The sequence below is a fragment of the Pseudolabrys sp. FHR47 genome (assembly GCF_005153485.1).
In the GTDB taxonomy this organism is placed as follows: Bacteria; Pseudomonadota; Alphaproteobacteria; order Rhizobiales; family Xanthobacteraceae; genus Pseudolabrys.
In genome coordinates this window covers 54,498-278,331 of sequence record NZ_CP039740.1, presented here as the reverse complement: position 1 = coordinate 278,331, position 223,834 = coordinate 54,498, and the positions used below count along the sequence as shown (strand labels likewise).

General features: G+C 63.8%; 212 protein-coding genes and 3 tRNA genes (2 of these 215 only partly in view). 86 read left to right on the top strand and 129 right to left on the bottom strand.

The features are described from left to right. On the bottom strand, positions 1–336 hold the start of the coding sequence (nth, locus tag E8Q40_RS01345) for an endonuclease III (protein WP_246662975.1). Its footprint begins 462 nt before the window's first position; 336 of the gene's 798 nt are visible here — the first part of the coding sequence; the start codon lies at positions 334–336; its stop codon lies off the left edge, out of view. A 22-nt stretch (positions 337–358) separates the two neighbouring features. On the opposite strand from nth, the gene E8Q40_RS01340 reads away from it, so the two are divergent. Beyond that, complete coding sequence (locus E8Q40_RS01340; RefSeq protein WP_137042698.1) at positions 359–886, top strand: DUF2244 domain-containing protein; 528 nt, start codon at positions 359–361, stop codon at positions 884–886. A gap of 49 nt (positions 887–935) precedes the next feature. After that, positions 936–1,853 carry a bifunctional helix-turn-helix domain-containing protein/methylated-DNA--[protein]-cysteine S-methyltransferase gene (locus E8Q40_RS01335; protein WP_137042697.1) on the top strand — a complete coding sequence of 306 codons (918 nt, stop codon included), beginning with the start codon at positions 936–938 and terminating at the stop codon, positions 1,851–1,853. A 1-nt stretch (position 1,854) separates the two neighbouring features. Here the strand turns inward: E8Q40_RS01335 and E8Q40_RS01330 are convergent, their stop codons facing one another. Beyond that, positions 1,855–3,273, bottom strand: a complete 1,419-nt coding sequence (locus E8Q40_RS01330; protein WP_205995765.1) for a CoA transferase — start codon at positions 3,271–3,273, stop codon at positions 1,855–1,857. A 114-nt stretch (positions 3,274–3,387) separates the two neighbouring features. On the opposite strand from E8Q40_RS01330, the gene gpmI reads away from it, so the two are divergent. Next, positions 3,388–4,911: a 2,3-bisphosphoglycerate-independent phosphoglycerate mutase gene (gene gpmI / locus E8Q40_RS01325; RefSeq protein WP_137042695.1), complete on the top strand. Its 1,524-nt coding sequence runs from the start codon at positions 3,388–3,390 to the stop codon at positions 4,909–4,911. Between the two features lie 156 nt (positions 4,912–5,067). Here the strand turns inward: gpmI and dapB are convergent, their stop codons facing one another. The 7 genes from dapB to dnaK form a co-directional block, all read right to left on the bottom strand. Continuing rightward, complete coding sequence (gene dapB / locus E8Q40_RS01320; protein WP_137042694.1) at positions 5,068–5,883, bottom strand: 4-hydroxy-tetrahydrodipicolinate reductase; 816 nt, start codon at positions 5,881–5,883, stop codon at positions 5,068–5,070. Positions 5,884–6,063: 180 nt separating this feature from the next. Then, positions 6,064–6,366, bottom strand: a complete 303-nt coding sequence (locus tag E8Q40_RS01315) for a DUF1330 domain-containing protein (RefSeq protein ID WP_137042693.1) — start codon at positions 6,364–6,366, stop codon at positions 6,064–6,066. A gap of 16 nt (positions 6,367–6,382) precedes the next feature. Continuing rightward, positions 6,383–7,036, bottom strand: a complete 654-nt coding sequence (gene pyrF / locus E8Q40_RS01310) for an orotidine-5'-phosphate decarboxylase (protein ID WP_246663135.1) — start codon at positions 7,034–7,036, stop codon at positions 6,383–6,385. Positions 7,037–7,125: 89 nt separating this feature from the next. Then, the gene (locus E8Q40_RS01305; protein WP_137042691.1) at positions 7,126–7,707 is read right to left on the bottom strand and encodes an NADPH-dependent FMN reductase; all 582 of its coding nucleotides are present in this window, start codon (positions 7,705–7,707) and stop codon (positions 7,126–7,128) included. Positions 7,708–7,743: 36 nt separating this feature from the next. Beyond that, on the bottom strand, positions 7,744–8,346 hold the full coding sequence (locus E8Q40_RS01300) for a class I SAM-dependent methyltransferase (protein WP_137042690.1): 603 nt from the start codon (positions 8,344–8,346) through the stop codon (positions 7,744–7,746). Between the two features lie 96 nt (positions 8,347–8,442). Continuing rightward, positions 8,443–9,588, bottom strand: a complete 1,146-nt coding sequence (gene dnaJ, locus E8Q40_RS01295) for a molecular chaperone DnaJ (protein WP_137042689.1) — start codon at positions 9,586–9,588, stop codon at positions 8,443–8,445. A 171-nt stretch (positions 9,589–9,759) separates the two neighbouring features. Continuing rightward, positions 9,760–11,670: a molecular chaperone DnaK gene (dnaK, locus tag E8Q40_RS01290; RefSeq protein ID WP_137042688.1), complete on the bottom strand. Its 1,911-nt coding sequence runs from the start codon at positions 11,668–11,670 to the stop codon at positions 9,760–9,762. 343 nt (positions 11,671–12,013) lie between these two features. Here dnaK and E8Q40_RS01285 point away from each other — a divergent pair, with 343 nt between their 5' ends. After that, a complete protein-coding gene (locus E8Q40_RS01285; RefSeq protein ID WP_137042687.1) occupies positions 12,014–12,967 on the top strand; it encodes a hypothetical protein in 954 nt (317 codons plus the stop codon). Positions 12,968–12,972: 5 nt separating this feature from the next. Here the strand turns inward: E8Q40_RS01285 and E8Q40_RS01280 are convergent, their stop codons facing one another. The 5 genes from E8Q40_RS01280 to hrcA form a co-directional block, all read right to left on the bottom strand. Beyond that, positions 12,973–14,364 carry a carbohydrate porin gene (locus E8Q40_RS01280; protein ID WP_246662974.1) on the bottom strand — a complete coding sequence of 464 codons (1,392 nt, stop codon included), beginning with the start codon at positions 14,362–14,364 and terminating at the stop codon, positions 12,973–12,975. A 42-nt stretch (positions 14,365–14,406) separates the two neighbouring features. Beyond that, positions 14,407–15,768 carry a cytochrome c peroxidase gene (locus E8Q40_RS01275; RefSeq protein WP_137042685.1) on the bottom strand — a complete coding sequence of 454 codons (1,362 nt, stop codon included), beginning with the start codon at positions 15,766–15,768 and terminating at the stop codon, positions 14,407–14,409. A gap of 29 nt (positions 15,769–15,797) precedes the next feature. After that, the gene (locus tag E8Q40_RS01270; RefSeq protein WP_137042684.1) at positions 15,798–16,619 is read right to left on the bottom strand and encodes an EfeM/EfeO family lipoprotein; all 822 of its coding nucleotides are present in this window, start codon (positions 16,617–16,619) and stop codon (positions 15,798–15,800) included. 217 nt (positions 16,620–16,836) lie between these two features. After that, positions 16,837–17,481 carry a nucleotide exchange factor GrpE gene (gene grpE, locus E8Q40_RS01265; protein WP_137042683.1) on the bottom strand — a complete coding sequence of 215 codons (645 nt, stop codon included), beginning with the start codon at positions 17,479–17,481 and terminating at the stop codon, positions 16,837–16,839. Between the two features lie 115 nt (positions 17,482–17,596). Then, positions 17,597–18,691: a heat-inducible transcriptional repressor HrcA gene (hrcA, locus tag E8Q40_RS01260; RefSeq protein WP_137042682.1), complete on the bottom strand. Its 1,095-nt coding sequence runs from the start codon at positions 18,689–18,691 to the stop codon at positions 17,597–17,599. Positions 18,692–18,827: 136 nt separating this feature from the next. Between hrcA and E8Q40_RS01255 the strand changes: the two genes are divergently transcribed. The 8 genes from E8Q40_RS01255 to hemW all read left to right on the top strand — a co-directional run bounded on the left by E8Q40_RS01255 (position 18,828) and on the right by hemW (position 25,824). Beyond that, a complete protein-coding gene (locus E8Q40_RS01255) occupies positions 18,828–19,268 on the top strand; it encodes a hypothetical protein (protein WP_137042681.1) in 441 nt (146 codons plus the stop codon). 65 nt (positions 19,269–19,333) lie between these two features. Continuing rightward, positions 19,334–20,812 (top strand): TolC family protein, encoded by a 1,479-nt coding sequence (locus tag E8Q40_RS01250; protein ID WP_137042680.1) that lies wholly within the window; start codon positions 19,334–19,336, stop codon positions 20,810–20,812. Positions 20,813–20,825: 13 nt separating this feature from the next. Further along, positions 20,826–22,211 carry a multicopper oxidase family protein gene (locus tag E8Q40_RS01245; protein ID WP_137042679.1) on the top strand — a complete coding sequence of 462 codons (1,386 nt, stop codon included), beginning with the start codon at positions 20,826–20,828 and terminating at the stop codon, positions 22,209–22,211. Positions 22,212–22,339: 128 nt separating this feature from the next. Continuing rightward, positions 22,340–22,810, top strand: coding sequence for a plastocyanin/azurin family copper-binding protein (locus E8Q40_RS01240; protein ID WP_137042678.1), 471 nt, complete (start codon positions 22,340–22,342; stop codon positions 22,808–22,810). A gap of 26 nt (positions 22,811–22,836) precedes the next feature. Then, entirely contained in the window at positions 22,837–23,136 is a 300-nt protein-coding gene (locus tag E8Q40_RS01235; protein WP_137042677.1) for a copper-binding protein, read from the top strand. A gap of 76 nt (positions 23,137–23,212) precedes the next feature. After that, positions 23,213–23,932, top strand: a complete 720-nt coding sequence (rph, locus tag E8Q40_RS01230; RefSeq protein WP_137042676.1) for a ribonuclease PH — start codon at positions 23,213–23,215, stop codon at positions 23,930–23,932. A gap of 3 nt (positions 23,933–23,935) precedes the next feature. Then, the gene (gene rdgB, locus E8Q40_RS01225; protein ID WP_246662973.1) at positions 23,936–24,571 is read left to right on the top strand and encodes an RdgB/HAM1 family non-canonical purine NTP pyrophosphatase; all 636 of its coding nucleotides are present in this window, start codon (positions 23,936–23,938) and stop codon (positions 24,569–24,571) included. Between the two features lie 83 nt (positions 24,572–24,654). Beyond that, positions 24,655–25,824: a radical SAM family heme chaperone HemW gene (gene hemW / locus E8Q40_RS01220; protein ID WP_137042675.1), complete on the top strand. Its 1,170-nt coding sequence runs from the start codon at positions 24,655–24,657 to the stop codon at positions 25,822–25,824. Here the strand turns inward: hemW and E8Q40_RS01215 are convergent. Continuing rightward, complete coding sequence (locus tag E8Q40_RS01215) at positions 25,821–26,960, bottom strand: penicillin-binding protein activator (protein ID WP_370455221.1); 1,140 nt, start codon at positions 26,958–26,960, stop codon at positions 25,821–25,823. The two genes, hemW and E8Q40_RS01215, sit on opposite strands and share 4 nt — an antisense overlap. 263 nt (positions 26,961–27,223) lie before the next feature. On the opposite strand from E8Q40_RS01215, the gene rsmI reads away from it, so the two are divergent. Together rsmI and E8Q40_RS01205 are read left to right on the top strand one after the other, a co-directional pair. Continuing rightward, positions 27,224–28,123: a 16S rRNA (cytidine(1402)-2'-O)-methyltransferase gene (rsmI, locus tag E8Q40_RS01210; RefSeq protein WP_137042673.1), complete on the top strand. Its 900-nt coding sequence runs from the start codon at positions 27,224–27,226 to the stop codon at positions 28,121–28,123. A 2-nt stretch (positions 28,124–28,125) separates the two neighbouring features. Further along, a complete protein-coding gene (locus E8Q40_RS01205; protein ID WP_137042672.1) occupies positions 28,126–28,584 on the top strand; it encodes a YraN family protein in 459 nt (152 codons plus the stop codon). 163 nt (positions 28,585–28,747) lie between these two features. On the opposite strand, the gene E8Q40_RS01200 is transcribed toward E8Q40_RS01205, so the two are convergent. Beyond that, on the bottom strand, positions 28,748–30,418 hold the full coding sequence (locus E8Q40_RS01200) for a methyl-accepting chemotaxis protein (protein WP_137042671.1): 1,671 nt from the start codon (positions 30,416–30,418) through the stop codon (positions 28,748–28,750). Between the two features lie 135 nt (positions 30,419–30,553). Between E8Q40_RS01200 and gshB the strand changes: the two genes are divergently transcribed. Next, positions 30,554–31,504 (top strand): glutathione synthase, encoded by a 951-nt coding sequence (gene gshB, locus E8Q40_RS01195; RefSeq protein WP_137042670.1) that lies wholly within the window; start codon positions 30,554–30,556, stop codon positions 31,502–31,504. A gap of 3 nt (positions 31,505–31,507) precedes the next feature. On the opposite strand, the gene E8Q40_RS01190 is transcribed toward gshB, so the two are convergent. Both E8Q40_RS01190 and E8Q40_RS21865 read right to left on the bottom strand, forming a co-directional pair. Then, a complete protein-coding gene (locus tag E8Q40_RS01190; RefSeq protein ID WP_137042669.1) occupies positions 31,508–33,361 on the bottom strand; it encodes a bifunctional diguanylate cyclase/phosphodiesterase in 1,854 nt (617 codons plus the stop codon). A 204-nt stretch (positions 33,362–33,565) separates the two neighbouring features. Beyond that, positions 33,566–33,739, bottom strand: a complete 174-nt coding sequence (locus E8Q40_RS21865; protein ID WP_168197712.1) for a hypothetical protein — start codon at positions 33,737–33,739, stop codon at positions 33,566–33,568. A 119-nt stretch (positions 33,740–33,858) separates the two neighbouring features. Here E8Q40_RS21865 and E8Q40_RS01185 point away from each other — a divergent pair, with 119 nt between their 5' ends. Next, positions 33,859–35,397, top strand: a complete 1,539-nt coding sequence (locus E8Q40_RS01185; RefSeq protein ID WP_137042668.1) for a YifB family Mg chelatase-like AAA ATPase — start codon at positions 33,859–33,861, stop codon at positions 35,395–35,397. 16 nt (positions 35,398–35,413) lie between these two features. Here the strand turns inward: E8Q40_RS01185 and E8Q40_RS01180 are convergent, their stop codons facing one another. Next, on the bottom strand, positions 35,414–37,048 hold the full coding sequence (locus E8Q40_RS01180; RefSeq protein ID WP_205995641.1) for a methyl-accepting chemotaxis protein: 1,635 nt from the start codon (positions 37,046–37,048) through the stop codon (positions 35,414–35,416). Positions 37,049–37,341: 293 nt separating this feature from the next. On the opposite strand from E8Q40_RS01180, the gene E8Q40_RS01175 reads away from it, so the two are divergent. After that, positions 37,342–39,561, top strand: a complete 2,220-nt coding sequence (locus E8Q40_RS01175) for a PAS domain-containing hybrid sensor histidine kinase/response regulator (protein WP_137042667.1) — start codon at positions 37,342–37,344, stop codon at positions 39,559–39,561. 160 nt (positions 39,562–39,721) lie between these two features. Then, positions 39,722–40,660 (top strand): GNAT family N-acetyltransferase, encoded by a 939-nt coding sequence (locus E8Q40_RS01170; protein ID WP_137042666.1) that lies wholly within the window; start codon positions 39,722–39,724, stop codon positions 40,658–40,660. Positions 40,661–40,780: 120 nt separating this feature from the next. Here the strand turns inward: E8Q40_RS01170 and coaA are convergent, their stop codons facing one another. From coaA to hisB, 7 genes are all read right to left on the bottom strand, one after another. Next, positions 40,781–41,734, bottom strand: a complete 954-nt coding sequence (coaA, locus tag E8Q40_RS01165) for a type I pantothenate kinase (protein ID WP_137042665.1) — start codon at positions 41,732–41,734, stop codon at positions 40,781–40,783. Positions 41,735–41,766: 32 nt separating this feature from the next. After that, positions 41,767–42,090, bottom strand: coding sequence for a phosphoribosyl-ATP diphosphatase (locus E8Q40_RS01160; protein ID WP_137042664.1), 324 nt, complete (start codon positions 42,088–42,090; stop codon positions 41,767–41,769). Between the two features lie 150 nt (positions 42,091–42,240). After that, positions 42,241–43,017, bottom strand: a complete 777-nt coding sequence (gene hisF, locus E8Q40_RS01155) for an imidazole glycerol phosphate synthase subunit HisF (RefSeq protein WP_137042663.1) — start codon at positions 43,015–43,017, stop codon at positions 42,241–42,243. Next, entirely contained in the window at positions 43,017–43,766 is a 750-nt protein-coding gene (hisA, locus tag E8Q40_RS01150; RefSeq protein WP_205995639.1) for a 1-(5-phosphoribosyl)-5-[(5-phosphoribosylamino)methylideneamino]imidazole-4-carboxamide isomerase, read from the bottom strand. The genes hisF and hisA overlap by 1 nt, the downstream gene beginning before the upstream one ends. Continuing rightward, a complete protein-coding gene (hisH, locus tag E8Q40_RS01145) occupies positions 43,754–44,404 on the bottom strand; it encodes an imidazole glycerol phosphate synthase subunit HisH (protein ID WP_137042661.1) in 651 nt (216 codons plus the stop codon). The genes hisA and hisH overlap by 13 nt, the downstream gene beginning before the upstream one ends. After that, positions 44,401–44,919, bottom strand: a complete 519-nt coding sequence (locus E8Q40_RS01140) for a DUF2628 domain-containing protein (protein ID WP_168197710.1) — start codon at positions 44,917–44,919, stop codon at positions 44,401–44,403. Before E8Q40_RS01140 ends, hisH begins: the two co-directional genes overlap by 4 nt. 100 nt (positions 44,920–45,019) lie before the next feature. Continuing rightward, the gene (gene hisB, locus E8Q40_RS01135) at positions 45,020–45,613 is read right to left on the bottom strand and encodes an imidazoleglycerol-phosphate dehydratase HisB (protein ID WP_137042659.1); all 594 of its coding nucleotides are present in this window, start codon (positions 45,611–45,613) and stop codon (positions 45,020–45,022) included. Between the two features lie 148 nt (positions 45,614–45,761). Between hisB and hslV the strand changes: the two genes are divergently transcribed. The 3 genes from hslV (at position 45,762) to E8Q40_RS01120 (ending at position 48,603) form a co-directional block, all read left to right on the top strand. Beyond that, positions 45,762–46,313: an ATP-dependent protease subunit HslV gene (hslV, locus tag E8Q40_RS01130; RefSeq protein WP_137042658.1), complete on the top strand. Its 552-nt coding sequence runs from the start codon at positions 45,762–45,764 to the stop codon at positions 46,311–46,313. A 93-nt stretch (positions 46,314–46,406) separates the two neighbouring features. Next, complete coding sequence (gene hslU / locus E8Q40_RS01125; RefSeq protein ID WP_137042657.1) at positions 46,407–47,714, top strand: ATP-dependent protease ATPase subunit HslU; 1,308 nt, start codon at positions 46,407–46,409, stop codon at positions 47,712–47,714. Positions 47,715–47,865: 151 nt separating this feature from the next. Beyond that, positions 47,866–48,603, top strand: a complete 738-nt coding sequence (locus tag E8Q40_RS01120; protein ID WP_137042656.1) for a helix-turn-helix domain-containing protein — start codon at positions 47,866–47,868, stop codon at positions 48,601–48,603. A gap of 293 nt (positions 48,604–48,896) precedes the next feature. Here the strand turns inward: E8Q40_RS01120 and E8Q40_RS01115 are convergent, their stop codons facing one another. From E8Q40_RS01115 to E8Q40_RS01100, 4 genes are all read right to left on the bottom strand, one after another. Beyond that, positions 48,897–49,187 carry a hypothetical protein gene (locus tag E8Q40_RS01115; RefSeq protein WP_137042655.1) on the bottom strand — a complete coding sequence of 97 codons (291 nt, stop codon included), beginning with the start codon at positions 49,185–49,187 and terminating at the stop codon, positions 48,897–48,899. A 26-nt stretch (positions 49,188–49,213) separates the two neighbouring features. Then, complete coding sequence (locus tag E8Q40_RS01110) at positions 49,214–49,783, bottom strand: Smr/MutS family protein (protein WP_137042654.1); 570 nt, start codon at positions 49,781–49,783, stop codon at positions 49,214–49,216. Positions 49,784–49,795: 12 nt separating this feature from the next. Then, positions 49,796–50,974 carry a murein transglycosylase A gene (locus E8Q40_RS01105; protein WP_137042653.1) on the bottom strand — a complete coding sequence of 393 codons (1,179 nt, stop codon included), beginning with the start codon at positions 50,972–50,974 and terminating at the stop codon, positions 49,796–49,798. An 85-nt stretch (positions 50,975–51,059) separates the two neighbouring features. Then, the gene (locus tag E8Q40_RS01100; protein WP_137042652.1) at positions 51,060–51,779 is read right to left on the bottom strand and encodes a Tim44/TimA family putative adaptor protein; all 720 of its coding nucleotides are present in this window, start codon (positions 51,777–51,779) and stop codon (positions 51,060–51,062) included. Positions 51,780–52,002: 223 nt separating this feature from the next. On the opposite strand from E8Q40_RS01100, the gene E8Q40_RS01095 reads away from it, so the two are divergent. Both E8Q40_RS01095 and secB read left to right on the top strand, forming a co-directional pair. Further along, positions 52,003–52,473, top strand: a complete 471-nt coding sequence (locus tag E8Q40_RS01095; RefSeq protein ID WP_137042651.1) for an FxsA family protein — start codon at positions 52,003–52,005, stop codon at positions 52,471–52,473. 119 nt (positions 52,474–52,592) lie between these two features. Further along, positions 52,593–53,081 carry a protein-export chaperone SecB gene (gene secB / locus E8Q40_RS01090; protein ID WP_137042650.1) on the top strand — a complete coding sequence of 163 codons (489 nt, stop codon included), beginning with the start codon at positions 52,593–52,595 and terminating at the stop codon, positions 53,079–53,081. A gap of 4 nt (positions 53,082–53,085) precedes the next feature. On the opposite strand, the gene dnaQ is transcribed toward secB, so the two are convergent. From dnaQ to E8Q40_RS01070, 4 genes are read right to left on the bottom strand one after another with little or no spacing between them, the layout of a single operon-like run. Beyond that, entirely contained in the window at positions 53,086–53,778 is a 693-nt protein-coding gene (dnaQ, locus tag E8Q40_RS01085) for a DNA polymerase III subunit epsilon (RefSeq protein WP_137042649.1), read from the bottom strand. A gap of 11 nt (positions 53,779–53,789) precedes the next feature. Then, on the bottom strand, positions 53,790–54,386 hold the full coding sequence (gene coaE, locus E8Q40_RS01080; protein WP_137046526.1) for a dephospho-CoA kinase: 597 nt from the start codon (positions 54,384–54,386) through the stop codon (positions 53,790–53,792). 12 nt (positions 54,387–54,398) lie between these two features. Next, entirely contained in the window at positions 54,399–55,007 is a 609-nt protein-coding gene (locus E8Q40_RS01075; protein ID WP_137042648.1) for a Maf family protein, read from the bottom strand. Between the two features lie 22 nt (positions 55,008–55,029). After that, entirely contained in the window at positions 55,030–55,866 is an 837-nt protein-coding gene (locus tag E8Q40_RS01070) for a pyruvate, water dikinase regulatory protein (RefSeq protein WP_137042647.1), read from the bottom strand. A gap of 362 nt (positions 55,867–56,228) precedes the next feature. Here E8Q40_RS01070 and hemE point away from each other — a divergent pair, with 362 nt between their 5' ends. The 4 genes from hemE (at position 56,229) to E8Q40_RS01050 (ending at position 60,808) form a co-directional block, all read left to right on the top strand. Beyond that, a complete protein-coding gene (gene hemE / locus E8Q40_RS01065; protein WP_137042646.1) occupies positions 56,229–57,272 on the top strand; it encodes a uroporphyrinogen decarboxylase in 1,044 nt (347 codons plus the stop codon). A gap of 130 nt (positions 57,273–57,402) precedes the next feature. Further along, positions 57,403–57,825 (top strand): protoporphyrinogen oxidase HemJ, encoded by a 423-nt coding sequence (hemJ, locus tag E8Q40_RS01060; protein ID WP_137042645.1) that lies wholly within the window; start codon positions 57,403–57,405, stop codon positions 57,823–57,825. 290 nt (positions 57,826–58,115) lie between these two features. Next, complete coding sequence (gene rho / locus E8Q40_RS01055; protein ID WP_137042644.1) at positions 58,116–59,381, top strand: transcription termination factor Rho; 1,266 nt, start codon at positions 58,116–58,118, stop codon at positions 59,379–59,381. Positions 59,382–59,593: 212 nt separating this feature from the next. Continuing rightward, a complete protein-coding gene (locus E8Q40_RS01050) occupies positions 59,594–60,808 on the top strand; it encodes a glycosyltransferase family 87 protein (RefSeq protein ID WP_137042643.1) in 1,215 nt (404 codons plus the stop codon). Here the strand turns inward: E8Q40_RS01050 and pcaG are convergent. Then, on the bottom strand, positions 60,772–61,392 hold the full coding sequence (pcaG, locus tag E8Q40_RS01045) for a protocatechuate 3,4-dioxygenase subunit alpha (protein ID WP_137042642.1): 621 nt from the start codon (positions 61,390–61,392) through the stop codon (positions 60,772–60,774). The two genes, E8Q40_RS01050 and pcaG, sit on opposite strands and share 37 nt — an antisense overlap. A gap of 2 nt (positions 61,393–61,394) precedes the next feature. Next, a complete protein-coding gene (gene pcaH, locus E8Q40_RS01040) occupies positions 61,395–62,081 on the bottom strand; it encodes a protocatechuate 3,4-dioxygenase subunit beta (RefSeq protein WP_137042641.1) in 687 nt (228 codons plus the stop codon). 238 nt (positions 62,082–62,319) lie between these two features. Here pcaH and E8Q40_RS22155 point away from each other — a divergent pair, with 238 nt between their 5' ends. Together E8Q40_RS22155 and E8Q40_RS22150 are read left to right on the top strand one after the other, a co-directional pair. Next, positions 62,320–62,526: a LysR family transcriptional regulator gene (locus tag E8Q40_RS22155; RefSeq protein ID WP_246662972.1), complete on the top strand. Its 207-nt coding sequence runs from the start codon at positions 62,320–62,322 to the stop codon at positions 62,524–62,526. Positions 62,527–62,718: 192 nt separating this feature from the next. Continuing rightward, a complete protein-coding gene (locus E8Q40_RS22150; protein WP_246662971.1) occupies positions 62,719–63,246 on the top strand; it encodes a LysR substrate-binding domain-containing protein in 528 nt (175 codons plus the stop codon). Here the strand turns inward: E8Q40_RS22150 and E8Q40_RS01030 are convergent. Continuing rightward, positions 63,243–64,256 carry a phosphatase PAP2 family protein gene (locus E8Q40_RS01030; RefSeq protein ID WP_137042640.1) on the bottom strand — a complete coding sequence of 338 codons (1,014 nt, stop codon included), beginning with the start codon at positions 64,254–64,256 and terminating at the stop codon, positions 63,243–63,245. The genes E8Q40_RS22150 and E8Q40_RS01030 overlap by 4 nt on opposite strands. 329 nt (positions 64,257–64,585) lie before the next feature. Next, a complete protein-coding gene (locus tag E8Q40_RS01025; RefSeq protein WP_137042639.1) occupies positions 64,586–64,822 on the bottom strand; it encodes a hypothetical protein in 237 nt (78 codons plus the stop codon). Between the two features lie 134 nt (positions 64,823–64,956). Here E8Q40_RS01025 and gcvA point away from each other — a divergent pair, with 134 nt between their 5' ends. Both gcvA and E8Q40_RS01015 read left to right on the top strand, forming a co-directional pair. Continuing rightward, positions 64,957–65,916: a transcriptional regulator GcvA gene (gene gcvA / locus E8Q40_RS01020; protein WP_137042638.1), complete on the top strand. Its 960-nt coding sequence runs from the start codon at positions 64,957–64,959 to the stop codon at positions 65,914–65,916. A gap of 129 nt (positions 65,917–66,045) precedes the next feature. After that, positions 66,046–68,376: a transporter substrate-binding protein gene (locus E8Q40_RS01015; RefSeq protein ID WP_168197709.1), complete on the top strand. Its 2,331-nt coding sequence runs from the start codon at positions 66,046–66,048 to the stop codon at positions 68,374–68,376. A gap of 112 nt (positions 68,377–68,488) precedes the next feature. Here E8Q40_RS01015 and E8Q40_RS01010 read toward each other — a convergent pair whose 3' ends face one another. The 4 genes from E8Q40_RS01010 to E8Q40_RS00995 all read right to left on the bottom strand — a co-directional run bounded on the left by E8Q40_RS01010 (position 68,489) and on the right by E8Q40_RS00995 (position 73,319). Next, complete coding sequence (locus E8Q40_RS01010; RefSeq protein ID WP_137042636.1) at positions 68,489–70,537, bottom strand: thioredoxin domain-containing protein; 2,049 nt, start codon at positions 70,535–70,537, stop codon at positions 68,489–68,491. Positions 70,538–70,763: 226 nt separating this feature from the next. Further along, the gene (locus E8Q40_RS01005; protein WP_137042635.1) at positions 70,764–71,153 is read right to left on the bottom strand and encodes a DUF2147 domain-containing protein; all 390 of its coding nucleotides are present in this window, start codon (positions 71,151–71,153) and stop codon (positions 70,764–70,766) included. 128 nt (positions 71,154–71,281) lie between these two features. Beyond that, positions 71,282–71,659, bottom strand: coding sequence for a DUF2147 domain-containing protein (locus tag E8Q40_RS01000; RefSeq protein WP_137042634.1), 378 nt, complete (start codon positions 71,657–71,659; stop codon positions 71,282–71,284). A gap of 58 nt (positions 71,660–71,717) precedes the next feature. Beyond that, positions 71,718–73,319 (bottom strand): carboxylesterase/lipase family protein, encoded by a 1,602-nt coding sequence (locus E8Q40_RS00995; RefSeq protein WP_137042633.1) that lies wholly within the window; start codon positions 73,317–73,319, stop codon positions 71,718–71,720. Between the two features lie 143 nt (positions 73,320–73,462). Here E8Q40_RS00995 and E8Q40_RS00990 point away from each other — a divergent pair, with 143 nt between their 5' ends. Beyond that, on the top strand, positions 73,463–73,852 hold the full coding sequence (locus E8Q40_RS00990) for a RidA family protein (protein ID WP_137042632.1): 390 nt from the start codon (positions 73,463–73,465) through the stop codon (positions 73,850–73,852). Between the two features lie 17 nt (positions 73,853–73,869). On the opposite strand, the gene rssA is transcribed toward E8Q40_RS00990, so the two are convergent. Both rssA and E8Q40_RS00980 read right to left on the bottom strand, forming a co-directional pair. Continuing rightward, positions 73,870–74,793, bottom strand: coding sequence for a patatin-like phospholipase RssA (gene rssA / locus E8Q40_RS00985; protein ID WP_137042631.1), 924 nt, complete (start codon positions 74,791–74,793; stop codon positions 73,870–73,872). Positions 74,794–74,884: 91 nt separating this feature from the next. Beyond that, positions 74,885–75,679: a class I SAM-dependent methyltransferase gene (locus tag E8Q40_RS00980; protein ID WP_137042630.1), complete on the bottom strand. Its 795-nt coding sequence runs from the start codon at positions 75,677–75,679 to the stop codon at positions 74,885–74,887. 76 nt (positions 75,680–75,755) lie between these two features. Here E8Q40_RS00980 and mnmE point away from each other — a divergent pair, with 76 nt between their 5' ends. From mnmE to E8Q40_RS00955, 5 genes are all read left to right on the top strand, one after another. Next, positions 75,756–77,324 (top strand): tRNA uridine-5-carboxymethylaminomethyl(34) synthesis GTPase MnmE, encoded by a 1,569-nt coding sequence (mnmE, locus tag E8Q40_RS00975; RefSeq protein WP_137042629.1) that lies wholly within the window; start codon positions 75,756–75,758, stop codon positions 77,322–77,324. Between the two features lie 95 nt (positions 77,325–77,419). Then, a complete protein-coding gene (gene mnmG, locus E8Q40_RS00970) occupies positions 77,420–79,306 on the top strand; it encodes a tRNA uridine-5-carboxymethylaminomethyl(34) synthesis enzyme MnmG (protein ID WP_137042628.1) in 1,887 nt (628 codons plus the stop codon). After that, entirely contained in the window at positions 79,303–79,968 is a 666-nt protein-coding gene (gene rsmG, locus E8Q40_RS00965; RefSeq protein WP_137042627.1) for a 16S rRNA (guanine(527)-N(7))-methyltransferase RsmG, read from the top strand. The genes mnmG and rsmG overlap by 4 nt, the downstream gene beginning before the upstream one ends. Before the next feature lie 19 nt (positions 79,969–79,987). Then, a complete protein-coding gene (locus E8Q40_RS00960; RefSeq protein ID WP_137042626.1) occupies positions 79,988–80,872 on the top strand; it encodes a ParA family protein in 885 nt (294 codons plus the stop codon). Positions 80,873–80,899: 27 nt separating this feature from the next. Beyond that, positions 80,900–81,940 (top strand): ParB/RepB/Spo0J family partition protein, encoded by a 1,041-nt coding sequence (locus E8Q40_RS00955; protein WP_370455220.1) that lies wholly within the window; start codon positions 80,900–80,902, stop codon positions 81,938–81,940. Positions 81,941–82,238: 298 nt separating this feature from the next. Here E8Q40_RS00955 and E8Q40_RS00950 read toward each other — a convergent pair whose 3' ends face one another. The 6 genes from E8Q40_RS00950 to leuS form a co-directional block, all read right to left on the bottom strand. After that, positions 82,239–83,576 carry a TadE/TadG family type IV pilus assembly protein gene (locus E8Q40_RS00950; protein WP_168197708.1) on the bottom strand — a complete coding sequence of 446 codons (1,338 nt, stop codon included), beginning with the start codon at positions 83,574–83,576 and terminating at the stop codon, positions 82,239–82,241. A gap of 313 nt (positions 83,577–83,889) precedes the next feature. Next, positions 83,890–84,351 (bottom strand): SET domain-containing protein, encoded by a 462-nt coding sequence (locus tag E8Q40_RS00945; protein WP_205995637.1) that lies wholly within the window; start codon positions 84,349–84,351, stop codon positions 83,890–83,892. A gap of 118 nt (positions 84,352–84,469) precedes the next feature. Further along, positions 84,470–85,462 carry a sensor histidine kinase gene (locus tag E8Q40_RS00940; RefSeq protein WP_137042624.1) on the bottom strand — a complete coding sequence of 331 codons (993 nt, stop codon included), beginning with the start codon at positions 85,460–85,462 and terminating at the stop codon, positions 84,470–84,472. A gap of 144 nt (positions 85,463–85,606) precedes the next feature. Continuing rightward, positions 85,607–86,638, bottom strand: a complete 1,032-nt coding sequence (holA, locus tag E8Q40_RS00935; RefSeq protein ID WP_137042623.1) for a DNA polymerase III subunit delta — start codon at positions 86,636–86,638, stop codon at positions 85,607–85,609. A 168-nt stretch (positions 86,639–86,806) separates the two neighbouring features. After that, positions 86,807–87,382 (bottom strand): LPS assembly lipoprotein LptE, encoded by a 576-nt coding sequence (lptE, locus tag E8Q40_RS00930; protein WP_137042622.1) that lies wholly within the window; start codon positions 87,380–87,382, stop codon positions 86,807–86,809. Further along, complete coding sequence (gene leuS / locus E8Q40_RS00925; protein WP_137042621.1) at positions 87,369–90,017, bottom strand: leucine--tRNA ligase; 2,649 nt, start codon at positions 90,015–90,017, stop codon at positions 87,369–87,371. The genes lptE and leuS overlap by 14 nt, the downstream gene beginning before the upstream one ends. 150 nt (positions 90,018–90,167) lie before the next feature. Between leuS and E8Q40_RS00920 the strand changes: the two genes are divergently transcribed. Genes E8Q40_RS00920 through E8Q40_RS00910 form a run of 3 tightly spaced genes read left to right on the top strand, consistent with a single transcriptional unit; the run spans position 90,168 to position 94,450 of the window. Further along, positions 90,168–90,875 carry an ABC transporter ATP-binding protein gene (locus E8Q40_RS00920; protein WP_137042620.1) on the top strand — a complete coding sequence of 236 codons (708 nt, stop codon included), beginning with the start codon at positions 90,168–90,170 and terminating at the stop codon, positions 90,873–90,875. 5 nt (positions 90,876–90,880) lie between these two features. After that, a complete protein-coding gene (locus tag E8Q40_RS00915) occupies positions 90,881–93,244 on the top strand; it encodes an ABC transporter permease (protein WP_137042619.1) in 2,364 nt (787 codons plus the stop codon). A gap of 3 nt (positions 93,245–93,247) precedes the next feature. After that, the gene (locus E8Q40_RS00910; protein WP_246662970.1) at positions 93,248–94,450 is read left to right on the top strand and encodes an efflux RND transporter periplasmic adaptor subunit; all 1,203 of its coding nucleotides are present in this window, start codon (positions 93,248–93,250) and stop codon (positions 94,448–94,450) included. Positions 94,451–94,459: 9 nt separating this feature from the next. Here the strand turns inward: E8Q40_RS00910 and E8Q40_RS00905 are convergent, their stop codons facing one another. Next, positions 94,460–94,840, bottom strand: a complete 381-nt coding sequence (locus E8Q40_RS00905) for a response regulator (protein WP_168197707.1) — start codon at positions 94,838–94,840, stop codon at positions 94,460–94,462. A gap of 158 nt (positions 94,841–94,998) precedes the next feature. Between E8Q40_RS00905 and E8Q40_RS00900 the strand changes: the two genes are divergently transcribed. The 3 genes from E8Q40_RS00900 to E8Q40_RS00890 all read left to right on the top strand — a co-directional run bounded on the left by E8Q40_RS00900 (position 94,999) and on the right by E8Q40_RS00890 (position 97,156). Continuing rightward, positions 94,999–95,757, top strand: a complete 759-nt coding sequence (locus E8Q40_RS00900; RefSeq protein ID WP_137042617.1) for a Crp/Fnr family transcriptional regulator — start codon at positions 94,999–95,001, stop codon at positions 95,755–95,757. Positions 95,758–95,864: 107 nt separating this feature from the next. Next, entirely contained in the window at positions 95,865–96,545 is a 681-nt protein-coding gene (locus E8Q40_RS00895; protein ID WP_137042616.1) for a YggS family pyridoxal phosphate-dependent enzyme, read from the top strand. Next, entirely contained in the window at positions 96,542–97,156 is a 615-nt protein-coding gene (locus tag E8Q40_RS00890; protein WP_137042615.1) for a bifunctional 2-polyprenyl-6-hydroxyphenol methylase/3-demethylubiquinol 3-O-methyltransferase UbiG, read from the top strand. Before E8Q40_RS00895 ends, E8Q40_RS00890 begins: the two co-directional genes overlap by 4 nt. 225 nt (positions 97,157–97,381) lie before the next feature. On the opposite strand, the gene E8Q40_RS00885 is transcribed toward E8Q40_RS00890, so the two are convergent. Both E8Q40_RS00885 and E8Q40_RS00880 read right to left on the bottom strand, forming a co-directional pair. After that, positions 97,382–99,358 (bottom strand): ATP-binding protein, encoded by a 1,977-nt coding sequence (locus E8Q40_RS00885; RefSeq protein WP_137042614.1) that lies wholly within the window; start codon positions 99,356–99,358, stop codon positions 97,382–97,384. A gap of 162 nt (positions 99,359–99,520) precedes the next feature. Then, entirely contained in the window at positions 99,521–100,051 is a 531-nt protein-coding gene (locus E8Q40_RS00880; protein WP_137042613.1) for a L,D-transpeptidase, read from the bottom strand. Positions 100,052–100,199: 148 nt separating this feature from the next. On the opposite strand from E8Q40_RS00880, the gene E8Q40_RS00875 reads away from it, so the two are divergent. Beyond that, on the top strand, positions 100,200–100,886 hold the full coding sequence (locus E8Q40_RS00875; protein ID WP_137042612.1) for a response regulator transcription factor: 687 nt from the start codon (positions 100,200–100,202) through the stop codon (positions 100,884–100,886). 103 nt (positions 100,887–100,989) lie between these two features. After that, complete coding sequence (locus E8Q40_RS00870) at positions 100,990–101,451, top strand: cyclic nucleotide-binding domain-containing protein (RefSeq protein ID WP_137042611.1); 462 nt, start codon at positions 100,990–100,992, stop codon at positions 101,449–101,451. Positions 101,452–101,502: 51 nt separating this feature from the next. On the opposite strand, the gene xth is transcribed toward E8Q40_RS00870, so the two are convergent. From xth to tesB, 11 genes are all read right to left on the bottom strand, one after another. Beyond that, positions 101,503–102,321, bottom strand: a complete 819-nt coding sequence (gene xth, locus E8Q40_RS00865; protein WP_137042610.1) for an exodeoxyribonuclease III — start codon at positions 102,319–102,321, stop codon at positions 101,503–101,505. A 109-nt stretch (positions 102,322–102,430) separates the two neighbouring features. Continuing rightward, positions 102,431–103,270 (bottom strand): outer membrane lipoprotein carrier protein LolA, encoded by an 840-nt coding sequence (locus E8Q40_RS00860; RefSeq protein WP_168197706.1) that lies wholly within the window; start codon positions 103,268–103,270, stop codon positions 102,431–102,433. A gap of 153 nt (positions 103,271–103,423) precedes the next feature. After that, complete coding sequence (locus E8Q40_RS00855) at positions 103,424–105,877, bottom strand: DNA translocase FtsK (RefSeq protein ID WP_137042609.1); 2,454 nt, start codon at positions 105,875–105,877, stop codon at positions 103,424–103,426. A gap of 61 nt (positions 105,878–105,938) precedes the next feature. Next, a complete protein-coding gene (locus E8Q40_RS00850; RefSeq protein ID WP_137042608.1) occupies positions 105,939–107,159 on the bottom strand; it encodes an aminotransferase class I/II-fold pyridoxal phosphate-dependent enzyme in 1,221 nt (406 codons plus the stop codon). Between the two features lie 301 nt (positions 107,160–107,460). Beyond that, complete coding sequence (locus tag E8Q40_RS00845; protein ID WP_137042607.1) at positions 107,461–109,326, bottom strand: ABC transporter ATP-binding protein/permease; 1,866 nt, start codon at positions 109,324–109,326, stop codon at positions 107,461–107,463. Between the two features lie 6 nt (positions 109,327–109,332). Further along, the gene (locus E8Q40_RS00840; protein ID WP_137042606.1) at positions 109,333–110,688 is read right to left on the bottom strand and encodes a GH1 family beta-glucosidase; all 1,356 of its coding nucleotides are present in this window, start codon (positions 110,686–110,688) and stop codon (positions 109,333–109,335) included. A gap of 12 nt (positions 110,689–110,700) precedes the next feature. Next, complete coding sequence (locus tag E8Q40_RS00835; protein ID WP_137042605.1) at positions 110,701–111,981, bottom strand: alpha-glucosidase/alpha-galactosidase; 1,281 nt, start codon at positions 111,979–111,981, stop codon at positions 110,701–110,703. A 413-nt stretch (positions 111,982–112,394) separates the two neighbouring features. Next, a complete protein-coding gene (locus E8Q40_RS00830; RefSeq protein WP_137042604.1) occupies positions 112,395–113,738 on the bottom strand; it encodes an ammonium transporter in 1,344 nt (447 codons plus the stop codon). Between the two features lie 36 nt (positions 113,739–113,774). Beyond that, a complete protein-coding gene (locus tag E8Q40_RS00825) occupies positions 113,775–114,113 on the bottom strand; it encodes a P-II family nitrogen regulator (RefSeq protein WP_137042603.1) in 339 nt (112 codons plus the stop codon). 321 nt (positions 114,114–114,434) lie between these two features. Further along, a complete protein-coding gene (locus E8Q40_RS00820; RefSeq protein WP_137042602.1) occupies positions 114,435–114,773 on the bottom strand; it encodes a P-II family nitrogen regulator in 339 nt (112 codons plus the stop codon). A 78-nt stretch (positions 114,774–114,851) separates the two neighbouring features. Beyond that, a complete protein-coding gene (tesB, locus tag E8Q40_RS00815; RefSeq protein ID WP_137046522.1) occupies positions 114,852–115,721 on the bottom strand; it encodes an acyl-CoA thioesterase II in 870 nt (289 codons plus the stop codon). Between the two features lie 446 nt (positions 115,722–116,167). On the opposite strand from tesB, the gene E8Q40_RS00810 reads away from it, so the two are divergent. After that, entirely contained in the window at positions 116,168–117,388 is a 1,221-nt protein-coding gene (locus E8Q40_RS00810; protein WP_137042601.1) for a ubiquinone biosynthesis hydroxylase, read from the top strand. A gap of 96 nt (positions 117,389–117,484) precedes the next feature. Here the strand turns inward: E8Q40_RS00810 and E8Q40_RS00805 are convergent, their stop codons facing one another. The 5 genes from E8Q40_RS00805 to E8Q40_RS00785 all read right to left on the bottom strand — a co-directional run bounded on the left by E8Q40_RS00805 (position 117,485) and on the right by E8Q40_RS00785 (position 120,636). Next, a complete protein-coding gene (locus E8Q40_RS00805) occupies positions 117,485–118,114 on the bottom strand; it encodes a glutathione S-transferase family protein (RefSeq protein WP_137042600.1) in 630 nt (209 codons plus the stop codon). A gap of 42 nt (positions 118,115–118,156) precedes the next feature. Further along, positions 118,157–118,360 (bottom strand): Trm112 family protein, encoded by a 204-nt coding sequence (locus E8Q40_RS00800; RefSeq protein ID WP_137042599.1) that lies wholly within the window; start codon positions 118,358–118,360, stop codon positions 118,157–118,159. 18 nt (positions 118,361–118,378) lie between these two features. Further along, positions 118,379–119,053: an LON peptidase substrate-binding domain-containing protein gene (locus E8Q40_RS00795; RefSeq protein ID WP_137042598.1), complete on the bottom strand. Its 675-nt coding sequence runs from the start codon at positions 119,051–119,053 to the stop codon at positions 118,379–118,381. A 57-nt stretch (positions 119,054–119,110) separates the two neighbouring features. Next, a complete protein-coding gene (gene trxA / locus E8Q40_RS00790; RefSeq protein ID WP_137042597.1) occupies positions 119,111–120,019 on the bottom strand; it encodes a thioredoxin in 909 nt (302 codons plus the stop codon). Between the two features lie 101 nt (positions 120,020–120,120). Next, positions 120,121–120,636 (bottom strand): prolyl-tRNA synthetase associated domain-containing protein, encoded by a 516-nt coding sequence (locus E8Q40_RS00785; RefSeq protein WP_137042596.1) that lies wholly within the window; start codon positions 120,634–120,636, stop codon positions 120,121–120,123. A gap of 182 nt (positions 120,637–120,818) precedes the next feature. On the opposite strand from E8Q40_RS00785, the gene E8Q40_RS00780 reads away from it, so the two are divergent. From E8Q40_RS00780 to E8Q40_RS00765, 4 genes are all read left to right on the top strand, one after another. Continuing rightward, positions 120,819–120,893: transfer RNA gene (locus E8Q40_RS00780), tRNA-Gly, on the top strand. A 193-nt stretch (positions 120,894–121,086) separates the two neighbouring features. Further along, positions 121,087–122,286 carry a cytochrome b/b6 domain-containing protein gene (locus E8Q40_RS00775; RefSeq protein ID WP_205995635.1) on the top strand — a complete coding sequence of 400 codons (1,200 nt, stop codon included), beginning with the start codon at positions 121,087–121,089 and terminating at the stop codon, positions 122,284–122,286. Between the two features lie 8 nt (positions 122,287–122,294). Then, positions 122,295–122,699: a DUF1924 domain-containing protein gene (locus E8Q40_RS00770; RefSeq protein ID WP_137042595.1), complete on the top strand. Its 405-nt coding sequence runs from the start codon at positions 122,295–122,297 to the stop codon at positions 122,697–122,699. A 63-nt stretch (positions 122,700–122,762) separates the two neighbouring features. Then, complete coding sequence (locus tag E8Q40_RS00765; RefSeq protein WP_205995633.1) at positions 122,763–123,281, top strand: diheme cytochrome c; 519 nt, start codon at positions 122,763–122,765, stop codon at positions 123,279–123,281. A gap of 63 nt (positions 123,282–123,344) precedes the next feature. Here E8Q40_RS00765 and E8Q40_RS00760 read toward each other — a convergent pair whose 3' ends face one another. The 4 genes from E8Q40_RS00760 to E8Q40_RS00745 form a co-directional block, all read right to left on the bottom strand. Further along, complete coding sequence (locus E8Q40_RS00760; protein ID WP_137042594.1) at positions 123,345–123,944, bottom strand: biotin transporter BioY; 600 nt, start codon at positions 123,942–123,944, stop codon at positions 123,345–123,347. 75 nt (positions 123,945–124,019) lie between these two features. Beyond that, on the bottom strand, positions 124,020–124,496 hold the full coding sequence (locus tag E8Q40_RS00755; protein WP_137042593.1) for a YbaK/EbsC family protein: 477 nt from the start codon (positions 124,494–124,496) through the stop codon (positions 124,020–124,022). A 22-nt stretch (positions 124,497–124,518) separates the two neighbouring features. Further along, on the bottom strand, positions 124,519–126,267 hold the full coding sequence (gene ggt, locus E8Q40_RS00750) for a gamma-glutamyltransferase (RefSeq protein WP_137042592.1): 1,749 nt from the start codon (positions 126,265–126,267) through the stop codon (positions 124,519–124,521). A gap of 108 nt (positions 126,268–126,375) precedes the next feature. Then, positions 126,376–126,885: a peroxidase-related enzyme gene (locus tag E8Q40_RS00745; protein WP_246663132.1), complete on the bottom strand. Its 510-nt coding sequence runs from the start codon at positions 126,883–126,885 to the stop codon at positions 126,376–126,378. Positions 126,886–127,313: 428 nt separating this feature from the next. Between E8Q40_RS00745 and E8Q40_RS00740 the strand changes: the two genes are divergently transcribed. After that, positions 127,314–132,149 carry an NAD-glutamate dehydrogenase gene (locus E8Q40_RS00740; RefSeq protein WP_137042590.1) on the top strand — a complete coding sequence of 1,612 codons (4,836 nt, stop codon included), beginning with the start codon at positions 127,314–127,316 and terminating at the stop codon, positions 132,147–132,149. Positions 132,150–132,206: 57 nt separating this feature from the next. Here the strand turns inward: E8Q40_RS00740 and purH are convergent, their stop codons facing one another. The 10 genes from purH to tsaD form a co-directional block, all read right to left on the bottom strand. After that, positions 132,207–133,799 carry a bifunctional phosphoribosylaminoimidazolecarboxamide formyltransferase/IMP cyclohydrolase gene (gene purH, locus E8Q40_RS00735; RefSeq protein ID WP_137042589.1) on the bottom strand — a complete coding sequence of 531 codons (1,593 nt, stop codon included), beginning with the start codon at positions 133,797–133,799 and terminating at the stop codon, positions 132,207–132,209. Between the two features lie 57 nt (positions 133,800–133,856). After that, positions 133,857–135,611, bottom strand: a complete 1,755-nt coding sequence (locus E8Q40_RS00730; RefSeq protein ID WP_137042588.1) for a heparinase II/III family protein — start codon at positions 135,609–135,611, stop codon at positions 133,857–133,859. A 119-nt stretch (positions 135,612–135,730) separates the two neighbouring features. Then, positions 135,731–137,074 (bottom strand): RsmB/NOP family class I SAM-dependent RNA methyltransferase, encoded by a 1,344-nt coding sequence (locus E8Q40_RS00725; RefSeq protein ID WP_137042587.1) that lies wholly within the window; start codon positions 137,072–137,074, stop codon positions 135,731–135,733. A gap of 77 nt (positions 137,075–137,151) precedes the next feature. Continuing rightward, a complete protein-coding gene (locus E8Q40_RS00720; protein ID WP_137042586.1) occupies positions 137,152–137,643 on the bottom strand; it encodes a L,D-transpeptidase in 492 nt (163 codons plus the stop codon). 22 nt (positions 137,644–137,665) lie between these two features. Beyond that, on the bottom strand, positions 137,666–138,217 hold the full coding sequence (locus E8Q40_RS00715; RefSeq protein WP_137042585.1) for a L,D-transpeptidase: 552 nt from the start codon (positions 138,215–138,217) through the stop codon (positions 137,666–137,668). A gap of 111 nt (positions 138,218–138,328) precedes the next feature. Continuing rightward, complete coding sequence (locus E8Q40_RS00710; RefSeq protein ID WP_137042584.1) at positions 138,329–139,141, bottom strand: hypothetical protein; 813 nt, start codon at positions 139,139–139,141, stop codon at positions 138,329–138,331. Positions 139,142–139,261: 120 nt separating this feature from the next. Then, positions 139,262–141,220 carry an acetate--CoA ligase gene (gene acs / locus E8Q40_RS00705; RefSeq protein ID WP_137042583.1) on the bottom strand — a complete coding sequence of 653 codons (1,959 nt, stop codon included), beginning with the start codon at positions 141,218–141,220 and terminating at the stop codon, positions 139,262–139,264. 196 nt (positions 141,221–141,416) lie between these two features. Continuing rightward, positions 141,417–141,833, bottom strand: a complete 417-nt coding sequence (locus E8Q40_RS00700; RefSeq protein WP_137042582.1) for an EVE domain-containing protein — start codon at positions 141,831–141,833, stop codon at positions 141,417–141,419. Between the two features lie 135 nt (positions 141,834–141,968). Further along, complete coding sequence (locus E8Q40_RS00695) at positions 141,969–142,943, bottom strand: NAD(P)H-dependent glycerol-3-phosphate dehydrogenase (RefSeq protein WP_137042581.1); 975 nt, start codon at positions 142,941–142,943, stop codon at positions 141,969–141,971. Positions 142,944–142,971: 28 nt separating this feature from the next. Continuing rightward, positions 142,972–144,045: a tRNA (adenosine(37)-N6)-threonylcarbamoyltransferase complex transferase subunit TsaD gene (gene tsaD, locus E8Q40_RS00690; RefSeq protein ID WP_137042580.1), complete on the bottom strand. Its 1,074-nt coding sequence runs from the start codon at positions 144,043–144,045 to the stop codon at positions 142,972–142,974. A gap of 68 nt (positions 144,046–144,113) precedes the next feature. On the opposite strand from tsaD, the gene hemC reads away from it, so the two are divergent. From hemC to E8Q40_RS00650, 9 genes are all read left to right on the top strand, one after another. Continuing rightward, positions 144,114–145,040 carry a hydroxymethylbilane synthase gene (hemC, locus tag E8Q40_RS00685; RefSeq protein WP_137042579.1) on the top strand — a complete coding sequence of 309 codons (927 nt, stop codon included), beginning with the start codon at positions 144,114–144,116 and terminating at the stop codon, positions 145,038–145,040. A 34-nt stretch (positions 145,041–145,074) separates the two neighbouring features. After that, the gene (locus E8Q40_RS00680; protein ID WP_137042578.1) at positions 145,075–145,779 is read left to right on the top strand and encodes a uroporphyrinogen-III synthase; all 705 of its coding nucleotides are present in this window, start codon (positions 145,075–145,077) and stop codon (positions 145,777–145,779) included. A 74-nt stretch (positions 145,780–145,853) separates the two neighbouring features. Further along, positions 145,854–147,146, top strand: coding sequence for a COG4223 family protein (locus E8Q40_RS00675; RefSeq protein ID WP_137042577.1), 1,293 nt, complete (start codon positions 145,854–145,856; stop codon positions 147,144–147,146). Between the two features lie 7 nt (positions 147,147–147,153). After that, on the top strand, positions 147,154–148,770 hold the full coding sequence (locus E8Q40_RS00670; RefSeq protein WP_137042576.1) for a heme biosynthesis protein HemY: 1,617 nt from the start codon (positions 147,154–147,156) through the stop codon (positions 148,768–148,770). 85 nt (positions 148,771–148,855) lie between these two features. Beyond that, positions 148,856–148,930, top strand: a tRNA-Thr gene (locus E8Q40_RS00665). 264 nt (positions 148,931–149,194) lie between these two features. Further along, positions 149,195–149,953, top strand: coding sequence for a hypothetical protein (locus E8Q40_RS00660; protein ID WP_137042575.1), 759 nt, complete (start codon positions 149,195–149,197; stop codon positions 149,951–149,953). A gap of 113 nt (positions 149,954–150,066) precedes the next feature. Then, positions 150,067–150,795, top strand: a complete 729-nt coding sequence (locus E8Q40_RS00655; RefSeq protein WP_137042574.1) for a hypothetical protein — start codon at positions 150,067–150,069, stop codon at positions 150,793–150,795. A gap of 156 nt (positions 150,796–150,951) precedes the next feature. Then, positions 150,952–151,083 (top strand): hypothetical protein, encoded by a 132-nt coding sequence (locus E8Q40_RS22340; protein WP_255473862.1) that lies wholly within the window; start codon positions 150,952–150,954, stop codon positions 151,081–151,083. Between the two features lie 95 nt (positions 151,084–151,178). After that, complete coding sequence (locus tag E8Q40_RS00650; protein ID WP_246662967.1) at positions 151,179–152,501, top strand: MFS transporter; 1,323 nt, start codon at positions 151,179–151,181, stop codon at positions 152,499–152,501. A 68-nt stretch (positions 152,502–152,569) separates the two neighbouring features. Here E8Q40_RS00650 and pcaB read toward each other — a convergent pair whose 3' ends face one another. After that, positions 152,570–153,919 (bottom strand): 3-carboxy-cis,cis-muconate cycloisomerase, encoded by a 1,350-nt coding sequence (pcaB, locus tag E8Q40_RS00645; RefSeq protein ID WP_137042573.1) that lies wholly within the window; start codon positions 153,917–153,919, stop codon positions 152,570–152,572. Positions 153,920–154,118: 199 nt separating this feature from the next. Between pcaB and E8Q40_RS00640 the strand changes: the two genes are divergently transcribed. From E8Q40_RS00640 to E8Q40_RS00630, 3 genes are all read left to right on the top strand, one after another. Further along, positions 154,119–154,760, top strand: coding sequence for a tetratricopeptide repeat protein (locus E8Q40_RS00640; protein ID WP_137042572.1), 642 nt, complete (start codon positions 154,119–154,121; stop codon positions 154,758–154,760). A 144-nt stretch (positions 154,761–154,904) separates the two neighbouring features. Beyond that, complete coding sequence (locus E8Q40_RS00635) at positions 154,905–155,372, top strand: TerB family tellurite resistance protein (RefSeq protein ID WP_137042571.1); 468 nt, start codon at positions 154,905–154,907, stop codon at positions 155,370–155,372. Positions 155,373–155,506: 134 nt separating this feature from the next. After that, the gene (locus E8Q40_RS00630; RefSeq protein ID WP_137042570.1) at positions 155,507–156,304 is read left to right on the top strand and encodes an SDR family oxidoreductase; all 798 of its coding nucleotides are present in this window, start codon (positions 155,507–155,509) and stop codon (positions 156,302–156,304) included. Between the two features lie 30 nt (positions 156,305–156,334). Here the strand turns inward: E8Q40_RS00630 and E8Q40_RS00625 are convergent. Next, positions 156,335–156,410, bottom strand: a tRNA-Ala gene (locus E8Q40_RS00625). A 190-nt stretch (positions 156,411–156,600) separates the two neighbouring features. Here E8Q40_RS00625 and E8Q40_RS00620 point away from each other — a divergent pair. Genes E8Q40_RS00620 through folD form a run of 3 tightly spaced genes read left to right on the top strand, consistent with a single transcriptional unit; the run spans position 156,601 to position 158,140 of the window. Beyond that, the gene (locus E8Q40_RS00620) at positions 156,601–156,891 is read left to right on the top strand and encodes a YggT family protein (RefSeq protein ID WP_137042569.1); all 291 of its coding nucleotides are present in this window, start codon (positions 156,601–156,603) and stop codon (positions 156,889–156,891) included. 6 nt (positions 156,892–156,897) lie between these two features. Beyond that, positions 156,898–157,218 carry a DUF167 family protein gene (locus tag E8Q40_RS00615; protein WP_137042568.1) on the top strand — a complete coding sequence of 107 codons (321 nt, stop codon included), beginning with the start codon at positions 156,898–156,900 and terminating at the stop codon, positions 157,216–157,218. Positions 157,219–157,246: 28 nt separating this feature from the next. After that, on the top strand, positions 157,247–158,140 hold the full coding sequence (gene folD / locus E8Q40_RS00610) for a bifunctional methylenetetrahydrofolate dehydrogenase/methenyltetrahydrofolate cyclohydrolase FolD (protein ID WP_137042567.1): 894 nt from the start codon (positions 157,247–157,249) through the stop codon (positions 158,138–158,140). A gap of 128 nt (positions 158,141–158,268) precedes the next feature. Here folD and E8Q40_RS00605 read toward each other — a convergent pair whose 3' ends face one another. From E8Q40_RS00605 to E8Q40_RS00595, 3 genes are all read right to left on the bottom strand, one after another. Next, the gene (locus E8Q40_RS00605) at positions 158,269–158,781 is read right to left on the bottom strand and encodes a GNAT family N-acetyltransferase (protein WP_137042566.1); all 513 of its coding nucleotides are present in this window, start codon (positions 158,779–158,781) and stop codon (positions 158,269–158,271) included. 178 nt (positions 158,782–158,959) lie between these two features. After that, positions 158,960–160,786, bottom strand: a complete 1,827-nt coding sequence (gene typA, locus E8Q40_RS00600; protein ID WP_137042565.1) for a translational GTPase TypA — start codon at positions 160,784–160,786, stop codon at positions 158,960–158,962. 243 nt (positions 160,787–161,029) lie between these two features. Further along, entirely contained in the window at positions 161,030–162,145 is a 1,116-nt protein-coding gene (locus tag E8Q40_RS00595; protein WP_137042564.1) for a site-2 protease family protein, read from the bottom strand. A 111-nt stretch (positions 162,146–162,256) separates the two neighbouring features. Here E8Q40_RS00595 and E8Q40_RS00590 point away from each other — a divergent pair, with 111 nt between their 5' ends. Next, on the top strand, positions 162,257–162,550 hold the full coding sequence (locus tag E8Q40_RS00590) for a 4a-hydroxytetrahydrobiopterin dehydratase (protein WP_137042563.1): 294 nt from the start codon (positions 162,257–162,259) through the stop codon (positions 162,548–162,550). Positions 162,551–162,599: 49 nt separating this feature from the next. Then, positions 162,600–162,965, top strand: coding sequence for a YkvA family protein (locus E8Q40_RS00585; protein ID WP_137042562.1), 366 nt, complete (start codon positions 162,600–162,602; stop codon positions 162,963–162,965). 164 nt (positions 162,966–163,129) lie between these two features. On the opposite strand, the gene katG is transcribed toward E8Q40_RS00585, so the two are convergent. After that, positions 163,130–165,307, bottom strand: coding sequence for a catalase/peroxidase HPI (gene katG, locus E8Q40_RS00580; protein WP_137042561.1), 2,178 nt, complete (start codon positions 165,305–165,307; stop codon positions 163,130–163,132). 175 nt (positions 165,308–165,482) lie between these two features. Between katG and E8Q40_RS00575 the strand changes: the two genes are divergently transcribed. Continuing rightward, the gene (locus tag E8Q40_RS00575; protein WP_137042560.1) at positions 165,483–166,424 is read left to right on the top strand and encodes a hydrogen peroxide-inducible genes activator; all 942 of its coding nucleotides are present in this window, start codon (positions 165,483–165,485) and stop codon (positions 166,422–166,424) included. Here the strand turns inward: E8Q40_RS00575 and E8Q40_RS00570 are convergent. The 11 genes from E8Q40_RS00570 to rimP form a co-directional block, all read right to left on the bottom strand. Then, positions 166,402–167,085: a Crp/Fnr family transcriptional regulator gene (locus E8Q40_RS00570; protein ID WP_137042559.1), complete on the bottom strand. Its 684-nt coding sequence runs from the start codon at positions 167,083–167,085 to the stop codon at positions 166,402–166,404. The genes E8Q40_RS00575 and E8Q40_RS00570 overlap by 23 nt on opposite strands. A 128-nt stretch (positions 167,086–167,213) precedes the next feature. Then, positions 167,214–167,354, bottom strand: a complete 141-nt coding sequence (locus tag E8Q40_RS21860; protein WP_168197705.1) for a hypothetical protein — start codon at positions 167,352–167,354, stop codon at positions 167,214–167,216. Between the two features lie 201 nt (positions 167,355–167,555). Then, positions 167,556–167,771 (bottom strand): hypothetical protein, encoded by a 216-nt coding sequence (locus E8Q40_RS00565; RefSeq protein ID WP_137042558.1) that lies wholly within the window; start codon positions 167,769–167,771, stop codon positions 167,556–167,558. Positions 167,772–168,006: 235 nt separating this feature from the next. Continuing rightward, positions 168,007–170,157 (bottom strand): polyribonucleotide nucleotidyltransferase, encoded by a 2,151-nt coding sequence (pnp, locus tag E8Q40_RS00560; protein WP_137042557.1) that lies wholly within the window; start codon positions 170,155–170,157, stop codon positions 168,007–168,009. A gap of 333 nt (positions 170,158–170,490) precedes the next feature. After that, positions 170,491–170,760 (bottom strand): 30S ribosomal protein S15, encoded by a 270-nt coding sequence (rpsO, locus tag E8Q40_RS00555; RefSeq protein ID WP_137042556.1) that lies wholly within the window; start codon positions 170,758–170,760, stop codon positions 170,491–170,493. A 3-nt stretch (positions 170,761–170,763) separates the two neighbouring features. Next, positions 170,764–171,774 carry a tRNA pseudouridine(55) synthase TruB gene (truB, locus tag E8Q40_RS00550; RefSeq protein ID WP_246663131.1) on the bottom strand — a complete coding sequence of 337 codons (1,011 nt, stop codon included), beginning with the start codon at positions 171,772–171,774 and terminating at the stop codon, positions 170,764–170,766. Between the two features lie 20 nt (positions 171,775–171,794). Further along, entirely contained in the window at positions 171,795–172,214 is a 420-nt protein-coding gene (gene rbfA, locus E8Q40_RS00545; protein WP_137042554.1) for a 30S ribosome-binding factor RbfA, read from the bottom strand. Positions 172,215–172,366: 152 nt separating this feature from the next. Then, the gene (gene infB / locus E8Q40_RS00540; RefSeq protein WP_137042553.1) at positions 172,367–174,901 is read right to left on the bottom strand and encodes a translation initiation factor IF-2; all 2,535 of its coding nucleotides are present in this window, start codon (positions 174,899–174,901) and stop codon (positions 172,367–172,369) included. A gap of 69 nt (positions 174,902–174,970) precedes the next feature. Then, positions 174,971–175,651, bottom strand: a complete 681-nt coding sequence (locus E8Q40_RS00535; protein WP_137042552.1) for an RNA-binding protein — start codon at positions 175,649–175,651, stop codon at positions 174,971–174,973. A gap of 17 nt (positions 175,652–175,668) precedes the next feature. Beyond that, positions 175,669–177,276: a transcription termination factor NusA gene (gene nusA, locus E8Q40_RS00530; RefSeq protein WP_137042551.1), complete on the bottom strand. Its 1,608-nt coding sequence runs from the start codon at positions 177,274–177,276 to the stop codon at positions 175,669–175,671. Positions 177,277–177,301: 25 nt separating this feature from the next. Then, complete coding sequence (rimP, locus tag E8Q40_RS00525) at positions 177,302–177,922, bottom strand: ribosome maturation factor RimP (protein ID WP_137046518.1); 621 nt, start codon at positions 177,920–177,922, stop codon at positions 177,302–177,304. A gap of 298 nt (positions 177,923–178,220) precedes the next feature. On the opposite strand from rimP, the gene E8Q40_RS00520 reads away from it, so the two are divergent. Both E8Q40_RS00520 and E8Q40_RS00515 read left to right on the top strand, forming a co-directional pair. Further along, positions 178,221–179,300, top strand: a complete 1,080-nt coding sequence (locus E8Q40_RS00520; RefSeq protein WP_137042550.1) for a DUF2336 domain-containing protein — start codon at positions 178,221–178,223, stop codon at positions 179,298–179,300. Positions 179,301–179,340: 40 nt separating this feature from the next. Further along, entirely contained in the window at positions 179,341–180,027 is a 687-nt protein-coding gene (locus tag E8Q40_RS00515) for a hypothetical protein (protein WP_137042549.1), read from the top strand. 25 nt (positions 180,028–180,052) lie between these two features. On the opposite strand, the gene E8Q40_RS00510 is transcribed toward E8Q40_RS00515, so the two are convergent. From E8Q40_RS00510 to miaB, 8 genes are all read right to left on the bottom strand, one after another. Then, positions 180,053–180,754, bottom strand: a complete 702-nt coding sequence (locus E8Q40_RS00510) for a tRNA (guanosine(46)-N(7))-methyltransferase TrmB (protein WP_137042548.1) — start codon at positions 180,752–180,754, stop codon at positions 180,053–180,055. Positions 180,755–180,938: 184 nt separating this feature from the next. Further along, on the bottom strand, positions 180,939–182,213 hold the full coding sequence (gene metK / locus E8Q40_RS00505; protein ID WP_137042547.1) for a methionine adenosyltransferase: 1,275 nt from the start codon (positions 182,211–182,213) through the stop codon (positions 180,939–180,941). A gap of 255 nt (positions 182,214–182,468) precedes the next feature. Next, positions 182,469–182,876 (bottom strand): helix-turn-helix domain-containing protein, encoded by a 408-nt coding sequence (locus E8Q40_RS00500; RefSeq protein ID WP_137042546.1) that lies wholly within the window; start codon positions 182,874–182,876, stop codon positions 182,469–182,471. A gap of 225 nt (positions 182,877–183,101) precedes the next feature. Beyond that, positions 183,102–184,703 (bottom strand): apolipoprotein N-acyltransferase, encoded by a 1,602-nt coding sequence (gene lnt / locus E8Q40_RS00495; RefSeq protein ID WP_168197933.1) that lies wholly within the window; start codon positions 184,701–184,703, stop codon positions 183,102–183,104. Further along, the gene (locus E8Q40_RS00490) at positions 184,700–185,827 is read right to left on the bottom strand and encodes a hemolysin family protein (RefSeq protein ID WP_137042545.1); all 1,128 of its coding nucleotides are present in this window, start codon (positions 185,825–185,827) and stop codon (positions 184,700–184,702) included. The genes lnt and E8Q40_RS00490 overlap by 4 nt, the downstream gene beginning before the upstream one ends. Continuing rightward, entirely contained in the window at positions 185,827–186,336 is a 510-nt protein-coding gene (gene ybeY / locus E8Q40_RS00485; RefSeq protein WP_137042544.1) for an rRNA maturation RNase YbeY, read from the bottom strand. The genes E8Q40_RS00490 and ybeY overlap by 1 nt, the downstream gene beginning before the upstream one ends. After that, positions 186,333–187,364 carry a PhoH family protein gene (locus tag E8Q40_RS00480; RefSeq protein ID WP_246662966.1) on the bottom strand — a complete coding sequence of 344 codons (1,032 nt, stop codon included), beginning with the start codon at positions 187,362–187,364 and terminating at the stop codon, positions 186,333–186,335. The genes ybeY and E8Q40_RS00480 overlap by 4 nt, the downstream gene beginning before the upstream one ends. 8 nt (positions 187,365–187,372) lie before the next feature. Continuing rightward, complete coding sequence (miaB, locus tag E8Q40_RS00475; protein ID WP_137042542.1) at positions 187,373–188,770, bottom strand: tRNA (N6-isopentenyl adenosine(37)-C2)-methylthiotransferase MiaB; 1,398 nt, start codon at positions 188,768–188,770, stop codon at positions 187,373–187,375. A gap of 192 nt (positions 188,771–188,962) precedes the next feature. Here miaB and E8Q40_RS00470 point away from each other — a divergent pair, with 192 nt between their 5' ends. After that, on the top strand, positions 188,963–189,358 hold the full coding sequence (locus tag E8Q40_RS00470; protein ID WP_137042541.1) for an MbcA/ParS/Xre antitoxin family protein: 396 nt from the start codon (positions 188,963–188,965) through the stop codon (positions 189,356–189,358). A gap of 10 nt (positions 189,359–189,368) precedes the next feature. Then, positions 189,369–190,064: an RES family NAD+ phosphorylase gene (locus E8Q40_RS00465; protein ID WP_137042540.1), complete on the top strand. Its 696-nt coding sequence runs from the start codon at positions 189,369–189,371 to the stop codon at positions 190,062–190,064. A 5-nt stretch (positions 190,065–190,069) separates the two neighbouring features. On the opposite strand, the gene E8Q40_RS00460 is transcribed toward E8Q40_RS00465, so the two are convergent. From E8Q40_RS00460 to trpS, 9 genes are all read right to left on the bottom strand, one after another. Then, positions 190,070–190,870: a lysophospholipid acyltransferase family protein gene (locus tag E8Q40_RS00460; RefSeq protein WP_137042539.1), complete on the bottom strand. Its 801-nt coding sequence runs from the start codon at positions 190,868–190,870 to the stop codon at positions 190,070–190,072. A 126-nt stretch (positions 190,871–190,996) separates the two neighbouring features. After that, the gene (locus tag E8Q40_RS00455) at positions 190,997–191,380 is read right to left on the bottom strand and encodes a Fur family transcriptional regulator (protein ID WP_246663130.1); all 384 of its coding nucleotides are present in this window, start codon (positions 191,378–191,380) and stop codon (positions 190,997–190,999) included. Positions 191,381–191,491: 111 nt separating this feature from the next. After that, complete coding sequence (locus E8Q40_RS00450; RefSeq protein WP_137042537.1) at positions 191,492–191,977, bottom strand: GNAT family N-acetyltransferase; 486 nt, start codon at positions 191,975–191,977, stop codon at positions 191,492–191,494. Next, a complete protein-coding gene (gene tsaB / locus E8Q40_RS00445) occupies positions 191,974–192,660 on the bottom strand; it encodes a tRNA (adenosine(37)-N6)-threonylcarbamoyltransferase complex dimerization subunit type 1 TsaB (RefSeq protein ID WP_137042536.1) in 687 nt (228 codons plus the stop codon). Before tsaB ends, E8Q40_RS00450 begins: the two co-directional genes overlap by 4 nt. A 123-nt stretch (positions 192,661–192,783) precedes the next feature. Then, entirely contained in the window at positions 192,784–193,338 is a 555-nt protein-coding gene (locus E8Q40_RS00440) for a NifU family protein (protein WP_137042535.1), read from the bottom strand. Between the two features lie 92 nt (positions 193,339–193,430). Next, positions 193,431–193,799, bottom strand: a complete 369-nt coding sequence (locus E8Q40_RS00435; RefSeq protein WP_137042534.1) for a VOC family protein — start codon at positions 193,797–193,799, stop codon at positions 193,431–193,433. Between the two features lie 65 nt (positions 193,800–193,864). Continuing rightward, on the bottom strand, positions 193,865–194,548 hold the full coding sequence (locus E8Q40_RS00430) for a YafY family protein (protein ID WP_137042533.1): 684 nt from the start codon (positions 194,546–194,548) through the stop codon (positions 193,865–193,867). 166 nt (positions 194,549–194,714) lie between these two features. Beyond that, positions 194,715–195,209, bottom strand: coding sequence for a universal stress protein (locus E8Q40_RS00425; RefSeq protein ID WP_137042532.1), 495 nt, complete (start codon positions 195,207–195,209; stop codon positions 194,715–194,717). Positions 195,210–195,343: 134 nt separating this feature from the next. Next, positions 195,344–196,390 carry a tryptophan--tRNA ligase gene (gene trpS, locus E8Q40_RS00420; RefSeq protein WP_137042531.1) on the bottom strand — a complete coding sequence of 349 codons (1,047 nt, stop codon included), beginning with the start codon at positions 196,388–196,390 and terminating at the stop codon, positions 195,344–195,346. A gap of 478 nt (positions 196,391–196,868) precedes the next feature. Here trpS and E8Q40_RS00415 point away from each other — a divergent pair, with 478 nt between their 5' ends. The 8 genes from E8Q40_RS00415 (at position 196,869) to E8Q40_RS00380 (ending at position 204,552) form a co-directional block, all read left to right on the top strand. Continuing rightward, the gene (locus tag E8Q40_RS00415) at positions 196,869–197,870 is read left to right on the top strand and encodes an adenosine kinase (RefSeq protein ID WP_137042530.1); all 1,002 of its coding nucleotides are present in this window, start codon (positions 196,869–196,871) and stop codon (positions 197,868–197,870) included. 100 nt (positions 197,871–197,970) lie between these two features. Further along, on the top strand, positions 197,971–198,936 hold the full coding sequence (locus E8Q40_RS00410; RefSeq protein ID WP_137042529.1) for a hypothetical protein: 966 nt from the start codon (positions 197,971–197,973) through the stop codon (positions 198,934–198,936). 124 nt (positions 198,937–199,060) lie between these two features. Further along, complete coding sequence (locus E8Q40_RS00405) at positions 199,061–199,924, top strand: MBL fold metallo-hydrolase (RefSeq protein ID WP_205995629.1); 864 nt, start codon at positions 199,061–199,063, stop codon at positions 199,922–199,924. 225 nt (positions 199,925–200,149) lie between these two features. Then, positions 200,150–200,518 (top strand): hypothetical protein, encoded by a 369-nt coding sequence (locus tag E8Q40_RS00400; protein WP_246662965.1) that lies wholly within the window; start codon positions 200,150–200,152, stop codon positions 200,516–200,518. A gap of 177 nt (positions 200,519–200,695) precedes the next feature. Beyond that, the gene (locus E8Q40_RS00395; protein ID WP_137042527.1) at positions 200,696–202,009 is read left to right on the top strand and encodes an aromatic ring-hydroxylating dioxygenase subunit alpha; all 1,314 of its coding nucleotides are present in this window, start codon (positions 200,696–200,698) and stop codon (positions 202,007–202,009) included. A gap of 147 nt (positions 202,010–202,156) precedes the next feature. Then, on the top strand, positions 202,157–203,644 hold the full coding sequence (locus tag E8Q40_RS00390) for a glutamine synthetase family protein (protein ID WP_137042526.1): 1,488 nt from the start codon (positions 202,157–202,159) through the stop codon (positions 203,642–203,644). Between the two features lie 94 nt (positions 203,645–203,738). Continuing rightward, positions 203,739–203,915: a DUF1328 domain-containing protein gene (locus E8Q40_RS00385; RefSeq protein WP_137042525.1), complete on the top strand. Its 177-nt coding sequence runs from the start codon at positions 203,739–203,741 to the stop codon at positions 203,913–203,915. Positions 203,916–204,063: 148 nt separating this feature from the next. Continuing rightward, positions 204,064–204,552: a hypothetical protein gene (locus tag E8Q40_RS00380; protein WP_137042524.1), complete on the top strand. Its 489-nt coding sequence runs from the start codon at positions 204,064–204,066 to the stop codon at positions 204,550–204,552. Positions 204,553–204,627: 75 nt separating this feature from the next. Here the strand turns inward: E8Q40_RS00380 and gyrB are convergent, their stop codons facing one another. Further along, a complete protein-coding gene (gene gyrB, locus E8Q40_RS00375) occupies positions 204,628–207,057 on the bottom strand; it encodes a DNA topoisomerase (ATP-hydrolyzing) subunit B (protein ID WP_137042523.1) in 2,430 nt (809 codons plus the stop codon). A 380-nt stretch (positions 207,058–207,437) separates the two neighbouring features. Between gyrB and E8Q40_RS00370 the strand changes: the two genes are divergently transcribed. After that, the gene (locus tag E8Q40_RS00370; protein WP_137042522.1) at positions 207,438–209,192 is read left to right on the top strand and encodes a chloride channel protein; all 1,755 of its coding nucleotides are present in this window, start codon (positions 207,438–207,440) and stop codon (positions 209,190–209,192) included. Positions 209,193–209,197: 5 nt separating this feature from the next. Here the strand turns inward: E8Q40_RS00370 and E8Q40_RS00365 are convergent, their stop codons facing one another. From E8Q40_RS00365 to E8Q40_RS00330, 9 genes are all read right to left on the bottom strand, one after another. Beyond that, positions 209,198–209,401, bottom strand: a complete 204-nt coding sequence (locus E8Q40_RS00365; RefSeq protein ID WP_137042521.1) for a hypothetical protein — start codon at positions 209,399–209,401, stop codon at positions 209,198–209,200. Between the two features lie 139 nt (positions 209,402–209,540). Next, a complete protein-coding gene (recF, locus tag E8Q40_RS00360; RefSeq protein ID WP_137042520.1) occupies positions 209,541–210,686 on the bottom strand; it encodes a DNA replication/repair protein RecF in 1,146 nt (381 codons plus the stop codon). An 81-nt stretch (positions 210,687–210,767) separates the two neighbouring features. After that, positions 210,768–211,046, bottom strand: a complete 279-nt coding sequence (locus tag E8Q40_RS00355; protein WP_370455219.1) for an endonuclease domain-containing protein — start codon at positions 211,044–211,046, stop codon at positions 210,768–210,770. Between the two features lie 176 nt (positions 211,047–211,222). Further along, a complete protein-coding gene (dnaN, locus tag E8Q40_RS00350; RefSeq protein WP_137042518.1) occupies positions 211,223–212,341 on the bottom strand; it encodes a DNA polymerase III subunit beta in 1,119 nt (372 codons plus the stop codon). 311 nt (positions 212,342–212,652) lie between these two features. Next, positions 212,653–214,086: a chromosomal replication initiator protein DnaA gene (gene dnaA / locus E8Q40_RS00345; protein ID WP_137042517.1), complete on the bottom strand. Its 1,434-nt coding sequence runs from the start codon at positions 214,084–214,086 to the stop codon at positions 212,653–212,655. Between the two features lie 869 nt (positions 214,087–214,955). After that, positions 214,956–215,264 (bottom strand): hypothetical protein, encoded by a 309-nt coding sequence (locus E8Q40_RS22090; protein ID WP_205995627.1) that lies wholly within the window; start codon positions 215,262–215,264, stop codon positions 214,956–214,958. A gap of 44 nt (positions 215,265–215,308) precedes the next feature. Then, positions 215,309–215,575 (bottom strand): 30S ribosomal protein S20, encoded by a 267-nt coding sequence (rpsT, locus tag E8Q40_RS00340; RefSeq protein WP_137042516.1) that lies wholly within the window; start codon positions 215,573–215,575, stop codon positions 215,309–215,311. A gap of 177 nt (positions 215,576–215,752) precedes the next feature. Beyond that, positions 215,753–216,646: a dihydrodipicolinate synthase family protein gene (locus E8Q40_RS00335; protein WP_137042515.1), complete on the bottom strand. Its 894-nt coding sequence runs from the start codon at positions 216,644–216,646 to the stop codon at positions 215,753–215,755. A gap of 24 nt (positions 216,647–216,670) precedes the next feature. Beyond that, positions 216,671–218,935 carry an NADP-dependent malic enzyme gene (locus E8Q40_RS00330; RefSeq protein ID WP_137042514.1) on the bottom strand — a complete coding sequence of 755 codons (2,265 nt, stop codon included), beginning with the start codon at positions 218,933–218,935 and terminating at the stop codon, positions 216,671–216,673. A 221-nt stretch (positions 218,936–219,156) separates the two neighbouring features. On the opposite strand from E8Q40_RS00330, the gene E8Q40_RS00325 reads away from it, so the two are divergent. The 3 genes from E8Q40_RS00325 to E8Q40_RS22395 all read left to right on the top strand — a co-directional run bounded on the left by E8Q40_RS00325 (position 219,157) and on the right by E8Q40_RS22395 (position 221,557). After that, positions 219,157–219,474 (top strand): hypothetical protein, encoded by a 318-nt coding sequence (locus E8Q40_RS00325; protein WP_137042513.1) that lies wholly within the window; start codon positions 219,157–219,159, stop codon positions 219,472–219,474. A gap of 214 nt (positions 219,475–219,688) precedes the next feature. Beyond that, complete coding sequence (gene msrA / locus E8Q40_RS00320; protein ID WP_137042512.1) at positions 219,689–220,354, top strand: peptide-methionine (S)-S-oxide reductase MsrA; 666 nt, start codon at positions 219,689–219,691, stop codon at positions 220,352–220,354. 207 nt (positions 220,355–220,561) lie between these two features. Then, positions 220,562–221,557 carry a polysaccharide biosynthesis/export family protein gene (locus E8Q40_RS22395; RefSeq protein ID WP_370455218.1) on the top strand — a complete coding sequence of 332 codons (996 nt, stop codon included), beginning with the start codon at positions 220,562–220,564 and terminating at the stop codon, positions 221,555–221,557. Between the two features lie 101 nt (positions 221,558–221,658). Here E8Q40_RS22395 and E8Q40_RS00310 read toward each other — a convergent pair whose 3' ends face one another. Beyond that, the gene (locus E8Q40_RS00310) at positions 221,659–222,330 is read right to left on the bottom strand and encodes a dienelactone hydrolase family protein (RefSeq protein WP_137042511.1); all 672 of its coding nucleotides are present in this window, start codon (positions 222,328–222,330) and stop codon (positions 221,659–221,661) included. Between the two features lie 67 nt (positions 222,331–222,397). Next, entirely contained in the window at positions 222,398–223,396 is a 999-nt protein-coding gene (locus E8Q40_RS00305; protein ID WP_137042510.1) for an LLM class flavin-dependent oxidoreductase, read from the bottom strand. A 178-nt stretch (positions 223,397–223,574) separates the two neighbouring features. Between E8Q40_RS00305 and E8Q40_RS00300 the strand changes: the two genes are divergently transcribed. Beyond that, positions 223,575–223,834, top strand: the 5' end (the start) of a protein-coding gene (locus E8Q40_RS00300; RefSeq protein ID WP_137042509.1) for a S1C family serine protease. The gene runs 724 nt beyond the window's last position; only the first 260 of its 984 coding nucleotides appear in the window; it begins with the start codon at positions 223,575–223,577; its stop codon lies off the right edge, out of view.

The following is a 223,834-nucleotide window of genomic DNA, read 5'->3' as shown; positions in this document are numbered from 1 at the left end:
ATCGGCGAGCGCGAATAAAGCCGGTGTCGCCTTGTTGACCCCGGCGTCGGTCGCCTGCGCCGACAGCACCACGGCAACCAGCAGCGTGAACGGATTGCTGTAGGCCAGTTCCGTGGTTGGCTCGGAATTAGCGGCCTCCCAGCGCCGGAAGGCTTCCCTGATCTGCGCCGCCGTCATCGGCTTCGAGACGCCGTGCGCCGCCTTGAGATCGGCCTGCTGACGTTTTGGCGCCGGCTTCACCTTGGCCGCGCGGCCCTTTTTCGCCTTCGTCAGCGCCTTGCGGACGGATGGCTTCGCGGAGCCTGAAACCTTCTTGCGGGCCGATTTTTTCGCCATGATTTTCCGTATAGTCGGCCCCATGACCGCGGACAATATCAGCAACGACTTGCGCGACACGCTCGAGCCGACCCTGTTTTACGCGGTGATCACACCGCACCGGTCGCTGGGCAATATTGGCTTCCTGGTGCTGATGGTCATTTTCGGCATGGTGAGCTTTTTTGCCGGCGTCGCCTTCCTGGCGATGGGCGCCTGGCCGGTGTTCGGCTTCTTTGGCCTCGACGTGCTGCTGTTGTTCATCGCCTTCCGCATCAACTATCGCCGCGCCGCCGCTTTCGAGGAAGTCACGGTGACGCCGTCGGTGCTGACGGTGCGGAAAGTGAGCCACAACGGCCGCGCCCGCGAATGGTCGCTCAATCCGCTTTGGGCGCGGCTGGAAAAGGACGAGTACGAGGAATACGGCATCGGCCGGCTTTTCCTCGTCAGCCATGGCAAGGAACTCACCATCGCCAGTTTCCTGGGGCCCGACGAAAAAGCGGGCTTCGCCGAGGCGCTGACCCGTGCCCTGGGCGACGCCAAACGAGGGCCGGTACGGAGCGCCGTTTCCTGACATCAGAAACCGGGTGGCCCACCCGCGGCCACCGTTTTAAATAACCGGCATGAACACAGTCACTGCCATAGCCCCTGCGAAACCGGCCATCCGCAGCCGCTTCGGCGACTTTGCCGAACTGTCGACCGCCGCAGCGGACTACGACATCGTGCGCCGCGCCATCGCCCATATCCGCGGCAACTGGCGCGCCCAGCCCGAGGTCGAGGCCATTGCCGATGCCGCCGGTGTCACGCCGACGGAACTCCATCACTTATTCCGCCGCTGGTGCGGCCTGCCGCCCAAGGCCTTCCTGCAGGCGCTCACCCTCGACAGCGCGCGCGAATTGCTGCGCGCCTCGGTGAGCGTGCTCGACACCGCCTATGAAGTCGGCCTGTCTGGGCCGGGCCGTCTGCATGACCTGTTCGTCACGCACGAGTCGATGTCGCCCGGCGAATGGAAAGCCTGCGGCGAAGGCCTGACCATGACCTATGGTTATCATCCCTCGCCCTTCGGCATGGCGCTGGTGATGATGGCGCCGCGCGGCCTTGCCGGGCTGGCGTTTGCCGATCCTGGCGAGGAGCGCGCCGCGCTCGACGACATGAAGCGGCGCTGGCCGCGCGCGACCTACATCGAGGATTATGCCGCCACTGCGCCGACCGCGCGCCGCATCTTCGATTCAGCATTATGGAAGGAAGACCAACCGCTACGCGTCGTGCTAATCGGCACCGACTTCGAAGTTCGCGTGTGGGAGAAATTGCTTACTATCCCGCTCGGCAAACTCACCACCTATTCCGATCTCGCGGCGCGTGCCGGCGTACCGAAAGCGCCGCGCGCGGTCGGCGCCGCCGTGGGCAAGAATCCGATCAGCTTCGTGGTGCCGTGCCATCGCGTCATCGGCAAGAGCGGCGATCTCACCGGCTATCACTGGGGCATCACGCGCAAGCGCGCGATGCTCGGCTGGGAAGCCGGCATGGTCGACAGCAACTAATTCAGAGCCAACGCGGCTCGTGTGTGCCGAGCGGCACCGAGGGCCGCGACCAATGTGGCGGCGTCTCGCTCATCGTTGCCGGATGTCGTACCGCCGACAGCCGGCCGAAGCCGGATTGGCTTTCTTCCAGGCAATCGAGCACATCGTTGCGCGCCGGATCGGCTGCGCTCATTCCGTCAATGCGGCCGAGCGAGCGCAACCAGCGCCCGGTCTGCGCCAGCGATAGCCGGACATGCCATGATCCGCCTTCGCGGCGCTGGCGAAGCAGCGCGGTCATGGCGCCATAGGCGAGCAGATAGCCGGAGGCATGATCGAGGATTTGCGCCGGCAACGGCCTTGGCCCATCGCTCCCTGCCGCTTTCGCTTCGGCATCGTTGAAGCCGCTCGCCGTCTGCACCAGCGAATCGAAACCGCGCCGCCCGGCCCACGGGCCGTCATGCGAATAGGCGCACAGCGACACATAGACGATGCCGGGCCGAATGCGCGCAGCCTCCTCCGGTCCGAAGCCGAGCGTGGCGAGGCCGCCGGGCCGATAGCCCTGCACGACGATATCGGCCTCGCGCAGCAAAGCGGCAAAAGTATCGCGGCCTTTCGCGTCGTGCAGATCGATGTGCGTCGAGAGCTTGCCGCGGCCGGTGTCGATCACCAGCGGCGCCACCGACGGCAGCTTGGGCGACGTCACCAGCATGACATCGGCGCCATGCGCAGCGAGTGTCAGCGTGCCGACCGGACCGGCGATGATACGCGTGAGATCGAGCACCTTTATGCCGGCCACCGGACGCGTACCTTGCGGCCAAGTCCCTTGCGGCCATGCGCGCGGCGCGGCATCGCCGACGCGCTCGACCGACATCAGTGGCAGCCGCGCGATCGCCTGGCCTTGCGGATGCGCGTCCCATTCGTCAAAGCTGCGCATCGCCGCGACGACCAGATTGGCTTTCGCCGCCGCGTCCTCGAAATCGAACGCCTTCCAGCCCTTCAGTGCCTCGGCGACGGCGGCCTTGTCATAGGCGCAGCCAAGCAGTTTGAGCACGCCGTCGCGATGATGCGGAAAATTCGTGTGCAGCCGCACGTAGCGGCCGTCGCCGCATTGATAGGCCCCGGCGATCTTGTCCCAAAGCTCGGGCGCCGGCTTGCCGTCGATTTCGAGATAGCGCTCGCTGCGCGCCGCGATGGCCGCCGCGCGCATGTCGACACCGATGCGCTGCGCCTTGCCGATGCGCTGCGCCTTGCCGGTGCGCGCGCGCCAGATTTCGGCGGCGGCCAGCGCCGAAGCGGCGACGGTTCCCTGCATCGCCGTGCCGACCGCGAAGGATGACGGCAATACCGGCTCGGCGCCGGTAAGATCGACACGACCGAGCGCCGCCGGGTCGTGACCGAACCCGGTCCAGATGGTGCTGAGCACAGCGCGCGGATCGATCATGGCAGCGGCCTTTACGTTGGACGGCATTCTTGCGCCAGCCTATTCCGGGTTTAGTTGACGATAGAACCGCGATCCTTCAAAACCCCCGAAATTGACTGAGACCGGGATTTTCCAATGCAAAAACGCCGTCCTGTCATGCTGGTTGTGCTCGACGGCTGGGGCTGGCGCGAGGACGCCACCGCCAACGCCGTGCACGAGGCGAAGACGCCGACCTTTGACCGGCTCTGGGCGACCTGCCCGCACGGCTTCCTGCGCACCTCCGGCAACGATGTCGGTCTGCCGACGGGGCAAATGGGCAATTCCGAAGTCGGCCACCTCAATATCGGCGCGGGTCGCGTGGTGATGCAGGACCTGCCGCGCATCGACGACGCCATCGCTTCGGGCGAGATCGCCAAGGCGCCGGCGGTGACCGATCTCATCGCCAAGCTGAAAGCCAGTGGCGGCACCTGCCACCTCATCGGTCTTGTCTCGACCGGCGGCGTGCATTCGCACCAGAACCATGCCGTGGCACTCGCAAGGATTCTCACCGACGCCAAGGTACCCGTGGCGGTGCATGCCCTCACTGACGGACGCGATACGGCGCCGCAATCGGCGGCCGATTTTCTCAAATCCTTCACCGCCGCGCTGCCGGCATCGGCGAAAGTGGCGACGGTGATCGGTCGCTATTACGCTATGGACCGCGATAAGCGATGGGACCGCGTGTCGAAAGCGTATGACGCCATCGTTGCCGGCGAAGGCGCGCGCTTTGCCGATGCGCAGGCCGCCATCGCCGATGCCTACGCCAACAAGGTCACCGACGAGTTCATCGTGCCGGCCGCCATCGGCGACTACAGCGGCATGAAGGACGGCGACGGCGTATTGTGTTTCAACTTCCGCGCCGATCGCGTGCGCGAGATCCTCGACGCCATGCTCGATCCCACCTTCGACGGCTTCGCGCGCAAGCGCACGGTGAAGGTCGCCGCCGCCGTCGGGATGGCGCAGTACAGCGAAGGCCTCGACAAACTGATGGCGACGATCTTCCCGCCGCAGAGCTTTCCCAACATTCTCGGCGAGGTCGTCGCCGACGCGCAGCGCACACAATTGCGCATGGCGGAAACCGAGAAGTATCCGCACGTCACCTACTTTCTCAACGGCGGACGCGAAGAGCCGTTCACGGGCGAAGATCGCATCATGGTGCCCTCGCCCAAGGTCGCGACTTACGATTTGCAGCCGGAGATGTCGGCACCGGAATTGACGGAAAAAGCGGTGGAAGCGATCAAGTCCGGCAAATACGATCTGATCGTACTGAACTTCGCCAATGCCGACATGGTCGGTCACACCGGCAGCATTCCGGCGGCGGTCAAGGCGGTGGAAACGGTCGATACCGGATTAGGCAGGATCGCCAAGGCCATCGAACAGATGGGCGGCGCGCTGCTCGTCACCGCCGATCACGGCAACGCCGAAATGATGGTCGATCCGGAAACCGGCGGCCCGCATACGGCGCACACGCTTAATCCGGTGCCGCTGATCCTGATGGGCGCCGGCAACCGCATCGTCGTCAGGGAAGGTCGCCTCGCCGACATCGCGCCGACTTTGCTCGAATTGATGGGCCTGTCCAAGCCGGCGGAGATGACCGGCACGTCGTTGCTGCAGGGGTAAGAGCTTCCGCACGCGCGGCAGGACTCCCTCTCCCCGTCGGGGAGAGGGTTGGGGTGAGGGGGCTCCTGACTGTCGACTTTGTAACCCCTCACCCGACGCTAACGCGCGTCGACCTCTCCCTATGGGAGAGGTGAAGAGAGCAAGTGGGAGCCGCTTCTAAAAATCCTTCAGACCGAGCACGTCCATCATCGAATAGAGGCCGGGCTTCTGGTGACGCGCCCATAATGCCGCGTGCAGCGCGCCGCGCGCGAAGATCATGCGGTCCTCGGCCTTGTGGGTGAGCTCGATGCGCTCGGCGGGCCCCGCGAACATCACGGTGTGTTCGCCGACCACGGTGCCGCCGCGCAAGGTGGCAAAGCCGATATCGCCTGGCTCGCGCGCGCCAGTGTGGCCGTCGCGCGAACGCACCGAACGCTGGCTGAGATCGATCCCACGGCCTTCCGCCGCGGCGCGGCCGAGCAGAAGCGCGGTACCCGACGGCGCATCGACTTTCTGGTTGTGATGCATCTCCAGGATTTCGATGTCGTAAATTTGGTCCAGCGTCTTGGCCACGCGCTTGGTCAGCGCCGCCAGCAGATTAACGCCGAGGCTCATATTGCCCGACTTGACAATGACCGCCTTCTGCGCGGCCTGCGCGATTTTGCGATCGTCGTCGGCGCTGGTGCCGGTCGTGCCGATAACGTGGACCTTGCCGGCGGCGGCGGCACGCGCCGCGTATTCGAGTGACGCGGCCGGGGCGGTGAAATCGACAATGCCGTCGGCGTTGGCCAATAGCGCCGCGATATCGCCCGTCAGCTTGACGCCGTTGTCGCCGATGCCGGCGAGATGGCCGGCGTCCCAGCCGAGCAGCGGCGAGCGCGCGTCTTCCAGCGCGCCGGCGAGCGTGAAGTCCTTGCTGTCGGCAATGGCCTTGACCAAAGTGCGGCCCATGCGGCCGCCGGCCCCCGTGACGATCAAACGCATTTCAGCCATCGCTCAAGGCTCCCGGAGTTGAGGCAACGGGTATAGCGGGCGAGTGCCGCGGCTGTCACCTCTGCCCCCTTGTAGCCCGGGTGAAACCCGGGACAATCCTATCCCGGAGTTCGCGGAGCCTGTCATCGGGCGGCGCTTCGCGCCGACCCGTTGGCTCCATCCGGGCTACACGGCCCCGCCCTACGGCTGCGGGCCGTCATAGCCCTCGACGATAACGATTTCGCCGGTCGAATGCGCCAGCCGGATTTTCATGTTCGCCTGGTATTCGGGCGAATCGTAACAGGCCTTGGCGGTGGCGAAGTCCGGAAACTCGATCACCACGTTGCGGCTGCGGGCCACGCCCTCGCGCGCCTCGAACGGGCCGCCGCGCACGATGAAGCGTCCGCCGTACTTCTTGAAGATCGCTGCGTTCGCCGCCGAATAGGGCTTGTAGCCTTCCTCGTTATGAATATCGACGCGCCCGATCCAGTAGCCCTTGGCCATGTGGTTTCCTCTTCTTTTATTGTTGCTGCTGTTGCTGTTGCGCCTTGGCCTGAGCAATTTCATCGACGATCGCCTGAGCGGCCGCCTTCGGATCGGCGGCTTCGACGATCGGACGGCCGACCACGAGATAGTCGGCGCCAGCGGCAATGGCGCGCGCCGGAGTCATGATGCGCTTCTGATCGCCGGCGGCGCTGCCGGCGGGGCGAATGCCCGGCGTCACCAGCGACATGCCGTCACCAACAATGCCGCGCAGGTTGGCGGCTTCTTCCGGCGAACAAACAAGCCCGTCGATGCCAATGCTGCGCGCCTGCGCCGCGCGCTTGGCCACCAGCGGACCGACGCTGAGCGCATAACCAGCCTCGGCGAGATCATTGTCGTCATAGGACGTCAGTACGGTCACCGCGAGGATCTTCAGCTTCGAGCCGCGCGCGCCTTGGGCCGCCGCTTTCATCGTCTGCGGGTAGGCGTGCACAGTGAGAAAGGTCGCGCCCATATTGGCGACGCTGGCGACGCCGTGGGTGATGGTGTTGCCGATGTCGTGCAGCTTGAAATCGAGAAACACCTGCTTGCCCGCCGCGATCAGCCCGGCCGCGAAAGGCAGGCCGCCGGCGAGGCCGAGCTGGTAGCCGATCTTGTAGAACGTCGCCGCCGAACCGATGCGCGACACCATGGCTTCGGCGTCACCGACCGACGGCACGTCGAGCGCGACGATGAGGCGGTCTCTCGGGTCGATCGGCAACGGATGCTCCTTGTCGCGCGCTAGCCCATTATCCGCGCCAGCTCGACGAGGCGCGACAACTGGGCGTGAAACTTGTTGACGAGATGGGTATCGGCGATGTTGCCCATTTCGTCAAAGGCCTCCTCGTCGCCGGCAATGGCAAGCTGCTCGGGGATCACCAGCGCGCCGCAGCCGATTTCGAGGATCTGCCGCAGCGCCTGCAGCGAATGCAGTCCCCCGGACGGCTCCGGCGACACCGAGGCGATGGCAAAGACGCGGTTCCGGAACGCGGCATAGAGCGGATCACCCTTCTCGCGCACGCGCGACACCCAGTCGATCGCGTTCTTGAGCATCGGCGTGACGGAGGCCGAATAATCCGGGCTGGCGATGAACACGCCCTGATGGGCCATGATCATGTGCTTGAGCTTGTAGGCGGCGTCCGGCGGGCCGCTGCGCGCCTCGAGATCCGGATCGTAAAGTGGCAGCGCATAATCCTGCAGCGATATGCGCGTCACCTCGATATCGAGCAGGGTCAGCTCCTTCGCCGCCAAAGCCGCGAGTTTGGCGTTGGACGAGCCGATACGGGTCGATCCCGCGAAGGTGAGGATTTTCGGCGTGGGCATGATGCGTGTTTAGCACACGCAGGCGCAGCCCCGGAATCAAACGCCGCGGTAGGTCCAGACCCGCGCCGGCGGCACGTTGAGCCAGATCAGTTCCGACGGCTTGCCGGTGAGGCCGTGCAGGTCCTTCGGGATCGGCGAGCCGACGGCATAGGTAAACTGGACGAAGGGCGCGCCGGGCTTCAGGAGCGCCATGGCGTCGGAGATCAGCCGCAGGCGCGTGCGCAGCGGCTTGGTCATCAGCGGCAGACCCGACACGACCGCGGCGGCCGGCTCGCGCACAATGCCTTCGAGCAGACGGCGCAGGCGATAGGCATCGCCCTGCACCACGGTGGCCTCAGGATAGCGCGTGCGCAGCAGGCGACAGAAATCCGGATCGAACTCGACCAGGATCAGACGCTTGGGATCAATGCCGCGCTGGACCAGCGCCTCGGTCACCGGGCCGGTGCCGGGCCCAAGCTCAATCACCGGGCCGCTCGATTCAGGATCGACGCACTTGGCCATGCGGCGCGCCAGCGGCTTGCCGGACGGCATCACCGCGCCGGTACGCAGAGGCTTTTCGAACCACGTGCGGAGAAACTGTACTTCGTCATCGAGACGAAGCGGCTTCTTGATGACGCGGGCGACTGGATGGGGTTGCATTGCGAATGGGCACCCGGGCCGGGCGAAGGAACCTGCCCGATATTGTCATGTAACAGTCACGGGGTATAGGGCACCCGTGGATGGGTCTCAAGCCGGTCAGGCCGAATAGCTGCCCCCGTTCCCGAGCCCGTCCAGGAACGTCCGGACCCGGCTGAGGAAGCCCGACGATTCAGGCTGAGTATGGTCGGACGAGAGCTTTTCGAACTCGGCCAGCAGTTCCTTTTGCCGTTTGGTCAGCTTCTGCGGCGTTTCCACCGCAACTTGAACGTAAAGGTCGCCGGTCTGTTTCGACCTCAGTACCGGCATACCCTTGCCGGTGACGCGGAAGCGCGACCCGGACTGCGTCCCGGCCGGGATTTTGACCTTAGCTTCGCTACCGTCGATAGCAGGCACCTCGATCTCGCTACCCAACGCGGCCGTCACCATCGAGATCGGCACCCGGCAGTGCAGATCGGCGCCGTCGCGCTGATAGAGTTCGTGAGGCTCGAGCGAGAGGAAGATGTAGAGGTCGCCCGGCGGACCGCCGCGAACGCCGGCCTCGCCCTCGCCGGACAGGCGAATGCGGGTGCCGTCCTCGACGCCGGCCGGGATGTTGACCTGCAGTGTCCGCTCGCGTGTTACGCGGCCGGCACCCGAACAGGCCGAGCACGGATCGTCGATCACCTGCCCCCGGCCGTGACAGGTCGGACAGGTGCGCTCCAGCGTGAAGAAGCCTTGCGCATGGCGCACCTTGCCGGCGCCGCCGCAGGTGTAACAGGTCTTCGGCTTGGTGCCGGCCTTGGCGCCGGTGCCGGAGCAAACCTCGCAGGTCACCGAGGTCGGAATCCTGACCTGCGCGTTCTTGCCAGCAAAGGCCTCCTCGAGCGTGATCTCCATGTTGTAGCGAAGATCGGAGCCGCGCTCGCGGCCCGAACCGCCGCCGCGCCGGCCGCTCATGCCGAACAGGTCTTCGAAGATGTCGGAGAAGGTCGAGGCGAAATCGGCACCGAAGCCGTGCCCGCCGCCGGCACCGCCCTGCTCAAAGGCGGCATGGCCGAAGCGATCATAGGCGGCGCGCTTGTCGCCGTCCTTGAGGACGTCGTAGGCCTCGTTGAGTTCCTTGAACTTGTGCTCGCAGTCCTTATCGCCCGGATTGCGATCCGGGTGATGCTGCATGGCGAGCTTGCGGAACGCAGCCTTCAGCTCGACTTCCGTGCAGGTGCGCGCAACGCCAAGCACCTCGTAATAGTCGCGCTTAGACATGGTGCAGCCGCTGCGTCGCTGATTGATGCAGGAAAGTTGCCGCGTTTCGCAGCAGGTCCCCTCTCCCGCCGCGCCGGCGTCCTGCGGACCCCGGCGCGTCGACCTCTCCCCCAAGGGGAGAGGTGAAGAGAGAATGACTCGCGCTCGACATCTTGATCGAGCCCATCATCATCAGGCCGACTTCTTGCCGCCCTTGTCGTCGTCGACTTCGGTGAACTCCGCGTCGACCACGTCGTCGTCCTTCTTGGCGGCATCGCCTTCGGCACCACCACCAGCCTGAGCCTGCTGGTAGATGGCTTCGCCGAGCTTCATCGAGGCCTGCGCCAGCGCATTGGTCTTCTGCTGGATCGCCTCGGAGTCGTCGCCCTTCAAGGCTTCCTTGAGGTCGGCGATTGCGTTCTCGATGGCGCCGCGGTCGGCATCGGCGAGCTTGGCGCCGTGTTCGGTGAGCGCCTTCTCGGTCGAGTGGACCAGCGCCTCGCCGTGGTTCTTGGCTTCCACCGCGGCCTTGCGCTTCTTGTCTTCCTCGGCGTGAGACTCCGCGTCCTTGACCATCTTCTCGATGTCGGCTTCGGACAGACCGCCAGAAGCCTGGATGCGGATCTGCTGCTCCTTGTTCGTCGCCTTGTCCTTGGCGGACACGTTGACGATGCCGTTGGCGTCGATATCGAAGGTCACTTCAATCTGTGGCATGCCGCGCGGCGACGGCGGAATGCCGACGAGATCGAACTGGCCGAGCATCTTGTTGTCGGCCGCCATTTCGCGCTCGCCCTGGAAGACGCGGATGGTCACCGCGTTCTGATTGTCCTCGGCGGTCGAGAAGGTCTGCGACTTCTTGGTCGGGATCGTGGTGTTGCGGTCGATGATGCGGGTGAACACACCACCCAGCGTTTCGATGCCGAGCGAGAGCGGGGTCACGTCGAGCAGCAGCACGTCCTTGACGTCGCCCTGCAGCACGCCGGCCTGGACGGCGGCGCCGATGGCGACGACTTCATCCGGGTTGACGCCCTTGTGCGGCTCCTTGCCGAAGAACTGCTTCACAACTTCCTGCACCTTCGGCATGCGCGTCATGCCGCCGACCAGGACCACTTCGTTGATCTCGCCCGCGGTGACGCCGGCATCCTTGAGCGCCTTGCGGCAGGGCTCGATCGTCTTCTGGATGAGGTCGTCGACCAGCGCCTCGAGCTTGGCGCGCGTCAGCTTGATCGTCAGATGCTTCGGGCCGGAAGCGTCCGCCGTGATGAACGGCAGGTTGACTTCGGTCTGCGTCGTCGACGACAGCTCGATCTTGGCCTTTTCGGCGGCTTCCTTGAGCCGCTGCAGCGCGAGCTTGTCCTTGCGCAGGTCGATGCCCTGCTCCTTCTGGAACTCGGCCGCGAGATAATTGACGAGGACCATGTCGAAGTCTTCGCCGCCCAGGAACGTGTCGCCGTTCGTGGACTTCACTTCGAACACGCCGTCGCCGATCTCGAGCACCGAGATATCGAAGGTGCCGCCGCCGAGGTCATAGACGGCGATGATGCCCTGCTTCGCCTTGTCGAGACCGTAGGCGAGCGCGGCCGCGGTCGGCTCGTTGATGATGCGGAGGACTTCAAGACCCGCGATCTTGCCGGCATCCTTGGTCGCCTGGCGCTGCGCGTCGTTGAAATAGGCGGGAACGGTGATGACGGCCTGATCGACCTTCTGACCGAGATGGGCTTCGGCCGTTTCCTTCATTTTCTGCAGGATGAAGGCCGAGATCTGCGAAGGCGAATACTGCTTGCCTTCCTCTTCGACCCAGGCGTCGCCGTTCGAGGCCTTGGAAATCTTGTAGGGGACGAGCTTCTTGTCCTTCTCGACCATCGGGTCGTCGAAGCGGCGGCCGATGAGGCGCTTGACCGCGAAGATCGTCTTTTCAGGATTGGTGACCGCCTGGCGCTTGGCCGGCTGGCCGACAAGTCGCTCACCGTCGTCCGTGAATGCGACGATCGATGGCGTGGTACGCATACCCTCGGCGTTCTCGATGACCTTGGGCGTTTTGCCCTCCATCACGGCGACGCACGAGTTGGTGGTGCCGAGGTCGATTCCGATGACCTTGCCCATGTTAAACACCTCTCAATTGCGGCAGACCGGACGGGCCTCTGAAACCCTTGGATTTGCCCTTGGGTTATTTGGCGCCCGAAGGTGTGTCCGCGGCTCGTCCGCGAACCCCTGATCCAGCCCCCTGGATAAGCGATAACCGCCGTTTAAAGCGGCTCGAAGCTCATATAGGAGGGGCTATAGGGGCCGCAAGCGGGCCGTTCACGAAAATGCGAGCGGGCGGCCCGGGTTAACGCCCTCGGCCGACCGCGAAAATGCCTTGCCCGGGGGCTATCCGTTGCCGTTCCGGCCGGACGCGGTTAGGCAAACGGCCGGACGGTCATTCGGCAGAGGACTTCGGCAACCCATGGCAGCGCAATCGGCACGTCGATCCCTCACCGTCATCGTGGTCTGCGCCTGTCTTGCGGCCTTCGCCGTGCCCGCCGCCGCCCAGACCCGCTATCCGCCCGGCCTGCGGGTCGGCCTTACCGCGCCAGCCGGCATGACGCCGTCGGCCCGTTTCCCCGGCTTCGAAGACGCCGACCGCAAGGCCGCAATCACCATCCTCGACCTGCCGCTGGCGGCCATGGAAGGCCTGGAGCGGTCGGCCCATGCCGAGACGCAGTCGGAGGTCGAGAACGTCAAGCGCGAGGCCTTTCCGTTCGAAAATGGCATCGGCGTTCTGGTGAGCGGCACCAAGACCGAAAACGGCGAGAAGGTTCACAAATGGTTTCTGATCGCCTCGTCGGCGACTGGGCCGGTGCGCGATCTCGCCACTCTGGTCAGCGTGCAGGTGCCGGACAAGGCGCGGGACGTCTACAACGACAAGGTTGTTCGCGACGCCTTGCGTAGCGTCACCTTCCGTCCGGCTCCGGTCCAGGAGCAACTGGCCATGCTGCCGTTCAAGCTCGACGACCTGGCCGGTTTCCGCGTCATGTCGGTTCTGCCGGGCGGCGGCGTGATCCTGATCGACAGCGTCGACGACGATCTGACCAGCTACCCCTATGTGATCGTCGCCGTCGGCCGTGGCGCGCCGGACGCGGCCAATCGCAGCCAGTTCGCCGCCGATCTTCTATCGCAGGCACCGCTGCGGAACATGCGCATGCAGAGTTCGGAGCCGCAGCGCATCTCGAATGGCGCCGGCCATGAGATCCGCGCTCAGGCCGAAAGCGTCAACGGCAAGCCGGTGAGACTGGTGCAGTGGGTCCGCTTCGGCGGCTCGGGTTTCCTGCGCATCGTCGGCGTCGCCTCGGAGGCGCAGTGGGACGGCGTGTTCAACCGCTTCCGCGCAATTCGCGACAGCGTCGAGCCGAGGGGCTGACCCCGTCAAAACTTGATCGTTGAGCGCAATCCGGCAACGAACGCGTTCTTAATCGCGGCACCGGAGGGATCGTTTGAATTTGCGACATTGCCGCCGGGATGCACGATGTATTGCAGGTCCGGCTGCAGCGTCCACCACGGCGCCAGCTGCGCCGCGTAACTCACCTCGAACACCACTTCCTCGCTGCGCACCACCGCATTGCCGGCATCGATATCGGCAGCAACTGCGTCCTTGCTCACCTTGGCGTAGGCAACGCCGAAGGTCAGCGTATCGTCGGGGCGGCCGCGGAACGGCCCTTTCAGGCCGACACCGCCATCGACGTAATAGGAAATCAGGTTGCGATCCGACGGCGAGAAGCCGCCGCGCACGAACAGGCTCAGCGCGCGTTCGCTGGTCTGCAGCACCGTCTGGTCGATGACGCCGTAAACGCCCCAGTTGCCCTTGTGGTTGAGCGCGCCGGTGGAGGCCGGATCGCTCAACAATACGCGCGAGCCGGTGGCATCGACGCCGAAGCGCTGATCGGCAAACCTGTTATTGCTCGAGTACCATCCGCCGATTTTATAAACAGCCGGCAGACCGGTCGCGGCTTTGCCCTGGTTCACCGCATATTGCAGTTCGCCCATCCACAGCACGCCGCCGACGAGACCGAAATTCAAACCGTGCTCATTGCACTCCTGCGCGCTGACCGTGCAGTTGTTCTTGCCGGCCGGATCGCCGGCGAACACGGCGGTGAGCAGCGTGAGATTATCGGTCAATGTCGTCGCCAGCCGCACGCCCGGCGCGGCGAGCGGATAGGCCGGACCGCCATTGGTGATATCGGAAGCCAGAAGTCCGGCCCAGCCGAAAGTGCCGTTGATCAGGCCGCCCGCGGTCGGGCTGGTGATGAATTCGTCATCGGCGGCGAGCTGGCCGATGCGCAGCGAGAAGCGCTCGGCAAAGCTCTGCTCGTACCAGGCCGTGAACAGACGGGTCGTTGGCAAAGCGTCGATGTTGCTTGGGTCGGCGATCGAACCGACATTGGCGACCGCGTTCCGGCCGCCGTCATGGATCTGGTAAAGCTTGAAATGGGTCTTGGCGCCGGCGAGACCAATCAGCTTCTGTAGATCGGTGTCGACCGAAAATTCGAGGCGGCCTTCATAGCTTGTGGTGCGATTGATGCCGCCCGACATGACGCCGAGCACTTCGCCGATATAGATCAGCGTAATTTCAATGCCGTAGTTTTCCTTGAGGGCCGCGCGGGTGCCGCCCCAGTCGCCGGTCAGCGTCTCACGCTCCCAGATCGACGGCACGGATTTCGTCTTGTCGACAGCGAAGGCGCCGCCGGAGATCGTCAGGGTCAGCGCGGTGGCAACGGCAATCGCCGCAAGAAAGCGGCGCGATTTCGTATTGACCGACACAGAACCCCCAAGCCTCGGCGGCATGAAGGTACTTGAATCGTTCTATTTCGCCAATTCGGCAAGCCGGCGCAGTGCTGAGAAATGGCGATCATGCACCGCGGGGTTGTACAGCGACCAGGGTTCGGCGGCCGTGAGGTACGGCGTCACTGCGGCGACCGTCTGTTTGTACTCGGCGTAAATGCGCAATGCTTCCGGGAAATCGTCCGCCTGCGCCGCCATGGCGATGCGCCGCAAGGTCAGGACCATATCGCGGACCGCGGCACGCGCCTTCAGGCGCTCGGGCAGACCGCCCTCGACGCTGGTGTCCTTCTGGTCGGTGAATTTCTCGGCGACTTCACGCCATTCGGCCCCGACCGAGTCCACGGTCAGGGCGACGATTTCGATGTCGCGCGCCGAAATGGCGACATTGAGCACGCTGGCAAATTCGGTGAGTTCGTCGATCTCGGCTTGTACCGTGTTCGGTGTGAACGGCCGATCGGCATCGCCGACGGTGTCGAGATAGGCGACGAGATCCTCGCGCTCGGTCGGGCTCAAGCCGAGATCGAAGTGCTGGTCGAAATGCGCCACCACCTCGCTCAGCGAATCGTAGCGGCCGTCATGGAAGTACGGCGCATTGAATTTGGCGTTGAGCAGAGTCTTGGTCTTGAAGAAGCCGCCTGACCCGACATCGTGAACTTTGCGATCGACGAAGGCGGCATTGGCGATGTGACAGGTGGCGCAGCTCATGGTCACGTCGTGACGGAACGGCTTGTTGAATACCGTCTCGCCGCGCCGCGCGGCATCAGGCGCCTTCGCGGTCAGCTTGCCGTCGGACGTGATCTTGCCGTTCGGCAGGAAACTGATCTCGTTGACGTAAGTCACCAGCGCATCGAGCACCTGGCCCGAGGGCTCTGCGCCGGCGAATTCATTGACGATGACATTGCGGATGAATTCGCGCAGCGAAGCGATACGGCCATCATGACCGTAGGGGGCGAGATATTTGTCGCCGCGCAGGCTCGGCACCGTCACCGGGTCGAAGATGCCGTTGTCGGCCTTGGGATTGAAGAAGGGCCCCGACGTGTCGAACGTGCCCGGCTTGGTCGAATGACCGGGCACGAACAGTTTCGCATTGCTGGCGCCCTGCTGATGGCAGGAATTGCAGCTCATGCCGGCGTCGCGCGCCTTGCCGCCGAAAATGGCGGAGGACGAGAACAGCATGTCGCCGAGATTGAACAGATAAGAGCGCTTGCCGCCGGCAGCTTCCATCGAGAACAGTTCGGTCGGCTGGTCGAGCAATTCCGCGTTCAATTCGCTGCCGACCGGCAAGGTGGCGTCCTTGCTGATCACGGGCGTCGCGCCGGCCGGTACCGCCGCAACCAACGTTGCGACGATGGCTATCGACAGGATCGCTTGTTGCGCCTTCATTGCACCGCTCCGACTTCCGATGGGGTCGCTTAGTCTTTCTTCACGTCGTCCTCGTCGCCGACCTTGAACGGCTTGAGGCCGAGCTTGGGCGCCGCGGTGAGCATCAACGCAGCCAGTTCTTCACCGGCGATGTGGACCTTCTTGGCCTCCATGCTCTTGATGTCGGCGACACCGACCAGCTTTTTCAGGTTTTGCGTGCGCTCATCGATGATGCCGGCGAGCTTGGCATCCTTTTTCTTCAGCGTGTCGGCAAACACGGTGTTCCAGGCAAACTCGATGCCGGCGACGTTCTCCTGCATGTCGATGATCGAGGTCGCGGCATAAGGCGATTCGCCGCCGCCCGACTTCTCCTCGCCAACCTCATAGGCAAGGTTCGCCGTGCCCTCGAGCAACTTCTGCGGCGCGAAGGCGAAGGCCGGCGCCTTCACCCGCTTCTCGAACTTGTCCATGTTGGCGATGAGATCGGCGATCGGCTTGTCGAGACCGTCGGTCTTGCCCGCCGAGAACAGCACGACTTCGATGGCGTGATAGCCGGTCTTGCCGTCCGGCCAGGCGTCGACGAGCTTGTCGAGATCGCCGAAGTAAATCGACGTCACCGGCTCCATCGCCTCCCAGCCCTTGCGAGACTTGATCCAGGCCGCCTGCGCCGCCTTGAGGTCGCCGGCCTTCGCCGCAGTCTGCATTTCCCTGGCGCCGGCAATGGCCGCGTCGATGTGCGCGACGATGTAAGGCTTATAGGCCTTGATGCCGTCCGGCATCGTTGCGGCATGGGCCGGTGCAAAGATCGCGGTGGCGACCAGGATGGCGTAGCCGAGCTTCGCAAGACGGGCGGTGACGCCGGTGATGGGCATAGGAGCAGCTCCTGTCGCGATGAATGCCGCGCGGACTGTGATCCCCTCGCCGGAGCCGGGTCAACAAGAAAAACATTACAAATCAGATACTTAGAACGAATCTAAACTAGCGACAATATGTCGCAGATCGGACTTTTGTAAAAACAACGGCTTAGCGCGTGCCGGTTATGCGCGGCGCGCGGTCATGGCGGTCATCCTCTGACGGAAGAAGCCGACCTTACTTGCCGGCGCCGCTCGGCTGCGAAGTGTCGCTTGCCGGCGCCGGCTTCGGCGCAGCCTTGGACACGCCGACCAGTGCCGGGCGCAGCACGCGCTCACCGATTGTGTAGCCGGACTGGATCACCTGCGCGACATGACCGGGGGGCACGTCTGCGGTCGGCACTTCGAACATCGCCTGATGTTTATTCGGATCGAACTTCTCGCCCTGCGGCGTGAACTGCTTGACGTTGTACTTCTCCAGCGACTTGAGCAGCTCACGCTCGGTGAGCTCGACGCCTTCGAGAACGCTCTTCACCGCCGCATCAGCAGCGTCGCGGGCTTCCTGGGTCAGCGTCGACAGCGCACGATTGATGTTGTCGGCGACGTTGAGAACGTCGCGGGCGAAACCGGTAATGCCATAGGTACGCGCGTCGGCGACTTCGCGCTCGGTGCGGCGGCGCAGGTTCTCCATCTCCGCCAGCGTGCGCAGCAGCTTGTCCTTGTACTCGGCGGCTTCGCGCTGCGCGGCCACGAGCGGATCGGTCTGTCCGTCGTCCGGGTCGTCCGGCATCACATAGGGCTTCGGATTGGCAGCGTTCGGCGTTTGCTGCGCCGTGGCGTCCGACTTGTCGTTCTCGGCCTTACGCGCGGTCGGGTCCGTCATCGTTATCGATCCAATTCATACTGATGGGGAGATTTGCCCCGGATATCAGGCGTGCAGCCTCAAAAATCAAGCTTTTCGGCCCCGAACCGGGGAAAAATCCTTAAAGTCCGCGTATTTAGTGACCGGCGCCGGACAAGAGCCGGCTCACCACCCGGGCCGTGTAATCGACCATCGGGATGATGCGGGCGTAGTTGAGCCGCGTCGGTCCGATGACACCGATAACGCCCACAATACGCCCTGCACTATCGCGGTAGGGCGCGACGATGGTCGAGGAACCGGACAGCGAAAACAGCTTGTTTTCCGAACCTATGAAAATGCGCACGCCGTCGCCGCCCTCGGCGCGGCCGAGCAGATCGATGACGCCGCGCTGTGTCTCCAGCGCATCGAACAGCGAGCGCACGCGTTCGAGGTCTTCCAGCGCATGCAGGTCCTCGAGCAGATTGGCATGCCCACGCACGATGAGCTGGCGCGCGTCGGTCTCGCCGCCCGACCAGCTGGCGAGGCCCGCCGCGATGATCTTCTGCGTCAATTGATCGAGCTCGGCCTGACCTTGCGCCAGGGTCGCCTCGATCTCGGCGCGCAGGTCCGACAAGGTCTTGCCGCGGATATGCGCGTTGAGGAAATTCGCCGCTTCGATCAGCGCCGATGTCGGCAGGCCGGCGGGCACGTTGAGCACGCGGTTTTCCACCTGCCCGTCCTCGCCGACCAGCACGGCGAGCGCACGCTCCGGCTCAAGCCGCACGAACTCGATATGCTTGAGCCGTGCATTCGCCTTGGCGGTCAGCACGACGCCGGCCGAGCGCGTCAGGCCCGACAGCATTTGCGAGGCTTCGGTCAGCACCGCCTCGACCGATTTGCCGCTGCCGGCACCGACGACCTGCGCTTCAATGTTGCGGCGGTTCTCTTCGGTGAGGTCGCCGACCTGCATCAGTGCATCGACGAAGAAGCGCAGACCGAGTTCGGTCGGCAGCCGGCCGGCCGAGGTATGCGGGGCGAAGACGAGACCGAGGTGTTCCAGGTCCGACATCACATTGCGCACCGAGGCGGGCGACAAGGTGATCGGTAGGATGCGCGACAGGTTCCGCGAGCCCACCGGCTCGCCGGTGGTCAGGTAGCTCTCGACGATCGAGCGGAAAATCTCGCGCGAGCGCTCGTTCAGCGCGGCGAGGCTGACCTGCGAAGAGCCGATCGGGACGTCGTGGGAAGCCACTGGTCTAACTCCTTGCCCCAGAATTGACCATTAACATGCTTCTATTCAAGCTGGGCTTGCAGGATCGGGCACAACAATGCCATTTTCCCCCGGTAGTGAGCCACCGGTTCGGCTTCCACAGGACGGCATTCGACCCTTGTTCGCGCGGTTAACCAATCAGTGGCGGAAGCGGGCCGCGACCCTGGCGGTCGCGCTCTATGCCCTCACTTTGGTGGGGCCAACCGCCGCATTTGCCTTCAGCAGCAGCGCCGCGGCCGCCCATTGCTTGACTGTGATTGCCGATCACCATCGTTCTGTGACGCCCCAGAGCCATGACAAACATGACGGCCACGATCATGCGACAGCGGCGCATGAGGACGCGAATCAGGCCGCGTCGGCTTCTGGCAGCAACGATCAGACTGCACCCGCCGACTGCTGCGGCCTCTTCTGCGTATCAGCCGCCACCCCGACGGTTTTCGACGTTCTCGACGCACATTTATTTGCCCTGTCGCAAGTAGCGATGCCCACGGCCACGAGCTTGTTGGGCCACGATTCCGGCGGCATCGACCGGCCTCCACGGAACCTTTCCGCGATTTGACCTAGCCGTCGCGTGGCGTGACCCGCCACGCGCATGCTTCATCAATCGACGGATAAGGAATTCGAATGTCCGCCCCTACGTGTGTGCGGGCCACTGTCTTTAGACGGTGGTCGACGCTGTGGCGTCATAAGACGCAATTGCTCTCTTTTTCTGCCCTGCTGCTCTTGCCGGCCTGCGCGAGTTTCTCGCCCGACGGCGGCATGAGCGTAACGACTGACATCGCCGCGCGGCATTTGCGCAAGGATGTCGTCGCGATCCGCAACGACGAAGATGCCGACGCCGCGCGAGTCAAGGTCGACGACCTGCTCAAGCGAACCTTGAACGCGGATACGGCCGTGCAGATCGCCTTGTTCAACAATCGCGGCCTGCAGGCAGCCTATAATGAGCTCGGCATCGCCGAAGCCCAACGCGTCCAACAATCGCTGCCGCCCAACCCGTCCATCTCCATCTCGCGGCTCAGCGGCGCGGCGGAAATCGAGATCGAGCGCAAGATCGCCGCCAATATTCTCGCGCTTTTGACACTGCCGGCACGGGCGGAAATCGCCACCGAACGTTTCCATCGCGCGCAACTTGCCGCCGCGCTCGAAACGCTACGCGTCGCATCGGATGCACGAAAAGCGTTCTACCGTGCCGTGGCCGCGCGGCAGGCTGTCGGCTTGCTCGAGCAGTCAAGCGAAGCTTCTTCCACGACCGCCGAGCTTGCCAAGCGCATGACTGCGAGCGGCGCGATGAACAAGCTCGACCAATCGCGGCAGCAATTGCTGCACACGGAACTGACGACCGAGCTTGCGCGGGCGCGGCAGCGCGCCACTTCCGAACGCGAACGGCTGGTGCGCGCACTCGGCCTCTCCGGCAAGGATCTCGCTTTCAAGTTGCCGTCGCGGCTGCCATCGCTGCCGAACCGGCCGCCGGCGATGAAGACGGTCGAAGAAGAAGCGCTCAACAGCCGCGTCGATCTCAAGATCGCCCGAAGCGAACTCGACTCGCTTGCGAAGTCCTACGGGCTCACCAAGACCACGCGCTTCGTCAACGTGCTCGAAAGCGGCTACCTCGACAAAAGGGTCGAAGAACGGGCGACGGGCGAGCACAAGCATCAGAGTGGCTTCGAGTTGACCTTGCAGGTGCCGCTCTTCGATTTCGGAGAAGCGCGCGCACGGGAAGCCGAGCAGACCTACATGCAAGCCGTCAACCGGCTGGCGCAGAAGGCCGTCAACGCCCGTTCAGAGGCGCGCGAGGCCTATCGCAACTATCGCACCAGCTATGACGTAGCAGCGCGTTATCAGCGTGACGTTCTGCCGCTGCGCAACATGATCTCCGAGGAACTGATGCTTCGCTACGGCGCGATGCAAATCGACGTTTTCGCCTTGCTCACGGAGGCGCGGCAGAGGATCGCCGCTAACGCCAATGCTGTCGACGCGCTGCGCGACTTCTGGCTCGCCAGCGCCGATCTGCAAGCGGCCGTGATCGGCGGCGCCGGCGCGCCGAGCGACTCGCCATCCAGCACAACCGCCATGGCCGGCGACGGCGAGCCGGCCGGCCATTGAACGGAGCGACACCATGATCACAAGACGCAATCTCATCGGCACATCGGCTGTTCTTGCTGGCGCCGCCGCCATCAGCGGCCGCGTGCAGGCCGCCTCGATCCCCGAGGCAGTTACAACGGCGTCACCGGCCATGCAGCCGCCGCTCACACCGGCCAGCGGCCCAGCCTATCAGCCGGTCGTCACGCTTAACGGCTGGTCCCTACCCTGGCGCATGAACGGCGAGTGGAAGGAGTTTCACCTCGTCGCCGAGCCGGTCGAACGCGAGCTGTCGCCCGGCATGACCGCGAAGCTGTGGGGCTATAACGGCCAATCGCCGGGCCCGACGCTCGAATTCGTCGAAGGCGACAAGGTGCGTATCTTCGTCACCAACAAGTTGCCCGAGCACACGACGGTGCACTGGCATGGCTTTGTCTTGCCGAACGGCATGGACGGCGTTGGCGGACTGACGCAGCCGCACATCAAGCCGGGCAAGACCTTTGTCTACGAGTTCGTCGCCAAACGCAGTGGCACGTTCATGTATCATCCGCACGCCGACGAGATGGTGCAGATGGCGATGGGCATGATGGGCTTCATCGTCGTGCATCCGCGCGACCCGCAAGAGCGGCGCGTCGACCGCGACTTCGTCTTTCTCATGTCGAGCTACGACATCGACCCCGGCACATCATTGCCGAAGGTCATGACCATGACCGACTTCAATCTGTGGACCTGGAACTCACGTGTATTTCCGGGCATCGATCCTCTGGTGGTACGGAAAGGCGATCGCGTGCGTATCCGCATCGGCAACCTGACGATGACCAATCACCCGATCCACCTGCACGGACCGCATTTCGAGGTGACAGGCACGGACGGCGGTTGGGTACGCGAGAGCGCGCGTTGGCCGGAAGTGACGACGGATGTTCCGGTCGGCGGCATGCGCGCGATCGAGTTCACCGCCGAGGAACCCGGCGACTGGGCCATTCATTGCCACAAGTCGCATCACACCATGAACGCCATGGGCCACGAGGTGAAGACCTTCATCGGTACGCCGCAGAAAGATCTCACCAAGGCTGTTCGGAAGCTGTTACCGGACTATATGCCGATGGGAACGGAAGGCATGGCGGAAATGGGCACGATGGAAATGCCGATGCCCGACAACACGCTGCCGATGATGACCGGCTTCGGCCAGTTCGGGCCGCTCGAAATGGGCGGCATGTTCTCGGTGGTGAAGGTGCGCGAAGGCCTCGCGCGCGACGACTACAAGGACCCCGGCCCCTACAAGCATCCGCCGGGAACTGTGGCCTATGAGGTCAAGGGCGACATACCCGACGCCATGCGTCGTAGCGACAATTCCACCAAGCCAGGCAATGTCGAACTCTCGGTCGTGAAACCGCGAACCAACCGTCAAGGGGGGCAACACTAACGAAGAGGATGGCGATGTCCTCACATCAACCCTCAGTCAGTCGCACTGAACGCGTAACGAATGCGTCCGCGTGAAACCACAGCAACCAACCTCAATCAAACTGGAGCGAAATTGCAATGATACGGCCAATGATCCTTCCGACACTCGTTCTTTCTCTCGCCATCCTGACGGGGCCAGTGTCCGCCGAACCGGGTGCGCCCGGCCATAGCCACGCCGCCTTTTCGGCCGGTAAGCCCGGCAATCCCAAGAAGCCGGCGCGCACCGTCGTCATCACGATGAAGGAAGGGGACGGAAAGATGATCTTCAACCACAACCATGTCGAGGTGAAACGTGGCGAGCAGATCAAGTTCGTCCTGGAAAACCATGGAGAGCTCGAACATGAGTTCGTTCTCGCGACGCCAAAAGAGAACGACAAGCACGCCCTATTGATGCAGAAATTTCCGGATATGGAACACGACGATCCGAATGCCAAGCGCGTGGCGACAAAGAAGTCCGGCGAGTTGCTGTGGCAGTTCACCAAAGCGGGAACGTTTGAATTTGCCTGCCTGATTCCAGGACATCGCGAAGCCGGCATGCACGGCAAAGTCGTTGTTAAGTAAACGGCACAAAATAAAGGAGAACGACAATGAAAAGTATCGTTACGCTTTTGGCGCTTGTGCTCGCGTTGGCGCTCTCGCCGACGGTCGCGTCCGCGCAGGCCGCACTGATCGACGGCACCGTGACCAAGGTCGATGCCTCGGCCAGCAAGATCACGATCCGTCACGGGCCGATCAAGAAATTCGACATGGACGACGGCATGACCATGGTCTTCGCCGTGAAGGACAAGAGCCTGCTCGACAAGGCCAAGAGCGGCGACAAGATCAAGTTCGATGCCGACAACGTCAACGGCCAGTTCATCGTAACCCGGATCGAGAAGGCCAAATAAGACCGCTTGCCGCCACCGCCGGGCCCACTTACAAGGCCCGGCGGTGGATATTTGATCGTTCATGAGGAGCAAGCCGATGCGTCCGAGCCAGCGCCAACCCGACGAAATGCGCGCCGTGTCGCTGGAACGGGGCGTCGTCAAATACGCCGAGGGCTCCTGCTTCGTGAAATTCGGCGAAACCCATGTGCTCGTCACCGCCAGCCTCGAGGAGCGCCTGCCGCCGTGGCTCAAGGGCCAGGGCAAGGGCTGGGTCACCGCCGAATACGGCATGCTGCCCCGCGCTACCCACAGCCGCACGCGCCGTGAGGCCGCCTCCGGCAAGCAGGGCGGCCGTACCGTCGAAATCCAGCGCCTGATCGGACGCTCGGTGCGCACCATCGTCGACCTTCAGGCGCTCGGCGAACGCCAGATCACCATCGACTGCGACGTCATCCAAGCCGATGGCGGCACCCGCACCGCCTCGATCACCGGCGCTTGGGTCGCGCTCGCCGACTGCCTTGCCTGGATGAAGGCGCGCGACATGTTCAAGACCGATGCGAAGGTGCTGCGCGATCATGTCGCCGCGGTATCCTGCGGCGTGTTCCGTGGCACCGCCGTGCTCGATCTCGATTACGCCGAGGATTCCGAAGCCGACACCGACGCCAATTTCGTCATGACCGGATCAGGCAACATCATCGAGGTGCAGGGCACCGCCGAGAAGGAGCCGTTCAGCGAAGAGCAATTACTCGCTTTGCTCGCTCTGGCGCGCAAGGGCACCGGCAAGCTGATCGAATTGCAGAAGATGGCGGTGGGTTGACGCGTGGCTCACCGCCAGCTCACCAACTCTGTCGTCATCGCCACGCACAATCCCGGCAAGCTTGCCGAGATGCGCGAATTGCTGGCGCCGTACAGCATCGCGGCGACGTCGGCGGCCGAGCTCAATCTGGCCGAGCCAGACGAGACCGGAACGACCTTCGCGGTGAATGCGCGCATCAAGGCGATGAGCGCGGCCAAGGCGACCGGACAGGCGGCGTTCGCCGATGACTCCGGGCTGTGCGTCGAGGCGCTCGGCGGCGAGCCCGGCATCTATTCGGCGCGCTGGGCCGGACCCGACAAGGATTTCCGCGGCGCCATGAATCAGGTCCAGACCTTGCTGGTCGAGAAAGGCGCGACGTCGCCGGAACAGCGCCGCGCGCATTTCATCGCCGCGTTGTGCATCGCCTGGCCGGATGGCCATGTCGAGGAAGTCGAAGGCCGCGTTGATGGTGTCATCGTCTGGCCGCCACGGGGAACCGCGGGCTTCGGCTACGATCCCCTATTCCTGCCCGACGGTCATGAACGTACCTTCGGCGAGATGACCGCCGACGAAAAGCACGGATTGCCGCCGAAAGGCATGGGCCTGTCGCACCGCGCCCGCGCCTTCGTGATGCTGGCGAACAAGTGTTTGCGCGCGTGAATTCGCTAAAATTTTAAATACTTGTCCGCAGCCAAATCGCGGTTTTGCTGGCCCGGGCGTATGGCGTAGCCTATATTGTTTACATGCCGTTAACCAATACAGTCGCGCCCGATCAGGACTTCGCCGTTTACGTCCACTGGCCGTTCTGCCTGTCGAAGTGCCCGTACTGCGACTTCAACAGCCATGTCCGCCATGGCGGTTACGATGAGGCGCGCTATCTCGCCGCCATTCAAACCGAACTCGCCAGCACCGCCGCGCGCATCGGGCCGCGCACGGTGTCGTCGGTGTTCTTCGGCGGCGGCACGCCGTCGCTGATGCAGCCTTCGACCGTCGAAGGCATCATCAACACCATCGGCAAGCACTGGACGCTCAAGAACGACGCCGAGATTTCGCTCGAAGCCAACCCGACCAGCGTCGAGGCAACGCGCTTTCGCGGCTATCGCGCCGCCGGTGTCAATCGCGTGTCGCTCGGTGTGCAGGCGCTCGACGATCAGTCGCTGAAAGAACTCGGCCGCCTGCACAGCGCCGATGAAGCGCTCGCCGCCATCGCGGTGGCGCGCTCGATCTTCGATCGCTACTCATTCGATCTCATCTACACGCGGCCGCGGCAGACGCTCGAAGGCTGGGCGCTCGAACTCAACCGCGCCATCGCGGAAGCCGCCGAGCATCTCTCGCTCTATCAGCTCACCATCGAGCCCGGCACGCCGTTCCACGGCCTGCACAAAGCCGGCAAGCTCATCATGCCAGAGGAAGGTCTCGCGCGCGATCTGTTCGATCTGACGCAACAGGTGTGCGCCGATGCCGGCCTGCCGGCCTATGAAGTGTCCAATCACGCGCGGCCGGGCGCCGAATGCCGGCACAATCTCGTTTACTGGCGCGGCCATGAATATGCCGGCGTCGGCCCCGGCGCGCATGGCCGCCTCAATATCGATGGCCGCCGCTATGCCACCGAGACGGAGCGCAAGCCGGAAGCCTGGCTCGATCTCATCGACGAGAGCGGCATCGGCCTCACCGTCGATGAAGCCTTGCAGCCCGGCGAAGTCGCCGACGAGTTCCTGCTGATGGGGCTGCGTCTGGTCGAAGGCATCGATCCCAAGCGCTTCGCGGCGTTGTCAGGCCGCACGCTCGATCCGCGTCGTCTTGCGTTCCTGATGGATGGCGGCGCTGTCGAGACCATGGCCAATGGCCGCCTGCGCGTGACGCCGTCGGGCTTCCCGCTGCTCGATGCAGTCGTGGCCGATCTCGCGGCTTAAAACGCCTTCGGCGCCGGACTCACGGGCTGGCCGCCGCCGGGTGCGACGCGCAGCACGGCAAGGCCGCGCTCGTTGGTGCCATCGCTCTTGAAGCGGAACACGCCGTCGATGCCGGCAAAGCCCGATGCGTTGGTGAGGATCTGCTCGCTGAAGCGCTGCGCGCCTTGCGTCTTCACCAGCGCCGCGACCAGCGCCACCGCGTCGTAAGCGAGCGTCGCCGTGCGCACCGGCTCCTGGCCGTAACGCGAGCGATAGCGCTGCGCGAAACTGCGGAAACCGGCATTGTCCGGCGCCGCATACCAGCCGCCGGCCAAATCCTGCGTTTCGAAAATGCGCTGCTCGTCCCACAGGCCGGTGCCGAGCAACTGCACGCGCTTGAGGTTGACGTTATTGGCAGCAAGCTGTTGCACGACCTGCGGCACGGCGTCGGCGCCATCGGGAATGAAAATCGCGTCGGCGCGATTTGAGGCCTGCGCGATGCGGCGCACGGCATCGCCCATGCGCGCCGGATCGAGCGGATATTTCTCCAGCGCGATGACGCGGCCGCCGCGGCGCGCCACTTCCTGCTGGAACGCGGCTTCGATCACCGCGCCATAGGCGTTGTCCGGCAGCAGCGCCGCGAAGGAACGCTTGCCGCGCGAGATCGAGAAATCGACGATGCGCTTGACGTCCGACTCCGGCAGGAAGCTCAGGAGATAGACGCCGCGCGCTGCGACGCTGGCATCGGTCGAGAAGGCGATGACCGGAATGTTGCGCTGGCGCGCGACGCCGCCCACCGCGCTGACCGATTGCGCGAACAACGGCCCGATGATGATCTCGGCGCCTTCGGCCAGAGCCTGCTGAGCCGCGGCCTGCGCGCCCTGGGGCGTACCGCCGTCATCCTTCACCAGGAGCTGGATATTGGGCTCCTTGAATTCGGCAAGCGCCATTTCGGCGGCGTTCTTCATCGAGGTGGCGGCGACGCCGGCATTGCCCTGCGCCGACAGCGGCAGAATCAGGCCGACGCGAACCTGCCCGGCGCCGATCTGCGCCGGCTGTACCGGTTCACCGGCGGGCGGTGGTTCGCCGCCGAGACGATCGAGCGCTCCGCCCGTACAGGCGGCGAGAAAAAGTGTGAGCGTGGCGGCAATCGCCACCCCGCCAAAACGACGCCGTGTTGCCCCCGCTCTGTCAGCCTGCCGTGCCAATAACCCCGTTCCTCATCCCGCGGCGAATTTCCGCCAAGTCGTAACCCCTGACGCCCATTTTGTCCCGCAAAAGTTAAGATGATGAAAAGCCGAGGGAATTTGGCAAATCGCCGCGCCTGCCCGCCGGACGGCCGACACAGGATGAGAAATGCTGCGCAAAATCGCTGCACAACGGGCCCGCTTCATCGACGCGGCGGGCTAGAGTGACATTCATGACGGAACGGACAATATCGCGACGCTATGCGCCTTTCGGCGCCGATATCGAGGCGCCAGCGCTCGAGCCGGGCCTCTATCTGGTGGCGACGCCCATCGGCAATCTCGGCGACATTAGCCTGCGCGCGCTGGCCACGCTTGCTGCCGCCGACCTGATCGCCTGCGAGGACACCCGCGTCACCCGCAAGCTCACGGAGCGCTACGGCATCGCGACGCCGCTGACGGCCTATCACGAGCACAATTCGGACGAGGCGTTGCCGAAGATCATCGTTCGGCTCGACAACGGCCAGACGGTCGCGCTGGTGTCGGACGCCGGCACGCCGCTGGTGTCCGATCCCGGCTATCGTCTGGTGCGCGCAGCGGTCGAGGCGGGCCATAATGTCACAACGGTGCCCGGAGCCTCGTCGGCGCTGGCCGCGCTTTCGCTGTCCGGCCTGCCGAATGACCGCTTCTTCTTCGAAGGCTTCCTGCCGCCGAAGCAGGCGGCGCGGCAGAAGCGCATCGCCGAGCTCGCCTCGATCCCGGCAACGCTGATCGTGTTCGAAACCGGACCGCGCCTTGCCGCCTCGCTAGCCGACCTGGCCGAAGGGCTCGGACCACGCGAGGCCGCGGTGTGCCGCGAACTCACCAAGCTTCACGAGGAAATCCGGCGCGCGCCGCTCGATACACTCGCAAGCCACTATGCCGGCGACGCCGAGACGCGCGGCGAAATCGTCATCGTCATCGCGCCGCCGCCGGAGCAGCAGACCGACGACAGTGACATCGACGCCATGCTGCGCGAGGCGCTGGCGCGAGCGTCGGTGAAGGACGCCGTCGGCGAAGTCGCATCGGCCACCGGCCGCGCGCGGCGCGATGTCTACCAGCGCGCACTCGAGCTGAACAAAGATCGGGGCGATTGATCATGGCGAAGGACGAGGATCCATCACCGCCCCAAAATCTTCCCAAGCTGCCGCGCAATCCGCGCGTGCCCGGCCTGCGGGCCAAAGCTGAGAAGACAGAAGCCAGTCCCGAACGCCAGGCCGCCTTCAACCGTGGCATTTCGGCGGAGAGCCTCGCCGCGGCATGGCTGATCGGCAAGGGCTATCGCATCCTGTCGCGCCGCTTCCGCTCGGGCGCCGGCGAGATCGATATCGTCGCCGGGCGGCGGCACACGATTGTCTTCGTCGAGGTCAAGGCACGCGACTCGCTCGATGATGCCGCCTGGTCCGTGACGCCGCGCCAGCGCGCGCGCATCGCCGCGGCCGCCGAGATCTGGCTGGCACAGAATCCCAAGGTGATCTTCAAGGATTTGCGCTTCGACGCCATCCTGATCGCGCCCGGCAAGCTGCCGCGGCATATTCAGGGTGCGTTTGAGACCTGAGACAGGAAAGTCGGCAAAGGTGTCGTCGCGATCTCAGCCTGCTCCCTCTCCCCTTGGGGGAGAGGGTTGGGGTGAGGGGGTAAGTGAAGCCGTTAGTTTGTAACCCCTCACCCGGATCGCTTCGCGATCCGACCTCTCCCCTTGGGAGAGGTGAAGGCAACAACTAGGCGCTCAGCCGCTCGAAAAACTGATCGACCTGCGAGCGGATGCGGTGCGCGACCTGGCCGAGATCGTCGGCGACGGCTTTGACCGTGCCGGCGCTGGCGCGGGTGTCGGCGGTCGCGGTACCGACCAGATTGACTTCCTTGGCGGTCTCGATGGTGCGCTGCGCCGCGGTTTCGACGCTGCGCGCAATCTCGCTGGTCGCGGCGCCCTGCTCGGTCACCGCCGCGGCGATTGCGCTCGAGATGTTTCCGATCTCGCGGATGGTTTGTTCGATCGTGCTGATCGCTGTGATTGACGTTGACGTCGCGCGCTGCATGCCGGCGATCTGTGCGCTGATCTCTTCGGTGGCGCGGCTGGTCTGGCCCGCCAGCGCCTTCACCTCGCCGGCAACGACGGCAAAGCCGCGACCCGCTTCGCCGGCGCGCGCTGCTTCGATCGTGGCATTGAGTGCCAGAAGGTTGGTCTGTTCCGCAATATCGGTGATGAGCTTCACCACATCGCCGATGCGGGCGGCGGCTTCGCCAAGCTCTTTCACTGCGATGTTCGTCTGTCCCGCTTCGCTGACCGCCTTGGAAGCGATCGCATTCGACTGCGCAACCTGACGATCGATTTCATTAACCGAGGCGGAGAGCTGGTCGGCCGCGGACGCGATATCGCGGACATTGGCGGAGGCGTCCGACGACGCGTGCTCGGCGCGCGCGGTCTTGGCCGTCGCATCGTCGGCCGCTCTGGCGAGTTGGGTCGACGCCGCCAGCATCTGATCGGAAATCTGGCCCAGCTCCGAGAGGGTCATTTCGACGTCGCTCGAGAAGCGGGTGATCTCCTGGTTGATCTCGCGCTGGCGCGCGGCACGGGACTCGGCGTCCTGCAGGACGGTCTGGTTCAGCTCGCGGTTATGAAGCATTGCGCGATGGAATATCTCGATCGAGCGCGCCATGGCGCCGATCTCATCCTGGCGGTCGCTGAACGGGATGGATGTGATCTGCGCGCCGCCAGCGACCGATTCGGTCACGCGCGTGATGGCCGTGAGCGGCTTGACGATGCCGCGCGCGATGAACAGCAGCGCGATGGTGGCGAAGGCGGCCAGAGCAGCGAACAGCGCCAACCACCAGATGCCCTGATCGATATCGCCGTCGATGAGGTTGTAGGCCTCGTTGGCCCGCGCGGCGTAGTGCTCGGACAATGCGTTCAAATCGGCGTTGAGCGCCTTGCGGGCGTCGCGGCTCGCCTCGCCCCATTCGCGTGCGGCCTGCGAACCAACCTCAGCGCTCAGACGCACGAGCTCGCGCCGGTAGGCGACGAACTCCGCTACGCGTTTGGCAAAGCGATCGAACAGAGCGGCATCGTCCGGACCGACAGTCTTCTGCCACTCGACCATCAGGGCTTCGATCCGGGTCAGGAAATCGGAGAGGCCGTCCTCGAACTGTTTTCTGCCCGACGGTTCGTTCGGCATATAGATGCCGCGGGACTCGGCAACCACGGCATAGATCAGGCCGTTGATGCGCTCGATGTTCTGGGTGCCGGAAATGGCCGATTCGTAGGTGTCGGACAGGGCGGCATAGTGCCGGGCGTTGACGATGGCGGACCCCGACAGCGCCAGCGCGGTGATGGCCATCAATGCGAAGATCGCATAGAGCTTGGTGGCGATCGAAAGCTTCGGCAAAGTCACTTGCGGCCCCGTTCAGCGCGGCATAGATCGTGAGTTCCCGCATACTCGCCGCAATATGTTAACTTTCTGTTTTCCTTAACCTTTGGTTGGTGTGGCCAAGGGTTGCCGGGAAGTCCCCCAGGACACTTGAACCCCATGACGCTCAAAGTTGCCGTCCAGATGGATCCGATCGAGCGGATCAACATCAAAGGCGATTCGACCTTCGCCCTGCTGCTCGAGGCGCAGGCCCGTGGTCATTCGCTCAGCTATTACACCCCCGACCGGATGGCGCAGGTCGGCGACCGGCTGTTCGCTCGGGTCGAGCCGCTGTCGGTCCGTGACAAGGCCGGCGACTACTTCACGCTCGGCGAGCCCGAGCGGACGCCGCTGGACAGCTTCGACGTCATCCTGCTGCGCCAGGACCCGCCCTTCGACCTGTCCTACATCACCACCACGCATATGCTGGAGCGCATCCACCCCAGGACATTGGTGGTGAACGACCCGGCCGAAGTACGCAACGCGCCGGAGAAGGTGCTCGTCACCAGCTTCCCGCAGTTGATGCCGCCGACCTTGATCACCCGCGACAAGGAAGAGATCAAAGCCTTCCGTGCCGAGCATCAGGATATCGTCATGAAGCCGCTCTACGGCCATGGCGGCGGCGGCGTGTTCCGCATCACCCGCGATGACCTCAATTTCGGTTCGCTCTACGACATGTTCGCGGCCACGTTTCGCGAACCCTGGGTGATCCAGAAATTCCTGCCCGCCGTGAAACAGGGCGACAAGCGCATCCTTCTGGTCGATGGCGAATTCGCCGGCGCCGTCAACCGCGTGCCGGCCGAGGACGATCTGCGCTCCAACATGGTGCGCGGCGGCTCGCCCAAAGCGACCGACCTGACGCCGCGCGAGCGCGAGATCATCGAGACGCTCAAGCCGACGCTCAAATCGCGCGGATTGATCTTTGTCGGCATCGACGTCATCGGCGACTGGCTGACGGAGATCAACGTCACCTCGCCGACCGGTATCCGCGCCGTGAAGAATCTCGGTGGACCGGACGCCGCGGCATTGACCTGGGACGTCATCGAGAGAAAGCGAAAAGCGGGCGCCTGAGCGTCAGGCCCGCTTTTTCTTGGCCGCGAGGCTAGCCGCCTGCGGAAAGCCCGGCTGCCATTCCCGCATCAGTTTCGTTGCCGCCTCTACATTCACCGGCCGGCCGAAATAATAGCCCTGCCCCGTGTCGCAGCCGAGCGCCTTGAGCCAGCCGGCCTGCGCCTGCGTCTCGATGCCTTCCGCGACCGTATGCATGTGCAGCTTGCGCGACAGGTCGACGAGCAGTTCGACGACGAGCTGGCTCGGATGATCGGTGAGCATGCGATCGACGAAAGACTTGTCGATCTTGATCGTGTCCACCGGAAAGCGGATCAAGTGCGTCAGCGACGCAAAGCCGGTGCCGAAATCGTCGAGGGCGACGGTGATACCCTTGCGACGCAGGCTTTCGATGACATGAACGACCTTGTCATCGGTGCCGTCCATGAAGACGCCTTCCGTCACCTCGACCACGATGCGATCGAGCGGCACGCCGGTGGGCTCGAATGCCGCCATCAGGCGCTGCTCGATATCGCCGCGATGGAAATCCGCCGTCGAGAGATTGATGCCGACATGCTGGACATCGAAGCCCGCGCTCAGCCAGCCACGCATGTCGCGCGCGATGTGGCCGAGCATCTGATCGGTCAGGCGAAAGGCGATACTCGGATCCGACAGCGCCGCCTGGAACTGTCCGGCGGAAACAATGGCGCCATTGTCCATTCGAATGCGGGCCAAAGCCTCGAAGCCAAGGATGGTGCCGTCGCTCAACGTGACCAGCGGCTGATAGAACGGCAGAACGCGGGATTCGTTGAGCGCATCGCCAACGGCGCGGATCGTCGACATGCGCGTCGCGATCGACGTTCGCATCTCTCTTTTGAACAGCGCGTAACCGCCGCGGTTGACGGACTTGGCGTGGTAGATCGCGAAGTCGGCATTCTGCCGCAGCAGATCGGGATCGACACCGTCGAGTTCGTAGACGACGCCGCCCATGGTGATCTGCGGCGTGATCGTATAGCCGGCGCAATCGAACGGCGTCTTCATCGCTTCGACGATCCGGTCCGCCGCGGCTGCCAGTTCGGCATGACTGCGGCAACCGTCGATCAGAACGGCAAACTCATCACCGCCAATACGGCTCGCGCCGTTCGGGGCGGCTTCCGACAGCCTTGCGGCGACCTCCTGAATGAGACTGTCGCCGACGACATGGCCCATGGTGTCGTTCGCGATCTTCAGATTGTCGATATCGACGACCAGAAGACCGAACGCCGGGTCCATCGACACGATACGGTCGAACATCATGTCGTCGAAGCTGCGCCGGTTCGGCAGTCCGGTGAGCTGGTCGTAATAGGCGAGAGCGTGATTGCGCTTCTGCGTCAGCGCATGCTCGATGGCGATAGAACACAGGTGAACGCAGGTACTGACGATCGAACGTTCGAACACCGTCGGGCCGCGCTTTTCGCGAAAGTAGAACCCAAAGGCCGCGGCAACACGACCGTCGCGAGTCTTGATCGGGTACGACCAGCAAGCCTGCAATCCGAGCGGCAGGACGAGGTCTCTGTAAGATTCCCACAGCGGGCTGGTGGCGATATCGTCGACTTCGACCGGCTCGCCGCGATAGGCCACCGTGCCGCAGGAGCCGACTTCGGGACCGATTTCAATTCCGGTAATCGATTCGCCGTAACTGGCCGGCAGGCTCGGCGACGCCAGGGCCTTGATCCGGCCTTCGTTCGTGAAACCGACAATGGTGCAGATGGCGCCAGGCGCGAGCGCCTCGGCGCGCAGACACAGACGTTCGGCGATGACTTCGAAGCGCTCGCCCGTCACCATGGCTTCCAGAATTTCGGTCTGGAGCGCGTGAAGCGAAACGTTGTCGGAATTGGTCACGGGCCTACTCGCTTACATAGTACTGCGAGCAAATAACCACGACCGGTATTAATGCTACGAAAACACGGATGCTTGCCTAAGTTAAGATAACGAGCATCTGTTTTATTTTAATGTTGCATTCACCTCGATGCATTTGCGCCGATCCATGGCGCTCAAGGCAAAGCACGACGTCGCTCACCCCACGGAATTACCGCAGAGCGTGCGTTAAGCCGCCTCCTGCTCAAAACCCGCGATCGAAAAGACGACTCGCTGGCGACCGAGCTGAACGTGCTGAAGCTCCCAGATCAATTCCTCGACGTCCTGATTGGCGGCCTCGGCCTCGAGGCGCGCGCGCCGGGCTTCGAGAAGGTCGTTTTGCATTCTGGTGCGATCGATCATGACACTCACTCCGGGTTGAGCCGCGAATGGAGGTATCTTAATCGAGTCGTTTTGTTCTGCAAATGTTCTTGTCGCTCTCCACAACTTCGGCTACACTTAAAAGTAGTGGCGAGGGCAACATGGTCCAACGGGTCGCAACCGTAGCATTCGAGGGCATCGAAGCCCGCGCCGTGGACGTCCAGGTGCAGGTCGCGCCGGGGCTGCCGGCCTTCAATATCGTCGGCCTGCCCGACAAGGCCGTGTCCGAGGCCAAGGAACGGGTTCGCGCTGCCCTGATTGCTTCGGGGCTCGCATTGCCGGCGCGACGCATCACCGTGAACCTGGCGCCCGCGGACATGCCCAAGGAGGGCAGCCATTTCGACCTGCCGATCGCACTTGGTCTGATGGCGGCGATCGGCGCCATCCCGCCGGACGCGCTGGCCGGGTTCACCGTGCTCGGCGAACTCGGTCTCGACGGCTCCATTGCCGCGGTGGCCGGCGTGCTGCCGGCGGCCATCGGCGCCAATGCGCGCGGCTACGGCCTGATCTGCCCGCAGGCCTGCGGCGCCGAGGCTGCGTGGGCCAGCCCCGAAATCGAGATCATCGCCGCGCAATCGCTGATCCAGCTCGCCAATCACTTCCGCGGCACGCAGGTGCTGACGCGGCCAACCCCGAAGATCCGCGAAGTCGAGGGCTTGCCGCCCGATCTTGCCGACATCAAGGGCCAGGAAAGCGCCAAGCGCGCGCTCGAAGTAGCCGCCGCCGGCGGCCATAACCTGTTGATGGTCGGCCCGCCGGGCGCCGGCAAGTCGATGCTGGCGGCGCGATTGCCGTCGATCCTCCCGCCTTTGTCGCCGACCGAGTTGCTGGAAGTCTCGATGATCGCCTCGGTGGCGGGCGAGATCGAGGGGGGCGCGCTCACCAACCGCCGGCCATTCCGCGCGCCGCATCATTCGGCCTCGATGCCGGCGCTGGTCGGCGGCGGCCTGCGGGCGCGACCCGGCGAAGTGTCGCTGGCGCATAACGGCGTGCTGTTTCTCGACGAGATGCCGGAGTTTTCCGGCCAGGTGCTCGACTCGCTGCGTCAGCCGCTCGAGACCGGCGAAGTCGCCATCGCCCGCGCCAATCACCGTGTCACTTATCCGGCGCGCTTCATGCTCGTCGGCGCCATGAATCCGTGCCGCTGCGGCCGCGCCAACGATCCGGGTTTTGCCTGCAACCGCGCGCCCAATGTGCGCTGTGCCGCCGATTACCAGGGCCGCTTGTCCGGCCCGCTGATCGACCGTATCGACCTGCACATCGAAGTGCCGGCGGTCACCGCCGCCGATCTCATTCTGCCGCCGCCGTCCGAAGGCAGCCGCGAGGTCGCCGCGCGGGTCGCCCGCGCCCGCGACATCCAGGCGGAACGTTACGCGGCGCATGGGGCACCGCATGTCCGCTGCAATGCACAGGCGAACGGTCCGCTGCTCGAAGAAGTCACCCGCACCGATGCCGGCGGCACCAAGCTACTGCGCGATGCCGCCGATCGCATGCAGTTATCGGCGCGCGGCTATCATCGCGTTCTGCGCGTGGCGCGCACGCTCGCCGACCTCGACGGCGCGACGAGCGTCGGCCGGGTGCATCTGGCCGAGGCGCTGTCGTATCGCGCCCTGGCCGACGATCTGCGGCGCGCGGCCTAGCTCACGGCCAGGCGCCTCAGGCCGCTCGCGCCAGTGCCGTCGGTGTGCCGGCTGCCGGGCGTTGATCTAAGGCATCCGGCAAGCCGGCTTGGTTGATGCTGAAGAACTCGATCTGCTCGTCCATGGCGCGGGCCTGATCCTCGAGCGACCGTGCGGTCGATGCGTTCTCTTCCACCAGCGCCGAGTTCTGCTGCGTGACCGTGTCCATTTGCGTCAGCGCCTTGTTGATCTGCTCGATGCCTGAGGCCTGTTCGGCACTCGCGGTAGCAATATCGTCGATGATGGACGCCACTTCCCGGATCGAGGTTACGATCTCGCCGAGCGAAGCGCCGGCGCGGTTGACCAGATCGACGCCGTCCTTGACCTCGGCGCCTGACCTGGTGATGAGATCCTTGATGTCCTTGGCTGCCTGAGACGACCGCTGCGCCAGACTGCGCACCTCGGACGCAACGACGGCAAAACCACGGCCGGCTTCCCCAGCGCGAGCCGCTTCGACCGCGGCATTGAGTGCGAGCAGGTTGGTCTGCCGCGCGATTTCATCGATCACGCTAATGATATCGGAAATTTTGCGCGAGGATTCCTCGATCTGCGCCATGGCACTCACGGCATTGGCGACAACCTCGCCGCCCCGATTGGCCACGCTCTGGGTGGCCTTGGCCTGCGTGGCGGCTCGCAGGGCGTTGTCGGCATTCGATTTCACGATTGACGAGATCTGTTCCATCGACGCGGCGGTTTCCTCGATCGTCGCCGCCTGTTCTTCTGTACGCTGCGACAGATCCGTCGTGCTGGCAGAGATTTCGACCGACGCGCTGGTCACGTCACGCGCCGATTTTTTTACAGCGCCGATCACCTGATTGAGTCGATCGTTGGCAGTGTTGAGATAGTCCCGCAGATGCCGGTATTCGGGCGGCATCTGCTGCGTGATACGCGAGGTCAGATTGCCGCTCGCCAGGCTTTCGAGGCCTTGTCCAAGAATCTGAAGCGGGTTGATGAGGCGGCGAACGATCGCGACGATGCCGACGATCAAGAGCAGAAACAACGCGGCATCGACGGCGGCGACGGACCAGATGGCAATCTGGCCCTGATCGGATGCCTCGGCTTCCACATTCACGGCAAGCGCATTGGCTGCGTTGACGATCTCGTCGATTACTTCGCGATGCGCCCGGTAAATCTCCGTGAGTTCGCCATAAGCCGCCATGGCCGCCGCGCGGTCTTGACGTTCCAAGCTCGGCACGAGCTTGCCGTCGAATACCGTCCAGAACTTGCCGGCATGCGCGTGCGATGCCTCGGTCAGCTTGTCGCGGATGGTGCCGTCGAGATTCGATGCCTGCCAGAACGTGCGGCGCGTATCGTAATCCTTGCGCAGCTCGGCCATCCGTTTCTTGACGTCGGCAACCGGCGCATCAAGGTGAGCGGCCCTGGTTGCTTCAAGATACGGCTCGATGATGTAGAGGGGCGGCGGCAGAATGTCCGCCACCAGATCCTTCGCCTGAATGATTTTGTCATAGGTTGCGCTGCCAATGCGCACCTTCGTCATGGAGTAGGCACTGATTGCGACGGCAATACCGATGCCAAGGGCCATGGCAAGGCCGAATGCGAACAAAGTGCCCACCGATTTCGTGCGGCGCGTGTAGACTTGCGAAAGTGACATGCGTGCAACCTTTCCACGAGGCACTTGCCACGCGTCGAGGACGCTGGCGTTTAAAATCGGTTAGCCAATATGAAGGCTATTTATTAAATAACTTGACGATGAAAGACGGCCTCTCCTGCGCGGTATTGTACAGTAATTTTGTGTATATTTGGCGCCCGGCCCTTCCACCTGGTTCGGCAACGTGACGAGCTTTCATTCATTGTTCAGGCGCTTAACCGCGCTTTCACTACGACGCGATGTCGTTCCGAAAGAAACCATCGAATAGCAAGGATTGCTGGGCGAAATAGCCCCGCATGGCTCAAGTCAAAACCCGCAAGCCCGCACCGACCCATTCGCGCAACACCGCGGCGCTCATCCTGTTCGGCCGCTCGGCCGTCATCACTCTGTCGGTCATTTCCGGCGCGCTCGGTTTTCTGGCCGGCATCCGCCTGTCGAGCCCCGATTACGACCCACACAGCTATGCCATCGGCACTGGCGCGCTGTTTGCCGCCGCCTGCGCCGTCATCGCGTTCCTGCTCTATCGCCGCCGTATCGCCAAGAACCGCCGGCGCGATCTCGAACTTCGTATCGATGAATTATCCGACCAGCTTTGGGAAGCACGCGAAGCGGAAGTGCGCGCCCGCGGAATGCTCGAAGCGCAAGGCGACCTCATCCTGCGCCGTGACGCCCAGGGCCTTGTAACTTACGCTAACGAAGCCTGGTGCCGCTTCGCCGGCCAGGATCATTCAGACGTGATCGGCAGGGCACCGGCACTCACCATTATCGAGCAAACCGAGATCGCCATTCTGGACGACGGCACCCGCGCCCAGGACCAGAAGATCGACACGCCGCTCGGTCCACGCTGGGTCGCCTGGCGCGACGTCACCGTGCGAACCGAAAATGGCACCGAAACGCAAAGCGTCGGGCGCGACGTCACCGATCGCGCCGAAGCCCGCGCGCTTGCCGAAGCAGCGAGCCGCGCCAAATCGCGATTTCTCGCCACCGTCAGTCACGAGATTCGCACGCCGCTCAATGGCGTCATCGGCATGACCGATCTGTTGCTCGACACGCCACTGACGCCCGAGCAACTCAACTACGCCAAGGCCGCCAAGGCATCCGGCGAAACGTTGTTGGCGCTGATCGAAGAAGTGCTCGATTTTTCGAAAATCGAAGCGGGCAAGCTCGAACTGTCATCCGCACCTTTCGCGCTGTTGCCGCTCGTGGAGGAAACCATCGAATTGCTGGCGCCCCGCGCGCACAGCAAGAGCATCGCCATCAGCTCGTTCGTCGATGAGCGTCTGCCGGCAACGGTCACAGGCGACGCTACGCGCCTGCGCCAGGTGTTGCTGAACCTCGCCGGCAATGCCGTGAAGTTCACCGAGAGCGGGGGTGTCACCGTCATCGTCGAACCCGGCACTGGCGGTCATGAAGTGCGCTTCTCGGTGCGCGACACCGGCATCGGGCTGGCGCCCGAGGATCAGGCGCGCATCTTCCGCGATTTCGAACAGGCCGACACGTCGTCGACGCGCAAATACGGCGGTACCGGACTGGGCCTCGCCATCTCGAAACGCATCGTCGAAGCAATGCACGGCACACTCCAGGTCGACAGCGCCCCGGACCAGGGCTCAACCTTTTCTTTCTCGGTCGAATTGCCGCCGGCGGAAATTAAAGCCGGCGCGCCGTTCAAGGCGCCCGATCTTAAAGGCCAAAGCGCGCTGATCGTCGCTTCGACCTATATCGAAGGCGAAGTGCTGGCGCGCCGGCTCGATGCCTGGGGCATGGCGACGCAAATCGAGGTCGGCAATGCCGCCGACGCCGCGCGCCATCTTGCCGAAGAACATTTCGACACGCTGATCGTCGATGGTTCGCTCGCCCAAGCGATGATTACCAATGGCGATATCGCAGCGGACGCGACGCGGTGCATTGTGCTGATCAATCCGGGCGAGCGCGCCGAATTGCCGGCGCTGAAGGCCGCGGGCTTCACCGGCTATCTGGTGAAGCCGGTGCGCGCCGCCTCGCTCGCCGCCCGCTTTGCCGGGCAGGACACATTCGATGTCGCCAAAGCAGCCGAGCCGGCGCCGCAGGACGAGCCGGCCGCCCCGCCCGGCGGCGGGCTCAACGTGCTTCTGGCCGAAGACAATCCCATCAATGTCATGCTGACCCGCGCGCTTCTGACGCGGCTCGGCCACCGCGTCACCACGGTCGGCGACGGCGCCAGCGCTGTGCTGGCGTGGAGCGCAGGTTTAGAGAGCGGGAATCGGTTCGATCTCATCCTCATGGACGTGCAAATGCCGGGCATGGATGGGCTCGAGGCCATGCGCCGCATTCGCGTCAGCGAGGCCGAAATCAAGGCCGTCGCACAGGAGGCATTTCGCCCGGTGCCTGTGATCGCGCTAACCGCGAACGCGTCCGACGACGACCGGGCGGCCTGCATCGCCGCCGGCATGGACGCCGTTCTCACCAAACCGCTCGACCGCCAGCGCCTCATCGACGAACTCGGCCGGCTTGCCGGGCGAGCCTCGATGGCGGCCTGACCTGCGTCAACCGGGCTTCCCCAAATCGTCATAATTCCGTATTCGAGGCATGGTGTATCACTGCACCGGGATGCTGGGCCGCGATTCGCCGGTCTTAAATCGGGACGAATTGCTCCCTATTTCCACGCCTATGACGACGAGCTCCCAAAGGGACCCATCCATGATGCGCGACAGCGCCAACCCGACGCGTAACCCCTTCAGCCGCCGCCGCGCGGCTCCCGCGGCGCCTGGCCTGATCTCGTCGCTGCAGGCCTATGGCGGCCTGCAGGCCTGGGCGGCACGAGCGCATCGCCCGCTGCAATCGCTCGGCCGGATAGGCTCGCTGGAAGTCCGCCTCGCCCAGACCGCCGCCGAAGTGCGGCAGGCGCAAAAGCTGCGTTATCGGGTGTTCTACCAGGAAGGCGCCGCCATCCCTAACCCGGGCCGGCTGTTCGCGCGCCGCGACGTCGACGGCTACGACGCCATCTGCGACCACCTCTTGGTGCTCGATCATGCCGCGCGCGAGGGCGGTCCCGGCAACCGGCCAGCCGTCGTCGGCACCTATCGCCTGCTCCGCCAATCGCTCGCCGAGGATCACGGCGGCTTCTACACCGCCGGCGAGTTTGACATCAGCGGCCTGATCGCGCGCCACCGCAATTTGCAATTCCTCGAGCTCGGCCGCTCCTGCGTGCTGGCGCCGTATCGCAACAAGCGCACGGTCGAGCTGCTGTGGCACGGCATCCACGCCTACGTCACGCAGAACCGCTGCGACGTCATGATCGGCTGCGCCAGCCTCGACGGCACCGAGCCCAAGCGCCTGGCGCTGCCGCTGTCGTTCCTGCATCACTATGCCCGCGCGCCGGAGGAATGGCGCGCGCAGGCGTTGCCCGAGCGCTATGTCGAGATGAACCGCATCTCGAAGGAATCGATCGATCCGAAGGAGGCGCTGCGCCAGTTGCCGCCGCTGGTGAAGGGCTATCTGCGTCTTGGCGCCTATATCGGCGACGGCGCCGTGGTCGACCACGAGTTTGGCACCACCGACGTGCTGATCGTGCTGCCGGTGTCAGCGATCAAGCAGCGCTATATCGAACACTTCGACCCGGGCCGCAGGGCGGCCTAATTAGCCGGAATCTGTCATCTCCCGCGAAAGCGGGCGATCCAGTACTCGCAATCGCCACGACTCAATCTTTGCGGCCGGTGGCTACTGGGTTCCCGCCTTCGCGGGGACGACGGCGCAGGGCTACAGCCTCCGCAACGACACCTGATCGATCTGGTGCGAGCCGGCCTTCTTGAGAATGAGATCGGCGCGCTGTCGCGTCGGCAGGATGTTCTCGTGCAGGTTCACGAGATTGATGCGCTCCCAGATCGACACCGCGGTCTTCACCGCTTCATCGTCTGACAAGTTCGAATAGCGATGGAAGTATGACTTCGGATCGCGGAAGGCTGTGCCGCGCAAGGTGAGAAAGCGGTCGACGTACCAGCCCTTGAGCACGTCCTCATCAGCATCGATGTAGACCGAGAAATCGAAGAAATCGGAGACGAAGGGAATGGCCTTGCCATCCTTCGGCAGACGTCCGGTCTGCAATACGTTGAGACCTTCGACGATGAGAATGTCCGGCCGGTTCACTTCGATCCACTGGTTCGGCACCACGTCGTAGATCAGATGCGAATAGATCGGCGCGCGCGCAGGACGCTTGCCTGCCTTCACGTCGGAGAGAAAACGCAGCAGAGTCGCCAGATCGTAGCTTTCCGGAAAGCCCTTCTTCTCCATCAGGCCTTCGCGATCGAGCACCGCGTTCGGAAACAGAAAGCCGTCGGTGGTGATGAGATCGACCTGCGGCGAGCCGGGCCAGCGCGCGAGCAGTGCCTGCAGGACGCGCGCCGTGGTCGATTTACCGACCGCGACCGAGCCGGCGACGCCGATGATGAACGGCATCTTCTCGTCCTCGACGCCGAGGAACCGCTCCTGCGCGCGGAACAGCCGCTGCGTCGCCGTGACGTAGAGCGACAAAAGTCGCGACAGCGGCAGATAGATGTCCTCGACTTCTTTGATGTCGAGTCGGTCATGCAGCGAGCGCAGCCGCGTCACCTCGTCGGAGGTCAGCGTCATCGGCGCGTCTTCGCGCAGCGCCGCCCATTCAGCCCGCGAGAAGCTGCGGTAGGGCGAGAGATTGTCGTCGATCCGCTGTTCCATTACTGCATTCGTCGTTGTGGCGCTCGCTGCGCCTAGCCCTTCGGCCTGGACGCTTTCTCGGCATGGCCCGATTGCGCGGTGCGCCGGTCGAGCTCGGCCTCGACATCGGCAAGCGATACACCGCGCACCTTCATCAGCACCATGAGATGATAGATGAGATCGGCGGCTTCCGACACGAGCCGGCTCTTGTCTTCCTGCACAGCCGCTATGGCCGTTTCGAAGGCCTCTTCGCCCATCTTCTTGGCGCAATGCGCCGCGCCCTTGTCGATCAGCGCGCGCGTATAGGACTGCTCGGCGCTGGCGCGCGCGCGTTCCTCAATGCGTTTTTCCAGGTCGGCGAGGGTGAACTGGGTCATGGGGGCCAATTAGCAGGTTCTTGAATTGCCGTCATTCCGAACCTTTCCCGGCCTCATGGTGAGGAGCCTCGCGCAGCGAGGCGTCTCGAACCATGCGGCCGCCCTATCCTTCGAGGCGCGGGCTACGCCCGCTCCTCAGGATGAGGCGGATTACGGGTCCAGCCGCATCGGCAGGCCGGCCTTGGCCATGTAATCCTTGGCTTGGCGCACCGAATACTCGCCGAAATGGAAGATCGAGGCCGCCAGTACCGCAGTGGCATGGCCGTCGCGGATGCCGGCCACCATGTGATCGAGATTGCCGACACCGCCCGAGGCGATCACCGGCACCGGCACTGCATCCGCCACCGCGCGCGTCAGCGCGATATCGAAGCCGGACTTGGTGCCGTCCCGGTCCATCGAGGTCAGCAGAATTTCACCGGCGCCCAGCGACACCACCTCGCGCGCATAGGCCACCGCATCAAGCCCGGTCGGATTGCGGCCGCCATGGGTGAAGATTTCCCAGCGAGCGGGTTCGCCGTCGTTCGACACTTTCTTGGCGTCGATGGCGACGACGATGCACTGGTCGCCGAACTTCTCCGCCGCTTCCTTCACAAAAGCGCGCCGGTTCACGGCGGCTGTATTGATCGACACCTTGTCGGCGCCGCAAGTGAGCAGCTTGCGGATATCCTCGACAGTACGAACGCCACCGCCGACGGTGAGCGGCATGAAGCAGGCTTCCGCAGTGCGCGTCACTACATCGAAGATGGTGTCGCGGTTCTCGTGGCTGGCGGTGATGTCGAGGAAACAGAGCTCGTCAGCGCCGGCGGCATCGTAAGCCACCGCCGCCTCGACCGGATCGCCGGCATCGCGCAGATCGACGAAGTTGACGCCCTTGACGACTCGGCCGTCTTTCACGTCGAGACAGGGAATGACGCGGACTTTGAACATCAGCGGTTTGCCTCGGCATCGCGGATCATGCGAAGCGCTTCCGGCACGTCGAGCCGGCCGTCATAGATGGCGCGGCCGGCAATGGCACCTTCCAGCTTGCGCGCACGCGGCTCCAGCAGGGTGCGGATATCGTCCATCGAGGCGAGACCGCCCGAGGCAATCACCGGAATGGAAATCGCTTCGGCGAGCGCGATGGTCGCATCCCAGTTGATACCCTTGAGCATGCCGTCACGCGCGATGTCGGTGTAAATGATTGCCGCCACGCCGGCGTCTTCGAAACGCCGCGCGATGTCGAGCACGGTCAGCTCGGACGCTTCGGCCCAGCCCTCGACGGCAACCTTGCCGTCGCGCGCATCGAGGCCGACGGCAACGCGGCCGGGATACTTCCTGGCGGCTTCCTTGACGAAGGCGGGATCGCGCACCGCCGCGGTGCCGATGATGACGCGATCGACGCCCTTGCCGAGCCAGCCCTCAACGGTCGCCATGTCGCGCACGCCTCCGCCGAGCTGCACCGGAATGCCGATGGTCTCAAGAATGCGGTCGACGGCGTCGGCATTCACCGGCTTGCCGGCAAAGGCGCCGTCGAGATCGACGATGTGCAGATAGCGGAAGCCCTGCATCTCGAAGGCGCGCGCCTGCGCCGCCGGATCGCGATGAAACACGGTGGCGCGCGCCATGTCGCCTTGTTCCAGGCGCACGGCGAGGCCCTCTTTCAGGTCGATGGCGGGAAAGAGAATCATGGCATCCACTTCAAAAAGTTCGCGATCAGCCGCAGGCCGAGCTTTTGGCTCTTCTCGGGATGAAATTGCGTGCCGACCATGTTGTCGCGCCCGATGATGGCCGTGACCGGTCCGCCGTAATCGGCCTGCGCAACCAAATCGTCCTTTCGCGCCGTCCTGAACGCATAGGAGTGGACGAAATAGGCGTGCAGGCCGTCCGGCCCGAGCGGAATTTCGTCGAGCAGCGGATGCATCGTCTTGAGATCGAGGGTGTTCCAGCCCATGTGCGGGATCTTGAGTGAGGCATCGGACGGCGCGATCTTGTCGACCTCGCCCGCAATCCAGCCGAGCCCTGGCGTCACCTGATATTCAAGACCGCGCTCGGCCATCAACTGCATGCCGACGCAAATGCCGAGGAACGGCTTGCCACGCTGCAACACCGCCTCGTTCAAGGCTTCGACCATGCCGGGAATTTCAGTGAGCCCGCGCCGGCAATCGGCATAGGCACCGACGCCGGGCAGCACAATACGCGTCGCGTCTTTCACATCGTCAGGCTTAGACGTCACGAGTATTTTCTGATTGTGCCCGCTCTCACGCGCGGCGCGTTCGAACGCCTTGGCCGCCGAGTGCAGATTGCCCGAGCCGTAATCGACAATGGCAACGCTCATCGCGACGTCCCCAGGGAAGAATTGCCCGGCTCGGGGAACAGGCCAATGACGTCGGACGACGACGGCGAACCGCGCAGCACCGGCGCCGCATAGACGGTGGTCGACTCAAAGGACTTGTTGTTCACCGCCGCGCCTTGCTGCCACGCCGCGAAGAAGCGGCGCTCCGCCAGTTCCTCGTCCTCGGCGACGACAAAACCAAGCGTCTTCCATTTGCGCCGCTGCAAGGTCCAGCGCTGGATGGTCGCCGCCTCGAAACCGATGACGATGGCGAGCATGACCTCCACGATGACGCGTCCCGTTGACGGCACCTTCGCCCAGGCCATACCGAATTCGAGCGCAACAGTCGCGATGACGTAAAGGATCAACGCCACCCACAGCCGCTTGGCGATGAACCACAGCGGCGGCAGCAGGAACGCCCAGAAATGGAATCCGTCGCGCACAAAGACAAAGCGTTCCGGTTGGGTAACGCTCTCATTTTTCCGCCGCGGCGGTTCGTGCACGGTGTAGGTGGGCATTGGTTTACTCGTTACACTTTCTGTCATGCTCCGCGAAGGCGGAGCATCCAGCTCTGAAGGGGAAGCGCTGGATCGTCCGCTTTCGCGGACGATGACGCTCTCAATTCCCCAGCGTTCCCTTCGTGGACGGCACTTCGTCCTTGGTGCGCTCGTCGATCGCGACGGCGTTGCGCAGGCAGCGCGCCAGACCCTTGAAGCACGACTCGGCGATATGGTGATCGTTCGTGCCGTACAGGCATTCGACATGGAGCGTCACGCCCGCATTCATGGCGAATGCCTGGAACCATTCCTGCACCAGCTCGGTGTCGAATTGGCCGACCTTGTCGCGGCCGAACTCGGCCTTGAACACCAGGAACGGGCGGCCGGAAATATCGAGCGCGACGCGAGTCAGCGTCTCATCCATCGGCATGTGGACGTCGGCGTAACGGCCGATGCCCTTCATGTCGCCTAGCGCCTGCTTCACCGCCTGGCCGAGCGCGATGCCGGTGTCCTCCGCGGTGTGGTGGAAATCGATGTGCAGATCGCCGATTGCCTTGACCGTCATGTCGATGCGCGAATGGCGCGCCAGGAGGTCGAGCATATGGTCGAGGAAACCGATACCGGTCGCAATCTGAGAACGGCCCTTGCCGTCGAGATCGACTGTGACCTCGATGTCGGTTTCCTTGGTCTTGCGCTTGATGGTGGCGATGCGCATTGCGGCTAAATCCTCGTTTCGGCGGCCTTTTATCAGGGGTTGCGGGGTTATGCCACAGGTGGCCTTTCGCGTTCCTTTCGCGCCTTTGGCCGGTTTGCAAACGCCGTCCGGCGTGCCTAGATGACGGAAATTGCAGGGGTAAAGCCTCATGTCCTCCCAAGAATTGCCGTCCTGGCACGGCACGACCATCCTGACCGTCCGCAAAGGCGGCACGGTGGTGATCGGCGGCGACGGCCAGGTCTCGATCGGCCAGACCATCGTCAAGGCCAACGCGAAGAAAGTGCGCAAGCTCGGAAAAGGCGATGTGATCGGCGGCTTCGCCGGCGCGACGGCGGACGCGTTCACCTTGTTCGAGCGGCTCGAATCCAAGCTCGAGCAGTATCCGGGGCAGTTGCTGCGCGCCGCGGTGGAGCTCGCCAAGGACTGGCGCACCGACCGCTACCTGCGCCGGTTAGAGGCCATGATGATCGTCGCCGACGCCCAGGCGTCACTGGTGCTCACCGGCAATGGCGACGTTCTGGAGCCGGAAATGGGCGTCGCCGGAATCGGTTCGGGCGGCAATTATGCGCTCGCTTCCGCCCGCGCCTTGCTCGACACCGATGCCACTGCCGAGACCATCGTGCGCAAGTCGCTCGATATCGCCGCCGACATCTGCGTCTACACCAACCGCAATGTGACGATTGAGAGTCTGAAGGGCTGACCGTCATGCCCCGCGCAGGCGGGGCATCCAGCACTTAGTCGAGGGCTGGATCGTCCGCCTTCGCGGACGATGACAAAGTGAGTGAATGGCACCATGACCGACTTCTCTCCCCGCGAAATCGTTTCCGAACTAGACCGCTTCATCGTCGGCCAGCACGACGCCAAACGCGCCGTGGCCATCGCGCTGCGCAACCGCTGGCGCCGCCAGCAGCTCGACGAGAAATTGCGCGAGGAAGTGCTGCCGAAGAACATCCTGATGATCGGACCGACCGGCGTCGGCAAGACCGAGATTTCGCGGCGCCTCGCCAAGCTCGCCGGCGCGCCATTCCTCAAAGTGGAAGCCACCAAGTTCACCGAAGTCGGCTATGTCGGCCGCGACGTCGAGCAGATCATCCGTGACCTCGTCGAGATTGCGATCACGCTAACGCGCGACAAAAAACGCAAGGACGTCCAGGTCCGCGCCGAACAGGCCGCGGAAGAGCGCGTGCTCGATGCGCTGGTCGGCCCCGGTTCGGGGCCATCCACACGCGAGAGCTTCCGCCGCAAGCTGCGCGCCGGCGAATTGAACGACAAGGAAATAGAGATCGAGCTGCAGGCCGGCGCCCAGGGCATGCCGATGTTCGAAATTCCGGGCATGCCGGGCGCGCAGATGGGTGCCATCAATATCGGCGATATTTTCGGCAAACTCGGCGGCGGCCGCACCAAGACGCGGCGCGTCACCGTGGAAGAGTCGCATCCGATCCTGCTCAACGAGGAAAGCGACAAGCTGCTGGACAACGATCAGCTCGTGCAGGAAGCGGTCCGCGCCGTCGAGCAGAACGGTATCGTGTTCCTCGACGAGATCGACAAGATCGCCGGCAGCGAACGCCGCGGCGGCGCCGACGTGTCACGCGAGGGCGTGCAGCGCGACCTGCTGCCGCTGATCGAAGGCACCACGGTCAACACCAAGCACGGCCCGGTGAAGACCGACCACATCCTGTTCATCGCCTCGGGCGCCTTCCATATTTCCAAGCCGTCGGACCTGCTGCCCGAGCTGCAGGGCCGGCTGCCAATCCGCGTCGAATTGAAGGCGCTGACGCGCGACGACTTCCGCCGCATCCTCACCGAGCCGGAGGCATCGCTGATCAAGCAGTATGTCGCGCTGCTCGGCACCGAAGGCGTGACGCTCGATTTCTCCGAAGACGCCATCGACGCGATCGCCGATGTCGCGGTTTCGGTGAATGCCTCGATCGAGAACATCGGCGCGCGGCGCTTGCAGACCGTGATGGAACGCATTCTCGACGACATTTCCTTTGCCGCCACCGACCGCGCCGGCGAAACCGTCCGCATCGATGCCGCCTATGTCGACAAGCACATCGGCGACCTGGCCAAGAACGCCGACCTGTCCCGTTTCATCCTGTAGCTCGCGCGCAGCCGTTTAACCTGCCCGCGATCCCATGGGTCGGCGGGTGGCTGTGCCATGTCTTTAATTTATCGCTACAATTAACGGTTGCGGTACCACCGGACTTTTACGGGTACCGGTTAGGAATAAATATTCAAGCGGAGCTTAAGCCATGGCCGCGGGCAGCCGGGGCAAGAGAGACACCCATTCGACGACAGAGCGCGCCTCGCCGGGCGCGCATCTCAGGGCCGTGCTTAAACGCCTCGGCCTCGATCAGGTGGCAGTCAGCAAGGCGACCGGCGTGTCACGGCAGTCGGTCAACAACATCGTCAACGGCCGCCAGCCAATCTCGCGGGCCATGGCCGGCAAGCTCGGCCGCCTGACCGGGCACAGCTCGGACTACTGGCTCGGCGAATGGTTCGGCGAAAGCCGCCCGCCCCGGCGAGGAGGCGCCGCCGCCCCCCTGGTCAATCACGAGATTGCCCGCGCGGTGCGGAAAGGCGTCATTGCCATTGAGCCTTTTGCGGTCGGCCATTTGCGCACAGCGTCGATCGACCTCACGCTCGGCGATGACATCGTCGTGGGGGGAGACAAGGTCGATCTTGCGCACAAAAAGCATATCAGTCTCAAGCCGGGTTGCGCCCTGCGGGCGACCACCGCGGAGATCGTCGAGTTGCCCTACGACTATCTCGGCCGCTTCGGCGCCGTCCCCAGGCTGACCGACGGCTGTGTCATCCTGTCGGGCGCCCTGCACATCGAACCCGGCTTCAAGGGGCCGGTGCGCTTCGTTCTGTTCAACGCCGGTCCCACTCCCTTTCCGCTGCGCCTGGGTGAAACGATCGGCACACTGGAAGTGATCTCGCTCTCGGCAGAACCCGACCGCCCTGAGGTTGTGTCAAAGAAACTATAAAATTTTCTTGACACATGTAATGTGTCGCCTCCTATACTCATGGTTGTAGATTGATGAGTGCAGCCAATTACAAGGGGGATTTGGCGAGATGCGGAAACGCGGGAAAGGTGAAGCGTTCGGGGGTGCCATCCTCCAGCGTCAGGAGGTCGAGGCCGACGTCCTCGAGATTTGGATCGTGGCGTCGCGGCTGCTCGGACGGCTCACCGAAACGACCCTGCCGCGCACTCGCCGCAAAGCGAGGCCGCGCGGCCGGACCGTTCGCGCCAGAAAGGCAACGACATCGCGCTCCGTGCTTATTCCTTGATGGTTGTCGTCGGATCCGTCAGCGCCACCGGATCGGATGCCGGGAAGGTTTCGATCAATCCTTCTTCCAGCTCGCGCTCGATCATCGCCTTCTTTGCCGTCCTTCGTGGCGACGGCGCTTTGGCGACAGGCTTCTTCTTCGTTTTCCTGACCGCCTTCTTGACGACTTTCTTCGCAGTTCTCTTGGTCTTCTTTGGCGACGACCGCTTCGCGGTCTTTGCCACTTTGGCGACTTTCTTCTTGCTCGTCCTGGTCTTCAGCTTCTTCTTGCGCTTGGCCATGTTCGGTCTCCTTGACCTGGTTTCGGTCAATCCCGGGCGCGCCGCACCCGGACATAAAGCGCGCCTTCGCCGCCATGCGCGATATGCGCATCCTCGAAGCCGACAACATAATCCCGAAACTCGGGCAACGACAGCCATTGCGGCACCTGCCGCCGCAACACGCCACGCTCCCTGCCCTCCTCATGGCTCCCGGCTTTGCCTTTGCCGGTGATCACCAGCACCAGACGCGCATCACGCGCACTCGCCGTGCGCAGGAACCGCAACAGCGCGTGATGCGCCTCGCTTTGCGTCAATCCGTGCAGATCGAGCCGCGCATCGATCTCGTGCCTGCCGCGCGCCACGTTACGCCTGGCGCGGCGTGACAAAGGCGGCGCGATCGGCGCGGGTTTTGGCGGCGCCGGCGCGATCAGCGTTTCCGGATGCTGGGGTATAGGCTTTGATTTGGATTTGGACGCAGCCGGCGGCACTACCAGCGCGGCCGGCTCAGGTTCGCTTTGCGCTTCTTCAGGCCGCAGCGGCTTCATACTCTGCGTCACGGCCGACCACAGCACCCGCTCTTCGTAAGTCAAAATGCGGCGCCTGCCATCGCGGCTCATGATGCAGGCCTGTCACGGCCGCGAAGCGACGTCGGCAACAACCGCGCTCCGTCGCGGCTTGGGCAGCGGCACTTCCCTGGCGAGCGCGCCGGAGCCGACCAGCGTTACCTCGAGCGGGACCAGCATCACGAAGCGGCCGAACTGCTTCACGCGGCCGGCGATGCTGCCGACGTCGTTGCCGAAACCGAAATAAATATCCGCGCGCGCGGGACCAAGAATGGCCGAGCCGGTATCCTGCGCAATCATCAGCTGACGCAGCGGCGTCTCGGGCTTCTCATTCGCGATCGGCAGTTCGGCGTCGATCCAGACCGGCGTGCCGTAGACATGCAGCGACTTGTCGACCGCAACCGAGCGCATCGGTGTCAGCGGGACGCCTTGCGCGCCGATACATTCCTCGTGTTCGGCAAGCGGCTGCTCCTGGAAGAACACGAAAGAGCGGTTCTTGCGCCGCAGCTCCCGGCCCTCTTCCGGATTGGCTTCCATCCAGTCACGGATGCGATCCATCGACATGTCTTCCTTGGCGATGATGCCGCGATCGATCAGGTCACGCCCGACCGGCGTATACGGATGGCCGTTGCTGGCGATGTAGTTGAGCCGCATGGTCTTGCCGTCGTCGAGGCGCACCCGCGTCGAGCCCTGGATCTGCGCGAAGAAAAGATCGATCGGATTTTTCACCCAGCAGATTTCGAGACCCTTGCCGGCGAGCGCACCTTCTTCGATCTTTGTGCGATCGAGATGCGCAAACACCTTGCTCAGCTTCGCTTTGATGGCCTGGAGCGGCGCCGTGTAGATCGGCACCTTGTATTCGTCGGTGCGTGTGCGCGAGCCGAGGACTTCGGATTCATAATAGCCGGTAAAGAAACCTTCGCCCTGGCCGGTGGCGGCGACGCGATAGGCTTTGAATTCTTCTTCGAAAAAGGCACGGGCCTTGTCGCGATCGAGCCGGCCGAGCGTGAGCGCCTTCGTGCAGGCCGTGTAGAGACCACCATAAATCGGCTTGGCCTTGCGCATCTTCGGCGTGCCGTGACGGATGGCGCCGCAGCTCTTCAGAAAGGACGCAAAAGCTGCGGCATGATCGTCGTCTTCCCAGCCGGCGAGTGCGGCAAATTCAACCGGCTCAACCGCGGCCTTGGGCAAGGTCACGGTCTGCTGTTTGGAATTGGCGTTAGCGGCGGCGACGCTGGTCGCCATCAGCAGACAGGCAATGATGCTCGTCAGTCCGTGGCGGACCGAAAACCTTCTTACGTGAAATGCGAGCGTGCCCCCCGGCATGCCGTTATTGCCCGGCTTCGGTCGCGACCAGTTTCCAGTTCGGGTCGCGCGAAGAAGCATCGCGCGCGAAGGTCCAGACATCGGTGACGTCGGTGACCGTTTCGGCGTTGCCATCAATGACCTCACCGGCCTTGTTGCGCGTCGCTGTCACCAGCTTGGACTGGAAGCGCACGGTGAGCTGAACGCTGCGACCGCGCACCTCGGCATTGGTGATGGTCGCCTTGTCGATCGACACGAATCGGCTTTCGACGACGTCGCCGCGCTTCTCGCGATCGGTGATGGCGGCCTCGAAGCCATCATAGACCTCGCGCGACAACAGGTTACGCAAGCTGCGGCGGTCGCCTTCGGCATAGGCGGTGACAATCATCTCGTAAGCGGCGCGAGCGCCGGTCAGGAAGTGATTGGCGTCGAAGCTGCGATCGGCCACGGCCACCGCGTCGAGCCCGTTGGCGACGGGCGAGCCTGGCTCGGCAATGCCCTTCCAACGCTCCGCCGGCGCGGCTTGTTCGGTCGCCTCATCGGGCTTGCGGGCAGTTTCCGCCGCCCGGTTGGGGATCTGGACCACGTTGTCAGTCGCGGGACGGACCGGCTCGCGGGCGGCATAGGGATCGTAGGGCGGCCGTTCGCGGCCGGTGCGCTGACCGAGCACGCTGCGCAGCCGCAGGAAAATGAACACCGCGAGCGCCAGAAAGATGATGGTGTAGATATCGAACACGTCTTGCATTCTTTCGGCTACCGTCCCGGAAGGCGTTTCACGTCCGGCCTTCCGGCTTCTTGAAAAGGGGCCGCGTGGCGAAATAGCGGTTATCGCGTATCCGCCTTATCTAAGGCTGCGGACGCGCCGATCCAGAGCTTTGGCGCCGATTTCGCGGCGCATTTTGGACCTGTCGGACCATAAACGATAGGGGCGAGAACGCCAATATCGTCGGCCGATCAGAGGAATACAGATGAATGTGGCAAAATGGCTGGTGCTTGGCCTTCTGGCATTGCCGCTGGCCGAACTGGCGGTGTTTATCGCCGTCGCCGCGGCCTGGGGCTTCGTGACGGCGCTGGCCCTGCTGATCGGACTGTCGCTCGCCGGCGGTGTGATATTGCGCCGCGCCGGCGGCAACCATGTGCAGCGGGTCCGCGTGGCCATGCGCGACGGCTTTGGTCGACAGGAATTCTCAGCCCTGAGTGCCGACGGCACGGGCGGGCTGACCCTGCTTGGCGGGCTTCTGCTAGCGGTTCCCGGACTGATCACGGGCGTCATCGGGCTGCTGGTCTTGCTGGTACCACTGTGGCGCAGTTTGAGTGGGGCGGCGGTTGGCCGCAGCCCAACGGCACCCCATGGCGTGGTCGATCTCGAACCCGAGCAGTGGCGCCGGGTCGACGACCCCCGGCTGCCCGACCGGGAGCGCGATGGCGCCGAGCGCTGACGGGCGTATTTACGATGCTCGGAGGCGGGCCTTGTTGCCGCGCGCCAATCAGGGCCGGCATCCTTGTTCGCCCGCGGGGAGCGTGTTAGCCAACCGCCGCGAAAACAGAGGGAACTTCGATGACGACGACGAATGGCGGCCAGGCCGAAGAATTCACCGCCGATCAAGTGCCGCAGCTCAATGTGGTGGCGCAGTACATCAAGGATTTTTCGTTCGAGAATCCGAACGCGCCGAAGTCGCTCGTCACCGGTCAGCAGCCGCAGATCGGCATCCAGATCAACGTCAACGCCGCGCCGGTCTCCGACACGGACATAGAGGTCGTGCTGCATCTCTCGGGCAAGGCCGAGAACGCCGGCAGCCTTCTGTTCAGCTTCGATCTCGCCTTCGGCGGCGTGTTCCGCATCCGCAACGTGCCGCAGGAAAGCCTGAACGCCGTTGTGCTGATCGAGTGCCCGCGGCTTCTGTTCCCGTTCGCGCGCGAGATCATCGCGACCACCGTTCGCAATGGTGGCTTCCCGCCGCTCCTGCTCGACCCGGTCGACTTCGTCGCGCTCTATCGTCAGAAGATGGAGCAGCTCGCCGGACAGCAGGCGCCGGCCGGCAACTGACCGCTCAGAGATATTTTCGCCAGACGGCTTCTTCGCCGAGCGTGCCGACGAATTCGCGGTGCGCCGCGAGTTCGGCTTCGGTCAGGCGCGGCGTCAGCGGTGCCGGCCGCGTGCGCGCCGACGCCGCGCCGCCAACCGCAAACACACTTGGCGAGACGCTTTCCGCAAGGCCGAGCGAGGCCTGACGGCCGCCGAGCAATTCCAGATAGACCTCGGCCAGAATCTCGGCATCGAGCAGGGCGCCGTGCTTGGTGCGGCGCGAATTGTCGATGCCGTAGCGTCCACACAGCGCATCGAGATTGTACGGCCCGGCGGAGTGCTTGCGCCGCGCCAGCGCCAACGTATCGACCAGCCGCTCGCGCGCGATCAGCGTGCGCTTAACCAGCTTGAGTTCGGCGCAGAGGAATTTGTGATCGAACTCGGCGTTATGGATCACCAGTGGCGTGTCGTCGCCGATGAAGGCGAGGAAGTCGTCGACGATCTCTGCGAACTTGCGATGCCCGCTCAGGAACTCCGCCGACAGGCCATGGACGTTGAAGGCCTCCATCGGCATGTCGCGCTCGGGATTGACGTAGACGTGGAACGTCTGCCCGGTTGGAATGCGGTTGAGCAACTCGACGCAGCCGAGCTCGACCAGGCGATGGCCCTGGTTCGGATCGAGGCCGGTGGTTTCGGTATCGAGAACGATTTCGCGCATGGACAGCCGTTTTATTCTTGATTCGCCATCTTACGCACTTCGGCCAGAATTTCACGCACCTGCCGCCTTGCTGCGTCGAAGCCCTGCGACGTATCCACGATGAAATCGGCCCGCGCCCGCTTGTCCGCGTCGGGCATCTGCTTGGCCAGAATCGCGGCAAAGCGCTCCTCGGTCATGCCGGGCCGGGCCAGAACGCGCTCGCGCTGTATTTCGGCCGGCGCCGATACCACCACCACCGCGTCGCAATTGATGTCGCTGCCGGTCTCGTAAAGCAGCGGAATATCGAGCACCACGAGATCCGCCCCAGCCTTTTCGGCACCGGCAAGAAAGTCGTCGCGTTCCTGCGCCACCAGCGGATGCACGATTTTTTCCAACTTTGCCATCGCCTCGGGCTTGCCGATCACCATCGTGCCCAGCTTGACGCGATCGACCTTGCCGTCCGCCGTCGTACCGGGAAAAGCTGCCTCGATCAGCGGCACCGCCTTGCCTTCATAGAGCGTGTGCACCGCGGCATCGGCGTCCTGCACCGGTACGCCTTCCTCGGCGAACATCTTCGCGGTCGCCGTCTTGCCCATGCCGATCGAGCCGGTGAGGCCGAGGATAAACATGTCGCTCATGCCTCAACCATCGACATAACCGCCCTCGCGCAGGAACTTCAGCAGCGGCAGAAGCGGCAGGCCGAGAATGGTGAAGTAGTCGCCTTCGACACGTTCGAAAAGATGAATGCCGATGCCTTCGAGCTGATAGCCGCCGACGCTGGTCATCGCGACATCTCCGGTCATGTCGAGATAGTCTTCAAGAAAGCGATCGGAGAAATCGCGCATCGTCAGCCGCGCCGTATCGACAAGGTCGAACAGCACCTCGCCGTCGCGCACCACCGCGACACCCGAATGCAATTCATGGGTCTGGCCGCGCAGCGCACGCAACTGCGAGGCCGCGTCTTCGCGATTGACCGGCTTGGTCAGACGTACGGACCCATGAGCCAGGGTCTGATCGGCACCGAGCACGATATGGCCCGGCATTTGCGCCGCTACCGCCATGGCTTTGGCTCGCGCCAGAAGCCGCGCCGCGGCAATGGCATCGCTGACTTTCGCCTCGGCTTCGACCGCGCGTTCGTCGATCTGTGCCGCGCGGATACCGAAGCGCAGGCCAGCCGCGGCAAGAAGCTTGCCGCGGATATCGCTCTTCGACGCGAGGACCAAAGGCTGCTGGCCTAACCAGAGAGGCATGATTTTACTTTCGTCGGACGAATTACATCGAAACCGGCTGCCGCCGCCGCTCGGTGAGCAGCTTGACGACAGCGGCCGCGGTTTCCTCGATCGAGCGCCGGGTGACGTCGATCAGCGGCCAGCCATGCTTGGTGCAAAGCCGTCGTGAATACGCGACCTCCTCGGCGACCGCGGCCTTGTCGATGTAGCGATCGTCGTCGCGGTGCGCCTTGAGGCCGAGCAGGCGGTTTTCGCGGATCTGCACGATACGCTCCGGACTGGCATAAAGTCCGACCACCAGAGGCCGCGTCAGTTTCTCGACTTCCGGCGCCACCGGCACGCCTGGCACCAGTGGCACGTTGCCGGTCTTGATGCCGCGGTTGGCGAGATAGATCGAAGTCGGTGTCTTAGACGTGCGCGACACGCCGATTAGCACCACATCGGCGTCTTCGAGGCCGGCGACGTGCTGACCGTCGTCATGCATCATCGTGTAGTTGAGCGCGTCGATGCGATTGAAGTACTCGGCGTTGAGCACGTGCTGCGCGCCGGCGCGGTGGATCGTTTCGGCACCGAGATAGGACTGGAACAGCCGCAGGATCGGGCCCAGCACCGACATGCAGGGCAGGCCGAGGTCGCGGCACTTGGTCTCGAGGAGCTGGATCAGGTCCTCCTCGAGCAGGGTGTAGAGGACAAGGCCCGGCGATTCGGTAATCTCCGCCAAGCAATGGTCGAGCTGCTTTTTCGACCGCACCATCGGATAGAGGTGCTCGACCGGCGACACATTGGCATATTGGGCCGCCGCGGCGCGCGCGACCGTGATCAGCGTTTCGCCGGTCGCGTCGGACACCAGATGCAAATGAAAATAGCCTGTATCGGACATCTGTATGGTGGCCGGGCAGAATGTGGATTACCGGGGACGAATTGGCCCCTTCGGCGGGCATGTAAGCGGGCACGGCGGGACAGGTCAATTTTTGTCCACACCGCCGTGTCCGGGGACGAACGAAAGCAGACCGGGCACAAGCACACGACCGGATGTGGACAGCGGTCTGGGGACAGAATTGGATAAGTCGCCAAATTGGCGGTACGAGGCGCTTTTGGCGGGGGATGCTGCTGCGACGAACAGCAAGGGAATCTGAATCACGACCGGCGTGGCAGTGGACAGCGTGTTGACTGCGAGTCATGAGTCAAACTGACAGACCAACTACTACTACAAATAGATCTTAAGGATTCTTTAGGAAGAGCATGGTGAGCGCGAACCCCGTGGGGACAAAACCCCTGCTGCAGGTCCTGGAAGGGCATGCGCAGGACATTCCGCCGGTCTGGATGATGCGTCAGGCAGGCCGCTATCTCCCGGAATACCGCGAGGTGCGTGCGAAGGCAGGCGTCTTCCTCGATCTCTGCTTCAATCCGGAACTGGCGGCTGAAGTCACCTTGCAGCCGATCCGTCGTTTCAACTTCGACGCTGCGATTTTGTTCTCCGATATTCTCGTCATGCCGTTGGCTTTGGGCCGCAAGGTTGAATTTCTTGCCGGCGAAGGGCCGAAGCTCGAGCCGATGAAGGATGCGGCATCGCTGTCCGGTTTGCGCGAGCGTGTCGATCACGACGTGCTGGCGCCGGTCTATGAGACGGTTCGCCGGGTCAAGGCAGGTCTACCTGACAATACGACGTTGATCGGCTTCTGCGGCGCGCCCTGGACCGTGGCGACCTATATGGTCGCTGGTGAAGGAACGTCCGATCAGGGACCTGCCCGGTTATTTGCCTATCGCGACCCGGAGAATTTCAAGCGCATCATCGATCGGCTCGTGCAGGGCTCCATCGAGTATCTGGTGGCACAGCTCAAGGCTGGCGCCGACTGTGTGCAGATCTTCGATACCTGGGCCGGTATTCTGCCGCCAGAACAGTTCGATCGCTGGTGTATGGAGCCGACGGAACGCATCGTGACTGGTGTGCGCGCGCAGGTGCCGGGCGCCAAGATTATTGGTTTCCCGCGCGGTGCGGGTGCGATGGCGCTGCCTTACGTCGAAATCACCGGCGTTGATGCCATTGGTCTCGACTGGATGTTCCCGCGCAGTCTGGCGCACGACATCCTGCAGCCGCGGGTGCCGATCCAGGGCAATGTCGATCCGTTGGCGCTGCTCGCCGGTGGCGCGGCGCTCGACCGCGAGGTCGAGGATGTGCTGACGATGGCCGACCGGCCGCTGATCTTCAATCTCGGCCACGGCATTCTGCCGGAAACGCCGATCGCGCATGTCGAGCAGATGCTGAAACGGGTGCGGGGGGCCTGATCGCGGCCGGGCTTGACCTTGACCCTCATGGTGAGGAGCATCGCGCAGCGATGCGTCTCGAACCATGAGGCCTCATCCTTCGTGACGCGCTTCTGCGAAGCGCTCCTCAGGATGAGGGTCTAGTGCACCCATGTATCTCTGGATCAAAGCCCTGCACATTATCGCCGTCATCTCGTGGATGGCGGGAATGCTCTATCTGCCGCGGCTGTTCGTCTATCACGTCGGCGCCGAGCCGGGCTCGCAGCAGGCCAGGACTTTCGAGGTCATGGAGTATCGGCTGCTGCATTTCATCATGACGCCAGCCATGGCGGTGACCTGGATCGCCGGCGTCGCGCTGATGCTGGAGGGCGGCTGGCTTGCCGCCGGCTGGCTGCACGCCAAGCTGACGGCGGTCGTCATCATGAGCGCCGTCCACGGCCTGCTCGGGCGCTGGGCGCGGGATTTCGCCGCCGGCCGCAATACCAAAAATGCCAAATTCTTTCGTATTATCAATGAAGTACCAACTATCCTCATGATCTTTATCGTGATCATGGTGGTGGTGAAGCCGTTCTAGGTTGCTTAACCGAGTGAGAGGCGTGGAGCCGTGGTTGCAGCTCGCCTCTTGCGCCAAAACCGCGCGTCACCTATCTTCGCGCCATCCCACCGAACGCAGGCGGATGAAGTCGCGTACCGGAACCGAGCCGTTCGGAACCGCCGCAGGCTCCAGGACCTTCTCCTGAAAAGCCCCGCGTCTTCCCAGACCTGCGAACTCAATCCCACTGTCTAGCCGGCGCTGGCCCCGATTTTCAAAGGCCAAGGTTTAAAGACCAAGCCCGGTTTTCCCCTTCAAGGAAACTACCCCCCATGCGGGAAATGAAGCTCCAGGACCTCAAGTCCAAAACCCCCGCCGAACTTCTGGCCTTCGCCGAAGAGCACCAGGTCGAGAACGCCTCCACCCTGCGCAAGCAGGAGCTGATGTTCGCGATCCTGAAGCAGCTCGCGACGCAGGAAATCGAGATCATCGGCGAAGGTGTGGTCGAGGTTCTCTCAGACGGTTTCGGCTTTTTGCGATCGCCGGAATCGAACTACCTGTCGGGCCCCGACGATATCTACGTCTCGCCGTCCCAGATCCGCCGTTTCGGCCTGCGCACCGGTGATACCGTCGAAGGCCAGATTCGCTCGCCCAAGGAAGGCGAACGCTACTTCGCGCTGCTCAAGGTCAACACGATCAATTTCGAAGACCCGGAGAAGGCGCGCCACAAGATCAATTTCGACAACCTGACGCCGCTCTATCCCGACGAGCGGCTGAAGATGGAACACGACGATCCGACCAAGAAGGATCTGTCGGCCCGCGTCATCGACATCGTTGCGCCGATCGGCAAGGGCCAGCGTGCCCTGGTCGTGGCGCCGCCGCGCACCGGTAAGACGGTGCTGCTGCAGAACATCGCCCACGCCATCACGGCGAACCACCCGGAATGCTATCTGATCGTTCTGCTGATCGACGAGCGTCCGGAAGAAGTCACCGACATGCAGCGTTCGGTGAAGGGCGAGGTGGTGTCCTCGACCTTCGACGAACCGGCGACGCGCCACGTCGCTGTGGCGGAAATGGTCATCGAAAAGGCCAAGCGCCTGGTCGAACATGGCCGCGACGTCGTCATCCTGCTCGACTCGATCACCCGCCTCGGCCGCGCCTACAACACCGTGGTGCCGTCATCCGGCAAGGTGCTGACCGGCGGTGTCGACGCCAACGCGTTGCAGCGGCCGAAGCGCTTCTTTGGTGCCGCGCGTAACATCGAGGAAGGCGGCTCGCTGACCATCATCGCAACGGCGCTGATCGATACCGGCAGCCGCATGGATGAAGTCATCTTCGAAGAGTTCAAGGGCACCGGTAACTCCGAACTCATCCTCGACCGCAAGGTCGCGGACAAGCGCACCTTCCCTGCCATCGACATCACGCGCTCGGGCACCCGCAAGGAAGAGCTGCTGGTCGAACCGGCCGTGCTCAAGAAGATGTATGTGCTCCGCCGTATCCTCAATCCGATGGGCACGATGGATGCGATCGACTTCCTGCTCGACAAGCTGCGCAATACGAAGAGCAACGGCGAGTTCTTCGAGAGCATGAATACATAAGCCGACAAGATCGGCGGCAAGCATCACCGATCGTTATCGAGAATTACGAAGGCCGGGTCTAAAACCCGGCCTTTTCTCGTTGAATGGAACAATCGTTTAAATGCAACCTGAGAGTGTTACAATATCGTAGGTAGTATGTGTCAGAAATACACCCGACCGGGTCGAAGGCCTCTCGCGAATGAGAAGCCAATGTCCCGGCCGGGGAATTTGCCGTGCAAGCTCGTTTGCGTGCGATTGCGATTTCATGGTGTGCGATTGCATCGATTGTCTATCTCTTCGATCTCATGGCACCGCGCTTGTTCGATGCGACGCGAGCCGGTCGTCCGTTCGGCGACGATTTCATCAATTACTGGTCGGCCGCATGGCTCGCCTTTCACGGGCGGGCGGCCGAGATTTATGACTGGAATGCCTTTCATGTTTTCGAGACCGGCGTCGCGGGCACGCCGATCGATTTCTATCACTACAGCTATCCTCCGATTTTGCTCGTTCTCACAGCGCCGCTTGCCGCCCTCCCTTATGTGCCGGGCCTCTTCGCCTGGCTCGTGTCGGGATGGTGCGCTTTCTACGCGGCGCTGCGCGTGGCGTCGCCGACACAAGGGCTGTGGCTGGCCCTGGCGACGCCCGCAATTTTCCTCAATGCCGTCGGCGGTCAGAACGGGACCTGGACCGCGGCATTGCTGGGTGGCGGACTGACGCACCTGGAGCGGCGACCGCTGCTGTCGGGCGTGCTGTTCGGGTGCCTCGCCTACAAGCCGCAGATGGGGCTGCTGTTGCCCATCGCACTGGCTGCCGGCGGTTACTGGCGCACGATTGCGGCCGCCGCAGCGACAGTTGCAGCGTTGTTCGCCGCAAGCGTGATGCTGTTCGGCATTGAGTTGTGGGCCGATTATCTGGCGAATATCGGCGTGCTGCGCGCGTTGATCCTCGAGGATGGCACCGGCGTTTGGCACCGCATGATGTCGGTCTTCGTCGCGGTCCGGCGACTCGGCGCCGATGTCACGACGGCCTATGCCATTCAGGCAGGGGTGGCTCTCTTGGCGGCGATTGGCGTCGCCCTGCTGTGGCGGCGGCGCGATTGTCTTAGCCCGCTCAAATACGCTGCGCTGGTGCTCGGTACCTTTTTGGCCACGCCCTATTTGCAGGACTACGACCTGGTGGTTGGCGCCTTCGTCGCGGTGTGGGTGCATGAGGAAATGGCCGACCGGCCGCGCATCGCCCTGACGACGGCGGGTGGCGTATTGCTGCTGCCGCTGTTCGGAGCGAGTCTGGCTAGCGGTACCGGCCTCGCCATCGGGCCGTTCGTGCTGATGCCGGCTTTTGCCGCGGTGGCCTGGCAGGCGGTGCGGGTGCTCACGCCGCCTGCCGCGACCTTGTCGCCGCGCAAGGATCTTCAGATATCGAAGAACACCGTCTCGTTATCGCCCTGAAGGACGATATCGAAGGTGTAGGTCGCCTTGCCGGGCTTGTCCTGCTTTGTAGCGATCAAGGTCGGCACCCGGCTCTTGTGCTCGATGGCCTTGAGAACCGGATCGTCGGCATTGGCGGCTTCTTCGTCGGAGAAGTATATCCGCGTCTGCAAGCCGATATTGATGCCGCGGGCGACGACCCAGACATTGATGTGCGGCGCCGAGATCTTGCCGTTCCGCCACGGCGTACGGCCGGGTTTGACGGTGTCGAAGCGATAGACGCCGCTGTCGAAATCGGTGCCGGTGCGGCCCCAGCCGCGGAAGCCCGCCGCGGCGTCCCGCTTGTCGGCGGGATGGGCATAGTGGCCGTTGGCGTCGGCCTGCCAGATTTCCAGCAATGCGTCGCGCACCAGCGAGCCGGTGCCGTCGATGACACGGCCTTCGATGGCGATCGGTTCGCCCGGCGTATCGGCGCCGGCGAGCACGCCGCCGAAGTTGTTCTGGAAAATGTCGAAGCCGGCCATATGCGGAATGAGGCCGATATGGACGTAGGGCCCCGCCGTCTGCGACGCAGTTTCTTTGAGGTAAGCGATCTGTTGCGGCATGTTCAGTTTCCCTCCAGCCGGTTCTCGAACAAGGTGGAGCGGCGGCCGCGCAGCACGATGTCGAAGCGATAGGTGAGACAATCGTCGGGCACCGCGGCGTTGATATCGAGCGGTGCGATCAGCCGGTCGATGGCCTCCTTGTCGGGCACGACATTGACGATCGGGCAGGTCTTGATGAGCGGATCGCCCTCGAAATACATCTGCGTGATCAAACGCTGGATGAATCCGGTGCCAAAGATCGAGAAGTGGATGTGCGCCGGCCGCCATGAATTGACATAGTTGCGCCACGGATACGGGCCCGGCTTCACCGTGCGGAAGTAATAGTAGCCGTTCTCGTCGGTGAGGGTGCGGCCGCAGCCGCCGAAGTTCGGATCGATCGGCGCGAGATACGTGTCCTTCTTGTGCCGGTAGCGGCCTGAGGCATTGGCCTGCCAGAACTCGACCAGAGTGCGCGGCACCGGGCGGCCGCATTCGTCAAGCACGCGGCCGTGCACGATGATGCGCTCGCCGATCGGATCGCCCGACTTGGCGTAGTTGCGGATCAGGTCGTTATCCAGCATGCCGATGTCGTTGTGGCCGAACACCGGGCCGGTGATCTCGCCGAGCGACTGGTCGAGCGACAAGAGCGCGCGGCGCGGCGATCGCGCTACCGAGGTCTTGTAGATCGGCTGATAGGCCGGCGGCTGCATCGCGCGATCGCGCGAGAAGAATTCGAGCGGCTGGTGCTGCGGGATGCACCGATACCGCTCGTCGGCTGTGAAATGTCCTGTCCTGTATGTTCATCGGGTTTTCCCTGAGCTGCTCGCCATAAAAAACGGCGGCTGGTTGAAGCCGCCGACTTCGGAGCAGAATGAGCGATTTTCGATAGCGCATAAATAGAACGATTATCATGAAGTACATGAGCAAAATCGACATTATCTCGCCTGGATGGCCATAAGCCTGCGACTGGTTCCTGGCCGTGCTGGAGAGGGTTCAGTCCCGCGGGCGGCGGCCCGGCTCGGGGTGACGCAATCGGCGGTCAGCCACGGCCTGAACAAGCCTGCGGGCCATCGTCGCCGATCCGCTTTCGTCAAATCCGGCCGCGGCATTGTCGCTACCGCGGCAACGCCATTCGCTGGCGGCCGCGCACCATGACCTGCTCGACGCATGAAGGTCTTCGCCCAGGCGCGGCCTTTAACCCGAAAACGGCACGGTTGTCGCTGACGGTCGCGGCCAACGGACTTTCAGCCGGCGATCTACTGCTGCCGCCCTTGCTGGGCGCGGTGTCGGCACAGACCGCGCATATCGGATCTGCGCGTCATCCCGTCGGGCCTGCCGAGCGGCGAGATGCTGCGCGAGGGTCGCTGCGATCTCCTGATCACGCCGCGGCCGCCTGTCGCGACCGACGTGTTTCAGCGTCTGTTGTTTCGCGACCGCTATGTCTGCTTCTACGATGCCGCAAAACGCGCCGCGCCCCGAAATGCCGCGGCTTATTTCAAGGCGCGGCATGTCACCGTGGTCTATCCCGACAACGAACGGCTGGAGTTCGACCGGCGGCTGGCGGCGAAGAAGATCGCGCGCGACATCGCGATCCAGGTGCCGAGTTTCTATGGTGTGCCTGCATTTCTGCACGGCACGGAGCTGCTGGCCTCGGTGCCGAGCCTCCTGCGCGCCGGCATGATGAAGCCGTTCGCACATGTTGCCATCCCGCTCAGAGACGGCATCACCGACCTGCCAATGTACATGGTTTGGCATCAGCGCTTCCAGAGCGATCCGGCGCATATGTTTCTGCGCGACGAGCTGCAACGGACAACCGGCGAGGTCATCCGTGGCAGCCACGGCCGGAAAGTCGAGGGCACACACGCAACCAGCTAGTGCGCCGATGGTGACATCGCTTCATCGGATGCGCCCGGTGATGGCGCGGCGGTCCTTGCACGAGGGTAGAATTTGGTCGCGGCGAGAATAGCAACAGCGGCCACAGCCGCACCGCCCATCAGGTCGACGAAGTAATGCGCCCCGACGACCGGCGTCGCGGCAATGAGGGCGGCATTGAGTCCGAGTCCGACCCAACGGACGTAAGGAACGGCGAAAGCCGCCCACGCCAGAAGAAGGCCCCCGGCGGTGTGAAAGCTCGGGAACGTGATCAAGCCCTGGAGGTCGTCAAGCCTGATGGCCTGCAAGGCCCCGGAGCGCAGGGCCTCGATGGTGCGCAACAAGGCCTGGAAGTCAAGCGACAGCGCTGCGAGCCCGGAAGGCGCCACGTCGAGATAATAGAAGGCACTGACCGCCGGAACGAATGTCGCGACCATGCTTGTGAGCAGAAGCGCGATACCGATGGCGAAGAGCAGACTGTGGGCCCGCGTCGTCTTTCCGGCAGCGAGCAGCATGACCGGCACGATGGCGAATTGCGGGAGCAGCGTGAGATAGGCGACGGCCACGATGTCATTCAGCCACGGATGAGCGCGGAAGAGATCGAGATAGACCGTTCGGTCCAGCCCCATGATCTGGTCGAGTCGGTGCAGGTCGGCGTCGCGATAGGGAAAGTTGGCGGCGGTCGCGGCATAGGTCAGCAGGGCGCCGAGCAGCAGGACGAGCACGATCTGCAGGGCGATGTCGCATATCGCGTGCAGGTCCGGTCTTTGCCGGCCGTATCTGAAGTATTGGCCAAGGCCAAACAGCACGCACAACAAGGCCGGCAAGGTGAGGTTGCTTGTCCACGCCACCGTCAGGCGGGCCGCGCTCAGAGCGAAGGCCGTCGCCACGGCCATGAGGGCAATCAGCAGCCAAACCGGTTTCGCGCCATACATGGAATACAGCCTTCCGTTGTAACGACCACAGCGCGTGCTGAGGCAGACATACGCGGGAGGGTTGGATTCGGCGCCCAAAAATACCGTTAAGATTTACATGCGCAGGTTGTAGAAGTAAGGTACAACAAATTTTATAATATGCCGTCGTAGCGGCCTAAAAATCTTATTATAACAAATAGATAGGACTAATACGAGAAGTTTCACTGGACGCTCGCCCGCCCAGCCGGTCATAGACTATTAACTCGTTCGGCAAGCTTGCCGGTCCGTGGGTGGCCGGCGGGCCCCTGCTTGAAAAGACAAGAGACCGCTCGCGTTATGCGAGCGATCTCTGGGCCACCCGGAGGGGAACTACGGGTGGCCTCACGCGCGTGCGGTTGAGAGGGGTCCGCACAGGCGATGGCATTTTCCTACGAACGAAACTTCACGCCGCCATCGAAGAGGCGTTCGCCGATTTCACGCTCCATGCTGTCGGTCAGGCGGCCGCCCTGGCGCGCGACGTACTCATCCACGGTGCGCTGGGCGCGGTGTTCGCGCGTTTCGATCAGGCGGTCGTACAGGCGGCGCAACAGGTTGTGCTTCGGCGCCGGGCTGGTGGCGGCCGGAACTGCGATGATTTGAAAGCCGAGCGGTCGGGCGATGGTCATGGTGGACCTCCATGGTTCGATTTGTTGAGGAAAGCTCAACTGTCGAAAGCCACATTCGCGCTGTTAGATCAGTCTGACAAAGGATAAGGTCTCAGGCGATAGTTGAGGTAATCTCAAGTATAGGTGCCTGTCCCATGGCCATGCCCCCGCTTTCCGCGCTGCGTGCCTTCGAGGCGGCGGCGCGTCACCTGAGCCTGACCCAGGCCGCCGGTGAGCTGAACGTCACACCCGGCGCTCTCAGCCACCAGATCCGCGCACTGGAGGAGATGCTGGGCGTGAAGCTGTTCGAACGCCGCGTGCGTTCGGTCGCGCTCACGGCGGCCGGCAAGCAGCTCTATCCGGGACTGCAAACCGGCTTTGCCCATATCCGCGACGCCGTGGCATCGTTCGACACGACGCAGAACGAGCGCGTTCTTGTTCTCAGTACGTCGCCGGGCCTGACCGCGAAATGGCTGGTGCCGCGGCTTTATCGTTTCGCCGCCGCCTATCCCGACTTCGACATCCGGATTTCAGCGACCGCCAGCAACGCCAATTTCGTCAATGACGGCATCGACATGGCGGTGCGCAACATGGCGGTGCCTCCGAAGCTGGATTCGGCGCTCGAAGGCGACAGCCTGGGCGAACTTTTCTTCGTGCCGGTCTGCAGCCCGCGTCTGCTGGAAAAGCACGGGCCGATCCGCGGACCCGACGATCTGGCTGGGGTTCGGCTTATTCACGACGAGTCGCTGCCGGCTCTTGTTGCGCGGCCGGACTGGAACATCTGGTTCAGGACAGCCGGAGTCGGCGAGGTCGATGTGCGGCGTGGCCTGCGTTTCAACAGCGCCGATCATGCGCTCGACGCGGCATGCGAGGGCGCCGGTGTGCTGCTGGCTTATGACATGCTGGCGTACGACGATTTGCGCAGCGGCCACCTTGTCATGCCGTTTCCGCTCGCACTGGAATCCAGCCGCGCGTTTTACCTGGTCCGCCCGAAAAATCGGAAGCGGTCGGCGGCCGCGGAGGCGTTCCGGCAATGGATCAAGGACGAGATTGCCGCGCTCGACTGGAGCGGAATCAGAGGGCCGGCGGCGAAAGATGGAAGAAAGACTCGCTGAATTCCGTCGCGCCTAAAACTTGAGCGCGTTTGCTGACAATTGATGCGGTGTTTCCGCACCTGCGAAAGAATTTGGAAACCATATTCGAGCGAGTTTCATCGGCGAAATTCTCTCATCGTTGAGCTTGGAATGTCCGCCCGTTTTCGAATTCCGCGGCCTGCCCTGTGGATCGCGGTGCCGGTGTTTATTGTCTGCACCGCAGTGGTCGGGGCGTTCTATCTGTCGGGTTCTATCTGGATTGCGCTGGCCGCCGCACTTGCCAGCGCACTGGCCGTCGGGTCTTTTGCCGAAAGCCGTCTCGCCGCGATCACGACCTCGATCGGTGCCATTGCCGGCGGTGACCGCTACACCAGCCTGCCGGAGCGCATCGGCGACGGGGCCATCCGGAATTTCGGCGACACGGCGAGCCGGATTCGCGCCGCCTTGATCGAGGCTGACACATTGTCGGTCGATCAGAGCCGCCGCGAAACCGAAGCGCGCCTGCACCATGCTGGCCGTCATTTCTTCACCGGGAATTTTCGCCGCGCCATCGACGATGTCGTCAATGCCTTCACCATGGCCGGCGAACGCATTCGCGACACCGCCGACGAACTGGCGCAGACCAATCGGCTGATGGCGCAGCAGGTGATGTATTCGTCCGACGCCGCGGCGACTGCCGCGGAGGAAGTCGCCGGCGTTGCGGCCGCGGCGCGTGACGTGCAAGCACTGGCCGTGACGTCGTCTCGCCAGGTCGATGAAGCTCGCGCCGCGACGACGCGGACCGTCACAGAGCTTTCGCGCGCCGACGAGACCATGCGCAATCTCGGCCTCGCGGCTTCCCGCATCGAGCAGGTGATCAAGCTCATCCAGGCGATCGCGCAGCAGACGTCCCTGCTGGCGCTCAACGCCACCATCGAGGCCGCTCGCGCCGGCGAATACGGCCGCGGTTTCGCGGTGGTCGCCGCCGAAGTCAAGGAACTGTCGCGCCGAACCGAAATGGCGACCAAGGAAGTCGCGACGCAGGTGCATGACATCCAGGCCGCAGTGACCGAAGCCGCTGAAGCCATTGTGGCGGTCGATCAGAGCGTCGCGGCCATGAGCAAGGTCAACGAGAACGTGACGCGATTGATGGAAGAGCAGATCGCCAAGCTCGATCACATCGGCACCGACGCCCGCAAGGTCGCCGTCACCGTGAACGAGGCGCTGCCCAGCATCCGCGCCGTCGTTACGGATGTTGCCGACGCCGGCGATGCCGTTCTTTCGACCGCCGCCGACCTCATCACCCGCGCTCAATCCCTGACGGCGTCGGTCACCCGCTATTTCTCCGATCTCGACCACGGCTCGATCAAGGTCGGCATCCTGCATTCGCTATCCGGCACGCTGACCGCCAGCGAACGTCCGCTGCAGCAGATGCTGGTGATGCTGATCGAGAAACTCAACGAGGCCGGCGGCCTGCTCGGCCGACCGGTCGAGGCCGCGATCATGGATCCGCGCTCGGACGTGAAAGCCTATGCCGACCAGGCGACAAGCCTGCTGCGCGATCACAAGGCTGCGGCAATCTTCGGCTGTTGGACCTCGGCCTCGCGTCAGCAGGTGCTTCCGGTGCTGGCGCAATATGACGGCCTTCTATTCTATCCCAGTCAGTACGAGGGGCAGGAGCAGTCGGCTCATGTCGTCTATACGGGCGCCACGCCGCAGCAGCAGGCGTTGCCCGCGGTTGATCATCTCATCGGGCTCGGCCGTCGCCGTTTCTTCCTGGTGGGAACCGATTACGTCTATCCCCGCACCACCAACGCCATCATTCGCAATTATCTCAAGGGCGCGCACAATATCGGCGATGATGCGGTCGATGAGATGTATACGCCGTTCAACGAGACCAAATGGCGCGACGCCGTTTATCGCATCCGCAAGTTCTGCGGCAAGGATGGCGCCATCATCGCGACTTTGTCGGGCGACTCCAACGTTCACTTTTTCCGCGAACGTGCGCGGCAAGGTCTCGATGCCGATATTCTGCCGGTGATGAGCCTGTCACTAGGTGAAGCCGAGATGCCGGCGCTGCACGAGCGCAACCTGATCGGTCACATGGTGGCGTGGAATTATCTGCAGACACTGGACACGCCGGAGAACCGCGATTTCATCGCCGAGTGGCGCCGCTTCACCGGCGACGACAAGGCGCTGACCAACGATCCGATGGAAGCGACCTGGATCGGCTTCAATCTCTGGGTTCAGGCGGTGATGGCCGCCGGCACCACCGAGACGCAGGCCGTGCGCCGCGCACTGGCCGGCCGCACCATTCGCGCGCCGTCGGGCTTCGACGTCCGGCTCGATCCGGACAATCAGCATCTGCACAAACCGTCGGTCATCGGCCGCATGGATGCCAACAATGTCATCTGGCCGGTGCGCATCAGCGAGGGTTTGATTGCGCCGGAGCCGTGGAGCGGGTGGCTTGGCGAGCGCAAGGCGATGAAGAAGGCCGGCTGATTTCGCGTCGTCCCCGCGAAGGCGGGGACCCATACGCCGTATGCTCTCGATAGTGCGCGGCTTATGGGTCCCGGGGTCTCCTTCGCTGCGCTCAGCCGCCCGGGACGACGGCTCAGCTCATCCCCCTTACCGCCTCGGCGATCTTCCCCGGCTCCGTCACCGGCAGTGAACACCGCTCGCCGACGCAGACAAACGCAGCGCTGCCGTTCACCGCCCCCACCTTGTCCCGTGCCGGATGCGACGGCGGTAACGCGTCGGCCGATGGCGCGCGCAGCACGATGCGTGAGAGATGCGGCAGCTTGAGCGCCTCGCGCGCAAAGCTTTCGGCGTCTGGCCCGGTGCAGACGATCTCAGCCGCGCACAGGCGGAAATCGAGTGCGTTGAGCGTGGCGACATGGCCGAACAGGTTCTGCGTCGCGCCGGCGAGAATGCCCTCAAGCAGCGCATCGGCGCGAGTGCGCCATTGATCGTCGCCGGTGAGGACCGCAAGCCGCACCAGATTTTCCGCCGTCACGGCATTGGGGTTCGGTGTGGCGTCGTCGCTGGTCGCGGACGGCCGCACGATCAGACCCTCGGCGTCGTCGGCGGTGAGGAAATAGCCGCCATTGGCCGGATTGGCGTAGTGCCGATTGAGCGCCTGCTGCCAGGCGACGGCGCGGTCGAGATAGGCGCGCTCGCCAGTCGCTTCGTTGAGCGCCAGCGCCGCCTTGACCATGCATGCGTAATCGGAGGCCAGCCCCGGCAGCAGAAGCTGCCCGGCACGCCAGGAATGGCCAAGCCGTCCGTTGCGGGTCATGTGAGTTGCAACGAAATCAAAGGCGTGCCGCGCCATCACGAGCCAACCCGGCTCATCGAAAGCGGTGGCACTCTGCGCCAGCGCCGCGATCATCAGGCCGTTCCAGTCCGCCAGGATTTTGTCGTCGAGGCCGGGCCTGATCCGTTTCTCACGCTCGTTCAATAACTTACCGCGCAACATGGCCAGACGGGCTTCGTCCGGGTCCCCCGCAGCATCGTCCTCCGTTGTGCGCGGTAAGTGCTTGAGCCGGTTGAGAATATTGTGGCCTTCGAAGTTGCCCTCGGCGGTCACGTCATATTGCGCTGCAAAATAATCGGCATCCGGGCCCAGGATGTCCCGGATTTCGGCTAGCGACCAGACATAGAACTTGCCCTCCTCACCCTCGGAATCGGCGTCCAAGGATGAGCAGAAGGCTTTGTATTCATTGGTCATTTCTCGCTGAAGCCAGCCCACTGTCTCGCTCGCGCGGGCGCGGTAGAGCAGGTTTTTGCTGCGGGTCCATGCTGCAGCATAAAGCGCAAGAAGCTGGGCGTTGTCGTAGAGCATCTTCTCGAAATGCGGCACCAGCCAGCGCTCGTCGACCGAGTAGCGGGCAAAGCCGCCGCCGAGGTGGTCGTAGATGCCGCCCTCGGCGATGCGGGTCAGAGTCAGGTCGAACAGCTCGAAAAAGCGCTCGTCGCCGCTGCGCTCCCCTGCCCGCCACAGCATCTCGAACAAGGACGCCTGCGGGAATTTCGGCGCGCCGCGCAGGCCGCCATGGACGCTGTCGAAGGCATTGCCGAGCTGCCGCGCCGCGCCGTCGAGCTCCTTGAGCCCGATCGTGACCTTGCCCGCCGGCCGCGCCGTGTCGGCCAGCCGCGCCAAGAGCGCCGCGCGGTTCTGTTCGATCTTGGCCGGCTCCTCGCGGAACAGCCGCGACACTTCGCGCAGAATGTCGGTGAAGGCCGGCCGGCCGAATTTGGCTTCCTTCGGAAAATAAGTGCCGCCCCACACCGGCTCGCCGGCGGGCGTGAGAAACATGGTCAGCGGCCAGCCGCCCTGCTCGCCAAGCAGATGCAGCGCATTCATGTAGATCTGGTCGATGTCCGGCCGCTCTTCGCGGTCGACTTTGATGTTGACGAACAGCTCGTTCATCACGCGCGCCGTGGCTTCGTCCTCGAAGCTCTCATGCGCCATCACATGGCACCAGTGACAGGCGGCGTAGCCAACCGACAGCAGGACCGGCCGGTTCGAACGCTTTGCCTCGGCGAGCGCGTCAGGACCCCACTGCCACCAGTCGACTGGATTGTGCCGGTGCTGCAGCAGATAAGGCGACGTAGCCGCGGCGAGGCGGTTGCTGTGGGTGGCGTTGGAAGCAGATGCCATAGATGTAAAGTAACAACGTCAGTGCGATGAACAAGCGTTGCGGCGTTCACGTTTCCCCTCTCCCCTTGAGGGAGAGGGTGCCCGAGTGGAGGCGAAGCCGAACGAGGGCGGGAGAGGGGTCAGTGCTAGCGCTTTGCGCCGACCCCTCTCCCGGCTCGCCTTCGCTGCGCTCGGCGATCCACCCTCTCCCTCAAGGGGAGAGGGAAGGAAGAAAGTGAAGCGCGCTCTACCTCACCCTTTGCCAGGTCTCGCCGCTGCACATCACCATGGCGACGCAGCCTTTCAGGTTCAGCGCATTGGCGCTTTCGAGCGTGACGACGCCGGAATAGGTCTTGCCGTTTTCGGTGTTGAGCAGGTCGCCCTTCCAGGTGTTGTCGCCTGACTTTGCCGCGCCTTTCATGATCACCGTGCCGATCGTGTTCTTGCGCGTCTGATCCTTGACAGCGGTGATACGGGCGCAAAGTTTGCTGCCGCAATTGTAGAAGTTCACCTGCGTGCCGGTCGAAGGCCGCACCCACGTTCCGGTAGGGTCATTGGCGAAAGCGGACGTGGAGAAGCTGACAAGTATTGACGCGGCGGCAATGCGCGACGCGACGCGTGAGATGGTCCCGGCCATCGTTTCCTCCTGTTGTCGTTATGGTCAGTCTAGCAGGAGAAACGGTCCGTGCCGGGTGTGTGCCGCGCACAATCGTTTGCGCAGTGCGGCACAAGGTTATGTCGCGATACGCCGGAACCGGGAGGCGTTTACTTGACGCGGTTCCAGGTCTCGACGCGGCAAAGCACCAGAGCGGTGCAGCTTTTCACGTTGAGGATGTCGCGGCCGTTCATGGTGATGACGCCGGCGATCATGCTGCCGCTTTCGATCTCCAGGACAGGGCCTTCCCACATGTTGTGAGAAGTCAGCGCGGCGCTCTGAACCAGCATCGTGCCGTTCCGGACCTGCCGGCTTTTCGATTTGGTCTCCGTGATGCGGGCGCAGAGCTTGTCGTTGCACGCATAGAATCGCGCCTCGATGGACATGTCGGCGCGCTGCCAGAGCCCGATGGGCGTCGCGGCCGGCGTGGGTACGCTGAGGAGTCCGGTGAAAACCGCGATGATGCTGGAAGCGAGAAGGTCGAGCATGGATGCCGATCGATAACGGGAAACGGCACGGGCCGCTTCGCCGGTGAAGCCAACGATCCTATTGCGTCAGATAAGTCGGATACAGCTTCTTCCAGAATGCGCAGTTATGCGCAACTGCGGCGTCGAACGGCCCCACTTTGCCGGGATCGAAGCGCATCACATCGCCATCGGCCTTGAATAGCGGCCAGGTCGGTCCGTCCTTCGCCACCGGCTTGCTCGTCCGCGCGAAGCTCGTCCAGTAGGCCGTCATCTGCTTGGCGAGCGCGAGCGAGGCCGGCTTGAGGTCCGGTCCTGCCACCTTCGACGTGTTGTCGAAGTGCGGGAAGAAATACGGCAGCTCGGACGAGTGGACGGCGCCCATTTCGAAGCCCGGATCGGTGGTCACCGGCGGCGCGTCGCGGTCGCCGAACACCAGTTCATGGACCGGCACGCGTTTGCGCATCAGCTTTCCCTGCTCGAGATAGATGCAGTTGTTCAGCCCCACGGTCGGATGGAAGTCCGACATCACGGTGCCGAGCGCGGCGGCCGGCGACGAATAGTTCGCCGCCGGATACATTTTCACAATGGCGCCGGCATTGTCGCCGTAGATGGCCTTGATCTTGTCGGCATAATTGTCGGCGGTGATCTTTTCGCCGGCCTGAACCTCATAGGCGAGATAAAGCCGCATCTCGTCGCGCGTGCCGCCATTCATCACCGGTACGCGTACGAACTGGCCGGTGCGGAACGCCTCCGCGCCCTGCAGCGGCACGGTCTTGGCGCCGATCGGCGGCGCATAGGCCATGAGATCGCTGCCGGCAGCCTTGGTGGCGGCTTCGGTCAGTTCGGCGACCGGTTTCTTGCGCATGCAGGCGACGGCCGTTTTGGCATCGGTGCAGCCGACCGCCTTGGCGACGGCCTCGCCGATCTTCTCGGCTTCCGTGACCGTATGCAGCGGCGTGGCGCAGCCGGCGCTCTGCATGATCACGCGGTTGAACAGCCCGCGCGTCTCTCTGGGCGCGATCAGATGCATGCAGACGCCGGCGCCGCCGGCCGATTCGCCCGCGATGGTGACGTTGTTGGGGTCGCCGCCGAAGGAGGCGATATTCTTTTTCACCCAGGCGAGCGCCAGGCGCTGATCCTTCAGGCCGTAGCCGCCGTTATAGTCTTTGCCGAAGCCCGGATGCGCCATAAACCCGAACACACCGAGCCGATAGTTGAGCGACACGACGACGAGATCGCCGGCGGTCGCCAGATTGCCAAGCGGATAGAGCGAGCTTGCGCCGCCGACGAACTGGCCGCCATGGATCCAGACGAACACCGGCTTCTTTCGCGAAGGCTTGCCGTCATACGGCGCGGTGATGTTGAGCGTCAGGCAGTCTTCGTCGTTGCTCGCCTCGGTGAGACCGAAGCGCGACACCTGCGGACAGGCGCCGCCATATTTGGTGGCGTCGCGCACCTCTTTCCACGGCTTCGCAGGTTTGGGAAGCGTCCAGCGCAGGTCCCCGACCGGCGGCTGCGCATAGGGAATGCCTTTGAATTCTCGCATGCCGTCATGGATGACACCGCGCACCGGACCTGAGGCGGTGCGCACGACGGAGGGATCGTTCTTCTGCGCAAGGGCGGGCGAACCGGCCAGCAGAGCAAGGCTTATCGCCGACGTCATCAGGAAGCATTTTGCCATTGTCGATCCGCCTGTAATTTACCACCGGGCGCGGCTTGGATTGGGCCCCGTTTATGAGACTCGTTTATGAGACGCGTCATTCGACAAAATTCAACTAAGCGAAATTGCGTAGGATCGGGACGGGCAAGAAAGGACGAACATCCGTGAAATTCATCAATTCGCCTGCGGCTCAAGCCTTGAAGCTGCCGTTCAGCCAGGCCGTCCAGGTTGGCGACGTGTTCTATTTGTCGGGTCAGCTCGGTAACAAGCCGGGTACGCTCGAACTGGTGCCGGGCGGCATGGAAGCCGAGGCGCGGCAGACCATGGAGAACATTGGTGCCGTGCTGAAGGAAAACGGCCTCACCTTTGCCGACGTCTTCAAGGTGACGGTGATGATGGCCGACATGTCGAAGTGGGGCGACTTCAACAAGGTCTATGTCAGCTATTTCGATCCCACCCGCCTGCCCGCGCGCTCGGCCTTCGGCTGCAATGGCCTTGCGCTTGGCGCGCAGCTGGAGCTGGAGTGCATGGCCTATGTGGGGAAGGCGCTATAGCAGGCTTTCGTTTGTTTTCAGATGTAGCGCCGCAACGCAGGCATCGCCTGGTCGACACAGGCGCGGCCTTCGGCGATGGCTTCCGGCGCGCGATGGAATTCCATCAAGCCAATGTGACGCAGTCGCGGCGCCAGGATGACATCAGGCGGATCGCCGGCCAGCCGCGAACGGGTGATGTGGTGCTGCATGATATTGATCGAGTTGGCGAGGACATCGAAATAGGCGGGCCGTGCGGGCGCGGAGCGGAACAGCTTCGGAGCGATTGCGGAGGCCTGCTCTCTTAAGGACGGCGGCACATTCGCCAGCAGGCCGCGCAGAAATTCGGGCGGCATTTCCGCTGTCTCTGTGAGCGGCTGTTGAACGGCTGGGGCGTTGAAACGGCGGCCCATGATATCGCCGTTGAGGTCGACGGCGATCACAGTATCGGCGCCGAGCGCCCGGCACGTCGATACGGGCACCGGATTGACCAGTCCTCCATCGACCAGCCAACGGCCGCCGTGATGCACGGGGCTGAGGATACCAGGAAGTGTGATTGACGCGCGCACGGCGTCAGCGATTGGGCCTTCGCGCAGCCAGACTTCGCGGCCGGTTTCGAGATCGGTTGCGATTGCCGCGAATGGTTTCGCGCATGTCTCGATGGGCACATCGATGCCGAGCTTTTGCAGCAGTTTGACGATCGCTTTGCCGTCGATCAGTCCGCCGCGGATCAGGCTGACGTCGAGCAGACTGACGATGCCGGACCAGGTCAGCGATTCAGCGAAGTCCTTGAGCGCGGAGAGTCGTTGCGTGACGCAAGCCGCGCCGACAATCGCGCCGAATGAGGTTCCGCAAACAATGTCGGGTTCGATGCCGGCGTCTTTCAACGCTTCGATGACGCCGATATGTGACCAGCCGCGCGCCGATCCGCTGCCGAGAGCGAGGCCGATGCGATGTCCCTTCATGGCGCCAGAGTACGAACCGCCGAGAGAATGCGAAATACGTAGTTATCCGTTTTGATCGCCGGGCGCCCTCGCGGCTTCAGCGCGAAGTTGCTTAAGCAGAGAGCTTTCGCGCCCTGTAGGCAATGGCCCGCGCTGAATAGCTGATGCTGCCGTCCGCGCCGGGCGGGACGATGTCGCGAACCGCGTCGCGCAGCTTGCACTTCTGGTCCTCCGACATGGTGGCGATGGTCTTGCCGATGGGATGAAAAGTCAGGGTCTGGATTTGCCAGAACTCGTCGAAGCTCGCGAATGTGCGGGTGGCTTCGATGAGCGTAATGTCGATGTCGTGGAAGCCGGTGGTCTCGAGGCTTTCTCTCAATCCGTCCGGGGCGGCTTCCGGAACGAGCGGCGACAAGGTCGGCTCGATACCGATGGCCTTTATCGCGCGGGCCATCGGCGCATAGGGCGCGAATGTTGCGGCCGGTGTGCGATTCCAGGTGTAGCCCGCAACGACTGCACCCGATTTGGCGACGCGGCGCATCTCGGCAAAGGCTTTGCGCCGGTCGGGCAGGAAATGCAGAACTAGCGCGGAGGCGATAACATCGAATTCAGCGTCACCGAAGGGCAGCGATAATGCGTTGGCAACGCGGAAATCGGCCTTCGCGATTAGCTTACGTGCATGTTCGACCTGCTCTGCGGACGGGTCGACCGCGATGAGCGCGCTTGGCGCGCATCGCGCAAGAATGAGTGCGCTGAATGCGCCCGTGCCACATCCGATTTCGAGCCAGCGTTCGTTTGGCGGCGGCGCGAGCCACGTCAGAAATTTCTCGCCGACGGAGCGGCTCCACGCGCCCATGAAGCGTTCATAGGCCACTGCATTGTCGAAGACGACATCGACGTCAGGCATGGTGCGCCTCCGGGTGCACTATGGCACAAGTGCCGCCTCTTGACCGCTATTCCGGCATGCGCTTTTCGTCGCTAGGATGACACCGTTGCGCCCCACTATCTTCGCCCTCTCCTCCGGCCGTCCGCCGGCCGCGATTGCGGTGATCCGCGTTTCGGGTCCGCGCGCCGGCGCGGCGCTGCAAGCGCTCGGCGTGAAAGTGCCGGCCCCGCGCCAGGCACGGCTGGCCCGCATTCGCGATCCGCGTTCCGGCGAAATCATCGATGAGGCCTTGGCGCTCTGGTTCCCGGCGCCGAACAGCGAGACCGGCGAGGATGTCGCCGAGCTGCAGGGTCACGGCGGCCCGGCGGTGATTGCCGGCATTCTCGATGCACTCGCGAGTATCGACGGCCTGCGCATGGCTGAGCCAGGCGAGTTCACCCGGCGCGGCTTTGAGAACGGCAAGCTCGACCTCACGGCGGTGGAGGGCCTGGCCGATCTGGTGGCGGCCGAGACCGAGGGCCAAAGGCGGCTCGCCTTCCGGCAGATGAAGGGCCAGCTCGGGGATCGCGCCGAGGCGTGGCGGTCGCGGCTGGTCCGCGCTTTAGCGCTGGTCGAGGCCCGCATCGACTTTTCCGACGAGGCCGACGTGCCCGAGGATCTGGTCAGCCCGGCGCTGGCGATTGTGCAGGAGTTGCGGGACGAGATTGCGACCGCGCTGGCGGACAGCCGCGGTGAGCGGCTTCGCGAGGGATTGGTCGTGGCCATCGCCGGTCCGCCCAACGCCGGCAAGTCCACCTTGCTCAACCGGCTGGCGCGGCGCGAGGTCGCGATCGTCTCGCCCTACGCCGGCACTACCCGCGATGTGATCGAGGTGCATCTCGATCTTGGCGGCTACCCAATGACCTTGCTCGATACCGCCGGTATTCGCGACACCTGCGACCCGGTGGAAATGGAGGGCGTGCGGCGGGCCCGGGAGCGGGCGGCCGGCGCGGACCTGGTGCTGTGGGTCACGGACGCTAGCGAAGGCGACGCCGCGCCGAAGCCGGACCTGGCCCGGCCGGATCGAGCGGTGCCGGTCTGGCGGATCAGCAACAAGGTCGATCTTGTGCGCAGCACGGATGCGAAAATGCTGCGCACAATGGGAGCTGAGTCTGGGCTTCAGGCGGTGCATCCTGCGTCCATGTCCGGAGCTACGACGGTGACGGGCGATGCCGCCGAGACCGGGCACGGATTGCGCCCGGCAGCAGAGCCAAGCGCTGTCCATACAAATGAATCCGGAACACGATCTTTATCCACAGCTATTTCGAACGATCAATTAGGTATTTATAAGAATGAATTACAAAGCCTATCTTTCGATGAACATAAGTTCATTCTTTCGTCCGAAACGGGGGATGGACTTGATTCACTTGTTCGCGCGCTGACGGATTTCGCCGCAGCCCGACTGTCTGGCGCGGAACAGGCTTTGGTAAGTCGGGCCCGCCATCGCCAGGTTCTTGTTGCGGTGCAGCAATTACTGAATGAGGCGCTGGTGACTGCTTCTGGCCGAGAAGAGCTGCTCGCCGAGCAACTTCGGCTTGCGGCCACGGAGCTCGGACGTCTCGCGGGACGGGTGGATGTAGAGGACATCCTGGACGTCATTTTCCGGGACTTCTGCATCGGTAAATAGATATGCCGGCCGTCCGAACGCTCTATGTTTCACGTGAAACATTGGTGGCTGCGGAAGTTTTTGACCGGTCCGGGCGGCTCCGCTAAAGGTCCGGCATGTCAGATCGCCCCACCAGCTTCGACGTCGTCGTGATCGGCGGCGGCCATGCCGGCTGCGAAGCCGCGGCTGCGGCAGCGCGCATGGGCGCGCGGACGGCGCTCGTGACCCACAGTTTCGCGACCGTCGGCGCTATGTCCTGTAATCCGGCGATCGGCGGGCTGGGCAAGGGCCATCTGGTCCGCGAGCTCGATGCGCTCGACGGCCTGATGGGCCGGGTCGCAGATCAGGGCGGCATCCAGTTTAGGGTTCTCAACCGCCGCAAGGGCCCCGCCGTGCGCGGCCCGCGCGCTCAGGCCGACCGCAAGCTCTACGCTGCCGCCATGCAGGCCGCGATCAAGGCCACGCGGAACCTCACCGTGATCGAGGGCGAGGCTGACGATCTGGTGGTGAAGGGCGGAGCGGTGGCCGGTGTTCGCCTCAAGGATGGTCGCGATATTTCCTCCCGTGCGGTGGTTTTGACGACGGGTACGTTCCTCAGGGGCCTCATCCATATCGGCGAGACGCAGATTCCGGCGGGCCGGGTCGGGGAGGCGCCTGCTTTGGGCCTGTCCAAGACCCTGGAAAGGGCCGGCCTGACGTTGGGCCGGCTCAAGACTGGCACGCCGCCGCGCCTCGATGGCTCTACGATCGACTGGAAGGCGCTCGAGATGCAGCCCGGCGATGAGCCGCCGGAGCCCTTCTCGATGCTGACCGAGCGGATCACCACGCCGCAGATCGAGTGCGGCATCACCCGCACCACGCCCGCGACCCATGAGGTCATCCGGGCGAATGTCCACCGCTCGCCGATGTATTCCGGGCAAATCGCTTCTACGGGACCGCGTTACTGCCCGTCGATCGAGGACAAGATCGTCCGCTTCGGTGAGCGTGACGGCCACCAGATCTTCCTGGAGCCGGAAGGCCTCGACGATACGACGGTTTACCCGAACGGCATCTCCACTTCGCTGCCGGAAGAGGTGCAGGCCGCCATCGTCGCGTCGATCCCGGGGCTTGAAAAGACCCGGATCGTGCGGCCGGGCTACGCGATCGAGTACGACTTCGTCGATCCGCGGCAGCTCAAGCTGACCCTGGAGACCAAAAAGCTGGTCGGGCTGTTCCTGGCGGGGCAGATCAACGGCACCACGGGCTATGAAGAGGCCGCCGCGCAGGGGCTTCTGGCCGGACTCAATGCCGCGGCACTGGCCAGCGGCTCCGAAGCCATCACCTTCGATCGTGCCGAGTCCTATATCGGCGTCATGGTCGATGACCTCACGACCCGAGGCGTCAACGAGCCTTATCGCATGTTCACCTCGCGCGCCGAGTATCGGCTACGGCTGCGGGCCGACAATGCCGACCAGCGCCTCACAGACAAGGGCATCGCCATCGGCTGTGTCGGGACGGAGCGGGCCCGGTCTCATCGGACCAAGCAGGATGCGCTCGATGACGCCCGCGCTTTTGCCCGCTCGGTATCGCTGACGCCGAAGGAAGCCGAGAAGCATGGCCTCACCCTCAATCAGGATGGCCAGCGGCGCACCGCGTTCGAGCTGCTCTCTTATCCGCATATTGAAATGGCCGATCTGGCGAAGATCTGGCCGCGCTTTGGCGACCTGGCGCCGAAGATCGCCGAGCAGGTCGAGATCGACGCCAAGTACGAGGTCTATCTGACCCGACAGAACGCAGATATCGAGGCCTATCGCCGCGATGAGAGCTTCGTGCTGCCGGAAAGCCTCGATTATGCGTCGATGCCGGGCCTCTCGAACGAGGCCAAGCAGAAGCTCATCAAGCACCAGCCTCGCACGATCGGCCATGCGGCGAAGATCGATGGCATCACGCCGGCGGCGCTCACGCTTGTCGTTGCTCATGTGAAACGCGGCATCGGCAAGAAGCCGGCCGCACAAAGCGCGTGACCAAGCCGCAAAACGGTCTGGACCTATCAGGCGACAAGGCGCGCGCCCTGGCGCTCACGCCTGTTTCACGTGAAACACTTCGACGTCTCGATATCTATGTCGAGCTTTTGCTGCGCTGGCAGCAAACAACCAACCTGATCTCGCCGTCCACGATCCCGCAGCTTTGGACCCGGCATATCGCCGACTCGCTTCAGCTCATCGCTCTGGCGCCCGATGCCAAAATATGGGTCGATCTCGGCTCCGGCGGCGGCTTCCCGGCGATCCCTGTGGCTTGCGTGCTGGCCGGCACGCAAGGCGCCATGGTTCACCTGGTCGAGAGCAACGGCAAGAAGGCTGCCTTCCTCCGCGAAGTCATCCGCGCCACCCAAGTGCCGGCGCAAGTCCATGCCGAGCGAATCGAAAAATATGTCGCGAGCACTGTGAACAGTGTGGATGTGGTGAGCGCCCGCGCGCTCGCCCCATTGAAAACCCTGTGCGATCAGGCGTTTCCTCTCATCGAGCGGGGGGCCATTGGCCTGTTCCTCAAAGGACTAGATGTAGAGAGCGAATTGACCGAGGCCTCTAAATATTGGAAACTTGAGGCCGAGAGAGTCCCCAGCAAGACGAGTCCCGATGGCTGCGTCGTGATCGTCCGCAACCTGAAGCCGCATACCGCAACTTGAAGTCGATTGGACCAGGTCAATGACCGACACGCCGGATACGACAACCAAACCCGAAGGCCCGCAGGTCGTGCCGTTCGAGCGCCCGACCGCGCCCACGGCGCCTGCCAACGGCCCGCGCGTCATCGCCATTGCCAACCAGAAGGGCGGCGTCGGCAAGACCACGACCGCCATCAATCTTGGCACTGCGCTGGCCGCGATCGGCGAGCACGTCCTCATCGTCGACCTCGATCCGCAGGGCAACGCCTCGACCGGCCTCGGCATCCAGCACAAGGAGCGGGGCGTCTCGACCTACGATGTGCTTGCCGGCCAGGCGCCGATGCGCGACGCAGTGATCCCGACCGCGGTGCCGCAACTGCATCTGGCGCCGTCGACCATGGACCTGTCCGGACTCGAGTTGGAAATCGGCCAGCAGCGCGACCGCGCCTTCCGCCTGCGCACCGCGCTGAACAATATCAACAACGGTTCGCCGGCCTTCAACTTCACCTACGTGCTGGTCGATTGCCCGCCGTCGCTCAACCTGATCACCGTCAACGCCATGGCGGCCGCCAACTCGATCCTGGTGCCGATGCAGTGCGAGTTCTTCGCGCTCGAAGGTCTGTCGCAGCTTTTGAAGACCGTCGAGGAAGTGAAGAAGAACCTCAACCCGAGCCTGTCGATCCACGGCATTGTCATGACGATGTACGACTCGCGCAACAACCTGGCGAACCAGGTCGTCGCCGACGTACGCCAGTTCATGGGCAAACAAGTCTACGACACCGTGATCCCGCGCAACGTCCGCATTTCGGAAGCGCCGTCCTACGGCAAGCCCGTGCTGGTCTACGATCTCAAATGCGTTGGAAGTGAAGCCTACCTCCGGCTCGCCACCGAGATCATCCAGCGCGAACGCGAGTTAAAGGCGGGCTAAGATTTGCGGGCATCGCTCGGCCGTCGCATGACGGCCATTGCATCGCGCATCGACAGCATGAGCGTCTCCGAACGCATGGAGAAGCTGGATGCGAACATGCGCGCATCTGAAGAAACGATCGGCGATAACAACAAGAAACGGCGTGAGGTAGTTGAGATGGCATCAGGAGCGGCGGCGATGGCGGATCATTCGCGACTGGGTCGAGGCCTTGCCTCGCTGATGGGAGAGGTGGCGCAGGATGCGCCGGCGGCCGACAACGCGCCGCGCCGCCCACGCAAAGCACCGGTCGAGAAGCTGCACCCGAACCCGCGCAATCCGCGTCGTGATTTTACCGAGGCACAGCTCGTCGAACTTGCCGACTCCATCAAGGAGCGCGGCATCATCCAGCCGATCGTCGTTCGTCAGTTGCCGAACAACGAATTCGAAATCATCGCCGGCGAGCGCCGCTGGCGCGCGGCACAACGTGCCAATCTTCACGAAGTGCCGATCGCCATTGTCGACGCGACCGATGTGCAGTCACTCGAATTCGCGATCATCGAAAACGTGCAGCGCGCCGACCTCAACGCCATCGAGGAAGCGGCCGGCTATGTTGCACTGATGGAACAGTGCAATCACACCCAGGAGCAGGTGGCGCAGATCGTCGGCAAGAGCCGGCCTTATGTCGCCAATCTGGTGCGCTTGTTGAATCTGCCGGAGGCTGTCAAGCGCATGGTGCGCGATGGCAAGCTGTCGGCGGGTCATGCGCGTCTGCTGGTCGGTCACGCCAACGCGCAGGTGCTCGCCGAGATGGCGATCGACGAAGGCTACAGCGTGCGCCAGCTCGAAGAGTGGGTGCGCGAGGACAAAGCCAAGCCCGGCGACGCGACGATGGATCTTCAGATGAAGAAGATCGCTGCCGGCATCGCCAAGCAGAAGGACCCCGACATCCGCGCGCTGGAGCGGCGGCTGACCGACGCGCTCGGCCTCGACGTGTCGATCGATGCCAAGGGCGAGAAGGGCACGCTGCAGATCAAGTACAAGGACCTCGATCAGCTCGATGCGGTGCTGAGGAAGCTCGGCGTCGGCTAGCGCCGTTCCGACATCGATTGGCTCTCATGATGGCCGGGCATTCGCCCGGCCGTTTTGTTTGGACCAGCGAATGGATATTGTACTCCTTTCGTCCCCGCGGAAGCGGGGACCCAGACTTTGCCTCAAGCATTGCCAGTCCGAGAACCGGGACGAGCCAAGTTCAAATCGTCCGTTTTTCCCTATCCGAGTCGCACTCAAACTGGGCCCCCGCTTTCGCGGGGGCGAACGGTGGTTGTTGTTCGTAGATGTCGGCAGATAGCTCAAGATTTCGCTGCCTTCGCGCGTCATACCAACCGGTTCACTTTGCGAGATAGAGATTGCTGAGGTTCGTGCCGATCGAGGCGAAGGTCGTCACGATGTCGCTTGCCGAGGTCAGGTAGAAGAACTTCGACGTATCGCTGGCGCAGTTCCGCAAAAGCGATGACGCGGCCGTGCCGTCGGTGCTGACCTGCACCGTATAGAGCGTAATACCCGCCGCCTTGACGTTCGAGCATGTCAAGGTTTCGCGTGCGTCGATCGCCGATTGCGAGGTGTACCAGCGGTTCTCCGTATTGAGGCCGTCGGTGAACAGAATAATGATTTCCGAATAGGTATAGTTCGAATCCTTCGCCGGCACTGTATAGGGCCCGCCACCGACCAGCGACATCCAGCCATGCGCCAGGCCGATGGCCTGGTTGGTATTGCCTTTCGAGGCCATGTTGCTGACGAGTGACGTCATCGACGACCAATCGTAACTCAGCGGCATAACCGCGGTCGGGCAGTTGCTATACTGTTCGGCGGGAAACAACGTCGCCGTGATCGTCGTGCTGGGCGCCGTAACGTTGGTGTCGTAATTGCCCGAGGACGGAGCCGACGAATTGCCGCGATCCGCCACGCAGCCGTTCCATTTGCTGTGGCTGGTCGCGATCCATGTGGCGCGGGCCGCCGTGCAGGTACTTTTCGTCGTATAGCGCGACGAACTGCAACTGCCGTTCTCTTCCTCCCAATCGGTCCAGTCGATCCAGCTCGCGGCGTAGTTCGACGAGCCGACATTGACGTCCTTCGAGAAGGGAATGATCGAGACATAGACGTCGCCGTTGGTGGTCGCGGCCGCCTTCAATTGCGCCAACAAGTTGGCCGTCGCGGTCTTGAGCGCGCTCATTTTTCCGCTCTGCGCCATCGATCCGGTGTTGTCGAGAACGAGGGCGACCCGCAGCCGGGACGAACCCCATTTTACCGTCGATGTGGCAGAGATGCCGATCGACGTGAGACCGAATATGCCGCCGATCGTGGTCGAGACCGCAGCCGTTGCCGTGGCGACGATCTGGCTTCCGCCATCGGTCGTATAGGTCGGCGTGACTATCAGGCCAGTGCTGTCCGTTCGCGTGAACTGCGCCTGCATGTAAGCGAGCGCATTGGCGTTCAGTACTGCGGTCGATTCACCGGCGGCCTCGCGCGATAACAACAACGTCGTCGAATCGAGCGCGGCCTGCAACTGTCCCTGCGCCCAATTAGCCCGGCTGAAATCGATCGCGATGCCGGTCGCGCCGACCAGGGGAATGGCGGCCAGAGCAAATGTGATAGCGACATTGCCGCCGCGATCGCTACCAATCCGCCGAGCAACGGTAGCAACCAGACGAACGAAATCCGAAAACACGACACGCTCCGTACGACGATGGTCGACAGGCGTGATACGTTCGATCCGTTAAATGCAGGCTCCGAAATACCAGATTCGATTATTAATCGAATGCGGCTGGATGCGGCCGGATTCCGGCGCTTATGTTTCTGAATTTTTCTGGCGTGGCAATTGCCCGAAGATTTCGGGCGGACCGGATTTCGCTGCGTTTCATCCAAGCTTCGGACTGTCGTCATTCCGGGACGCGAGCAAAGCGAGCGGGCCCGGAATCCATACTCGCTGACCGTGATTATGGATTCCGGGCTCGCGCCTTCGGCGCGCCCCGGAATGACGGTTACCGCTTCGCGTGCCCGTTCGCTTTGCCGTTCGCCTTCGGATGGCTCTTGCCGTTCAGCGTCTTGTCATTCACGGCCTTGCCATTCGCCGGTTTCTTGAGAAACGCGGCGCATAGTTCCGGATCGAACTCGCGGTAGTCGTTCGTGATCTCGGCGCCCTTGGGGATGGTGCGCGCCGCGATCACATAGCCGCCACGCAGCAGCGTGTTCGGCTTTTCGGCGTGGTTCATGTGGTGGTCGTTGTCGACCGTGAACAGGATCTCGCCGTCGACGCGGTAGGCATAGTTCGACAGGAAATCCCGTGCCGCCTTGGGCAGCTTCGCAAACTGTTTGGGCGTGTAGCAGCGGTCGAAGCCTTCGACGAAGCGCCAGATCTTGGTGCCCTTGGGAATGTGCTCGGCGGCGAAAACGCCGAGGCCGTGGATCGCACTCTTGTCGAGATAGGTCTTGACCAGCAGCATGGGACGCTTTCGTCGCGGCGATTGCCCGGTCCCGAATCGATAACAAATCCGTCATGCGGGTGGGAGAGGCGTCAAGCGCCCAGCGCCGGCCTGTCCCCAACGTCCCGCGCCGGGAGACCTATGCCTTTGCGGCTGCGGCCGGCTCGTCGTCGACCTGGACCTGGGCCGCCGGCAGCCTGATCCGGCAGATCACGCCTTCCGGCGCGAATTCGAGTGAGGCCTTGCCGCCGAAACTGTCGAGGCTGCGTTCGATCAGGGCGCTGCCGAAACTCCGGCGCAGCGGCATCATCACCTCCGGACCGCCGCTCTCAGTCCAGGCGATCTCGAACGAATCGCCGGCCTTTTGCCAAAAAATATGCACATGTCCGGCTGGCCGCAGCAGCGCCCCGTATTTGGCGGCGTTGGTCGTCAGCTCATGAAAAACGAGAGCAAGCACCGTCGGCAGTTTGCCGAACAGCCGCACCGGCGGCCCCGCGCATGTGAAACGTTCGCCGCCGAACGGCTCGATCTCCATATCGAGGAGCATCTTCAATTCGACGCCCGACTTCTCGTCGCGGCTGATGAAATCATCCGCGGCCGACAAGGCCTGCAGGCGCCCCGACACGCTATCCCATATCTCCGGCTGGCCGCGCAGCTCGTGGCGCAGGATGGCGTAGATCGTCGCCAGCTTGTTCTTGACGCGATGGCTCAGCTCATCGACCACAATGCGCCGGAATTTTTCCTCTTCGTCGATCCGCATCAGCAATTCGCGATACTGATTGGCGGTCCAGACGATCAGCGCGCCGGCGAACAGGTAAAGCGCCATGCTGATGACATGGTTCTTGGACGCGAAGGCCAAGGCGAAGCGCGGCTCGAAGAACATCCACCAGACAATGACGCCGCCCAGCAGAGTCGCGGTTGCGCCGGCGGCGAATCCGCCGATCAGTGCAGCGAACAACAGCGCCGGAATGTAAGTGGCGAAATAAATCGAGTTCGGCGCTGCCAGATCGACCAGCTGACGTGCCAGCGTGGCGGCCAGCACGCAGGCCAGCGCAATGCCGTAGGCCTCGAACGAGCCGGGTCGCGGGCCGCGGCGTACGAGCGCATTCATGACATTGGACAAGCGGTGCATGAAGGCGGCCTCTTGGAACAATCAAGCCTAGCCGCTCGAACGGCGCTTGCCTAGGCCAAGAAGTGCAAAGATTTGAGCAGGTTGCAGGCGATTTTGCCAAGCGATCTTAACAAGGGCTTGCCCGCCCGCCTGCGATGGCGGCCGCTAGCTTTCGCGCCGCCGGGCATTGACGGCGAGCGACAGCAGCGCCCGCTGCGCGATCGCCTCGGCCAGCGCGGCATTGCGCCGGGCCTCAAGCGAAGCCTCGGCAAGCTGGTTCATCGCCCGCAGCAAGCCGGCCGCCGACCATAGACGCAGGGCCTCGCCGACCTTGCGCTCGCGTGAGAAGTGAACCGGCGGCGCGCCGCGCTTCATGGCGAATTCGGCGGAGTCGCCGTCGTCAATGGCCAGCCGCATCTTGTGCAGATTGGCGACATGGCGAATGGCGGCGGAGATAATCGCCGCCGGCGACGAGCCGCCGGCGCGCGCCTTGCCGAATTCGGTTTCAACCTCCGCGGTGCGGCCGGCGAAAGTGGCGTCGAGGACGCCGTCGAGCGCCAGCGCCGAGGCGTCGGCCACCACTGCCATCACGTCTTCGAGCTCGACCCGTTCCTGGCCGCGGGCATAGAGCGCGAGCTTGCGGATCTCGTTGCGCGAGGCGGCGCGATCGCCGCCGAGCAGGCCGATCAGCGCGTTGCGGGCGTCGAGGCTGATGGTCAAACCCGCATCGGTCATTTCATCGTCGATCAGGCGGCCGATCGTGGCGGCGTTATCGACGTAGCAGGGCAGGGCCGCGGCGGTCTTGGCCTTCTCGATGATGGCGCGCAACGGCGACGATTTCTTGAGGTCACCGGCTTCGATGATGATGCGGCATTCGTCTGACGGCGCAGCGATGACCTGCTCGACGGCGCCGGCAATGTTGCGCGAGCCCGGGCGCACCAGCACGGCGCGGCGGCCGCCGAACAGAGGCACGGTGTGCGCTTCCTCGACCAGGCGCGAGGGGTTGGCGGACAGGTCCTCGCCTTCGAGGCGGACGAAGGAGAACGGATCGTTGACGTCGTCGACCGACGCTTTCACCAGCGCCTCGACGCGCTCGCGCACCAGTCCGGCGTCGGGACCGTAAACCAGCACGACCGGCGTGCGCGGGTCGGGCTTGGCGACAAAACGGTCGATGTCGGCGGCTTTGATGGCGGTCATCTTGCTTCCTTCCCTCTCCCCTTAAGGGAGAGGGTGGATCGCGCTGAGTGAAACGAAGCGCGAGACGGGTGAGGGGTCATTGTATCGTTGAGGCCGCCCCCTCACCCGCCTCGCTCATGCTGACGCATTCGCTCGGCACCCTCTCCCTCAAGGGGAGAGGGAAGAAAGTTAAGTCCCCGCGACGAAATACGACGCCAGGCGATTGCGGATGTTCTCCGCGATCACGGCGGCGGCGCGGTTCTCGGCGTCGCGCAGACCGCGATCGCCGGCAAAGCGCTGCTGCTGGCCGGGGGTGTTGTAGGACACGCGGGCGAAGGTGTAGCTGGTGAACAAGGTCTTGCCGGTGCCGCTGTCGATCAGCGTGTAGGTGGCGTTGAGGCCGTAATTTTGAATTTCTGGACGCGCGCTGTCGATGTCGACAATGACCTGGCGGGTGCTGGACGAGAGCTGAATCTTGAGCTTGTAGGCGCTCGCGGTGGTCGGCCCGCCGCCGGTCAGGTTGAAGAGGAGGTTGTTGCGCACCTCGACCGCGAGCCGGGCGATCGGCGTGGCGGGCGCCGCGACGATCTGCTCGACCTCGACGGACGACAGCCGGTCCGCCACGTCGGGCGTAGCGGCGGTCGGGCTGTTCGCGCCCGAACCGTACATCGGCTGGAAGCAGCCGGCGGTGAGGCCGGCGAGTGCCAAAGCAAAGGCCGCTCGGGCGAGCTGGCGGACGAGGCGTGGGGCGCTAGACGACGACATTCACGATCCTCTGCGGGACGACGATGACCTTTTTCGGGCTCTTGCCGTCCAGTGCCTTCTTTACCTCATCGAGGGCGAGAACGGCAGCCTCAATCTCGCCGTTCCCGGCCTCGCGCGGGATGGTGACGTCGGCGCGCTTCTTGCCGTTGATCTGGACCGGCAGGGTGATCGAGGTCTCGACCAGCAGCGCCGGCTCGACCTCCGGCCACCGTTCGGTGGCAACCAGGGTCTTGTGGCCGAGCGCCGCCCAGCATTCCTCGGCCAGATGCGGCATCATCGGCTGGAACAGGCGGACCAGGATGTCACCGGCCTCGCGCAGCGCCCAGGCGAAATCCGCCGACGGAGCGGTTTCGGCCGAGCCGATGGAATCTGACAGCGCGTTGGCGAACTCGTAGATGTGGGCGACGCAGCGATTGAAGCGCAGCTTGGAAATGTCGTCGCTGACATTGTTCAGCGCGCGGTGCGCCGCCTTGCGCAGCTTGAGTGAGTCCTCGCCGAACGCGTCGGGCTTGGCATCGGGCGCGGTGACGTCGGCGACTTCGCCGACGAGACGCCACAGCCGCTGCACGAAGCGCCAGGCGCCCTGCACGCCTTCCTCGGTCCAGATCACGTCGCGCTCGGGCGGCGAATCCGACAGCATGAACCAGCGGGCGGTGTCGGCGCCGTAGGAAGCGATGATGTCGTCGGGATCGACCACGTTCTTCTTCGACTTCGACATCTTCTCGATGGAGCCGATCTCGATCGCTTCGCCGGTCGCGGTGACCTTCGCGGTGCGCGCCTCGCCCATGCCTTCAATCGTGACATTGGCCGGCTCGATCCAGTTGCCGGCTTTATCGCGATAGGTCTCGTGAACGACCATGCCTTGTGTGAACAGGCCGGCGAAGGGCTCGTCCATGCCGATATGACCGGTCTTCTTCATCGCGCGGGTGAAGAAGCGCGAATAAAGAAGATGCAAAATCGCGTGCTCGATGCCGCCGATATATTGATCGACCGGCATCCAATCATTGGCGACCTTCGGTGTCGTCGGCGCATTCTCGTTCCACGGATCGGTGAAGCGCGCGAAGTACCACGAAGAATCGACGAAGGTGTCCATCGTGTCGGTCTCGCGGCGCGCATCGCCGCCGCAGGACGGGCACTTGACGTTCTTCCAGCTCGGATGGCGGTCGAGCGGATTGCCTGGTTTGTCGAAGGTCACGTCGTCGGGCAGCTTCACCGGCAGGCTCTCGACCGGCGCCGGCACCACGCCGCATTTGTCGCAGTGAATGACCGGGATCGGACAGCCCCAGTAGCGCTGGCGCGAAATGCCCCAGTCCCGCAGGCGATAATTGACCTGGCGCTGCGCGACGGGACGATTGCCGCGGGTCGTTGCGGCAAGCAAATTCGCGACCGCGTCGAATGCCTTCTGCGGCGTCATGCCGTTGAGGTCGATCACGCTGTTCTTTGAATTGAACATCGTGCCGTCGCCGTCATAGGCGGTGTCGGTGACGACGAAGGTCTTCGGGTCCTGACCCGGCGGCAGCACCACCGGCGTATTGCCGAGACCATATTTGTTGACGAAGTCGAGGTCGCGCTGGTCGTGCGCCGGACAGCCGAAGATGGCGCCGGTGCCGTAATCCATCAGGATGAAGTTCGCGACATAGACCGGCAGCGTCCAGTTCGGATCGAGCGGATGCACGGCGCGGATGCCGGTGTCGAAGCCCATCTTCTCGGCGGTGTCGATGGCCTCTTGCGAAGTGCCGAGATGTTTAGCCTCGGTGATGAAGTCGGCGAGCTTCGGATTCTTCGCCGCGGCGGCCTGCGCCAGCGGATGATCCGGCGCGATCGCCATGAACTTGGCACCGAACAAAGTGTCCGGCCGCGTCGTGAAGATTTCGAGTTCAGTTTCGCCAGATGGCGTCGTCGCCGCATCGAGCATGAAGCGGACCAGCAGGCCCTCGGAGCGGCCGATCCAGTTCTTCTGCATCAGCCGGACCTTGTCCGGCCAGCGCTCTAACGTATCGAGCGCTTCAAGCAGCTCCTGCGAATAGTCGGAGATCTTGAACACCCATTGATAGAGATCGCGCTGCTCGACCGGCGCGCCGGAGCGCCAGCCGCGGCCGTCGATCACCTGCTCGTTGGCGAGCACGGTCTGGTCGACCGGGTCCCAGTTCACTTTGCGATATTCGCGCGCGACCAGCCCCGCCTTGAGGAAGTCGAGGAACATGCGCTGCTGGTGCTTGTAATAGGACGGATCGCAGGTCGCGACCTCGCGCGCCCAGTCGAGCGACAGCCCCATGGACTGGAGCTGCTTCTTCATGGTCGCGATATTGGCGTAGGTCCATTCCTTAGGGTGGACCTTGCGGTCGATGGCCGCGTTCTCGGCCGGCATGCCGAAGGCGTCCCACCCCATCGGGTGCAGGACGTTCATGTTCATCGCCCTTTTGAAGCGGGCCACCACGTCGCCCATGGTGTAGTTGCGCACGTGCCCCATGTGGATGCGCCCCGACGGATAGGGGAACATTTCCAGCACGTAGTATTTCGGGCGGGGGTCGTCGTTCTTGGTGGCGTAGATGCCGGCCTCGTCCCAGGCTTTTTGCCATTTGGGCTCGGCGGCGCGGGCGTTGTAACGCTCGGTTTTGCTCGAATCGGCGGTCATTTCCGGCTCTTTTCAGAAGCCGGGGTGGTCGCATGGAACGGGGCCGGGGGTCAACGGGGCGAAATCGGCCCGGGTGCCTGAAACCGGCTGCCAAGGACCGTTGCGACAGCGCAAACCTTTGCCGCCCGATCCGGGCATACTGGACCTGCCATGAGCCAACCGGTTTTCCGCACCCGCGACCTGACCAAGGTCTATGTCACCGGCGCCATCGAGGTTCACGCCCTGCGCGGCGTCAATTTCGAGGCGGCGGCCGGTGAGTTCGTGGTGCTGCTCGGGCCGTCCGGCTCCGGCAAATCGACCTTCCTCAACATTATTGGCGGGCTCGACCGTGCCACGTCCGGCGAAGCCTGGTTCACCGATCACGAACTCAGCCGCTTCAACGACCGCGAACTGACGCTCTACCGCCGCGACCATGTCGGCTTCGTGTTCCAGTTCTACAACCTGGTGCCGAGCCTGACCGCCCGGGAGAACGTGGCACTGGTCACCGAGATCGCCAACGATCCGATGCGGCCGGAGGAAGCGCTCGAAATCGTCGGCCTCAAGAGCCGCATGGACCATTTCCCGGCGCAGCTCTCTGGCGGCGAACAGCAACGCGTGGCGATCGCCCGCGCCATCGCTAAGCGGCCGCAAGTGCTGCTGTGCGACGAGCCGACCGGCGCGCTCGACTCCAAAACCGGCGTGCTGGTGCTGGAAGCGCTGACGCAGGTGAACGCCCAGCTCGGCGCCACCACGCTCATCATCACCCACAACGTCGCCATTCAGGATATCGCGCATCGCGTCGTGCATTTCGGCGACGGCCGCATCGTTTCGTCCACTGTGGTCGCCGAGCGCAAGCCGGCGTCGGCGATCAGTTGGTAGCAACCATGAGCGCACTGCACATCAAACTGCTGCGCGATCTGGTGCGGTTATGGCCGCAGGCGCTGGCGATTGCTTTCGTGCTGGCGGCCGGCGCGGCGACGCTCATTCTCGGCATCGGCGCCTATCAGTCGCTGTCGGAAACGCGCGCCGCCTATTACGATCGCAACCGTTTCGCCGACGTGTTCGCCGACCTGACGCGCGCGCCGAAGATCGTCGAGGACGAGATCGCGCGCATTCCGGGCGTCGCGTCGGTCGAAACGCGGATCGCCAAGATCGCGCTGCTCGATCTGCCGACGGTCCCCGAGCCGGCCTCGGCCATGTTCGTTTCCATTCCGGAGTTTCAGGATCAGAAGCTCAATCTGCTTTATATGCGCAGCGGCCGGCTGCCGCTGCCGGCTGACGAGAATGAGGTCGTTGTCAGTGAGCCCTTCGCCAAGGCCAATAAATTCGACATCGGCTCGACCTTCGACGCCATCCTCAACGGCCGAAAGCGCACGCTGCGTGTTGTCGGCACGGCGCTGTCGCCGGAGTTCATCTACTCGCTCGGGCCTTACGGCCTGATCCCGGATGACAAGCGCTACGGCATCGTGTGGATGCGGGAAAAGGCGCTGGCGGCGGCCTATGATCTGACTGGCGCGTTTTCGAGCGTGCACCTGAAGCTGACCAGCGCGGCGGCGGCGCCCGAAGCAATCCAGCAGCTCGACGGCATTCTCGCGCGCTATGGCGGGCTCGGCGCGCATGGCCGCCGCGACCAGACCTCGCACGCTTTTCTCGACGCCGAATTGCAGCAGCTCAAAGCCATGAGCCGCATTCTGCCGCCGGTGTTCCTGCTGGTCGCCGCCTTCCTGGTCAACATGACGCTGTCGCGCCTGATTCTGCTGGAGCGCGAGCAGATCGGTCTATTGAAGGCGCTCGGTTATGGCGGCGCCGCGGTCGGCTGGCACTATCTTCAGTTCGCTCTGGCCATCGCTGTGGTCGGCATTGCCATCGGCATTGGTGCCGGCACCTGGCTCGGCTTCGGCATGACGCGGCTTTATGCCGATTTTTATCATTTCCCCTTCCTTGTCTTCCGCACCGATCCGGCGATCTATGTGATCGCGGCGGGCGTGACGCTCGCTGCCGCCGCCGTCGGCGCGCTGCGGGCGGTGCGCGACGTCGTGGCCTTGCCGCCCGCGGTGGCGATGTCGCCGCCAGCGCCGGCGGTCTATCGGCGGCTGTTGCCGCAGGCCTTCTATGCGATCGTCAATATTCCGCAGTCGCTCATCATGGTGACGCGCCATCTCCTGCGCTGGCCGATCCGCACCGTGAGCAGCGTCCTCGGCATTGCGCTGGCGGTTTCGGTGCTGGTCGGCTCGATGTGGGCCTTCGGCTCGACCGAGTTCATGATCGACGTCACCTACAATCGGGCGGAGCGGGCAAACGCAACGATCAACTTTGGGCACGAGCGCACGATGTCGGCTTACTTCGACACCTTCGCCTTGCCCGGCGTGCTGACGGCGGAGCCGTATCGCTCGGTGCCGGTGCGCATCTATCATGGCCCGGTGGAGCGACGCATCGCCATTTCCGGCAAGCCGCCGCAAGGCGATCTCAGCCGCGTGCTGGGGCCGGGATTGATGCCGGTGCAATTGCCGGAAAGCGGCATCGCGCTGAGCGACGCGCTGGCCAGGATACTCAAAGCCAAGGTCGGCGACCTCGTCGAAGTCGAATTGCTGGAGCGTGACCGTCGCCGCGCCGTGCTGCCGGTGACCGGCGTCATCGAGGGCTATCTTGGGCTCAATGCCTATATGAGCCTGCCGGCACTCAACCGGCTGATGCGCGAAGGCGCGACGATCAGTGGCGTCAATCTCCTGTACGACACCGCGCGGCAGGATGAACTGTTCCGGCGTCTCAAGACGACGCCAGTCGCCAACTTCATCGCGCTGCAACGCACGACGCTACAGAATTTCCGGCAGACCTTGCAGGAGAACCTGCTGGTCATGATCACGGTCTATGTCTCGCTCGGCGTGATCATTGCGTTCGGTGTTGTTTATAATTTCGCCCGCATCTCGCTGTCGGAACAGGGCCGCGAACTGGCGAGCCTGCGCGTGCTCGGCTTCCATAAGAGCGAAGTGTCGGCGATTCTGCTCAGCGAGTTGGCCGTACTGACGATCGTGGCGCAACCGCTCGGCTGGGTCATCGGTTATTTTTTCGCCTGGGCGATGGTACAAGGCTTCAACAGCGAATTGTATCGCGTGCCTCTGGTGGTGGAGCGGTCGGTCTATGCCTGGGCGAGTGTGATTGTGTTTGCCTCGGCGCTGGCGTCGGCCTTGGTGGTGCGCCAGCGCATCGACCGGCTCGATCTCATCGAAGTGCTCAAAACGAGGGAGTAGGCGGTGTTCGGCAAGGTCGTCAGACGTGGTGTCGCGGCGCTGATCGGGTTGGGGATCATCGGCCTGATCGTGTGGGCGTTGCTGCCGCAGCCGGTGCCGGTCGATCTTGCCACGATCGCGACCGGCCCGCTCGAAGTGACGGTCGAGGATGAAGGCATCACCCGCATTCGCGAGGTTTATACGGTGTCGTCCCCGATAGTCGGCAAGATGCGGCGCACGATGCGGGAGGAAGGCGACGACGTCCTGGCGGATAAAACCATCGTCGCTTCGATCGAGCCGATCGATCCGACGCTTCTCGACATACGCACCCAGCGCGTCAATGAGGCCGCGGTGCAGGCCGCGCAGGCCGCGGTCGATCTGGCGGAAGCGCAGATCAAGCAGGCGAGGGCGCAACTTGAATTCATGAAAGGCGACCTGCGGCGCGCCGAGGAGTTGGCCGCGAGCCACACCATTTCCGCCCGCGGACTGGAAAAGGCCAAGCTCGACGTCGATTCGGCGGAGGCCGGTGTCGCCAGCGCCATCGCGACGCTGGAAGTGCGCAAGCGCGAACTCGAAAGCGCCAAGGCTCATCTGATCCAGCCGGGTGTGAAAGCGGCGCCTTCGGCATCCTGCTGTATCGATGTGCGTTCGCCGATCGACGGCCGCGTGCTCAGGATCATCGCCAAGAGCGAGCAGGTGGTGCAGCCGGGCGCGCCGCTGATCGAGATTGGCGATCCGCGCGATCTTGAAATCGCCGTCGATTTCCTGTCGCGCGACGCCGTGCGCATCAAGCCGGGCGATCCGGCGAGGATCGAGAGCTGGGGCGGCGACGTGACGCTGGAGGCGAAGGTCACGCGCGTCGAGCCGACCGGCTTTACCAAGGTCTCCGCGCTTGGCATCGAAGAGCAGCGCGTCAAGGTGATCCTGGATTTCACTGGACCGTCCGAAGCCTGGCAAAAGCTCGGTCACGGCTTTCGCATCGTCGCGCGGGTCGCGATCTGGCGCGGCGAGGGCCTGCTGGTGCCGCTCGGCGCGCTGTTCCGGCAGGGCGACAGTTGGGCGGTGTTCGTGGCAACGGACGGCCGCGCCGAGCGCCGGCCTGTCAGGATCGCCGAACGCAATCTGCACGCGGCGCGGGTGGTCGATGGGCTCAAGGCGGGCGAGCAGGTCGTCCTGCACCCCGGCGATCGCGTGACCGACGGAGCCCGCATCGAGCTGCGCGATTGACGGCTTTGCCTATGGTTTGTGGAAAAGCTGGCGGATCGTCGCGACTAGCGCTTCCGGCCGATAGGGCTTTTCCACCAGCGGCGCATTGAAGCGGGTGACTTGCGGATCGTTGCTGAAGACCCCGCTCAGAAAGACAAAGGGAATGCTGCGCTCGTGCAGCAGCGTGGCGACCGATACTCCACTGTCGATGCCGCCGCCAATATGGAGGTCGACAATGGCAAAATCGAATGTTCCGTCATCGAGCGCGGCGCGCGCCTTGTCCGGGCTGCCCTCGCAGACGACCTGTGCGCCCGCGTTCGCCAGCAGCGCCTCGAGGTCCAGCGCGATGAGGAATTCATCGTCAACCACAAGGCCGTGCTTGCCGGCGAGAGGACGCTCTGACGTTGGCACGATGAAATGACTCCTGGTTCCGGTATGGAACCCAAGGCTTGTCTCATCAGTTACCGGTGCGGCGCATTTAAATAAGACATAGCGTTTCGCATATTTACGGGGCGTTATCGGCGCATCATGGCTGGCATGCGGCAGGATTGGGGCTAGAGAGGCCCCGCATGATTCTTGGAAACGCGAAGCCGAATGGCGAAATCACGCCGTGCGAGCAGTGCCCGCTGCGGCGGCTGCCGTGCTTGCGCGAGTTTACGCTGAACGAGCTCGAATTCGTCAAGCGATTCAAGGTCGACGAACTACGCGTCGAACCCGGCGCCAGCTTCTTGTACGAGGGTTCACGCAGCGAGCACCTCTATACGGTGCTCAGGGGCTGGGCCTTCCGCTACAAGATGCTCGATGACGGCCGTCGCCAGATTCTCAATTTCGCGCTGCCTGCGGACATGGTCGGCCTGCAAGGTGCGGTGATGGAGGAAATGGAGCATTCGGTCGAGGCGCTGACGCCGCTGACCTTATGCGTTCTGCCGCGACACCGGCTCTATGAGCTTTATTCCCAATATCCGACCTTGGCCTTCGACATCACATGGCTCGCGGCGCGCGAGGAGCAGATGCTGGAAGAGCATCTGGTCAGCATCGGCCGGCGCAGCGCGCTCGAGCGCGTCGCCTACGTTCTGCTCCATCTTTACAATCGCGCCAGCGAACTCGGCATGGCGCGAAACAATGTCGTGCAGTTTCCCTTCACCCAGCAGCACCTTGCCGACGCGCTCGGCCTGTCGCTGGTCCATACCAACAAGACGCTCAAGCGCCTGATGGCGACCAAGGCGATCCGCTGGCAAGGCCGGGATTTCGAGCTGCTGGACAAAGGCGTGCTCCACGGCCTGGCCGGTACCGTGCCCGCGCCGCAAAAAAACCGCCCGTTTATCTAGGGTCTGCGGCGCGCCTTCAGCGCCGGGCTTGTCGCGGGCGGCGCGCTTGGATAGGCAGAAGCATCGCCTTTCGCTCGGGACGGCCGGGACATGCCGGTCATGACAGAATGACGACTGAAAATCTGCTTCACGTCCGCACCGAAATCGCGCGCGCCTGCAAGGATGCTGGCCGTGATCCCGCGAGCGTGACATTGATCGCGGTGTCGAAGACGTTTCCGGCGGAAGACATCGTACCGGTGATCGAGGCCGGCCAGCGTGTGTTCGGCGAGAACCGCGTGCAGGAAGCCAAGGGCAAGTGGCCGGCGCTGATCGAGAAGTATCCGGGAATCGAGCTGCATCTGATCGGCCCGTTGCAGTCCAACAAGGCCAAGGAAGCCGTGGCGCTGTTCGACGCCATTCATTCGGTCGATCGCACCAGCCTGTGCGAGGCGCTGTCGAAGGAGATCGACAAGGCCGGCAAGGCGCCGACCTTGTTCGTGCAGATCAACACCGGCGCCGAACCGCAGAAAGCCGGTGTGTTGCCGCAGGATGCGGATGCTTTCATCAAGGCTTGTTCCGTGACTTACGGCCTGACGATTTCCGGCCTGATGTGCATTCCGCCGGTCGAGGAAGCGCCGGGGCCGCACTTCGCGCTGACTGCCAAGATCGCGCAGCGTAACGGGCTCAAGCTGTTGTCGATGGGCATGAGCTCCGATTTCGCCGACGCCATCGCGCTCGGAGCCACGCATGTCCGTGTCGGCAGCGCCATTTTCGGCGCGCGGCCGCCGTTCAAGGGATCGGAGACATGAGCGAGAAGACGGACTTCGATCACTGGCAGGAGCGCTTCGCCGGCGACGAGTATCGCTTCGGCACCGAGCCGAACGCCTTTCTCAAGGCGCACGCGCATCTGCTTCGCAAGGGCGAGACAGCGCTGGCGATCGCCGATGGCGAAGGCCGCAACGGCGTGTTTCTCGCTGAACAAGGCCTCGATGTGCTGTCGGTCGATTTCTCGCCCAATGCGCAGGCCAAGGCGCGCAAGCTCGCGGCCTCGCGCGGCGTGACCATGGGCGTCGAGCAGGTCGATATCATCAACTGGGACTGGCCGGCCAATGCCTTCGATGTGATCGCCGCGATCTTTTTCCAGTTCGCGAGCCCTCATGACCGCGCGAAAATTTTCGCCGGCATCAGGAAGGCGTTGAAGCCCGGCGGCCTCCTGCTGCTTGAAGGCTATCGGCCCAAGCAGCTCGAATACAAGACCGGCGGTCCGGGCAAGCTCGAGAACCTCTACACCCGCGAGATGCTCGAAGCGGCCTTCGCCGGCTTCATGTCGATCGACGTTCGTGAGTACGACGCCGAAATCCACGAAGGCCCCGGCCATGCCGGGCTGTCGGCGCTGATCGATCTGGTGGGAAGGAAGTAGGCGCTTTCGTTTCGCCTCAGAAAGTCGTTGCCTTCTTTCCCCTCTCCCCTTGAGGGAGAGGGTGCCGAGCGAATGCGAAAGCATGAGCGAGGCGGGAGAGGGGTCGAGCGTAGAAATTACCCCTCTCCCGGCTCGTGCTCGCTATCGCTCCGCACTCGCCACCCTCTCCCTCAAGGGGAGAGGGGAAGAGTGGGCGGCGCAACGCTGCGTGAATAGTCGATGGTGTTATCGAAATCGCGACGGCAGGATCGGCTTGTTCGGCGAACCGGCACTCGGGCTGCCGCTGCCGAGCTGGTCGAGCGGCTTCTTCAACAGGCTTGAACGCAAGCCATCCGGCCGTTGTGCCGGCGCGGCCGGCTGCGCAGTGTAAGGCGCCGCTGTAACCGGCGCGTAGGACGGCGCCGGCGCCTGCACATATTGCGAGCCGAGATTGGGCGGCGTTGGCGCCACGGGCGGCGCTGGTTGATAAGCGGCTGGCTGGCTGGGCTGCAGCGGCGGCGCGTCGAAGGACGAGCCGTCGTCGTAGAGATCGTCGCTGATGCGCTGGCTCATGCTGGCGCTGCGCCAGCGGTCGATGACCGACGTCAGCAGGTCGCGATCCATGTTGGTGCCCGCCTGCGACTGCGTCGAGCCGGAGGCCTCGCTGTTCGGCCGCTTGTCGGCGGTGAGCTCGAGGAAGCGCATGCGCGTCGGCAGCGCCACGCCGGCGCCAAAGGCGAAGACTTCGCGGGTGCCGAGTGAGGGAATGAAATCGAGCAGGCTGGCGGCGGCGTCGGAGACGGCCGAGCGGATCAGCTTCTGATCGCCTTCGCTCGCGAGGCGCATGACGAACAACGTCGAACATTGCGAGATGATGGTTGTGTCGATCTCGGCGGGACGCTGCGTGACCAGGCCGAGGAAAACCCCGTATTTTCGGCCCTCCTTGGCGATACGCGAGAGCGCGCGCTTGGTCGGGCCGAAGCCGATCTTCTTGTCGGCCGGCGCGTAGCGATGCGCTTCTTCACAGACGAACAGGAGTGGCGCGACACCGTCGCTCCACAGGCCGAAATCGAACGCCATGCGGCACAGCACCGACACGACCGAGTCGACGACTTCGGCCGGGAAGCCGGCGAGTTGCATCACCGTCATCGGTCTGCCATTCGGCGGCAGGCGGAACAGCGAGCCGAGAATTTCCGCCATGGTGTCGCCGCCGATGTTCGCGTTCTCGAACATGAAGGCGTAGCGTGGGTGATTGCGGAAGGTCTGGATGCGGCCGATCAGGCGGTGATAGACGGTGGCGCGCGAGCGGTTTTCCAGTTTGCCCATGCGCTCATCGAGCAGGCCGATGAGATCCTCGATGCGGTAGGGTACCGGCGTATCGGCGGTGAAGCCGAAGTCGCGGGCCTCCTTCTTTTTCGTCAGCAGGCCGTTGCCATTATTGCCGCCACCGTTGCGCAATTGCAGATAGGCGCCTTTTGCGAGCGGGATCACCTCGGCGAGGATCTCGACTTCTTCCTCGACGCCGGGCCGCCCGCCGAAGAAGGCATCGACGGTTTCCTCGAAATTGAACAGCCAGAACGGCAGACGCAGGTTGCGCGGATTGAGGACATTGGCCTTGTCGCCAAAGCAGCGGCCATATTCGTTATGCGGATCGACCAGAAAGATGCGCAGGTTTGGGCGCGTCTCGAGAATCTTCTGCAGGATGATGGCGACGCCACTCGACTTGCCGACGCCGGTGGTGCCGAGAATGGAGAAGTGACGGCTGACCAGACTGTCGATGTCGATATGGACGCCGATCTTGGGGTTCTGCTGCAGGTCGCCGATATAGGCGTGGTTGCCGTCGGCGCCGCCGTAAACAAAGCGCAGTTCGCGTTCGCCCAGCATGGCGGCCTGGTCGCCGATATTGGGATATTCGGTGACGCCGCGCTGGAAGCGCTGGCTGCCGTCGACGTTCTTAATTTCACCAATCAGGTCGAGATGCGCGATCTTGCGATAGGCGGCGTTGCCGCTAGCGCCGGCGATCGGCTCTTCCCGGACGTCGGTGATCAGCGCGACGATCAGCGCCTTCGCCGTCGTCAGCGCCATGAACTTGCCGACGGTCGGTGTTTCCGAGCCCAGGGGGCGCCCGTTGATATCGACGCTGGCCTGAGCGCCGGTGACGGCGATTACGCGGCCCAACGGCTGCGACGACGATGAAATGCCGGTGGGTTGAATCGTGTCCATATCCGCCCTCGAGGCGTGCCTGCTTTGTGGGACGTTGTACGTCCGCCCGAAGCAACAAATAACAGGCCCCGATGGGTTGACCGTTAAAATGGATGACGGCCGCAGGGGTGGCCGCGCGCATGCTTAAGGAACGGTAGCGGCGGCCGGCGACTTGTTTAACGCTTACTCAACCACGATGCGGGTGCGCGGCCCGAAGCGGCCGATAAGTTTCCGCAAGGCGTGAATGTCGAGCGCGACGCAGCCGGCGGTGGGCGCGAATTGCGGTCGCGCGGCGTGAATGAAGACGGCGCTGCCGCGGCCGGCGATGCGCGGCCGGGTGTTGTGGTCGAGTTCGATGATGAAGTCGTAGAGGTGGTCGGCGCGCGCCAGGCGATCGGCGCTTGAGCCGGGCGGCACCTTGACCGGCTGGTTGTAATGCCGCGACGCCGGGTCCTCGCACCAGCCGTCATCGGCCTTGATGCGGCGGGACGGCAGCAAGGTTGGTGGCCGGATATGGCGCTCGCCACGCCACCACAGCCGCTTCAGCCGGAATGTCCCGCGCGGGGTGCCGCCGTCGCCCTCGCGCTTGTTGGCCTTGATGCCTCCGCGGCCGATGGCGACCGGGAGGACAAAGGGACCGGCGGTCAGCCAGCCCTGCCGGGGGTTGCCCGGGCGGCGCCGGACGCGGAGCGCGGAGAGTGTGCGGGTAATCATTCTGGGCGGTAGCGTAACCGCGATTCGAGCCTAAATGCCAGTTTCGACTTGCCTTTTTTGGCACAGGATGGATAAGGCCGCAGGAATTTCCTATTCCTTCCCGCGCCGATAAGATGACGTTCGTGACCCGTGAGGAGACTGCCGAGCGATGCCCAGCAAGCGGACCGTTCTGATTGTCGATGACGATGCCGAACTGCGGGAAGCGCTGGTCGAGCAGCTGGCGCTGCATGACGAGTTCGACACCGTCACCGCCGAGAATGGGACCAAGGGCGTTCAGACCGCCAAGACCGACCAGGTCGATCTGGTTCTGATGGATGTCGGCCTGCCCGATATCGACGGCCGCGAGGCGGTGAAGATCCTGCGCAAGGGCGGCTTCAAGGCGCCGATCATCATGCTGACCGGCCACGATACCGACAGCGACACGATTCTCGGTCTCGAATCGGGCGCCAACGATTACGTGGTGAAGCCGTTCCGCTTCGCCGTGTTGCTGGCGCGCATCCGCGCGCAACTGCGCCAGCATGAAGCAAGCGAAGACGCGGTGTTCACCATTGGGCCCTATTCATTCCGGCCAAGCTCGAAGCTGCTTCTCAACCCGAAGGGCAGCAAGGTCCGGTTGACCGAAAAGGAAACCGCGATCCTGCGCTATCTCTATCGCGCCGGGCAGAAGCCGGTGTCGCGCGAGACGCTGCTGCAGGAAGTGTGGGGCTACAATTCCGGCGTCACCACGCACACGCTCGAAACACACATCTATCGGCTGCGGCAGAAGGTCGAGAAGGACGCCGCGACGCCGGCCATCCTGGTGACCGAAGCCGGCGGCTACAAGCTGGTGCCGTGAGTATTGTGAGTGGTCACAAACTCCGTTCATTCCCGCGAAAGCGGGAATCCAGAAATGAAGCGGGTAGTTATGTTACCGCGACGAACGGGGCAGCCGAATAGTAATGTCCCTCGATGACGACATAGTCTTCTTCCGTCAGGTGCCGCTGTTCGCGGCGCTGGACAAGGAGGCCGTGCGCATTCTCGCTATCGGCGCCGAGACGCGGTCGTTCCAGATGGGCTCGGTGCTGTTCTATGCCGGCGATCTCGCCGATGGCGGTTACATTGTGCTCGAGGGTACGCTGTCGCTCGAGTCCGGCACTTATGCCGAAGGCAAGGACCGTGTGGTTGGTCCTGGCACTTTGATCGGCGAGCTGGCAATGCTGACCGACATGGTCTGGCATTTCACCGCTGTGGCGCGCGAGCCGGTGACGGTGGTGCGTATCACGCGCAACCTGTTCCGCAAGATGCTCGAAGGCTACCCGGCCGCGGCGGTGGCGCTGCGCGATCTGTTCGCCAAGCGCCTCGATGGCTGGCAGGGCGAACTCAATGCCGTGAAGAAGATGATGGAGAAGGGGAGCGGCTGAGCCGCCTCTTTTTCTTCCCCTCTCCCCTTGGGGGAGAGGGGAAGGAAGACATCAAACCTCCACCGTCGCCGTCACCGGCACATGATCGGAAGGCTTCTCGTAGCCACGGAAATCCTTGGCGATCTTGATCTTTGACACCTGTCCGGCGAGCGCGTCGGAGGTCCAGACGTGATCGAGCCGGCGACCGCGGTTGGATGTAAGCCAGTTTTCCATCGCGCGGTAACTCCACCAGGTGAAGAGCTTTTCCGGCTCCGGCGTGAGTACGCGCATGGCATCGATCCAGCCGCCGGCCTTCTGCGCGGCGGTGAGCTTCTCGCATTCGATCGGCGTGTGCGACACCACTTTCAACATCTGTTTGTGGCTCCACACATCGTGCTCCAGCGGCGCGACGTTGAGATCGCCGACCAGGATGGCGCGCTGGCCCGCGGCCGGGCGCAGTGACGGCAGCACGGTCATCTCGTCGAGGAAGTCGAGCTTGTGTTTGAACTTGACGTTGATCTCGGGGTCCGGCTCGTCGCCGCCGGCCGGCACGTAGAAATTATGCAGTGTCAGCGGATCTTTCAGGCCGGCGTGCTCGCCGAGAACAATAGAGATGTGACGGCAGTCGGTCTTGCCGCAGAAGTTCTCGATGCTGAAGCTCTCGAACGGCACGCGCGAGATGATGGCGACGCCGTGATAGCCCTTCTGCCCGCTCAGTGCCGTATATTCATAGCCGAGCCGATGGAAGCGCTTGAGCGGAAAGGCGTCGTCGGGGCACTTGGTTTCCTGCAGGCACAGCACGTCGGGGCGCGCGCTTTTCAGGAATTTGGCGACGAGATCGATGCGCAGGCGGACGGAATTGATATTCCAGGTGGTGATTTTGAGGGGCATGAAGGTAGCATACTCTTGGTGTCATGCCCCGCGGAAGCGGGGCATCCAGTATCCACCGATAGTTCGGTGATTACTGGGTCCCCGCTTTCGCGGGGACGACAGCATGGCCCTACCGGTACCGTGTATAATCGACCTTGAACAGGCTCGGGTCCGGCGTCTTGGTGGTGTCGAGATTGTACACCGCGACCGTGGTGTCGTAGCCCTGCGGGTCGGTGACAGTCCACTGTTTGAGCTGCATGTCCTTGGCGTCGAACATGATCATCAACCGGCTGGTGCCGACCACGCCGTTCTTTTCCTCGACCACGGCGGTGATGAAGGTGTCGTCGGCATAGACCGCGGTCAGGTTGGCGTCGCGCATCAGGTCGACGCGGTTGGCGAGCAGGAAGCGCAGCGGCGTCTGTGACAGCGGGTAGACGTCTTGCGTCGCCAGCTTGCGGTCGCGGATCACGACCGAGTCGCCGTCCGCGATCAGTTCGATCGGGCTCGGATCGTCATATTCGAACCGCACACGGCCGGGCTTGGACAAATAGAACTCGCCTTCGGCACGGCGGCCGTCGGGACCGACCTGCACGAAGCGGCCGGTGAGACGCGGCGTGTTCGACAGATAGCCGTTGATCCGGTCGATGATGCTGCGTTGCTCGGGCGTGAGCTGCGCGGTGGAGGTCGGGGTCTTGCCGAGCAATCCGGCAAAGGGATTGCTCGAGGGGTTCGGCGCCTGAGCGCGGACGACCAGCGCCTCGCGCGGAATATTCTTCTGCTTGATGATCGAGGCGGTCATGTCGTTGACATTGGCCGCAGACTTGACCGCCGTCTTTGCCGCGGGGGCGGCCGCGGTCGGCCGTGGCTTCGGCGTCGGCACCGATTGCGCCCAAGCCGGCGCAGCCAGTAACAGAGCCGGCGCGGCCAACAACATGGCCGCCGTGGTGATGGTCGCCGCTACTCGCAACATCAAAATCTCCGCGCCTCGCGCCTGTCGATCCGCCGTCCCTGACAGGAAGAGATAGGAAGCGGCTGTGGCTATTTCACGACCCGGAACATCCGGATCATGCGGTGATTCGGGCCAAATCGCAGCAGCGAGAGCCCGAAATCCAGCGTCCGAAATTCAGTAACGGTCGCTGTTCGGGTCCTCGGGAATGAGAATTTCGCGTTTTCCGGCGTGGTTGGCCTGGCCGATAATGCCTTCGTTTTCCATGCGTTCCATCAGCGAGGCGGCGCGGTTGTAGCCGATCTGCAGGCGCCGCTGGATGTAGGAGGTCGACGCCTTGCGGTCGCGCTTCACGACGGCGACCGCCTGCGCATAAAGATCGCCGCCGCCGTCCGCGCCCATGCTGGTGTTGTCGAACACCGCGCCGTCCTCGCCCTCTTCCAGCTCGTCGGAGGCGGTGACTTCTTCCAGATATTCCGGCGCGCCTTGCGTCTTGAGGTGGTTCACGATCTTTTCGACTTCGGCGTCCGAAACGAAAGGTCCGTGGACGCGGCTGATGCGGCCGCCGCCGGCCATATAGAGCATGTCGCCCTGGCCGAGCAGTTGTTCGGCGCCCTGCTCGCCGAGAATGGTGCGCGAGTCGATCTTCGAGGTGACCTGGAAGGAAATGCGGGTCGGGAAGTTCGCCTTGATGGTGCCGGTGATGACGTCGACCGACGGGCGCTGGGTGGCGAGCACGACATGGATGCCGGCGGCGCGCGCCATTTGCGCCAGGCGCTGGATAGCGCCTTCGATGTCCTTGCCGGCGACCATCATCAGGTCGGCCATTTCGTCGACGATGACGACGATGAAGGGCAGCGGCTCGAGCGCCAGTTCTTCCTTCTCGTAGATCGCCTGGCCGGTTTCCTTGTCGTAGCCGGTCTGCACCGTACGCGTCAGCACCTCGCCCTTGGCTTTCGCTTCGGCGACGCGCTGGTTATAGCCGTCGATGTTGCGCACACCGAGCTTGGCCATGTTCTTGTAGCGGCCTTCCATCTCGCGCACCGCCCATTTGAGCGCGACCACCGCCTTCTTCGGATCGGTGACGACGGGCGTGAGCAAATGCGGGATGCCGTCGTAGACGGAGAGTTCGAGCATCTTCGGGTCGACCATGATCAGGCGGCACTGGTCCGGCGTGAGCCGGTACAGCAGCGACAGGATCATGGTGTTGATGGCAACCGATTTGCCCGAGCCGGTGGTGCCGGCGATCAAGAGATGCGGCATGCGCGCCAGATCGACGATGACGCTTTCGCCGCCGATCGTCTTGCCGAGGCAGAGCGGCAGCTTCGCCGAGGATTCGTTGTAGTCCTTGGTCGAAAGCAGTTCGCGGAAATAGACCTTCTCGCGCACCGGGTTCGGCAGTTCGATGCCGATGGCGTTGCGGCCGGCGACCACGGCGACGCGCGCCGACACCGCGCTCATCGAGCGGGCGATGTCGTCGGCAAGGCCGATGACGCGCGACGACTTGATGCCGGGCGCGGGCTCGAGTTCGTACAAGGTGACGACCGGACCGGGACGCGCATTGACGATCTCGCCGCGCACGCCGAAATCGCCGAGCACGCTTTCCAGCTGCTGCGCCGCGGCGTCGATGACATCCTTCGGCATCGCCGTGCGTTCGCCGGGCTTCTGCGCTGTGAGGAAATTGAGCGAGGGAAGCTGGAAGCGACCGCCTTTCTTCTTGGCCGGCGCGGTGGTGCGCTTGACCTTGGCGGGAGCTTCTTCTTCCTCCTCGTCGTCCTCGTATTCGTCCTCTTCCTCCATCGCCGGCGCCGTGCTTGGCGCGGCGACACGGCCGAGTGCATCGAAGCGCGGCTCCTGGCGCGCACCCTTGGCGACGACCGGTTTGGGCTCGGCCCGGCGCTCCAGGCGGCCGCGCAGCCACAGGCCGAAACGCGCCTTCCAGCTGAGCAACGCATGGACGATCATGCCGAGGAACGGCGAGCCGCGGTCGGCTTCCTCTGCTTCCTCGTCGTCCTCTTCTTCGTCGTCTGCCTCGGCGGCCTTGGCCAGTTCATCGCGGCGCTTGAAGAAGGCGCCGGCCGCGACAGCGACGGCCAGGACTGCCATCAGTGCCAGAACAGCGGCGACAATGATCAGGCCGACACCCTTGAAAGCCGAGCCGAGGATCAGTGCCGGCAGGATGAGCACGGCATCGCCGCAGGCGCCGCCGAGTCCGGTCGGCAGCGGCCAGGTGCCGATGCGCGGCAGCGTCGAGGCAAAACCGGCGGTCAGAAAGGCCGCGAGAATCCAGACCAGCGTGCGCCAGCCTTCGCCGACCGGTTTGTGGGACAGAAGCCGCCAGCCGAGGATCGCCTCCGGCAGCAACAAAAGGACACTGGCGAGGCCGAGCAGCTGCATCGCCAGATCGGCGAAGATGGCGCCGGGCAGGCCGAGCAGATTATTTATCGGCTTCTGCGTGGCGTGGCTGAGCGAAGGGTCCTGCACCGACCAGGTGGCGAGCGCGATAGCGCCGAGCAGCGCGCAGGAGAGCAGCGCGAGCCCCGCCAGCTCGCTCAGACGGCGGCGCAGAATGTCGCGGAAATGATCCGCGACAAAAGCGACGACATCGAGATTGCGGTCAGTGGCTGCCATTCTTCTCTCTAGTGCCCCTTCACATCACCCTTTTGAGCCAGTGCCGGTGAATAATTCATTGTCAGCCGAGAACTTCCACAATGCGGTGCAGTGCCTCGGCGGTGGTTTCAGCGTTCTGCACCATGGCGACGCGGATGTAGTCGGCGCCCGGATTGGAACCGTCGGCCTGTTCGCGCGCCAGATATTTGCCGGGCACGACGCGCACGCCGGCCTCGGCCCACAGGAGCTTGGTCACCGCTTCGCTGCCGCCCTGCTTCGATACGTCGAGCCAGAGGAAGAAGCCGCCGGCCGGCCGCTTGTAGCCGTAACGATCGCCGATGATCTGATCGGCGAGATCGAACTTGGCGTTGTAGAGTTCGCGGTTCTTCTGAACGTGTGCCTCGTCATTATAGGCAGCGACGGCGACGTGCTGCAGCGGTGTCGGCACCTGCGGCGCGGCAACATTGCGCAGTTCGAGGAAGGCCGCGAGGAAGCTCGCATCGCCGGCGACAAAGCCCATGCGCAGGCCGGGCAGATTCGAGCGCTTCGACAGCGAATGGAAGACAATGGTGTTGGCAAAACCGGCGCCGGCTGCTTCCAGCATGCCGGCCGGCTTGTCCTTGGTGTAAATCTCGCAATAGCACTCGTCGGCGAAAATGATGAAGCCGTAACGGCGTGACAGCGCCACAAGCTTGTCAAGATAGGCGCGATCGGCGACCGCGCCCTGCGGGTTGGCCGGCGAGGCGAAGTAGAAGGCGACGGTGCGCTTGAGCAACGCCGGATCGAGCGCGTCGAGATCGGGCAGGAAGCCGGTCTCACGGCGGCATGGCAGATAGACCGGCTCGCATTCGGCCGCCGCCGCGCCGGCGGCATAAGCGGCATAGAACGGATTCGGGATCAGCATCGCCGGCGTTCCAGCGCGGTTCTTGACGTAGCGCTTGGCGGCGATGGCGGCGAGGAACAGGCCCTCACGGGTGCCGTTGAGCACCAGTACTTCGCTTTCCGGATTGACGGGTTTTTCCAGCGCGTAACGGCGGCCGAGCCATTGCGCGACGGCCTGCCGGAACGGATCGGTGCCCTTGTTGGCCGGGTACTTGCCGAACTCGGCGACATGCTGCGCGATGACGGGGCCGACGAAATCCGGGATGGCGTGCTGCGGCTCGCCGACCGACAGATTGATGACCGGCTTGCCCGGCGCAATGCCGGCGATGAGATCGGTCAGCCGCACGAAAGGCGAGCGGCTGGCCTCAGTGGCCGCCGCGGCGGAGGTGGGATTTTCGCGCTGGGCGGACTGCAGGGACATAAACGACACATTGCCGGGGAGGGTTGGCGCGCGATCGATTCCGCTGAACCGGCTCCCGGCAGTCGGGATCGCGTGGGGGCCCCCGTGGCGAAACGTGAAGCACAATAGGAGGGGCGAGGTTAAGACCCGACTAACCATGAGCGGGTTTCGGGGTTGGTCGTCACCGTCTACCAACGCGCATGAATCAATATAAGTTATTGATATTATTTACTTTTAGTTTCATCCGACCTTAGTACGGGCTCTGGGTTTTGTGCGCCCAATCGTCAGCGCAGGGCGTTTGAAAATGCTGATGCTGAGACCCTCATCCGCCGCGGCGGCGCCACCACCCGGACTGGCCGGATCGGACCGGAAGCCAGGATTTAAGGTCGATATCGCGCACCAGCCTGGACCCGCCGGCCCGCCATTCCATCACCAGTTCCCGGTCGTGGAACGCCTCCAGTTCGGGCCGGTGCCCGACGCTGATCAGCGTCGTCTTGGGCAGGCGTTCGGCCACCAGGGTCATCATTCGCTCCTGGCTGGCGCGATCGAGAGCGGAGGTTGCCTCGTCGAGGATGGCGATCGACGGGCTATGGATCAGCAGCCTGGCGAAGGAAATGCGCTGCTTCTCGCCGCCCGACAGCACATGGTCCCAGGCCACGCCCTCTTCGTCGAGCCGCTCGATGATATAGCCGAGCCCGACGGCCTCCAGCGTTTCCTTGATGCGCTCGACGTCGATCTTATCGGCGGGTGTCGGGTAGGTTGCGGCGCGCCGCAGGCTGCCAACGGGGATGTAAGGCTTCTGCGGCAACAGGAAGAGCTTCGAGCCGGGCCCAAACAGGATTTCGCCCTCACCCCAGGGCCACAATCCGGCAATGGCCCGCACCAGTGTGCTCTTGCCGGTGCCGGATTCGCCGACGACGAGGATCTTCTCGCCGGGTGCTATGCTGACCTCGGTGTCGTCGACGACTGACGTGCCGTCGTCGAGTGTGACGGACACGTTGCGCAGCCGGAGCGCCGCCTCCTCGGTGACACCGCGGCTGATATGTCCGCTGCCGGTCTTTTCGGCGGCCGCCAGAGCATCGAGGGACACCAGCAGCGACGCGACGCGATGCGCGGATGCCGTCCAATCGGCAAAGCGCGGATAGTTGTCGACAATCCAGCCGAATGCGCCCTGCACGATGACGAAGGCCGACGTCGCCTGCATCACCGCGCCGAGCGTCATCGAGCCATCGAGATATTTCGGGGCGGCCAGAAGCACCGGCACGGCCCAGACGACGAGTGAACTCGTCTGCGACACGACTGTCGTGCGCATGTGCTGGAAGCAAAGGTCCCGCCAGCGGCTAAGCACGCCGGCGAACGACCGGTCGAGCCCGGCGCGCTCTTCCTGCTCGCCGCCGAGCAGCGCAATGCTTTCGCCGTTCTCGCGCACCCGCTGCAGGACGAAGCGATACTCGGCTTCCGTCTGGTTCTTCTGCTCGGACACTGTGATGAAGCGCCGGCCGATGAACACCATGGCTAGGCTTCCGATCAGTGCATAGGCGATGGCGCCGAGCACGAGAAAGCCCGGAATGGTGACGGTGACGCCGGCAATCGCCAATGTGAGCGACCCGCCGATTGTCCACAGGACGATAATGAACGCCGATGCCGACAGAACCGCCGTCAGCAGGCCGACGGCGAAATCAACCGGAGCATCGGTGGCAACGCGAAGATCTTCCGCGATCCGATACTCCGGATTCTGATGCTCGCCGCGAACCAGATTGAGCTGATAGTAATGATCGTGGGCGAGCCAACGGTCGAGCACATGCCCGTTCATCCACGCGCGCCACAGGCGCTGGATCGTCATCCGGAAATAGACACTGGTAACGCCAAGGGCGACGCTGCTCGCGGCCAAGGGCACGAAGATCAACCCCTGGCGGAGCAGTTCCGCGGCATTTCGCTGTTCGAGGGCATCGAAAAACCATTTGTTCCAGCGATTGAGCACCAGACCAACAGCGAGATTGCCGGCGATGAGAATAATCAAGCCGATGGTCAGCATCCAGGCGGTTCGCGAGTCGTGTCGCCAGTAGCCGCTGGCGCTTGCCCAGAAACGCGAGACGAGTCGAAGATTCGAACTGCCATGCGCCGGATTGCGTTCGGCCTTCGGTTTGGCCTTCATGTCCGGCGAACCTGCGGGCGCTTCTGTCGGCATGGCTTTTCAGCCTGCGGTTTCGGCGCCGGGCGCGGCCATCTGCTTGCCGCGCCGGGCGCGGATGAGCTCGCCATACCACTTCGCCGACGCCTTCGGCCGCCGTTGCAAGGTGGCGTAATCGACGTGGATCAGGCCGAAGCGTTCCTTGAAGCCGCTATTCCATTCGAAATTGTCCATGAGCGACCATACGAAGTAACCGCGGACATCGGCGCCCGCCGCGATCGCATCATCCATCGCCGCGATGTAGGCCTTCAGGTAATCGATGCGGTCCTGGTCCAGCACCTCGCCGTTGTCGCCGACGTGGTCGATGGTCGCGGTGCCGTTCTCCATCACATAGATCGGCAACGAATAGGTTCGGTCCAGCATCAGCAACGTCTCCCGGAGGCCGTCGGGCTCGATCGGCCATCCCATGCTGGTACGCGGAATATGGGCCGGGACCGGACCGAATCCGCTCTTGAGCATGTCGGTGCTCTCCTTGATGTAGAGCGGACCGTAGTGATTGAGGCCGAACCAGTCGATCGGCCGGCATATTTCGGCAAGATCGCCGGGCAGAATCAATGGCGCGAGCGCCTCGGCGAGCTGCGGCGGATAGGTGCCGAGAATCTGCGGTCCGGGGAACGCCCGGTTCCAGTACTCGTCGAACCTTTCAGTGGCGATCCGGTCGACGGCGCTGTCGCTGGCCGGCCGGCACGGTTGCACGTTGTGGATCGATCCGATCGAAGCGCGTTCGACGCTCGCGCGGATCGCGTCCACCGCGCGGCCATGGGCGCGATTGACGTTGTGAATGACTTTCAGGAGAGCGTCGTGGTTCACCTTTCCGGGCGCATGTGAACCGTAGGCATAGCCGAGCAGCGAGAACACCGCCGGCTCATTGAAGGTGGCAATTCGCTTGACGCGGTCGCCATAGCGGCGGCCGACGAGAGCGGCGAAGTCGCCGAACCACGTCGCGCTGTCGCGCGCGGTCCAGCCGCCAAGATCCTCGAGGGTCTGCGGCAAGTCCCAGTGATAGAGGCAAAGCCAGGGTTCGATGCCGGTGGCGATCAGCCGATCGATCAGCCGATCGTAAAACGCCAGCCCTGCTTCGTTGATGCGGCCGCGTCCTTCGGGGAGCACGCGCGGCCATGAAATCGAGAACCGGTAGGCGTCGACGCCCATGTCCCGCATAAGGGCAATATCTTCGGGATAGCGATGATAGTGGTCGCATGCCACGTCGGCGTTGTCGTTGTTGGCGATCTTGCCTTGCGCGCTGAACGTATCCCAGATGCCGGGCCCGCGACCGTCTTCATGGGCGGCACCTTCGATCTGATAGTTCGAGGTCGAGACGCCCCAGACGAAATCTGCTTTGCGCTTGTTGCTGCTCATATGCGGTTCCGGCTAGACGCATTCACGAATGTAGGGTCGATTGATTTCCCAGAGCTCGTCCAGCATCGCGACGGCGGCGTCCGCTGAATTGACGACCGGGTCGATCATCAAGGCCTGCAAGGCGATTTCCTTGGATGCGCGGACAGCCGCTTCGACCGCCAGTTCCTGCACCGCGGCCTGCGTGCCGAGGAGCTTGCCAACGCCGTCCGGCAGCGGGCCGAGCGAAACAGGATGAACGCCGGCGGCGTCAACCATGACCGGCACTTCGACGGCCGCATCGGTCGGCAGGTTCGGAATGACGCCCCCATTAGGAACGATGGCGGATTCGATAAACCGGTGACGGTTGTGGAGGATGCCGGTGATGACGGCAACGCCACGTTCACCCGAGGGTGTGAGCCAATCCTTTGGCATCGGAGTCCGGTTGGCGACGATGTCGTCCATCTGTTTGGCCATGTCCTGCCGGTTGCGTTCGTCCCATTTGAAGTCGTAGCCGGCTTCGCCGCCTTCCCATCCAAACGGCAGGAACTCGCCGACATGACTGTCGCCGCATCCGATCCAGTAACCGAAGGTGCGGAACAGCCGGCGTGACAGTGGCTGGTAGGTTGGATCAAAGCCCCGCTCTTTCTGGCGGAAGAGCGGGTACAGATCTTCGCCGGTGTCGTGCCGCCGCACGTGCATGAGGCACTGCGCGTGATTGATGCCCGCGGCCAGAACGTCGACCTGCTCGTTGGGCAGGCCCATGATGTGCGCGAGATAGTCGCGCGCCATGAAGACGCCGTGACACAGCCCGATGTTTTTGATCGGGCTGTATTTGCCGAGCGCCAGCACGATGCGGCTTTCGGGGTTGGAAAAATTGATCAGCAATGCGCCGGGGCATTGCCGCTCCATGTCGCGAGCGATATCAAACAGCAAGGGCAAGGTGCGGAGCGTGAAGAACAGCGCGCCGGGACCGCCGTTTTCGCCGAGCGTGTGACGAATGCCGTGCTTGCGCGGAATCTCGAAGTCGTACTTCCAGAGCCTGTTGCGATCGATGGCGCTGGCGTTGACAACGAAGGACGCGCCGTCCAGGGCGGCAAGCCGGTCGGTCGTCGCTTCGATCGTTAGCCCCGCGCCGGACCTGGCGTTCATCATGCGCGCCAGCTCTGTCACCCGCGCGAGGGAATCTGCGTGCCTGCCGACCAGGGTAAGCGTGCTGCCGGCGAGCTCCTCGCTCGACATGACGTCGCGCAGCATGCTCATGCCGAACGAGATGCTGGTCGCGCCGATGAAGACGATTTTGGCCGTATTGCCCATCCGCAATCCTTGAGCTTTTGCGGTATTTGGCAGGCAGGTTACGTGAGGCGGGTCGCCCCTTCTTGACGTACCTCAACGCGCCGAGAGCGTGTCAAGCAGACTCCGCAGGGTTGCACCGGCGCTCGCAGTTGCGAAGGCGTGGGCGGCAGTTTCCTAAGCCGTTGCCCAGGTGGAGGTTTTAGGTAAGCGGAACTTAGGGCGCTGTTGAGTTGCCCGATGCTGCAGTTGCCTTGCAGACAACCCTGACAGTATTCGTCACGAAGGCCGGCGCCAAAAAGCCGATTCTCCAAAAAAGGAGAGGCCCCCGGCTCTTGCGAACCGAGGGCCTCGACGGAAGGGACAGTGCCGGGTTTCCGCCCCTACCGCTGGAGCTGCGGCGGCACGAACCGAAGTCCGCGCCGCCGCGTATTGGCTTACTGCACCGTCTCGCCGTGCAGGGTGATGTCGAGGCCTTCCTCTTCCTGCGCTTCCGTCGGACGCAGGCCGATGACCGCCTTCACGATGTACATGATGATCGCCGTGACGATCGCCGTGTAGATCACGGTGACGGCGACGCCGTAGAACTGCGTCGCGAGGCTGGCATCCTTGCCGAGCGGATTGATCGCAACATCCGCGAACACGCCGGTCAGGAGCGCGCCGACGATGCCGCCGACGCCGTGCACGCCGAACACGTCGAGCGAGTCGTCGTAGCCCAGCGCCTTCTTCACATGCACCGAGGCGATGTAGCAGATGATGCCGGCGATGATGCCGATGATCAGAGCGCCCGTCGGGTTGACGAAGCCGGCCGCCGGAGTAACGGCGACGAGGCCCGCGACCGCGCCGGAGATGATGCCAAGCAGGCTCGGCTTCTTGGCGACGATCCATTCAGCGAACATCCAGGCGAGCGCCGCCGCGGCGGTGGCAACCTGGGTGTTGGCCATGGCGGCGCCGGCCAGCGCGTTCGAGGCAACGGCCGAACCGGCGTTGAAGCCGAACCAGCCGACCCAGAGGAGCGAGGCGCCGATCATCGACAGCGTCAGGTTATGCGGCGCCATGGAGACGTGACCGTAGCCCTTGCGCTTGCCGACGATGATGCAGCCGACGAGGCCAGCGATGCCGGCGTTGATGTGCACCACGGTGCCGCCGGCGAAGTCGAGCACGCCAGCCGAACCGAGGAAGCCGCCGCCCCAGACCCAGTGCGCGACCGGCAGGTACACGAAGGTGAGCCACAGGCCGATGAACCAGAGCAGCGCCGAGAACTTGATGCGCTCGACGAAGGCACCGATGATCAGGGCCGGGGTGATGATCGCGAAGGTCATCTGGAAGATGATGAACACCCACTCCGGGATCGTCGCGGCGAGCGAGTTCATCGTTTCGTTGGTGACGCCGGCGAAGAACGCCTTCGACATGCCGCCGAGATAGGCGTTCATGCTGCCTTCGGTGAAGGCGAGCGAGTAGCCGTAGACCATCCAGAGGATGGTGACGAGGCAGGTGATGGCGAAGCACGCGGTGACGACCGACAGCACGTTCTTCTTGCGGACCATGCCGCCGTAGAACAGGGCGAGGCCCGGGATCGTCATCAGCAGAACCAGCGCGGTCGAGGTCAGCATCCACGCGGTGTCGCCGGTATCGAGTTTCGGCGCGGCGGCGGCAGCGGCAGGCGCAGCTTCGGCAGCGGGTGCTGCGGTCTGCGCCAGGGCACCGTCGGCAACAAGCAGGCCGGCGGTCAGTGCGGCGAGCGCAAGCAGCCCCGCACTGGAGATTTTCTTCAACGTCATGGTCTAACTCCTATCGGTGATGTGTGTGCGGGGTTTTCAGAGAGCCGCCGCGTCGGTCTCGCCGGTGCGGATACGCACGGCGCTGTCGAGCCCGAAGACGAAAATCTTTCCGTCGCCGATCTGTCCGGTCTTGGCCGCGCCCGAGATGGCGCCGATGACTTTGTCGACCTGGTTCGACGCGACCGCGACCTCCACCTTCACCTTCGGGAGGAAGCTCACCGCGTATTCTGCCCCACGGTAGATTTCCGTGTGGCCCTTCTGCCGGCCGTAGCCTTTGACCTCGGTGACGGTGAGACCCTGGACGCCGATCGACGTCAGAGCGTCCCGAACCTCGTCGAGCTTGAAAGGCTTGATAATGGCCATGACGATTTTCATGGATTCGATCCCCGCTTGAGCCCGTTTTGACTTCCACACAGTGCGGGCCGTTTCACTGAGCCGGGCCGCACGAAGCACGCTTCGCAGGCATGACCGCGCAAGGAGAATCAAGCCCCGTGCCAGTTGTGCAGGCAGCCAGTAACCGGCTGATAACCAACGGGTAATTTCGGAAATGAGATTGTGCTAAAGAAGCGCCGACTGGCCGCCGCCTAATGAGGCGTCAGAGTGAGGCACTGCTGCACAAAAAATAATCAGACTACGAAAATACCTGCTGCGCGGCTTCTGAAGCGTTTTCGAGCCAAGTGGCCTTAGAGCGTGGCCTTAGAGCGCGTCGGCATCGACCTCGCCGGTGCGGATGCGGACAGCCTGGTCGATCGGAACGACGAAGATCTTGCCGTCGCCGATCTCGCCCGTGCGAGCCGCGCCGGTCAGCGCCTCGACCACCTGGTCGGTCCGGTCGCTGGCCACGCCGATCTCGACTCGCAGCTTCGGCAGGAAGCTCACTGCGTATTCGGCGCCGCGGTAGATTTCCTTGTGGCCTTTCTGACGGCCATAGCCCTTCACCTCGGTGACGGTCATGCCATGCACCCCTATGGCGTTGAGCGCCTCGCGCACGGCGTCGAGCTTGAACGGCTTGATGATCGCGGTGACGAGTTTCATGGCATCTGCTCCCCAAATTCCGGCGCGCCGGCGCGAAATACTAGCACTGTTCGACAAGTCGTATAGCCCTGTCGCGGTTCACGGATCACGCCGCAATCGCACCAGACCTTCTTGCGCCACAGACGCGACCAGCGTGCCATCCTGCGTGAAGATGAGGCCGCGCGAAAATCCGCGCGCGCCGTTCAGATTCGGCGAGTCCTGCGAGTAGAGCAGCCACTCGTCAGCGCGGAACGGCCGGTGCAGCCACAGCGCATGATCGAGGCTGGCGGCCATGAATTCCTTCTCGAACAAGGTGCGGCCATGCGGCACCAGCGAGGTATCGAGCAGGCCCATGTCCGAGGAATAAGCGAGGACGCATTGATGAATCGCGGGATCGTCCGGCAGTCGACCGGTCGCCTTGAACCAGACATTGAAGCGACCGTCCGGAATCTTCTTGCCAAGATAGCGCTCATACTCGACCGGGCGCAGTTCGATCGGCCGTTCGCGCTCGTAATAGCGCCGGACCGGGTCGGGCATCGTCGGCAGCACGTTCTTGCGCACTTCGGCTTCGCTCGGCAGAGCGTCCGGCTTTGGCACATCCGGCATTTGCGCCTGATGCGAAAGCTGGTCAGCTTCGTCGGCGTGAAACGACACCAGCATCGAATAAATCGGATGGCCGTGCTGGCGGGCGGTGACGCGCCGTGTCGTGAAGCTCTTGCCATCGCGCATGCGGTCAACGTCGTAGATGATCGGCACCTTGGGATCGCCGGGCAGTAGAAAATAGGCGTGCAGCGAATGCGGCGAGCGTCCCGAATCGACCGTACGGATCGCGGCCACCAGCGCCTGGCCGATCACCTGTCCCCCATAAACCCGTTGCCAGCCGGCTTGCGGCGAGTTGCCACGAAACAGGTTCACGTCGAGGAATTCGAGATCGAGAATCTTGAGCAGGTCGGCGACGGCGGACGTCATCATGCAATCCTTTTTTGCCCTTTCTTGCGGGCCGCACGATCGTTGCTGCCGGTCCGTCTATCGACAGGCAATGCCGCCGCCACAAAAAAAGCAAGCGGGCGAAATCCGCCCGCTTGCTGTCTTCCGGTCAGATGAGACGATGTCAGACCAGATAATAGAGGCCACCAATGACAACGATGGCGATCGCGATCCAGATGATGATCTGGTTCCGGTCCATGCCGCTTTGCGTTTCAGTGGTCATTGCCCATCTTCCTGGTTTTCGCCGTGCCCCGGCGGGTCACGACTCAATATTAGACTTTAGTCTAAGTCTCTGGCAATTTTTGATCTGAATCAAAAAGTTAGCAGGTGCCGCAAAGCGGATGAGCGCGTGCGGTAAGCACTTGAATGAGCTAGTCTTGCAAACGAAGAAGGGGTGTAAGCCTCGGCTCTCGTGACAGGGTGCGACAATGTTGCAGCGGAATGATTTGGTCATCGGCGGCGCCGGTTTCGCGGGGCTGGCATTGGCGATCGCATTGCGCCAGGCGCTCGGCGAGCGTTTTGCGATCACGGTGGCCGATCCGGCGCTGGCGCAAGTGCCGTCGAAGGACCCCCGCGCTACGGCGATTGCCGCCGCGGCGCGGCGGCTGTTCGAGGCTATCGAAGTCTGGGACGCAGTGGCGCCGACCGCGCAGCCCATCCTCGATATGGTGGTCACCGATTCAAAGCTCGACGACGTGGTGCGTCCGACTTTCCTGACCTTCGGCGGCGAAGTCGAAGAAGGCGAGCCCTTCGCCCACATGGTCGAGAACCGCTATCTCATCGACGCGCTGGTTAAGCGGGCCAAGGATATGGGCATCGATCTGCGCGCCACGGCGGTGAGCCGTTACGAGACGACCTCTAAAGCGGTTGTCGTGACTTTCGCCGATGGTAACGAAATCGAGGCACGCCTTCTCGTCGGTGCCGATGGCGCGCGATCGGCGATCCGCGAGCAGGCCGGCATCGCCACGCATGGCTGGAGCTACGGGCAGTCCGGCATCGTCACTACTGTCGAGCATGAACGTCCGCACAATGGCTGCGCCGAAGAGCACTTCCTGCCGGCCGGACCTTTCGCCATCCTGCCACTCACCGGCAATCGCGTGTCGATCGTGTGGACGGAACGGACGCGCGACGCCGAGCGCATTGTCGCGCTGCCGGATGACGAATTCCACACCGAGTTGGAGAAGCGCTTCGGCCTGCATCTCGGCGAGTTGAAAATCGCAGGTCCGCGCCGCGCCTATCCGCTCGGCCTGTACAACGCGCGCTCGTTCATCGCTGACCGCCTGGCCCTGATCGGCGATGCCGCGCATGTCATTCATCCGATCGCCGGGCAGGGCCTCAATATGGGCCTGCGCGATGTCGCGGCACTGGCCGAGTCGATCGCCGACGTGGCTCGGCTCGGCCTCGATATCGGCGGTCCACAGGTGCTGGAGCGCTATCAGCGCTGGCGCCGCTTCGACACCATGACTATGAGTGTCGCCACGGACGGGCTGAACCGGCTGTTCTCCAACCACTCCAACGCGTTGCGGCTGGTGCGCGACATCGGACTCGGCCTGGTCGAGCGCATGCCGGAATTGAAGCGTACATTCATCCGCGAAGCGGCTGGTGTGACTGGCGAGGTGCCGAAGCTGATGAAAGGCGAGATGGTTTAATTCTATGTCGTCCCCGCGAAGGCGGGGACCTATAGCCACCGCGTTATCGAGAGCACACGGTGTATGGGTCCCCGCCTTCGCGGGGACGACAATAAGTCACGACAACGGCACTGCGCCCACGTGATCCTTGAACGCCTGGCGTGATGACACTGCGGCGTACCAGCGATCGAGATTTGGCGTTGCCGGGCGGTCCGGCACGAGCTGCACATAGCGATAACACATGATGGCGACCGGAATGTCGCCATAGGAGAACGCCAGGCCGGCGACGTAATCGTTCTTGGCGAGATGCCGGTCGAGCATCGTCATGGCTTCGACGGTCTTGTCGCGGCCGGCTTTGATTGCCGCCATGTCGCGCTTCTCCGGCGGTGTGCGAATTAAACCCCAGAACAAAGGCGTGATTGCTGGGCCGACCACTGACAGCTGCCAGTCCATCCACTGGCTGGCGACGGCGCGTTGCCTGAGGTCCTTGGGCTCGACGATGCCCGACTTGTCGAACTTGCCGGCGAGATAACGCACGATTGAATTCGATTCCCACAGCAGGAAGCCATCGTCTTCTTGCAGTGTCGGAACCAGGCCGTTCGGATTCATGGCGAGATACTCGGCTTCGCGGTTCTTGCCGAAGGCGCCGCCGACATCGATGCGTTCATGGGTGAGGCCGAGTTCGCCGATTGCCCACATCACCTTCTGAACGTTGGACGATGTGTTGCGGCCCCAGATTTTGAGCATTGGATTCTTCCTTGGTGATGGTTTTGATAGGGCGTAGACGTCCTAATCCAGCCGCCGCGCTTCTTCCGGCAGCATGATCGGGATGCCATCACGGATCGGATAAGCGAGCTTGGCCTGACGCGAGATCAGTTCCTGCTTGCTGGCGTCGTACTCCAGCGTGGTCTTGGTCAGCGGACAGACCAGGATCTCCAAGAGCTTCGGATCGACGCTGTGCGCGGGGCGCTCGGGAACGGAAGGCAAGGTCATGCGATGGTTCTCACGTTGCTATTGCAGCGGCGGTTCGCCTTCGACGTTTTTCTTGGCGAGTTCGATTTCGGTGATGGCGACCAGCAGTTCGGCGCGCGTCTTCAGGTCGGGCGCTTCCAGCAGCGCCTGCTTTTCCGGCGCGCCGTAAGGCGACATCATCGACAGACCGTTCACCAGGGCCTCGGTGGGCGCCTGCTTGATGTCGTCCCAGTCGGCCGTCATGTTGTTGGCGGTCATGAAGTCGGTGAGCGCGCGCAGCAGCGCGTCGCGGTTCACCGCATCCTCGCCCTTGCGGGCGATAAAGTCGTCTGCAAACGGCGCGTAGGTGACGCGGCACTGCCGGTAGTCGGTGTTGACCGTGAGCTCTTCCTCGACGCGGAACCGCGATACGCCGGTGAGCTCGATGATGTAGCGGCCGTCGCCGCTTTCGGCGAGTTGGGTGATGCGGCCGACGCAGCCGATCTTGAACAGCGCGGGCTTGAGCTTCGGCGCTTCGGTGACGCCGTCGGGCTGAATCATGCCGATAAGACGATGGCCGTCACGCAGTGCGTCATCGATCATGGCGAGATAGCGCGGCTCGAAAATGTTGAGCGGCAACTGGCCGCGCGGCAACAGCAGTGCTCCGGCGAGAGGAAACACCGGGATGACGCCGGGCAATTCGGCCGGGCTGCGATATCGGGGGTTCATCGGCATGGAGCGTCCTCGGCATGCCTCGGGTTTGAAGAGCGCGGCGCGTTCGCCGCGCACGGCTCATGAAAACAAAATCGACGACAACTTCTTGCGGCCCTCGAGCGTCGCCGGATCGGTGGCGCCCCAGGCCTCGAAGAACTGCACGAGCTGCTTGCGCGCGCCGTCCTCGTTCCACTTGCGATCTTTCTTGACGATGGCGAGCAGATGATCGGCCGCTTCCATGCGCTTGCCGGCGGCATTGAGCGCGGCGGCCAGATCGGCGCGGGCCTGATGATCGAGCGGATCGGCATCGACCTTTTTCTGCAATTCGTCGAGCGGGCCGGCGGCTTCTGCCTGCATGGCGAGATCGAGCGCGGCGCGCGCGGCGGCGACCGCGGCGTCGTTCTGCTTCGCCTCGGGGATCATGGCGAGCGTCTTCTTGGCCTGCTCGAAATTGCCGGTGGCGACATAGCAGCGTGCAAGGCCCGCCAGCGCGGCGATGTTCGATGAATCTTCCTGCAGCAGCTGCGCGTAGATGTCGGCGGCTGCGGCGGCATCGCCCTCGGCAAGCGCGGCGTCGGCGGCCTCGAGCAGATTGGCGCCTTCGTCCTCGATCTTGCCCTTGGTCAAGCGCTCGAGGAACGCCATCACCTGCGACTCGGGCAGCGCACCCATGAAGCCGTCGGCCGGCTGGCCGTTGACGAAGGCGATGACGGCCGGGATCGACTGGATGCCCATCTGGCCCGGAATTTCCGGGTTCTTGTCGATGTCCATCTTGACCAGCTTGACCTTGCCCTTGGCCGCCTTGACTGCCTTCTCGAGCACGGGCGTGAGCTGCTTGCAGGGGCCGCACCACGTGGCCCAGAAATCGACCAGCACGGGCTGGGTCTTGGACGCCTCGATGACGTCCTTCATGAACCCCTGTGTGGTGGTGTCCTTGATCAGGTCGCCGGCCACCGCCGCCGTTGTGTCGCCGCCCATTCCCAGCATCGTCGTCTGACCCCTTTATGCGGTTCCGGCTTTACCCCGGTTTGCCGCCTCTGAACACCGGAAATAGATGGGGAGGAGCCCCGGAAATGGCAATTCCGGCCTTAATCGGCCGTGGGCGCGAGGCTGGATACCCGCTCGATGCGCGGTGTGTGCCCGGTGGCTTCGAGGAACTTCACGAGGTCTTCGCGCGCGATCGAGGTGGTCATGGTGTTGGTGAGCGGGTGGGCGTTGATGATGGCGTGCTCCATCAGCGGCGCGTCCAGCACCACGATGACCCGGCCCGCGGTGTCGTTAATCGCGCCGAAGGGCGTCACCGAGCCGGGCGTCACGCCCAGAAGCTCGAGCAGCAGGTCGGATGAGCCGAAGGAGAACCGCCCCGAGGCCCCGAGCACCCGGTGCAGGCCCTTGAGGTCGATGTCGGCGTCTTCCAGCGCCGTGACCAGGTAAACCGCCTGCTTTTTGTCGCGCAGGAACAGGTTCTTGGTGTGGCCGCCGGGGATTTTGCCGCGCAGGGACTGGCTCTGTTCCACGGTGAACAAAGGCGGGTGGCTCACGGTCGGGTGGGCGATGCCGAGGCTGTCGAGGAGGGCGAAAAGCTGGTCGGGGGTCGCGGGCATTACGGGTCTTTCGGGGGCTTCAGGCGGCCTGGGAGGAACCCCTGGCGTGGCGGCCATTAACCCCGGGATTTCTCCCATTGCAAAGCCCCGCCGCTTTTGGCATACGGGCCGCCTTGGCGGCCGGCGACGGTTTGACCGGCTCATGTCCGGTAAAGTCTTGACCGGCCAATGTACTGACGGATGCGGGTGTAGCTCAGGGGTAGAGCACGACCTTGCCAAGGTCGGGGTCGAGGGTTCGAATCCCTTCGCCCGCTCCAGTCAAACCGACCCACAAATCGCTATTGGTCACGAAAATACAGCCGGCAAGGCTGGTCTTTTGCCTAGGCTCGGTATTCAACCACTGCAACCTGACAATTCACTGACAATTCGCTGACATGCCTTGTCAGGGGGCCGTCAGTTCCATCTCCCTATCGTCATGTGCATCCGCGATCCGCCTTGGGCGATGGACCGATGCACGACATGCCGCACGATCACGTCGCGACCTCTCTCGTCGAAGGCGAGGCCGTGCCATCTCCGTCGCCGGTTGCCACGCGCAAGCCACCACCACGCACGCGGGTGTGGGATTGGGTTGTGCGCGGCTTTCATTGGTTGCTGGTCGCGGCGATCGCACTCGCGGCGGCGACCGGCTATCTCGCTGGCGTCTCGTGGATCGACATTCACGTCTGGGCCGGCACCGCGGCGGCAACATTGATCGCCGGCCGTGTCGTCTGGGGATTCTTCGGCACGACGCACGCGCGGTTCTCCGATTTCATCGTGTCGCCGAGGACGACGCTGGCGCATATGCGCGCGCTGCTCGCTGGCCGTAACGAACGTCATCGCGGCCACAATCCGCTCGGCGCGGCGATGATTGTCGCGCTGCTTGCGGTCGTCGCAGCCATTGCGATCACGGGCGTGCTTGCCTTCGGCGGCGTCCTGAAAGCTGGTCCGCTCGCCTTTGCTACGACATTCGCCGCCGGCTGGCAGGCGCGTCAAATTCACGAAGCGCTGGCGCTGATACTGCTCGGCCTGGTCGGCTTGCACATTGCCGGCGCGCTCTTCGAAAGCTGGCGCACGTGCGAAAATCTCGTGCGCGCCATGGTCGACGGCCGCAAGGAAGTGCGGCACGGCGATCACGTCTCGGTGCGACGGCGGGCCCAGCCGTTTCTGGCGGCGTCGATCGCGGCCATTTTGTTTGCGACCACGGCAGTGACGATATGGACGCTGAGCCTGCGGCCTGGTCTTGGAGTGCCGGTTGCCAAAGTCGATCCGGTCTACACCAAAGAATGCGGCGCGTGCCATACCGCCTATCACCCGAGTCTATTGCCGCGGGCATCGTGGGGCGCGCTGATCGCCGGTCTTGATAATCATTTCGGCGAAGACGCCAGCCTCGACACGGCGACCGCGGCGAGGCTCGGCGACTATCTCGCCACCAACGCGGCTGAGACTGCCGACACGTTGCCTGCCAATCGTTTGCGACAGGTCGAAGCGGCCAAGCCTTTTACGATCACCGCGACGCCGTTCTGGACGCGCCGGCACGCGGGCATTCCCGACGCGGTGTTTGCGTCGAAAGCGGTTAGCGGTCGCGGCAACTGTGTCGCCTGCCATGCCGACGCCAGCAGCGGACGTTTCTATCCCGGCAACATCGACATTCCCGACGAGGCCACACCATGAGACCGAACATGAAACTGAAATCGATATCCATCGTCGTTGCAGCGGCTCTTGTCACGGCATCCGCTGTCGCGCTCGCCGATCCGGCGCGCCAAGCGATCCTCGACGGCTATGCGGCGAAAGCCGGCACCAAGCCGTCGCCGGAACGCGGCAAGGCATTCTTCCTCGCGACGCACAGCGGCGGCCAGCCCGAGACAGCATCCTGCACGTCTTGCCATGGCCAAGATCCGCACAGCGCCGGCCGCACCCGTGCCGGTAAGGCTGTCGAACCGCTGGCGGTGTCGGTCATGCCCGGCCGCTTCACCGATCCGGCCAAGGTCGAGAAGTGGTTTGGCCGCAATTGCAACACCGTGCTCGGCCGTGCCTGCACCGATGCCGAGAAAGCCGACTTCATCGCCTTCATGGCGAGTCAGTAGCCGTCCGCCGATCATCCATGCCGGGCCGCGATGGTGTCCGGCCCAACCCGAAAGGAAACCGTCATGCGCGTTTCACGTTTTCGTTCCGTGCTCTGGCCGGCCGGTGCCGCGCTCGCTTCCGCCAGTATCGTCCTTGCCATCAGCTCGCTGATGGCGCCTTCCGCCGTTGCGGAAGGCGGCGCCCCGTTTGCGGTCGTCACCGACAAAACCGTGCAAACCGAATGCGGCGCCTGCCATATGGCCTATCCGGCCGGCATGCTGCCGACGCGTTCATGGCAGGCGATCATGGACAAGCTCGACGATCACTTTGGCGAGAACGCCGCACTCGACGCCAAGACAACGAAACACATCACCGATTATCTCGTCGCCAACGCGGCCGATGCGGGTGGACGCGGCGCGCGTCAGTTACGTGGCGTGAAACCCGATCAAACGCCCCTACGCATCACTGAATTGCCGTGGTGGATTCGCGAGCATCGCGGCGAGGTCAGTCCGAGCGCCTTTAAAGACCCGCGCGTCAAATCGAAAGCCAATTGCGTCGCCTGTCACCGTGACGCCGCCAAGGGGTATTTCGGCGACGACTGATGCGTCATTCGTCCCGCGCCGTTGAATCGATGGCGCGGGCGAGATGCTCCAGCGAGTCGGCGCCTACCGATTGGGGCCGATGTGCTTCAGCGGCGAGCGCGCGATCAGGACCGCGAGGCCGGCGCCGAGGCCGATTTTCACCAGCGACGACAACAGGAACGGGTGGATGCCCGCGGCATAGGCCTTCACGGGTCCGATGAGGTGCGCCAGCCAGGCATAGCCGAAGGTGAGGATGATCAGCGTGCCGATGATGTTGACCAGCACGGCGGTGAACAGCTCGCGGCCGTAGCCGCGCTCGGCGAGCCAGCCGGACACATAAGCGGCGACGCAGAAGCCAACGAGATAGCCGCCGGTCGGGCCCATCATATAAGCGAGGCCGGTGCCGCGCGCCGGCGAGTTGGCGAACACCGGCAGGCCCATCAGGCCCTCCAGCACGTAAGCGGTGACGACGATGAAGCCGAGCCGCGAGCCCAGTGTCATGCCGATCAGGACGACCGCCATGGTCTGCATGGTCATCGGCACCGGCCAGAACGGGATCTGGGTGCGCGCCGAGGCGGCGAGGAGGAGCGAGCCGATCACCACGGCGGCGAAGCCGAACAGCAGGCGGGAGCCGATGTCGTCTTTGGTGGCGACGGCGGCGGCGGACTTGATCAGGCGCTTCATGAGCGGTCCTTCCTTGAATTCGACGCCCTTTGGTAGCCCATCGCGGCTGCGTCGCAAAGAGGCCGCCCCGGGGGCCTACCCCTCCCGGATATCGGCCACCGTGCCGCCGGTCATGGCGGCCAGTGCCTCGGCCGAAGTGCGGAATACATGGCGGGGCGAGCCTGCGGCGGCCCAGACCGGGTCGAGGGCCATCAGGTCCTGGTCGATGAAAATGCGCGGCGGGCTCTGGTGACCGATCGGCGAAACGCCGCCGATGGCGAAGCCGGTGACGTCCCGCACCCAGCGCCCGTCCGCCGCCTTGACCGGCTGGCCGAGCAAAGCGGCGACCTTGGCGGTGTTCACGCGGTTGGCGCCGGAGGCGACCACCAGCACCACCTGCTCACCGGCGCGCAGCACGATGGACTTGGCAATCTGCGCCACGGTGCAGCCGACCGCATTGGCGGCATCCTGCGCGGTGCGGGTGCCGTCCGGAAAGACGTCGATGGTATCGGGCTGGCCGGCGGCAAGCAAAGCGGCGCGCACGCGTTCGACCGATGGCGTGGTTTCGTTCATGGACTTGTTCTCTGAGGCTTTCTCAATAACCGGCGGCGAGGGAGCCGCGCGTGCGGGGATCGGCGGCGCCGACATAACGTCGCGGCTGGAATTCGGTTTTCGGCAGGACCTCTATCGAATTCACCGATGTCGCGGGCCGAGTCGGTTCTAGTTTATGGCCGCGCGCGGCAAGGCCATCAAGCACGGCCTGCGGAAAGCCGCTTTCGACATAGACCGTGTCTGGCATCCATTGATGATGGATGCGCGGCGCGGTGACGGCTGCGGCGATCGGCATTTTAAAGTCGATGACATTGGTGATGACCTGCAACACCGCGGTGATGATGCGGCTGCCGCCCGGCGAGCCTGTAACGATGAACGGCTTGCCGTCCTTCAGCACGATCGTCGGCGTCATCGACGACAAGGGCCGCTTGTTCGGCCCCGGCAGATTGGCGGCGAAGCCGACGAGGCCGTAGGCGTTCGACGCGCCGGCCTTGGCGGTGAAGTCGTCGAGCTCGTTGTTCAGCAGCACACCGGTGCCGTCGGCGATCAGGCCGAGGCCGTAGGAGAAGTTCAGCGTGTAGGTGTTCGACACGGCATTGCCGTCGCGGTCGATGACGGAGAAATGCGTGGTGTTCTGGCCTTCAAAGTCGGCGGGCTTGCCGGCCTTGATGTCGGACGACGGCGTCGCCTTGTCGGTGATGCCCGCACGTAGCGCGGCGGCATATTTCTTCGAGATCAAACCGGCGATCGGCATCTTTACCGAATCCGGATCGCCCATATAGACGGCGCGGTCGGCATAGGCGCGCCTCATGGCCTCGATAAAATAGTGCAGCGCCTCGTCATTGCGGCCGAGCTTTTTAAGATCGTAGCCTTCCAGAATGTTGAGCATCTGAATGAGATGCACGCCACCGGACGAGGGCGGCGGCATCGAGACGATGTCGCTGCCACGATAGCTGCCCTTGACGACATCGCGCTCCACGGCGCGATAATTGGCAAGGTCGTCCGCGGTCATCACACCGCCGGCCTCGCGCACGGCGGCGGCAATCTTCCGCGCGACCTCGCCGCGATAGAAGCCGTCAAGGCCCCTGGCGGCGATGGCTTTGAGCGTGTCGGCAAGATCGGACTGGATCAGCCGGTCGCCCGACTGCAAAGGCTCGCCGCCGTTCTTGAGCAGGATGGCTGCGGATGAGGGCCAGCGCGCCAGCTTCTTTGCCGCGCCCGGCAGTGAGTCGGCGGTGTCGTCCTGAACGGCGAAGCCCTGATCGGCGAGCCGGATGGCGGGCTGCAACAGGTCGGACAAGGAGAGTTTGCCGGACCCGTATTTTTCGTGCGCCATGGCGAGACCCGCGACTGTGCCGGGCACGCCAACTGAGAGGCCCGAGTCGCGCGACTTCACCGGATCGGGATTGCCCTGCGCGTCAAGGAACATGTCCGGCGTCGCCGCGGCTGGCGCGGTCTCGCGATAGTCGATGGCCGTGTTGCGGCCATCCTTCGTCAGATGGATCACCATGAAACCGCCGCCGCCGAGATTGCCGGCGCGCGGATAGGTGACCGCCATGGCGAAACCGACCGCAACTGCCGCATCGACGGCATTGCCGCCGCGATCGAGAATTTCGACGCCGATGCGCGCGGCCATGCGCTCCTGCGCCACCACCATGCCGGTCTCGCCGACGATGCCCTGCGCCGGCGGAAACGACGGCTGCGAGTTCTGCAACTGCGGCGTCGACTGCGCCAGCGCGAGCGAGGCGGTGAGGAGGAGGGCGAGGGTGATTGAGAAGAGTCGTTTGACCATCAGCGATGATTTACCCGTTCGTCCCCGCGAAAGCGGGGACCCATTTTTTGGCTTAGCTGGATTCCCGCTTTCGCGGGAATGAACGGAGTATGGGGTCGGCGCAGCGACTTATCTAGCCTGCTCGTGATAGACCGGGTTCGGCCGCATGTCGGTTGCCGAGGCGACGCGGTTCGACATGTTGAAAAAGCCGGTGATCGCCGCAATGTCCCAGATGTCGCGGTCTTCGAATCCGGCGCGGCGCAAGCTCTCGCGATCGTGCTCCTCGATCTCGGCCGGCGTGTTGGTGAGCTTCACTGCGAAATCCAGCATGGCGCGCTGGCGCTTGTCGAGTTTTGCCACACGATAGTTCATCACGATCTGCTCGCCGAGCAGCGGATTGCCGGAATATTGCCGCACGGCAGCGCCGTGCGCGGTGAGGCAGTAATAGCAGCGGTTCTGCGCCGACACCGCGACCGCGATCATCTCGCGCTCGAGTTTGGACAGACCGCTCGGCGCCAGCATCAGGTCATTGTACATGGCGGCGAAGGCTTCGAGCTTGGCGTTGTCGAAGGCATAGGCCACCAGCACATTCGGGATGAAGCCAAGCTTGTCCTGGCATTTCTGGAAGTAGGCCGTCATCGCCGGCGACAACTCGCCTCGCGGCAGCTTGAGCGCGATGATCGGATCGTCATCCGATCGTACGGCTGCTTGTGCAGCGGCTTTCTTGTCAGCAGATTTACGAGGGTTCTTGCCTGCGGCTTTGGCGACGGTCCCGGCCATGCTTGCACCTGTAAAAATTTCTTTACGCCGAGCGCCGAGCCTACAATGCTTCCAGTCTGCCGAACATAGCCAAAGGCAGGGATATTCATTTTGTATTTCAGCGGCTTGATCGTGATCGCCACGAAAACATAAAGCGGTCATGCTCGAAGGCTAAGCCAAGCGTCGCTCTCGACCAATGCGTCGGGAAGGTGAAGACTGCCCCGTCAGCGAAGACCGATTCCCAGACCACGCATTGTCGTATGAAGCGGCCTTTGCACCGGTGCAGACCTGCCGTCGTTCCCAGTCATATGAGGTCCCTCGTGCTCGACAAACTGGCAGCCATCAATGCTTCCGATGCAGAACAGGCGGCGGCCCATGAGGCGATCGCGCAAGCGGGCGCGGCGCTGAAGCTGCGGCGGGGCGAGATTCCTGATGGCTTCGCCGAGCGCCTGTTCGGCCAGGTCGTGCCCGAAGACGTTGCGCGTTACGAGGCGAGCGAGCTTGCGCAACTCGCTGCGCGGGTCTGGGATTTCATGCAGCAGCGCAAGCCGGGCGCCGCGCGGATGACCTGCGAGACGATCGAGATCGGGGCGCCGACGTCCCCGCGTAACATTACCGTGATCGAGATCGTCAATGACGACATGCCGTTTCTGGTCGATTCGGTGATGGGCGAACTGGCCGCGCGGCGCCTCGACGTGAGGCTGGTGGCGCATCCCATTTTCGGTGTCAAACGCGACGACAACGGCAAGCTCAATGCGCTCGGCGAGCCGGCCGCCGGCGCGCGCGAGAGCGTGATCCATATCCATATGGAACCGATCGAATCGGCGGAGCTGCGTGCCGAGATCGCAGCGGCGATCGAGCGCGTGCTCGGTCAGGTGCGCGTCGCGGTCGCGGATTGGCGGCCGATGCGCGAACGGACCGAGGAAATCGTCGCGAACCTGAAATCCAATCCGCCACCGCTGCCGGTGGACGAGATCGGCGAGGCCATTCATTTTTTGCAATGGCTGCTCAACGATCACTTCACTTTCCTCGGCCTGCGCGACTACGTCTTCAGCGAGCACGCGCTTGACGCGGATTTCGCCAGCAGCCTTGGCATCATGCGCGACGCCAGCCTGCGCGTGCTCAAGCGCGGTGACCAGCACCTCGATCTCACGCCGGAGATCATGGCGTTTCTCAACGAGCCGCGGCCGCTGATCATCACCAAGGCGAACGCGCACGCGCATGTGCATCGGCGCACATTTCTCGACTATATCGGCGTCAAGAAATACGACGCCGAGGGTATTCTCGTCGGCGAGCATCGCATCGTCGGCCTGTTCACGTCGTCGGCATATACGCGAACCGCGCATGAGATCCCTTACTTGCGGCGCAAGATCGCCGCGGTGGAGGAGCGTGCCGGCTTCGCGCCGAACAGTCATTCGGCCAAGGCGCTGGCGAACGTGCTTGAGCACTATCCGCGCGACGAGCTATTCCAGATTGGCGAAGATACGCTTTTTCATTTTGCCATGGCGATCATGCGCCTCGAGGAGCGACCGCGGGTACGCGTGCTGGCGCGTCACGATCGCTTCGACCGTTTTGTCTCGGCGATCGTCTATGTACCGCGCGAGCGCTACGACAGCATCATGCGGGTTCGCATCGGCGATTATCTCGCCAAGGCTTTCGAGGGGCACGTCACCGCCTTCTATCCTTTCTTCCCGGAAGGCCCGCTGGTGCGTGTGCATTTCATCATCGGTCGCGGCGGCGGCGCCACGCCGAACGTGGCGCCCGAGATATTGGAGCGCGACATCGCGCAGATCGTGCGCAGTTGGACCGACGGGCTGTCCGACGCGCTGACCGCCACGCACGCGCCGGAGAAGGCGCGCGCGCTGTTCGAGCGCTATCGCGAGGCTTTTACGGCGGATTTCCACGACTTCTATATGCCGTCCAGCGCGGCTGATGACATTCGCGCCATCGAGACCCTGTCGGAAGACCGGCCGCTGGCGGTCGATTTCCGCCATCGCGACGAGCATGAGCAGGAGAATGTCAGCCTCAAGGTCTGGAGCCTGGGGCGGCCCCTGCCGCTGTCGGAGCGCGTGCCCGTCCTTGAAAACATGGGTTTCAAGGTTGTCGACGAGCGCACCTATCAAATCTCGCCGGCCAATGCCGAGAAGCTGTGGTTCCACGACATGTTGCTGACCCGCGGAGACGGCACCGGCATCGATCTGCAGTCCGGCAAAGCGCGGCTGGAAGCAGCCTTCCTGCACGTCATGCGCGGTATGGCCGAAAACGATGGCTTCAACGCGTTGACGCTGCAGGCAGGGCTCGGCTGGCGCGATGTAGCGCTGATCCGCGCTCTGTCGCGCTATCTGCGCCAGATTCGTGTGCCTCACTCGCAGGATTACATGTGGGCGACTTTGGTCAAGCACGCCGCGGTGACCAGCGAGATCGTCGAATTGTTCCATGCCCGCTTCGATCCACGCGGCGACGCGGCGAACCTGCGCGATCTCAATCAGAAAATGATTGCAGAGCGCATCGAGCAAGGGCTGGCGAAGGTCGAGAGCCTCGACGAGGACCGCATCCTGCGCTTCTTCGTCAATGCGGTGCAGTCGGCGATCCGCACCAACTATTTCCAGACCGATGCGGAGGGCAAGCTCAAGCCGTTGATCGCCATCAAATTCGAGAGCGGCAAGATCACCGACATGCCTCTGCCACGACCGCTCTATGAAATCTTCGTCTATTCGCCGCGTGTCGAGGGCGTTCATCTACGCTTCGGCAAGGTGGCGCGCGGCGGCATTCGCTGGTCCGACCGGCCGCAGGATTTCCGCACCGAGATTCTCGGTCTCGTGAAAGCGCAACAGGTCAAGAACGCGGTGATCGTGCCGGTCGGCGCCAAGGGCGGCTTCGTGCCGAAGCAGATGCCGAAGAACCCGACGCGCGACCAGTTCATGGCCGAGGGCATCGCATCGTACAAATTGTTCATCTCGACGCTGCTCGATATTACCGACAATTATGCCGCCGATGGAAGCATTGTGCGGCCGGATAATGTGGTGCGGCATGAAGGCGACGATCCCTATCTCGTCGTCGCTGCCGACAAGGGAACTGCCACCTTCTCGGACATTGCCAACGGTCTCGCCGTCGAGCACGGTTTCTGGCTCGGCGATGCCTTCGCCTCGGGCGGCTCGGCCGGCTACGACCACAAGGTCATGGGCATCACCGCGCGCGGCGCCTGGGAATCGGTGAAGCGCCATTTCCGCGAGATGGACATCAACATCCACGACACGCCGTTCACCGTGGTCGGCGTCGGCGACATGTCGGGCGATGTGTTCGGCAACGGCATGCTGCGCGAGGACACGATCAAGCTGGTCGCGGCCTTCGATCACCGCGATATCTTCATCGATCCCGATCCCGATCCGAAAACGAGCTTCGCCGAGCGCAAGCGGCTGTTCGATCTGCCGCGCTCGAGCTGGCAGGATTACGATAAGGCGCTGCTGTCGAAAGGCGGTGGCATCTATCCGCGCTCGTCCAAGGAAATCCGGTTGTCGCCCGAGGCGCAGAAGCTGCTCGGCGCCGCTGAGAAAGTCACGCCGCCGCAGTTGATGCAGGCGATCCTGAAGGCCAAGGCCGACCTGTTGTTCTTCGGCGGCATCGGCACCTATGTGCGCGCCGCGACCGAGGGTGACGAGGCCGCGGGCGACCGCGCCAACGACGCGATCCGCATCACCGGCGCCGACCTGCAGGTCAAGGTGGTCGGCGAGGGCGCCAATCTCGGCATGACCCAGCGCGGCCGCATCGAGGCGGCGCTCAATGGCGTGCGGCTCAACACCGATGCCATCGACAATTCGGCCGGCGTCAACACCTCGGACGTCGAGGTCAATATCAAGATCGCCTATGCCGAGCCGGTTCGCGCCGGCCGGCTGACGCTCGAGGCGCGCAACGCCGAACTCGCCGAAATGACCGACGAGGTGGCGCGGCTGGTCTTGCGCAACAACTATCAACAGACTTTAGCGCTGTCGCTGGCGCAGCGGCGCGGGCTGGAGGATTTCGGCTTTCAGCAGCGCCTGATGCAGACGCTGGAGCAGCAGGGCCTGCTCGACCGCGCCGTGGAGTATTTGCCGGACGAGATGGCGCTCGCCGACCGGCGCAAGCGCAACCTGCCGCTGACGCGGCCCGAACTGGCCGTGCTGCTCGCTTATGCCAAGCTCACGCTCTATTCAGTGCTGCTCGATTCGAACGTACCGGACGATCCATTCCTCGGCCGCGAGATCAATCGCTATTTCCCCAAGGAGATGACGGAGCGCTATGCTGGCGCGCTGCAATCGCATCGCCTGCGCCGCGAGATCATCGCAACCCAACTCACCAACTCGATGATCAACCGCGGCGGCGCTACGCTTATCGTGCGGATCGCCGACCAGACCGGCGCCGCGCCAGCGCAGATCGCGGCCGCCTTCGCCGCCGTGCGCAACAGTTACGATCTGATCGGCCTCAATGGCGAGATTGACACGCTCGACAACAAGGTGCCGGGCGACATGCAGTTGTCGCTCTATGCCGCGGTGCAGGACCTGCTGCTCGATCGCCTTGTGTGGTTCCTGCGCAATGTCGATCTCAGGGAAGGGCTGGAAGCCATCGTCGCGCATTATCGCGACGGCATCACCCAGGTCGAAGCCGCGCTCGACACCGCGCTGCCGAAGCCGGCGGCCGCGGCGCGCGACGCCCACATTGCGCAGCTGACGCGCGACGGCGTGCCGGACGCTATCGGGCGCCGCATCGCCAATCTGGCGCTGACTAAGGCGGCGCCGGATATCGTCATGGTCGCCGACCGCGCCAAGAAGCCGATCGCGGAGGTGACCGCGACCTATTTCGCCACCGAAGCCTTCTTCCAGCTCGACAAGGTGGCGAACGCGGTGCCGGGTATTGTCGTGTCGGATTACTTCGACCGCCTAGCGCTCGACCGCGCCGTCGACCAGATCGGCGATGCCGAGCGGCGGTTGACCTCCGCAATGGTCGGCAACGGCCACGCCGGCGCGGCGGCGGTGGAGGAATGGCTCAAGCCGCGCAAACAGGAAGTCGAACGCATCCGCGCCGCGATTCACGAGATCGCAGGGTCGGGACTGACGCTGTCGAAGCTCAGCGTGGCGGCGAGTTTGCTGGGGGATCTGGCGCGAGAATAATTGTCATTCGGGGACGCCACGTCGCGGCCTTGCGGCCGCGCCCCGGAATGACGGACTTCAATGCTTGAAATGCCTTGTCCCGGTGAACACCATCGCGATGCCGTGCTGGTCGGCCGCCGCGATCACTTCGGCGTCGCGCATCGAGCCGCCGGGCTGGATCACCGCCGTGGCGCCGGCTTCGATGGCGACCAATAAGCCGTCGGCGAACGGGAAGAACGCATCGGACGCGACCACCGAGCCCTTGGTCAGCGGCGCGGACAGCCCCAGTTCCTTGGCGGCATCTTCGGCCTTGCGCGCGGCGATGCGCGCCGAGTCGACGCGGCTCATCTGTCCGGCGCCAATGCCGACGGTGGCAAGATCCTTCGCATAGACGATCGTGTTCGACTTGACGTGCTTGGCGACGCGGAAGGCGAAGCGCAGATCGTTGAGTTCGGCAGCGGTTGGCGCGCGTTTGGTGACGACCTTCAATTCCATGTCGTCGACCACGGCGGCATCGCGCGACTGAACGAGAAGACCACCCGCCACCGACTTGACCAGCAGGCCCTTCTCGCGCGGATCGGGCACGCCACCAGCAAGCAGCAGCCGCAGGTTCTTCTTCGCCGCGACGATGGCGATGGCTTCGTCGCTGGCATCCGGCGCGATGATCACCTCGGTGAATATCTCGGTGATGGCTTTCGCGGCTTCGGCGTCGAGCGGACGGTTCAGCGCGACAATGCCGCCGAAGGCCGACGTCGAGTCGCAGGCCAATGCTTTCTTGTAGGCGTCGAGCAGCGATGAGCCTTCGGCGACGCCGCAGGGATTGGCGTGCTTGACGATGACGCAGGCCGCCGCGCGCTTTGGATCGAACTCGGCAATCACCTCGTACGCGGCGTCGGTGTCGTTGATGTTGTTGTAAGAGAGTTCTTTGCCCTGCACCTGCCGCGCCGTGGCGACGCCGGCGCGCACATTCGGCGTGCGATAGAAAGCTGCTGTCTGGTGCGGGTTCTCGCCGTAGCGCAGAGGCTGCGCCAGTTTGCCACCGAAGGCGCGGTAATCCGGCGCGTCGTTGTTCAGCGTGGCCGCGAACCAGTTGGAAATCGCGGCGTCATAAGCCGCAGTGCGCGCATAAGCTTTGGCCGCGAGCCTCGAGCGCGTCTCGTAGGTGGTCATGCCGTTGTGCTTTGTCAGTTCTTCGAGCACCAGAGCGTAATCGGTGGTGTCGACGACCACGGCAACGTCGCCATGGTTCTTCGCCGCAGCGCGGATCATCGCGGGCCCGCCGATATCGATGTTCTCGATGCAGTCGTCGTAAGCGGCGCCCTTGGCGACGGTTTCCTCAAATGGATATAGGTTCACCACCAGAAGATCGATCGCCTTGATGTTGTGCGCCTTCATCGCCGCGGCGTGCTCCGCATTGTTGCGGATGGCGAGCAGGCCGCCATGGACATTCGGGTGCAGCGTCTTGACCCGTCCGTCCATCATCTCCGGAAATCCGGTCAGCTCGGACACGTCGGCGACGCGCAGGCCGGCATCCTTCAGCGCCTTCGCCGTGCCGCCGGTGGAAACGAGTTCGATGCCAAAGCCGGCCAGCGCCTTGGCGAAGTCGATAAGGCCGGATTTGTCGGAAACCGACAGCAAAGCGCGGGTGACGCGGCGCGGGTGGCTGGACATGGGAGCTCGTCGTTTTGCGTTGAGAGTTGACCGGGGAATAGCGCCCCAAGCGCGCCACTACAACGGCAATTCCGGCTCTTCGGCGCGGTCCAGACGGGTGCCTGGCGATACCGGCGGCGTGTGCCGGAAGGTCCAGCGCACCTTGGCGTCCTGGCGGGCATGGCCATAGACCACGATCTGCACCGCCCGGCGAGGGCCGTCGGAGCCGGCGAGATATACGCTTTCCTCCACCTCCACCGTCTCGCCCATGGTGGCGAAGGTCCAGACTTCCTTGTCGGGCAGCAGCAGGATGACACCGCGCCCTTCCGACAGGCGGCTCGCCTTGATCGAGGGGTGCAGATGAAAGCGCACCGCGTATTCGTCGCCCTTGCGGATGTCGAAAGCCTTGTAGGCGGGCGTGAATTCATCTTCGCCGTCGATGGTGCGGCCGTCGGCGCTGACCTTGATCGTGCGCGTCTGCACGACGCCGAATTCGCCCGCATAGCCGTCCTGCGAAGCGACGATGGTGACACCCTCCTCGGCGTCAGTGCGCTCGGCCGTGACCTTGCGCGGGCCGGACACGATCGGCGTACCGCCGAGTAGCCGGCGCAATGATTTGGATTCGAGAAACCGGCAGGACGACGTATCGTTGAAGGTGACCGTCGAATGAGCCGCGGTGGCGCGCGCCACCTGGCGCCAGTTCTCGCGGTTCATCGACGGCAGGCCGCAATTGACGATGACGCGATGCTGACGGAACGACATCTCGAACGACAGACAGCCGGCATGGGCTTCCGTCGAGAGCGCGACCGGCGGCGGCCTGCCGGTATCCATCAGGATCACCGTGGCGTCGGCGTCGATGCGCTGATAGCCGGAATGCGGCGCGTTCGACAAAGGCGCGCCGCGCGCATCGTCATAAGCGAGCGCGGTCGCGAGCAAATCGACCGCGGTCGGGCCCATGCCGTTGAACTGCGCGAAATTGCCGTCCGGATGCCGGAAGAAACGCAGCATCGGCATCATGCGGTCGATGGCGTTGTTGATCGCCTGCGGCGGTTGCAGATTGCGCGCGGTAAACAATTGCCGCAGCGGCAGCAGGTCGATGACGATCTCGATCAATGTGCCGGGGTTGCGGCTGACATGGCCGCCGTCGGGCAGAATCTGCGCGCGCAGTTCGTCGATCAGCCGCCGCGCCGTCGGTCGCAACTGGCCGGACAGACCGTTGAGGCACAAAGTGGCGTAGGTCAGTGCGATCAGCGCCTGCAGCCGCGGCAGGCCGGCGCGCGCGTTGTTCGTCGTGCCGCGCAGATAACGCACCTGACGCTGCAGGCTGCGGATGAAACGCCGATAGAAGCGCGCATCGGCGTCCTGCAGGATGAAAGGCGAATGACACAGCCACGAGACGATGCGGCGCGACAGGATCTCCGGCTGCCAGCCAATCGGATGCCAACTGCCCTGATGGGTGATCCACTCGTCGATCAGCGAGCGCGCATTGGCGCGGGTGATCGCGGAGTCCGCGGCGCGCAGATGGCGTAGCCAGGAGAAGTTGAGCAGCACCGTGGCCCATTCTTCCGACGGTGGCACCATCTCGAAGGGCGAGCGCCGGTCGCAGATCACCACCTTGCCGGCGAAGGCGAAGCGCCCGGCATAGATCTCGGCGGCGCGGGTGGCGTCGGCGGTGCGCAGGTCCTGCGGCGCGATGACGAGGCGGTCGGTCTTGGTCGAGCCGTAGCGCCAGCGCGTGAGCGGATGCGTGCCGACGGTGCCGGCAAGACTCCGCAAGGCGCGGCGCCCGACCAGCAAAGACAGCCTGGCTCGTTCGCCGAGCGTGACCCGCATTGCCTCTATTCGTCCCCAGCGACGTGGGCGATTCCCGCGTGCAATCCGTAAGATAGCGGAAGGGTCCGGCCCGGGCCAATGATGCCGCCGCTAACGCGGGCGGCGGTGCATAAGTCCCGTCAGCCCGGTTTCCGGGTGAGGCGGGCGGCAAAGAAGCCGTCGAGGCCGCTCCAGCGCGGGTCGGTGTCCGGCAGGTAATGCGGCAGGGTGCGCAATTCGCCCTGCGTGTTGACGAATTCGGCCTGGTCGAACACCTCCGCGGCGGCGATCGGTGCGCGCATAAGGCGTGGATCGCGCGCCAGCAAGGCGGCGATCTGGGCTTCGCCTTCTTCCGGTTCCAGCGAGCAGGTGCAGTAGACCAAAATACCGCCAGGCTTGAGCAGGCCCGCGGCGCGGTCGAGCAGCCGGCTTTGCAGCGAGGTGAGCACGCCGAGATCGTTCTCCGACTTCAGCCACGGCACATCGGGATGGCGGCGGATGGTTCCGGTCGCGGTGCAGGGCGCATCGAGCAGCACGGCATCGAATTGCTTGTCCGGTTGCCACTCCAGCGCATCGGCGGCCACGGTCTCGACATTGAGCTTGAGCCGCGCGAAGTTTTCCTTCAGCCGCGCGATGCGCGCCGGCGAGCGATCGACCGCGGTGACATGGGCGCCGGCATTGGCGAGCTGCGCCGACTTGCCGCCAGGCGCGGCGCACAGATCGCAGACATCCTTGCCGGCCAGGTTGCCGAACAGCTGCGCCGGGATCGACGCGGCGGCGTCCTGCACCCACCAGGCGCCTTCGACGAAACCGGGCAGCAGTGAAATCGCGCCATGCGCCAAGGTGCGTACGGTTCCCGTCGGCAGCACCTTGCCGTGGACACGCTCGGCCCAATGCGCCGCGTCTTGCTTGACGGTGAGGTCGAGCGCCGGCTCATGGCCGTTGGCGGATGCGATGGCGCGCGCGGTGGCATCGCCATAGGTCTTCTGCCAGCGCGCGAACAGCCAGGACGGCGTGTCGCGCGTGACATCGGACGAGTCGAACTCCTTTCGCGCCTGCGCAACGCGGCGCAGCACGGCGTTGACGAGGCCGGCATAGCGCGAGGCGCGGCGATCGGCCTGCGCGAGGCGCACCGACAGATCGACCGCTGCGTGATCCGGCACGTCGAGCCACAGGATCTGCGCGGCACCGACAAGCAGAATGGTCTCGGTGCGCGGTGCATCGGCCGGAAAGCCCTTGTCGAGGAAGCCGCCGACCAGATGGCGCAAGGTGCCGAGCCGCCGCAGCACGGTGGCGGCGAGGCGGCGCATCAGCGCTCGGTCGCGGTCGGGAAGCGTCGCGAGGCCCAGATGCGCGGTCTTGCCGGAGAGCTGATCGTCGAGCGCGATGCGGCGGCGGAGCACGCCGTCGACGATATCCGTGGCGATGCGCCGGGCGGCCAGACCGGGGACTTCAGCTTGAGGGGCGATTCGCGCGCGCGCCATGACCCCCTTATTGCCACGAATTGTGTCGCTGGCGCGAGCGCATGACGAAAAAGTGCGTGCAGTATCTGGGGGCAGGCTCACTGCACCACATAGACCTCGGTGCCAAGCGGCGTGCGGCGGTAGAGGTCCATGATGTCCGCGTTGTGCATGCGGATGCAGCCATGGGAGACATAGCCGCCGATCGAGGACGGATCGTTGGTGCCGTGGATGGCGTAATTACCGCGGTCGAGCCCCATCGCCGCGGCGCCCATCGGGTTCTGCGGCGAACCTCCCGGATAAGTTGGCGTGCGGCCAGGAATACGCGCCCAGGCCGGGCGGATGTGCTTGGCGGCGACATAAGCGCGGCCGTGCCAGGCCATGCCGGCCTTGCCGACGCCGACCGGATAGCGGATCGCCTGCCCGCCGGGCAGTACATAGAAAAGTTGCCGCGTGCCGGTGGAGACGACGATGGTGCCGGGACTGTAGGCGCTACGGAACTGCACGACATCGCCGCGCGCCAGCGCCGGCTGGACGCCGATCAGGGAACCGAGAAGAAGGAGAAGGGCGCCGAGGCGCGGCAGGAACGTCATGGCAAACTTCAGACCTTGGCGGTCACTGTTCAACGATGACCGGCGTTCCGACATCGACCATGCGATACAGTTCGCGGATGTCGCGGTTGAACATGCGGATGCAGCCATAGGAGACGAAGCCGCCGATCGAGCGCGGATTGTTGGTGCCGTGAATGGCATAGTCGCCGCCGCGCATGGTGAGCGCGGCATCGCCCATCGGATTGCGCTTGTCGCCGCCGGCGATCACCTGCGGCAAATTCGGATTGTCGCGGCGGATGTCTTCCGGCGGCGCCCAGGCCGGCTTGACGTATTTGCCTTCGATGCGCGCCTTGCCGGTCCAGGTCTTGCCCTCGCGGCCGACGCCGACGGGGAAGCGCAGCGCGCGATATTCGTCGAGCACAAGATAGAGATAGCGCTCATTGGTCCGCACCACGATGGTGCCGGGCGCGAAGCCGGAAAACGCCACGACGCCGCGCTCGCCCGGCGCGGGCGCACCGGTATAGGGCGCACCTTGCGCGACGACGGCGGCAAACGCCGCCCAGCACAGGACGAAGGTGACGAACAGAACCGTTCGTTTGATGAGTACGTGAGACATGCCTTAGCCGCCCGGAATTACCGGGCGGATCATAAGGCGAGGCCGATACCGGACGGCGGAAAGCTGCCGGTAACGTAAACGCGGCGTAAGGAACTTCTCGATTTAGGACAGCTATGTGCGTTTCGAACGAAGCGCCGACAATGCTTTCGATGCGGGCGTCCCGGGATTGGTGCTCAAGTAAGCCGCAACCTCCCGATCGACGAACTCGTGTTGCCGCGCATTGCTCTGAAGGGCCCACAATGCAACGCCCGCGAAAATAATCTGGCGGCCTTTCTCGCCATACTTCGACTTTAACTCATTGTAGATTTCCTTGGGACCGCCGGCCATTGCGACAGCGGTTCGAGCGACGTCGATAGCAACAAGCTCCGACTCGTTGGCGGTCGCGGCGAAATACCCGATGATTTTACGAACATATCTGGGGTCGCCGCTGGCTAAAGCAGCGCCCCACAAGAGGTCCAGGTGTGTCGGCGTTCGGACCACGAGATCGTCAAGCCGGTCAGGCAAGTTCGCGAATTCGAGCGATAACCAATTGTCCCTGCCCGCCTTGCCCAGCCGGGTTCGTGCGGTATCGGAGATCGGCGGTCCGCCGGACAAAGTCACCGCCGCCGCGATCGCCGTTGCGGCTTGCGGCGTCAGGTTCGCGGGCATGACCTTTTCGAGCACCGAAGGTTGTTTGAGAAGAATGATGGTCAGCGCTCCAGCGACGGGCGGATAGGCATTGGCAGGTGCCTGACTGGTGGCAAGCGCCTCCATCAGACGCGCCATTCTTTCAGGCTTCGGATCTTTGTAGAAAAACGCGAGAGTCTGCTCTTCCGTTGCCGAAGCGCGAGGTTGCTGTCCGTGCGCGGCTGTTGCCAAGGCAAGAATAATAACAGCGATGCCGATTGGGCCGGAGCGGTCGATCCGTAACAATTTCAGCATCATGTTCTCGTGAATTGATCTGCGAAATTTTAGCACGCAAAACAAATTCGACGAAATGTCATAAAGAGCAAGGCGCGAGCCCTCGCGGGCCCGCGCCTTGTAGCTTCACAAAAGGAAAAACGCTTAAACCTTCGCGCCCTCTTTCTTGTTCTGGCGATTGCTGATCAGGTCGTCGACCACGGCCGGATCGGCGAGCGTCGTGGTGTCGCCGAGATTGCCGAACTCGTCCTCGGCGATCTTGCGCAGGATGCGGCGCATGATCTTGCCGGAGCGCGTCTTCGGCAGGCCGGGCGAGAACTGGATGAGGTCGGGCGCCGCGAAGGGGCCGATCTCCTTGCGCACCCACTGCACCAGTTCCTTGCGCAACTCGTCGGTCGGTTTCTCGCCGGCCATCAAGGTGACATAGGCGTAGATGCCCTGGCCCTTGATGTCGTGCGGATAACCGACCACCGCGGCTTCCGAAACCTTGGCGTGCGCGACCAAGGCGCTTTCGACTTCCGCCGTGCCCATGCGGTGGCCGGACACATTGATGACGTCGTCGACGCGGCCGGTGATCCAGTAATAGCCGTCCTCGTCGCGGCGGCAGCCGTCGCCGGTGAAGTACTTGCCCGGATAGGTCTTGAAATAAGTGTCGATGAAGCGCTGATGATCGCCATAGACCGTGCGCATCTGGCCCGGCCATGAATCGGCGATGCACAGATTGCCGGAGGTGGCGCCTTCCAGCACCTTGCCTTCGGCATCGACGATCTCCGGCACCACGCCGAAGAAGGGCCGCGTCGCCGAGCCGGGCTTGAGCTTGGTCGCGCCGGGCAGCGGCGTGATCAGAATGCCGCCGGTCTCGGTCTGCCACCAGGTATCGACGATCGGGCAACGGTCGTCGCCGACGACGTGATAGTACCACTCCCATGCTTCCGGATTGATCGGCTCGCCGACCGAGCCCAGGAGGCGCAGCGACTGGCGCGAGGTCTTCTTCACCGGACCTTCGCCGCCCTGCATCAGCGCGCGGATCGCGGTCGGCGCGGTGTAGATGATGTTGACCTTGTGCTTGTCGCAGACTTCCCAGAAGCGCGACGTGGTCGGGTAGTTCGGCACGCCTTCGAACACCAGCGAGATGGCGCCGTTAGAGAGCGGACCATAGACGATGTAGCTGTGGCCGGTGACCCAGCCGACATCGGCGGTGCACCAGTAGACGTCGCCATCGTGATAGTCGAAGACGTATTGATGCGTCATCGACGCATAGAGCAGGTAGCCGCCGGTGGTGTGCAGCACGCCCTTCGGCTTGCCGGTCGAGCCCGACGTATAAAGGATGAACAGCGGATCCTCCGCGCTCATCTCTTCGCACGGGCATTCGGCCGGTACGGTCATTGCGAGATCTTCGTAATAGAAATCGCGGCCGGGCTCCATGTTCACGGCAGTGCCGGTGCGCTTGACGACGATAACGGTCGTGACGCCACCGACCTTGTCACAAGCCGCATCGACATTGGCCTTGAGCGGCACCTTGCGGCCGCCGCGCAGGCCTTCATCGGCGGTGACGATGACGGTGGACTTGCAGTCCTCGAGGCGGCCGGCGATGGAGTCCGGCGAGAAGCCGCCGAAGATCACCGAATGCACGGCGCCAATGCGGGCGCAGGCGAGGATGGAGACCACGGCCTCGGCGATCATGGGCATGTAGATGGTGACGCGATCGCCCTTCTTGACGCCGCGCGCCTTGAGCACATTGGCGAAGACCTGCACCTGCTCGTGCAGCTGCTTGTAGGTGATCGTCTTGTCGTCTTTCGGGTCGTCGCCTTCCCAGATCAGTGCGGTCTGATTGGCACGCTTGGGCAGGTGGCGGTCGACGCAGTTGTAGCAGGCGTTCAGCGTGCCATCCTCGAACCACTTGATCGAGACATTGTGCGTGTCATAGGTCGTGTTCTTGACCTTGGTCGGCTTCTTGATCCAGTCGATACGGGAGGCCTGCTCGCCCCAGAAGCCGTTCGGGTCCTTGATCGAGCGCGCGTACATTTCCTCGTACTTCGCGTCGTCGACATAGGCCTTGGCCTTCCAGTCGGCCGGAACGCCGTAAATCTTCTCGTCGGACATCGTACTCCCCTCCCGGTATCGCGGCATGGCGCGGCACCCCGGTTGAGCCCGGGGGCGCTTATGGTTCCGGGGCCATTATGCGCTGTGGGAGCAACCGGTCACAAGCGCCGGGCGTGCGACTTTCGTCGTGTGCGACCTTTGGGAAATATCAAGGTGGGGCGGCTGTTCGGCCCGATACCGCCCCGCCAGGTGGCGGTCACAGCCCGCCCATCTTGCAGACCAGCTTCCATTCGGCGTCGGTGATCGCCGGCAGCGATAGCCGCGACTGTTTGAGCACCTGGATCTCGGCGAGCTTCGGTTCGGCCTTGATGGCGGCGAGGGTCACGGGCCTCGGCAGCGCTTCCACGGCCTTGACGTCGACGCAAACCCAGGGCTCGCCGGCCTTCGCGGTCGGATCGGGATAGGCCTCCTTGATGACCTCGACGATGCCGACGATCTCCTTGCCGACATTGGAGTGGTAGAAGAAGCCGCGGTCGCCCTTCTTCATTTTCATCATGTTGAGCTTGGCGGTGTGGTTGCGGATGCCGGTCCAGGCGGTGCCTTTGGCGCCGGCTTTCACCATCTGGTCCCACGACCAGGCATCGGGCTCGGATTTCAGAAGCCAGTAGGGCATTTGTGTCTCCAGCGTCGGCAACACTCAGTGTCATCACCCGCGCAAGCGGGTGATCCAGTAATCACGGACCTCGCTTCCCTCGCAAGCGCTGCAGCGTACTGGATGCCCCGCCTTCGCGGGGCATGACGGCGGCGGCTACTCCTCCGCCTTGATCGGCCGCGACAGCAGCGCGGCGATCGCTTCATCGACGCTGTGCTCGCCCGCCAGCACGGCGGCGACAGCGGCCGAGATCGGCATGTCGATGTTCTTGTCGCGCGCCATTTCCAGAAGCACCGGCGCGGTGAAGGCGCCTTCTGCGAGCTTGCCGCTCGGCGTTTCGCCGCGGCCGAGCGCGGCGCCGTAGGAGAAGTTGCGTGACTGCGGCGACGAGCAGGTGAGGATGAGGTCGCCAAGGCCGGACAGGCCGGTGAGCGTTTCCGGCCGTGCGCCCAATGCGCGGCCGAAGCGCACCATTTCGGCAAAGCCGCGCGTCGTCAGCGCGGCGGACGCGCTCGCGCCCAGCCCGCGGCCATTGACGATGCCGGAGGCAATCGCCAGCACGTTCTTCACCGCGCCGCCGATCTCGACGCCGCGAATGTCGGTCGAGTGATAGGGGCGGAAGCTGCCGGAGTTGAGCGCATGCGCCAGCTTCTCGGCGACGAGCGAATCCGCCGCCGCGATGGTCACCGCGGTCGGCAGGCCGCGCGCCACGTCAGCGGCAAAGCTCGGCCCGGACAGGATCGCCGGCACCGCAGCGTCGGTGCATTCGGCGATTATCTCGGTCATGAACTTGTGCGTGCCGTGCTCGATGCCCTTGGCGCAGGCAATGAGTGGCGTGCCGGGCTTCATGGTTTGCGTCAGTTGCGTCACCACCGAGCGCAGCGCTTGCGCCGGCACCACCAGCAGAATGGCGTCGTTCTGCGCCGCTTCGCCGAGCGCACGCGTCACCTTGATCGCGGGCTCCAGCTTCACGCCGGGCAGGAAGCGGCTTTCGCGCTGCGTGGCCAGATGCTCGGCATGGCCGGCATCGAATTCCCACAACGTGACGTCGCGTCCGGCGCGCACGGCGGTCTGCGCCAGCGCGGTGCCCCAGGCGCCGCCTCCGAGAACAGCGATGCGTTGAATGGTCATGCGGGTGTTTTCCGGCAGGATCGGGAGGCTACTTATACGCGGCCGTGCGGGTCAGCGCACCTTGCGCCGCGGCACCGGCATCGAGCGGCCAGCGCGCGCGGGGGGCAAATTCCATGGTGTCGGTGAGGCCAAGGGCGAGGCGCTCGATCCCGGCCCAGGCGATCATGGCGCCGTTGTCCGTGCACAGTTTGAGCGGCGGCACGGCGAGCGGCGTGCCGGTCTCCATGGCAACGCGGGTCAGTGCGCCGCGGATCGCCTGATTGGCGGCGACGCCGCCGGCAGCGACCAGCGCGCTGGGTTCACCGAAACGATCCCGAAACAATTTCAATCCCGCGCGCAGGCGATCACGCACCACATCGACGACCGCCTCCTGAAACGAGGCGCACAGATCGGCGACGTCCTGCGGCGACAGCGGCGCGATGCGCTCGGCTTCGAGCCGCAAGGCCGTCTTGAGGCCGGAGAAAGAAAAGTCGGCCTCCTTGCGATGCTGCATCGGGCGGGGCAGGGCGAAGCGGGTCTTGTCGCCGCTGAAGGCCTGGCGCTCGACCTGCGGCCCGCCCGGATAGCCGAGGCCGAGCAGCTTGGCTGTCTTGTCGAAGGCTTCGCCGATGGCGTCGTCCTGTGTGGTGCCGAGCCTTACGTATTCGCCGACGCCGAGCACGGCGACGAGCTGGGTGTGGCCGCCGGAGGCGAGAAACAGGAGATAAGGAAACGCGGTGTTGTCGGTCAGCCGCGCGGTGAGCGCATGCGCCTCAAGGTGATTGATCGCAAGCAGCGGCTTGTTTCTCACCAGCGCGATGGCCTTGGCGGTGGTCAGACCGACAATGACACCGCCGATCAGGCCGGGCCCGGCGGCGGCGGCGATACCGTCGAGATCGTCATAAGAAGTGCCGGCCTCGCGCATCGCCTCGTCGATGATGACGTCGATGGCCTCGACATGGGCGCGCGCGGCGATTTCCGGCACCACGCCGCCGAATACCGCGTGCTCGTCGACCTGGCTGAGCACGACATTGGACCGGATGTGTCCGGTGCCGTCGGCCTTGCGCTCGACCACGGCGGCGGCGGTTTCGTCGCAGGTCGTCTCGATACCGAGGACGAGCATGGCGCGTTGGTGCCTTTCCATTTGCCTGCCGGCTGCTCTAAAAGACGCCCCTAGCACCGCGAGGACATATGGCGCAATCGGCCCCCCTTCTTCGCCTCGGCACGCGCGGCTCACCGCTGGCGCTGATCCAGGCCAATCTCGTGCGCACGCTGCTGGCGCGGTCCACCGGCGCGCCGGAAACGGCATTCGAGATCGTCGTCATCAAGACCACCGGCGATGCCATCCAGGACCGGCCTTTGTCCGAGGTCGGCGGCAAGGGCCTGTTCACCAAGGAGATCGAGGAGGCACTGCTCACCGGCCGCATTGATCTCGCCGTGCATTCGGCGAAGGACATGCCGACCATTTCGCAGCCCGGCCTGATGCTGGCCGCCTGCCTCGAGCGCGAGGATCCGCGCGACGCTTTCATCAGCCTGAAGGCGAAGTCGCTGGCCGATCTGCCGCAGGGCGCAAGGCTCGGCACCGCCTCGCTGCGCCGGCAGGCCATCGTCAAGAAAGCACGGCCCGATCTCGTCGTGTCGCCGCTGCGCGGCAATGTCGAAACGCGATTGCGCAAGCTGGAAGCCGGCGAGGTCGATGCAACGCTGCTCGCCATTGCCGGGCTCAACCGGATGGGGCTCGCGGACCACGCGACTCACATCATGCCGGCCGATGAGTTCTTGCCGGCGGTAGCGCAGGGCGCGATCGGCATCGAGACGCGCGGCGATGACAACCGCACGCGGCAGTTCGTGGCGCCGATCAATCACGCGCCGACCTTCATCGCGGTGGCCTGCGAGCGCGCGTTCCTCACCGCGCTCGATGGCTCGTGCAAGACGCCGCTCGCCGGTCACGCGACTTTGTCCGGCGATACGCTGCATTTCCGCGGCCTCATTGCGCGGCCGGACGGCACCGCCGCGCATGACATCACCGGCAACGGTCACATTCGCGATGCAGTCAGGATCGGCGAAGAGGCCGGGCGCGCATTGAAGAAAATCGGCGGCCCGGATTTCTTCGACTGACATTCGTGCGGCCATTCCGCAGCGAGGGGTAACGATGCGTATCGTGGTGACGCGGCCTCAGGAGGACGGCGAACGCACCGCCGCCGCCTTGCGTGAGCGCGGCCATATCGCCGTGGTCGCGCCGCTGCTGCGGGTCGAACATCTGCCGCTGGCGCTCGATCACGCCTACGGCGCCGTCGTCATCACCAGCGCCAATGCGGCTGCGGCGATTGCCGATCATCCGGCGCGCGCGGCGTTGACCGCCTTGCCGCTCTATGCCGTCGGCAAGCGCAGCGCCGAGGCGGCGCGCGCCGCTGGCTTCACGGATGTTCACACCGCGGGCGGCGATGTCGACGACCTGGTGCGGCTGATCGCCGAGCAGCGTCCCGATGCGCGCGCGCCTATACTCTATCTCGCCGGCGAGGATCGCAGCGGCGACCTGATCGGCGATCTCGCCATGCACGGCATCGCTGCCGATCTTGCGGTGGTCTATCGCGCCGTGCCGCTGCCGTTTTCGCCGGAACTGATCGGCGCATTGCAAAGCGGCGCGGTCGAGGCGGCGATGCATTACTCGATGCGCAGCGCCGAGCAGTTCATCACCGGTGCCAAGGTCGCCGGCGTCGCCACGCAGGCGACGCGCTTGCGGCAGCTTTGCCTCTCGGGCCCGATCGCTGCGGTGCTGATTCAGGCCGGTGCCCGCAATGTGGCGGTCGCGAAAAGGCCCGATGAGCAATCGATGATGGCGCTCCTCGAGTCCTGACGCTTTATGGTTTCGTCACCTTCGCGGTTTTAATTGCTGCGGCCAGGGCTTCAAATCGGTAGGGTTCGCACAGCATGAACGACACGAATCCCACTCCTGATGGTGTAACGCCCGACAAATCCGCCGGCCGCCGCAAGCGCGCCGCGCCGACCATCGATCTTGAGGCGAAGGAAATACCGCCGGCCGAGACGCCGGACACCGCGGTTCCTGAAACTGCGCCTGAATCCGTTGTCGAAGCGCCGCCCGAACCGCCGGTGGCATCCGATGCGCCCGGTTCCGTACCGCCCGCTGATGCACCGCCGCCGCCCGAGCGCGGCGGCGTGCTCAAGCCGCTGGTGATCGGCGGTATCGCGGGCGCCGCCGCCGCGACCATCGTGATCGCCATTGGCTGGTCCGCCGGATTGTTTGCGACCGAACAGACCGCAGCGCCCGACCCGCGCATCGCCACGCTCGAAGCGCAGATCAAACAGCTACAGAGCCGTCCGGGGACGCCTGTAGCCAATACCGGCGCGACCGACGCACTCGCTGCCCGAATTGCCAAGATCGAGGACAGCGTTTCGAAAATCGCGTCGGCGCCGGTCGACGACAACGCCATGAAGTCACTCGGCGTCGCGCTCGCCGCACTCAGCCGCCGCACCGACGAACTCGCCGCGACGACCCGCGCCGCCCAGTCGCGCGCCGAAGCCGCTGAGAAAGCCGCCGCCGATTTGCGCAGCAATGTGCAGGACGTGTCGAAGACCGCCGCCGCGGGCGCGTCGTCTGCCGATCTGGCGTCGTTGCAGCAGCGGCTCGCCGCGCTGGAAGAACAATCCAAGACGGCGCGCGCCCAACTGGCAAAAGCGACCGAGTCCGACAAATCGGCGCGGCTCGCGCTGAGTGCCGCTGCGGTGCGCGACGCCGTGCTGCGCGGCGCGCCCTTTGCCGAAGAGCTGGCGCAGGCCAAAGCGCTCGGCGCCGACGAGAAGGCGTTGGCGCTGCTGTGGCCTTTCGCGGCCTCGGGAGTGCCGAGCGCGAAGACGCTGGCGAAAGAGCTGACCGATCTGTTGCCGCAGATGAAGAAGGCCGCCGGCACGCCGGCATCGAGCGGCGGCTTCCTTGAGCGGCTGCAGGCAAACGCCGAAAATCTGGTGCGCGTGCGTCCGGCCGACGCGCCGGCCGGTAACGATGCTGCCGCGGTGCTGGCGCGCATCGAGCAGAGCGCGGCGCAGGACAACATCGCCGCGGCGCTCGCCGATATCGGCACGCTGCCGGAGGCGGCCCGGCAGGTCGCGGCCAACTGGGTGACGCGCGCCACCGCGCGGCAGAAGGCGCTCGATGCCGCGCGCGATTTTGCGACCGGCGCGACGCGCGCTCTGGGTTCGAAGTGAGGGCGGCATGATCCAGGTCGTTCTCTTTCTCATCACCGTTGCGCTGATCGCCGCTGGATTTGTCTGGCTCGCCGATCGTCCCGGCGATGTCGTCGTCACCTGGCTCGGCTATCACGTCGAAACATCGGTGATGGTGCTGCTGCTCGCGGTCGCGGCGCTGATCGTCATTGGCGTGATGTTCTGGTCGGTGGCGCGCGCCATCTGGCGCTCGCCCGAGCAGGTTTCGCTGTTCTTCCGGCATCGCCGCGCAATGAAAGGCTATCTCGCCATCTCGCGCGGCCTTATTGCCATCGGCTCCGGCGACGCCCGGCTGGCGCGCCGTTCCGCCGATGAAGCGGCGCGGTTGTCGCCCGGCGATCCGCTGACACTGCTGCTCACCGCGCAATCGGCGCAACTGGCCGGCGATCGTGTTGGCGCCGAGCGCGCCTTTCATGAGATGACGCGGCACGAGAATACGAAGCTGCTCGGCCTGCGCGGGCTCTACATCGAAGCGCAGCGCCGCAACGATGCCATCACCGCGCGCCGCGTCGCCGAGCAGGCGGCGGAAGCCGATCCGGCGCTGACATGGGCCGGACAGGCGGTGCTGGACGATCGCTGCGCGCAAGGCGACTGGAGCGGCGCGCTCAAGTCGCTCGACGCCATGCGCTCGTCGCTCGACAAGGACGACTATCGTCGCAAGCGCGCCGTGCTGCTGACGGCGCGAGCCTTGACGCTGGAAGAGAGCGATCGCGATGCCGCGCGGCTCGCCGTGCTCGATGCCGTCAAGCTGGCGCCGGGACTGGTGCCGGCCGCCGCCTTTGCGGGGCGTCGGCTTGCCGAAGCGGGCGATCAACGCCGCGCCGGCAAGGTGCTGATCGCGGCGTGGCGCCTCAATCCGCATCCGGATATCGCCGAGGCTTACGCCAACCTGCGGCCCGGCGACACCGCCCGCGCGCGGCTGACGCGCATGCAATCACTGGCGGAGAAATCGCCGGAGGAGCCGACCGCCATTCGCGAAGGCGCCATAGCGGTGGCGCGCGCCGCCATCGATGCGCGCGAGTTCAAGATCGCGCGCGATGCACTGGCGCCTTATCTCAACGCGCCGTCGAAACGCATCGCCACCTTGATGGCCGAGATCGAGGAGACCGAGCATGGCGACGAGGGTCGTGTGCGCGAGTGGCTCGGCCGCGCCATGCGCGCCGCGCCCGATCCGGTGTGGACCGCCGATGGCGTGGTGTCGGATCGCTGGCTGCCGGTGTCGCCGCGCGGTCGTCTCGATGGCTATGAATGGCGCGTGCCGCTCGCGGAAATCGGCATGACGCATCCGGTGGTCGATGCGCCGCCGCCACCGATGCCGGAACTCAAGCCGGTCGACGAAGCGCCCGCGCCGATCGAGATCAAGGCGGTGGCGCCGAGCGAAGCGCCGAAAGCCGAACCAGCCCAACCGGGGCCGGCGCCTTTGCCGTCCAAGCCCACCAAAACCATGTCCAAGCCTGTGCCGAAGCCCGCGGCAGCCGAGCCGATTGTGCCGCTGATCCAGGTGCCGGACGATCCGGGCCCCGATGCCGGCCTCGATCCCGATCCGCTGGCCGAAAAGCCCCTGCCGGGCGATGGCTGGCCGCGCGGCGGCAAGCTGTTCCGGTAAGCTGTTCAGGTGCGGCGTCGGTCTTGGCAGCCCCTTGCCAAACTTGCCAATCCGGAGCGACGCCGATACTAAAGCGCCTTATGGCGCCGATGTAGCTCAGCGGTAGAGCATCCGCTTCGTAAGCGGGTGGTCGGGGGTTCAAATCCCTCCATCGGCACCACTCCCCTTTACGACAACGACTCCCCTCTACGACGAACGGATGACGGCGGATCGGTCCGGCCGTGCCGAATAATCGGCAAAATCCGTCGTTTCCATGCGAATTGTCGTTCAATCTTGCCAGCGAACACGATTCCGGGCAGCTTCACGGCGGGGGTAGCGGGGCGTATGTCGGCGTGGCGGCCGGTGATGGCCAGTCCGGGCCGGTCCCTTTGGGTAAACTTGGCGCGACACCAATACTGTCGCAATTCGCTTCTAGAGTGACCAAATGGCAAAACCAGCCGTCGTTATCGTGGGTGCCGACAAAGGCGGAGTTGGCAAGACCACCGTCGCCCGCACGCTGCTCGACTATTTCGGTGCCCACCACATCCCGACGCGCGCCTTCGACACCGAGACGCCGCGCGGCACGCTGACCCGTTTTCATCCCGACCACACCGACATCGTCGATGTGAATTCGGTTTCCGACCAGATGAAAATCTTCGACACGCTCGGCTCGACGCCGGCGCAGGTCACGGTGATCGACATCCGCGCCGGCCTCCTGTCCTCGACACTGCAGGCGCTGAGCGACATCGGCTTCCTCGAATCCGCCAAGAAGGGCCAGATCACCTTCGCGGTGTTCCACATCCTCGGGCCCTCGATCGCCTCGCTGCAGGAGATCGCCGAGACCGCGCGCTTCGTCGGCGACGCCAGCTATTTCCTGGTCAAGAACCACATCAACGACACCTCGTTCTTCGACTGGGACCCGGCGACCTACAATTCGTATTTCAACCAGATCAAGAACGCGCAGGAAATCACCATCCCGAAGCTCAACGAGATGGCGACCGAGCAGGTCGAAGTGGCGAGCGTGCCTTACGTGCAGTTTGTCGCCAACAAGTCGGGCAAGGGCGAAGCTGCCAACTATTCGTTCGTGCTGCGCGGCTATGTGCGCCACTGGCTCGGCCAGGTCTGGGCCGAATACGACAAGGTCAAGCTCGTCGACCTGTTGTCGCCGAAGGCGGAAAGCAACGTCCGTCAGGTCGCCGGCTAAGCCCTCCGGATTTTCTCGCGCATCCGCGTTGCGAACGGCGCCTGTCTCGACGACAGCGCCGTTTGTCTTTACTGGACGTATTTCGTAGCGTTCGCCAGTTGGCTTGAGAGACGATGTCGTTTCGCCACTCCGTCTACATCGTCGCGTCTCCGCGGCCGCGTGTCGGCAAGACGCTGCTGTCGCGCGTGCTGATCGACTATCACAAGCACGAGGGTCGCGTCGCGTGTGCCTTCGACCTCGGCCAAGGTCAGGGCCAGGCCGAGAACCGGCTGCAGCAATTCGCGCCGGACGACACCGTCATCGCCGAGATCGGCAGCGTGCAGGGCCAGATGGCCTTGTTCGATCAGCTCGTCAGCGAAGAGGGCGGCAGCAAGATCGTCGATGTCGGCGCGGACTCTTTTCAGGCATTCTTCGACATCGCTTATCGCATCGGATTTGCGGAGGAAGCGCGTAAGCGCGAGATCGCGCCGGTCATCCTGTTCATGATTTCATCCGACAAGGCGGCCGGCGACGCCTATCGCACTCTGCGCGCGCGCTTTCCGAGCGCGGCGCTGACGCCGGTGCATAACGAAATGCTGGGCCCGACGCAGCATCGCGATCGTTTTCCGACCGCGGCGCGCGGCGGCGCCATCCTGCGCCTGCCGGCTCTGGCGCCGGGCTTGCGCAAATTCGTCGAGACGCCGCCGTTTTCCTTCGCCGACGATCGACTGGCCAATGCCCGCAACATTCCGCTCGATGCGCATATCGAATTGCAGCGCTGGCTGCGTAAAGCTTATATCGAATTGCGCGAGCTCGACCTGCGCGTCTTGCTCGGTGAACTGCAGTCGTCGCTGCGGTTGTGATGGCGCGCCGGACCGGCTAAAATTTTTATTGTGATTCCAGCAGGTAACCTGCTGCCACTCGTAGAGTGGAACGAAATATCTGGCCATGCGTTCTCTTCGGCCGGATTTTCGGAACAGGCGCGGATTTGTCCCGCGCGCCAGCGAAGGAGCCAGACCATGTGGATCAATCTGTTCACGATCGCGCTCGCCATCGCTCTTGCCTGCGGCACCGCCGCGCTGATTTTGCAGAACCGCGAATTCCAGCCCGCCGAGCCCAAGCGCCGTCGGCGCGTCGGCCGCGCGCGCTGACAACTCCCCCAAACGCGCCATCGCGCGTCCGCCATTCCTGTGAGCGCCTGAGGTAAATCAGGCGCTCATTGCGAATCATCATGCTATGGAGCGGCATGGCCACGCCGCTCCTGTTGTCGCGCCGATTCGCACCCCTGTTCTGGTGCCAGTTCTTCGCGGCCTTCAACGATAATTTCCTCAAGACCTCGCTGGTCTTCCTCATCCTGTTCGGCGCCAATGTGACGTCGGGCCAGGCCGAGGTGCTGATCACGCTGGCCGGCGCGGTTTTCATCGCACCCTATTTCTTCCTGTCCGGTCTCGGCGGTGAGCTGGCCGACCGCTATGACAAGGCGCGGGTCGCGCAATGGGTGAAGTTCGTCGAGATCTTCGTCGCCGCGCTCGCGCTATACGGCCACATGCACAAGTCGGTCGCGCTGATGTTCGTGGCGCTCGGCCTGTTCGGCGTCATCGCCGCGCTGTTCGGTCCGATCAAATACGGCATCCTGCCCGACCATCAGCCGCCGGAGAAATTGCCGGCCGCCAACGCGCTGATTGAGGGCGCGACCTTCATCGCCATCCTCACCGGCACCATTGTCGGCGGCATCGCCGCGCATCGCGGTGGCGCCGCCACCTTCGGCGTTCTGGTGATCGGCTTTGCCCTGTCGTGCTGGCTCGCGGCATTGCGCATTCCGCCGAGCGGCGAAGGCGCGCCGCATCTCAAGATCAGCCGCAACATCGCGCGCTCCACGGTGGCGATGATTCGCCACCTGCGCGCCGATCCCCGGCTGTGGTGGGGTGCGCTGGTGACAAGCTGGTTCTGGCTGGTCGGCATCGTCGTATTGTCGCTGCTGCCGCCTTTGATCAAGACCTTGATCGGCGGCAACGAGGACACGGTGACCGCTTATCTCGCGCTGTTCTCGGTCGCGGTCGGCATCGGCTCCGGGCTTGCCGCCATCCTGGCGCGCGGCCGCATCGTGCTGCGAATCACCTTCTTCGGCGCGCTGCTGCTCGGCGCATTCGCCTGTGATCTTGGCTTCGCCACCTTCGGTGAGGTCGCCGTCGCGGCGGGACAGACGCCAACGCAGGTGTTTTCCACCGCGCTCGGCGTTCGCGTTGCCGTCGATCTCGCCGGCCTCGCCATCGCCGGTGGCCTGTTCATCGTGCCGTCCTTCGCCGCGGTGCAGGCCTGGTCGGACAAGGATTATCGCGCGCGCACGGTCGCGGCGGTCAACGTGCTCAATGCCGCGTTTATGACGGGCGGCACAGTGCTGGTGGCGCTGCTGCAGCATGTCGGCGCGACGCTGCCGATGCTGTTCGCGGGCATCGGCGTTGCGACGTTCATCGTCGCTTCGCTGATTTCGCGGACGATGCCTGCGGCCGCGTCGTCATCGTCCGCGAAAGCGGACGATCCAGTAGCCACTGAGCGCTCGGCTCAATGAAAGTCCGGGGTTACTGGATGCCCCGCTTTCGCGGGGCACGACGCCTGTGTGGCAGCGAAGATGAAGACTTACTTTCCCCGCCCCTTAATCACCCGATCGACCATCTCGCCGGCGGCGCCGAGATAATTCGCCGGGTCCATCATAGCCTCGAGGTCCTGGCGCGTGGCGTATTGCGCGATCTCCTTGTCCTCGGCGAGCAGGTCGATCAGCGGGCGTCCCGATTTGGCGGCTTCGCGGCCGATCGCCGCGACGTGATGATGCGCATGGTCACGGCCCATGCGGTCGCCGAGTTTCATCATCACCGCTTCCGACATGATGAGGCCGTTGGTGATCGTCAGGTTCTCGGCCATGTTCTTTTCGTTGATCTGCAAGCCTTCGGCGAGGAAGCGCGTTTGCGCCAGCGCGCCCGCCGCCAGCATGAAAATCTCCGGCAGCACGAGCCATTCGATCTGCCAGGCGCCGGCGCTGCGCTCATGGTCCTGCACCATCGATTCCAGCAAAGCGCCGGCGTGTTGCTTCACCATCGCGTTCTGCGCCGTGATGTAGACCGACGAAATCGGATTGCGTTTCTGCGGCATGGTCGATGACGAGCCGCGGCCCGGCGCCGACGGCTCATAGACCTCCTCGATTTCGGTCTGCATCAAGAGCTTCACGTCGAGCGCGATCTTGGCGCACAAGCCGGTGACCAGCGCGAGGAACGTCCCGGTCTCGGCGATCGTGTCACGCACCGTGTGCCAGGTGATCGCCGGGGCTGAGAGCTTGAGTTCCTTCATCAGTTCGGCCTGGCACTCCAAGCCATCCTTGCCGAGCGACGACAGAGTGCCGGCGGCGCCGCCGAATTCGCCGACCAGCACGCGCGCCTTGAGTTGCTTCAGCCGCTCGCGATGGCGTTCGAAGCCGGCGAGCACGGTCGCCATCTTGCAGCCGAAAGTGATCGGCACCGCCTGCTGCAGATAAGAGCGGCCGGCCATCGGCGTGTCGCGATATTTTTTTGCGAGCGCGGCAAGGCCGTCACAGATGCCGCCAAGCTCGGCGTCGACGAGATCGAGCGACTCGGCGATTTGCAGCACCGTCGCGGTGTCCATGACATCCTGCGTGGTCGCGCCCCAGTGCACCCATTCGCCGTGCTTGTCCTTGCACAGCTTCACCAGTTGCTGGACCACGGGCATGATCGGCGTGCCGACGCGCTCGGTCGCCTCCTTGAGCTTGGCCATGTCGAGTTCGGCCAGCACGCAGTGCCGGGCGATCTCGTCGGCGGCGTCCTGAGGGATGATCTTCAGCCGGCCCTGCGTCACCGCCAGCGCCCGCTCGAAATCCAGATATTTCTGGGTGCGGTTTTCGTCCGACCAGACCTGACGCATCGCCGGCGTCGTGAAGACGTCGCGGAACACGGCGGAATCGAGATAGGTCGACGGCATTGAGGGCTCCTCGGAGCGTTTTCGAGCGACGTGGAAACCGGTTCGCGTGAAGAAAACGCGACAAAACAAGAATCCAAAAAACGCCCATACCACAGCGGCGTCACCGGCGGGTATCCGGCCCGGCGCCCCCAAAAGGAGGAGCACCAAGGTACCATCGGTAAGGTTCCATTAACCATGCCCGCCCTAGCCTGCGGCTCGCATGCTCAACGCGATTCCATGGGTCCGACCGATGCCTATCGCTCCCGGCAAAGCAGTCCTCCTGACCGGCGCCGCGCTTATGCTGGCCGCCTGCAACACCACCAGCGACCACCTGGCCGCCGGCAAGCCACAAGGGCCTCAGGCTGCCACCCATGCGCTCGCAATGGCGCCGCCGGGCGACGTCACCGGTTCGATCTCCGAGAAGCCAAAAACGGCCGATGCCAAGCCGGCGCTGGTCCTGCCCGGCGATGAGCCCGTCGCCGGAGGGGGCTCCAGCCCCGCCGAGGCGATCGCTGACGGCCGGGCGGCCTATCGGGCCAATCAATTCCGTGAGGCGGAGCGCCTGTTCCGCCGCGCCACCCAGCTCGACCCGCGCAGTTCCGAGGCCTGGATTGGCCTGGCGGCCTCGGCCGACCGGCTGCGCGACTTCGCCCAGGCCGACCGGGCCTACGGCAAGGCCCGCGAGATCGTCGGTCCGACCGCCGAGGTGCTCAACAATCAGGGCTATTCCTACATCCTGCGCGGCGATCTGAAGCGGGCCCGCGAGATCCTGACAGCGGCCCAGCAGCTCGACCCGGGCAACAAATATATTGCTAACAACCTGGCGCTGCTGGCTTCCAGCGAGGGCAAGACCGTCCGTTAAAGACCGTCCGCTGAGGACGGTCGCGGCCCACGGCCGCGTTGCCTAAACCTTGCGAATTTGTCACGAGCATCCGATCCGATCCGGCCTAGATTAAGGGCGGAAGACGGCGCATGTCAGAAAAGCGCCAGATTATCAGGACCGGCCATGTTCGATGCGATCATGAAATTCATCGGTGAGCTGAACGAGGATGAGCCTCGTTCGGACGACTTCGCCGAGACCGATTACCGGCTCGCCGCGGCGGCGCTGCTCGTACACACGGCGGGCGTCGACGGGCAGATCAGCGACGTGGAACATGCAAGCCTGCATGATCTGATCAAGCAGCGCTTCAAGCTCGACGACAAAGCGGCCGACAAGCTGCTGAATCGTGCCGAGGAAGCCGACGAGAAGGCTATCGATCTTTATCAGTTCACGACGCGGCTCAACCGCGCGCTCGACGACAAGCAGCGCGCCCGCATCGTCGAGATGATGTGGCAGGTGGTGTTCGCCGACGGCAAGGTGACCGAATTCGAGGACAACCTGATCTGGCGCGCCGCCGATCTCTTGCATGTGTCGCGCGAACAGCGCATCGCACTCAAAACGCGGGTGGCGGGCGAGCAGGAGACGGGCAAGTAATCCGCGACGTGATGTTCCTTGAGCGCTGACCTATACTCCGTTCGTCCCCGCGAAAGCGGGGACCCACTCTTGCTTCCTTACAGCTTGGCCCTTGGGTCCCCGCTTTCGCGGGGACGAACGGGTGGGTGAACCGCATGCACAAACCCATCACCCTCATCACCGGAGCCTCATCCGGCATCGGCGTCGAACTGGCGCGTATTTTCGCGCGCAACGGTTTCGCGCTGGCGCTGACCGCGCGCCGCGTCGAGCGACTCAACGCGCTCGCCGATGAAATCGAAGCCATGAGACAGCCACGGCCGCTGGTGATCTCGGCGGACCTTACGCTGTCGGGCGCAACGCGCAGCGTTGCCGACGCGCTCAATGCCGCGGGCGTCGAGCCGCAATACGTCGTCAACAATGCCGGCTTCGGTCTGGTGGGTCAGGCGTCGAATCTCGATCGCGCCGAGCAATTGCAGATCATCGACGTCAATGCGCGGGCGCTGACCGAACTGTCGCTCGCTTTCATCGACAGTCTCGAGCGCCACAAGGGCGGCATCCTCAATGTCGGCTCGGTGGCTGGCTTTCTTCCCGGTCCGGGCAGCGCCGTCTATTACGCCAGCAAGGCCTATGTGCTCTCGTTTTCCGAGGCGTTGTATGCCGAGCTCAAACCGCGCGGCATCCGCGTTACGGTGCTGTGCCCGGGGCCGGTGCCGACCGAGTTCGCCGAGCGCGCCGGGGTCAAGGACAAGATAGGACCCGGTGCGTTGACGCAGACCGCGGCGACGGTCGCCGAGGCCGGCTATCGCGGCTTCATGGAGGGCCACCGCGTCGTGGTGCCGGGCTTCGGCAACCGGGTGGTGATGGTGCTGGCGCGCATCCTGCCGCGCCGGATTGTGCTCGGCCTGGTGAGCCGACGGCAGAGCAAGCGGGCGTCCACGGCCGAGCGGGCCTGAGGCGCTTTTTCGGAACCTTGGAAGGGTGGGTGGTGGAGCCAGGCGGGATCGAACCGCCGACCTCGTCATTGCGAACGACGCGCTCTCCCAGCTGAGCTATGGCCCCTTCCCAAAGGCGGTGCCGGACAAGAGCCGAAACCCGCGCTTTTTGCTGAGTGGGCGCCATTTAGGACCGGGCATCCTTCCTGTCAAGGATCGTGGTCCGGAACGGCCCGATCAGGCGTCGGCGCGGCAGCTTGTTCGGGCGGAGGCGACAAGCTAGTTTCCGCCCACATTTCGGATCGGAAAACCGTCTCATGCGCGCCATTCTCGATATCGTCCTCCTGGTTCTTCAGATCTACATCTGGCTACTGATCGCATCGGCCGTTTTGTCGTGGCTGGTGGCCTTTAACGTCGTCAACACCCGCAACCAGGTGGTGGCGACGGTCGGCGATTTCCTCTACCGCATCACCGAGCCGGTGCTGCGCCCAATCCGCAGCGCCATGCCGAATCTCGGCGGCATCGACGTCTCGCCGGTGATCCTGATCCTGCTCATCCTGCTGCTCGAGAACGTCATCATCCGCTACGTCTATCCGAACGTGTTCTAGCCTCTCATGGCTGGGGAGCCGTGGTCGGTCACGTCCGGCGGCCTTGTGCTTCATGTGCGCCTGACGCCCAAAGGTGGTCGCGACGCCATCGACGGCATCGAGACCATGAGCGACGGCCGCAGCGTGCTCAAGGTGCGCGTGCGTGCCGTGCCGAGCGAGGGTGAGGCCAACGCCGCTCTGTGCAAGTTGATCGCCAAATCGCTGCATGTGCCGGCGCGTGACGTGACATTGGCTGCCGGCGCGACATCGCGGGTGAAGCGGCTCGAGATCGCGGGTGATGGTGCGGCGTTGATGGCCCAATTGAAAGCGGCCGTCCAAAACGGCTAATGGTCTTGGGCGTAAGAACGGACGAGGCATGACCGCAACCATCATCGACGGCAAGGCGATCGCGGCGGAGCTGCGGGGCAAAGTCGCGGCGGAAGTCGCGCGGCTCAAGCGCGAGCATGGCATCGTGCCCGGCCTCGCCGTCGTGCTGGTCGGGCAGGACGCGGCGAGCGAAGTCTATGTGCGCTCCAAGTCGAAGGCGCTGGTCGAGGCCGGCATGACGCCGTTCGATCACAAACTGCCGGAGACGACGAGCGAAGCCGATCTGCTGGCGCTGATCGACAGGCTCAACAAGGACAAAGCCGTCAGCGGCATTCTGGTGCAGCTGCCGCTGCCGCCGCAGATCGATCCGCAGAAGGTGATCGCGGCCATCGATCCGGCCAAGGATGTCGATGGTTTTCATCCGGTGAATGTCGGGCGCCTGTCGCTCGGCCTGCCGGCGCTCGTGCCGTGCACGCCTTATGGCTGCGTGATGCTGGCAAAGACGGTGAAGCCGTCGCTCGCCGGTCTCGACGCGCTGGTGATCGGCCGTTCCAATATCGTTGGCAAGCCGGTGGCGCAGCTTCTGTTGGCGGAGAACGCAACCGTGACGGTCGCGCATTCGAAGACAAAGGATCTCGCCGCGCTGGCGCGCCGCGCCGATCTGCTCATCGCCGCGATCGGCAAGGCCGAGTTCGTGCGCGGCGACTGGATCAAGCCGGGCGCCATTGTCATCGACGTCGGCATCAACCGTGTGGCGGGCCAAGAAGGACAACAAGCCGGCAAATCGCGGATCGTTGGCGATGTGGCGTTCGATGAAGCGGTGAAGGTCGCCGGCGCGATCACGCCGGTGCCCGGCGGCGTCGGACCGATGACGATCGCGTGCCTGATGCTCAACACTCTGCGCGCGGCGTGCGCGTTGAATGGGGTGAAGGCTAATATCTAACCGTCGTCCCCGCGAAGGCGGGGACCCATACGCCGCAGCGAACGCGATTGAACCATGGATAATGGCCTGCCTGCGTAACCCAATTAGTTCAGAGGTTATGGGTCCCCGCCTTCGCGGGGACGACGGCGCTAGCCCTGCGGCCAGGCGTAGGCGACCTTGTCGAGGGTCTTCGGTCCGAACTTTTCGGACGAGCGGGCCACGGCGCGGCCGCCGAGCGTGCGGTAAAATTCCATCGCCGGCTGGTTGTCCGACAGCGCCCAGACGACGAGGCTCTTGAGCCCGCTCTGGCCGAGATCCTTGCGCGCGGCGTTGAACAGGCGGCGGCCGAAGCCGAGGCCCTGGAACTCCGGGCGGAGGTAAAGCTCGTAGACTTCGCCTTCGTAGAAAAGGCTGCGGGCGCGATTGCGCCCGTAATTGGCGTAGCCGGCAATGCGGTCGCCGAATTGTAACACGGTAATGCGGCTGCCCTTGCGGATCGCCGACTGCCACCAATCGGGGCCGCGGCGGTTGATCAGCTTGTCGAGTTCGGCGCCGGGGATGATGCCCTGATAGGCCGTCCGCCACGCTTCGTCATGCGTTGCCGCGACATCCTGGGCGTCGGCGGTCTTGGCGCGTCGAATCTCGATGAGGGTCGTGCTCATTGCGGAATTCAAGCAATGAACCCTGTGCGCTTCAAGCCCTATGATTAACGATGGGTTAACGGGTGTGGATTACCGGCCACAGGGCGGTTTTCATGAGCAAAAAGGTACCAGCCGCCCGTCAATGTCACAGGTCGGCACAGGTGCGGCCGGTAGCGCGGCGCCTGGAGCGCCGCGCCGATTACGCCAGCTCGGCTTCCTTCTTGCGCTCTTCGCGCTTGCGGTCGTTCTCGTCGAGCAACTTCTTGCGCAGGCGGATCGAGGATGGCGTCACTTCCACCAGTTCGTCGTCCTGAATATAGGCCAGCGCCTTTTCCAGCGTCATGCGGATCGGCGGCGTGAGACGCACCGCCTCGTCCTTCGACGTCGTGCGGATGTTGGTGAGCTGCTTGCCCTTGAGCACATTGACGACGAGGTCGTTGTCGCGCGTGTGCTCGCCGACGATCATGCCGGTGTACACCTTCCAGCCCGGCTCGATCATCATCGGACCGCGGTCTTCCAGATTCCACAACGCGTAGGCGACCGCTTCGCCCTTGTCGTTGGAGATCAGCACGCCGTTGCGGCGGCCCTGGATCGCGCCCTTGTACGGCGCGTGGCCGTGGAACAGGCGGTTCATGATCGCGGTGCCGCGGGTGTCGGTGAGCAGTTCGCCCTGATAGCCGATCAGGCCGCGCGTCGGCGCGTGGAAGACGAGGCGCGTGCGTCCGCCGCCCGACGGGCGCATCTCGATGAGATCGGCCTTGCGCTCCGACATCTTCTGCACGACGACGCCCGAGTGCTCTTCATCGACGTCGATGACGACTTCCTCGATCGGCTCCTCGATCTGGTCGTTGTCGCCCTTGCGCAGCAGCACCTTGGGACGCGACACGGAAAGCTCGAAGCCTTCGCGGCGCATCGTTTCGATCAGAATGCCGAGCTGCAATTCGCCGCGACCGGCGACTTCCATCGCGTCGCGTTCATCGGATTCGCGCACGCGCAGCGCCACGTTGCCTTCGGCTTCGGCCATCAGGCGGTCACGGATCATGCGGCTCGTGACCTTGGAGCCTTCGGTGCCGGCGAGCGGCGAGTCATTCACGCGGAAGGTCATGGCGAGCGTCGGCGGATCGATCGGCTGCGCCGGCAGCGCGGTTTCCACGGCCGGATCGCAAATCGTCATGGCGACGGTGGCGTTCGGCAGGCCGGCAATGGCGACGATGTCGCCGGCTTCGGCGTCGTCGAGCGGCACGCGCTCGAGGCCGCGGAACGCCAGCACCTTGGTGACGCGGCCGCTCTCGACGAGCTTACCGTCGCGGTCCAGCACCTTCACGGCCTGGTTCGGCTTGACGCTGCCGGAGAAGATGCGGCCGGTGACGATACGGCCGAGATAGGGATTGGATTCGATGATGGTGCCGAGCAGGCGGAACGGGCCTTCCTCGACCACCGGCGGCTTGACATGATTGAGCACGAGATCGAACAGCGGCGTCATGCCCTGGTCCTGCGGACCGTCGAGCGAGGTCGACATCCAGCCCTGCTTGGCCGAGCCGAACAAAATCGGGAAGTCGAGCTGCTCGTCGGTGGCGTCGAGCGCCGCGAACAGGTCGAACACCTCGTTGAGCACTTCGTTGGCGCGGGCGTCCGGACGGTCGACCTTGTTGATCACGACGATGGGCTTGAGGCCCATCTTCAGCGCCTTCGACACCACGAACTTGGTCTGCGGCAGCGGACCTTCGGCGGCGTCGACCAGCACCAGCGCGCCGTCCACCATGTTGAGGATGCGCTCGACCTCGCCGCCGAAGTCGGCGTGGCCCGGCGTATCGACGATGTTGATGCGCGTGCCCTTCCACTCGACCGAGGCGGCCTTGGCGAGAATGGTGATGCCGCGCTCGCGCTCGAGGTCGTTGCTATCCATCGCGCGCTCGACCTGGCGCTCGTTCTCGCGATAGACGCCGGACTGCTGCAGCAGGCGGTCCACGAGGGTGGTCTTGCCATGGTCGACGTGCGCGATGATCGCGATATTGCGGAGATCCATAAGTTTTGCCTTTTGCGCGGGGCCCTGAGCCGGAGCCGGTTCCTGTCTCAGGGGCGGGGCGCGGGGTGTTCCAGAAACCAAAGCGCGGGCCGCTTTCCAAGGGCCCGCGACGCAGCACTTTTGCGGCGCAATATAGCGATGAAATAACAACTGGCAACCGCCGCGGACGCGTATTTTCACGCGGAATCGGCCAAAAAACGGCGGGATGATGAACGACCAGACCCCGCCGGCTCGGCGGCCCCCTCAGGTCGCGGCCGTCCGCCCCCACGGACCGCGCGCATCCTTCGGCAGGGCATCCCCTAACATCACCATCTCGGCGATGGTCTCGGACGTGATCAGCCCAGTCAGGCGACCGGCCGCGTCGGTGACGCCGATCGCGGCCGCCTCCTTCTCCTGCAGCAGCTTGAAGGCCTCGTCGAGCGAACTGCGGTGGCCGATGGTCGGAATGTCCGGGCTCATGGCGTCGGCGACGCGGGCATCGGGGCCCAAAGTCTTGATCGCCTTGATGACGTCGGCGCGCGTCAGCAGGCCAACCGGCTTGCCGGCGCCATCGACCACCGGAAATTCGCCCTGGCTGGTGGCGAGCAGCGTCTGCACCGCCTCGTCGACATGCGACTCCGGCGTGAGCGTCGCGAACTGCGTCATCATGGCGTGGCTCACCGGCACGCCGCGCGACACCGCACGCAGCGCCACCATGTGCGCTTCGCCCGAGGCCGCGAGATAAACAAAGATGGCGATGAAGATCAGGATCGGATTGTACAAGAGGCCGATGAAGCCGAGCGCGAAGGCGACGAACTGGCCGATCGCCGCGGCGATCTCGGTGGCGCGCACATAGCCAAGCCGGGCGGCGAGCGCGGCGCGCAGGATACGGCCGCCATCCATCGGGAAAGCCGGAATGAGGTTGAACACCGCCAGAAACAGGTTCACGGCGGCAAGCCGGTCGACCATCGAAATCTGTCCGTTGTCGATGGCCGCCGCGGCGCTCTGCGTCAGCGCGGCGCCGCCGAACACGATAAGCAGGATCGTGATGGCGACGTTGACCAGTGGGCCGGCAATGGCGATCAGGAATTCCTGGCTCGGCTCCTCGGGAATGCGCTCGAGCTGCGCGACGCCGCCGATCGGCAGCAGCGTCACATAAGGCGTCGCAACGCCGAAGGCGCGGGCCGTGAAGATGTGGCCGAATTCGTGCAGCAGCACGCAGGTAAACAGCAGCAGCATGAAGATGACGCTGTCCCACGCCGCCGTGCTGCCGCCCTGGCTGTAGCCGGCGGCGAAAATCCAGGCGAGGAACAGCAGAAATGTCAGATGGACGCGGACGACGGTGCCGGCGATTTTGCCGATGCTCAAGGACCAGGACATGAAACCCTCGTTGAACGCCCTTATGGTGCTGAAATAGTGCTGTTCCGAACCGATTGCGAGGCCACGGCGTTGCAATGCATCCTGCCACCAATTTGACGCGAGGAGCATGACATGGCGCAAAAACTGTCGCCCGAGGCCCGCAAGGCGGCGCTGGCAAGGCTGTCCGGCTGGGCCGACGTCAAGGATCGCGACGCCATCGCCAAGAAATTCACCTTCGGCGATTTCAACGAGGCCTTCGGCTTCATGACGCGGGCGGCGCTGGTCGCCGAGAAAATGAACCACCACCCGGAATGGTTCAACGTGTACCGCACCGTCGAGGTGACACTGTCGACCCATGATGCCGGCGGTGTCACTGAGCTCGACATCAATCTCGCCGAGGCAATGGAGATGATTGCGGATTCGTGAGCTAGCTCCAACGCTTGAACTCCCGCTCGATCCTCACCACATTTTGACGATGCGCACCGCCGATACCACATTCGGAACTTCCGCCGCCGGCGACGACCCGTCGTTGCCGCGCAAATTCTGGCGCAAGTTCGCAACCGTTGCGGCGCGCATCCCCTTTGCCGAGGATCTGCTGGCCGCCTACTACTGCGCCTTCGACCGGGCGACGCCGCTGCAGGTCAAGGGAACTTTGGTCGGCGCCATTGCCTATTTCGTGCTGCCGTTCGACATGGCGCCCGATTTTCTCCCTGTCCTCGGCTTCACCGACGACGCCGCGGTGCTGATGACGGCGCTCAAAGTCGTCGCCAGCCACATCAAGCCCGAACACCGCGATGCCGCCCGCGCCAGGCTCGATGAAATGCGGGCGGCGAACGCCTGACTGGGCCGCATTCTTGTAGCCCGGATGGAGCGAAGCGAAATCCGGGGGCGATGGATCGATCTATTCCCGGGTTTCGCTTCGCTCCACCCGGGCTACAAGCGTCCGGAAAGAAAAAACGGCCCGGATTTCTCCGGGCCGTTTCATTCTCAATCGATGCAGAAAACTTACGCCGCCTTCTGCGTACCGCCGCCGACGAGGTCGAAGCGATCGGCGTTCATCACCTTGGTCCAGGCGGCGACGAAGTCCTTGACGAACTTCTCCTTGGAGTCGGCGCAGCCATAGACTTCGGCGAAAGCGCGGAGCTGCGAGTGCGAGCCGAAGATCAGGTCGACATTGGTCGCCGTCCACTTCAATTCGCCTGTCTTGCGGTCCTTGCCTTCGTAGACGTCGCCGTCCTTGTGCGACCACACCGTGTCCATGGTGAGCAGATTGAGGAAGAAGTCGTTCGTCAGCTTGCCCGGTGTCTTGGTGAAGACGCCGTGCTTGGAACCGCCGGCATTGGCGCCGAGCACGCGCAGGCCGCCGATGAGCGCGGTCATCTCCGGACCGGTCAGCGTCAGAAGCTGTGCCTTGTCGATCAGGGCTTCCTGCGGCGACATGAACTGATGCTTCTTGGCGTTGACGTAGTTGCGGAAGCCATCAGCGCGCGGCTCGAGCGGCGCGAAGGACGGAACGTCCGTCTGCTCCTGCGATGCATCGGTGCGGCCCGGCGCGAACGGCACCTTCACATCGACGCCGGCATCCTTCGCCGCCTTCTCGATGGCAGCGACGCCGCCGAGCACGATGAGATCGGCCATCGACACCTTCTTGCCCGAGTCCTTCTGGATGCCTTCCAGCGTCTTCAGCACCTTGGCGAGTTCGGGCGGATTGTTGACGTCCCAATCCTTCTGGGGGCTAAGGCGAATGCGCGCGCCATTGGCGCCGCCACGCTTGTCGGAGCCACGGAAGGTCGAGGCCGAAGCCCAGGCCGTCGAGACGAGCTGCGACACGGTCAGGCCCGAGGCGAGGATCTTCGCCTTGAGATCGGCGATGTCCTTGTCGCCGATCGTTTCACCGCTCGGCGCCGGGATCGGGTCCTGCCAGATCAGTTCTTCCTTCGGCACCAGCTTGCCGAGATAGCGCACGCGCGGACCCATGTCACGGTGGGTCAGCTTGAACCAGGCGCGGGCGAAGGCGTCGTTGAACGCTTCCTGATTCTCATAGAAACGACGCGAGATCTTCTCGTAAGCGGGGTCGAAGCGCAGCGCCAGATCGGTGGTCAGCATGGTCGGACGATGCTTCTTCGTCTTGTCGAAGGCGTCCGGCACATCCGCCGCGGCATTCTTGGCGACCCACTGCTTGGCGCCAGCGGGGCTCTTGGTCAGCTCCCATTCGTTCTCGAACAGGTTCTTGAAGAAATAGTTGCTCCACTGCGTCGGTGTCTGCGTCCAGGTGACTTCCGGGCCGCCGGTGATGGCGTCGGCGCCGATGCCGGTGCCGTGCTTGCTCTTCCAGCCAAGGCCCTGATCCTCGAGCGCGCCGGCTTCCGGATCGGGACCGACCAGCGACGCATCGCCGGCGCCGTGCGTCTTGCCGAGCGTGTGGCCACCGGCGATGAGCGCGACGGTCTCTTCATCGTTCATCGCCATGCGGAAGAAGGTCTCGCGAATGTCCTTCGCGGCGGCGATCGGGTCGGGGTTGCCGTTCGGGCCTTCCGGGTTGACGTAGATGAGGCCCATCTGCACCGCGCCGAGCGGTTCGGCGAGCTGGCGCTCGCCCGAATAGCGCTCGTCGCCGAGCCAGGTGCCTTCCGGACCCCAGAACAATTCTTCCGGCTCCCACACGTCCTTGCGACCGCCGGCGAAACCGAACGTCTTGAAGCCGCAGGTTTCCAGCGCGGCATTGCCGGCCAGGATCATCAGGTCGGCCCAGGAAAGCTTGCGGCCGTATTTCTGCTTGATCGGCCACAGCAGGCGGCGGGCCTTGTCGAGGTTGGCGTTATCCGGCCACGAATTGAGCGGCGCGAAGCGCTGCTGACCGGCGCCGGCGCCGCCGCGGCCGTCGGTGATGCGATAGGTGCCGGCCGAATGCCAGGCCATGCGGATCATGAGGCCGCCGTAGTGGCCGAAGTCGGCGGGCCACCAGTCCTGACTGTCGGTCATGAGCTTCTTCAGGTCGGCCATGACGGCGTCGAGGTCGAGGCTCTTGAACTCCTTGGCGTAGTCGAAGCCTACATCCATCGGATCGGACAGCGTCGAATTGCGATGCAGGATCGACACGTCAAGCGCGTCCGGCCACCAGTCGCGGTTGCTGTGGCCCCGGCTCCCGGTGAAGGGGCATTTGCCCTCGGTTTTTGCGTCCATGCGTCTCTCCGATTCTGGTTCGCGGCGGTCCGCCTGCGCGGACCCATTCTGGTTCTGGGAAGGGTGAGCAGCACCCTAAGGGCGCTTGATGGCGTTGTATTGAACAGTTCCAATCAGGTCCAATCGTATTGCATGTGCCTAGCGATAAGAATAATTTATAGCCAAGGAAGGCCAGATGATCACGCTGCGTCAGTTGCGTTACCTGAGTTCGCTCGCCCGGCACCGCCATTTTGGCCGAGCCGCCGAGGATTGCGCCGTCACGCAGCCGGCCTTGTCGATGCAGGTGCGCGAGCTCGAGCGCGAAATCGGCGCCGAACTGGTCGAGCGCCGACCCGGCGACATCGTGCTCACGGAGATCGGCGCGGAGGTGGCGCGACGCGCCGAACACATCCTCGCTTCGACGCGCGATCTCGTCGACTTCGCCCGCCATCGCGAAGTCCTGGCCGGGCCCTTGAAGCTTGGCATCATCCCGACGCTGGCGCCTTACATTCTGCCACGCGTGCTGCCGCATCTGCAGAAGCACTATCCGCTGTTGCGCCTCGAGGTACGCGAAACCCAGACCAAGGCGCTCGTCGACGAATTGTCGAGTGGCAGCCTCGACGTTGTGATGCTGGCGCTGCCGCCCGAAGGCGGTGATGTCGAGACGCTGCCTTTGTTCAACGACGCTTTCCTGCTGGCCGTACCCGCCGACGATCCATTGCCGGCAAATGCGCGCGTCAATGTCAGCGATGTCGATCAGCGGCGGCTCATTCTGCTTGAGGAAGGCCACTGCCTGCGCGATCAGGCGCTCGCCTTCTGTACCACCCGGCGCGGCGATCAGCCGGCCGGCCAACGAGCGAGCCTTGGCGCGACCTCGCTGTCGACCGTGATGCAGATGGTCGCGAATGGTTACGGCGTAACCTTGGTGCCGGAGGTGGCGATTGACGCAAAAATGCAGGATCCGCGCGTCAAACTATTGCGCTTCCGTGATCCCGAGCCGGGCCGTTCGGTGGGCCTGGCCTGGCGGCGCACGTCGCCGCGGGTCGACGATTTCGAGGCGTTGGGCGAAGCCATGGCGGCCGCGCACGAGCGCGATCAGACGTCGGCGGCGACCTTTAAAGTTCGCTCTCGCGCTTGAGCGCGGCCGGCTTCTCCAGGCAGTAATAGCCGGACAGGCGCGTGACCGTCTTGGCGCGCATCCAGTCGTTCATGATGCGGCTGACATTCTCGCGGGCGATGCCGGCCATGGCGGCGAGTTCGGTCTGGCTCACCTTGTGGCGGATGACGACGCGGCCGCCGGCGACCTCGTTGCCGAAGGCATGGGCGAGATCGAGCAACGCGCGGGCGACCCGGCCCTTCAGCGGCAGGAAACTTCCGGCGGCCACCAGCTTGTCCGTATCGCGCAGCCGCGCGGCCAGTATGGTGACCAGATATTTGTAAATGCGAGGCTCCCTGGCGACGAAGGCATCGAAGGCGGAGCGGCTGAGGAAGCTCAGCTTGCAATCACGCAGCGCCGTCACCGTCGCCGAGCGCGGCAGGCCGTCAATGATGGCGAGGTCGCCGACCACGGCGCCGGGCCCGAGAATGGCGAGGATACGCTCGGCGCCGCTGGCCGAGGCGATGCTGACCTTCAGGAGCCCTTCGTCGACGCGATAAAGCCCGTCGCCCGGGTCGCCGGCGAGGAACAGCACCTCGTTCGCCGACAGCTTGCGCGGCGTCGCGCCGGCCATCAGGTCGGACGAGAGGTCCTTCGGCAGGTCGGACAGAAGGTTGCTTTTCGCCGGAACGGCGGCCGCCATTGCGAGACTCCGACTGGAGGCGGCCTTGACGTCACCCGCCCGTCGGCAATGTAGCAGAGTTCCTCGGCGGCGCGCGATATCGGCGGCGGCCGGCCGGCGGATGGGTTCGCGGCAGGGCCAAGGTACCGTTAATCGATGGCAATGATTACGGCGATCGGCTTAAGCGGATCGATACCGTCGTTGAACTGCGGCGTGTGGATGACGAGGTTCGCGGCAAAGGCGGCGCCGGCCAGCACCAGGAAGGCGACGCTGATCAGGGCGGATTTCATGATGCTCTCCCTTCGTTGGGCCAAGGCCATTGTCTAACAACCTATTGCGTGCCGGCGTTCCGCGCTGTGACCGGCGTCACAGGGATGCCGGTTGTCCGGTCGCCGCAAAAAAATGCGGCCCGCCGGGCGGGCCGCATGAGGTGGGCTGGGGTAAGCCACCGGCCTCGGTGGTTGTTATTGGGGGGCGAGGCCGGTCGGGGGTTAGCTCGCGTGACGAGAGCTAATGAAAGCGATGTCGCTGGGGCCGATTTTCACCGGTACCCGGAGCTGCGAGGGCGCGGGCATTTCGAGGACCTGCGCGGGCTTGTTCGCGGCGCCACCGGCATAGGGGCTGATGATGTCGGTCACCAGGGCTGCCGTGGCGAGAAGCAGGGTGGCAGCGGCGAGCAGAACAGTCTTCGGCAAGTAAGCGCTCATTGGCCTTCCCTTCTTTGTTGGTGTGGGAACGTGGGTTCCTGATATTTAAAAACTAGGCCGATGACTGAGGCGCGGCTGTGATAGGGGTCACAAATCGGCGCATTGTCTTAAGGGGCTGAGATTCCAATAAAAAAGGCGGCCCCAAGGGCCGCCTTTTCTGACTCATAATGAGGACAATGGGTTCGGAGAGGCACCACGATATGGTGCAGCGCGGCGCTTCCGCGAGCCTTGTCTATTACTCCGCCGCCGGCTGTTCGCCGCCTTCGGCCTTCTGCTTGCCTTCGATGTCTTCGCCGGTCGTCTGATCGACGGCCTTCATCGACAGGCGCACCTTGCCGCGATCGTCCATGCCGAGCAGCTTCACCTTGACCTTGTCGCCTTCCTTGACGACGTCCTTGGTGTTCTGCACGCGATGCGGGGCGAGCTGGCTGATGTGAACCAGACCGTCCTTGGCGCCGAAGAAGTTCACGAAGGCGCCGAAGTCCATGACCTTGACGACCGTGCCTTCGTAGATGTGGCCGACTTCCGGATCGGACGCGATCGACTTGATCCAGTTGATCGCCGCCTTGATCGATTCGCCCGACGCCGAGGCGACTTTCACCGAGCCGTCGTCCTCGATGTTGATCTTGGCGCCGGTCTTCTCGACGATCTCGCGGATCACCTTGCCGCCGGTGCCGATCACTTCGCGGATTTTGTCGGTCGGAATCTTGAAGGTCTCGATGCGGGGCGCGTGCTCACCGAGCTCGGCGCGCGCCGAGGTCAGCGCCTTCGACATTTCGCCAAGGATGTGAACGCGGCCCTGCTTGGCTTGGCCAAGCGCGACCTTCATGATCTCTTCGGTGATACCGGCGATCTTGATGTCCATCTGCAGCGAGGTGATGCCTTCCTCGGTGCCGGCGACCTTGAAGTCCATGTCGCCGAGGTGATCTTCGTCACCCAGGATGTCCGACAGAACCGCGTAGCGATCGCCTTCGAGGATGAGGCCCATGGCGATGCCCGCGGTGGCGCGCTTCATCGGCACGCCCGCGTCCATCAGCGCCAGCGAGGCGCCGCAGACCGACGCCATCGACGACGAGCCGTTCGACTCAGTGATCTCCGAGACGACGCGGATCGTGTAGGGGAACTCTTCCTTCGACGGCAGCACCGGATGGATCGCGCGCCAGGCCAGCTTGCCATGGCCGATTTCGCGGCGCTTGGTGCCGCCGAGACGACCCGTTTCACCGACCGAGAAGGGCGGGAAGTTGTAGTGCAGCAGGAACGATTCCTTGTAGGTGCCCTGCAGCGCGTCGATCCACTGTTCGTCCTCGGCGGTGCCGAGAGTGGTGACGACCAGCGCCTGGGTCTCGCCACGGGTGAACAGCGCCGAACCGTGCGTGCGCGGCAGAACGCCGGCCTGCACTTCGATTGGGCGCACGGTCACGAGATCGCGGCCGTCAATGCGCTTCTTGGTGTCGAGGATGTTCCAGCGAACGATCTTCGCTTCGAGCTCCTTGAACACGCCGGCGACGCGGGTCTTCGGGTACTTCGGTTCGACGCCTTCCGGGAAGAAGTGCGCCATCACCTTGTCCTTGACCGCGCCGACCGCCTTGTAGCGTTCCTGCTTGATCGGGATCGAATAGGCGGCGCGCAAATCCTTCTCGGCGAGGCCGAGGATTTCATCTTCCAGCGCCTTGTTGTCTTCGACGACGAGCTCGCGCGGCTCCTTGGCGGCCTTTTCGGCGAGCTGGATGATCGCCTGGATCACCGGCTGGAAGTGGCGGTGGCCGAACATAACGGCGCCGAGCATGATCTCTTCGGACAGTTCCTTGGCTTCCGATTCGACCATCAGCACGGCGTCATTGGTGCCGGCAACGACGAGGTCGAGCTTGCTCTCGGCCATCTCGTCGATCTGCGGGTTGAGCACGTATTCGCCTTCGATGAAACCGACGCGCGCCGCGCCGATCGGTCCCATGAAGGGCGCGCCCGACAAGGTCAGCGCCGCCGAGGACGCGACCATCGCGAGGATGTCCGGATCGTTCTCGAGGTCGTGCGACAAAGTGGTGACGATGACCTGCGTTTCGCAGCGCCAGCCGTCGGCGAACAGCGGACGCACCGGACGGTCGATCAGGCGCGAAACCAGCGTTTCCTTTTCGGTCGGACGGCCTTCGCGTTTGAAGTAGCCGCCCGGGATACGGCCGGCAGCGTAGAATTTTTCCTGATAGTCGACGGTCAGCGGCAGGAAGTCGACGCCTTCGCGCGGCGCCTTGGCGGCGACGACGGTGGCCAGCACGGTGGTCTCACCGTAGGAGGCGAGCACGGCGCCATCGGCCTGACGCGCGACGTGACCGGTCTCAAGGGTGAGCTTGCGCCCGCCCCAATCGAGTTCAACTCGATGGATATTAAACATTGCTTGTTTCTCTCATGGTTCTCGGAAAGGCTCCCGAAAGCCATGTGCAAGACGGCAAGAAACTGCTGCCTTCCGCGCCATGCGGAAATGCAACAGCGTCTGGCGATCCTGCCATGACCATCAAGAGCCTTCGCCTTTACGGCCGGGACTATGGCCCGACCCGGATTGTCCGGAAGCGCCATCGCTTCCCGGACTTTTAAAAACGAACGCAACAAACGCTCGTTTGGCAACAGCGAGCGCAACCGGCGCCTGCTTCGATATCAACCGGCGATGCTTCAGCCTGCCGATTGCAAAAACGCGCGGCGCTTTTGAAAGCACCGCGCGCAAAACTTGTTAACGGCGGATGCCGAGCTTCTCGATCAGCGTCTTGTAACGCTTCTCGTCGGTCTTCTTCAGATAGTCGAGCAGCGAACGGCGCTGCGACACCATCTTGAGCAGGCCACGACGGGAGTGGTTGTCCTTGGCGTGAACCTTGAAGTGCTCGGTGAGTTGGTTGATGCGTTCCGACAGGATCGCAACCTGAACTTCCGGCGAACCGGTATCATTCGCCTTGGTCGCATTGGCCTTGATCACTTCGGCCTTGCGGGCAGTCGTCAGCGACATCGGTTATCCTTTCTTGACACCGGCTCTGCCAATCAGGCCGGCGAGGTTGAACACGCGCTTGGGGACGACTTCACCGCGGTCGACTTCGGCAAGGGCGAGCAAACGGCCCGAGACCGTGACGTAGACCGGACCGCGGAAATTGGGAGCGTCCCGTCCGCGCAACAAAACGGCTTGGCCCCGTTGGAGCCTTGCCGCATCAGACCCGTTGACGGCCAGCGCCGGGATGTCGTCCAGCGCGGTCTCGACGGGCATGAGCGCGTCGGCGAGGCTAGCCTCGCCAGCGGCGGCTCTATGACACAGAGCCTCCAAATCTTCCAGTAGAATCATGGTTTCGGGGGTGAAGCCGCCGACCGAGACCCGGCGCAGCGCCGAAATATGGCCGTAGCAGCCGAGCTGGCGGCCTAAATCCCTGGCCAGCGACCTAACATAAGTGCCCTTGCCACATTCGGCCTCGAAAACCGCGTGATCGGCGTCCGGGGTCTCCATCAGCTCCAGACGGCCGATATTCACCGTTCTGGCCTGCAATTCGACCTCCTGGCCGTCGCGGGCGAGGTCATAAGCCCGTTCGCCCTCGATTTTGATGGCCGAATAGCGCGGCGGGATCTGCTGGATGGTGCCGGTGAAAGCGGGCAGGGCGGCGCGGATCTGGTCGGCCGTCGGCCGAGTCGGGCTGGTCTCGGTGACGCGGCCCTCGGAATCGTCGGTATCCCGCTCCTCGCCCCACTGGACGGTAAATCGGTACAGCTTGCGGCTGTCCATGACGAAGGGGACGGTCTTGGTCGCCTCGCCCATGGCGATCGGCAGGCAGCCGGAGGCGAGCGGGTCGAGCGTTCCGGCATGGCCGCAGCGCTTGGCCGAGAACAGCCGCTTGATGATGCTGACGGCGTGCGTCGAGGTCATGCCCACCGGCTTGTCGAGCACGACCCAACCGTGGACATCACGCTTGTCGCGCTTGAACTGCTGACGCTTCGGCTTGCGGGGCGCCTGGCCTTCGGCAGGCGCCGCCGGCGCGATGAGATTGTCGGCGGTGTCGGTCACTCGTCGTCCTTTGTGAGATCGCGCGCGACTTGCGGCGAGCGCAGGAGCTTTTCGATGCGCTCGGCCTCGGCGAAGCGATCGTCGATGTGGAAGCGCAGATCGGGCGCGAATTTCAGGTTCACGGCGTGGGCGACTTCGCCACGCATGAATTTCTTGTTGCGCTCAAGCGCGGCCACGACCTCGGCGGCATCGCGGCCGGCAAGCGGCATGACGTAGACGGTGGCGAGCCGCAAATCGGGCGACATGCGCACTTCCGGCACGGTGATGAGGTGGCCCTCGATCACCGGGTCGTGGATGTCGCCGCGCGTCAGCATCTCGGCAATGGCGTGGCGGATAAGTTCGCCAACGCGCAACTGGCGCTGCGAGCCGCCGGCGGGCGTCGCGTCGTGGCGACGGGTGTTCTTGTTCCGTGACATATCGATCCAGTTAAAAACATCGTCATGCCCGGCCTTGTGCCGGGCATCCACGTCTTCCTTTTCACCAAGAAAGGCGTGGATGGCCGGGACAAGCCCGGCCATGACGGGGAAAAGATGAAGCTGGATTTCTGACGAAGCCGCGAGATTTGGACTCACAGGCTGCGTTGAATCGTCTCCACCCGGTAGCACTCGATGACATCGCCTTGGCGCATGTCCTGGTAGTTTTCGAAGGCCATGCCGCATTCCATGCCGGCGGACACTTCCTTCACATCGTCCTTGAAACGCTTGAGCTGCGAGAGCTTGCCTTCATGCACGACGACGTTGTCGCGGATCAGGCGAACGCTGGCGCCACGCTCGACGTTTCCGTCGGTGACACGGCAACCGGCAATGTTACCGACCTTCGACACCTTGAAGACTTCGAGGATCAGCGCATTGCCGAGCATGGTTTCGCGCAATGTCGGCGGCAGCAGGCCCGACATCGCCTTCTTCACGTCGTCGATGAGGTCGTAGATGATGTTGTAGTAGCGGATTTCGATGCCGGCACGTTCGGCCGCCTCGCGCGCTTCCTTGTTGGCGCGGACGTTGAACGCGATGATCGGCACGCCAGACGCCTCGGCAAGCGTGACATCCGATTCCGAAATGCCGCCGACGCCGGAGTGAAGGACGCGGGCGCCGACTTCGTCGGTGCCGAGCTTGTCCAGCGCGCCGGCGATGGCTTCGAGCGAACCCTGCACGTCGGCCTTGATCACGAGCGCAAATTCCTTGCGGCCCGCGGTCTTGGCCTGCGCCATCATCTGCTCGAGCGAGCCGCGCATGCCGGTGGCGCGCGCGGACGACTTCTCGCGCTTCTGGCGCTGGCGGTAATCGGTGATTTCGCGGGCGCGGGCTTCGTTCTCGACCACGGCAAGACGGTCGCCGGCGTCCGGCGTACCGGAGAAGCCAAGCACTTCGACCGGGGTCGACGGACCGGCGGTCTGCACAGCCGCGCCGGTGTCGGATACCAGCGCGCGCACACGGCCCCATTCGGCGCCGGCCACGACAATGTCGCCCGGATGCAGCGTGCCGCGTTGCACCAGCACGGTCGCCACGGGTCCGCGCCCGCGATCGAGCTTCGCCTCGATCACGGTGCCTTCGGCGGCGCGATCGGGATTGGCCTTGAGGTCGAGGATTTCGGCCTGCAGCGCGACCATCTCGAGCAGCTTGTCGATATTGGTCTTCTTCAGCGCCGACACTTCGACGTCGACGACGTCGCCGCCGAGAGATTCAACCTGAATTTCGTGCTGCAGCAGTTCAGTGCGCACGCGATCGGGCGTCGCGCCGGGCTTGTCGATCTTGTTGATGGCGACGATGATCGGCACCTTGGCCGCCTTGGCGTGATGGATAGCTTCCACCGTCTGCGGCATGACGCCGTCATCGGCAGCGACCACCAGGATGACGATATCGGTCACTTTGGCGCCGCGGGCGCGCATGGCGGTGAACGCGGCGTGGCCCGGCGTATCGATGAAGGTGACCTTGTCGCCCGATGCTGACGTGACCTGATAGGCGCCGATGTGCTGGGTGATGCCGCCGGCTTCGCCGGAAACGACGTCGGCCTGACGAATGGCATCGAGCAGCGACGTCTTGCCGTGATCGACGTGGCCCATGACGGTGACGACGGGCGCGCGAGACTCCAGCGCACCTTCATCGTCCGCCACATCGAACAGGCCTTCTTCGACGTCGGATTCGGACACGCGGCGGGCGGTGTGGCCCATTTCCTCGGCGATGAGCTGCGCCGTGTCCGCGTCGATGACGTCGTTGATGGTGGCCATCTGGCCCTGCTTCATCAGCAGGCGGATGACATCCACCGCGCGCTCAGACATGCGGTTGGCGAGTTCCTGGATGGTGATCGCGTCCGGAATCGTCACCTCGCGCGTCAGCTTTTCCTTCTGCTCGGCGACGTGGCCCTTCATGCGCTGGGTGCGGCGGCGGAACGACGCGACCGAACGCTCGCGTACTTCGTCAGCGCGAAGCGCGGTCACGAGGGTCAGGCGGCCGCGTTCCTTCGGCGGCGCGGCGCGCGGCGCGGCGGGGCGCGCCGTGGCCGGACGTCCGGCGCCTGCACCGGCACCTGCACGGCGCGCCGTGCGCGGCGCTTCATCGTCGGCTTCGGCTTCGAGCTTGGGTCGGGCGCCAGGGGCCGGCTTCTTCTCGTCATCGCCAAGACGCTTCTTGGCGACTTCGCCGGCCTTGCGCTTCTGTTCTTCCTCGGCCTTGTGGCGGGCGTCTTCCTCGCGCTTGCGCGCCTCGGCGGCTTCGCGCTCGGCCTGTTCGATATACTCACGCGAGGCGCGGCGCTTGGCCTCTTCCTCGGCCTGCTTGCGCTCCTCGGCCTCGCGCACGCGCGAGTCGGCAAGCGCGCTGGCGCGGGCGGCCATTTCTTCTTCGGTCAGCGTGCGCAGCACGACACCGGATTTTGGCGCCGGCGGAGCTGGCGGCGCTTTCGGCGCCGGTGCGGCGGCCTTCGGCGCTTCGACCGGGGCCGGCTCGGCCTTGACATCGGCCGGTCCGCCGATGGTGCGGCGCTTGATCTTCTCGACGACGACAGACTTGCTGCGGCCGTGGCTGAAACTCTGGCGCACCACGCCCGTTTCCGTGCGCGGTTTCAGCGTCAATGTTTTCTTTTCGCCAGGGTTCTTGGTGTCGCTCATTCAGTACTGCTTTTTCCTTTTGCCCCGGAGGGCGCATTCAGTTCAGGCGCATTACATTCGCGGGCGCCTCTACGGCGCGGCCGCACTCGTTGAATCGGGCGAGTTTCCGGACCGATACCGCATCAAGCGCGCGACACGGGCAAGGAATGTCTCGCTCGCGGGTCCGGCAAGCACGGCAGCATGTACCACATTTGGGCGGTTCAATGCCAAATCCAAATCCGCGCCCGGAAATGCCTCGATCAGCGCTATTTCCCCATTTTGGGACTGATTATTGCGCTGCAAGACAGAATTGAGTTTGCGTTTGCCATCCTCGGCGCCGTCGGCCGCATGAACCAGTGCCAGGACGCCTTTTTCCGACAAGGCCGCCTCCACCTTGGCGAAGCCGGTGACGACGTTGCCTGCCTTCCCCGCCATCGATAGCGCATCCAGCGCGGATTTCGTCAGCAGGCGCTCGACGTCGGCGGCGAGGTCACGCGGCACCTTCATCTCCCGCTTGAAGCTGCGGGAAAAGACGTTGCGCTTGACCGCCTCGCCGATCGCCGCGCGGGTCGCGGTGATCCAGAGGCCGCGGCCCGGCAGTTTGCGCTTGAGGTCCGGTACGGCCTCGCCGGCCGGCCCGACCACGAAGCGCATCAACTCGGCGACCGGCTTCACCTCGCGCGTCAGGGCGCAGAAACGCTCGCTGCCCGCGGCGACGGACGTCGCGCCGCGGTCGAGTTCGTCTGCGTCAGGCTGCGCGAAGGCGAGCATTCCGGCGACACGCCTCCTTACGCCGGCTCTGCGGTTTCGGCTTCGGCTTCCGCCGGCGCCTGCATCGCGGCGAGTTCGGCCTCGGTGATCCAGCCGGCCTTGAGGCGCGCCTGCATGACGATCGATTCGGCTTCTTCGCGCGAGACATCGAGACCGTCGAGGAAGCCCGGCTCGTGCTTGGTCTCGCCGTCCTTGCGCTCGGTCCAGCCGACCAAATCGTCGGCGGCGCAGCCGGCGAGATCTTCGATGGTCTTCACCTCGTTCTCGCCGAGCTTGACCATCATCGCGGTGGTGACGCCCTCGACTTCACGCAGCTCGTCGGCGACGCCGAGTTCCTTGCGCTTCTCGTCGAGCTCGTTCTCCTGCCGCGCGATATATTCGCGGGCGCGGCTCTGCAATTCCTTGGCGGTGTCCTCGTCGAAACCTTCGATGCTGGCGATTTCCTTCTCGTCCACCAGCGCCAGTTCCTCGATCGAGGAGAAGCCTTCCGACGCGAGCAATTGACCGACCACTTCGTCGAGATCGAGCGCTTCGACAAAGGTCTTGGTGCGGCTTTCGAACTCGGCGGTGCGGCGTTCGGATTCTTCCTGCTCAGTCAGGATGTCAATGTCCCAGCCGGTGAGCTGCGAAGCCAGACGCACGTTCTGGCCGCGGCGGCCGATGGCGAGCGAAAGCTGCGCGTCCGGCACCACGACTTCGATGCGTTCCTTGTCTTCATCGAGCACGACCTTGGCGACTTCAGCAGGCGCCAGCGCGTTGACGACGAAGGTCGCGATATCCGGCGACCACGGGATGATGTCGATCTTCTCGCCCTGCAGCTCGTTCACCACGGCCTGCACGCGCGAACCGCGCATACCGACGCAGGCGCCGACCGGATCGACGCTGGAATCGCGCGAGATCACGGCGATTTTGGCGCGCGAGCCCGGGTCGCGGGCCACGGCGCGAACTTCGACGATGCCGTCGTAGATTTCCGGCACTTCCTGCGCGAACAGCTTGGCAGTGAACTGCGGATGCGTGCGCGACAGGAAAATCTGCGGTCCGCGCGGCTCGCGGCGCACGTCGTAGATATAGGCGCGGATGCGGTCGCCATTGCGGAACACTTCGCGCGGCAACAGTTCGTCGCGGCGGACGATGGCTTCGCCGCGGCCGAGATCGACCACCACGTTGCCATATTCGACGCGCTTGACGACGCCGTTGACGATCTCGCCGATGCGATCCTTGTACTCGGCATACTGACGGTCGCGTTCGGCTTCACGTACCTTCTGCACGATGACCTGCTTGGCCGACTGCGCGGCGATGCGGCCGTATTCGAGCGGCGGCAGCGGATCGGCGATGGTGTCGCCAACCTGCGCGGCCGGATGACGGCGGCGCGCATCGGCGAGCGTGATCTGCGACGACGGGTTCTCAACCGCTTCGACCACCAGCATGTGGCGCATCAGCTTGAGCTCGCCGGTCTTCGGCTCGATCTCGGCATGAACGTCGGTCTCGGCGCCGTAGCGCGAGCGTGCCGCCTTGGCGATGGCGTCTTCCATCGCCGCGATGACGATGCCGCGGTCGATCGACTTTTCACGGGCGACCGCATCGGCGATCTGCAACAGTTCCAGCCTGTTGGCGCTAACAGCCATAGCTGAGGACTCCTCTTTCGTTCGTTTATCGGGTGGCGGATTTGGCGGCCTTTTTGGCCTGCTTCAGACGCCGTTGTTCCTTCTTCGCCTCGCGCAGTTCGCGCTTGGCGGCCTTCTCGGCGCGCAAGGCTTCGCTCACCAATTCGTCGGTGAGGACGAGCTTTGCTTCGCTCATGTCCGTGATCGGCAGCAGCACTGCCGGGTCTTCGCCCGCTTTCGGGTCGTCGCGCGTCAGGCGCGCATTGTCGCCCTCGACGCCGTCGAGGATGCCGCGGAAGCGTTTGCGGCCGGCGACCGGAACTTCCATTTCGACCTTCACCAGGTGGCCGGCATAGCGCTCGAAATCCGAGCGGCGCACCAGCGGCCGGTCGATACCGGGGGAGGAAATTTCCAGCCGGTAGGCGCGGTCGATCGGCTCGTTGACGTCGAAAACCGGCGACAAAGCCCGCGAGATCGCCTCGCAATCGTCCACCGTCATGGTGCCGTCCGGGCGCTCCGCCATGATCTGGATGGTGCATTCTTCGGCGGAAGAAACTCTAATCCGAACAAGGCGATAGCCAAGCTGCTCGACCACCGGGCCGGCAATCGCGGCGACCCGGGCCGGCAGGCCGGTCTCGGCAATGAGACGCGGTTCGTCGCCGGCCATCCCTTGATCCAGGGGGGCCAGTTCCACGCCGGAAACCTGATTTTCGTCGCGCTCGCCTGAGGCCATATTGCGCTGAGCTATGCCTGTAACAGAAAAAGAGCGGGCCCCGGGGGACCCACTCTCAGAACCTGATTTGGTTTTGAGGGTGTATCGATTGACAGCGCAAATATAGCGAATTTTCAGCCTCGCGCAAGGGTCGCGGCCGGCCGCCAAGGCTAACGCTTCCTTCACGACTTGCCCTTACGATTGGTTAAAGCGCCGCGCGGGGTCATTAGCGGCGCCGATCAGGTATTGCGTGATGGCTGCTCCTGCCTCCCTGCTTCCCGAACTGGAAGAGGTCGTCCAGCACGGCTCCGCCGAAAAGCGGGCCGAGACGCTGCGACGAATCACGACTTTATTTCTCGACGGCGCACCGAGCTTCAACGACCACCATGTCGCGCTGTTCGACGATGTCATCGGCTGCCTGATCGCCGAGATCGAGGCCAAAGCGCTCGCCGAACTCGCGCGGCGCATTGCGCCGGTCGACAACGCGCCCGAGCGCGTGGTCGCCACTCTTGCAAAGAATGACGACATCGACGTTGCCGGGCCTGTGCTGAAGACGGCACGGCTGTCCGATCCCGATCTTGTGGCCATCGCCGAGACCAAGAGCCAGGCGCATCTCCTGGCGATGGCGTCGCGTCAGCGGCTGAGTGAAGTGGTGTCCGACGTGCTGGTGAAACGCGGCGACCGTGACGTCGCGCACAGCGTCGTCATCAATCCCGGCGCCAGTCTGTCCGAACGCGCTTTCACCAACCTGATCAACCGCGCGCAGATGGATGGCGATCTCGCCGAGAAGGTCGGTCGCCGTACCGACATTCCGCCGCGGCTGTTCCGTCAGCTTCTGCTGCAGGCGAGCGAAGTCGTACAGAAGCGCCTGCTCGCCGCCGCGAGCCCCGAGACGCAAGCGGATATCCGCAAGATTCTCGCCAAGGTCACCGACGAAGTCGGCGCCAAGGCGGCGCCGCGCAATTACACGGCGGCGCTGGCCACCGTGCGCGCGCTGCACAAGGAGCGCAAGCTCACCGAGGCCGATGTGTCGAACTATGCCGAAAGCGGCAAATACGAAGAGACCATCGCCGCGCTGTCGACGATCTGCGCCGTGCCGGTCGAAGTCGTCGATCGTTTGATGAACGGCGAACGCGCCGATCCGGTGCTGATCCTCGCGCGCTCGGTCGATTTCGGCTGGCCGACAGTGAAGGCGGTGATCAATTCGCGGCCGGGTCCGAAGCCGACGCAATCCGTGATCGACGCCGCGCACGAGAACTTCGAGCGGCTCACCGGCCCGACCGCCCAGCGCGTCGTGCGCTTCTGGCAGGTCAGGCAGGGGACGGGGGAGTAGCGGCTCCCGCTGTTTTGGCCCGTCCAGAGGATGCGAGTCCATGCGCACGCTTGGGAGGGTTTTGCTGGCTGTCGTGCTGATCATCGCGCTGCCGATCGGTGGCTTTGTCGTCTGGCACACGATCAAATATCCGACTTACACCTATCGCTACCGCATGACCGTTGACGTGGAGGTTGGCGGCAAGCTCCGCTCCGGCGAGAGTGTCATCGAGGTCAAGATCGCTACGCAGCGCGAAGGCGGAAGTGTCCCTCGCTACACGAGTAGGTTCCGCGGCGAAGCGATCTTCGTCGACCTCGGTGAAGGACGCAACGTCATTGCTTTGCTGGCTGCCGGTCTGCCCGTGGAGAACGTCAATTACCCCATCGACATAGTTCCTAGATTATTCAGCTTGCCGTTCGAGGAATGGGCGAGGCTTCCAAAACTGGAGGGAAAGCGTGAGGTGCCGGCATCTCGTTTGCCGAACCTGGTGACCTTTAGCGATCTCAAAGATCCCAAGAGTGCTCGGTTCGTGGGGCCACATGAATTTCCGCAGGTGTTCGGCGCTGACGTGAGGCCACCTAAGGTCGTGATCGAAATGACGAATGCCCCAGTCACCCGAGGGATTCTCCAAAAGCTTCCATGGCTTCTTGACCTAAAGGGATACTCGGGCGGTCAGTTTGCGCCTGATTGGTCGAGACCAGAAAAGAACCTCACTGCGGGTCTTTTCACAAGGGGATCACTACAATGACCAATGATTAATTCTCACAACGAATCTAATTGCGCCGAAAAATAAAATACGCCGGCGTGCGGCCCTCGCGGATCGCTTTGGCTTCATAGCGCGTGCGGGTCCAGCCATCCCACGGCTTGCGCCAATCGTCGGCTTGCTCGGCGCTCCAGACGAAATCACTCGATCGCAGAATGCGTGTCAGCGCGTAAGTCATGTAGCTCGGAATGTCGGTGGCGAAGCGGAATTCGCCGCCACTCTTCAAGAGGCGCGCGATGCGTGGCAGGCTGTCGTCCTGAATGAAGCGGCGCTTCCATTGCCGGCGCTTCGGCCACGGATCGGGATACAGCAGATCGATGCGCGTGAAGGCGCCGGCCGGCAGCCAGTCTATGAGGTCGGTGGCGTCGCCGTGGAAGACGCGGATGTTGGTAAGGTCCTCGTCGTCGATGGCGACCAGAAGTTTGCCGACCGCGTTGAGGAATCCGTCGGCACCGATGAAACCCTGGTCAGGATGCGCCATCGCCTGTGCGACCAGATGCTCGCCGCCGCCGAAGCCGATCTCGAGCCGCAGCGTTTTCGGCGCATGCGGAAACAGCGACGACAGTTCTGCAGGCGCGGGCTTGGTCAGATCGAGCGCGAGCTTCGGCAGCAACTCGTCGAACAGTTCGGATTGCCGCGCGCGCAAGGGATGGCCCTTGCGCCGGCCGAAGAAGGCGCGTTGCGGAATGTCGTCGTCGCGGTCGTCATTCATGGTGTCATCGTCCGCGAAAGCGGACGATCCAGTATTCGCTGGCGTTGGTGATTACTGGATGCCCCGCTTTCGCGGGGCATGACAACAGAAAATATCACGTAACAAGCAAAAGGCCGGGCATCAGCCCGGCCTTTACTAATTGCTGGATCCTCGCCTTCGCGGGGATGACCGGTCGAGTGACCGGTTACTTGAAAGCGCTCTTGAGCTGCGCGGCGAGATCGGTCCGCTCCCACGAGAAGCCGCCGTCCTTTTCCGGCGCGCGGCCGAAGTGGCCGTAAGCGGCGGTGCGGCGGTAGATCGGCTTGTTCAGCTTGAGCGTGCGGCGGATATTGGTCGGCGTCAGGCGGAAGAGCTGCGGCAGGATCTTCTCCAGCTTCTTCTCATCGACCTTGCCGGTGCCGTGGGTGTCGACCAGCAGCGACATCGGGTCGGCAACGCCGATGGCGTAGGCGACCTGGATGGTGCAGCGTTCGGCAAGACCGGCGGCGACCACGTTCTTGGCGAGGTAACGCGCGGCGTAAGCGGCCGAGCGGTCGACCTTGGTCGGGTCCTTGCCGGAGAAGGCGCCGCCGCCATGCGGCGCGTAGCCACCGTAAGTATCGACGATGATCTTGCGGCCGGTGAGGCCGCAGTCGCCGTCCGGACCGCCGATGACGAAGTTGCCGGTCGGGTTGACCAGGAAGTCCGAGGACTTCTCCGGCATCCAGCCCTTCGGCAGCGCCTGGGTCACGGTCTGCTCGATCATGTCCTTGACCATGCCCGGCGTGTACTTCTTGCCGTTGCGGCTCTTCTCATTGTGCTGGGTCGACACGACGACCTTGGTGCAGCCGACCGGCTTGCCGTCGACATAGCGCACCGTCACCTGGCTCTTGGCGTCGGGCTGCAAATCCGGCAGCGCCTTGGAGTGGCGCTTTTCGGACAGCGAGCGCAGGATCTTGTGTGCGAAATAGATCGGCGCCGGCATGAACGAGTTCTTCTCGTAGACTTCGCTCTCGGTGCAGGCGAAGCCGAACATCATGCCCTGGTCGCCAGCGCCTTCTTCCTCACCCGATTTCTTCTTCTTGGCATCGACGCCCATGGCGATGTCGGGCGATTGGCCGTGCAGCAGCACCTCGACGTCGGCGCCGTAGAAGGAGAAACCATCCTGGTCGTAGCCGATGTCCTTGACGACATCGCGCGCGATCTGGGTGATGTATTCGCGGTCGACGACGACCTTGTCGCCGTGCTTGCGGAAGAACGGCGCCTGGCCGCGGCCTTCGCCGGCAATGACGATCTTGTTGGTGGTGGCCAGCGTTTCGCAGCCGAGGCGCGTGTTCACCGCGCTGTCATCAGCGATGCCTAGCTTGATGTCGTTGGCCAGAAAGGCGTCCAACACCGCGTCGGAGATCTGGTCGCAGACCTTATCCGGATGGCCTTCGGAAACCGATTCGCTGGTGAAAAGAAAGTTCTTGTGAGCCACGCTGATCTCCCCCTTTGGCGCGGGGGGAGCCGCGCCGGTGTATGTCGGGGGGCCGTTCTTACAGCGGTCGTTCGCAACGTCAAGGTGCGGGCCGCCGTGGGCAATAGCCGTACCGATGGCCGAATGAAACGGGCAAAGCCCTTCTTTGAAAGAGGGGCAGGGCGGGACGATTTGCCATGCGGTAATGGGCCCAAACGAAAGGCCGCCGTGAGGCGGCCTTTGCTGCAGTCTGTAAAGGTCTGCTGACCTGATGGTCTATTCGTCGCCGGCGATCTGCTCGACCAGATCGACGATGCGGCGGCGGAGCTTCGAGCTCTTGATGCGCATGAACGACTTGGTCAGAGACAGGCCGTCCGAGGTGGCAAGGAAGTCCGATACGTAGGCGGGTGACGGCGCTTCCGACATGCCGGTGCTGACGTGGCCGCCTGGGCCGTGGGGCGCGCCTTCGAAGAAGAATGAAACCGGTACTTGCAGGATATTGGCGATCGCCTGCAAACGGCTGGCGCCGATCCGATTCGTGCCCTTCTCGTACTTCTGCACTTGCTGGAAGGTGAGGCCGAGAGCGTCACCGAGTTTTTCCTGGCTCATACTCAGCATCATCCGGCGCATACGCACGCGCGAACCGACATGTTTGTCGATCGGATTAGGTGCCTTCTTGGCCATAAATATCTCCTATGAAACTATCGCCAAACGTAATGTCACATGTTCGCCCGGCAAATCAATCCATGATTTCAGCGGCAGGCAATAACGCCAAGAGGGCGAGTTGTTCAAAATACCGTAGAAATTTCAAAGGGTTTTACATCTTTTTGATGTAGGTAAGCCCGAGCTCGCGAAAAAATAATTTGCACGCATAGCAACTTCATAACCGGGGCGAACGCTCACAACACTCTAAACGCGAAAGCGTCGTCTGCCCACGAATACCAGAGATACAACCAAAAATAGAATAAATGGCGTGTTTCTATAATGGCTAAAAGCCGTCGGACCGAGCGCGCGCGGCAGGCTGGCGTCGATGACGCCTTCGACACCGAGAGGCAGTGATGCCGTGATACGGCCGAGCGGGTCGATCACGCCGGAAATGCCGGTATTGGCTGCGCGTACCATGGGCAACCCCTCGGCTATGGCCAGAACCCGCGCTTGATGAAAGTGCTGGTAAGGCCCGCTGCTGATACCGAACCAGCCGTCATTGGTGAGGTTGATCAGCCACCCGGGACGCTGACCTTCGGTCATGACTTCGTCCGGGAACACAGCCTCGTAGCAGATCAGCGGCAGCATCGGCGGGGCGCCGGGCACATCCATCGCACGGCGCCGGCTGCCGGTGAGAAAGCCGCCGACTTCCTTGGTCAGTTGCTGAAAGCCAAGCCGCTCCATGAAGTTCTGGAAGGGAAGGAATTCGCCGAACGGCACCAGATGCAGTTTGTCGTAGATGCCGCGGATCGAGCCGTCGGGATCGATCACGTAGATCGAATTATAGGCGCGGGGCCCCTTGGCGCCGGTGGCATTGCCCGGGCGCACCGCGCCGGTGATGAGTGAGGTCCCCGGTTTGATCAGGTTGACGATCTGCGCCAGTGCGTCCGGTTCGCGTGTGAGAAAAAACGGAAACGCCGATTCCGGCCAGATCAGGATGTTGGCGTCTTTCACGCCATTCGACTGCGGTCCGGTGGCGCGATCCGACAGCGCGAGATAACGCGCCATCACTTCGTTCTTGGCGCTGTAGTTGAAACGCGCATCCTGCTGCAAGTTCGGCTGCATGATGCGCAGCTTCAGATCCTTCACATAGGCAGTCGGATGCATGGACAACCGCGCCGCGCCGAACGCGAACAATCCAGCCAGCGCGACCACCGCCAGCGCCACCGGCCGGTAAGGCCGCGGTGTATCCACCGGATCGTCAGCCAACGTCGCCGGCGTTGCGAAAATGAGCAGCGCCAGGAACGTCAGGCCCCAGATGCCGACCAGCGACACGCTTTGCGCCATGGGCAATGGTTGCGTCAGCGCATAGCCAAATGCATTCCACGGAAAGCCGGTGAGCATGTGGCCGCGCAGCCATTCGCCGCAGGCCATCGCAATGGCAAAGGCAAATAGCCGTTCGGGCCCGCGGACCCAAAGGAATCGCGCCGCGGCAAAGCCGAGCGCGGTATAGAGCGCGAGATAAGCCGGCAGACCGGCGACGGCGACCGGCAACAGCCAACCGAATGTCTTGGCGTCGACGAGGAAGGCGTAGCCCACCCAGTAAACACCGGCGACGAAATAACCGAAACCGAAGCACCATCCGGCGATCGCCGCCGACCACGCGCCGCTCCAGCGGCCTGAGGCCGAGCCGTCGATCAGCCAGACCGCGATCGGAATAGTAACGAACAGAATGGGCCAGGCGTTGAACGGCGCCATCGCCAGTGCCGAGGCCGCGCCAGCGGCAAGGGCAATGCCCGCGCGGCGCCATCCGTCGGCAAGCAGGATCGCGTGAGCAATTCGTGTGATGGTGCCGGCCAAGATCAGGACCGCGATGGGTTCTGCGAGCCCGCGTCCTTGGGCGGCGCATCGAGGTTGAGCTGCGGCGGCGCGACACCGGCCAGCACCGCATCGGGCTCGCCCCGCTTCTTCGGCTCGCGCGGCTTCTGGCGCTTCTCGGTCAGCCGTGAGATGCGCACCCGCTTGACGCGGCGCGGATCGGCATCGAGCACTTCGAACTCGAACAGGCCGGGGCCGGGGATCAATTCGCCGCGCAATGGCAGGCGGCCGGCGCGCGTCGTCAGATAGCCGCCAAGCGTGTCGACTTCCTCGGCAATGTCCTCGTCAACGACAAAGTCTTTGCCCAAAGTCGCAACGACATCCTCGAGCGAGGCGCGCGCATCGGCAACATAGGAGCCGTCCGGCTGGCGCACGATATCCGCGGCATCGTCTTCATCGTGCTCGTCGGCGATCTCGCCGACGATCTGTTCGACAATGTCCTCGATCGAGATGAGGCCATCGGTGCCGCCATATTCGTCGATGACGAGCGCGAGGTGAATTTGTTTGGCCTGCATACGCGCCAGCAGATCCATGACGCGCGCCGACGGCGGCACGAACAGGACTTCGCGGACGATCTTGGCGGCCGTCAGAGGCGTCGCCAGGTTGATCGCCTTGAGATCGAGGCCAGCGGGCAGCGGCTTGCGCCGCTTGGCGTTCTTGGCCGGATCGATGGTCGCGTGCGCCGTCATGTAGCCGATGAGGTCGCGGATGTGGACCATGCCGACGGGGTCGTCGAGCGTATCGTTATAAATGACGAGGCGCGAATGGCCGGCCTTCTCGAACACCATCAGGAGATCGCCGAGCTGAATGTCCTGCTGAACAGCGATGATGTCAGCACGCGGCACCATCACGTCGACGACGCGGCGTTCGCGCAGGCCCAGGATATTCTTGAGCATCCGGCTTTCTTCCGGCGAGAAGCCGGATTCGCCGGGCGTCATGGCATCGAGCACATCGGTCAGGTCGGCGCGGATGGTGCTGGCGCGCGAGCCGAACACCGAGCGGAAGACGCGCACGAACCAGTTGCCGTCGCTGTCGCGCTTGGCCGGCACGGGCACCGGCAGATTGCGCGCGTCGAACGGCAAGTTGGTACTGGTAGGGTCGCTATCGGGCATTACGCATCGCCATGTTGAAGATCGCGGGCGGGGAGCGCATCCCGCCAGGGATCGGGCATGTCCATCGAAATCATGATGCGGCTCTCGAGCGCTTCCATCTCGTCCGCCTGCGCGTCCGTCTCGTGATCGTAGCCGATGAGGTGGAGGAAACCATGCACGGTCAGATGCGCGAGGTGATGAAGAAACAGGCGGTCTTCAGCCTCGCACTCCCTTCGCAGCGTTTCGTAGGCGATGACGATATCGCCGAGATGGCCCTGTGTCGCCGGTGTGTTGGCCGCCGGGAACGACAGCACGTTGGTCGGCTTGTCGAGACCGCGAAACTGCCGATTGATGTCACGGACCTCCGAATCATCGGACAGCAGAATACTGACTTCGCCGCCGCGTGTTGAGGGCAGGCTCTTCAAGAACTCGGCGGCGGCCGAAATCGCGGTTGCGACAGTCGCTTCGGCCTCAGGCTCGGCGCCCCAGAGGTCGGACTCGACCACGATATCGGCGGTGACGGGTGTCATTTCCGGGTCTCGCGCGAGGTGCCGGCGCGGTCGTAAGCCTCGACGATACGCTGGACCAGTTCGTGACGGATGACGTCGGCGGCGCCGAACTCGACCATGCCGATGCCCTCGACGCCCTTCAGCAGGCGCGTCGCTTCGGCAAGGCCCGACACCTGACCGTTCGGCAAGTCGACTTGTGACGGGTCGCCGGTGATGATCATGCGGCTGTTCTCGCCCAAGCGAGTCAGAAACATCTTCATCTGCATCGATGTCGTGTTCTGCGCCTCGTCGAGAATGACGCAGGCATTGGCCAAAGTGCGGCCGCGCATGAAGGCGAGCGGCGCGATCTCTATGTCGCCCTGCTCCAACGCGCGTTCGACGATGCGCGGGTCCATCAAGTCATGCAGCGCGTCGTAGATCGGCCGCAGGTAAGGATCGACCTTCTCGCGCATGTCGCCCGGCAGGAAGCCGAGACGTTCGCCGGCTTCGACCGCCGGACGCGACAGGATGATGCGATCGACTTCCTTGCGCTCGAACATCTGGATCGCTTGTGCGACCGCGAGCCACGTCTTGCCGGTGCCGGCCGGGCCGATGCCGAACACCAGCGAGTGGCGCTTGAGCGCGCGCATATAGGCGTCCTGCGCGGCGGTGCGGGCGCGCACCGGACGCTTGCGCAAATTGATTTCCTCGAAGGCCTGGCGCGGTTGGCTCGAATCGAAATCGAACAGCGAGCCTTGCGCGATGGCCTGGCGGATGGCGCCTTCGACATCACCCGAAGACAAATCGTGGCCGCGCTTGATCTGCTCGTAGAGCCCTTCTAGTACGTGACGCGCCTGTTCGACGCCGCCGCGCGATCCTTCGAGCGTGACATGATTGCCGCGCGAGTCGGCTTTCACGCCGAGTTTGCGCTCGACCAGCGCCAGGTTCTGGCCGTACTGACCGAACAGCACCGAAGCGAGCTTGTTGTCCTCGAAAGCGAGCACGACCTGCGTCGTGGCCGTTTCGTCGGAAACGGCGGCGGCGGGGATCACGGGATCCGGTGTGCGCAAAGTTGTTCTCAAGCTCCCAGACTGGCCAAAGCCGGCGCGCGCGTGGTGTCCGCGAGTTCGCCGAACAGGGTGTTGGTCCCGATATCGGTGATGCGAACCGGCACGATCTGGCCGATCAGCGACGGCTGCGCCATCACATGGACCGATTGCAGATATGGGGAGCGGCCGACCAGTTGCCCAGTGAGTTTTCCGGGCTTTTCGAGAAGAATTTCCATGGTTTTGCCTGCAAATGAGCCGTTAAAGGCCTTCCATTGCCGGTCGATCACGGCCTGCAAGCGCAGCAAACGCTCGTGTTTTTCGGCATTTGGCACCTGATCGTCGAGCTTCGCCGCCGGGGTGCCGGGGCGCGGCGAGTAGCTGAAGGTGTAGGCCATGGCGAAATTGACTTCCTCGGCGAGCGACAAGGTCTCGCGGAAGTCGGCTTCGGTTTCGCCCGGGAACCCGACGATGAAATCCGAGGTGAAGGCGATGTCGGGTCTCGCGGCCCGAAGACGCTCGATCGCCGTCATGTATTCCTTGCGCGTATGCTTGCGGTTCATCGCCGCGAGGATGCGGTCCGAACCGGCCTGCACCGGCAGATGCACGTAAGGCATCAATTCGGGCAAATCGCCATGCGCGGCGATGAGATCGTCGCAAACCGGCGAGAGCATGTCGCGCGGATGGCTGGTCATGTAGCGCAGCCGCGCGATGCCCGGCACGCGGGCGATGCGGCGCATCAAGGCGCCGAGCGTCACGGCATCGCCATTGGCATCGACGCCGTGATAGGCATTCACATTCTGCCCGATCAGCGAGATTTCGCGCACGCCATTGGCCGCGAGGCGCTCGATATCGGCCAGCACCTTGGCAACCGGCCGCGATATTTCGGCGCCGCGCGTATAGGGCACGACGCAGAAAGTGCAGAATTTATCGCAGCCTTCCTGCACGGTGACGAAAGCGGAAATGCCGCGTTTGGCGATCGCTTGCGGCGACGGCTGCGCCAGCGCGTCGAACTTGTCCTCAGCGGGAAATTCGGTGTCGACGATCTTCTCGCCGTCGAGCGCGCGGGCGATCAGCGCCGGCAACTTGTGATAGTTCTGCGAACCAACCACGACATCGACGGAGTCGGTACGGCGCACGATCTCCTCGCCTTCGGCCTGCGCGACGCAGCCGGCGACGGCGATCAGCATGCGCCGGCCTTCAAGCTCGGCCTGGTCCTTGAGTTCGCGCATGCGGCCGATCTCGGAATAGACCTTGTCGACCGCCTTCTCGCGGATGTGGCAGGTGTTGAGGATGATGAGATCGGCCTCGGCCGGCAGCTGCGTCTCGACGTAGCCCTCAGGCGCGAGCGTGTCCGCCATACGATGCGAATCGTAGACGTTCATCTGGCAGCCGAAGGATTTGACGTGGACTTTGCGCGGTCTGTTCATGCCGGTTCTTTCGAGCAAGCGCATCCTAGCCGGTCGAGGCCGGCTTTGTCGCCCCTCACTAACTCTCTGATTTATCGAACGATTTCAAGCGGTCATGGCACCCGCTCTGCGGCCGGATGTCTACCCCAGCGGGAACTCCCTTGCAATTCAAGGCTTTAAACTATATTCTGCAATTATGCCGGATTATAGCGAATGAATGCAAAATTGCAGAAAGCGGACTTCCTGCCGGTCGAGGCCCACGATCTGGCCATGCAGGGCTTCTTCGGCATCATGAGCCGCTGGGATGCCGACAATAAGGTGATGCGGGCTGTACTCGGGTCACCCGCCGAACGCACCTTCTTCGACTGGAAGAAGGGCAGGGTCGCGCGCCTGCCGAACGATACGTTGCGACGCATCGGCTACGTCGCCGGCATCTGGAAAGCGCTGCAGATCGTCTACTCCGATCCGCAACTCGCCGACTCCTGGGTTAACCGGCCGAACCGCGCCTTCGGTGGCCAGACGCCTTTGGCGCGGATGGCGGCGGGCGACGTCACCGATCTCGCCGCCGTCAGAGACTACATCGATGCAGCAAGATCGCCCTGGTCCTGACAGGCGCTCTATGCCGTCGCGTCGCGTCACCTGGCCGAAAGCGTGGCGCATCATTGCGTCGCGTTTCCCGCCCATCGATCTGTTCGAACGCGTGTCCGACGATCCCAAGGTCTGGGACGCGCTGATCGCGCTCGAGCAGATGACCAATCCGCGGCTGCGCGACGAGGCTGGCGAGATCAGCCTGGTGCCGACGGAGCGCCGCGTGTCGGGCGCCAATGCATCTTGGGTGATGGCGGCCTTTACGCACATCAACAAGCGCGGCTCACGCTTCTCCGATGGCACGTTCGGCGTTTATTACGCCGCCGACACGCTGGAGACGGCGATTGCCGAGACGGTCTATCACTTCGGAATCTTTGCGGCCGACTCGGGCGACCCCGCGCGCCGTGAGGACATGCGCGTGCTGGTCGGCGCATTGGACCACGAGTTCGAGGATATCTTCGCGCTTGACGATGACATCAAGGCCGGCCTGCTCGACAGCGTCAGCTATTCGAAGAGCCAGCCTTACGCGGTGGCGCGCCGCGATGCCGGCTCGGACGGCTTTGTCTATCCAAGCGTCCGCCGCACGGGCTTCGAATGCGTTGCCGCGTTCTGGCCGGATGTCGTCGGCATTCCGGTGCAGGAGCGTCACCTGCAGTATGAATGGGACGGCGCGCGGGTGAGGCGCTATTTCGATTACAGCCTCGAGCGCTGGATCGACTTGCCCTGAAGCGGTTATTTCCCCGCGTGCAGCGGGCGCGTCCGGCCGAGCAGCGTGGACGTGGTGAGACCGCGCACCGCGGCCTCCAACTGCCGCGCCAGCTTCTTGCGGTCGGTCGTGGCGTCGGCCGCGATCGGCTCGCCATAGCTCACCACCACGTCGATGACGCCGCGGCGCAGGAACGCCTTGAAGTGCGGCAGAAAATCGAGATCGCCATACCAGGCGATCAGCGGCCGATGCTGACGTCCCATCGGAATGCCGTGGATCGACGTGTAGCTGATCGACATCGGCTGGATGATGATGCCGCTTTCGGCGCGCGAGGCGGCCTCGCGCACCGCGCCGATCAGGGCGGAACGGAACGGCAGCACGCGGTTGCCGTCGTTCGAGGTGCCTTCGGCGAACAGCACGACCGAGATGTCGGATTCGAGGCGCTGCACCATGTCGGCGATGGCGTCGCCGGTTTGCTGGCGGCGCGAGCGGTCGACGAACACGGTTCGCTGCAGGCGGGCGGTCGGTCCGACCAGCGGCCAGTTGCCGACCTCGGCCTTGGACACGAAGGCGATCGGCGCGATCGAGCCGATCACCAGAATGTCGGCCCACGACACGTGGTTGGAGACGAACAGCACGGCACGGTCGCGGATCGGTACGCCGACGATGCGGATCTTGAAGCGTAAGAGTTTGCACAGCACGGCGTAGTAGCCCGCAGCCACGGTGCCCCAGCCGGGCAGGCCGAGCTTGCCGATGATCCACTGCACCGCGATCACCAGCGGCGTCATGGTGAAGAAGAACACGGCGACGAACAGCGAGTAGAGCATCAGCTCACATCCGTTCGCCCCCGCGAAAGCGGGGGCCCAGAAGGCGACGCATGAGCGTTCGGGTATTCCGCTCTGGGTTCCCGCTTGCGCGGGAACGAACGGGTGTGTGGTAGGCGGAGGAGCACATCAGGAGGTCTTGTCGTCCTCGAGCGGCACCGCATAAAGCTCGAGCCGGTGATCGACCAGCTTGTAGCCGAGCTTGCGTGCCACCTCGGCCTGCAGGCGCTCGATTTCCTCGGACTGGAATTCGATCACTTCGCCGGTGCGCAGGTTGATGAGGTGGTCGTGATGCGTCTCCGAGCTGGTCTCGTAGCGCGCGCGGCCCTCGCGGAAATCGTGGCGCTCGATGATGCCGGAATCCTCGAACAGCTTCACGGTGCGATAGACCGTCGAGATCGAGATGCGGTCGTCGACCTTGGCGCAGCGGCGGTAAAGCTCCTCGACGTCGGGATGGTCCTCGGCCTCGGCGAGCACGCGCGCGATCACCCGGCGCTGCTCGGTCATGCGCATGCCCTTGGCCGCGCAGAGCGCCTCGATATTCGGTTTGCCGGCACCCCTGTCGGGCGTCGAAACGACCAGGCCGGGTTTGGTTCTGCTGTGCGTCGTCATCGTAAGCCAAGTTTACGCGATATCCCGCCGCAATACCAAGGCGGCGGCGGTCGCGCCACCAGGCAAGGGATAATAATTCGGCCGCTTGGCCACGTCCTGGAATCCGGCTCTCCGGTATAGCGCAATTGCCGGCCCGTTATTCTCAGCGACCTCGAGAAACAGCGATTTCACGCCCAGCGCGGCCAGCCGGCCCATATGAATATCCAGCATCCGGCGCGCCAGTCCGCGCCCCTGACAGCGGCGTGACACGGCGATCGACAGGATTTCCGCCTCATCGGCGGCCGAGCGCGACATGACAAAACCGGCGAACGCGCCGCCGACGCGCAGGCTGTGCACCAGCACCTGCGGATCGAGCAGCAGGTTCTCAACTTCCTCATCGCTCCAGCCGCGATGAAACGAGGCGGCGTGAAGCGCGGCAATCGCGGCTGCGTCGCGCAAATGCGCCGGCGTGATCTGCGGCGTGCCGCGCGCAAACAGCCGGCGCAGGAACGAGATCATGGCGCCGCCTGCAAGGGGATGTGCGCCGCGGATTGCGGCTGGGCATCGGCCGGCTTGAGATAGAAGGGCTTGGGCGGCGTCGTTGTTGGGTCGGCCACGGTGCCGAGCCGTGCCACCCAGTCGATCGAGGGCGCTGTCCGGTACTTGACAGCGGCGGGCGCTGCCTCAACCGCCGGCCACGCGGCGGCGAGGATTTGCGCGGCATTGCCGACCAATCGCGGTGCATAGGGCGCGATGCGTCGCGCCGCGTCGGCGACGGAAATGAAGACCGGTTTGATGCGCGTCGCGCCGTTGCCGTCAAAGGCCTGCAGGTAGACGTGGTCGTGCCGCGCATCGATGGCGGCCACCACGGGCGTCGATGTGTCCGCTGCGATCAGCGGCGCAGCGAACGCGGCAAGTGTGGTGATACCGACCACCGGCTTGCCGGCGGCGAGACCGATACCGCGCGCCGCGGCGATACCGACGCGTAAGCCGGTGAAGCTGCCGGGGCCGACGGTGACGGCGATGCGGTCGAGCGTGGTGAAGTCGAGTGAGGCCTGTTCACGCAGCCGCGCGATCATCGGCATCAGCGCTTCGGCATGGCCGCGCGCCATCGCCTCATGTTCGCGCGCGACGATGTCGTCGCCGTCCATGAGGACGACCGAGCACGCTTCAAGCGCGGTATCGATGGCGAGAATGCGCATAAACTTCCGGCGTCGTCATCGCCCGCGCAAGCGGGCGATCCAGTAATCTCGATGGACGGATATAGCCGAAATTTCGCCACTACTGGATGCCCCGCTTTCGCGGGGCATGACAGCAGTGGAAAATCAAACCGGCCGGACTTCCGTCACTTCCGGCACGAAATGCCGGAGCAGGTTCTGGATGCCGTGCTGCAAGGTGGCGGTCGAGGACGGGCAGCCCGAGCAGGCGCCCTTCATCTGCAGGTAAACGACACCTTCCTTGAAGCCGCGGAAGGTGATGTCGCCGCCGTCGCCGGCCACGGCCGGGCGCACGCGCGTCTCGATCAGGTCCTTGATGGTGGCGACCGTCTCGCTGTCGGACGCCTCGAAGAACTCGTCGTCGTCGGCAGGCTCGGCGCCGCTCGCCACGATCGGCGCGCCGGACATGTAATGCTCCATGATGGCGCCGAGGATCGCCGGCTTCATCTGCTGCCAGTCGCCATCGGTCTTGGTGACCGAGATGAAATCGGCGCCGAGGAATACGCCGCCGACATTCGGAATGTCGAACAGCTTCTCGGCGAGCGGCGATTGCGCCGCGGCCTCGCGCGTCGGCATGTCGAGCGTGCCCTGATTGAGCACCGGCTTGCCGGGCAGGAATTTCAATGTCGCCGGGTTCGGCGTCGATTCGGTCTGGATAAACATCTCAGGTTCTCCCATCCCGCCGGGTTCAAGGCCCGGCGGACACCCCTTACATGGGCGGTTTGGGAGAGCCGGTCAACCGGACCGGAGGCGGCTCAGGACGGGTTCGGAGCCAGCACGCGCAGGCGATGGCCGTCCGGGTCCAGCGCCACGAAAGTATGCCCGAAGTCCATCTTCTCGGGCGCCTGGGCGATCCTGAAGCCGCGTTTGACCCACTCGGCGTGGAAGTCCGTCACGGCCTTGGCGCTGTCCATGGTGAAGTCGAGTTCCAGCGCGCCCGGCCCCCCGGCAGGTGCCGGTTTGACCTCGTCCTGCACCCACAATCCGAGCATGACCGGCGGCATCGGGAACATCACGAAATTCGCCGACGATTCGACCGGCTCGGTGCCGAGCAGGCCGCGATAGAAATGAGTGCTGGCGGCGATGTCCTTGACGTACAGCACAACGAGTCCGAAAGGCAGCATGGTTGATCCTCCTCTGTGATGCGGGAGGCTTAGGACGCGTCGCTGTCAGTTATTGTCAGTAGCGATCACCGCGGCCCAATGCCCATCTGCTTCCGCCATTCCTTGAGCATGACCGCCCGGCGCTTTGGATAGCGCGTGTCGGTTTCGGCAAGGCCGCCAATGCGGTCGATGCGGAAATGCCGGTAGTCGTTGCGCAACTCGCACCACGCCGCGACGATGCGGGCGTTGTCGAAGAAGCCGACCGCGAAAGGCCAGATCGTGCGGTGGGTCGCCGCGCTGCCGGCATCGCGATAGTCGATTGCCAGCTTGCGCTCGCGCCGGATCGCGTCACGGATCGGCGCCATCGCGTTCAGTTGTTCCTTGGTACGCGTGACGATCAGCAGACTGGGCGTCTCGAATTGCGCGCGGCGGTCAGGCGGCAAAACTGCTGCGACCTTGGCCATCACATCCATGGCCGCTTGCGCAAGCCGCGGGTCGCCGTTCTCCGCCACCCAATGCGAGCCGAGCATCAGAGCCTCGACTTCGTCTTCGGTGAACATCAAAGGCGGCAGCGTGAAGCCGGGCCGCAGCACGTAACCGAGACCGGGCTCGCCTTCAATCGGCGCGCCCTGTGCTTGCAGGCTGGCAATGTCGCGGTAGAGCGTGCGCAGACTGATGCCGAGTTCGCTCGCCAGCACGTCACCGCTGACCGGGTGACGGCGACGGCGCAGCAGTTGAACGAGATCGAGCAGGCGGACGGCGCGCGACATCGGAGAATGATCTACGGAAGTTGACACAAACTCCGTTCATTCCCGCGAAAGCGGGAATCCAGGAGCCACAACGCTAAGTCTGTCATCCTGGCTCCTAGGTCCCCGCTTTCGCGGGGACGAACGGAGAAGCTGAATTCGCGTAAGTCCCACGCCTCGCTTGAGAGGCTTACGCCATCGCCTCCAGTTCCTCGTCGCTGAGCGAGCCCGGCACGATGGCGATCGGGATGGGAAAGGTCGCAGCGGTTTTCGACAGGCCGGAGATCAAGGGGCCCGGGCCTTCCTTGCCGGTGCCGGCAGCGAGCACGAGAATGCCGATGTCGGTGTCCTCTTCGATCAGCTTCAGGATCTCATCGTTCACCGTGCCTTCGCGAATGACGCGGTCGGGTGCGGCGCCGGTGATCCTCTTCACCATGGCGCCGAACCTGTCGAGCGCCGCATTGGCGGCTTCCATCGCTTCGGCCTTCATGATGTCGGCGACGCCGAGCCATTGCTGGCTACGCTCGCTGGTGTCGATGACGCGCAGCATCACGATCTGCGTCTGGGTGCGGTTGGCGCGCGAGGCCGCCCAGAATACGGCGCGATCGCACTCTTCCGAGTCGTCGATGATCAGCAGGTATTTGCGTTTGTGGCCGGCCTCGTTGCTGCGGCGTTTCTTCGGCATCGGGGCTCCCCTTGACGGATGTCAGCAATGACGGACGCGCAAGCCGCCCATGCTGCCACGCCGCGACGGCACGCGACAAGCCTCGCTTGCGCGCGGTACTGCTCGCATTTTACGCAACGGAAGCAGCGTCTGTGTTATCGGCCTACGAAGCCAACGATTTCCTTGACGGCTTTCATTGTTTTGCCGGCGATCGCCGAAGCGCGCTGCGAGCCGTCAGCGAGAACGGCGTCGATATAAGCGTGATCCTGCACCAGCCGCTTCATCTCGCCGCCGATCGGCCCGAGCGCGGCGACGGCGAGATCGACCAGCGCCGACTTGAAATTCGAAAACTGCGCGCCGCCGAATTCGCGCAACACGTCGGCCTTGGTCGTATCGCTGAGCGCGGCGTAGATGCCGACGAGGTTGTCGGCTTCGGGGCGCGGCTCGAGCCCTTTTTCTTCGCTCGGCAATGGCTCCGGGTCGGTCTTGGCCTTGCGGATCTTCTGCGCGATAGCGTCGGCATCGTCGGTAAGATTGATGCGCGAATAATCGGATGGCTCCGATTTCGACATCTTCTTCGAGCCGTCACGCAGGCTCATGATGCGCGTCGCCGGGCCCTGGATGATCGGTTCCGGCAAGGGGAAGAACATATCGCCGAAGCCGCGCGCGGCGATCGACTCGGAAAAGTCGTTGTTGAATTTCTGCGCGATGTCGCGGGCCAGTTCGAGATGCTGCTTCTGGTCTTCGCCGACCGGCACATGCGTGGCGCGATAAACCAGGATGTCGGCCGCCATCAGATTCGGATAAGCGTAGAGACCGACCGACGCATTCTCGCGGTCCTTGCCGGCCTTCTCCTTGAACTGGGTCATGCGATTGAGCCAGCCGATGCGGGCGACGCAGTTAAACACCCAGGCGAGCTCGGCGTGCTCGTGCACCTGGCTCTGGTTGAAGACGATGTGTTTCTTCGGGTCGATGCCGCTGGCGATGAAGGCTGCGGTAACCTCGCGCGTGGCGCGGGTCAGGCCTTCGGGGCCGCCCCAGACCGCGATCGGCACCGTGATCGCATGCATGTCGACGACGCAATAGATGCAGTCATGGTTGTTCTGCAGTTCGACAAAACGCTTGATGGCGCCGAGGTAATTGCCGAGGTGCAGGTTGCCGGTCGGCTGGACGCCGGAAAAAACCAATTCCTTGAATGACATAGCGGTACCCTTAACGGCCTGCGCAGGTGGAGCGCGCTGCGGGGGCGTCTATCTCACGCCGGGGCGGCGTGATGCAAGGGGGCTTTATATGCGTCGCCAGCCCGTCGCGTGGGCAAAGCAAGGTTTGTGACGGCGGACGTTGAATGCTAGAGCCTGTCCGGCTTTGATAGAATCAAAGCTGGGGCCCTAGCTTATTTTTCGACGCGTTTTCTTCACGCGAACCGGTTTCCACTTCGCTCGAAAACGCTATAGGTGAAGCCGCTTCGTTCGCGCGCCCGGTGAGCTCATGAGCAAAGACGAACTTGTCGTTCAGTTGGTGAAGATCGTTCTCGGCATTCTGATCGGGGGCTACTTCCTGTGGTGGAGTCTCGAAGTGCTCAAGAGACTCCCGCCGGTTCATTAGGGCTTTGAGGCCCGCTGCGCCGTTCTTTATAGTGCCGCGCGTCTGACGTGCGCCGCCTCAAGAAAAGGATTTTCCATGACCGCTCCCCGCTACGACGTGCTCGGCATCGGCAATGCCATTGTCGACGTGATAGCCCGCGCCGAAGACGACTTCCTGGTGGCGCAGGGGATGCACAAAGGCGGTATGGCGCTGATCGACGAAGTGCGTGCTGCCAAGATCTACGACGCCATGGGTCCGGCGACGGAAGCCTCGGGCGGCTCGGCCGCCAACACCATCGTCGGTGTCGCGTCGTTCGGCTGCAAGGCGGCCTTCGTCGGCAAAGTGAAGGACGATCAACTCGGCAAGGCTTTTGCCCACGATATCCGCGCCGCGCGCGTCGCCTTCGAAACCAAGCCGGCGAGCCACGGTCCCTCGACCGCGCGCTGCTACATCATGGTGACGCCGGACGGCGAGCGCACCATGAACACTTATCTGGGCGCGGCACAGGACCTCAAGCCCGCCGACATCGACGAGGACATGATCGCGTCGGCGGCGGTCGTGTATCTCGAAGGCTATTTGTGGGACCCGCCGCACGCCAAGGAGGCCTTCGTGAAGGCCGCCGACATTGCCCACAAGGCCGGCCGAAAAGTGGCGCTGACCCTGTCGGACTCATTCTGCGTCGATCGCTATCGCGGTGAATTCCTCGATCTCATCCGCAAGGGCACGGTCGACATCGTCTTCGCCAATGAGCACGAGCTGCACAGTCTCTATCAGACGTCCGACTTCGCCACCGCCGCCGTGGCGCTGCAGAAGGACGCGAAGCTCGCCGTGGTGACTCGCAGCGAGAAGGGCTGTGTCGTGGTGACACCGGACCGGACCGAAGCCGTTGAGGCCATGCGCGTCGACAAGGTCGTCGACGTGACCGGCGCTGGCGATCTGTTTGCGGCCGGCTTCCTGTCCGGGCTCGCCCGCGGCAAGGACAACAAGACCTCGGCCAGGCTCGGGGCTCTGGCGGCGTCGGAAGTCATCCAGCACATGGGCGCCCGGCCGGCCGTGTCGCTGCAGGCGCTGGCGGCCGAAAACGGCCTCATCCTGTAGGCCACCGGCCGAGCGGCAGGCTGGTCCTCTCCGAGCGTCGGTAACCAATTGGAAACCTTTAATGGTTACCGATTGGTGAACACCTGCCCGGAGCAATCCCATGGCCGACAGCAACGAGTCCGAACGCAAAGGTTTCGAGCAGAAGGGTGATGATCGCGGCCTGTTGCCGCCTGCCGCCAGCGCTGAGCCAACGGCCGAGACCACCGCCAAGGCACCAGGCGATTTGCCCGAGGTCGAATCGCCGTCGATCTCTCCGGCCGTCAGCGAGCCGGTTGCTATCGAGGAAGAGAAGATCGAACCGAAGGCAGAGCCCGAGATCGAGGCCGCGCGGAGCGAAACGCTTCAGGCGCTGGTTCTGGTGCCGCGCAAGTTCGACAACGAGCCGCCGTTCGAGCCGCTGGAGATTGAGGAGCCGCGCCGCCGTGCAACGCTCAAGCCGCGCCACTGGCGCGCCATGCGGCTCGCTGCCGCTGTTACTCTCGCTGCAGGCTTTGGCGCCATCGCCGGCACTTACGTCATGGGCGGCTTCAAGGACGCGCCGAAGGTCGATGTCGCCGCCCAGGAAGAAAAGAAGGCGATGCAGCAGTCCATGGCCAAGATGGCCAAGGAGCTGACCGCGCTCAAAGCCAATCTTGAGGCTTCGAGCAAGTCATCGCAGACGCAAACCGCGAGCCTTGAAAAGAGGATCAGCGACAGGATCAACGAGCGCATCGCTGAGCGTTTCAAGAAAGAGCAGGCCGAGGTCACCGGCTCGATCTCGCCGCCGCAGACAATGCCTGCCACGCCGGCCTATGCCGACGTGCCGACGCCGAAGCCGGCGCCCCGTATGGCGATGGCACAGCCCCAGACATCGCGCCCGCCCATCGTGCGCGACTGGTCGGTGCGTGGTGCCCACAATGGCTATGTCTACGTGCAGGGCCGTTCCGGCGACGTCTATCAGGTCGTCCCCGGTGCGCCGTTGCCTGGTCTCGGGCCCGTCGAATCGATCCGCCGTCTCGATGGCCGCTGGGTGGTGACCACGCCCAAGGGCATCATCGTGTCGATGCAGGACCGTCGCGCCTTCTAAGAGCGCCGCGTCAAGCGGCCAAATCACGCGATCAAGCGCCGCTTCATATTGCCGTGAGGCCGGTGGCGGCCGCATCCGAACCATGTCAGATTTGACGCCGCCGGATCAGCGCGGACCGTTTGACATGGGAAGCACGACTCTGAGGATTGCACTGCTGGCGGCGGGGCTTGCCGGCGGCTTGAGCGCTCAGGCGACGGCGCAAGGCGTCTCTCCGGCGCAGCCAGCCAAACCGGAAATGCGCGAGAACTGCCCGGGGCTGGTGGCATCTCGTTCGCCGTTGTTTCAGCGCGCTTCGTTCGACCCTGCTGCGTTGAAGCTCGCGACGCTCGCCGCCGATCAGGTCCGCATCACCTTTGTCGGCCACTCGACGTTTCTGATCGAAAGCCCGCAGCTCGTCCGCATCGCGACCGACTACAACGACTACGTTCGGCCGAATGTGCTGCCGGACATCGTCACGATGAATCACGCGCATTCGACCCATTACACCGACCGCCCCGACCCGGGCATTCCCCATGTGTTGCGCGGCTGGGCTGGCAACGAGCGGCCGGCGCGTATCGACATGACCTTCAAGGATGTGCGCGTGCGCAATGTGCCGACCAATATCCGCACCTGGGGCGGCGGCGAGACCGAACGTCATGGCAATTCGATTTTCATTTTCGAGATTGCCAATCTTTGTATCGCGCATCTGGGCCATCTGCATCACACACTGACGCAGGCGCAGCTTGACGAGATGGGCCGCGTTGATGTGGTGATGGTGCCGGTCGATGGCAGTTACACGCTTGATCTCGACGGCATGATCGAGGTGCTGCACGCGTTGAAGGCGCCGCTCCTGATCCCGATGCACTACTTCAGCGGCTACTCGCTCGACCGTTTCCTCACGCGCATGCGGCAGGAATGGGAGGTCGAAGTTCTGGAAATACCATCGACCGTGATTTCCAAGACAACATTACCAGCGAAGCCGAAAATTTTAGTAATGCCGGGCCATTAGGGGGACGACGTCGGCCCTGGTCAATTTCCGGGCATGCCCGAATATGCGGCCCCCCTGTCCGGCAAAAGCGCACTTCTGTGATCCCTGTCACGTGGATGTGAGAGGGGATTCGCTTAAGAAGGGCGCATAGCTGATATTTATCAACACGTCCGAGTTGACGGCGCGCAACCAATGCTTACGTCGTGTGTTCTAACACGGGTTTCTGCCGGGTAAGGGCTTACGGTCATGGTACAGAGTTGGAGTGCGTGGAAGCGGTTTCCCGACGCGCAGGCGGGTGGTGTTGTCGAAGCACCGATAGGGCCTGGCGTCTATGAAGTGCGGCACACGATGACTGGCCGCGTCGTCGCTTTCGGTTCGGCGAACAATGTCGCCAATGCGATCTCCGAGCTCAAGGTCAACGGTGGCGTGAGCGCCTTCGCCCGCCTGTTTGGCAAGCAGCCGTTGGTGTCGCGCGTCAACGATCTCGAATATCGCACCTATGCCACGGCCAGCCGCGCCGAGGCCAAGACCGCCGCGCGGAGCCTCAAAAGCTTGCGCCAGAGTGCCTGGCGCCGCCGCCTCGACCACGGCATGGCCGCACGTCACGCCGGCTGACGCGAAACATATTTCCGATATCGAAAAAGCCGGCCTAAGCGCCGGCTTTTTTCGTGCATCGACGTCTTTTTCATCCTCCCGGTCTGTGATCGAATAAGTCCAAAGCAAAACTGCCGACCGCCCGTGAAAACAGCAGCCGGTCTGCAGACGACGCAAAAGACACGAGGGGAAGCCACCATGCTGAGCGCCGAACAGAACGATCTCATCACCCGCACCGGGCCGGGCACGCCGGCCGGGCGGCTGATGCGGCAATATTGGCAGCCGGCGGCGCTGGTGGACGAGCTCAAGGGCAACCGGCCGATCAAGCCGGTGCGGTTGTTCGGCGAAGACCTCGTGATCTTCAAGGACGACAAGGGCCGCTACGGCCTCGTCGGCCGCCACTGTCCGCACCGCGGCACCGATCTCGCCTTCGGTCGCCTGGAAAACGGCGGCCTGCGCTGTGCCTTCCACGGCTGGCTGTTCGATGTGAACGGCAAGTGTCTCGAGACGCCGGCCGAGCCCGACAACAGCAATCTCTGCGCCAACATCAAACAGAAGGCCTATCCGGTCGTCGAGAAGAGCGGCATCCTGTTCGCCTATCTCGGCGGTGGCGAGGCGCCCGCGTTTCCGCATTTCGACTGCTTCGTCGCGCCCGACAGCCACACCTTCGCGTTCAAGGGCATGATCGACTGCAATTGGCTGCAGTCGCTCGAGGTCGGCATCGACCCCGTGCACACCTCGTTCCTGCATCGCTTTTTCCACGACGAGGACCCGACCAAGGGTTACGGCAAGATGTTCCGCGACAACACCAAGGACGCGGACATGCCGATGACCCAGATCATGCGCGAGGTGACGCGGCCGCGCATCGAGGTCGACGAGACCGATTACGGCTTCCGCATCGTGACGCTGCGGCAGATCAGCGACGCATCGACCCATGTGCGCGTCACCAATCTCGTCTTCCCCAACGCCTTCATGATTCCGATGAGCCGCGAGATGACGATCTCGCAGTGGCATGTGCCGATCGACGATACCAAGCACTATTGGTACGCGATCTTCACGTCGTTCGGAAAGGCGGTCGACAAGGACACGATGCGCAATCAGCGCCTCGAACTCTATCAGTTGCCGGACTACATCCCGAACCGCAACAAGAGCAACGATTACGGCTTTGATCCGCACGAGCAGGAGAGCGAGACCTATACCGGCATGGGCGCCGACATCAACGTGCATGACCAGTGGGCTTGCGAATCCATGGGCACGATCCAGGACCGCACGCAGGAACATCTCGGCACCTCGGACAAGGCAATCATCGCCTATCGCAAGCTGTTGCGGCAATCGCTGGAGAAATCCGGCAAGGGCGAGAAGCCGATCCTTGTCGTCGACGACAAGGAAGCGGCCAGTATCACCGGTCCGCTGGCGATCGACGGCATCGGCCCCGTTCATGACTGGAGGGCATATTACCAGCGCTCCGAAGCCGAGCGGCGCGAGGCGATGAGCTGGAAGGCGGGGGCATAAGTGCGCACGTTCTTTCTTATCCCTCCCCTGAAAGGGGAGGGTCGCCGCGCGAAGCGCGGCGGGGTGGGGTCGTCTTCATTGAAACGTGACCCCCACCCGATCCGCTTCGCGGATCGACCTCCCCCTTGCAGGGGGAGGTAAAGCGAGATGCCGCCGCGTAAGCCCGCCAAATCCTCTCCCTCCTTCGTCTCGCGTCACGGCCTGTGGTCGGACGCGCAGGAGAAGGCCGCGGCCGAGGTCGAGCGCGCCATCAAGGCCAACAAGCTCGAAGTCATTCGCTTCTCATTCGCGGATCAGCACGGTGTGCTGCGTGGCAAGACGCTCGTTGCATCGGAAGCCGTGAGCGCCATGCGTAGCGGCGTCAACATGACGACGACGCTGCTGGCCAAGGACACCTCGCATAAGAGCGTTTTTCCGGTGTTCACCGCGGGCGGCGGCTTCGGCATGGCGGAAATGCAGGGCGGCGCCGATTTCGTTATGATCGCCGATCCGACGACGTTCCGTGTTCTGCCGTGGGCGAACAAGACCGGCTGGTTGCTTTGCGACATCTATTTCGGCAATGGCGCGCCGGTGCCGTTCTCGACGCGTGCGATCTATCGCGATGCCTTGGCCGATCTCGCCAAGGCGGGCTACGACTTTCTCGCCGGACTTGAGGTCGAGTTTCACCTGTTCAAGCTCGATGACGCCATGCTGACGCCGGAGGCCGCGACCTGGCCGCCGCAGGCGCCGAAGGTCAGCCTGCTGACGCAGGGCTATCAGTATCTCACCGAGTCGCGCTTCGACATGGTCGATCCGGCGGTCGAGGTTCTTCGTCATGGCATCGAGAAGCTGGACCTGCCGTTGCGGTCGGTCGAACTGGAGCTGGGTCCGAGCCAGATCGAATTCACCTTCCGCCCGCAGACAAGCCTCGAAGCCGCCGACACCATGATCCTGTTCCGCGCAGCCGTGAAGCAGATCGCGCGCAGGCACGGCTATCTTGCCAGTTTCATGTGCCGGCCCGGCCTGCCCAACATGATGTCGAGTGGTTGGCATCTGCATCAGTCGCTGATCGAGCGAAAGTCGAAGCGCAACGCCTTTGTCGATCCGGACGGACTGTCCAGCCTCGGGCAGTATTATCTCGGCGGGCTGCTGGCGCATGCGCGCGCGGCCGCGGCTTTCACCACGCCGACGGTCAACGGCTACAAGCGCTACCGGCCTTATTCGTTGGCGCCGGATCGCGCCATCTGGGCGCGCGACAATCGCGGCGTGATGATGCGGCTGCTGGGCGAAGCCGGCGCGTCGTCGACGCATCTGGAAAACCGCGTCGGCGAACCGGCGGCCAATCCCTATCTCTATATGGCGTCGCAAATCCGCGCCGGTCTCGACGGCATTGCGAACCGGATCGATCCCGGCGTGTCGGCCGACACGCCCTATGAGACGGCGGCGGCATTGCTCCCGAAATCTTTGGGTGAGGCCGTGACCGCATTGCGGGCCGATGATGTCTTCCGCAACAGCTTCGGCGCGGGCTTCGTCGATTATTACGCCCACATCAAGGATGCGGAGCGGGAGCGGTTCGAGAAGGAAGAGCCGGCCCACGCCGACGATCCGCTGCGGGTCACGCCCTGGGAGCAGCGCGAATACCTCGATCTGTTCTGAATTCACCGGTGCCGCTTCGCGGCATAGTGTGACGCGAGGGAACTCGAACGGCCTGCCGTCGTTCTATCGGCAGCCGTGAATAACGAGGCGCGCCATGCTGAAGTGGGCTTTCATCTTCCTGATCATCGCCATTGTCGCCGGCCTGTTCGGCTTCACCGGTGTCGAAGAAGCCTCGGCGACCATCGCCAAATGGCTGGCCGGCATCTTCCTGGTGCTGTTCGTCGGCGCCATCGCAATCGGGCTGGCGATCGGCGCCAAATTGACCTCGTGACGGCTCGTCCGCAGCGGCACGACTCTACTACTATTCAATAAAATCAAAGACTTGCGGAGCTGCAATGGGGCATCGCCACAAGTGTTAACATTGTTTAAAATGCTAACGATCGGCCTGTCCCGGCCGGTTCTTTGTCAGGAGTAGGGTCATGCGTCGAACTGCCACGATGCTTCTCGGTCTGGGCGCCTTTGTTTTCGTCTGGGCCTTCGCGCCGAGCGCAACCCAGGCCGGCGAATATTACCACGGCGGCTACGGCTATCGCGCCGGCGCCGTCTCGTATTCGTCGAGCTGCTGCTATCGCAAGGTCGTCAGAACCGTTCGCACTGTTCGCTATGTGCGCGTCGATGACGGCTATCGCCACGGCTATTACGCGCCGCGCCATCATCATGGCGCATACTATCACGGATCGCCCTATCGCACGGTAGGCTACAGCGAGCCCTATTATCGTCCCGCGGTGTACAGCGAACCTTATCGCCGGCCTTACCACGACGGCCGTCCGTATCGCTATGATGGCGGGTATTACGATGGCTACCGGCCTTATCGCGTCAGCTATGGCGATAGCTGTACCGTGCGCCGCGTCCGGGTCTCCGACGGTTATGGCGGCTGGGTCTGGGCGAGTTCGCGCGTCTGCTACTGAAGCGACGGCCGCCTGCAAACGAAAAAGCCCGGAGCGGCAGTCCCGCTCCGGGTCTGTTTCATCGAAGCTGAAAGATCAGACGTCCACGCTGGCCGAAAGTGCGTTGTCCTGGATGAACTGGCGGCGCGGCTCGACGACGTCGCCCATGAGCTGGTCGAACAGCACATTGGCCTCGTCAACTTCCTTGATGCGCACTTGCAAGAGCGAGCGGGCGTTGACGTCGAGGGTGGTTTCCCAGAGCTGCTCGGGGTTCATCTCGCCGAGACCCTTGTAGCGCTGCATCGACACGCCCTTGCGTCCGGCGCCGGTGATGGCTTCGAACAAACCGACCGGCCCGTAGATCGGCCAGCTCTCGTCCTTGCGCCGCAAAGTGCCCGGTTTCTCGTAAACCTTCTGCAGCGACACCGCATGCTCGTCGAGCTTGCGCGCCTCGGCTGAGCCGAGCAGTGCATGGTCAATGATGGCGATGCTTTTCACGCCGCGCACAGTGCGGTTGAAAACGAAGCCATCCTGCTCGTTGAACTCACCTTCCCAACCGCGCTCGGTTTCCTCGGCCAGCACGTTGAGGCGCTTGGCGATGAACGGCGCTGCGGCCTTGGCCATCTCTGCATTGCCGAAGATGTCCGGGTTCAGTACGCCGAGAATGGCGGCTTGTTCGACCACCTGACGGCTATAGCGCGAGTGCAGGCCGTTGAGCAGGTTGCGCACGGCACGCGCTTCTTCGACCAGTTTGCGCAGGTCTTCGCCGGCGCGTTCCTCGCCATTGGCGAGTCTCAGCACGGCTTCCTCGACGCCGGTCGCGATCAGATAGTCCTCGAGGGCGCGTTCGTCCTTGAGATATTGTTCGGACTTGCCGCGATTGACCTTATAGAGCGGCGGCTGCGCGATATAGATGTAGCCCCGCTCGATCAATTCCGGCATTTGCCGGAAGAAGAAGGTCAGCAGTAGCGTGCGGATGTGCGCGCCGTCGACGTCGGCGTCCGTCATGATGATGATCTTGTGATAGCGCAGCTTGTCGGCATTGAACTCGTCCCGGCCGATGCCGGTGCCGAGCGCCGTGATCAGCGTGCCGATTTCCTGGCTGCCCAGCATCTTGTCGAAGCGCGCGCGTTCCACATTGAGGATTTTGCCGCGCAGCGGCAGCACGGCCTGGAATTCGCGATTGCGGCCCTGCTTGGCGGAACCGCCGGCCGAGTCGCCCTCGACGATGAAGAGTTCGGACTTGGCCGGGTCGCGCTCCTGGCAATCGGCCAGCTTTCCGGGCAGCGACGAGATATCGAGCGCGCCCTTGCGGCGGGTCAGGTCGCGGGCCTTGCGCGCCGCTTCGCGCGCGGCGGCGGCTTCCACCACCTTGCCGACGATGACCTTGGCTTCGGACGGGTGAATCTCGAACCAGTCCTGCAGCGCCTGATTGACCACGTTCTCAACGACGGGGCGGACTTCGGATGAAACCAGTTTGTCCTTGGTTTGCGACGAGAACTTCGGGTCCGGCACCTTCACCGACAGAACGGCGGTCAGGCCCTCGCGGCAGTCGTCGCCCGTGAGCGCGACCTTTTCCTTTTTCGAGGTGCCGAGCGTCTCGGCATATTGCGTCACCTGCCGCGTCAGCGCGCCGCGGAAACCGGCGAGATGCGTGCCGCCGTCGCGCTGCGGGATGTTGTTGGTGAAGCAGAGCACGTTCTCGTGGTAGGCATCGTTCCACCACATCGCGCACTCGACCGTGATGCCGTCCTTCTCGGCGCGGATCATCACCGGCTTCGGAATGAGGGGCGATTTGTTGCGGTCGAGGAATTGCACGAAGGCTTCGACGCCGCCTTCGTATTTCATCTCCTCGCGCTTTTCGACGGCATGGCGCGCGTCGGTCAGCACCACCGAGACGCCGGAATTTAGAAATGCCAGTTCGCGCAGCCGATGCTCGAGCGTGGCGAAATCGAACTCCACCATCGTGAAGGTCTTCGGCGACGGCAGGAAGGTGACTTCCGTGCCCTTCTGGCCGTTGGCGTCGCCGACCACCGCGAGTGGCGCGACGGTCTCGCCGTCGCGGAACTCGATGAAGTGCTCCTTGCCGTCGCGCCAGATGCGCAGCTTCAGCCAGGTCGACAGCGCGTTGACGACCGAGATGCCGACGCCATGCAGGCCGCCGGAGACCTTGTAGGAGTTCTGGTCGAATTTGCCGCCGGCATGGAGCTGCGTCATCACGACTTCGGCGGTCGAGACGCCCTCGGCATGCATCGCGGTCGGAATGCCGCGGCCGTTGTCGCGCACCGTGCAGGACCCGTCGGGATTGAGTGTCACCGAGACTTCGGTGGCGTGGCCGGCCAGCGCTTCGTCGATGCCGTTGTCGACAGCTTCGTAGACCATGTGATGCAGTCCGGAGCCGTCATCGGTGTCGCCGATATACATGCCGGGACGCTTGCGCACGGCATCGAGGCCCTTGAGGACCTTGATCGAGTCGGCGCCGTAGTCGGACGATTCAGGACGAATATCGCGGGCTGGTTCAGCCATGGATGAGCCTTGGGACAAGCCTTGGGGACGAGCGCTCTCGTCACGCTGAAAATGAATCAGCAAGAGCATTTTGTGTGACACGAAATGCGACCCGCGTACAGAGCAAAGTCGCAAGGCCTAATATGTTGATCCAAAACGGCTTTTTAAAGAGGCGCGACGCCCGGAATCGCCCCTTTTTTGCCCCGCAAAAAGGCCGGTTTTGAGCCTCTGGCCGGGGGCGGTTTCTGGCATCGTCAGGGTGTTTATTCCGGACGGGAAACACGGCCCGGAATGCATGAAGAATCCGCGGTTGCGGACCTGCCTTCCGGCATTGGGCGTTGCCTTGGCGCGCGACCTGGCTTCTAAGCGAGGTCATTCAACGCGAATGCCGGTCGTCCGCAATGAGCGCCTTCAGCGGCTTTGAAGTTCCCCATCGTCTTCGCGCCTTTATCCGTGCCCGCGAGTCCAGCATCATCCTGCTGGCCGCGCTTGCCGGAGGGCTGGCGGGGCTGGTGGTCGCCGGCATGGGCGCGGTTGTAAGCTTCATGCACCTCCATTTTTTCGGCCTGGAGGCGGGCGAGCGGTTGTCGGCGCGCGGCTCGATCGATCCGGTTTATGCCTTCCTGGTGCCGTGCCTTGGCGGCTTGGTGCTTGGTCTCGCCACCCGCACGATTTCGCGCTGGCGCGGCACCGAGGTCGATCCCATCGAGGCCAATGCCTTGCATGGTGGCCGTATGTCGATGCGCGGCAGCCTGATCGTGGCGGCGCAGACCATCTGGTCGAGCGGGGTCGGCGCTTCGGTCGGGCTCGAGGCTGGCTACACGCAGCTGTCCAGCGGTCTTGCCTCGAAAATTGGCGAGGCCTTCCGCCTCCGCCGCAGCGACATGCGCCTGCTGGTGGGCTGCGGGGCGGCCGGCGCCATTGCCGGCGCCTTTGGCGCGCCGCTGGCCGGCGCCTTCTATGCCTTCGAGCTGATCATCGGCAGCTATGCCGTCGGCAGTCTGGCGCCGGTCGGGATCGCGGCGTTGTTCGGATATTTCACGGCCGCGGCCTTCACCCCGGACCACCTCGGGATCGAGGCCGGCCAGATGGCGACGATAGGATTCCGGGATCTCGCGATCGCCGGCGGTTTCGGCCTGCTCGCGGCCTTTTTCGGCATTGGGTTGATGCGCGGCGTTGCCGCCTGCGAACTGCTGCTCGGCCGGGTCGGTGTACGGCCCTGGCTCCGCCCGATGCTCGGCGGCGCCGTTGTCGGCCTGCTGGCCATGATCACGCCGCGCATCATGTCGTCGGGCCATGGCGCGCTCCATCTGACCACTTTGTTCAAGCTGCCGGTCGAGACGCTGCTGCTGCTGTTGTTGCTCAAGGCCATCGCCGCCATTGTGTCGCTCGGCAGCGGCTTTCGCGGCGGACTGTTCTTCGCGTCGTTGCTGATGGGCGCGCTCGGCGGCCAGCTTTTTGCCACCGCGTTGAACACGATGTGGCCGTCGCTCGCGCTCAATCCCGACGCCTACGCGATCATCGGCATGAGCGCGCTCGCGGCCTCCGTGATCGGCGGACCGCTGACCATGTGCTTCATCGCGCTGGAAACCACCGGCGACCTCTGGCTGACCGGCACCGTGCTGATCGCCGTCATCGTGTCGATGCAGGTGACGCGCGAACTGTTCGGCTACTCTTTCGCCACCTGGCGCTTCCATCTGCGCGGCGAGACCATCCGCGGCGGCGCCGATGTTGGCTGGATTCGCGATCTCACGGTGGCGCAGATGATGCGCGCCGACGTGCGGACCACTTCGACCGAGACGCCGCTGCCGGTATTTCGTGAGACCTTTCCGCTCGGCTCGACCAATCAGGTGCTCGCCGTTGATGAGGACGGCCGCTATGCCGGCATGGTGATGGTGGCCGAAGCGCACTCATCCGAGGTTCCAGCGGTAACGCCGCTCAAGGATTTGCTGCGCCACAAGGGCGAAATGCTGTTGCAGCAGATGACGGCGCAGGAAGCGATCAAGGCCTTCGAGAAATTCGAGGCCGAAGCCTTGCCCGTGGTGGATAGTCTCGAGCGCGCGCAGGTGGTCGGTATGCTGTCCGAGGCCCATGCGCTACGGCGGTTTTCGGATGCCTCCGAACGGCAGCGCCGCGCACTCACCGGGGAACTGTAAAACTCCTAACGCGTATTGCGCAGTACGGTGGCGCTGGCGGTCAAATGCCTCTGGTGCTGAAAGCTTGTCTCGTAGTCGGGCACCGGGCGGCTGAACGCGGCCATTGCGGCGGTGAGGATTTCCAGCCGCATTAACTGCATGTCAATGGCGTCGAGCGCGCGATGCATCTCGCACGCCAATCGCTCGACCGGATGTCCTTGTTCCGTCATAGGTGTCCATCACTTCAAAAACGAATCCGCCGTCGTTTCACATACGGCGCAAGGTAAAAGCCGAGGAACTGCAATTGTTCCGGTTTTCCGAGACTTCAAAATATCACGATTAATCGAGCGTTAGTGCGAGCTTGGAACTTCAGCCGCGCTTTGACACGCCGCCCGGCGTCACGTCGAACCATTGGGCGCGGTCGGCGATATCGGCAAAGGCGGCCGGATCGGCGCCGGTCATCCATACTTGCGTGCCGAGCGCCGCGAGCGCGTCGTAGAGCGCGGCGCGCCGCAACGGGTCGAGATGCGCCACGACTTCATCGAGCAGCATCACCGGTGCATAACCGGTCATGTCCTTGATCAGGTGCGCATGCGCCAGCATGAGGCGAATGAGCATCGCCTTCTGTTCGCCGGTCGAGCCATCCGCCGCGGCAATGCCCTTGCCGGCGTGCATGACCTTGAGGTCTGCGCGATGCGGGCCTTCCAGCGTGCGGCCGGCGGCGGCGTCCTGGGCGCGGCTCTCGCGCAAGAGATCGCGATAGCGATCCTCGATCTCGCGGGCTGTGCTCAGCGGCCACTGGTTTTCCATCCAGCCTTCGAGCGCGATGCGCGGCATGGCGAAGACGGGCGCTTCCTCGCGCGCGGCCTCAAGCGCGCCGGCGAGGCGGTTCACGGTCTCGTAGCGCGCCGCCGAGACGGCGACGGCGACCTCGGCGGTTTCGTGCTCGATGGCGTCCAGCCAGTGCGGATCGCTGCGCGCGTCCTCCAGAAGCCGGTTGCGCGAACGCAGCGAGCGCTCGAGCGCGGAAACGCGGCTCGAATGCTGCGCATCGACCGCGAGCACGAGGCGATCGAGAAAGCGGCGCCGATCGGCGGCGGGGCCGACGAACAGCGGGTCCATCGCCGGCGTCAGCCAGATAATGCGCAGATGGTCGGCGAAGGCGGCGGCCGACGCGACCTTCTCGCGGTCGATTCGGCATTTACGCGAATTGGTGATCTCCTCGCCCGCCGGCGGCTCGATGCCGGTGCCGAGCGTGGCAAGGCCCAGCATGCCTTCGATTTCCGTCGACACGGCCCAGCCGCCGTCGCCCTCGGTGAAAGCGAGTTCGTCGAGCGTGGCACGGTGGAGTCCACGGCCCGGCGCCAGCAACGAGATCGCTTCGAGGAGGTTGGTCTTGCCGGCGCCGTTTGGGCCGGTCAGCACCACCGGTCCGGCACGGTCGAGTTCGAGCTTCGCCGCGTGGTAGCTGCGGAAATTCGTGAGCGACAGGCGTCGGAGAAAGGCGGCGGTCATTGGCAAAGTGGTGCCGCGCGTCGCAGCCCACCCTCTCCTCTTGGGGGAGAGGGTGGCGCGCGCAGCGCGCCGGGTGAGGGGTCAATCCTTGCCATTCGCGAGGCGGGCGAAAATATCTTCGAGCACGGCGTTGGGCGTTTGAAGGACCTCGTTATTCCAATAGCGCACGACCTGGAAGCCCAGCTCGCGAAGAATACGATCTCGTTCCTCATCACGAGACGATTGAAAGTGGTGGCTTCCGTCGATCTCAATGACGATTTTCCGGTCAAAGAAAACAAAGTCCAGAATGTAACCTTCGACAGGCGCTTGACGGCGGAACTTGACGCCGATCAGGCGCCGATCTCGCAGAAGGCGCCACATTGTCGTTTCGGCGTCAGTCGGAGCGTGACGCATCGCTTTCGCAAATTTGCGATTTTGCTTAGCGATTGGACGGTGGTGAAATCCTGCAGGCACCGACCCCTCACCCGGCGCGCTCCGCGCGCCACCCTCTCCCGCAAGGGGAGAGGGTAAGGCCGATAGGCCGTCGCGTAAACCGCCTACACCCGCATCGGCATCAGGACATAGAGCGCGCCTTTGGCGTCCTTGTCCTGGATCAGCGTCGGCGAGCCCGGATCGGCGAGCTTGAGCACCGCGACCTCGCCCTCGATCTGCGCGGCGATGTCGAGCAGGTAGCGCGAATTGAAGCCGATATCGAGCGGATCGGATTCGTAATCGACCTCAAGCTCTTCAGTGGCGCTGCCGGAATCCGGGTTGGTCACCGACAGGACCAGCCGTCCGCCGCTGATCGACAGCTTCACGGCGCGGCCGCGTTCGCTGGATACGGTGGAGACGCGATCGACCGCGGCTTCGAAATCCTTCTTGTCGACGACGAGGCTCTTGTCATTATTGACCGGGATGACCCGGCCATAGTCCGGGAAGGTGCCGTCGATCAGCTTGGAGATCAGCGTCACGTTGCCGATCGAGAAGCGGATTTTGCCGGACGACAGTTCGATGGCGATGTCGCCTTCGCCGGTTTCGATCAGGCGCTGAACTTCGGCGACGGTCTTGCGTGGGATGATGATGCCCGGCATGCCGGCGGCGCCTTCCGGCAGCGGCAGTTCGACCTGCGCCAGCCGATGGCCGTCGGTCGCCACCGCGCGCAAGGTCGCGGTCTTGGCCGAGCCGGCGGCGTGCAGATAGATGCCGTTGAGGTAATAGCGCGTCTCTTCGGTCGAGATCGCGAACTGCGTCTTGTCGATGAGGCGTTTGAAGTCGGCGGCCGGCACCTTGAACGAGTGGCTCATCTCGCCGGCGGCGAGATCGGGGAAGTCGCTCTCGGGCAAGGTCTGCAGCGTGAAGCGCGAACGTCCGGCACGGATGGTCAGCACCGCGCGTTCGCCGGAACCTTCGATGACGATCTGCGAACCATCCGGCAGCTTGCGCACGATGTCGTAGAACATGTGCGCCGGCACGGTTGTGGCGCCGCCCGGCGCGACCTCGGCCGCGATCGAGTCGGTGACCTCGAGATCGAGATCGGTTGCCTTCATGCTGAGCTGGCCGTTGTCGGCGCGGATCAGCACGTTGGACAGGATCGGAATGGTATTGCGCCGCTCGACCACACGGTAGACGTGGCTCAGCGACTTGAGGAGTTCGGCGCGTTCGACAGTTATTTTCATGGAAAATCCCGCTTCGGCGCCCAATTACCCAACCCCTGGCGCCAGCCGGCGGAAGCCGGGGGGCAAAGGTGGCAAGAGTGGGGGAAATCCGCAAGAGCGGGCTGCGGGCCGGGACGAAGTCCCCGTTCCTATCCCCAGGGCGTCCACAGGGGATACTTGCCCCGGACGCGCCGCCATAGGCGCGTTTACGCGCGTCTTTGACGCGCTATGGCAGAGCGGTGCGGCGCTGAGCCGGGGCCGTTCCGGTTCGAGGCGGTCCCGGGTCTGCAGCGCGCCATTTCATGCCGCGCAGCGCCCGGAACAAGAGCCACCTACTCCTGCAACTGCCTTTTGAGGATCTCGATCTCCTCCGACAAAGCGAGGTCGTTGCTCACCAGGCCTTCGATCTTGCGGACGGCGTGCAGCACCGTGGTGTGGTCGCGGCCGCCGAAGCGCCGGCCGATCTCGGGCAGCGAACGCAGGGTCAGGGTCTTGGCGAGATACATTGCCACCTGGCGCGGGCGCACCACATTGGCGGTACGGCGCGACGACAACAGGTCGGAGCGGCTGACATTGTACTGGCGCGCGACGATGCGCTGGATGTCCTCGATCTTGACGCGCTTGGGTTCCTGCGGCCGGATCAGGTCCTTCACCTCGCGCTCGGCCATTTCCATGGTCACCGACTGTCCGGTGAGCTTGGAATGCGCCAGCAGGCGGTTGAGCGCGCCTTCAAGGTCGCGGCCGTTATGGGTGACGGTCTTGGCGATATAGCCGAGCACCGGCAGCGGTACGTCGAAGGTCGGGTGATGCGCCCGCGCGGCCTGGACGCGCGCTTTGAGGATTTCGAGGCGCAGCTCCTCGCCGAGACCACCCATCTCGACAACCAGCCCGCCGGCAAGGCGCGAACGCACGCGTTCGTCGAGGCTTTCGAGGTCGGATGGCGGCCGGTCGGAGGCGATGACGACCTGGCGGCCGGCATCGATCAGGGCATTCAGGGTGTGGCAGAACTCTGCCTGCGTCGACTTGCCCTGCAGGAACTGCAGGTCGTCGATCACCAGCACGCCGATGCCGCGCAGCGCTTCCTTGAAGGCGATGGCATTCTGCGCCCGTAGCGCGGCGACGAAGCCATACATGAACTTCTCGGCGGTAAGGTACAGCACCTTGCGCTCGCCATTGGCGTTGCCGGCCCAGGTGATGGCCTGCAGCAGATGCGTCTTGCCGAGGCCGACGCCCGAGTGAATGTAGAGCGGGTTGAACATCACCGGGTCAGTGCGGCGCGCAGCGGCGACCTGCTTGGCGGCGGCCTGCGCCAAAGTGTTGGAGCGGCCGACGACAAAGGAGTCGAAGGTCAGCCGCGCATCGAGCGGCGAACCGCCGAGCGCCTCGTGCACGGCCGCGTCGCCGGCCGGGATCGGACGCCCTGCGCCATTGCCGTTGAGCGGACGGCCTTCGCCGGCGCCGGTAAACGCGGCGGGTTCGGCCTTCGCCTTGGGCTGCGCCGTGGTCTTGAGCACGGCCGAGCGGACGATCAGCTCGATGCGGCCGACCTCGTTACGCTCGGACTGCCAGCACGAAAGCACTTTTTCGGCATAGTGCGACTGGATCCAGCTCTTGAGAAAGCGGGTCGGCACCGACAGGCGCACGCCGCCGTCATCGATGCCTTCGAGTTCCATGCGGCCAAACCAGCTGGAGAAGACATCGTCGCCCACTTCCGAGCGCAGGCGCGCTTTGACTCTGAGCCAGCTCTCCTGATCGTCGTTCGGCATTTTCTTCTTCTCTTTTGTTTTGGTCTGGTTGGTTGAACGGACAATGAGTTGCTCGGCCTGACGGCGTGAGCCGTCGACGCGCCGATACGAGACGCAACACGCTTACGGGATATCTTGGCCGGGCCTACCGGTACGGCGCGATATCGTTTTGAAGGAGGCGGAATCGCGCCTTTAGATATTGGGCGGCGCGTTACCCAAGTGAACGTCGGAGACCTGACGAGAGAACACGCTGAACGAGCCGGTGTAGAACGTCGTGGAGACGCCGTCACCATTATTCGTGTCAGAGTTCGCCATCATCACAGTCCCCCCATCTTCGGGCTTTCGCCCAGGCTCGCTATCGATCTGGTCCTGTTGCCGATCCATCTTCGCCAAATCCGAACTGCTTTCAATTCGACTTTGCGACGCTTCGATCCGCCTCAGGTACCACTCAGTCTTTTCATCGTCAGCGAGAATTCCGGCGCGGGCAAATCAAGATTGTCGTCATGCCCGCTCATCTTTTTTGCCGGCGGAACTCCCGCCACCGGGCAACAGATAGCCGTTCTCATCTGCCAATGAGCGCAGAACCATTCCTTGTTTCTGAATGCGCCGCGGAGAATGTCCGGGCGCGTTTGTCAAAATACACGACGTGCGCGGCTGAGCAATTTCGAATTGTCGGACGATTACTGCGCTCCAGTTGTGCGGCGCGCAGCGACATGTTCGAATTTTCTACCGTTCGCTAACCAACATGTTGATGAGTCGTGCGGAATTGCGCGTGCCGGCGATCTAAGATGCAGCGGTATGTTGTTTGAAAAAAACGCCACGTCCGAGGTCGCTTTGCCATTGTGGCACAGGCATTTCCGGGTCCTCGCCGTCACATTCGGCCTAAGTCATTATGTAAACGCCGAATTTTTTGTGCGATGAATGAAGGTAGCCCCGGTGCGAAAATCGTTGCGATTATTGAGTTGTCGCAAAAAGAAAATCATAGAAACGCTGAATATGCGTAACGCCCACACCTGTCTGACACGCTCATGACGGTTTGACGAACGCGCGCGGGCGCGGAACGTCGTCAACGTCCGCGCCATGTCATTGTCATCGATTTTTTGAAAAAGCGCCAAACAATTCCGCAGTGCCGAACGTCGCGTTGTGCGGCCCGGCGTTCTTGCGGTGTATGCTGCGGCGCGGGCGGTACCAGTCGCCATTCCGCCGAGTTCGGCGAACTCGGCTGCTGCAGCTTACTCGCCGATTACTTGCCGAGCTTGGCGATCGCGTGCGAGAGGCGCGAGACCTTGCGGCTGGCGGTGTTCTTGTGAACGGTACCGCGCTGCGCCGCACGCATGATCGCGGGCTCCGCAGTCTTGAACGCCTCGACGGCCGCGGTGCGGTCGCCGGCGGTGATCGCTTCTTCAACCTTGCGCACCGAATTGCGCAGCACGGTGCGGCGCGACTTGTTGATCGCGGTGCGGCGCGCGATCTTGCGGGTCGCCTTGCGGGCGGACTTGGTGTTGGCCATCTGAAATCTCGTTCGGTCTCTAACGCGACTGGCCGCATGCGGCGGAAGTGCCGCGCTCACGAGCCCGTCTGTTGCCAAGAATAAACGGGGCCGGAAATCCGGCCCCAATTGCGCGTGGCTTATAGTTGGCCTACGCCCGGGCGTCAACGCCCGAAGAATCCGGGCGTTTCCAGCCCCTTAGGCGGCGTTTTGGGCCCGGATGGCGTCGTAACCGGCGGTAATGGCGGTCCGGTCGGCGGCCGACACGGCGGCAAAGGGAGGGCGGACACGGGCGAGGGTCGTATCGGCATGGATGTGGCCGAGCAGTGTTTTGACCCCGGGCACCAGTGGCCGGCCCTCGAACAGTTTGCGGATCGCGACCGCATTGTCATGCGCGGCGGCATCGCCATCCTTCCAGGCGCGCTGGCAAAGGTCGGCATTCACATTGGCGGTCGCCGAGATGCAGCCGGCGAATTCGCCCTTGCGGGCGTCGAGCAGGCAGGCCTCGGTCGACGGGAAGGTGGCAAAGTCCTTGGCGATCGCCGCCACCGAGCGCGCATAGGCCATGTCGCCCGACGAGTCCTTGAGGCCGACGATGCGTCCGGGGAAGTTCTGGCGTAGGCGCTTGATCAGCTCGACATGCCACGGCACGCCGGAAAGCTGCGGGTAATGATAGAGATAGATCGGCAGCTTCTGGCTGGCGGTCGCCTCGACGAGCGCGCCGATATAGGCGACCAGGCCGTCATCCGGCACGCCCTTGTAGTAGAACGGCGGCAGCACCAGCGCGCCGGCGAAGCCGAGTTCGGCGGCGTGGCGCGTCAGCGCGATGGCGTCGGCGATCGATGCGGCCCCGGTGCCTACCATCAGGCGGTCCATCGGCAATCCGTTGGTCTTGTAGGCACTCATCACCGCCTTGCGCTCCTCGACCGAGAACGAGGTCGCCTCGCCGGTCGAGCCGAGCACGTTGAGGCCGTCGCAGCCATTGTCGAGCAGCCAGCGCGCCAGCTTCATGGCGCGCGGTATATCCGGCGACAAATTCTCGTCGAGCGGGGTGGCGATCGCGGCGATGACGCCGGACAGGGAAGCAGTCATTGAGGTGTCTCCGGGCGTCGGCGGTCAGCCGCTCACATTGAAGGCCGCGAGCGCCGCCATGTTGACGATCTGGGTGTCGTTGGCGCCGAGTTGCACCAATTGCACCGGGCGGTCGAGGCCGACCAGTATCGGGCCGATGACGGTGGCGCCGCCGAGTTCCTGGAGCATCTTGGTCGAGATCGACGCCGAGTGGAACGCGGGCATCACCAGCACATTGGCCGGGCCGGACAGGCGGTTGAACGGGTAGGCCGCGGCCAGATCCGGGTTGAGCGCAACGTCGGCCGCCATGTCGCCTTCGTACTCGAAGTCGACGCGGCGCTGATCGAGGATTTTCACGGCCTCGATCACCTTCTCCGAGCGCTCGCCGGCCGGATGGCCGAAGGTGGAGAAGGCCAGCATGCCGACGCGCGGCACATAGCCGAAGCGCTTTGCGACGCCGGCGGCCTCGATGGCGATCTCGGCGAGTTCTTCGCCAGTCGGCAGCTCGGTGATCGCGGTATCGGCCACCAGCAAGGTACGGCCGCGTGCCACCACCAGCGAAATGCCGATGACGCGATGGCCGGGCTTGGCGTCGATGACCCGGCGCACGTCCTCGAGCGCGACCGAGAAATTGCGTGTCACGCCGGCTACCATGGCGTCGGCGTCGCCGTTCGCCACCATCAGCGCGGCGAAATGGTTGCGGTCGGTATTCACCAGCCGCTGGACGTCGCGCAGCAGATAGCCCTGCCGCTGCAGGCGCTCATAGAGATAGTTGAGATAGACGCCATTGCGCTTTGACAGCGCGGCATTGATGACCTCGATGCCTTCGCCCAGCTCGATGCCGGCATCGGCGGCGGTCGCCTTGACGCGATCCTCGCGGCCGACCAGCAGCGCGGTCCCGAGCCCTTGGGTCACGAAGGACGCCGCCGCGCGGATCACCTGCTCCTCCTCGCCTTCGGCGAAGACGACGCGCTTCGGCGAGCGGCGCAGCTTGGTATAGACCTGCTGCAGCGTGCCGGCGATCGGGTCGCGGCGGGCGCTGAGTTGGTGTTTGTAGGCTTCCATGTCCGGAATTGGCTTGCGCGCGACGCCGGTCTCCATCGCCGCCTTGGCAACGGCCGGCGGCACCGTCCAAATGAGACGCGGATCAAACGGCACCGGAATGATGTAGTCCGGGCCGAATTTCGGCCGCGTGCCATAGAGGGCGGCCACTTCATCGGGTACGTCCTCGCGCGCCAGGTCGGCGAGCGCATGGGCGGCGGCGATCTTCATCTCCATGTTGATGGTCGAGGCGCGCACATCGAGCGCGCCGCGGAAGATGAAGGGGAAGCCGAGAATATTATTGACCTGGTTGGGATAGTCGGAGCGGCCGGTGGCCATGATGGCGTCGTCGCGCACCTCCGCCACTTCCTCCGCCGTGATTTCCGGGTCGGGATTGGCCAAGGCAAAGATGATGGGCTTGGCCGCCATCGACTTGACCATCTCCTTGGTCACCGCGCCCTTGGCCGAAAGCCCGACGAACACGTCGGCCCCCACCATCGCCTCTTCCAGCGTGCGCTTGTCGGTCTTCACGGCGTAAGCCGACTTCCACTGGTTCATGCCCTCGGTGCGGCCCTGGTAGATGACGCCCTTGGTGTCGCAGAGGATCAGGTTCTCGGCGGCGAAGCCGAATGCCTTGAACAATTCGAGGCAGGCAATACCGGCGGCGCCGGCACCGTTGCACACCAGCTTGGTGGATTTGATGTCGCGCCCGGTCAGATGCAGCGCGTTGATCAGGCCGGCGGCGGAGATGATGGCGGTGCCGTGCTGGTCGTCATGGAACACCGGGATGTCCATCACCTCGCGCAGCTTCTGCTCGATGATGAAGCACTCGGGCGCCTTGATATCCTCGAGATTGATGCCGCCCCAGCCGGCGCCGAGATATTTGACGCAGTTGATGAAAGCGTCCGGATCCTCGGTCGAGACTTCCAGATCGATGGAGTCGATATCGGCGAAGCGCTTGAACAGCACCGCCTTGCCTTCCATCACCGGCTTTGCCGCCAGCGCACCGCGGTTGCCGAGGCCGAGAATGGCGGTGCCATTGGTGATGACGGCGACGAAATTGCCCTTGGTGGTGAGTTCGTAGGCCTTCAGCGGATCGTCGGCGATGGCCAGCACCGGTACCGCGACGCCCGGAGAATAGGCCAGCGACAGGTCGCGTTGGGTGGCCATCGGCTTGGTGGCGACAATCTCCAGTTTGCCCGGGCGGCCGCCGCTGTGGAACTGCAGGGCTTCTTGCTCGGTGAAGGTCGGACGCGGACGTTTGGCCATTTTCACTCCATGGGGGCAGTTTTTCTTGCAGCTTTTCTTTCCCCGGAGAGGTCCGCGGCCAAGCTGTTGGGATATGGTCTAGCGGAAGGCACCCCGGCAACTCAAGATGACGAGCCAGTTGGCAAGGGCGCTATGCCGCAATGCAGCGGGAGGGTTGAAGGCTGTGCCGGTTTGAGGCTAGTTGAGCAGTATTCGTCTCGCCGGCATTGTATGCTCATCACATGATCAAATTTTTGCTGCGCACCCTCGGGCTATTTGGACTGGCGGCCGCCTTCGTGCTGGTGATCTACGATGGCACCAAGTCCATCGCCGGAAACCGCCTGTTTTTGACGAGCGTCGGCGACCTCTGGACATTGCTGAGCCCGAAGAGCCTGGCGACGCTACAGCCGCTGCTGTCGCCTTATGCCGGTGGTGTGCTGTGGGACCCGGTGGCGATGACGTTTCTGTCCTGGCCGAGCTGGGCGGTCCTCGGCGTGCTGGCGATCCTGTTCATGCTGCTGGGCCGGCCGCGCCGCCCACTGATCGGCTACGCGCGGTAAAAGGCTCCGTCGTCCCGGGCGACCGAGCGTAAGCGAGGGAGACCCGGGACCCATACTCCGTGCGCTCTCGATAGGGCACGGCGTATGGGTCCCCGCGTTCGCGGGGACGACAACTCTGCTTCACGCCGCCTTGGCTTACTCGTGATCACCCTCAGGTACCGGAACCGGGGGCGAGTGCTTATATTGGGCTCAACAAAGACGGGAGAGCCAAACCATGTTTGGATTCAAGAAAGTCTCGATGCCCTCGAAAGATGAGGCACTGCCCGGGCGCTCAAGTGCGATCCCGACGGCCGATGAGCATTTCGTTAATCACCATGCACTCAAGGGCCCTTATCCGAAGGGCAGCGAAAAGGCGCTGTTCGGCCTCGGCTGCTTCTGGGGCGCCGAGCGCAAATTCTGGCAGCTGGGCGCCGGCATTCACGTCACCGCGGTCGGCTATGCCGGCGGTCTGACGCCGAACCCGACCTATGAGGAAGTGTGCTCAGGCCGCACCGGGCACAACGAGGTGGTGCTCGTGGTCTACGACCCGAACAAGGTGTCCTACGAGACTCTCCTCAAGACGTTCTGGGAGAGCCATGACCCGACCCAGGGCATGCGTCAGGGCAATGACATCGGCACGCAATATCGCTCCGGCATCTATACCTTCTCGCCCGAGCAGAAGGCGGCCGCCGAAGCCTCGAAGGCGATGTACCAGAAGGAGCTGAAAGCCCGGCGCTACGGGGCGATCACTACCGAGATCGTGGACGCTCCGCCGTTCTATTTCGCCGAGGATTATCACCAGCAGTATCTGGCCAAGAACCCCTATGGCTACTGCGGGCTGGGCGGCACCGGCGTGTCCTGCCCGATCGGCACCGGGGTGAAGGCCGCGGCGACGGCGTAAGCTGCTTCTTCACCTCCCCCTGAAAGGGGGAGGTCGCCGACCTTTGGTCGGCGGGTGGGGGTCTTTCGTCATCATATTGACCCCCTCCCTGACCCTCCCCCTCCCCCTTGCAGGGGGAGGGAACGCGGGCCCCAGTCAGACTTTCTTAACCATATAAAGCGCTAATCGGGCGTCGATTTTAAGTCCCGCGACCCCGGATTCGCTTCAATGCGGAATGCCAAGATTTTGCTCGTGCTGATGGCCGCCCTCGCGGCTGCCGGCTGCGCGCGCAAAACAGCGCAGGTCCAGTACATCATCGACCCGCAGACCGGTCAGCCCGTGCCGGTCGTGACGCAGCAGCAGCAATACGCGCAAGCACAGGCCTATCCGGCCCCCGCCCCGCAAGCTTATCCGCAGACATACGCCGCGCCGGCGACCTCCTCGTCGCGTTCGCTCTATTCAAGCTCGGCGGCTTATGCCCAGCAGGCTTACGCGCAGGCGCAATATGTGTCGCCGCAACCGACGCCGCAGCCCAGGACCGCGAGTGGCCGCGGCCTGTTCTCGTCGGGCCGACAGACACAGACTTACGTCCAGCCGCAGCCGGCACTTCGGCAGCCGTACGTCGCGCAATACACGCCGCCTCCGGCCGCGATGGCGCAAGCACCCGCGCCGCAGGCCGTCGCGCCACGTGGCGGACCTTACATCCCGGCCCCGGCCGCCGCGCCGATGCCGAACTATGGCTATGCCGCGGTGTCGCCGGCGGCGCCCGCATACACGCTCGACTCCGGCGACAAGTTGCGCGTCGTGGTGTTCGGGCAGGACGGCATCACCAACAGCTACACCGTCGATGCCGGCGGCAACGTCAACCTGCCGCTCATCGGCGCGGTCCCGGCGCGCGGCACCTCGACGCAAGCGCTCGCCAAGGCCATCGCCGACCGCTTGCGCCGGGGCTATGTGCGCGAGCCCCATGTCACTGTCGAGGTCGAAACCTATCGGCCATTCTTCATTCTCGGCGAGGTTACGACGCCGGGCCAGTATCCCTATGTCGCCAACATGACGGTCGAGACCGCGGTGGCGATTGCCGGCGGCTTCGGCCCGCGTGCCTCGAAGAAAACCGTCGAACTGACGCGCAATGCGCCGGGCCAGCAGATGCGCGGCAATGTCCCGCTGAATTATCCGCTGCTGCCGGGCGACACCATCGTCATCAAGGAGCGGTGGTTTTAGAAACCGCCGGTCATCCCCGCGAAGGCGGGGATCCAGCGCTTCTTCTGCTCAAACCAATCAAGCGCTGGATCGTCCGCTTTCGCGGACGATGACACCGAGCGCTATTTCATATTCTTCGCCAGAAACTCGTAGGTCCGTTTCCACGCCAGGTCAGCGGCGTCCTGGCGGAAGCTCGGGCGATCATCGTTGGAGAAAGCGTGCGGGGCGCCCGGATAGACGTAGGTCTCCGCCTGCGGCTGCTTCTTCTTGATGTCCTCGACGACGGACATTGGAATGCTCTCGTCCTTCTCGCCGAAATGCATCTGCACCGGACATTTAGGTTTCTCATCGGCGAACTTGCCGATGGCGCCGCCATAGAAGGACACCGCCGCGGCAAGACCGGGGATGCGGCAGCCAGCGAGGAACGCGACCGAGCCGCCCATGCAGAAGCCGATGATACCGATCGGGCCGACGTCTTTCAGCTCGGCCTTGGCGGCGGCCACGTCGAGCATCATGTGATCCCAATTGAGACTGCCGAGAAAGCTGCGCGCATGCGCGATCTCGTCGGCCGAATAGCCGCTGTCGAAGTCGCGTTCGAAGCGGTCGAACATCGCCGGCGCAATGGCGGCGTAACCGTGTCCAGCCAGCGTATCGCAGATGTGGCGGATGTTCTTGTTGACGCCGAAGATCTCCTGAATGACGACCATGCCGCCTTTCGGCGCGCCCTTTGGGTCGGCGCGATAGGCGCCCAAAGTGTGCTTGTCGCTGGCGGTGAGCGTGAGCTTGGTGCCCAAGGGAACCTCCGAAGTTCGCGGCGTGACGGCGGATGTCTTTAGCACCGGCGAGACCGGTGCGCGAGTATCAGACATACAGCGGCGCGAGAAGCTCATACGAATGCCGGCGCGCCTGATGGTCATGGATCATGGTCGTGACCATCACCTCGTCGGCCTGCGTCGCCGCGATCAACTCATCGAGCTTCGCCTTCACCGCCGCCGGTGCGCCGATCGACAGCTTGGTGCGATTCTGCGCGACGCGCGCGCGTTCCGCCGGTGAATACTGATAGGCCAAAGCTTCTTCGGGCGACGCCAAAGGCAGGAATTCGCCCTTGTTGCGGCGGGTGAAATTGAGGTCGATCGTCGAAGCGAGCCGATCGGCCTCCGCGTCGGTGTCGGCGCAGACCACATGCGTGCCGAGGATGGCGTAAGGCTTGTCGTGCGACACCGACGGCTTGAAGCTGTCGCGATAGATACGCATTGCCTCTTCGGCGGGAAACGTCGCGAAGTGATGGGCGAAGGCAAAGGCCGCGCCGATCTGGCCGGCGAGCTGTGCGCTGTAGTCGGACGAACCGAGCAGGAAAATCGGCGGCAGCTTCACATCGGCCGGCATGGCCTGCACCTTGCTGAAAGGGTGACCTTCCGGAAACTGCCGGGTCTCCAGCGCCATCAGCTCGGAGAAGCGGTCGAGAAAATCATCCTCCTCGCTGACATTCTGGCGGCGGCGGAGCATGTATGAGGTCACCTGATCGGTTCCCGGCGCGCGGCCAAGCCCGAGGTCGATGCGATCGGGGAACAATGCCTCCAGCACCTTGAAACGTTCCGCCACCGTCAGCGGCGCATGGTTGGGCAACATGACGCCGCCGGAACCGACGCGGATGCGCTGCGTGGCTGCGGCGATCTGTCCGATCATGATGTCCGGCGCCGACGAGGCGATCATCGGCATGTTGTGATGCTCGGCCACCCAGTAGCGGACATAGCCGAGTTTGTCGGCGAGCTGCGCCAGATCGATGGAATTGCGCAGGGCTTGGGCGCCGGTCGATCCGGACGACACCGGCGACAGATCGAGAACGGAGAGGGCGGTCATAAATTCTCTCTGGCACGAGGCCGGCGGGAAAATGCTCTCCTTAGAAAGGCATCCGGGAATGCCGGGTCAAGTCCGGCAATGACACCTATGCGTGAGGCGCAATTTGCGGTTTTCAGGCGCCTATGGCGGCGGCTATCATCATCCCTATCTGAGGACGAAGACAGAGGGGTGTTTACCGATGGCTTCGCTGATGGAATTCAAGGTGCCGCCCGGCGAGCAGCCGCGTCCGGAGGACTACGGCTTCGATCTCGACCGCGCGCTGTCGTCGGTGGTCGGCCTGCACTCGATCATCCCGCACGACGCCTTCACGGCGGACACGCTCGGCGTCGAGCGCGCCGGCAACGGTGTGCTCATCGGCGACGGCCTGGTGCTGACCGTGGGTTATCTCATCACCGAAGCCGAGACGATCTGGCTGCATCTGTCGGATGGCCGCGTCAT

What these genes read in the sequence shown, in the direction of transcription:
- E8Q40_RS01340 (WP_137042698.1), top strand. Translation starts at nt 359, where the DNA reads ATGACCGCGGACAATATCAGCAACGACTTGCGCGACACGCTCGAGCCG.
- E8Q40_RS01335 (WP_137042697.1), top strand. Translation starts at nt 936, where the DNA reads ATGAACACAGTCACTGCCATAGCCCCTGCGAAACCGGCCATCCGCAGC.
- E8Q40_RS01330 (WP_205995765.1), bottom strand. Translation starts at nt 3,273, where the DNA reads ATGATCGATCCGCGCGCTGTGCTCAGCACCATCTGGACCGGGTTCGGT.
- gpmI (WP_137042695.1), top strand. Translation starts at nt 3,388, where the DNA reads ATGCAAAAACGCCGTCCTGTCATGCTGGTTGTGCTCGACGGCTGGGGC.
- dapB (WP_137042694.1), bottom strand. Translation starts at nt 5,883, where the DNA reads ATGGCTGAAATGCGTTTGATCGTCACGGGGGCCGGCGGCCGCATGGGC.
- E8Q40_RS01315 (WP_137042693.1), bottom strand. Translation starts at nt 6,366, where the DNA reads ATGGCCAAGGGCTACTGGATCGGGCGCGTCGATATTCATAACGAGGAA.
- pyrF (WP_246663135.1), bottom strand. Translation starts at nt 7,036, where the DNA reads ATGGTGTCGCGCATCGGTTCGGCGGCGACGTTCTACAAGATCGGCTAC.
- E8Q40_RS01305 (WP_137042691.1), bottom strand. Translation starts at nt 7,707, where the DNA reads ATGCCCACGCCGAAAATCCTCACCTTCGCGGGATCGACCCGTATCGGC.
- E8Q40_RS01300 (WP_137042690.1), bottom strand. Translation starts at nt 8,346, where the DNA reads ATGCAACCCCATCCAGTCGCCCGCGTCATCAAGAAGCCGCTTCGTCTC.
- dnaJ (WP_137042689.1), bottom strand. Translation starts at nt 9,588, where the DNA reads ATGTCTAAGCGCGACTATTACGAGGTGCTTGGCGTTGCGCGCACCTGC.
- dnaK (WP_137042688.1), bottom strand. Translation starts at nt 11,670, where the DNA reads ATGGGCAAGGTCATCGGAATCGACCTCGGCACCACCAACTCGTGCGTC.
- E8Q40_RS01285 (WP_137042687.1), top strand. Translation starts at nt 12,014, where the DNA reads ATGGCAGCGCAATCGGCACGTCGATCCCTCACCGTCATCGTGGTCTGC.
- E8Q40_RS01275 (WP_137042685.1), bottom strand. Translation starts at nt 15,768, where the DNA reads ATGAAGGCGCAACAAGCGATCCTGTCGATAGCCATCGTCGCAACGTTG.
- E8Q40_RS01270 (WP_137042684.1), bottom strand. Translation starts at nt 16,619, where the DNA reads ATGCCCATCACCGGCGTCACCGCCCGTCTTGCGAAGCTCGGCTACGCC.
- grpE (WP_137042683.1), bottom strand. Translation starts at nt 17,481, where the DNA reads ATGACGGACCCGACCGCGCGTAAGGCCGAGAACGACAAGTCGGACGCC.
- E8Q40_RS01250 (WP_137042680.1), top strand. Translation starts at nt 19,334, where the DNA reads ATGTCCGCCCCTACGTGTGTGCGGGCCACTGTCTTTAGACGGTGGTCG.
- E8Q40_RS01245 (WP_137042679.1), top strand. Translation starts at nt 20,826, where the DNA reads ATGATCACAAGACGCAATCTCATCGGCACATCGGCTGTTCTTGCTGGC.
- E8Q40_RS01240 (WP_137042678.1), top strand. Translation starts at nt 22,340, where the DNA reads ATGATCCTTCCGACACTCGTTCTTTCTCTCGCCATCCTGACGGGGCCA.
- E8Q40_RS01235 (WP_137042677.1), top strand. Translation starts at nt 22,837, where the DNA reads ATGAAAAGTATCGTTACGCTTTTGGCGCTTGTGCTCGCGTTGGCGCTC.
- rph (WP_137042676.1), top strand. Translation starts at nt 23,213, where the DNA reads ATGCGTCCGAGCCAGCGCCAACCCGACGAAATGCGCGCCGTGTCGCTG.
- hemW (WP_137042675.1), top strand. Translation starts at nt 24,655, where the DNA reads ATGCCGTTAACCAATACAGTCGCGCCCGATCAGGACTTCGCCGTTTAC.
- rsmI (WP_137042673.1), top strand. Translation starts at nt 27,224, where the DNA reads ATGACGGAACGGACAATATCGCGACGCTATGCGCCTTTCGGCGCCGAT.
- E8Q40_RS01205 (WP_137042672.1), top strand. Translation starts at nt 28,126, where the DNA reads ATGGCGAAGGACGAGGATCCATCACCGCCCCAAAATCTTCCCAAGCTG.
- gshB (WP_137042670.1), top strand. Translation starts at nt 30,554, where the DNA reads ATGACGCTCAAAGTTGCCGTCCAGATGGATCCGATCGAGCGGATCAAC.
- E8Q40_RS21865 (WP_168197712.1), bottom strand. Translation starts at nt 33,739, where the DNA reads ATGATCGATCGCACCAGAATGCAAAACGACCTTCTCGAAGCCCGGCGC.
- E8Q40_RS01185 (WP_137042668.1), top strand. Translation starts at nt 33,859, where the DNA reads ATGGTCCAACGGGTCGCAACCGTAGCATTCGAGGGCATCGAAGCCCGC.
- E8Q40_RS01180 (WP_205995641.1), bottom strand. Translation starts at nt 37,048, where the DNA reads ATGTCACTTTCGCAAGTCTACACGCGCCGCACGAAATCGGTGGGCACT.
- E8Q40_RS01175 (WP_137042667.1), top strand. Translation starts at nt 37,342, where the DNA reads ATGGCTCAAGTCAAAACCCGCAAGCCCGCACCGACCCATTCGCGCAAC.
- E8Q40_RS01170 (WP_137042666.1), top strand. Translation starts at nt 39,722, where the DNA reads ATGATGCGCGACAGCGCCAACCCGACGCGTAACCCCTTCAGCCGCCGC.
- coaA (WP_137042665.1), bottom strand. Translation starts at nt 41,734, where the DNA reads ATGGAACAGCGGATCGACGACAATCTCTCGCCCTACCGCAGCTTCTCG.
- E8Q40_RS01160 (WP_137042664.1), bottom strand. Translation starts at nt 42,090, where the DNA reads ATGACCCAGTTCACCCTCGCCGACCTGGAAAAACGCATTGAGGAACGC.
- hisF (WP_137042663.1), bottom strand. Translation starts at nt 43,017, where the DNA reads ATGTTCAAAGTCCGCGTCATTCCCTGTCTCGACGTGAAAGACGGCCGA.
- hisH (WP_137042661.1), bottom strand. Translation starts at nt 44,404, where the DNA reads ATGAGCGTTGCCATTGTCGATTACGGCTCGGGCAATCTGCACTCGGCG.
- E8Q40_RS01140 (WP_168197710.1), bottom strand. Translation starts at nt 44,919, where the DNA reads ATGCCCACCTACACCGTGCACGAACCGCCGCGGCGGAAAAATGAGAGC.
- hisB (WP_137042659.1), bottom strand. Translation starts at nt 45,613, where the DNA reads ATGCGCATCGCCACCATCAAGCGCAAGACCAAGGAAACCGACATCGAG.
- hslV (WP_137042658.1), top strand. Translation starts at nt 45,762, where the DNA reads ATGTCCTCCCAAGAATTGCCGTCCTGGCACGGCACGACCATCCTGACC.
- hslU (WP_137042657.1), top strand. Translation starts at nt 46,407, where the DNA reads ATGACCGACTTCTCTCCCCGCGAAATCGTTTCCGAACTAGACCGCTTC.
- E8Q40_RS01120 (WP_137042656.1), top strand. Translation starts at nt 47,866, where the DNA reads ATGGCCGCGGGCAGCCGGGGCAAGAGAGACACCCATTCGACGACAGAG.
- E8Q40_RS01115 (WP_137042655.1), bottom strand. Translation starts at nt 49,187, where the DNA reads ATGGCCAAGCGCAAGAAGAAGCTGAAGACCAGGACGAGCAAGAAGAAA.
- E8Q40_RS01110 (WP_137042654.1), bottom strand. Translation starts at nt 49,783, where the DNA reads ATGAGCCGCGATGGCAGGCGCCGCATTTTGACTTACGAAGAGCGGGTG.
- E8Q40_RS01105 (WP_137042653.1), bottom strand. Translation starts at nt 50,974, where the DNA reads ATGGCGACCAGCGTCGCCGCCGCTAACGCCAATTCCAAACAGCAGACC.
- E8Q40_RS01100 (WP_137042652.1), bottom strand. Translation starts at nt 51,779, where the DNA reads ATGCAAGACGTGTTCGATATCTACACCATCATCTTTCTGGCGCTCGCG.
- E8Q40_RS01095 (WP_137042651.1), top strand. Translation starts at nt 52,003, where the DNA reads ATGAATGTGGCAAAATGGCTGGTGCTTGGCCTTCTGGCATTGCCGCTG.
- secB (WP_137042650.1), top strand. Translation starts at nt 52,593, where the DNA reads ATGACGACGACGAATGGCGGCCAGGCCGAAGAATTCACCGCCGATCAA.
- dnaQ (WP_137042649.1), bottom strand. Translation starts at nt 53,778, where the DNA reads ATGCGCGAAATCGTTCTCGATACCGAAACCACCGGCCTCGATCCGAAC.
- coaE (WP_137046526.1), bottom strand. Translation starts at nt 54,386, where the DNA reads ATGTTTATCCTCGGCCTCACCGGCTCGATCGGCATGGGCAAGACGGCG.
- E8Q40_RS01075 (WP_137042648.1), bottom strand. Translation starts at nt 55,007, where the DNA reads ATGCCTCTCTGGTTAGGCCAGCAGCCTTTGGTCCTCGCGTCGAAGAGC.
- E8Q40_RS01070 (WP_137042647.1), bottom strand. Translation starts at nt 55,866, where the DNA reads ATGTCCGATACAGGCTATTTTCATTTGCATCTGGTGTCCGACGCGACC.
- hemE (WP_137042646.1), top strand. Translation starts at nt 56,229, where the DNA reads ATGGTGAGCGCGAACCCCGTGGGGACAAAACCCCTGCTGCAGGTCCTG.
- hemJ (WP_137042645.1), top strand. Translation starts at nt 57,403, where the DNA reads ATGTATCTCTGGATCAAAGCCCTGCACATTATCGCCGTCATCTCGTGG.
- rho (WP_137042644.1), top strand. Translation starts at nt 58,116, where the DNA reads ATGCGGGAAATGAAGCTCCAGGACCTCAAGTCCAAAACCCCCGCCGAA.
- pcaG (WP_137042642.1), bottom strand. Translation starts at nt 61,392, where the DNA reads ATGCCGCAACAGATCGCTTACCTCAAAGAAACTGCGTCGCAGACGGCG.
- pcaH (WP_137042641.1), bottom strand. Translation starts at nt 62,081, where the DNA reads ATGCAGCCGCCGGCCTATCAGCCGATCTACAAGACCTCGGTAGCGCGA.
- E8Q40_RS22155 (WP_246662972.1), top strand. Translation starts at nt 62,320, where the DNA reads ATGGCCATAAGCCTGCGACTGGTTCCTGGCCGTGCTGGAGAGGGTTCA.
- E8Q40_RS22150 (WP_246662971.1), top strand. Translation starts at nt 62,719, where the DNA reads ATGCTGCGCGAGGGTCGCTGCGATCTCCTGATCACGCCGCGGCCGCCT.
- E8Q40_RS01025 (WP_137042639.1), bottom strand. Translation starts at nt 64,822, where the DNA reads ATGACCATCGCCCGACCGCTCGGCTTTCAAATCATCGCAGTTCCGGCC.
- gcvA (WP_137042638.1), top strand. Translation starts at nt 64,957, where the DNA reads ATGGCCATGCCCCCGCTTTCCGCGCTGCGTGCCTTCGAGGCGGCGGCG.
- E8Q40_RS01015 (WP_168197709.1), top strand. Translation starts at nt 66,046, where the DNA reads ATGTCCGCCCGTTTTCGAATTCCGCGGCCTGCCCTGTGGATCGCGGTG.
- E8Q40_RS01010 (WP_137042636.1), bottom strand. Translation starts at nt 70,537, where the DNA reads ATGGCATCTGCTTCCAACGCCACCCACAGCAACCGCCTCGCCGCGGCT.
- E8Q40_RS01005 (WP_137042635.1), bottom strand. Translation starts at nt 71,153, where the DNA reads ATGGCCGGGACCATCTCACGCGTCGCGTCGCGCATTGCCGCCGCGTCA.
- E8Q40_RS01000 (WP_137042634.1), bottom strand. Translation starts at nt 71,659, where the DNA reads ATGCTCGACCTTCTCGCTTCCAGCATCATCGCGGTTTTCACCGGACTC.
- E8Q40_RS00995 (WP_137042633.1), bottom strand. Translation starts at nt 73,319, where the DNA reads ATGGCAAAATGCTTCCTGATGACGTCGGCGATAAGCCTTGCTCTGCTG.
- rssA (WP_137042631.1), bottom strand. Translation starts at nt 74,793, where the DNA reads ATGAAGGGACATCGCATCGGCCTCGCTCTCGGCAGCGGATCGGCGCGC.
- E8Q40_RS00980 (WP_137042630.1), bottom strand. Translation starts at nt 75,679, where the DNA reads ATGCCTGACGTCGATGTCGTCTTCGACAATGCAGTGGCCTATGAACGC.
- mnmE (WP_137042629.1), top strand. Translation starts at nt 75,756, where the DNA reads ATGACACCGTTGCGCCCCACTATCTTCGCCCTCTCCTCCGGCCGTCCG.
- mnmG (WP_137042628.1), top strand. Translation starts at nt 77,420, where the DNA reads ATGTCAGATCGCCCCACCAGCTTCGACGTCGTCGTGATCGGCGGCGGC.
- E8Q40_RS00960 (WP_137042626.1), top strand. Translation starts at nt 79,988, where the DNA reads ATGACCGACACGCCGGATACGACAACCAAACCCGAAGGCCCGCAGGTC.
- E8Q40_RS00955 (WP_370455220.1), top strand. Translation starts at nt 80,900, where the DNA reads ATGACGGCCATTGCATCGCGCATCGACAGCATGAGCGTCTCCGAACGC.
- E8Q40_RS00945 (WP_205995637.1), bottom strand. Translation starts at nt 84,351, where the DNA reads ATGCTGCTGGTCAAGACCTATCTCGACAAGAGTGCGATCCACGGCCTC.
- E8Q40_RS00940 (WP_137042624.1), bottom strand. Translation starts at nt 85,462, where the DNA reads ATGCACCGCTTGTCCAATGTCATGAATGCGCTCGTACGCCGCGGCCCG.
- holA (WP_137042623.1), bottom strand. Translation starts at nt 86,638, where the DNA reads ATGACCGCCATCAAAGCCGCCGACATCGACCGTTTTGTCGCCAAGCCC.
- lptE (WP_137042622.1), bottom strand. Translation starts at nt 87,382, where the DNA reads ATGTCGTCGTCTAGCGCCCCACGCCTCGTCCGCCAGCTCGCCCGAGCG.
- leuS (WP_137042621.1), bottom strand. Translation starts at nt 90,017, where the DNA reads ATGACCGCCGATTCGAGCAAAACCGAGCGTTACAACGCCCGCGCCGCC.
- E8Q40_RS00920 (WP_137042620.1), top strand. Translation starts at nt 90,168, where the DNA reads ATGAGCCAACCGGTTTTCCGCACCCGCGACCTGACCAAGGTCTATGTC.
- E8Q40_RS00915 (WP_137042619.1), top strand. Translation starts at nt 90,881, where the DNA reads ATGAGCGCACTGCACATCAAACTGCTGCGCGATCTGGTGCGGTTATGG.
- E8Q40_RS00900 (WP_137042617.1), top strand. Translation starts at nt 94,999, where the DNA reads ATGATTCTTGGAAACGCGAAGCCGAATGGCGAAATCACGCCGTGCGAG.
- E8Q40_RS00895 (WP_137042616.1), top strand. Translation starts at nt 95,865, where the DNA reads ATGACGACTGAAAATCTGCTTCACGTCCGCACCGAAATCGCGCGCGCC.
- E8Q40_RS00890 (WP_137042615.1), top strand. Translation starts at nt 96,542, where the DNA reads ATGAGCGAGAAGACGGACTTCGATCACTGGCAGGAGCGCTTCGCCGGC.
- E8Q40_RS00885 (WP_137042614.1), bottom strand. Translation starts at nt 99,358, where the DNA reads ATGGACACGATTCAACCCACCGGCATTTCATCGTCGTCGCAGCCGTTG.
- E8Q40_RS00880 (WP_137042613.1), bottom strand. Translation starts at nt 100,051, where the DNA reads ATGATTACCCGCACACTCTCCGCGCTCCGCGTCCGGCGCCGCCCGGGC.
- E8Q40_RS00875 (WP_137042612.1), top strand. Translation starts at nt 100,200, where the DNA reads ATGCCCAGCAAGCGGACCGTTCTGATTGTCGATGACGATGCCGAACTG.
- E8Q40_RS00870 (WP_137042611.1), top strand. Translation starts at nt 100,990, where the DNA reads ATGTCCCTCGATGACGACATAGTCTTCTTCCGTCAGGTGCCGCTGTTC.
- xth (WP_137042610.1), bottom strand. Translation starts at nt 102,321, where the DNA reads ATGCCCCTCAAAATCACCACCTGGAATATCAATTCCGTCCGCCTGCGC.
- E8Q40_RS00860 (WP_168197706.1), bottom strand. Translation starts at nt 103,270, where the DNA reads ATGTTGCGAGTAGCGGCGACCATCACCACGGCGGCCATGTTGTTGGCC.
- E8Q40_RS00855 (WP_137042609.1), bottom strand. Translation starts at nt 105,877, where the DNA reads ATGGCAGCCACTGACCGCAATCTCGATGTCGTCGCTTTTGTCGCGGAT.
- E8Q40_RS00850 (WP_137042608.1), bottom strand. Translation starts at nt 107,159, where the DNA reads ATGTCCCTGCAGTCCGCCCAGCGCGAAAATCCCACCTCCGCCGCGGCG.
- E8Q40_RS00845 (WP_137042607.1), bottom strand. Translation starts at nt 109,326, where the DNA reads ATGCCGACAGAAGCGCCCGCAGGTTCGCCGGACATGAAGGCCAAACCG.
- E8Q40_RS00840 (WP_137042606.1), bottom strand. Translation starts at nt 110,688, where the DNA reads ATGAGCAGCAACAAGCGCAAAGCAGATTTCGTCTGGGGCGTCTCGACC.
- E8Q40_RS00835 (WP_137042605.1), bottom strand. Translation starts at nt 111,981, where the DNA reads ATGGGCAATACGGCCAAAATCGTCTTCATCGGCGCGACCAGCATCTCG.
- E8Q40_RS00830 (WP_137042604.1), bottom strand. Translation starts at nt 113,738, where the DNA reads ATGACGTTGAAGAAAATCTCCAGTGCGGGGCTGCTTGCGCTCGCCGCA.
- E8Q40_RS00825 (WP_137042603.1), bottom strand. Translation starts at nt 114,113, where the DNA reads ATGAAAATCGTCATGGCCATTATCAAGCCTTTCAAGCTCGACGAGGTT.
- E8Q40_RS00820 (WP_137042602.1), bottom strand. Translation starts at nt 114,773, where the DNA reads ATGAAACTCGTCACCGCGATCATCAAGCCGTTCAAGCTCGACGCCGTG.
- tesB (WP_137046522.1), bottom strand. Translation starts at nt 115,721, where the DNA reads ATGACGTCCGCCGTCGCCGACCTGCTCAAGATTCTCGATCTCGAATTC.
- E8Q40_RS00810 (WP_137042601.1), top strand. Translation starts at nt 116,168, where the DNA reads ATGTTGCAGCGGAATGATTTGGTCATCGGCGGCGCCGGTTTCGCGGGG.
- E8Q40_RS00805 (WP_137042600.1), bottom strand. Translation starts at nt 118,114, where the DNA reads ATGCTCAAAATCTGGGGCCGCAACACATCGTCCAACGTTCAGAAGGTG.
- E8Q40_RS00800 (WP_137042599.1), bottom strand. Translation starts at nt 118,360, where the DNA reads ATGACCTTGCCTTCCGTTCCCGAGCGCCCCGCGCACAGCGTCGATCCG.
- E8Q40_RS00795 (WP_137042598.1), bottom strand. Translation starts at nt 119,053, where the DNA reads ATGCCGATGAACCCCCGATATCGCAGCCCGGCCGAATTGCCCGGCGTC.
- trxA (WP_137042597.1), bottom strand. Translation starts at nt 120,019, where the DNA reads ATGCTGGGAATGGGCGGCGACACAACGGCGGCGGTGGCCGGCGACCTG.
- E8Q40_RS00785 (WP_137042596.1), bottom strand. Translation starts at nt 120,636, where the DNA reads ATGCCCGCGACCCCCGACCAGCTTTTCGCCCTCCTCGACAGCCTCGGC.
- E8Q40_RS00775 (WP_205995635.1), top strand. Translation starts at nt 121,087, where the DNA reads ATGCACGACATGCCGCACGATCACGTCGCGACCTCTCTCGTCGAAGGC.
- E8Q40_RS00770 (WP_137042595.1), top strand. Translation starts at nt 122,295, where the DNA reads ATGAAACTGAAATCGATATCCATCGTCGTTGCAGCGGCTCTTGTCACG.
- E8Q40_RS00765 (WP_205995633.1), top strand. Translation starts at nt 122,763, where the DNA reads ATGCGCGTTTCACGTTTTCGTTCCGTGCTCTGGCCGGCCGGTGCCGCG.
- E8Q40_RS00760 (WP_137042594.1), bottom strand. Translation starts at nt 123,944, where the DNA reads ATGAAGCGCCTGATCAAGTCCGCCGCCGCCGTCGCCACCAAAGACGAC.
- E8Q40_RS00755 (WP_137042593.1), bottom strand. Translation starts at nt 124,496, where the DNA reads ATGAACGAAACCACGCCATCGGTCGAACGCGTGCGCGCCGCTTTGCTT.
- ggt (WP_137042592.1), bottom strand. Translation starts at nt 126,267, where the DNA reads ATGGTCAAACGACTCTTCTCAATCACCCTCGCCCTCCTCCTCACCGCC.
- E8Q40_RS00745 (WP_246663132.1), bottom strand. Translation starts at nt 126,885, where the DNA reads ATGACGGCCTACTTCCAGAAATGCCAGGACAAGCTTGGCTTCATCCCG.
- E8Q40_RS00740 (WP_137042590.1), top strand. Translation starts at nt 127,314, where the DNA reads ATGAGGTCCCTCGTGCTCGACAAACTGGCAGCCATCAATGCTTCCGAT.
- purH (WP_137042589.1), bottom strand. Translation starts at nt 133,799, where the DNA reads ATGTCCAGCCACCCGCGCCGCGTCACCCGCGCTTTGCTGTCGGTTTCC.
- E8Q40_RS00730 (WP_137042588.1), bottom strand. Translation starts at nt 135,611, where the DNA reads ATGCGGGTCACGCTCGGCGAACGAGCCAGGCTGTCTTTGCTGGTCGGG.
- E8Q40_RS00725 (WP_137042587.1), bottom strand. Translation starts at nt 137,074, where the DNA reads ATGGCGCGCGCGCGAATCGCCCCTCAAGCTGAAGTCCCCGGTCTGGCC.
- E8Q40_RS00720 (WP_137042586.1), bottom strand. Translation starts at nt 137,643, where the DNA reads ATGACGTTCCTGCCGCGCCTCGGCGCCCTTCTCCTTCTTCTCGGTTCC.
- E8Q40_RS00715 (WP_137042585.1), bottom strand. Translation starts at nt 138,217, where the DNA reads ATGTCTCACGTACTCATCAAACGAACGGTTCTGTTCGTCACCTTCGTC.
- E8Q40_RS00710 (WP_137042584.1), bottom strand. Translation starts at nt 139,141, where the DNA reads ATGATGCTGAAATTGTTACGGATCGACCGCTCCGGCCCAATCGGCATC.
- acs (WP_137042583.1), bottom strand. Translation starts at nt 141,220, where the DNA reads ATGTCCGACGAGAAGATTTACGGCGTTCCGGCCGACTGGAAGGCCAAG.
- E8Q40_RS00700 (WP_137042582.1), bottom strand. Translation starts at nt 141,833, where the DNA reads ATGCCCTACTGGCTTCTGAAATCCGAGCCCGATGCCTGGTCGTGGGAC.
- E8Q40_RS00695 (WP_137042581.1), bottom strand. Translation starts at nt 142,943, where the DNA reads ATGACCATTCAACGCATCGCTGTTCTCGGAGGCGGCGCCTGGGGCACC.
- tsaD (WP_137042580.1), bottom strand. Translation starts at nt 144,045, where the DNA reads ATGCTCGTCCTCGGTATCGAGACGACCTGCGACGAAACCGCCGCCGCC.
- hemC (WP_137042579.1), top strand. Translation starts at nt 144,114, where the DNA reads ATGGCGCAATCGGCCCCCCTTCTTCGCCTCGGCACGCGCGGCTCACCG.
- E8Q40_RS00680 (WP_137042578.1), top strand. Translation starts at nt 145,075, where the DNA reads ATGCGTATCGTGGTGACGCGGCCTCAGGAGGACGGCGAACGCACCGCC.
- E8Q40_RS00675 (WP_137042577.1), top strand. Translation starts at nt 145,854, where the DNA reads ATGAACGACACGAATCCCACTCCTGATGGTGTAACGCCCGACAAATCC.
- E8Q40_RS00670 (WP_137042576.1), top strand. Translation starts at nt 147,154, where the DNA reads ATGATCCAGGTCGTTCTCTTTCTCATCACCGTTGCGCTGATCGCCGCT.
- E8Q40_RS00660 (WP_137042575.1), top strand. Translation starts at nt 149,195, where the DNA reads ATGGCAAAACCAGCCGTCGTTATCGTGGGTGCCGACAAAGGCGGAGTT.
- E8Q40_RS00655 (WP_137042574.1), top strand. Translation starts at nt 150,067, where the DNA reads ATGTCGTTTCGCCACTCCGTCTACATCGTCGCGTCTCCGCGGCCGCGT.
- E8Q40_RS22340 (WP_255473862.1), top strand. Translation starts at nt 150,952, where the DNA reads ATGTGGATCAATCTGTTCACGATCGCGCTCGCCATCGCTCTTGCCTGC.
- E8Q40_RS00650 (WP_246662967.1), top strand. Translation starts at nt 151,179, where the DNA reads ATGGCCACGCCGCTCCTGTTGTCGCGCCGATTCGCACCCCTGTTCTGG.
- pcaB (WP_137042573.1), bottom strand. Translation starts at nt 153,919, where the DNA reads ATGCCGTCGACCTATCTCGATTCCGCCGTGTTCCGCGACGTCTTCACG.
- E8Q40_RS00640 (WP_137042572.1), top strand. Translation starts at nt 154,119, where the DNA reads ATGCTCAACGCGATTCCATGGGTCCGACCGATGCCTATCGCTCCCGGC.
- E8Q40_RS00635 (WP_137042571.1), top strand. Translation starts at nt 154,905, where the DNA reads ATGTTCGATGCGATCATGAAATTCATCGGTGAGCTGAACGAGGATGAG.
- E8Q40_RS00630 (WP_137042570.1), top strand. Translation starts at nt 155,507, where the DNA reads ATGCACAAACCCATCACCCTCATCACCGGAGCCTCATCCGGCATCGGC.
- E8Q40_RS00620 (WP_137042569.1), top strand. Translation starts at nt 156,601, where the DNA reads ATGCGCGCCATTCTCGATATCGTCCTCCTGGTTCTTCAGATCTACATC.
- E8Q40_RS00615 (WP_137042568.1), top strand. Translation starts at nt 156,898, where the DNA reads ATGGCTGGGGAGCCGTGGTCGGTCACGTCCGGCGGCCTTGTGCTTCAT.
- folD (WP_137042567.1), top strand. Translation starts at nt 157,247, where the DNA reads ATGACCGCAACCATCATCGACGGCAAGGCGATCGCGGCGGAGCTGCGG.
- E8Q40_RS00605 (WP_137042566.1), bottom strand. Translation starts at nt 158,781, where the DNA reads ATGAGCACGACCCTCATCGAGATTCGACGCGCCAAGACCGCCGACGCC.
- typA (WP_137042565.1), bottom strand. Translation starts at nt 160,786, where the DNA reads ATGGATCTCCGCAATATCGCGATCATCGCGCACGTCGACCATGGCAAG.
- E8Q40_RS00595 (WP_137042564.1), bottom strand. Translation starts at nt 162,145, where the DNA reads ATGTCCTGGTCCTTGAGCATCGGCAAAATCGCCGGCACCGTCGTCCGC.
- E8Q40_RS00590 (WP_137042563.1), top strand. Translation starts at nt 162,257, where the DNA reads ATGGCGCAAAAACTGTCGCCCGAGGCCCGCAAGGCGGCGCTGGCAAGG.
- E8Q40_RS00585 (WP_137042562.1), top strand. Translation starts at nt 162,600, where the DNA reads ATGCGCACCGCCGATACCACATTCGGAACTTCCGCCGCCGGCGACGAC.
- katG (WP_137042561.1), bottom strand. Translation starts at nt 165,307, where the DNA reads ATGGACGCAAAAACCGAGGGCAAATGCCCCTTCACCGGGAGCCGGGGC.
- E8Q40_RS00575 (WP_137042560.1), top strand. Translation starts at nt 165,483, where the DNA reads ATGATCACGCTGCGTCAGTTGCGTTACCTGAGTTCGCTCGCCCGGCAC.
- E8Q40_RS00570 (WP_137042559.1), bottom strand. Translation starts at nt 167,085, where the DNA reads ATGGCGGCCGCCGTTCCGGCGAAAAGCAACCTTCTGTCCGACCTGCCG.
- E8Q40_RS21860 (WP_168197705.1), bottom strand. Translation starts at nt 167,354, where the DNA reads ATGAAATCCGCCCTGATCAGCGTCGCCTTCCTGGTGCTGGCCGGCGCC.
- E8Q40_RS00565 (WP_137042558.1), bottom strand. Translation starts at nt 167,771, where the DNA reads ATGAGCGCTTACTTGCCGAAGACTGTTCTGCTCGCCGCTGCCACCCTG.
- pnp (WP_137042557.1), bottom strand. Translation starts at nt 170,157, where the DNA reads ATGTTTAATATCCATCGAGTTGAACTCGATTGGGGCGGGCGCAAGCTC.
- rpsO (WP_137042556.1), bottom strand. Translation starts at nt 170,760, where the DNA reads ATGTCGCTGACGACTGCCCGCAAGGCCGAAGTGATCAAGGCCAATGCG.
- rbfA (WP_137042554.1), bottom strand. Translation starts at nt 172,214, where the DNA reads ATGTCACGGAACAAGAACACCCGTCGCCACGACGCGACGCCCGCCGGC.
- infB (WP_137042553.1), bottom strand. Translation starts at nt 174,901, where the DNA reads ATGAGCGACACCAAGAACCCTGGCGAAAAGAAAACATTGACGCTGAAA.
- E8Q40_RS00535 (WP_137042552.1), bottom strand. Translation starts at nt 175,651, where the DNA reads ATGCTCGCCTTCGCGCAGCCTGACGCAGACGAACTCGACCGCGGCGCG.
- nusA (WP_137042551.1), bottom strand. Translation starts at nt 177,276, where the DNA reads ATGGCTGTTAGCGCCAACAGGCTGGAACTGTTGCAGATCGCCGATGCG.
- rimP (WP_137046518.1), bottom strand. Translation starts at nt 177,922, where the DNA reads ATGGCCGGCGACGAACCGCGTCTCATTGCCGAGACCGGCCTGCCGGCC.
- E8Q40_RS00520 (WP_137042550.1), top strand. Translation starts at nt 178,221, where the DNA reads ATGGCTGCTCCTGCCTCCCTGCTTCCCGAACTGGAAGAGGTCGTCCAG.
- E8Q40_RS00515 (WP_137042549.1), top strand. Translation starts at nt 179,341, where the DNA reads ATGCGCACGCTTGGGAGGGTTTTGCTGGCTGTCGTGCTGATCATCGCG.
- E8Q40_RS00510 (WP_137042548.1), bottom strand. Translation starts at nt 180,754, where the DNA reads ATGAATGACGACCGCGACGACGACATTCCGCAACGCGCCTTCTTCGGC.
- E8Q40_RS00500 (WP_137042546.1), bottom strand. Translation starts at nt 182,876, where the DNA reads ATGGCCAAGAAGGCACCTAATCCGATCGACAAACATGTCGGTTCGCGC.
- E8Q40_RS00490 (WP_137042545.1), bottom strand. Translation starts at nt 185,827, where the DNA reads ATGCCCGATAGCGACCCTACCAGTACCAACTTGCCGTTCGACGCGCGC.
- ybeY (WP_137042544.1), bottom strand. Translation starts at nt 186,336, where the DNA reads ATGACACCCGTCACCGCCGATATCGTGGTCGAGTCCGACCTCTGGGGC.
- miaB (WP_137042542.1), bottom strand. Translation starts at nt 188,770, where the DNA reads ATGAACAGACCGCGCAAAGTCCACGTCAAATCCTTCGGCTGCCAGATG.
- E8Q40_RS00470 (WP_137042541.1), top strand. Translation starts at nt 188,963, where the DNA reads ATGAATGCAAAATTGCAGAAAGCGGACTTCCTGCCGGTCGAGGCCCAC.
- E8Q40_RS00465 (WP_137042540.1), top strand. Translation starts at nt 189,369, where the DNA reads ATGCCGTCGCGTCGCGTCACCTGGCCGAAAGCGTGGCGCATCATTGCG.
- E8Q40_RS00460 (WP_137042539.1), bottom strand. Translation starts at nt 190,870, where the DNA reads ATGCTCTACTCGCTGTTCGTCGCCGTGTTCTTCTTCACCATGACGCCG.
- E8Q40_RS00455 (WP_246663130.1), bottom strand. Translation starts at nt 191,380, where the DNA reads ATGCGCATGACCGAGCAGCGCCGGGTGATCGCGCGCGTGCTCGCCGAG.
- E8Q40_RS00450 (WP_137042537.1), bottom strand. Translation starts at nt 191,977, where the DNA reads ATGATCTCGTTCCTGCGCCGGCTGTTTGCGCGCGGCACGCCGCAGATC.
- tsaB (WP_137042536.1), bottom strand. Translation starts at nt 192,660, where the DNA reads ATGCGCATTCTCGCCATCGATACCGCGCTTGAAGCGTGCTCGGTCGTC.
- E8Q40_RS00440 (WP_137042535.1), bottom strand. Translation starts at nt 193,338, where the DNA reads ATGTTTATCCAGACCGAATCGACGCCGAACCCGGCGACATTGAAATTC.
- E8Q40_RS00435 (WP_137042534.1), bottom strand. Translation starts at nt 193,799, where the DNA reads ATGCTGCCTTTCGGACTCGTTGTGCTGTACGTCAAGGACATCGCCGCC.
- E8Q40_RS00430 (WP_137042533.1), bottom strand. Translation starts at nt 194,548, where the DNA reads ATGTCGCGCGCCGTCCGCCTGCTCGATCTCGTTCAACTGCTGCGCCGT.
- E8Q40_RS00425 (WP_137042532.1), bottom strand. Translation starts at nt 195,209, where the DNA reads ATGCCGAAGAAACGCCGCAGCAACGAGGCCGGCCACAAACGCAAATAC.
- trpS (WP_137042531.1), bottom strand. Translation starts at nt 196,390, where the DNA reads ATGTCATTCAAGGAATTGGTTTTTTCCGGCGTCCAGCCGACCGGCAAC.
- E8Q40_RS00415 (WP_137042530.1), top strand. Translation starts at nt 196,869, where the DNA reads ATGACCGCTCCCCGCTACGACGTGCTCGGCATCGGCAATGCCATTGTC.
- E8Q40_RS00410 (WP_137042529.1), top strand. Translation starts at nt 197,971, where the DNA reads ATGGCCGACAGCAACGAGTCCGAACGCAAAGGTTTCGAGCAGAAGGGT.
- E8Q40_RS00405 (WP_205995629.1), top strand. Translation starts at nt 199,061, where the DNA reads ATGGGAAGCACGACTCTGAGGATTGCACTGCTGGCGGCGGGGCTTGCC.
- E8Q40_RS00400 (WP_246662965.1), top strand. Translation starts at nt 200,150, where the DNA reads ATGGTACAGAGTTGGAGTGCGTGGAAGCGGTTTCCCGACGCGCAGGCG.
- E8Q40_RS00395 (WP_137042527.1), top strand. Translation starts at nt 200,696, where the DNA reads ATGCTGAGCGCCGAACAGAACGATCTCATCACCCGCACCGGGCCGGGC.
- E8Q40_RS00390 (WP_137042526.1), top strand. Translation starts at nt 202,157, where the DNA reads ATGCCGCCGCGTAAGCCCGCCAAATCCTCTCCCTCCTTCGTCTCGCGT.
- E8Q40_RS00385 (WP_137042525.1), top strand. Translation starts at nt 203,739, where the DNA reads ATGCTGAAGTGGGCTTTCATCTTCCTGATCATCGCCATTGTCGCCGGC.
- E8Q40_RS00380 (WP_137042524.1), top strand. Translation starts at nt 204,064, where the DNA reads ATGCGTCGAACTGCCACGATGCTTCTCGGTCTGGGCGCCTTTGTTTTC.
- gyrB (WP_137042523.1), bottom strand. Translation starts at nt 207,057, where the DNA reads ATGGCTGAACCAGCCCGCGATATTCGTCCTGAATCGTCCGACTACGGC.
- E8Q40_RS00370 (WP_137042522.1), top strand. Translation starts at nt 207,438, where the DNA reads ATGAGCGCCTTCAGCGGCTTTGAAGTTCCCCATCGTCTTCGCGCCTTT.
- E8Q40_RS00365 (WP_137042521.1), bottom strand. Translation starts at nt 209,401, where the DNA reads ATGACGGAACAAGGACATCCGGTCGAGCGATTGGCGTGCGAGATGCAT.
- recF (WP_137042520.1), bottom strand. Translation starts at nt 210,686, where the DNA reads ATGACCGCCGCCTTTCTCCGACGCCTGTCGCTCACGAATTTCCGCAGC.
- E8Q40_RS00355 (WP_370455219.1), bottom strand. Translation starts at nt 211,046, where the DNA reads ATGTGGCGCCTTCTGCGAGATCGGCGCCTGATCGGCGTCAAGTTCCGC.
- dnaN (WP_137042518.1), bottom strand. Translation starts at nt 212,341, where the DNA reads ATGAAAATAACTGTCGAACGCGCCGAACTCCTCAAGTCGCTGAGCCAC.
- dnaA (WP_137042517.1), bottom strand. Translation starts at nt 214,086, where the DNA reads ATGCCGAACGACGATCAGGAGAGCTGGCTCAGAGTCAAAGCGCGCCTG.
- E8Q40_RS22090 (WP_205995627.1), bottom strand. Translation starts at nt 215,264, where the DNA reads ATGGCGACTGGTACCGCCCGCGCCGCAGCATACACCGCAAGAACGCCG.
- rpsT (WP_137042516.1), bottom strand. Translation starts at nt 215,575, where the DNA reads ATGGCCAACACCAAGTCCGCCCGCAAGGCGACCCGCAAGATCGCGCGC.
- E8Q40_RS00335 (WP_137042515.1), bottom strand. Translation starts at nt 216,646, where the DNA reads ATGACTGCTTCCCTGTCCGGCGTCATCGCCGCGATCGCCACCCCGCTC.
- E8Q40_RS00330 (WP_137042514.1), bottom strand. Translation starts at nt 218,935, where the DNA reads ATGGCCAAACGTCCGCGTCCGACCTTCACCGAGCAAGAAGCCCTGCAG.
- E8Q40_RS00325 (WP_137042513.1), top strand. Translation starts at nt 219,157, where the DNA reads ATGATCAAATTTTTGCTGCGCACCCTCGGGCTATTTGGACTGGCGGCC.
- msrA (WP_137042512.1), top strand. Translation starts at nt 219,689, where the DNA reads ATGTTTGGATTCAAGAAAGTCTCGATGCCCTCGAAAGATGAGGCACTG.
- E8Q40_RS22395 (WP_370455218.1), top strand. Translation starts at nt 220,562, where the DNA reads ATGCGGAATGCCAAGATTTTGCTCGTGCTGATGGCCGCCCTCGCGGCT.
- E8Q40_RS00305 (WP_137042510.1), bottom strand. Translation starts at nt 223,396, where the DNA reads ATGACCGCCCTCTCCGTTCTCGATCTGTCGCCGGTGTCGTCCGGATCG.